Origin of the sequence: Thioalkalivibrio sp. ALE31 (assembly GCF_000377405.1) — a bacterium.
In the GTDB taxonomy this organism is placed as follows: domain Bacteria; phylum Pseudomonadota; class Gammaproteobacteria; order Ectothiorhodospirales; family Ectothiorhodospiraceae; genus Thioalkalivibrio.
The window spans coordinates 57,672-251,792 of sequence record NZ_KB905024.1 but is presented as its reverse complement, the minus strand read 5'-3'; the positions used below and the strand labels follow the sequence as shown (position 1 = coordinate 251,792).

188 protein-coding genes, 3 tRNA genes, 4 pseudogenes and 1 riboswitch (1 of these 196 cut by a window edge) are annotated in these 194,121 nt (G+C 67.1%); of the genes and pseudogenes, 117 read left to right on the top strand and 78 right to left on the bottom strand.

The window, feature by feature from the left end; translation table 11 throughout:
* From D103_RS13515 to D103_RS0110765, 3 genes are all read left to right on the top strand, one after another.
* Window positions 1-324: IS256 family transposase (locus D103_RS13515; RefSeq protein WP_018876809.1), on the top strand; the 324-nt coding region annotated here is incomplete at its 5' end.
* A 163-nt stretch (window positions 325-487) separates the two neighbouring features.
* Window positions 488-1,324, top strand: a complete 837-nt coding sequence (locus tag D103_RS0110770) for a PP2C family serine/threonine-protein phosphatase (RefSeq protein ID WP_026280349.1) — start codon at window positions 488-490, stop codon at window positions 1,322-1,324.
* Between the two features lie 52 nt (window positions 1,325-1,376).
* Window positions 1,377-2,414 (top strand): LysM peptidoglycan-binding domain-containing protein, encoded by a 1,038-nt coding sequence (locus D103_RS0110765; protein WP_018876808.1) that lies wholly within the window; start codon window positions 1,377-1,379, stop codon window positions 2,412-2,414.
* 295 nt (window positions 2,415-2,709) lie between these two features.
* Here D103_RS0110765 and D103_RS0110760 read toward each other — a convergent pair whose 3' ends face one another.
* On the bottom strand, window positions 2,710-4,410 hold the full coding sequence (locus D103_RS0110760) for a serine/threonine-protein kinase (protein WP_018867584.1): 1,701 nt from the start codon (window positions 4,408-4,410) through the stop codon (window positions 2,710-2,712).
* Between the two features lie 20 nt (window positions 4,411-4,430).
* Complete coding sequence (locus D103_RS0110755; RefSeq protein WP_018867585.1) at window positions 4,431-4,913, bottom strand: FHA domain-containing protein; 483 nt, start codon at window positions 4,911-4,913, stop codon at window positions 4,431-4,433.
* Between the two features lie 226 nt (window positions 4,914-5,139).
* On the opposite strand from D103_RS0110755, the gene D103_RS0110750 reads away from it, so the two are divergent.
* Both D103_RS0110750 and D103_RS0110745 read left to right on the top strand, forming a co-directional pair.
* Complete coding sequence (locus tag D103_RS0110750) at window positions 5,140-5,517, top strand: DUF5362 family protein (RefSeq protein WP_018876807.1); 378 nt, start codon at window positions 5,140-5,142, stop codon at window positions 5,515-5,517.
* 41 nt (window positions 5,518-5,558) lie between these two features.
* A complete protein-coding gene (locus D103_RS0110745; RefSeq protein WP_018876806.1) occupies window positions 5,559-6,656 on the top strand; it encodes a diguanylate cyclase in 1,098 nt (365 codons plus the stop codon).
* 30 nt (window positions 6,657-6,686) lie between these two features.
* Here the strand turns inward: D103_RS0110745 and thiC are convergent, their stop codons facing one another.
* A complete protein-coding gene (gene thiC / locus D103_RS0110740; protein WP_018876805.1) occupies window positions 6,687-8,576 on the bottom strand; it encodes a phosphomethylpyrimidine synthase ThiC in 1,890 nt (629 codons plus the stop codon).
* 77 nt (window positions 8,577-8,653) lie between these two features.
* A riboswitch (TPP riboswitch) is annotated at window positions 8,654-8,751 on the bottom strand.
* 100 nt (window positions 8,752-8,851) lie between these two features.
* Here thiC and D103_RS0110735 point away from each other — a divergent pair.
* Window positions 8,852-9,532 (top strand): TIGR00153 family protein, encoded by a 681-nt coding sequence (locus D103_RS0110735; RefSeq protein WP_018867589.1) that lies wholly within the window; start codon window positions 8,852-8,854, stop codon window positions 9,530-9,532.
* Window positions 9,533-9,564: 32 nt separating this feature from the next.
* Window positions 9,565-10,824 carry an inorganic phosphate transporter gene (locus D103_RS0110730; protein ID WP_018867590.1) on the top strand — a complete coding sequence of 420 codons (1,260 nt, stop codon included), beginning with the start codon at window positions 9,565-9,567 and terminating at the stop codon, window positions 10,822-10,824.
* A gap of 42 nt (window positions 10,825-10,866) precedes the next feature.
* Here D103_RS0110730 and D103_RS0110725 read toward each other — a convergent pair whose 3' ends face one another.
* Window positions 10,867-12,375 carry a YdiU family protein gene (locus tag D103_RS0110725; RefSeq protein ID WP_018876804.1) on the bottom strand — a complete coding sequence of 503 codons (1,509 nt, stop codon included), beginning with the start codon at window positions 12,373-12,375 and terminating at the stop codon, window positions 10,867-10,869.
* A gap of 145 nt (window positions 12,376-12,520) precedes the next feature.
* Between D103_RS0110725 and D103_RS0110720 the strand changes: the two genes are divergently transcribed.
* Window positions 12,521-13,024, top strand: a complete 504-nt coding sequence (locus D103_RS0110720; RefSeq protein ID WP_018867592.1) for a hypothetical protein — start codon at window positions 12,521-12,523, stop codon at window positions 13,022-13,024.
* A 57-nt stretch (window positions 13,025-13,081) separates the two neighbouring features.
* On the opposite strand, the gene argH is transcribed toward D103_RS0110720, so the two are convergent.
* Complete coding sequence (gene argH / locus D103_RS0110715) at window positions 13,082-14,530, bottom strand: argininosuccinate lyase (RefSeq protein WP_018876803.1); 1,449 nt, start codon at window positions 14,528-14,530, stop codon at window positions 13,082-13,084.
* Window positions 14,531-14,645: 115 nt separating this feature from the next.
* Between argH and D103_RS0110710 the strand changes: the two genes are divergently transcribed.
* The 4 genes from D103_RS0110710 to D103_RS0110695 all read left to right on the top strand — a co-directional run bounded on the left by D103_RS0110710 (window position 14,646) and on the right by D103_RS0110695 (window position 18,311).
* Window positions 14,646-15,677 carry a sensor histidine kinase gene (locus D103_RS0110710; RefSeq protein WP_018867594.1) on the top strand — a complete coding sequence of 344 codons (1,032 nt, stop codon included), beginning with the start codon at window positions 14,646-14,648 and terminating at the stop codon, window positions 15,675-15,677.
* Window positions 15,674-16,396, top strand: coding sequence for a LytTR family DNA-binding domain-containing protein (locus D103_RS0110705; RefSeq protein ID WP_018876802.1), 723 nt, complete (start codon window positions 15,674-15,676; stop codon window positions 16,394-16,396). The genes D103_RS0110710 and D103_RS0110705 overlap by 4 nt, the downstream gene beginning before the upstream one ends.
* A 135-nt stretch (window positions 16,397-16,531) precedes the next feature.
* Window positions 16,532-17,476, top strand: coding sequence for a hydroxymethylbilane synthase (hemC, locus tag D103_RS0110700; RefSeq protein ID WP_081618404.1), 945 nt, complete (start codon window positions 16,532-16,534; stop codon window positions 17,474-17,476).
* 4 nt (window positions 17,477-17,480) lie between these two features.
* Window positions 17,481-18,311, top strand: coding sequence for a uroporphyrinogen-III synthase (locus D103_RS0110695; RefSeq protein ID WP_018867597.1), 831 nt, complete (start codon window positions 17,481-17,483; stop codon window positions 18,309-18,311).
* Between the two features lie 225 nt (window positions 18,312-18,536).
* Here the strand turns inward: D103_RS0110695 and D103_RS0110690 are convergent, their stop codons facing one another.
* A complete protein-coding gene (locus D103_RS0110690) occupies window positions 18,537-19,565 on the bottom strand; it encodes a CDP-6-deoxy-delta-3,4-glucoseen reductase (RefSeq protein ID WP_018876801.1) in 1,029 nt (342 codons plus the stop codon).
* A 178-nt stretch (window positions 19,566-19,743) separates the two neighbouring features.
* On the opposite strand from D103_RS0110690, the gene D103_RS0110685 reads away from it, so the two are divergent.
* The gene (locus D103_RS0110685) at window positions 19,744-20,331 is read left to right on the top strand and encodes a hypothetical protein (RefSeq protein ID WP_018876800.1); all 588 of its coding nucleotides are present in this window, start codon (window positions 19,744-19,746) and stop codon (window positions 20,329-20,331) included.
* On the opposite strand, the gene D103_RS0110680 is transcribed toward D103_RS0110685, so the two are convergent.
* The 9 genes from D103_RS0110680 to dnaA all read right to left on the bottom strand — a co-directional run bounded on the left by D103_RS0110680 (window position 20,328) and on the right by dnaA (window position 32,992).
* Window positions 20,328-21,308 carry an alpha/beta fold hydrolase gene (locus D103_RS0110680; RefSeq protein ID WP_018876799.1) on the bottom strand — a complete coding sequence of 327 codons (981 nt, stop codon included), beginning with the start codon at window positions 21,306-21,308 and terminating at the stop codon, window positions 20,328-20,330. The genes D103_RS0110685 and D103_RS0110680 overlap by 4 nt on opposite strands.
* Window positions 21,309-21,311: 3 nt before the next feature.
* Complete coding sequence (ubiD, locus tag D103_RS0110675) at window positions 21,312-22,775, bottom strand: 4-hydroxy-3-polyprenylbenzoate decarboxylase (RefSeq protein ID WP_018876798.1); 1,464 nt, start codon at window positions 22,773-22,775, stop codon at window positions 21,312-21,314.
* 42 nt (window positions 22,776-22,817) lie between these two features.
* On the bottom strand, window positions 22,818-23,585 hold the full coding sequence (xth, locus tag D103_RS0110670) for an exodeoxyribonuclease III (protein WP_018876797.1): 768 nt from the start codon (window positions 23,583-23,585) through the stop codon (window positions 22,818-22,820).
* Window positions 23,582-25,630: a M3 family metallopeptidase gene (locus D103_RS0110665; protein WP_018876796.1), complete on the bottom strand. Its 2,049-nt coding sequence runs from the start codon at window positions 25,628-25,630 to the stop codon at window positions 23,582-23,584. The genes xth and D103_RS0110665 overlap by 4 nt, the downstream gene beginning before the upstream one ends.
* A 129-nt stretch (window positions 25,631-25,759) precedes the next feature.
* Window positions 25,760-26,275 (bottom strand): hypothetical protein, encoded by a 516-nt coding sequence (locus D103_RS0110660; RefSeq protein WP_018876795.1) that lies wholly within the window; start codon window positions 26,273-26,275, stop codon window positions 25,760-25,762.
* Window positions 26,276-26,310: 35 nt separating this feature from the next.
* Window positions 26,311-28,740, bottom strand: a complete 2,430-nt coding sequence (gene gyrB, locus D103_RS0110655; RefSeq protein ID WP_018876794.1) for a DNA topoisomerase (ATP-hydrolyzing) subunit B — start codon at window positions 28,738-28,740, stop codon at window positions 26,311-26,313.
* Window positions 28,741-28,864: 124 nt separating this feature from the next.
* Window positions 28,865-29,947 (bottom strand): DNA replication/repair protein RecF, encoded by a 1,083-nt coding sequence (locus D103_RS0110650; protein ID WP_018876793.1) that lies wholly within the window; start codon window positions 29,945-29,947, stop codon window positions 28,865-28,867.
* A 324-nt stretch (window positions 29,948-30,271) separates the two neighbouring features.
* Entirely contained in the window at window positions 30,272-31,375 is a 1,104-nt protein-coding gene (gene dnaN / locus D103_RS0110645; RefSeq protein ID WP_018876792.1) for a DNA polymerase III subunit beta, read from the bottom strand.
* 246 nt (window positions 31,376-31,621) lie between these two features.
* Window positions 31,622-32,992 carry a chromosomal replication initiator protein DnaA gene (gene dnaA, locus D103_RS0110640; protein ID WP_018876791.1) on the bottom strand — a complete coding sequence of 457 codons (1,371 nt, stop codon included), beginning with the start codon at window positions 32,990-32,992 and terminating at the stop codon, window positions 31,622-31,624.
* A gap of 153 nt (window positions 32,993-33,145) precedes the next feature.
* On the opposite strand from dnaA, the gene rpmH reads away from it, so the two are divergent.
* The 21 genes from rpmH to D103_RS0110535 all read left to right on the top strand — a co-directional run bounded on the left by rpmH (window position 33,146) and on the right by D103_RS0110535 (window position 52,281).
* Window positions 33,146-33,280 carry a 50S ribosomal protein L34 gene (gene rpmH, locus D103_RS0110635; RefSeq protein ID WP_018141118.1) on the top strand — a complete coding sequence of 45 codons (135 nt, stop codon included), beginning with the start codon at window positions 33,146-33,148 and terminating at the stop codon, window positions 33,278-33,280.
* A gap of 22 nt (window positions 33,281-33,302) precedes the next feature.
* On the top strand, window positions 33,303-33,656 hold the full coding sequence (gene rnpA / locus D103_RS0110630) for a ribonuclease P protein component (RefSeq protein ID WP_018867609.1): 354 nt from the start codon (window positions 33,303-33,305) through the stop codon (window positions 33,654-33,656).
* Complete coding sequence (yidD, locus tag D103_RS0110625) at window positions 33,653-33,910, top strand: membrane protein insertion efficiency factor YidD (RefSeq protein WP_017943060.1); 258 nt, start codon at window positions 33,653-33,655, stop codon at window positions 33,908-33,910. The genes rnpA and yidD overlap by 4 nt, the downstream gene beginning before the upstream one ends.
* Before the next feature lie 8 nt (window positions 33,911-33,918).
* Window positions 33,919-35,619: a membrane protein insertase YidC gene (gene yidC / locus D103_RS0110620; protein WP_018876790.1), complete on the top strand. Its 1,701-nt coding sequence runs from the start codon at window positions 33,919-33,921 to the stop codon at window positions 35,617-35,619.
* Window positions 35,620-35,626: 7 nt separating this feature from the next.
* Complete coding sequence (gene mnmE / locus D103_RS0110615; protein ID WP_026280348.1) at window positions 35,627-36,943, top strand: tRNA uridine-5-carboxymethylaminomethyl(34) synthesis GTPase MnmE; 1,317 nt, start codon at window positions 35,627-35,629, stop codon at window positions 36,941-36,943.
* A 111-nt stretch (window positions 36,944-37,054) separates the two neighbouring features.
* Entirely contained in the window at window positions 37,055-38,917 is a 1,863-nt protein-coding gene (gene mnmG, locus D103_RS0110610) for a tRNA uridine-5-carboxymethylaminomethyl(34) synthesis enzyme MnmG (protein ID WP_018876788.1), read from the top strand.
* Window positions 38,918-39,203: 286 nt separating this feature from the next.
* Window positions 39,204-39,827 carry a 16S rRNA (guanine(527)-N(7))-methyltransferase RsmG gene (gene rsmG / locus D103_RS0110605; protein ID WP_018867613.1) on the top strand — a complete coding sequence of 208 codons (624 nt, stop codon included), beginning with the start codon at window positions 39,204-39,206 and terminating at the stop codon, window positions 39,825-39,827.
* A 3-nt stretch (window positions 39,828-39,830) separates the two neighbouring features.
* Entirely contained in the window at window positions 39,831-40,586 is a 756-nt protein-coding gene (locus D103_RS0110600) for a ParA family protein (RefSeq protein WP_018867614.1), read from the top strand.
* A 43-nt stretch (window positions 40,587-40,629) separates the two neighbouring features.
* Window positions 40,630-41,472: a ParB/RepB/Spo0J family partition protein gene (locus tag D103_RS0110595; RefSeq protein ID WP_018867615.1), complete on the top strand. Its 843-nt coding sequence runs from the start codon at window positions 40,630-40,632 to the stop codon at window positions 41,470-41,472.
* A 167-nt stretch (window positions 41,473-41,639) separates the two neighbouring features.
* Window positions 41,640-42,026 carry an ATP synthase subunit I gene (locus tag D103_RS0110590; protein WP_018867616.1) on the top strand — a complete coding sequence of 129 codons (387 nt, stop codon included), beginning with the start codon at window positions 41,640-41,642 and terminating at the stop codon, window positions 42,024-42,026.
* 31 nt (window positions 42,027-42,057) lie between these two features.
* On the top strand, window positions 42,058-42,900 hold the full coding sequence (atpB, locus tag D103_RS0110585; RefSeq protein WP_018867617.1) for a F0F1 ATP synthase subunit A: 843 nt from the start codon (window positions 42,058-42,060) through the stop codon (window positions 42,898-42,900).
* 53 nt (window positions 42,901-42,953) lie between these two features.
* Complete coding sequence (atpE, locus tag D103_RS0110580) at window positions 42,954-43,190, top strand: F0F1 ATP synthase subunit C (protein WP_012983953.1); 237 nt, start codon at window positions 42,954-42,956, stop codon at window positions 43,188-43,190.
* Window positions 43,191-43,243: 53 nt separating this feature from the next.
* Entirely contained in the window at window positions 43,244-43,714 is a 471-nt protein-coding gene (locus tag D103_RS0110575) for a F0F1 ATP synthase subunit B (RefSeq protein ID WP_018867618.1), read from the top strand.
* A gap of 9 nt (window positions 43,715-43,723) precedes the next feature.
* Window positions 43,724-44,260, top strand: coding sequence for a F0F1 ATP synthase subunit delta (locus D103_RS0110570; RefSeq protein WP_018876787.1), 537 nt, complete (start codon window positions 43,724-43,726; stop codon window positions 44,258-44,260).
* Window positions 44,261-44,273: 13 nt separating this feature from the next.
* Window positions 44,274-45,815: a F0F1 ATP synthase subunit alpha gene (gene atpA / locus D103_RS0110565; protein WP_018867620.1), complete on the top strand. Its 1,542-nt coding sequence runs from the start codon at window positions 44,274-44,276 to the stop codon at window positions 45,813-45,815.
* Between the two features lie 12 nt (window positions 45,816-45,827).
* Window positions 45,828-46,688, top strand: coding sequence for a F0F1 ATP synthase subunit gamma (atpG, locus tag D103_RS0110560; RefSeq protein ID WP_018867621.1), 861 nt, complete (start codon window positions 45,828-45,830; stop codon window positions 46,686-46,688).
* Window positions 46,689-46,746: 58 nt separating this feature from the next.
* Entirely contained in the window at window positions 46,747-48,123 is a 1,377-nt protein-coding gene (gene atpD / locus D103_RS0110555; protein WP_018867622.1) for a F0F1 ATP synthase subunit beta, read from the top strand.
* Between the two features lie 13 nt (window positions 48,124-48,136).
* Window positions 48,137-48,556 carry a F0F1 ATP synthase subunit epsilon gene (locus D103_RS0110550; RefSeq protein ID WP_018867623.1) on the top strand — a complete coding sequence of 140 codons (420 nt, stop codon included), beginning with the start codon at window positions 48,137-48,139 and terminating at the stop codon, window positions 48,554-48,556.
* Between the two features lie 79 nt (window positions 48,557-48,635).
* Window positions 48,636-50,018: a bifunctional UDP-N-acetylglucosamine diphosphorylase/glucosamine-1-phosphate N-acetyltransferase GlmU gene (gene glmU, locus D103_RS0110545; protein ID WP_018876786.1), complete on the top strand. Its 1,383-nt coding sequence runs from the start codon at window positions 48,636-48,638 to the stop codon at window positions 50,016-50,018.
* A 3-nt stretch (window positions 50,019-50,021) separates the two neighbouring features.
* Complete coding sequence (gene glmS / locus D103_RS0110540) at window positions 50,022-51,872, top strand: glutamine--fructose-6-phosphate transaminase (isomerizing) (protein ID WP_018876785.1); 1,851 nt, start codon at window positions 50,022-50,024, stop codon at window positions 51,870-51,872.
* A gap of 112 nt (window positions 51,873-51,984) precedes the next feature.
* On the top strand, window positions 51,985-52,281 hold the full coding sequence (locus D103_RS0110535; protein WP_017943077.1) for a hypothetical protein: 297 nt from the start codon (window positions 51,985-51,987) through the stop codon (window positions 52,279-52,281).
* Between the two features lie 310 nt (window positions 52,282-52,591).
* On the opposite strand, the gene dtd is transcribed toward D103_RS0110535, so the two are convergent.
* Genes dtd through D103_RS0110520 form a run of 3 tightly spaced genes read right to left on the bottom strand, consistent with a single transcriptional unit; the run spans window position 52,592 to window position 54,391 of the window.
* The gene (dtd, locus tag D103_RS0110530) at window positions 52,592-53,038 is read right to left on the bottom strand and encodes a D-aminoacyl-tRNA deacylase (RefSeq protein ID WP_018876784.1); all 447 of its coding nucleotides are present in this window, start codon (window positions 53,036-53,038) and stop codon (window positions 52,592-52,594) included.
* Window positions 53,035-54,021, bottom strand: a complete 987-nt coding sequence (pip, locus tag D103_RS0110525; RefSeq protein ID WP_018876783.1) for a prolyl aminopeptidase — start codon at window positions 54,019-54,021, stop codon at window positions 53,035-53,037. Before pip ends, dtd begins: the two co-directional genes overlap by 4 nt.
* A gap of 55 nt (window positions 54,022-54,076) precedes the next feature.
* Complete coding sequence (locus D103_RS0110520) at window positions 54,077-54,391, bottom strand: hypothetical protein (RefSeq protein ID WP_018867628.1); 315 nt, start codon at window positions 54,389-54,391, stop codon at window positions 54,077-54,079.
* Between the two features lie 261 nt (window positions 54,392-54,652).
* Between D103_RS0110520 and D103_RS0110515 the strand changes: the two genes are divergently transcribed.
* Both D103_RS0110515 and D103_RS0110510 read left to right on the top strand, forming a co-directional pair.
* The gene (locus D103_RS0110515) at window positions 54,653-55,459 is read left to right on the top strand and encodes a tRNA 2-thiocytidine(32) synthetase TtcA (RefSeq protein ID WP_018876782.1); all 807 of its coding nucleotides are present in this window, start codon (window positions 54,653-54,655) and stop codon (window positions 55,457-55,459) included.
* On the top strand, window positions 55,434-56,345 hold the full coding sequence (locus tag D103_RS0110510) for a lysophospholipid acyltransferase family protein (RefSeq protein ID WP_018876781.1): 912 nt from the start codon (window positions 55,434-55,436) through the stop codon (window positions 56,343-56,345). The genes D103_RS0110515 and D103_RS0110510 overlap by 26 nt, the downstream gene beginning before the upstream one ends.
* A gap of 46 nt (window positions 56,346-56,391) precedes the next feature.
* On the opposite strand, the gene hslU is transcribed toward D103_RS0110510, so the two are convergent.
* The 8 genes from hslU to D103_RS14085 form a co-directional block, all read right to left on the bottom strand.
* Window positions 56,392-57,726 carry an ATP-dependent protease ATPase subunit HslU gene (gene hslU, locus D103_RS0110505; protein WP_018876780.1) on the bottom strand — a complete coding sequence of 445 codons (1,335 nt, stop codon included), beginning with the start codon at window positions 57,724-57,726 and terminating at the stop codon, window positions 56,392-56,394.
* A 46-nt stretch (window positions 57,727-57,772) separates the two neighbouring features.
* Window positions 57,773-58,315, bottom strand: a complete 543-nt coding sequence (gene hslV / locus D103_RS0110500) for an ATP-dependent protease subunit HslV (protein WP_018141092.1) — start codon at window positions 58,313-58,315, stop codon at window positions 57,773-57,775.
* Window positions 58,316-58,406: 91 nt separating this feature from the next.
* Window positions 58,407-59,345 (bottom strand): tyrosine recombinase XerC, encoded by a 939-nt coding sequence (locus D103_RS0110495; RefSeq protein ID WP_018876779.1) that lies wholly within the window; start codon window positions 59,343-59,345, stop codon window positions 58,407-58,409.
* The gene (locus D103_RS0110490) at window positions 59,317-60,054 is read right to left on the bottom strand and encodes a DUF484 family protein (RefSeq protein ID WP_018876778.1); all 738 of its coding nucleotides are present in this window, start codon (window positions 60,052-60,054) and stop codon (window positions 59,317-59,319) included. Before D103_RS0110490 ends, D103_RS0110495 begins: the two co-directional genes overlap by 29 nt.
* A complete protein-coding gene (gene dapF / locus D103_RS0110485) occupies window positions 60,051-60,887 on the bottom strand; it encodes a diaminopimelate epimerase (RefSeq protein ID WP_018867634.1) in 837 nt (278 codons plus the stop codon). Before dapF ends, D103_RS0110490 begins: the two co-directional genes overlap by 4 nt.
* Window positions 60,887-61,561, bottom strand: coding sequence for a trans-aconitate 2-methyltransferase (locus tag D103_RS0110480; RefSeq protein ID WP_018876777.1), 675 nt, complete (start codon window positions 61,559-61,561; stop codon window positions 60,887-60,889). Before D103_RS0110480 ends, dapF begins: the two co-directional genes overlap by 1 nt.
* Window positions 61,558-62,862 (bottom strand): diaminopimelate decarboxylase, encoded by a 1,305-nt coding sequence (gene lysA, locus D103_RS0110475; RefSeq protein ID WP_018867636.1) that lies wholly within the window; start codon window positions 62,860-62,862, stop codon window positions 61,558-61,560. The genes D103_RS0110480 and lysA overlap by 4 nt, the downstream gene beginning before the upstream one ends.
* A 20-nt stretch (window positions 62,863-62,882) precedes the next feature.
* Window positions 62,883-63,023, bottom strand: coding sequence for a lipoprotein (locus D103_RS14085; protein WP_018867637.1), 141 nt, complete (start codon window positions 63,021-63,023; stop codon window positions 62,883-62,885).
* A 339-nt stretch (window positions 63,024-63,362) separates the two neighbouring features.
* On the opposite strand from D103_RS14085, the gene soxY reads away from it, so the two are divergent.
* The 13 genes from soxY to D103_RS0110405 all read left to right on the top strand — a co-directional run bounded on the left by soxY (window position 63,363) and on the right by D103_RS0110405 (window position 72,358).
* Window positions 63,363-63,833 carry a thiosulfate oxidation carrier protein SoxY gene (gene soxY, locus D103_RS0110465; RefSeq protein WP_018867638.1) on the top strand — a complete coding sequence of 157 codons (471 nt, stop codon included), beginning with the start codon at window positions 63,363-63,365 and terminating at the stop codon, window positions 63,831-63,833.
* Window positions 63,834-63,879: 46 nt separating this feature from the next.
* The gene (gene soxZ, locus D103_RS13510) at window positions 63,880-64,164 is read left to right on the top strand and encodes a thiosulfate oxidation carrier complex protein SoxZ (protein WP_038028736.1); all 285 of its coding nucleotides are present in this window, start codon (window positions 63,880-63,882) and stop codon (window positions 64,162-64,164) included.
* A gap of 128 nt (window positions 64,165-64,292) precedes the next feature.
* Entirely contained in the window at window positions 64,293-64,673 is a 381-nt protein-coding gene (locus D103_RS0110455; protein WP_018867640.1) for a hypothetical protein, read from the top strand.
* A gap of 68 nt (window positions 64,674-64,741) precedes the next feature.
* Window positions 64,742-65,335, top strand: coding sequence for an imidazoleglycerol-phosphate dehydratase HisB (gene hisB / locus D103_RS0110450; protein WP_018876775.1), 594 nt, complete (start codon window positions 64,742-64,744; stop codon window positions 65,333-65,335).
* Between the two features lie 23 nt (window positions 65,336-65,358).
* Window positions 65,359-66,015, top strand: a complete 657-nt coding sequence (hisH, locus tag D103_RS0110445; RefSeq protein ID WP_018876774.1) for an imidazole glycerol phosphate synthase subunit HisH — start codon at window positions 65,359-65,361, stop codon at window positions 66,013-66,015.
* Window positions 66,016-66,025: 10 nt separating this feature from the next.
* Complete coding sequence (gene hisA / locus D103_RS0110440) at window positions 66,026-66,754, top strand: 1-(5-phosphoribosyl)-5-[(5-phosphoribosylamino)methylideneamino]imidazole-4-carboxamide isomerase (protein ID WP_018867643.1); 729 nt, start codon at window positions 66,026-66,028, stop codon at window positions 66,752-66,754.
* 1 nt (window position 66,755) lies between these two features.
* A complete protein-coding gene (hisF, locus tag D103_RS0110435) occupies window positions 66,756-67,550 on the top strand; it encodes an imidazole glycerol phosphate synthase subunit HisF (protein WP_018876773.1) in 795 nt (264 codons plus the stop codon).
* On the top strand, window positions 67,547-67,915 hold the full coding sequence (locus D103_RS0110430) for a phosphoribosyl-ATP diphosphatase (RefSeq protein ID WP_018876772.1): 369 nt from the start codon (window positions 67,547-67,549) through the stop codon (window positions 67,913-67,915). Before hisF ends, D103_RS0110430 begins: the two co-directional genes overlap by 4 nt.
* A 198-nt stretch (window positions 67,916-68,113) precedes the next feature.
* Entirely contained in the window at window positions 68,114-68,404 is a 291-nt protein-coding gene (tatA, locus tag D103_RS0110425; protein WP_018867646.1) for a twin-arginine translocase TatA/TatE family subunit, read from the top strand.
* Between the two features lie 44 nt (window positions 68,405-68,448).
* A complete protein-coding gene (gene tatB / locus D103_RS0110420) occupies window positions 68,449-69,156 on the top strand; it encodes a Sec-independent protein translocase protein TatB (protein WP_018876771.1) in 708 nt (235 codons plus the stop codon).
* A complete protein-coding gene (tatC, locus tag D103_RS0110415; protein ID WP_018876770.1) occupies window positions 69,153-70,340 on the top strand; it encodes a twin-arginine translocase subunit TatC in 1,188 nt (395 codons plus the stop codon). Before tatB ends, tatC begins: the two co-directional genes overlap by 4 nt.
* 102 nt (window positions 70,341-70,442) lie before the next feature.
* Window positions 70,443-71,993, top strand: coding sequence for a 2,3-bisphosphoglycerate-independent phosphoglycerate mutase (gene gpmI / locus D103_RS0110410; RefSeq protein WP_018876769.1), 1,551 nt, complete (start codon window positions 70,443-70,445; stop codon window positions 71,991-71,993).
* 8 nt (window positions 71,994-72,001) lie between these two features.
* Window positions 72,002-72,358: a cupin domain-containing protein gene (locus tag D103_RS0110405; protein WP_026280347.1), complete on the top strand. Its 357-nt coding sequence runs from the start codon at window positions 72,002-72,004 to the stop codon at window positions 72,356-72,358.
* Between the two features lie 225 nt (window positions 72,359-72,583).
* On the opposite strand, the gene pyrE is transcribed toward D103_RS0110405, so the two are convergent.
* On the bottom strand, window positions 72,584-73,219 hold the full coding sequence (gene pyrE, locus D103_RS0110400; RefSeq protein WP_018876767.1) for an orotate phosphoribosyltransferase: 636 nt from the start codon (window positions 73,217-73,219) through the stop codon (window positions 72,584-72,586).
* A gap of 102 nt (window positions 73,220-73,321) precedes the next feature.
* Between pyrE and D103_RS0110395 the strand changes: the two genes are divergently transcribed.
* Together D103_RS0110395 and D103_RS0110390 are read left to right on the top strand one after the other, a co-directional pair.
* Window positions 73,322-74,095, top strand: a complete 774-nt coding sequence (locus tag D103_RS0110395) for an exodeoxyribonuclease III (protein WP_255349388.1) — start codon at window positions 73,322-73,324, stop codon at window positions 74,093-74,095.
* Between the two features lie 18 nt (window positions 74,096-74,113).
* Window positions 74,114-75,523 carry an AmpG family muropeptide MFS transporter gene (locus D103_RS0110390; RefSeq protein ID WP_038028762.1) on the top strand — a complete coding sequence of 470 codons (1,410 nt, stop codon included), beginning with the start codon at window positions 74,114-74,116 and terminating at the stop codon, window positions 75,521-75,523.
* A 102-nt stretch (window positions 75,524-75,625) separates the two neighbouring features.
* On the opposite strand, the gene D103_RS0110385 is transcribed toward D103_RS0110390, so the two are convergent.
* The gene (locus D103_RS0110385) at window positions 75,626-76,816 is read right to left on the bottom strand and encodes a hypothetical protein (RefSeq protein ID WP_018876764.1); all 1,191 of its coding nucleotides are present in this window, start codon (window positions 76,814-76,816) and stop codon (window positions 75,626-75,628) included.
* Window positions 76,817-77,189: 373 nt separating this feature from the next.
* On the opposite strand from D103_RS0110385, the gene D103_RS0110380 reads away from it, so the two are divergent.
* The 8 genes from D103_RS0110380 (at window position 77,190) to asnB (ending at window position 85,007) form a co-directional block, all read left to right on the top strand.
* On the top strand, window positions 77,190-77,726 hold the full coding sequence (locus D103_RS0110380; RefSeq protein WP_018876763.1) for a MarR family winged helix-turn-helix transcriptional regulator: 537 nt from the start codon (window positions 77,190-77,192) through the stop codon (window positions 77,724-77,726).
* A gap of 24 nt (window positions 77,727-77,750) precedes the next feature.
* Window positions 77,751-78,152 (top strand): hypothetical protein, encoded by a 402-nt coding sequence (locus tag D103_RS0110375; protein WP_018876762.1) that lies wholly within the window; start codon window positions 77,751-77,753, stop codon window positions 78,150-78,152.
* 78 nt (window positions 78,153-78,230) lie between these two features.
* Window positions 78,231-79,472: a Zn-dependent hydrolase gene (locus D103_RS0110370; RefSeq protein ID WP_018867657.1), complete on the top strand. Its 1,242-nt coding sequence runs from the start codon at window positions 78,231-78,233 to the stop codon at window positions 79,470-79,472.
* Between the two features lie 25 nt (window positions 79,473-79,497).
* The gene (locus D103_RS0110365) at window positions 79,498-80,241 is read left to right on the top strand and encodes a cysteine hydrolase family protein (protein WP_018867658.1); all 744 of its coding nucleotides are present in this window, start codon (window positions 79,498-79,500) and stop codon (window positions 80,239-80,241) included.
* Window positions 80,238-81,704: a sodium:solute symporter family protein gene (locus D103_RS0110360; protein WP_018876761.1), complete on the top strand. Its 1,467-nt coding sequence runs from the start codon at window positions 80,238-80,240 to the stop codon at window positions 81,702-81,704. The genes D103_RS0110365 and D103_RS0110360 overlap by 4 nt, the downstream gene beginning before the upstream one ends.
* Entirely contained in the window at window positions 81,701-81,823 is a 123-nt protein-coding gene (locus D103_RS14325; protein WP_018876760.1) for a hypothetical protein, read from the top strand. The genes D103_RS0110360 and D103_RS14325 overlap by 4 nt, the downstream gene beginning before the upstream one ends.
* Complete coding sequence (locus D103_RS0110350) at window positions 81,820-82,893, top strand: aspartate carbamoyltransferase (protein WP_018876759.1); 1,074 nt, start codon at window positions 81,820-81,822, stop codon at window positions 82,891-82,893. The genes D103_RS14325 and D103_RS0110350 overlap by 4 nt, the downstream gene beginning before the upstream one ends.
* A gap of 95 nt (window positions 82,894-82,988) precedes the next feature.
* A complete protein-coding gene (gene asnB / locus D103_RS0110345) occupies window positions 82,989-85,007 on the top strand; it encodes an asparagine synthase (glutamine-hydrolyzing) (RefSeq protein WP_018876758.1) in 2,019 nt (672 codons plus the stop codon).
* A gap of 250 nt (window positions 85,008-85,257) precedes the next feature.
* On the opposite strand, the gene glnA is transcribed toward asnB, so the two are convergent.
* Complete coding sequence (gene glnA / locus D103_RS0110340) at window positions 85,258-86,667, bottom strand: glutamate--ammonia ligase (protein WP_018867663.1); 1,410 nt, start codon at window positions 86,665-86,667, stop codon at window positions 85,258-85,260.
* Window positions 86,668-86,885: 218 nt separating this feature from the next.
* Window positions 86,886-88,109, bottom strand: a complete 1,224-nt coding sequence (locus D103_RS0110335) for a cation diffusion facilitator family transporter (RefSeq protein ID WP_018876757.1) — start codon at window positions 88,107-88,109, stop codon at window positions 86,886-86,888.
* 162 nt (window positions 88,110-88,271) lie between these two features.
* On the opposite strand from D103_RS0110335, the gene glyQ reads away from it, so the two are divergent.
* The 4 genes from glyQ (at window position 88,272) to D103_RS0110315 (ending at window position 92,756) form a co-directional block, all read left to right on the top strand.
* Window positions 88,272-89,216 (top strand): glycine--tRNA ligase subunit alpha, encoded by a 945-nt coding sequence (gene glyQ, locus D103_RS0110330; RefSeq protein ID WP_018867665.1) that lies wholly within the window; start codon window positions 88,272-88,274, stop codon window positions 89,214-89,216.
* A 62-nt stretch (window positions 89,217-89,278) separates the two neighbouring features.
* A complete protein-coding gene (glyS, locus tag D103_RS0110325; RefSeq protein WP_018876756.1) occupies window positions 89,279-91,360 on the top strand; it encodes a glycine--tRNA ligase subunit beta in 2,082 nt (693 codons plus the stop codon).
* A 9-nt stretch (window positions 91,361-91,369) separates the two neighbouring features.
* Window positions 91,370-92,125 carry a 1-acyl-sn-glycerol-3-phosphate acyltransferase gene (locus tag D103_RS0110320; RefSeq protein WP_018876755.1) on the top strand — a complete coding sequence of 252 codons (756 nt, stop codon included), beginning with the start codon at window positions 91,370-91,372 and terminating at the stop codon, window positions 92,123-92,125.
* Complete coding sequence (locus D103_RS0110315; protein WP_018876754.1) at window positions 92,115-92,756, top strand: hypothetical protein; 642 nt, start codon at window positions 92,115-92,117, stop codon at window positions 92,754-92,756. Before D103_RS0110320 ends, D103_RS0110315 begins: the two co-directional genes overlap by 11 nt.
* Before the next feature lie 155 nt (window positions 92,757-92,911).
* Here D103_RS0110315 and D103_RS0110310 read toward each other — a convergent pair whose 3' ends face one another.
* From D103_RS0110310 to D103_RS0110280, 7 genes are all read right to left on the bottom strand, one after another.
* Window positions 92,912-93,652, bottom strand: a complete 741-nt coding sequence (locus tag D103_RS0110310) for a ThiF family adenylyltransferase (RefSeq protein WP_018876753.1) — start codon at window positions 93,650-93,652, stop codon at window positions 92,912-92,914.
* Entirely contained in the window at window positions 93,649-94,431 is a 783-nt protein-coding gene (locus D103_RS0110305) for a TatD family hydrolase (protein ID WP_018876752.1), read from the bottom strand. Before D103_RS0110305 ends, D103_RS0110310 begins: the two co-directional genes overlap by 4 nt.
* Before the next feature lie 10 nt (window positions 94,432-94,441).
* Window positions 94,442-95,476, bottom strand: a complete 1,035-nt coding sequence (locus tag D103_RS0110300; RefSeq protein ID WP_018867671.1) for an NADP(H)-dependent aldo-keto reductase — start codon at window positions 95,474-95,476, stop codon at window positions 94,442-94,444.
* 17 nt (window positions 95,477-95,493) lie between these two features.
* A complete protein-coding gene (locus tag D103_RS0110295; protein ID WP_018876751.1) occupies window positions 95,494-96,624 on the bottom strand; it encodes an FIST C-terminal domain-containing protein in 1,131 nt (376 codons plus the stop codon).
* Window positions 96,621-97,079 carry a hypothetical protein gene (locus D103_RS0110290; RefSeq protein WP_018867673.1) on the bottom strand — a complete coding sequence of 153 codons (459 nt, stop codon included), beginning with the start codon at window positions 97,077-97,079 and terminating at the stop codon, window positions 96,621-96,623. The genes D103_RS0110295 and D103_RS0110290 overlap by 4 nt, the downstream gene beginning before the upstream one ends.
* A 134-nt stretch (window positions 97,080-97,213) precedes the next feature.
* A complete protein-coding gene (locus D103_RS0110285) occupies window positions 97,214-98,104 on the bottom strand; it encodes a phosphoribulokinase (RefSeq protein WP_018876750.1) in 891 nt (296 codons plus the stop codon).
* 48 nt (window positions 98,105-98,152) lie between these two features.
* Window positions 98,153-99,991, bottom strand: coding sequence for an SLC13 family permease (locus tag D103_RS0110280; RefSeq protein ID WP_018876749.1), 1,839 nt, complete (start codon window positions 99,989-99,991; stop codon window positions 98,153-98,155).
* Between the two features lie 254 nt (window positions 99,992-100,245).
* Here D103_RS0110280 and D103_RS0110275 point away from each other — a divergent pair, with 254 nt between their 5' ends.
* Complete coding sequence (locus tag D103_RS0110275; protein WP_018867676.1) at window positions 100,246-101,106, top strand: universal stress protein; 861 nt, start codon at window positions 100,246-100,248, stop codon at window positions 101,104-101,106.
* Between the two features lie 21 nt (window positions 101,107-101,127).
* On the opposite strand, the gene trmB is transcribed toward D103_RS0110275, so the two are convergent.
* The 3 genes from trmB to thiS are packed head-to-tail and all read right to left on the bottom strand — an operon-like array spanning window position 101,128 to window position 102,915.
* The gene (trmB, locus tag D103_RS0110270; protein ID WP_018876748.1) at window positions 101,128-101,856 is read right to left on the bottom strand and encodes a tRNA (guanosine(46)-N7)-methyltransferase TrmB; all 729 of its coding nucleotides are present in this window, start codon (window positions 101,854-101,856) and stop codon (window positions 101,128-101,130) included.
* Between the two features lie 2 nt (window positions 101,857-101,858).
* A complete protein-coding gene (locus D103_RS0110265) occupies window positions 101,859-102,665 on the bottom strand; it encodes a thiazole synthase (RefSeq protein ID WP_018867678.1) in 807 nt (268 codons plus the stop codon).
* A 43-nt stretch (window positions 102,666-102,708) separates the two neighbouring features.
* Window positions 102,709-102,915: a sulfur carrier protein ThiS gene (gene thiS, locus D103_RS0110260; protein ID WP_018867679.1), complete on the bottom strand. Its 207-nt coding sequence runs from the start codon at window positions 102,913-102,915 to the stop codon at window positions 102,709-102,711.
* A gap of 66 nt (window positions 102,916-102,981) precedes the next feature.
* Between thiS and D103_RS0110255 the strand changes: the two genes are divergently transcribed.
* The 3 genes from D103_RS0110255 to D103_RS0110245 all read left to right on the top strand — a co-directional run bounded on the left by D103_RS0110255 (window position 102,982) and on the right by D103_RS0110245 (window position 103,735).
* Window positions 102,982-103,055, top strand: a tRNA-Gly gene (locus D103_RS0110255).
* 103 nt (window positions 103,056-103,158) lie between these two features.
* Complete coding sequence (locus D103_RS0110250; RefSeq protein WP_018876747.1) at window positions 103,159-103,596, top strand: Fur family transcriptional regulator; 438 nt, start codon at window positions 103,159-103,161, stop codon at window positions 103,594-103,596.
* Window positions 103,597-103,659: 63 nt separating this feature from the next.
* A tRNA-Thr gene (locus tag D103_RS0110245) sits at window positions 103,660-103,735 on the top strand.
* Window positions 103,736-103,767: 32 nt separating this feature from the next.
* Here D103_RS0110245 and D103_RS0110240 read toward each other — a convergent pair.
* Entirely contained in the window at window positions 103,768-105,054 is a 1,287-nt protein-coding gene (locus D103_RS0110240) for a DEAD/DEAH box helicase (protein WP_018876746.1), read from the bottom strand.
* Between the two features lie 115 nt (window positions 105,055-105,169).
* On the opposite strand from D103_RS0110240, the gene trxA reads away from it, so the two are divergent.
* Together trxA and rho are read left to right on the top strand one after the other, a co-directional pair.
* Window positions 105,170-105,496, top strand: coding sequence for a thioredoxin TrxA (trxA, locus tag D103_RS0110235; protein WP_017941468.1), 327 nt, complete (start codon window positions 105,170-105,172; stop codon window positions 105,494-105,496).
* Window positions 105,497-105,685: 189 nt separating this feature from the next.
* Window positions 105,686-106,945, top strand: coding sequence for a transcription termination factor Rho (gene rho / locus D103_RS0110230; protein ID WP_018867683.1), 1,260 nt, complete (start codon window positions 105,686-105,688; stop codon window positions 106,943-106,945).
* Between the two features lie 493 nt (window positions 106,946-107,438).
* Here the strand turns inward: rho and D103_RS0110225 are convergent, their stop codons facing one another.
* From D103_RS0110225 to rph, 5 genes are all read right to left on the bottom strand, one after another.
* The gene (locus D103_RS0110225; RefSeq protein WP_018867684.1) at window positions 107,439-107,687 is read right to left on the bottom strand and encodes a transcriptional antiterminator, Rof; all 249 of its coding nucleotides are present in this window, start codon (window positions 107,685-107,687) and stop codon (window positions 107,439-107,441) included.
* Complete coding sequence (locus D103_RS0110220; protein WP_026279307.1) at window positions 107,684-107,878, bottom strand: CPXCG motif-containing cysteine-rich protein; 195 nt, start codon at window positions 107,876-107,878, stop codon at window positions 107,684-107,686. The genes D103_RS0110225 and D103_RS0110220 overlap by 4 nt, the downstream gene beginning before the upstream one ends.
* Window positions 107,878-109,146 carry a radical SAM family heme chaperone HemW gene (gene hemW / locus D103_RS0110215; protein ID WP_018876745.1) on the bottom strand — a complete coding sequence of 423 codons (1,269 nt, stop codon included), beginning with the start codon at window positions 109,144-109,146 and terminating at the stop codon, window positions 107,878-107,880. Before hemW ends, D103_RS0110220 begins: the two co-directional genes overlap by 1 nt.
* 276 nt (window positions 109,147-109,422) lie before the next feature.
* Window positions 109,423-110,043: an RdgB/HAM1 family non-canonical purine NTP pyrophosphatase gene (gene rdgB, locus D103_RS0110210; RefSeq protein ID WP_018876744.1), complete on the bottom strand. Its 621-nt coding sequence runs from the start codon at window positions 110,041-110,043 to the stop codon at window positions 109,423-109,425.
* A gap of 2 nt (window positions 110,044-110,045) precedes the next feature.
* Window positions 110,046-110,765, bottom strand: a complete 720-nt coding sequence (rph, locus tag D103_RS0110205; RefSeq protein WP_026280346.1) for a ribonuclease PH — start codon at window positions 110,763-110,765, stop codon at window positions 110,046-110,048.
* Between the two features lie 84 nt (window positions 110,766-110,849).
* Between rph and D103_RS0110200 the strand changes: the two genes are divergently transcribed.
* The 5 genes from D103_RS0110200 to D103_RS0110180 all read left to right on the top strand — a co-directional run bounded on the left by D103_RS0110200 (window position 110,850) and on the right by D103_RS0110180 (window position 114,968).
* Window positions 110,850-111,713, top strand: coding sequence for a YicC/YloC family endoribonuclease (locus D103_RS0110200; protein WP_026280345.1), 864 nt, complete (start codon window positions 110,850-110,852; stop codon window positions 111,711-111,713).
* A gap of 3 nt (window positions 111,714-111,716) precedes the next feature.
* Window positions 111,717-111,938: a DUF2835 family protein gene (locus D103_RS0110195; protein ID WP_018867690.1), complete on the top strand. Its 222-nt coding sequence runs from the start codon at window positions 111,717-111,719 to the stop codon at window positions 111,936-111,938.
* Between the two features lie 88 nt (window positions 111,939-112,026).
* Window positions 112,027-112,458: an Hsp20/alpha crystallin family protein gene (locus D103_RS0110190; protein ID WP_018867691.1), complete on the top strand. Its 432-nt coding sequence runs from the start codon at window positions 112,027-112,029 to the stop codon at window positions 112,456-112,458.
* 211 nt (window positions 112,459-112,669) lie between these two features.
* On the top strand, window positions 112,670-113,590 hold the full coding sequence (locus D103_RS0110185) for a DnaJ C-terminal domain-containing protein (protein ID WP_018876741.1): 921 nt from the start codon (window positions 112,670-112,672) through the stop codon (window positions 113,588-113,590).
* A 28-nt stretch (window positions 113,591-113,618) separates the two neighbouring features.
* Entirely contained in the window at window positions 113,619-114,968 is a 1,350-nt protein-coding gene (locus D103_RS0110180) for a DegQ family serine endoprotease (protein ID WP_018876740.1), read from the top strand.
* Between the two features lie 317 nt (window positions 114,969-115,285).
* Here D103_RS0110180 and D103_RS0110175 read toward each other — a convergent pair whose 3' ends face one another.
* Together D103_RS0110175 and moaD are read right to left on the bottom strand one after the other, a co-directional pair.
* Window positions 115,286-115,723, bottom strand: a complete 438-nt coding sequence (locus D103_RS0110175) for a molybdenum cofactor biosynthesis protein MoaE (protein WP_018866571.1) — start codon at window positions 115,721-115,723, stop codon at window positions 115,286-115,288.
* Window position 115,724: 1 nt separating this feature from the next.
* A complete protein-coding gene (gene moaD, locus D103_RS0110170; protein WP_018876739.1) occupies window positions 115,725-115,958 on the bottom strand; it encodes a molybdopterin converting factor subunit 1 in 234 nt (77 codons plus the stop codon).
* Between the two features lie 45 nt (window positions 115,959-116,003).
* Between moaD and moaC the strand changes: the two genes are divergently transcribed.
* The 5 genes from moaC to D103_RS0110145 all read left to right on the top strand — a co-directional run bounded on the left by moaC (window position 116,004) and on the right by D103_RS0110145 (window position 120,215).
* On the top strand, window positions 116,004-116,492 hold the full coding sequence (moaC, locus tag D103_RS0110165; RefSeq protein ID WP_018876738.1) for a cyclic pyranopterin monophosphate synthase MoaC: 489 nt from the start codon (window positions 116,004-116,006) through the stop codon (window positions 116,490-116,492).
* A complete protein-coding gene (locus D103_RS0110160) occupies window positions 116,489-118,669 on the top strand; it encodes an AsmA family protein (RefSeq protein ID WP_018876737.1) in 2,181 nt (726 codons plus the stop codon). Before moaC ends, D103_RS0110160 begins: the two co-directional genes overlap by 4 nt.
* Window positions 118,670-118,720: 51 nt before the next feature.
* Window positions 118,721-119,779 (top strand): A/G-specific adenine glycosylase, encoded by a 1,059-nt coding sequence (mutY, locus tag D103_RS0110155; protein ID WP_018876736.1) that lies wholly within the window; start codon window positions 118,721-118,723, stop codon window positions 119,777-119,779.
* Entirely contained in the window at window positions 119,763-120,038 is a 276-nt protein-coding gene (locus tag D103_RS0110150) for an oxidative damage protection protein (protein ID WP_018866575.1), read from the top strand. The genes mutY and D103_RS0110150 overlap by 17 nt, the downstream gene beginning before the upstream one ends.
* Before the next feature lie 101 nt (window positions 120,039-120,139).
* Window positions 120,140-120,215: transfer RNA gene (locus D103_RS0110145), tRNA-Phe, on the top strand.
* 112 nt (window positions 120,216-120,327) lie between these two features.
* On the opposite strand, the gene D103_RS0110140 is transcribed toward D103_RS0110145, so the two are convergent.
* The 10 genes from D103_RS0110140 to D103_RS0110090 form a co-directional block, all read right to left on the bottom strand.
* Complete coding sequence (locus D103_RS0110140) at window positions 120,328-120,660, bottom strand: hypothetical protein (RefSeq protein WP_018876735.1); 333 nt, start codon at window positions 120,658-120,660, stop codon at window positions 120,328-120,330.
* Between the two features lie 11 nt (window positions 120,661-120,671).
* Window positions 120,672-120,878 (bottom strand): hypothetical protein, encoded by a 207-nt coding sequence (locus D103_RS0110135; RefSeq protein WP_018876734.1) that lies wholly within the window; start codon window positions 120,876-120,878, stop codon window positions 120,672-120,674.
* Window positions 120,879-120,986: 108 nt separating this feature from the next.
* Window positions 120,987-121,436 carry a hypothetical protein gene (locus D103_RS0110130; RefSeq protein WP_018876733.1) on the bottom strand — a complete coding sequence of 150 codons (450 nt, stop codon included), beginning with the start codon at window positions 121,434-121,436 and terminating at the stop codon, window positions 120,987-120,989.
* Between the two features lie 2 nt (window positions 121,437-121,438).
* Complete coding sequence (locus D103_RS0110125) at window positions 121,439-121,741, bottom strand: hypothetical protein (RefSeq protein WP_231366605.1); 303 nt, start codon at window positions 121,739-121,741, stop codon at window positions 121,439-121,441.
* A gap of 269 nt (window positions 121,742-122,010) precedes the next feature.
* Entirely contained in the window at window positions 122,011-124,254 is a 2,244-nt protein-coding gene (locus D103_RS0110120; RefSeq protein WP_018876732.1) for an AAA family ATPase, read from the bottom strand.
* Window positions 124,254-124,496 carry a hypothetical protein gene (locus D103_RS0110115; RefSeq protein WP_018876731.1) on the bottom strand — a complete coding sequence of 81 codons (243 nt, stop codon included), beginning with the start codon at window positions 124,494-124,496 and terminating at the stop codon, window positions 124,254-124,256. Before D103_RS0110115 ends, D103_RS0110120 begins: the two co-directional genes overlap by 1 nt.
* Before the next feature lie 103 nt (window positions 124,497-124,599).
* Window positions 124,600-125,277, bottom strand: a complete 678-nt coding sequence (locus D103_RS0110110; RefSeq protein ID WP_018876730.1) for a hypothetical protein — start codon at window positions 125,275-125,277, stop codon at window positions 124,600-124,602.
* Complete coding sequence (locus D103_RS0110105) at window positions 125,274-126,587, bottom strand: integrase family protein (RefSeq protein ID WP_018876729.1); 1,314 nt, start codon at window positions 126,585-126,587, stop codon at window positions 125,274-125,276. The genes D103_RS0110110 and D103_RS0110105 overlap by 4 nt, the downstream gene beginning before the upstream one ends.
* Before the next feature lie 513 nt (window positions 126,588-127,100).
* Window positions 127,101-127,361 (bottom strand): helix-turn-helix domain-containing protein, encoded by a 261-nt coding sequence (locus tag D103_RS0110095; RefSeq protein ID WP_018863440.1) that lies wholly within the window; start codon window positions 127,359-127,361, stop codon window positions 127,101-127,103.
* A gap of 1 nt (window position 127,362) precedes the next feature.
* Window positions 127,363-127,644 (bottom strand): type II toxin-antitoxin system mRNA interferase toxin, RelE/StbE family, encoded by a 282-nt coding sequence (locus D103_RS0110090; RefSeq protein ID WP_026280343.1) that lies wholly within the window; start codon window positions 127,642-127,644, stop codon window positions 127,363-127,365.
* A gap of 365 nt (window positions 127,645-128,009) precedes the next feature.
* Here D103_RS0110090 and D103_RS0110085 point away from each other — a divergent pair, with 365 nt between their 5' ends.
* The 3 genes from D103_RS0110085 (at window position 128,010) to def (ending at window position 130,403) form a co-directional block, all read left to right on the top strand.
* A complete protein-coding gene (locus D103_RS0110085; protein WP_018876727.1) occupies window positions 128,010-128,609 on the top strand; it encodes a type IV toxin-antitoxin system AbiEi family antitoxin domain-containing protein in 600 nt (199 codons plus the stop codon).
* Window positions 128,610-128,889: 280 nt separating this feature from the next.
* A complete protein-coding gene (locus tag D103_RS0110080) occupies window positions 128,890-129,786 on the top strand; it encodes a nucleotidyl transferase AbiEii/AbiGii toxin family protein (protein WP_196800209.1) in 897 nt (298 codons plus the stop codon).
* Window positions 129,787-129,851: 65 nt separating this feature from the next.
* Entirely contained in the window at window positions 129,852-130,403 is a 552-nt protein-coding gene (gene def, locus D103_RS0110075) for a peptide deformylase (RefSeq protein WP_026280342.1), read from the top strand.
* Between the two features lie 101 nt (window positions 130,404-130,504).
* On the opposite strand, the gene D103_RS0110070 is transcribed toward def, so the two are convergent.
* Window positions 130,505-130,768, bottom strand: a complete 264-nt coding sequence (locus D103_RS0110070) for a Txe/YoeB family addiction module toxin (protein WP_018876724.1) — start codon at window positions 130,766-130,768, stop codon at window positions 130,505-130,507.
* The gene (locus tag D103_RS0110065) at window positions 130,761-131,021 is read right to left on the bottom strand and encodes a type II toxin-antitoxin system Phd/YefM family antitoxin (protein WP_018866580.1); all 261 of its coding nucleotides are present in this window, start codon (window positions 131,019-131,021) and stop codon (window positions 130,761-130,763) included. The genes D103_RS0110070 and D103_RS0110065 overlap by 8 nt, the downstream gene beginning before the upstream one ends.
* Window positions 131,022-131,197: 176 nt before the next feature.
* Between D103_RS0110065 and D103_RS14070 the strand changes: the two are divergent.
* Window positions 131,198-131,290: pseudogene (locus D103_RS14070) on the top strand (peptide deformylase); the annotation flags it as partial.
* A gap of 3 nt (window positions 131,291-131,293) precedes the next feature.
* Here the strand turns inward: D103_RS14070 and D103_RS0110055 are convergent.
* The 4 genes and pseudogenes from D103_RS0110055 to D103_RS0110040 form a co-directional block, all read right to left on the bottom strand.
* A complete protein-coding gene (locus D103_RS0110055) occupies window positions 131,294-131,713 on the bottom strand; it encodes an SRPBCC family protein (RefSeq protein WP_018876723.1) in 420 nt (139 codons plus the stop codon).
* A gap of 417 nt (window positions 131,714-132,130) precedes the next feature.
* Window positions 132,131-132,361, bottom strand: a pseudogene (locus D103_RS0110050) (hypothetical protein); the annotation flags it as partial.
* 216 nt (window positions 132,362-132,577) lie between these two features.
* Window positions 132,578-132,709, bottom strand: a pseudogene (locus D103_RS13505) (transposase); the annotation flags it as partial.
* Window positions 132,710-132,793: 84 nt separating this feature from the next.
* On the bottom strand, window positions 132,794-133,024 hold the full coding sequence (locus D103_RS0110040; RefSeq protein ID WP_018876720.1) for a hypothetical protein: 231 nt from the start codon (window positions 133,022-133,024) through the stop codon (window positions 132,794-132,796).
* Between the two features lie 603 nt (window positions 133,025-133,627).
* Here D103_RS0110040 and D103_RS13500 point away from each other — a divergent pair.
* The 3 genes and pseudogenes from D103_RS13500 to D103_RS13490 form a co-directional block, all read left to right on the top strand.
* Entirely contained in the window at window positions 133,628-135,328 is a 1,701-nt protein-coding gene (locus D103_RS13500) for a ThiF family adenylyltransferase (RefSeq protein ID WP_018876719.1), read from the top strand.
* Entirely contained in the window at window positions 135,321-135,815 is a 495-nt protein-coding gene (locus D103_RS13565) for a Mov34/MPN/PAD-1 family protein (RefSeq protein WP_081618401.1), read from the top strand. Before D103_RS13500 ends, D103_RS13565 begins: the two co-directional genes overlap by 8 nt.
* A 315-nt stretch (window positions 135,816-136,130) precedes the next feature.
* Window positions 136,131-137,834: pseudogene (locus D103_RS13490) on the top strand (DUF3427 domain-containing protein); the annotation flags it as partial.
* 20 nt (window positions 137,835-137,854) lie between these two features.
* Here the strand turns inward: D103_RS13490 and galE are convergent.
* Window positions 137,855-138,835: a UDP-glucose 4-epimerase GalE gene (gene galE / locus D103_RS0110025; protein WP_018876716.1), complete on the bottom strand. Its 981-nt coding sequence runs from the start codon at window positions 138,833-138,835 to the stop codon at window positions 137,855-137,857.
* Window positions 138,836-138,877: 42 nt separating this feature from the next.
* Entirely contained in the window at window positions 138,878-139,654 is a 777-nt protein-coding gene (locus D103_RS0110020; RefSeq protein ID WP_018876715.1) for a YdcF family protein, read from the bottom strand.
* Between the two features lie 252 nt (window positions 139,655-139,906).
* Between D103_RS0110020 and D103_RS0110015 the strand changes: the two genes are divergently transcribed.
* The 5 genes from D103_RS0110015 to prsT all read left to right on the top strand — a co-directional run bounded on the left by D103_RS0110015 (window position 139,907) and on the right by prsT (window position 148,408).
* Window positions 139,907-140,542: an XrtA/PEP-CTERM system exopolysaccharide export protein gene (locus tag D103_RS0110015; RefSeq protein ID WP_018866590.1), complete on the top strand. Its 636-nt coding sequence runs from the start codon at window positions 139,907-139,909 to the stop codon at window positions 140,540-140,542.
* Window positions 140,543-140,700: 158 nt separating this feature from the next.
* Window positions 140,701-142,095 carry a TIGR03013 family XrtA/PEP-CTERM system glycosyltransferase gene (locus D103_RS0110010; RefSeq protein ID WP_018876714.1) on the top strand — a complete coding sequence of 465 codons (1,395 nt, stop codon included), beginning with the start codon at window positions 140,701-140,703 and terminating at the stop codon, window positions 142,093-142,095.
* Window positions 142,096-142,102: 7 nt separating this feature from the next.
* Window positions 142,103-144,154 carry an XrtA/PEP-CTERM system histidine kinase PrsK gene (prsK, locus tag D103_RS0110005; RefSeq protein ID WP_018876713.1) on the top strand — a complete coding sequence of 684 codons (2,052 nt, stop codon included), beginning with the start codon at window positions 142,103-142,105 and terminating at the stop codon, window positions 144,152-144,154.
* A gap of 61 nt (window positions 144,155-144,215) precedes the next feature.
* Window positions 144,216-145,553 carry a PEP-CTERM-box response regulator transcription factor gene (gene prsR / locus D103_RS0110000; protein ID WP_018876712.1) on the top strand — a complete coding sequence of 446 codons (1,338 nt, stop codon included), beginning with the start codon at window positions 144,216-144,218 and terminating at the stop codon, window positions 145,551-145,553.
* Between the two features lie 8 nt (window positions 145,554-145,561).
* Entirely contained in the window at window positions 145,562-148,408 is a 2,847-nt protein-coding gene (gene prsT / locus D103_RS0109995; RefSeq protein WP_018876711.1) for an XrtA/PEP-CTERM system TPR-repeat protein PrsT, read from the top strand.
* A gap of 899 nt (window positions 148,409-149,307) precedes the next feature.
* Here prsT and D103_RS0109990 read toward each other — a convergent pair.
* From D103_RS0109990 to D103_RS0109955, 8 genes are all read right to left on the bottom strand, one after another.
* Window positions 149,308-150,276: a PEP-CTERM sorting domain-containing protein gene (locus tag D103_RS0109990; RefSeq protein ID WP_018876710.1), complete on the bottom strand. Its 969-nt coding sequence runs from the start codon at window positions 150,274-150,276 to the stop codon at window positions 149,308-149,310.
* A 380-nt stretch (window positions 150,277-150,656) separates the two neighbouring features.
* Window positions 150,657-152,915, bottom strand: coding sequence for an RND family transporter (locus D103_RS0109985; RefSeq protein ID WP_018876709.1), 2,259 nt, complete (start codon window positions 152,913-152,915; stop codon window positions 150,657-150,659).
* Complete coding sequence (locus D103_RS0109980; RefSeq protein WP_018866597.1) at window positions 152,915-154,804, bottom strand: LysM peptidoglycan-binding domain-containing protein; 1,890 nt, start codon at window positions 154,802-154,804, stop codon at window positions 152,915-152,917. The genes D103_RS0109985 and D103_RS0109980 overlap by 1 nt, the downstream gene beginning before the upstream one ends.
* A 37-nt stretch (window positions 154,805-154,841) precedes the next feature.
* Entirely contained in the window at window positions 154,842-155,657 is an 816-nt protein-coding gene (locus tag D103_RS0109975; RefSeq protein ID WP_018876708.1) for an outer membrane lipoprotein-sorting protein, read from the bottom strand.
* A 4-nt stretch (window positions 155,658-155,661) separates the two neighbouring features.
* Window positions 155,662-156,564 carry a ThiF family adenylyltransferase gene (locus tag D103_RS0109970; RefSeq protein WP_018876707.1) on the bottom strand — a complete coding sequence of 301 codons (903 nt, stop codon included), beginning with the start codon at window positions 156,562-156,564 and terminating at the stop codon, window positions 155,662-155,664.
* The gene (locus tag D103_RS0109965; protein WP_018876706.1) at window positions 156,561-157,436 is read right to left on the bottom strand and encodes a PEP-CTERM/exosortase system-associated acyltransferase; all 876 of its coding nucleotides are present in this window, start codon (window positions 157,434-157,436) and stop codon (window positions 156,561-156,563) included. The genes D103_RS0109970 and D103_RS0109965 overlap by 4 nt, the downstream gene beginning before the upstream one ends.
* A 2-nt stretch (window positions 157,437-157,438) precedes the next feature.
* Entirely contained in the window at window positions 157,439-158,155 is a 717-nt protein-coding gene (locus D103_RS0109960) for an acyl-homoserine-lactone synthase (RefSeq protein ID WP_018866601.1), read from the bottom strand.
* A 133-nt stretch (window positions 158,156-158,288) separates the two neighbouring features.
* A complete protein-coding gene (locus D103_RS0109955) occupies window positions 158,289-158,861 on the bottom strand; it encodes a PilZ domain-containing protein (protein WP_018866602.1) in 573 nt (190 codons plus the stop codon).
* 363 nt (window positions 158,862-159,224) lie between these two features.
* On the opposite strand from D103_RS0109955, the gene D103_RS0109950 reads away from it, so the two are divergent.
* From D103_RS0109950 to D103_RS0109885, 14 genes are all read left to right on the top strand, one after another.
* Window positions 159,225-160,769 carry an XrtA system polysaccharide chain length determinant gene (locus D103_RS0109950; protein WP_018866603.1) on the top strand — a complete coding sequence of 515 codons (1,545 nt, stop codon included), beginning with the start codon at window positions 159,225-159,227 and terminating at the stop codon, window positions 160,767-160,769.
* A gap of 115 nt (window positions 160,770-160,884) precedes the next feature.
* Window positions 160,885-161,781, top strand: coding sequence for an XrtA-associated tyrosine autokinase (locus D103_RS0109945; protein WP_018876705.1), 897 nt, complete (start codon window positions 160,885-160,887; stop codon window positions 161,779-161,781).
* A gap of 16 nt (window positions 161,782-161,797) precedes the next feature.
* Window positions 161,798-163,270: a TIGR03016 family PEP-CTERM system-associated outer membrane protein gene (locus tag D103_RS0109940; RefSeq protein ID WP_018876704.1), complete on the top strand. Its 1,473-nt coding sequence runs from the start codon at window positions 161,798-161,800 to the stop codon at window positions 163,268-163,270.
* 3 nt (window positions 163,271-163,273) lie between these two features.
* Window positions 163,274-164,380 (top strand): XrtA/PEP-CTERM system-associated ATPase, encoded by a 1,107-nt coding sequence (locus D103_RS0109935; RefSeq protein ID WP_018876703.1) that lies wholly within the window; start codon window positions 163,274-163,276, stop codon window positions 164,378-164,380.
* A 15-nt stretch (window positions 164,381-164,395) separates the two neighbouring features.
* Window positions 164,396-165,301: an XrtA system polysaccharide deacetylase gene (locus tag D103_RS0109930; protein ID WP_018866607.1), complete on the top strand. Its 906-nt coding sequence runs from the start codon at window positions 164,396-164,398 to the stop codon at window positions 165,299-165,301.
* Window positions 165,302-165,332: 31 nt separating this feature from the next.
* Window positions 165,333-166,358, top strand: a complete 1,026-nt coding sequence (locus D103_RS0109925; RefSeq protein WP_018876702.1) for a FemAB family XrtA/PEP-CTERM system-associated protein — start codon at window positions 165,333-165,335, stop codon at window positions 166,356-166,358.
* Window positions 166,359-166,697: 339 nt separating this feature from the next.
* On the top strand, window positions 166,698-167,069 hold the full coding sequence (locus D103_RS0109920) for a GxxExxY protein (RefSeq protein WP_018876701.1): 372 nt from the start codon (window positions 166,698-166,700) through the stop codon (window positions 167,067-167,069).
* 50 nt (window positions 167,070-167,119) lie between these two features.
* Window positions 167,120-168,370, top strand: coding sequence for a TIGR03087 family PEP-CTERM/XrtA system glycosyltransferase (locus D103_RS0109915; protein WP_018876700.1), 1,251 nt, complete (start codon window positions 167,120-167,122; stop codon window positions 168,368-168,370).
* A complete protein-coding gene (xrtA, locus tag D103_RS0109910; protein ID WP_018876699.1) occupies window positions 168,360-169,919 on the top strand; it encodes an exosortase A in 1,560 nt (519 codons plus the stop codon). The genes D103_RS0109915 and xrtA overlap by 11 nt, the downstream gene beginning before the upstream one ends.
* A 47-nt stretch (window positions 169,920-169,966) precedes the next feature.
* Window positions 169,967-171,091: a TIGR03088 family PEP-CTERM/XrtA system glycosyltransferase gene (locus tag D103_RS0109905; protein ID WP_018876698.1), complete on the top strand. Its 1,125-nt coding sequence runs from the start codon at window positions 169,967-169,969 to the stop codon at window positions 171,089-171,091.
* Between the two features lie 202 nt (window positions 171,092-171,293).
* Window positions 171,294-173,189, top strand: a complete 1,896-nt coding sequence (locus D103_RS0109900; protein ID WP_018876697.1) for an XrtA/PEP-CTERM system amidotransferase — start codon at window positions 171,294-171,296, stop codon at window positions 173,187-173,189.
* Window positions 173,190-173,202: 13 nt separating this feature from the next.
* Window positions 173,203-174,420 (top strand): TIGR04063 family PEP-CTERM/XrtA system glycosyltransferase, encoded by a 1,218-nt coding sequence (locus D103_RS0109895; RefSeq protein ID WP_026280340.1) that lies wholly within the window; start codon window positions 173,203-173,205, stop codon window positions 174,418-174,420.
* On the top strand, window positions 174,410-175,672 hold the full coding sequence (locus tag D103_RS0109890) for a glycosyltransferase (protein WP_018876695.1): 1,263 nt from the start codon (window positions 174,410-174,412) through the stop codon (window positions 175,670-175,672). Before D103_RS0109895 ends, D103_RS0109890 begins: the two co-directional genes overlap by 11 nt.
* Window positions 175,673-175,674: 2 nt before the next feature.
* Entirely contained in the window at window positions 175,675-177,039 is a 1,365-nt protein-coding gene (locus tag D103_RS0109885; protein WP_018876694.1) for a phenylacetate--CoA ligase family protein, read from the top strand.
* Window positions 177,040-177,549: 510 nt separating this feature from the next.
* On the opposite strand, the gene D103_RS0109875 is transcribed toward D103_RS0109885, so the two are convergent.
* A complete protein-coding gene (locus tag D103_RS0109875) occupies window positions 177,550-177,867 on the bottom strand; it encodes a HigA family addiction module antitoxin (protein WP_018876692.1) in 318 nt (105 codons plus the stop codon).
* A 590-nt stretch (window positions 177,868-178,457) separates the two neighbouring features.
* Between D103_RS0109875 and D103_RS0109865 the strand changes: the two genes are divergently transcribed.
* Together D103_RS0109865 and D103_RS0109860 are read left to right on the top strand one after the other, a co-directional pair.
* A complete protein-coding gene (locus D103_RS0109865) occupies window positions 178,458-178,703 on the top strand; it encodes a DUF6290 family protein (RefSeq protein WP_018876690.1) in 246 nt (81 codons plus the stop codon).
* Window positions 178,687-178,953, top strand: coding sequence for a type II toxin-antitoxin system RelE/ParE family toxin (locus D103_RS0109860; protein ID WP_018876689.1), 267 nt, complete (start codon window positions 178,687-178,689; stop codon window positions 178,951-178,953). Before D103_RS0109865 ends, D103_RS0109860 begins: the two co-directional genes overlap by 17 nt.
* 353 nt (window positions 178,954-179,306) lie before the next feature.
* Here the strand turns inward: D103_RS0109860 and D103_RS0109855 are convergent, their stop codons facing one another.
* Entirely contained in the window at window positions 179,307-181,130 is a 1,824-nt protein-coding gene (locus tag D103_RS0109855; RefSeq protein ID WP_026280339.1) for an asparagine synthetase B, read from the bottom strand.
* A 268-nt stretch (window positions 181,131-181,398) separates the two neighbouring features.
* Here D103_RS0109855 and D103_RS0109850 point away from each other — a divergent pair, with 268 nt between their 5' ends.
* The 5 genes from D103_RS0109850 to D103_RS0109830 all read left to right on the top strand — a co-directional run bounded on the left by D103_RS0109850 (window position 181,399) and on the right by D103_RS0109830 (window position 185,232).
* The gene (locus tag D103_RS0109850; RefSeq protein ID WP_017941958.1) at window positions 181,399-181,647 is read left to right on the top strand and encodes a phosphopantetheine-binding protein; all 249 of its coding nucleotides are present in this window, start codon (window positions 181,399-181,401) and stop codon (window positions 181,645-181,647) included.
* Between the two features lie 7 nt (window positions 181,648-181,654).
* Window positions 181,655-182,458, top strand: a complete 804-nt coding sequence (locus D103_RS0109845; protein WP_018876687.1) for a hydrolase 2, exosortase A system-associated — start codon at window positions 181,655-181,657, stop codon at window positions 182,456-182,458.
* Window positions 182,455-183,336: a hydrolase 1, exosortase A system-associated gene (locus D103_RS0109840; RefSeq protein WP_018876686.1), complete on the top strand. Its 882-nt coding sequence runs from the start codon at window positions 182,455-182,457 to the stop codon at window positions 183,334-183,336. The genes D103_RS0109845 and D103_RS0109840 overlap by 4 nt, the downstream gene beginning before the upstream one ends.
* Window positions 183,333-184,301 carry a glycosyltransferase gene (locus D103_RS0109835; protein WP_018876685.1) on the top strand — a complete coding sequence of 323 codons (969 nt, stop codon included), beginning with the start codon at window positions 183,333-183,335 and terminating at the stop codon, window positions 184,299-184,301. Before D103_RS0109840 ends, D103_RS0109835 begins: the two co-directional genes overlap by 4 nt.
* A 106-nt stretch (window positions 184,302-184,407) precedes the next feature.
* Window positions 184,408-185,232 carry a GNAT family N-acetyltransferase gene (locus tag D103_RS0109830; protein WP_018876684.1) on the top strand — a complete coding sequence of 275 codons (825 nt, stop codon included), beginning with the start codon at window positions 184,408-184,410 and terminating at the stop codon, window positions 185,230-185,232.
* A 34-nt stretch (window positions 185,233-185,266) separates the two neighbouring features.
* Here the strand turns inward: D103_RS0109830 and D103_RS0109825 are convergent, their stop codons facing one another.
* Window positions 185,267-186,880 carry an amino acid adenylation domain-containing protein gene (locus tag D103_RS0109825; RefSeq protein ID WP_081618399.1) on the bottom strand — a complete coding sequence of 538 codons (1,614 nt, stop codon included), beginning with the start codon at window positions 186,878-186,880 and terminating at the stop codon, window positions 185,267-185,269.
* 257 nt (window positions 186,881-187,137) lie between these two features.
* On the opposite strand from D103_RS0109825, the gene D103_RS0109820 reads away from it, so the two are divergent.
* From D103_RS0109820 to D103_RS13475, 4 genes are all read left to right on the top strand, one after another.
* The gene (locus D103_RS0109820; protein WP_018876682.1) at window positions 187,138-188,940 is read left to right on the top strand and encodes an ABC transporter ATP-binding protein; all 1,803 of its coding nucleotides are present in this window, start codon (window positions 187,138-187,140) and stop codon (window positions 188,938-188,940) included.
* 90 nt (window positions 188,941-189,030) lie between these two features.
* Window positions 189,031-189,954 (top strand): hypothetical protein, encoded by a 924-nt coding sequence (locus D103_RS13480; RefSeq protein ID WP_026280338.1) that lies wholly within the window; start codon window positions 189,031-189,033, stop codon window positions 189,952-189,954.
* 102 nt (window positions 189,955-190,056) lie between these two features.
* Window positions 190,057-191,052, top strand: a complete 996-nt coding sequence (locus D103_RS14060; protein ID WP_081618398.1) for a hypothetical protein — start codon at window positions 190,057-190,059, stop codon at window positions 191,050-191,052.
* Between the two features lie 154 nt (window positions 191,053-191,206).
* Window positions 191,207-192,619 carry an asparagine synthase-related protein gene (locus D103_RS13475; RefSeq protein ID WP_231366604.1) on the top strand — a complete coding sequence of 471 codons (1,413 nt, stop codon included), beginning with the start codon at window positions 191,207-191,209 and terminating at the stop codon, window positions 192,617-192,619.
* Between the two features lie 55 nt (window positions 192,620-192,674).
* Here the strand turns inward: D103_RS13475 and D103_RS0109800 are convergent, their stop codons facing one another.
* The gene (locus D103_RS0109800) at window positions 192,675-193,643 is read right to left on the bottom strand and encodes a polysaccharide pyruvyl transferase family protein (RefSeq protein ID WP_369772235.1); all 969 of its coding nucleotides are present in this window, start codon (window positions 193,641-193,643) and stop codon (window positions 192,675-192,677) included.
* On the opposite strand from D103_RS0109800, the gene D103_RS0109795 reads away from it, so the two are divergent.
* On the top strand, window positions 193,616-194,121 hold the 5' portion of the coding sequence (locus tag D103_RS0109795; RefSeq protein WP_026280337.1) for a glycosyltransferase family 2 protein. The gene runs 514 nt beyond the window's last position; the window shows 506 of its 1,020 coding nt (coding positions 1-506); the start codon lies at window positions 193,616-193,618; its stop codon lies beyond the right edge, outside the window. The two genes, D103_RS0109800 and D103_RS0109795, sit on opposite strands and share 28 nt — an antisense overlap.

Genomic DNA, 194,121 nt, shown 5'->3' with positions numbered 1-194,121 from the left:
TGGCTGGAGCGCTGGCAGGCGAAGTATCCCCGCCTGTGCGACTGGGTGGAGGAGAACATCCAGGAGACGTTGACGTTCTACCGCCTGCCGCGGGCCCATCACAAGCACATGAAGAGCACCAACATGCTCGAGCGGCTGAACGAGGAGATCCGGCGCCGGACCCGGGTGGTCCGGATCTTCCCCAACACCCACAGCTGTCTACGTCTGGTGCGGGCCCTGGCCGTCGAAATCCACGAAGGCTGGCTGGAGGACAACCGCTACCTGAACATGGATCTGCTCAAAGAACACAAGAAGATCTTGCTCCGGCAGGCCGAGGCCGCCTGAGCCATACCGACCAACCGAACATGGCCCACTCACTTCTGCACAACTTGACGCACACAACCGGTCTCGGGACTACCACCGCAAGAGCGACTAGCCACCAGCTAAAGGGTCTGGCAGGCAAATGCCGACTGCGCGATCATGGCGGGACTGCCAACCAGGAATGGCCATGGAAACCGGATACGCCAGGGAGACAGGTGGCCGCGCCGACCAGCAGGATGCGGTGACCGTGCTGCACGGACCCGACGGGCAAACTGCGTTGCTGCTGGTGGCCGACGGCATGGGCGGCCACGAGGGCGGGGCGCAAGCGTCGCAGACGGCCGTGGCGACGGCCGAACGCCTGTGGAATCGCTGCGCGGGGCGGACCGCGGATGGCCCTGCCCTGCTGGAGAGCCTGTTCCTCGAGACCCATGCGGCCCTGCTGGAACAAGGCGGCGCCGATCCGGCCCAGCGCCCCGGAACCACGCTGGTGGCCCTGTACGTTACGCCGGACTCGGCCTGCTGGGCCCATTGCGGCGACAGCCGCCTGTATCACATCGACGGCGACCGCCTGCAGGGCCGCACGCGCGACCACACACGGGTGCAGCAGCTGGTCGACCAGGGGGTGATCCGCGAGGCGGAGATGGCCACGCACCCGGAGCAGAATCGCTTGCTGCAGGGTCTGGGCGTGGTCGATCCCATACAGGTCGACCATGACGCGGCGCCCGTGACCGCCCAGACCCGCTTCCTGCTGTGTTCCGACGGCTTCTGGGAACAGTTCGCGCCGGACGCGATCGTTGAACTGCTGGACCATCCCGATCTGGGCACCGCGACCACCGAGGCGGCCCGCGAGGCGGCGCGGCGCGCCGGGCCCGGCGGCGACAACGTGGCGCTCGCCACCTGGCGGGCGGCGCGACCCCGTGGCCGATTCTGGCGCCGGCACCTCAAGGCCCGTATCCAGCCGACGCTGGCGCTGTTGCTGCTGCTCGCCGCGGCGCTGGCGATCCTGCTGTGGCCGCTGGACTGATGCCGATCGTATACTCCGGGCGCCGCACCGCGCCCGAACCGAAGATCTTGCCATGACGCAGTTCCGCACCCTGCCTTTACGCCTCGTTCTGCTCGCCGCACTGGCCGGGCTGCTGCCCGGTTGCGCGCAGTTGCAGGGGGTATTCAACCCGGATGCGGAGGCCGAGGAAGAAACGGCGTTTGCGGAACCCCCCGCGCCCGAACCGGCAGCGGAAGAGCCGGAGATCGAACGTCTCGAGATCGCCGAGATCGTGCAGCTCCTGCAGCGCGGCGAGATGGACCGGGCACAGGTCGCGCTCGACCGGATCCTCGCGGACGAGCCGCGGAACCACGCCGCCCGTCATCTGCGCGAGCAGCTTTCCGGGGATCCGCGGGCCATGCTCGGCGAGGCGCATTTCCAGCACACGGTGGAACCCGGTGAGACCCTGGCCCGACTGGCCCGCGAACACCTGGGGGATGCCAACCGCTTCGTGATCCTCGCGCGGTACAACGACCTCGAGCGCCCGGACCGATTGCTGGTCGGGCAGCGGCTGCGCATCCCCCGAGACGCATCGGATCTGCCACGCGGCACCAGCGACCTGGACGATCAGCTGACCGCGCTGGATCCGGATGCCGCCCCCGGGGTGGGCGAGGACGGCCTGCGCCGGGCCCTTGAGGCCGATCTGGCTGCGGAGCGTTACGGCGCGGCCCTGGAGGTCGTGGAGCGGGCCCGGCAGCGCCCCGAGGCGGAGACGCAGTGGGCCGACTGGCTGGAGCCCCTGGCGCGCGAGGCCAAAACGGGCTACTGGTACCAGCGCGGTCTGGAGGCCCGGTCAGCCGGGGACACCGCGGAGGCGCTCGAGGCCTTCGGCGAGGTGCTCGCGCGGAACCCGCAGCATTCCGGCGCACGCCAGCACCACGCCGAACTGGAGCAACAGCGCAAGGAGGCCCTCCATGCAGAGGCCATCGTGCGCTACCGCAACCAGGACCTGGATACCGCGATCGCGCTGTGGGACGAGGCGCTGGCCATCGACCCCGAGTTCGAGGCGGCCCGCGGGTACCGGCTGCGCGCGCTGGAACTGCAGCGCCGGCTGGACGCCCTCGACGGTTAAGGAAACACTGATCCCTGTACACGCTCGCGCTCGAGTCGCTTTTGCGTGCGTTTAATGCGCGGTGACCGCCATGCAGTCATTCTGCACAAGGGAACCGCAACTCCGTTCGCGACCCGTTTTTGATAGCAACGGGGGGCCGAGCCCCTTCGGGGTTGGTACCCCAGGTTTTCCGATTCTGCGTTGCGCCCCAAATCCATCCAAAACGGGCCGGTAGAACCACTAGCCACTGCGCGACGCGCCTGGTCTCGGAAAACCTGGGGTGCCAACGCGAGCGCGTACAGGGATCAGTGTTTCCTTAGTCGGTTCCGGTCCGTCTCGGGGCCGCCTCGGACGGCAGATCCTCGGGGGCCAGTTCCTGGGTCCGGTCCCCGGCAGATGCTGCGTGGCCGGTGCCGGGTTCGCTCACCCCGTCCGTGCGCCGCTTCATGCGCGCCTCCAGCGAATCCGCCATCGCGTTGTAGGCACTGAAGACACGTTCGAAGTCATCCCGACGCCGGGCCCGGATGCGCGTGTCCAGCCGTCCCTGACCGATCTGGTCCAGGGCCCCGCGCAGGCGGTCCAGGGGTTCCTGCAGGCGCCGGGCCAGGACGTAGGCCCCCAGCAGCACCGCGAGCAACGTGACCAGGGTGAGCATCAGCAGGGCCATGAACGTGGCCTCGTTGGCCGCACGCAGCGACCCGGTGGACAACCCGACCTGGAGCTGGCCGATGTGGTGATCCTGGTAGCGCACCGGGGCCTCGAACAGGAACAGCTCCCCGCCATCCGGCCCGGCCACGGACCACACGGCCTGGCCGTCGCGGCGCTGGAGGAGATGCTCCTCGGGCGGCGGCTGATACGGCTGGCCCATGGCCTCGGGATCGCTGCTGGCCACCACCCGTCCGCGATGGTCCGCCACGCTCAGCAGGGCGATCTCGCGGTTGGCCTGCATGTCGCGCAGGCGGCCCTGGACCGCGATGGTGTCCTCCAGCAGCAGGTCCTCGGCGCTCTCCACCGAGATGATCTGGGCGAGCGTGGAGCCATAGTCGAAGGCCAGGTCGGTCATCACCGCATTCTGCTTCTGGTGGACCAGGGCCCCGCCGACGACCAGCGTGACCGCGACCAGGACCCCCATCACCGCCGCCCAGCGCAGCCGCAACGGGACGATGCGGCGGCCCGCCCCGGCCCGCTCACGTTCGCTGCGTTGCTCTTCGATGCGTTCGAGGTCCACCAGCAGTTCGCCCGCCGACTGATAGCGCTGGTCCGGGTCTTTCGCCAGCAGGCGCACTACCAGCTCGACCAGTTCCTGCGGGCAGTCGCGCACGATGACTCGGGGTGACGGTACGGGGTCCCGGACCACCCGGGTCAGCAGCGTCTCGACATCGTGGCCACGAAACGGCGTGGCGCCGGTCAGGAGTTCGTACAGCACCACGCCGACCGAATACAGGTCGGCCCGCGCATCCGTGGGCTGGCCGCGCACCTGCTCCGGGGCCATGTAGTGTGGGGAACCGGCGACATAGCCATCATCGTCGGCCCGCCAGTCGGGGTCGCTGAGGGTGCGGGCGATGCCGAAGTCCATCACCTTGATATTGGCCGTGGCGCTGGTGACGATGATGTTTTCCGGCTTGATATCCCGGTGCACCACACCATGCCGGTGCGCGTAATCGAGCGCTTCCACCAGCTGGATGGCGATCTTCAGGACATTGCGCAACAGCAACGGACGGAACTGGTCGGCGAATTCCGCGAGCGTGATTCCGTCCAGCAGCTCCATCGCGATGAACGGCTGGTGATCCGACTCGCCGACATCGAAGATGGTGACGATGCCGGGATGAGTCAGCGTGCCGGCCGCGCGGGCCTCGGCCAGGAAGCGCCGGCGATACTCGGGGCGGCAGGCGTAGTCGGGCTGCAGGGATTTGATGGCCAGCGGCCGGCGGATGTCCGGGTCGTAACCACGATGGATCACGGCCATCGCACCGCGACCGATCTCCTCGCCGACCCCGTAGCGCCCGATCCGCTGCATGGGGGAGCCGGGCCCGGCCCTCAGGCTGTCTCGAGCAGGATGCGCGCGATCACCGCCAGCACCAGGACCACGACCGCGATACCGAGCCAGCGCCAGCGCGACCGGCGGCCACCACCGGGTCGGGCATCGGAGCCGTCATCGCGGCGGCGGAAGACGAACTCGGCACGCCCGAAACGGACATGGTCGCCGTCCTTCAGCACGGCCTCGTGCACCTTCTCGTCGTTCACCCAGGTCCCGTTGGTGGAGAGCAGGTTGACCACCCGGCACTCGCCCCCGTCGTTGACCAGCCAGGCATGCTGCGAGGACACGCTGCCCTCCTGCAGGACGATGTCGTTGTCCGCCTGGCGACCGACCGAGCGCTTGCCCGGCTTGAGCGTCAGGCGCTGCTGGCCGAAGGGCTCGGAGAGCCCCACCAGCACCGGATGGCCACCGGGCGGGGTCTCCTCGCCGGCGGGATCGGCTACCGCCTCCGGCTCGGGCACGGCCTGCCCCTGAAACAGCATCGTGCCCTGCGGCCCGCTGCGGCCGGCATCCCTGCGTCGTCCCTGATCGCTCATACATCCCCCTGCTTCTCGAGCCGTGACCCGGCCCTGCTCTTCGGGCTTGCACCCGGTCGAGTATGCACGGGCTGCACGCGCCAAAACAACGAATGCGTCACAGCATGAGGCGGCCTGCTATGCTCCGGAGACCCACCCGTCACGACCAGCCAACACGACAAGGAGTCTGAACATGGAACAGGACGCAACCAGCACGGCCGACCTTCGCGCACTGATCGAACCACTCGTTCGCGGGAAGTTCTGGATGCAGCTGATCGGCATCATGCTGATCATCTCCGGCGTACTCACCGCGCTGTCGATCATCGGCATCATCATCGCGTGGATCCCGATCTGGGCCGGCGTGGTTCTGATGCAGGCCGCCGGTGCCTCCCAGCGCGCCTACGAAAGCGGCGACCCCGAGGCGATCAAGTACGCGCTCGGGCGCCTGCGGATCTACTTCACGATCTTCGGTGTGCTGCTGCTGATCTACCTGATCCTGATGGTGCTGGGCATGATCTTCGGGATCGGCGCCGGACTGATGGGTATGGGGGGCATGAGCGGCGCCATGTAGGTACCCTCGCCCGGGGCTCGGGCCAGAAAAGGAGTCAAGGCTTGGATAACACCAGGCGCCCACGGGCCCTCTGGGACCCGCTGCACCGGGAAGACACCGCGGTTCAACAGGCGTTCGACGCCTGGCATCGCCAGGCGCGTATCCCGCAGGTCCGCTATGTCGCGCTGCTGACGGCCCTGATGTACCTCCTGTTCAGCGCCGTCGAACAGTCTGTGGCGGCGGACCTGCACAGCGAACGGCTGGTCGCGCATGCGATGCTGGTGCCCGGCCTGCTGCTGGCGGTGGCCGCGATGAGCCTGCGGGCCCCCCTGCAACGGCCGATGTGGGCCCTGCTGATGGTAGCGCCGGTGATCGCGAATGGCGCCAATCTCTATCTGAACACCGGGTCGCCGCAGTTCCTGGTGTTCGCCCCCGAGATCTACCTCAGCATCATGTGGACCTTCGCGATATCGGGCCTGCCGCTGCGCCCGGCCACGATGGCCGCCACCGCCATCGTGGCCCTGGTGATTGTCGCCGCCTTCCGCGATCCCATGCAGGGCGAGCTGATCCAGCTGCATCTCCTGTGGGTGCTGGCCGCCTTCAGCTTCGGCGCGCTGAGTGCCTTCATGCTGGAGCATGCGCGCAAGCACAGCTTCCTGCAGCAACGCCAGCTGGAACGCTCGGCGCAGGTCGACGAGCTGACCTCGCTATGGAACCGCGCCCATATCGAGCGCCTGTTCGAGGCGGAGCGGGCCCGCACCGAGCGCTACGGCGAACCGTTCTCGGTGATCCTGATGGACATCGACCACTTCAAGGCGGTGAACGATACCTGGGGGCACAGTGCCGGTGACCGCGTGCTGCGACAGTTCGCGGACCTGCTGCGCCAGAATCTGCGCGAGGTGGATGCGATCGGCCGGATCGGGGGCGAGGAGTTCTTCGTGCTGCTACCGCAGACGTCCGTCGCGCAGGCACAGGGGGTCGCCTATGACCTGCAGGCCCGTATCAATGCCTTCGACTTCGAGACGGTCGGGCGGCGCACCGCGAGCTTCGGCGTGACCGAATACCGGCCGGGTGAAAGCCGGGTCGACACCTTTGATCGTGCCGACCAGGCCCTGTATGCGGCGAAAAAGAACGGCCGTGACCGCATCGAGGTGCGGTAGGGCGTCCTGACCCGGGCCAGCCCCGCTGGCCTACACCTCGCGGTAGATCTTGGCGCCCTTCTCGACGAACTCGACCGCCTTTTCCTGCAGGCCCTTCTTCAGGGCCTCGTCCTCCGAGATGCCCTGCGCCGCGGCGTAGTCGCGCACGTCCTGGGTGATCTTCATCGAGCAGAAGTTCGGCCCGCACATGGAGCAGAAGTGGGCGACCTTGTGCGCCTCCTTGGGCAGGGTCTCGTCGTGGAATTCGCGCGCGCGCTCCGGGTCCAGTGCCAGGTTGAACTGGTCCTCCCAGCGGAACTCGAAGCGTGCCTTGCTGAGTGCGTTGTCCTGCAGCTGCGCGCCGGGGAAGCCCTTGGCCAGGTCGGCGGCGTGAGCGGCGATCTTGTAGGTGATGATGCCGTCGCGTACGTCCTGCTTGTTGGGCAGGCCCAGATGTTCCTTCGGTGTCACGTAGCAGAGCATCGCGGTGCCGTACCAGCCGATGTTGGCCGCGCCGATGCCGGAGGTGATGTGGTCGTAGGCCGGGGCGATGTCGGTCACCAGCGGGCCGAGGGTGTAGAACGGCGCTTCGAAGCAGTCCTCCAGCTCCTTGTCGACGTTTTCCTTCACCTTCTGCAGCGGGACGTGGCCGGGGCCCTCGATCATCACCTGCACGTCGTGTTCCCAGGCCTTCTGCGTCAGCTCGCCCAGGGTCTCCAGCTCGCCGAACTGCGCGGCATCGTTGGCATCGGCCAGGCAGCCGGGGCGCAGGCCGTCACCCAGCGAGAACGAGACGTCGAACGCCTTCATGATCTCGCAGATCTCGTCGAAGTGGGTGTAGAGGAAGTTCTCCTGGTGATGCGCCAGGCACCACTTGGCCATGATCGAGCCGCCGCGTGAGACGATACCGGTCACGCGGTCGGCGGTCAGCGGTACGTACTGCAGGCGCACGCCGGCATGGATGGTGAAGTAATCCACGCCCTGTTCGGCCTGTTCGATCAGGGTGTCGCGGAAAAGCTCCCAGGTCAGATCCTCGGGCTTGCCGTCGACCTTCTCCAGCGCCTGGTAGATCGGCACGGTGCCGATCGGCACCGGCGAGTTGCGCAGGATCCACTCGCGGGTCTCGTGGATGTTCTTGCCGGTGGACAGGTCCATCAGGGTGTCGCCGCCCCAGCGCGCGGACCAGACGAGCTTCTCCACCTCCTCCTCGATCGAGGAGGTGACCGCGGAGTTGCCGATGTTGGTGTTCACCTTCACCCGGAAGTTGCGGCCGATGATCATCGGCTCGAGTTCCGGGTGGTTGATGTTGGCGGGGATAATCGCGCGGCCGCGGGCGATCTCCTCGCGCACGAACTCGGGGGTAATCTCCTCGGGGATGGAGGCCCCGAAGGACTCCCCGGCGTGCTGCCGCAGCAACTTCTGGTAGCGCGGGTCGGCGCGCAGCGCCTCGAGGCGGTTGTTCTCGCGGATCGCGACGAACTCCATTTCCGGGGTGATGATGCCCTTCCGGGCGTAGTGCATCTGCGAGACGTTCGCGCCGGCCTTCGCGCGGCGCGGCGGGCGGATGTGCTCGAAGCGCAGGCGGGCCAGCTCCGGGTCGGCGGCGCGGGCGCGGCCGTACTCCGAACTCGGGCCGTCCAGCCACTCGGTGTCCGCGCGTTCGTCGATCCACGGGCCGCGCAGGTCCGCCAGGCCCCGGTGCAGGTCGATGCTCGCCTCGGGGTCGGTGTAGGGGCCGGAGGTGTCGTACACCGGGATCGGCGGGTTCTCCTCGGGCGTGCCGGAGGTCATCGTCGGCGTCTGCGCGACCTCGCGATACGGCACGCGGATGTCCGCGCGCGACCCCTCGACGTAGCGCTTCTCGGAGTTCGGGAACGGGCGGGTGACCTCCGCGGAGACCTCGGCGGTCTTGCGGGCAAACGACTCGGGGATGGCGCTCATGATCGGACCTCTGCTGTCGCGTGAGGCGAAGGGAGCGCGGGCAGGGCGATCGCGGGGGCAGGGACCCCGGGTACAGCAGACCGTTGACCGAGCTTCCCTCCGCCGGTGTTAACCGGTTCAGGTTCAAGGGGACTCTCTCAGCCCGCATCCACGGCGGGCACCCCCAGCTCTGATCCAAGAGTCTAGCGCAGAACGGCGGCCTCGACACGAACAAGTCCGCGCGGGCCACGGTGTTTTGCGTTAGATTATGGCTTTGTGACAACCTTCGCGCCGCCATGTCCCCCAAGAACTTCGTCTTCGAGCTGTTTGGCCGTTCCCCGGTGCGCCCGCTGCAGGCGCACATGGAGAAGATCCGCGCCTGCATCGCCGAGCTCCCCCCGTTCATGGAGGCCATGGCGCGCGATGACTGGGAGACCGCGCGCGAGCAGCAGCGCAAGATCGCGAAGCTGGAGCGCGAGGCCGACCGCCTGAAGAAGGACCTGCGGCTGCACCTGCCCAAGGGCATGATGCTGGCGATGTCGCGCCGCGACGTGCTGGATACCCTGCTGATCCAGGATCGCATCGCCAACATGGCGAAGGACATCGCCGGGCTGATGCTGGGCCGCCAGATGCAGTTCCCCGACAACATGCGGGAACCGATCAAGCGTTTCCTCGACCGCAGCGTGGATGCGGTCGATCAGGCCGGTCGGGCGATCAACGAACTGGACGAACTGGTGGAGGCGGGTTTCCGCGGACACGAGGTCGAGGTCGTCAACGGCATCCTTACCGAGCTGGACCAGATCGAGCACGAATCCGACGAGGCCCAGCGCGAGGTGCGCGAGATCCTGTTCGCCCAGGAGGCGGAGCTGCCCCCGGTTAACGTGATCTTCATGTACCGCGTGATCGACTCGATCGGCGAGCTGGCCGACCTGGCCCAGCGTGTAGGCAGCCGCCTGCAACTGATGCTGGCGAAGTAACAGGCCATACCAAGTAAGGAACCGAGGACCGCATGGAATACAGCACCCTGTTGCTCGGCCTTGCAGTGATCTTCGGCCTGTTCATGGCCTGGGGCATCGGCGCCAATGACGTCGCCAATGCGATGGGTACCTCGGTCGGCTCGCGCGCGCTGACCATCCGCCAGGCGGTCTTTGTCGCCGCGATCTTCGTATTCTCCGGGGCCTGGCTCGCCGGCGGCGAGGTCACCCAGACCATCCGCAGCGGGATGGTCGACTCCAGCCTGATGGCGGACAACCCCGAACTGCTCGTGTACGGGATGCTGGCGGCCCTGGCGGCCGCCGGGAGCTGGCTCCTGGCCGCGTCCTATTTCGGCTGGCCAGTCTCCACGACCCACTCGATCATCGGGGCCATCATCGGTTTTGCCGTGGTCGGGCTGGGCTTCGAGGTCGTGCGCTGGGAGCGCGTCGGGACCATCGCGATGTCCTGGGTGGTGTCGCCCATGGTCGGCGGCATGATTGCGTTTGCCCTGTTCCGCAGTGTGCAGATCCTGATCCTGGACACCGTCGATCCGCTGAAGAACGCCAAGCGCTGGGCCCCGCTGTACATCTTCCTGACGGCCTTCGTCACCGCCCTGGTCACGATGTTCAAGGGACTGACCCATGTCGGGCTGGACCTGACGACGCTGCAGGCCTATGGCTTCGCCACCCTGGTAAGCGCGGTGGTGGTCGTGCTCGGGATGATGGCGATCCGCCGCCTGCGCTTCGACGACCCCACGGGCGTGGGCGAAGAGGGCTCCCATTTTGCCAATGTCGAGAAGGTGTTCGGCGTCCAGATGGTGGTGACCGGCTGCGCGATGGCCTTCGCCCTGGGCTCCAACGACGTCGCCAATGCGGTGGGGCCGCTAGCCGCGGTCGTGGACGTGATCCAGACCGGCGATGTGAGCACCGAGACGGTCGTGCCGATGTGGGTGCTGCTGCTGGGCGGGTTCGGGATCGTCTTCGGCCTGTTCACCTACGGCCACAAGGTCATCGCGACCGTCGGCACCGGCATCACCCAGCTCACGCCCAGTCGTGGCTATGCGGCCACGGCCGCGGCGGCGGCGACCGTGGTGCTGGCCTCGGGCACCGGCTTGCCGATCTCCACCACGCACACCCTGGTCGGCGCGATCCTCGGGGTGGGCCTGGCGCGCGGGATCGCCGCGATCAACCTGGGGCTGGTGCGGATGATCTTCCTGTCCTGGATCGTGACCCTGCCGGCCGGGGCCATCCTCGCGGTGGTCTACTTCTACATCCTGCGCGGCATCCTCGGGTAAGCTCGGGGCATTCATTCCACACCCCGCACGCATTCCGTCCGGTCAGGACGAACAACTCAGCTGGATGCCGCTGGCCCACGCCGGGGGCAGATCGGCATAGGCCTCGAACTCGGGCTGCTCGTCGAACGGCCGGGCGAGAATCCGCTGCAGGCGCTGCACCTCGGAGGGATCACCGGCCTCGGCCCGCTCGATCGCGGCCTGCGCCAGGTGGTTGCGCAGGATGTACTTCGGGTTGACCGCGTTCATCGCCGCCCGGCGCGCATCCGCCGCCCGGGCTTCCTGCGCCAGGCGTGCCTGGTAGCGCGACCACCATGCCTGCCAGGCGGCCCGATCCTCCAGTTCCGATTCCAGCTGCGCGCGCGTCTCCGCCTGCTCCAGATCCGGCAACTGGCGGAAAAATCGGGTGTAGTCCACGCCCTCGGCCGCCATGCGGGCCAGCAGGTCCTGGATCAGGGCCTCGTCGCCTTCCTGCGCCGCCTGCAGGCCGAGTTTCGCCCGCATGCGCGCGAGCCAGGCACGGCGGTACTGCGGCTGGAAATCCTCCAGCAAGGCCTTGGCGCGCTCGATCGCCGCCTCCCGGGTAGGGTCGGCGAAGTAAATCACCAGGGTCTCGGCCAGGCGGACCAGGTTCCACTGCGCGATCTGCGGCTGCTGATCGAAGGCGTAGCGCCCGCCCTGGTCGGTGTGGTTGCAGATGTAGCCGGGGTCGAAGGCATCCATGAAGGCGAACGGACCATAGTCGATGGTCAGCCCGGCCAGACTCATGTTGTCGGTGTTCATCACCCCGTGACAAAACCCGATGGCCTGCCAGTCCGCGATCATCTCCGCGGTGCGTCCAATCACCGCCTCCAGCATCGCAGCCACCGGATCTTCGGCATCCACCAGCTCCGGATAGTCGTGCGCCAGGGCATAGTCGATCAGCTCCTGCAGGCGCGCGCTGTAGCCGTTGTAGTGGAAGTACTCGAAATGGCCGAAGCGGAGGAAGGACGGCGCCGCCCGCAGCACGATGGCCCCCGGTTCGATGCGCTCGCGATAGACCCGCAGACTGGAACCAAACAGCGCCACGGCCCGCGTGGTAGGCACACCCAGCGCCGCCATCGCCTCGGAGACCAGGTACTCGCGCACCGAGGACCTGACAACCGCACGACCGTCCGCCCCTCGCGAGTACCGGGTTGGCCCAGCCCCCTTGACCTGCAGTTCCCAGGTCTCGCCCCGGGCGGTTCGGACCTCGCCGAGCAGCTTGGCGCGACCATCCCCCAACTGTGGCACGAATACTCCGAACTGATGACCGGCATACACCGATGCCAGGGGTTCGGCGCCCGGCAGCTCGCTCCCCCGGGTACAGACCCCCAACCACGGATCGCGCTCCAACGCGGCCGGGTCCAGGTCCAGGCGATCGCACATGTCGGGGCTTGCGGCCAGGCAGTTGGCGCCGGGAAACGGGGCCGGGGCGGGCCGGTCATAAAAGGCCTCCGGCAACCGGGCGAAGCGGTTGATCCACTCCAGTTCCGTTTCGGGGAGGTCAGATTGTGCAGGGTCGTGGACCGACATGGGGCAGCTCGGCAGGTTGCGGTGTCAGGGGTTATCATGCGCGTCGCAACGACCCCGGTTCAGGAACCCACGGCGGTCGCACGTTCATTCCCCGGCCGGGGCCCGTGGCCACCGGCCGTCCGCATGCATCCCGGAGGCAAGCCCCGTGTCCGAACAAGACAACCCCAAGCCGCAGAACCTGAAGACCAGCGAACGCCTGGTGTGGCTCGGCTTCATGCTGTTCTTCGTGGTCGTGCTGGCGATCTACATCGCCCGCGGCAACGGTCTGGAACAGGATCTGTCGGAGGCCAACCGCGACCTGCTGCAGGCGCAGATGCAACTGCAGCAGTACACCCGCCACGAAGTGCCGCGCCCGGTGGAACTGGGTCTGACCAACGCCCACATCCAGGACCTGCAACGCCGCGGCATGGTGCGCCCGAATGAGCGCCTGGCCGACGACCTGATGCCGCAGACCGACCTGATCCCTCACGAGGCCCCGGCGGGCGAGGAATACGCCTTCCGCCGCGACGGCATCCACGTACTCAACCACCAATGGGTGCTGGCGAACTTCGAGGGTGACTCCGCGCATGGCCAGTTGCTGCTGGCCTACGAGGTCGTCCACGGCAACGTGCACTGGGAAGTGCTGGAGTCCACGCTGGATCGCAGGTAAGGCTCGCGGCGAACGGGGTCGCGCTCTCCCCGTGTCCGTCCGGCAAGGCCCTCTGCGTCAGGTATCCGCGCGGGCCAGCGCGGCCAGGTGTTCGCGCGCCGCTGCGGCCTGGCGGCGGACCTGGTCCGGGGCGGTCCCCCCGGTGAGGTTGCGCGCCGCCGCCGAGCCCTCCGGCGTCAGCACCGCGAAGACATCCTCGCCCACCGCCGGGCTGATCGCCTGCAGCTCTGCCAGCGGCAGCTCCGCCAGATCCACCCCGCGTTCCTGGGCGATGCGCACCGCCCGGCCGACCACCTCGTGGGCGTCGCGGAAGGCCACGCCCCGTCCGACCAGGTAGTCCGCCAGGTCGGTCGCGGTGGCAAAGCCCTTGCGGGTCGCGGCCAGGGTATTCTCCCGCCGCACCTCGAGGTTCGGCACCATGTCGCCGAAGGCGCGCAGCGACCCGAGCAGGGTATCGACGGTGTCGAACAAAGGCTCCTTGTCCTCCTGGTTGTCCTTGTTGTAGGCCAGCGGCTGGCTCTTCATCAGGGTCAGCAGGGACATCAGGTGGCCATAGACGCGGCCGGTCTTTCCGCGCACCAGCTCGGGCACGTCCGGGTTCTTCTTCTGCGGCATGATCGAGGAACCGGTGCAGTAGCGGTCCGGTAGCTCGATGAAGGCGAACTGGGCGCTGGTCCACAGCACCAGCTCCTCGGCCTGGCGCGACAGGTGCATCATCAGGGTCGCCGCGGCCGCGGTGAATTCGATGGCGAAATCACGATCGGAGACGGCGTCCAGGGAGTTGCGGGTCACGCCATCAAAGCCCAGCAAGTCGGCCGTGTATTCGCGATCCAGCGGATACGGCGTACCGGCCAGCGCGGCCGCGCCCAGCGGCAGGATGTTCACCCGACGACGCGCGTCACGCAGGCGCTCGGCATCGCGCTCCAGCATCTCGTACCAGGCCAGCATGTGGTGGCCGAAGGTGACCGGCTGCGCGGTCTGCAGGTGGGTGAAGCCCGGCATCACCGTCTCCGCCTCGCGTTCGGCCAGGGCGACCAGACCGTCCTGGTAGCCGCGGATCAGGCGCAGGATGTCGTCGATGCTCGCACGCAGCCACAGCCGGATGTCGGTGGCGATCTGGTCATTGCGCGAGCGCCCGGTGTGCAGCTTCTTGCCGACGTCACCGATGCGCTCGATCAGCCGTGCCTCGATGTTCATGTGCACGTCCTCGCGCCCGACCTGCCAGTCGAACGCACCGGCGGCGATCTCGTCGCGGATCGCGTCCAGCCCCTCGAGGATCTGCGCGGCCTCGTCGTCGGTCAGCACCCCGACCTTCGCCAGCATGCGTGCATGAGCCTGGGAGCCCTGGATGTCCTCGCGATACAGACGGCGGTCGAACGCCACCGAGGCGGTGAAGCGCTCGACGAAGGCATCGGTCGGCTCGGAGAAGCGTCCGCCCCACAGCTTGGCCTCGCCGGAGGCGGCGGGTGTGGCGGCTGGCTTGTCGTGCGGGGAATCCTGCGTCATGGTGCTTCCTGAAGGGACTTGGAAAGACACGGAAGTATACGGGCACAAAGGGGGGGTGAACATGGCACGACCACGTCCCCGGAACGAGGCCCGGTACCAGGGGAGCAACTGACGCATGGCCCAGGGGGACTCCGCCAGGCAGACCAACGGGGAGCTGTCGCCGCTGCCGGACTTCTGCAGCGCGGAGACCCTGCTGCGGGTGCTGATGGTCGCCGTGCTGCTGGCGCTGGCGATCGCCCTGCTGCGCGGTGGCGGCCAGGACTGGCTGTCGGCCCTGGCGCTGCACGCCCTGTTCATCTTCTGGGTGGCGCTGACCAGCCTTCTGATCCTGTGCGCCCTGAAGCGCCCGCTGCACCGGCTCCCCCTGATCGCCCAGATCGTGCTGCCGCCGCTGGTGCCCATCGCCAACACGGCCATTGTCTATCGTCTGGCGGAGGAGCTGGTGCTGGCCGACCCGGCCCTGCGCTGGCCGGTAATCGGTGTGGCGACCATCCTCAGCCTGGTGGCGATGCACTACCTCTACCTGCAGGCGGCCTGGCAGCGCGAGACCCGGGCCGTAGCCGCGGCCCGCGAACAGGCGATGCGCGCCCGCCTGCGCCCGCACTTTCTCTACAACAGCATGAACACCATCGCCGGCCTGTGCCGCAGTGACCCGGAACGGGCGGAGCAGATCACCCTGGATCTGGCGGACCTGTTCCGCGCCACCTTCGCCACCGGGGACCGCCACTCGCTGCGCGAGGAGCTGGAGCTGGTCCGCGCCTTCCTCGGGATCGAGCAGACCCGCTTCGGCGAGCGCCTGGAACTGGACTGGGACTGTCCCGACCATGCCGGGCTGGACGTGCCGGTGCCCACGCTGTTCCTGCAGCCGCTCGCGGAGAACGCCATCCAGCACGGGATCGCCCCGGCGCGCGGCGCGGGCCGCATCTGGGTACGCTGCCGCATGGACTCGGGCCGGGTGACGCTGATCCTCGGCAACAGCGTGGACGCGCAGGCCCGCGGCGAGGGTACCGGGACCGGCACCGAGGCCGTGCGGCTGCGACTGCAGCATGCCTTCGGTGAACGGGTACACTTCGAAACCGACGGGGGCGACGGGGCGTTCGAGGTCCGCATCCGGCTGCCCCTCGCGACCCGGGAGGGAACCCCATGAACGACCGCCCACTGGACTTGCTGGTCGCCGACGATGAACCCATCGCCCGCCAGCGCCTGAGCGCCCTGGCCCGGGAGCTGGGGCATCGGGTGGTGGCAGAGGCCGCGCACGCCGGTGAGGTCGAGACGCGCCTGCGAGAGCACATGCCGGATGCCCTGCTGCTCGATATCGATATGCCCGGCGAAACCGGGCTGGAGCTCGCGCGGCGCCTGCATGCCGCCGACCCGGGGCTGACCGTGATCCTGGTCACCGCCCATGATCGCTTCCCGCTGGAGGCCTTCGAGGCGGGGGTGCGCGACTATGTGCTGAAGCCGGTACGCCGCGAACGGCTGGAACAGGCGCTGCAGCGCGCGGTGCAACAGAAGCAGGGGCGGGTCGAAACCTTTCCCAACGAGGTGCATATCACGGTGGGTCGGCGCGAGGAGCGCGTCCCGCTGGAGCGGGTCGATATCTTCATCGCCGAGGGCGGCTACGTGATGGCGCGTTCCGCGCGCCTGGCGGGTTTTGTGGATGGCCGCCTGCGGGATCTGGAGAGTCTCTACGGCCCGGCGCTGTTGCGGGTGCACCGCGGCTGCCTGGCGGTGAAGGCGTCGATCAAGGGGATCGAAACCCTCGGACCTACCGACAACCGCCTGTTGTTCCACGACGACCTGGACCCGATGCCGATCAGCCGCCGCCAGCTCCCGCGGGTGCGCGAGTACCTGCGCAACGGCACCTGACTACCTGGCCCGCCCCGGACATCCGGCGGATCAAGGCCGGGGAAACGCGCGGGATTCGGGGCCGACCGCCATGATCGTTATACTAGTGCGTTTTGAACGCCCGGCCGCCCGCGCCGTGGCTCGCCCGGACAACCCATGAAGCCTGTACGCATCGCCACCCGAAAGAGCCCGCTTGCCATGTGGCAGGCGGAACATGTCGCCGCCCGCCTGCGCGCCCGCGAACCCGAGCGCCCGGTCGAACTGGTCGGCATGACCACCCAGGGCGACCGCGTGCTGGACTCGCCGTTGGCCCGGATCGGCGGCAAGGGGCTGTTCGTGAAGGAGCTGGAGATCGCGCTGCTGGAGGACCGCGCCGACATCGCGGTGCACTCGGTGAAGGACGTACCGATGGAGCTCCCGGAGCAGCTGGAACTCCCCGTGATCCTGGACCGCGAAGACCCGCATGATGCGTTCGTGTCCAACCGCTACGCCCATGTCGACGAGCTGCCGCAGGGCGCGCGGGTGGGCTCCTCCAGCCTGCGCCGCCAGTGCCAGCTGCGGGCCCGGCGGCCGGACCTGGAGGTGCGCGACCTGCGCGGCAACGTGAACACGCGCCTGGGCAAGCTGGATGCCGGCGAGTACGACGCGATCCTGCTGGCCGCGGCCGGGCTCAAGCGCCTCGGGTTCGACGAACGCATCCGCTCCTGCCTGGAGCCGGACGTCAGCCTCCCGGCGGTCGGCCAGGGGGCCATCGCCATCGAATGCCGCGCGGGCGACCGCGCGATCGGCGACCTGATTGCGCCGCTCAACGACCCCGACACCGCCGACCGCGTGCGTGCCGAACGCGCCTTCAACCGCCGTCTGGAGGGCGGCTGCCAGGTGCCGCTGGCGGCCCATGCCACGCTGGACGGTGACCAGCTGCACCTGGACGGACTGGTGGGCGCGGTGGATGGCAGCCGCCTGCTGCGCCGCCAAGTGGACGGGCCGCGCGGCGAGGCCGAGGCCCTGGGGATTCGCCTCGCGGACATGCTGCTGGAACTGGGGGCGGGTGAACTGCTCGCGGCCGCCCACCGCGAACACGGCCAGGACACGAAGGGGTAGACGCATGACCGCATCCGCAGACGAGAACGCCGTGGCCACCGAGGGTCAGGGTCCGCTGGCCGGCCTCGGCATCCTGGTGACCCGCCCGGCCGCCCAGGCCGAGCCCTTTTGCGAGGCGCTGGCGGCGGAGGCCGCAACGGTGATCCGTTTCCCCGTGCTGGAGATCCTGGCCCCCAGCGACCCCACCAACCTGCGCGAGATCCTGGAGCGGCTGGACCGCTTCGACATCGCGGTGTTTATCAGCCCGAACGCGGTGCAGCGCGTACTCAACCTGGCACTGGCGGAACGCGACTGGCCCGCGACCACGCAGATCGCCGCCATCGGCAACCGCACCGCGCAGGAGCTGAAGGGCTTCGGTCGCCCGGCGGATATCCTGCCCCCGCGGCGTTTCGACAGCGAGGCGCTGTTGGCGCAGGAGGCCATGCAGGACGTGGCCGGCAAGCGCGTGGTGATCTTCCGCGGGGACGGCGGGCGCGAGCTGCTGGGCGACACGCTGAAGGAACGCGGCGCCGAGGTGACCTTTGCCGAGGCCTACCGCCGCGGACGTCCCGAGGGCGATACCGGCGAACTGATGTATTCCTTCTCGCGCGGGCAGATCGACATCATCACCATCACCAGTGGCGAGGGCCTGCGCAACCTCTACGAGATGGTCGGCAAGCTGGGCCGCATGTGGCTGCGCAAGACCCCGCTGGTGGTCGGCAGCGAGCGCATCGCCGAGATCGCGCGGGAACTCGGCTTCAAGGCCGCGGTGGAAACCGCCGAGGACCCCACCGACACCGCCATGCTGGCCGCCGTCCACCGCCTGGCAGACCAACTACGCACGGACCGCACCTGATCATCCACCACGACAAGAGCCTTTCACAGGAAGACTGGAAGATCGGAAGGTTCTACAGCTTGGGCGTTGACCAAACGATCAACGCCTTGCAAGCGTCAGGGAACTCTCTGATGCCCCCAAGAAATCTTCCTGTCTTCGCGTCTTCCTGTTCAGGCTTTTCGCCCTTGAATTTCTTCGTGCCTTCGTGCGCTTCGTGGTGAACAAGCCCTGCGAACGCCGGCGAATTTACTCGGCCGGGGTGGCGGGCTCGAAGCTGTCGTAGTAGAGCTGCTCCTGCGGCAGGCCGGCGGCGCGGAAGGCCTCGCGGGCGGCGTGGATCATGGCCGGAGGCCCGGCCATGTAGACGTCGAAGCCGGACAGGTCCGGATATTCAGCGAGCACCGCGTCGTGCGGCCAGCCGCTGACCGCGGCAAAACCGGCGGCCGTCTCGGCCGGGGTATCGGACAGGACCGGCGTGAAGCGGAAATACTCGGCGTGCTCGTCCGTCATTCGGGTGAGCCAGTCCGGGGCATAGATGCCTTCCGCCGCGCGCGCGCCCCAGAACAGGTGGTGCGGCCGATCCAGCCCCTCCGCGGCCAGGTGATCCAACATACCCTTCAGCGGTCCGAAACCGGTGCCGCCGCCGACGAACAGGCGCGGCCGCGGCGATTCCTCGTCGACGAAGAAACTGCCGAGCGGGCCCTCGATGCGCAGCAGGGCCTTGGGCTTGAGCTCCTCGAACACCATGGTGGAGAAACGCCCGCCCGGCATCTGCCGCACGTGTAGAACCAGCTGGGCATCGTCATGCGGGGCGTTGGCGAGCGAGTAGCTGCGGCGGTCGCCGCCCTTCAGCAGCACGTCCAGATACTGCCCGGCCAGGAACTGCAGGCGTTCGGTGGCCGGTAGCTGCAGGCGCAGCTCCATCACATCGTCCGCGAGGCGGTTCAGCTCCGCCACACGGCACGGCAGGGTCTTGACGACGATATCCCGGGCGGCGCCGATCTCGCGCACCTCGATCTCCAGATCGTCCACCGGGACGGCCTGGCAGAACAGGGCCATGCCGTCGGCCAGTTCGGCGTCGGTGATGCCCTGCGGCCGGGTCGGTCCGTGATCGACTTCGCCCTGCAGGACCCGCCCCTTGCAGGAGCCGCAGGCGCCATTGCGGCAGCCGTAGGGAAACGCATAGCCCTGGCGCAGGGCGGCCTCGAGGACGGTCTCGTCGTCCTCGACCTCGAACACGTGGCCACTGGGCTGAATGGTGACATCGAACGCCATGGAAACCCCCGGTCGCGGAAAGCCGATCATTCTCGCCAGTAGCAAACGGAACGCAAGCAACCGCAATCCCGCCGGGTGGCCCGGATGGAGATCTCGCGGGAACCAGCCCTGGGGGTTTCGCCCCGCGAGCGGGTTGGGCAGAATCAGGTGCGTTCCACAAAAACGACAAGGGAATGCCATGCGTCATTTGCTGATTGCGGCCGGGGCCGGCCTGCTGCTCGCGACAGGCTGTGCCTCCAACGAGACCCGTTCCACCGATTCCAGCGACCGCGCGGCGGAGGCCGAGGCCGACGCCCCGGCCGCGACCGCGGATGTCCCGGCGGACGCACCGGTGATCCGGGTTGCCCATTCGGTGCCCTACAGTGCCGATGCCACCATCGCCAGCAATATCCGTCAGGAGTGCAACCTGGAGGAACAGTTCTCCGAGTTCATCGCCCACTATGGCGCCGACCAGGGCCTGCGCTTCGAACGCGAGGCGAGCGTCGACCCCTCCGCCGGGGGTCAGGTACTGGTGGTGGAACTGACCGACGCGGTCAGTGGCGGCAATGCCTGGATCGGCCATCGCAAGGTCACCGAGGCCGCCGGCACGCTCTACAGCGATGGTGAGGAAGAGGCCAGCTTTACCTCGCGGCGCTTCTCCGGTGGCGGTGCGTTTGGAGGCTTCAAGGGGTCGTGCTCGGTGCTCGGCCGCACGGTACAGGCGATGGGCCGCGATATCGCGACCTGGTCGGCGGCGCCGGAGGATGGCGCCCACCTGGGCGACTAGTCGCAGGCGGCGGGAGCCCGCGCAACCCGCGGGCCCGGTGCGTCGTCCGTCACCCGCTGCATCCAGTCGACCAGACGGGTGGCGGTGGTCGGCCAGTCCGGGGCGTGCAGGAGCAGGTGCGGCCAGTGCGGTTCGGTCCAGACCTCCGCCCGATGCCCGGGGTGCGCGCGGGCGGCGGCGCATACCGAGGGTTTCAGGATTGTCCCGTCCTGCTCGCCCCACAAATAGACCACCGGGACCGTCACGTGGTGGATGTAATCGGTGGCGTACTGCGCGAGCCAGACCACGCCGGCATAGGTATCCAACCGCACTCGGCGGATGACCTGCGGGTCGTTGGCGAATCGCTCCACCGCGGCGGGGTCCAGGCTGTCGGCGTAGTCGGGGTCGATGGTGAGCGTCAGGCCCCCGGCCAGGGTCTCGCCGGTGCGCACCGCGGCGTCCCAGAACCCGCGCGCGGGTATGCCGCCACGCAGGCCCGGGGCCACCGCGATCACGCCGGCGACATCGAGTTCCGGATACGTCGCGAGGCTCGCCAGTGCGGCCGAGCCCCCCATGCTCTCCCCCATCAGGAAGACGGGCCGGTCCGGATCCTCCGCGCGGGCGGCATGGACCATCGCAACCACATCCTCGATCACGGGCTGCATCCCGGGCCAGCGCCCATGCGGCTCGCTGGCGCCATGCCCGCGCTGATCCAGGGCGTGAACGCTGTACCCGCGTTCGGCCAGCCACGGACCGAGGGAGGCATACGCCCCGGCATGGTCGCGGAAGCTGTGCAGGGCGATCACGACCGCGGCCGGGGCATCGGCCGGCCAGTGGCGGATGCGGTCGGGCGCAATCGCGGTCGCGGTGGGGGTTTGCTCTGCAGGGGTTGAGTCCGCCCGCATCGAGTCACGCTCCGGGACGGCGGCACAGCCGGCCAGAGCCAGCAGCACGCCCGGCAGCAGCCAGCCACCGGCCCGGACAGCGCGGCGGCTCACGCGTCATAACCCCAGGTCATCCCAGATCTCGTCAACCCGGCGTTTCACCGCCTCGTCCATGGCGATTGGCCGCCCCCATTCGCGATCCGTCTCGCCCGGCCACTTGGAGGTGGCGTCCATGCCCATCTTCGATCCGAGCCCGGACACCGGGGAGGCGAAGTCCAGGTAGTCGATCGGGGTGTTTTCGACCAGCGTGGTATCCCGCGCCGGGTCCATGCGCGTGGTGATGGCCCAGATCACGTCATTCCATTCGCGGGTGTTCACATCGTCATCGACCACGATCACGAATTTGGTGTACATGAACTGACGCAGGAACGACCACACGCCCATCATCACGCGCTTGGCATGGCCCGGGTACTGCTTGCGCATGGAGACTACGGCAAGGCGGTAGGAGCAACCCTCGGGGGGCAGGTAGAAGTCCACGATCTCCGGGAACTGCTTCTGCAGGATCGGGATAAAGACCTCGTTCAGGGCCACGCCGAGGACGGCGGGTTCATCTGGGGGGCGGCCGGTGTAGGTGGAGTGATAGATCGGGTCGTCGCGGTGGGTAATCCGGTCAATGGTGAACACCGGGAACTCGTCGACCTCGTTGTAGTAGCCGGTATGGTCGCCGAACGGGCCTTCGGGCGCGGTGTCGCCCGGGTGGATATGGCCCTCCAGCACGAACTCGGCCGACGCCGGCACCTCGAGGTCCGAACCCATGCAACGGGTAACCTCCGTACGGCTGCCACGCAGCAGGCCGGCAAAGGCATATTCCGACAGGGTGTCGGGCACCGGGGTCACGGCGCCGAGGATGGTAGCGGGGTCGGCGCCCAGGGCTACGGCAATCGGAAACGGTTCTCCGGGATGGGCGCGGGTCCACTCCTGGAAATCCAGCGCGCCGCCACGATGCGACAACCAGCGCATGATCAACCGGTTGCGACCGATCACCTGCTGGCGATAGATGCCCAGGTTCTGGCGTGACTTCTCGGGGCCGCGCGTGACCACCAGGCCCCAGGTGATCAGTGGCCCGGCGTCCCCGGGCCAGCAGGTCTGCACCGGGAGGGTCGACAGGTCGACCGCGTCGCCTTCGATCACATGGCGCTGGCAGGCGGCCCCGCGGGTCTTCTTCGGGGCCATGTCCAGGACCTTGCGGAAGACCGGCAACTGCTCCCAGGCGGCCTTTAATCCCTTGGGCGGATCCGGCTGTTTGAGGAAGGCGAGCAGACGTCCCACCTCACGCAGGGCCTCGACCGAGTCCTCGCCCATACCCATGGCTACCCGCTCGGGAGTACCGAAGAGATTGGCCAGAACCGGGATGTCGGATCCGGTGGGGTTCTCGAACAACAGGGCCGGGCCGCCAGCGCGCAAGACGCGGTCGGCGATCTCGGTCATCTCGAGGTTCGGGTCCACCTCGCGGGTGATGCGACGCAGCTCGCCGCGCTGTTCGAGGCCGTCGATGAAATCACGCAGATCCTTGTACTTCACGGGTCGCTCCCAGTGGTCAGGCGGGCCGGTGAGGGGTCTCGGCTAGTCGGAGAATTCCGCCCAGACCGGGGCATGGTCGGAAGGACGCTCCCAGGAGCGCGGTTCGCGATCGATGCCGGCGGCCTGCAGGCGCGCCTGCAGTGGCGCGCTGGCCAGGACCAGGTCGATCCGCAGACCGCGGTTGCGGCGGAACGACGCGGCGCGATAGTCGAACCAGGAGAACTCCGCCTCCGGCTGGTCGAAGGCGCGGAAGGTATCGACCAGGCCCAGACCGGTGAGGGCTGCCAGGGCCTCACGTTCGGGCGTGGAGCAGAGGATGCGTTCGTGCCAGGCCTCGGGGTCGTGGACATCACGATCGTCGGGGGCAATGTTGAAGTCGCCCAGAACCACCAGATTCGGATGCCGGGCGATCTCGTCGGCCAGCCAGTCGCGCATGCGTGCCAGCCAGTCGAGCTTGTAGGCGTATTTCTCGGTGCCCACGTTCTCGCCATTGACCACGTACAGGTTGACCACGCGGATGTCGCCGATGGTGGCGGCCAGGATACGGCGCTGGGCATCCTCGAGCCCGGGCGGATCGGTGACGACCTCGGTCGCCTCGGTGCGCGACAGGATCGCCACGCCGTTGTAGGTCTTCTGGCCCGAGTACACCACCTGGTAGCCGGCATCCTGAATGGCGGCCACGGGGAAGTTCTCATCGGTCAGCTTGGTTTCCTGCAGCGCCAGGATGTCGGTGCGCGAGCTCGAGAGCCACTCGAGCACCTGCGGCAGGCGCACCTTCAGCGAATTGACGTTCCAGCTGGCGATCTTCACGCGGCGTCCTCCAGGCCGCTGTGGCGCAACAGGGCATCGATCTCGGGATCACGACCCCGGAACGCCCGGAAGGAATCAGCGGCGGGCCGTGAGGCTCCCGCCTCGAGGATCTCGTGCAGGTAGGCGGCGCCGACTTCCGGGGAGAACAGGCCCTCTTCCTCGAAGCGGCCAAAGGCGTCCGCGGACAGGACCTCGGCCCACTTGTAGCTGTAATAGCCAGCGGCATAGCCGCCGGCGAAGATGTGGCCAAAGCCGTGGGCGAAGCGGTTGAATTCCGGCGGATGCACCACCGCGATCTCTTCCCGAACCGCCTCCAGCAGGTGCTGGATGGCGGCCGCGTCGCCCGGGGGCGGACCGGCGTGCAGGCGCATATCGAACAGGGAAAACTCGACCTGGCGCAGCAGCTGCAGGGCGGCATGGAAGTGACGCGTGCCCAGAAGACGCTGGTAGAGGTCCTCGGGCATCGCCTCCCCGGTCTCGTGGTGACGGGCAAACAGGTCCAGGGCCTCGCGCTCCCAGCACCAGTTCTCCATGAACTGGCTGGGGAGTTCCACCGCATCCCACTCGACCCCGTTGATGCCGGCGATGTCCGGTTCGTCGACGCGGGTCAGCATGTGGTGGAGTCCATGCCCGAATTCGTGGAACAGGGTGATCACCTCGTCATGGGTGAACAGGGCGGCCTTGCCGTCCACCGGAGGGGTGGAGTTGCAGGTCATGTACGCGACCGGCAGTTGGGCGCGATCACCCGAGACAAAGCGGTTGCGGCAGACATCCATCCAGGCGCCGCCGCGCTTGTTCTTGCGTGCGTATAGATCGAAGTAGAAGCCGGCGCGTTCCGCGCCCTTCGCGTCAAAAATACGGTAAAAGCGGACATCGTCATGCCAGGTCTCGACGCTGTCGTCGGGCTCGAAGCGGACCTGGAACAGGCGCTGGACCAGGCCGAACAGGCCGTTCACGGCCTGGTCGGCGGGGAAATAGGGCTTCAGCATCTCCTGGCTCAGGCCCAGGCGCCGTTCGCGCATCTTCTCCGCGGCGAAGGCCATGTCCCAGGCCTCCAGGGTCTCCAGATCGAGCTCGTCCCGCGCAAAGCTCTGCAATTCCTCGAGGTCGCGTTCCGCCCGGGGGCGTGCGCGGTGGGCAAGATCCAGCAGGAACCCTTCGACCTGTTCGGCGCTGGTGGCCATCTTGGTCGCCAGCGAACGCTCGGCATAGTGGGCGAAGCCCGTCAGGGCTGCCTTTTCCGCGCGCAGCTGCAGGATCTCGACCATGATCTCGGAGTTGTCATGGTTGCCGGCCCCCGGCCCGCGATCGGAGGCTCGCGTGGTGAAGGCCTCATAAACCCGGTAACGCAGCCCGCGATCCTCGGCATGGGTCATCACCGCGAGATAACTCGGGATGTCGAGGGTGACGACGAAGCCCGACTGATCATGGTCACGGGCGTTCTGGGCCAGCATGGCGCGATCCGACTCGGGGATGCCCGCCAGGGCCGCGGGATCATCGGTCTGCCAGGCCCATGCCTGGGTGGCATCGAGCACATTCTCCTCGAAACGAGCAGTGAGCTCGGACAACCGGGCGTTGATCGCGCGCAGCCGGTCGCGCTGGGGCTCGGGAAGGTCCACGCCGCTGAGATGAAAATCGCGCAGCATGTCGTCCAGGACCTTGCGCCGGGGGGCCGGGAGATCTCCATATTCTTCGCTGTCGGCCAGGGTACGGACGGCGCGGTACAGTCCCTGATGCTGCGAAACCCAGCTGCCATAGTCGGAAAGCAGGGGCAGGCTGGCGTTGTAGGCCTCGCGGATCGCGGGGCCGTTCATCACGGCGTTCAGGTGGCCGACCGGGGACCAGACGGCATCCAGACGGGCATCCAGTTCCTGCAGTGGTCGGATCAGCGAATCCCAGCTCGGCTGGTCTCCGGCCGCTTCCACGAGACGGTCGATCTCGGTTCGATTCTCGACCAGCACGGTTTCCACCGCCGGCAGCACGTGTTCGGGTTCAATGGAGCGGAAGGCGGGCAGCCGGTCGGTCTGCAGCAGGGGATTGGACACGGTCTCTCCAGGGGTCGGGTGAGCCAGGGTCGCGCGAACCGGTCAGAACATACGGGCGCGACTGCCTGCGGATTATGCCATTCGGACCGCATCCCCGGGAGGGTGTTCCCCCTGGGGATGCAAGCCGGTTCAGGCCGAGGTGTCCGGTGGGGGTCCGATGGGATCGAAGGTTTGATAGCCCGCGAGACGCGCCAGGGGACCCAGGGCCCAGTGCCTGCGCAGGGCGGAAAAGTCGGCTACAGCGGCGTTGTATCGCGCGAGTGCGTCGGTAATGGCCTGATCCAGGGCTGCGACCCGTTCCGGGGTACGCCCGGAAAAGACCGGTGCAGATTCTTTTTCTTCCGATAATTCATACAGATAGGTGTCCCACGTGGCTCGAATGCTGCGCTCGGTTCGGGCCAGCGCGGGGAGATCGCCGCGGCGTCGGGCAGCCTCCTGCGCACGCAGGGCGGTCTGGACGTCGACGAGCGGATCGGGGTCGGCCAATCCCATCATGTGCAGGAGGCCGTTGCGTTGCGTAAGCAGTGTGTCCAGGCGATTCCAGGCGGAGACGACCCGGCGTTCGTGGATTGCCAGGTGGGTGTGCAGCCGGAAGCCGACGAGGCTCAGGACCACCAGCGTGAGGATGACAGCCAGGACCTCCATGCGCAGGGGCTACATTCGGGGCGAGGCGGGGCCCGTCAGATATCGACGTTCTCCGCGCTCAGCGCCCGTGTCTCGATGAAGTCGCGTCGGGGTTCGACCTGGTCCCCCATCAGGGTGGTGAAGATCTCGTCGGCCCGGATCGCGTCCTCGACACGCACCTGCAAGAGGCGGCGGGATTCGGGATTCATGGTGGTTTCCCAAAGCTGGTCCGGGTTCATTTCGCCCAGACCCTTGTAACGCTGGGTGGCCAGGCCGCGGCGGCCTTCGTGCAGGAGCCATTCCATCGCTTCCGAGAATCCCTCGATCAGGTGGACCCGCTCGCCGCGCTTCATGTAGGCGCCTTCGTCCAGCAACGCATTGAGTCGGGCGGAAAGGTCCAGCACAGCCTGGAAATCACGCGAGGCCAGCGTATCGTCGTTGATGTACTGGGACAGGGCCGCGCCGTGCTCGATCCGGTCCAGGCTCAGCTGGGCGTGGCCGTCGCGGTCGGTCACCGCCCCCAGGCTGTAGCGCGTCGCGCCGGCCTTGTCGCTGGAGAGCCCCTCGAGGATGCGGCCGAACCAGGCCTGCACCTCCGGATTGGTGACGCTGCGCGGCTCCGGGATGGCGTCGGCCTCGAGCATCGCCCAGAGGATGCGCGGGTCGTACATGCGGCCCAGGCGCTCGACCGCGCGGGCGGCCTTCTGGTAGCCCTTCACCAGGTCTTCGAAGGCCTCGCCGGTGATGGGCGGGGCGTCCGGGCTGGGATAGAGCGCGGCACCATCCAGGGCCAGCGAGATCACGATCTCGCCCATCTCCGCCTCGTCGCGCACGTATTGTTCGCGCTTGCCCCGCTTGATCTTGTACAGCGGCGGCTGGGCGATATAGACATGGCCACGTTCGATCAGCTCCGGCATCTGGCGGAAGAAGAACGTGAGCAGAAGGGTGCGGATATGGGAGCCGTCCACGTCGGCATCCGTCATGATGATGATGCGGTGGTAGCGCAGCTTGTCCGGGTCGTACTCTTCCTTGCCGATGCCGCAGCCCAGGGCGGTAATCAGGGTCCCGACCTCGGCCGAGCCGAGCATGCGGTCAAAGCGCGCCCGTTCGACATTCAGGATCTTGCCCTTCAGCGGCAGAATGGCCTGGAAATGACGGTCCCGCCCCTGCTTGGCCGATCCGCCCGCGGAGTCGCCCTCCACCAGGTAGAGCTCGGACTGGGCCGGATCCTTCTCCTGGCAGTCGGCCAGCTTGCCGGGGAGCCCGGCGATATCCAGGGCCCCCTTGCGGCGGGTCACCTCGCGGGCCTTGCGGGCGGCCTCGCGAGCACGCGCAGCGTCCAGGACCTTTTCGGTAATCGCCTTGGCCTCCTGCGGATTCTCCAGCAGGAAATTGTTGAGGGCGTCCGACAGCACACTCTCCACAATCGGCTTGACCTCCGAGGAGACCAGCTTGTCCTTGGTCTGGGAGGAGAACTTCGGATCGGGCACCTTCACCGACAGCACGGCCGTCAGGCCCTCGCGCATGTCGTCTCCCGCCGTGGCCACCTTGGCCTTCTTGATGAGGCCTTCATTCTCCAGGTACTGGTTGATGGTGCGCGTCAGCGCCGCGCGGAAGCCCGCCATGTGGGAGCCACCATCGCGCTGCGGGATGTTGTTGGTGTAGCAGAAGATATTCTCCTGGTAGGAGTCATTCCACTGCAGCGCCACCTCGACCGCATAGTCATCCCGCATCTGGTCGGCATAGACCACGGTGGGATGCAACGCGGTCTTCTTCTGGTTGAGATGCTCGACGAAGGCCCGAATCCCGCCCTCGAAGACGAACGTCTCCTCGCGGTTGTCGCGATGATCGCGCAAGGTGATGCGGACCCCCGAGTTCAGGAACGACAGTTCGCGCAGACGCTTGGCCAGCACCTCGTAGTGAAAGTTGATGTCGGTAAAGATCTCGGGGCTGGGCCGGAACCATACGCGGGTGCCGTGGCGGTCGGTCGTGCCGGCCTCGGCCAGCGGCGCCGCGGGGACCCCGAGGTGGTAGGTCTGTTCGTGGCGCTTGCCGTCGCGATGGATCTCGAGGCGCAGCTCTTCCGAAAGGGCGTTCACGACCGAGACACCCACACCGTGAAGCCCGCCGGAGACCTTGTACGAGTTGTTGTCGAACTTCCCGCCGGCGTGCAGGACAGTGAGGATAACCTCGGCCGCCGACTTGCCTTCTTCTTCGTGGATATCCACCGGGATACCGCGACCGTTGTCGCTGACGGAGACCGCGTTGTCCTCGTGGATCGTGACCTCGATGCTGTCGCAGTAACCGGCCAGGGCCTCGTCGATGGAGTTATCGACGACCTCGAAGACCATGTGGTGCAGGCCCGTCCCGTCATCGGTATCGCCGATGTACATCCCGGGTCGCTTGCGCACGGCGTCGAGACCCTTGAGGACACGGATCTGGGAAGAATCGTAGGCGGCGGGATCTTGGGATTCGATATCGGACATGCAGGTGGTCATCCGGCGAGTTGCAGACACGCCAGTATAGCGCAAAGACGGGGGCGACCGGTGGGCGGGCTTCGAGAGGCTACAGGAGCCTCGGGGCAGGCGGGATTCGGGAAAGAAAGAGCGATCAGGCGGGGTTGGCCGGTGTGACGCGGCCATGTTTCACGTGGAACAATTCGCCCGCGTCCGCTCCGACCAGCCCCGGCACCGCATCCTCCACGGCCGTCACCAGGATCTGCCAACCGGACTGCCTCAGTCCGGCCATCAGCCCCTCCACCGCCTCCCGGTCCAGTTCCGAGACGACATCGTCCAGCAGCACCACGGGTGCCCGACCGCACTCGCGTTCCAGCATTCGGGCCTGCCCCCCAACCAGCGCTGTCACGACCCGCTTTTGCTCCCCCCTGGAGGCCTCGGCTGCCGCCCGCCCCGCCAACCGGAGGTCGATATCCGCCCGTTGTGGCCCGACCTGCGCGAACCCGCGCTCCTCGTCGCTGCGCCGGCTACGCTCCAGGGCCTCCCCAAGACTGCGGTCCCGATCCCACCCCATGCGAACCCGCAAGCCCAGGTCGCCCAGCCGGTCGCCAAACCCGAATCGTTCCGCTGCCTCTGCGGTGCCCCCTTCCCAAGCCTCGACGTATCGCGCCCGCGCCTCGCTGATGGCCACCCCGAATTCCACCCACGGGCGTTCAAACTCCCGGGCGGCGGCCCGGTCACCGGTGCGCAGGGCCGCATTGCGCTGATCGTGGGCGCGTTTCCAGCGTTGCCAGTTCTCACGGTATCCCGGGATTGAATGAAAACAGCCCCAGTCCAGCAGACGACGCCGCTCCTCCGGACCCCCGGTCAGCAATTCGAACGAACCGGCATGCAGGGTGCGCACCGGCAGCCATTCGGCCACCGTCGCATGGCCCTCCATCCAGCGACCATCCAGGCGGGATCGCCGCGCCCCATCCCAGACGACGCCCAGGCGGTGCGCCCCGCCACGCCCGTCGCGGACCTCTCCGCCAACCCAAAGCGACTCGCCGCCCGTACGCAATACCCGCCGTAATTGCTGCGTCCGGAACGAACGCCCCGCCGCGAGGATGTGGACGGCCTCAAGCACCGAAGTCTTTCCCGCGCCATTCGGGCCAATCAGGCGATTGATCCCCGGCCCCAGTGCCAGCGTCTGCTCCTCGAGATTCCGCACCCCCTGCCACCAGAGCGACTCCAGCACACAACCTCCAGCCTACGGAAACACGAATTCATCGACACGCTCGCGCTCGAGTCGCTTTTGCGTGCGTTTAATGCGCTGCGACGGCCGTGCAGTCATTCTGCTACAGGTGAGCCGCAACGCCGTGCGCGCGCCCGTTGTCATTAAAAACGAGCGGCCGAGCCCCTTCGTTGATTCGGTTGCGAGGTTGGCGCCCCCTGTTCCCCGATCCTGCGTTGCGCCCCGAATCCATCAGAAACGGGCGGGTAGAACTAGCCGATGCACGACGCGTCCGGTCTCGGAAAACCCGGGATACCAACGCGAGCGTATACATGGATCGGTGTTTCCCTAGAGCCGCATCGGCATGACGACGTAGCGTGCCCCGCCCGGCGGTTCCGCCTGGATCAGGATGGACGAGTTGCCGTCGCGCAGCCCGATCCGCACCTGGTCGGTCTCCAGCACATTCAGCACATCCGCGAGGTAGCCCAGGTTGAACCCGATCTCCATCGGGCCCCCGTCGTATTCCGCCTCCACCGACTCCTGGGCCTCTTCACGATCGGCGTTATGGGTCATGACCTGACACCCGCTCTCGCCCAGCACCATCCGCACGCCCCGATACTTGTCGCTTGCCACAATCGCGACGCGCCCAAGTGCCTGCTTCAGGATCTCGCGGTCCACCCGCAGGGTCGCCGGCAGATCCGCCGGGATCACCCGTTCGTAGTCCGGGAACCGTCCTTCGATCACCTTGCTGCGCAACACCGCGCTGCCGAGTTCGAACACCACCTGGTCTTCCCCGAAGCCGATGCGCACCGACGTGTCGTCATCGGCCAGGTTGCGCCGCAGCTCGGCGACGGCCTTGCGCGGCACGATACGTTCGATTCGCTCCTCCACCGGCTGCTCCAGCTCCACCTCGGCCAGCGCCAGCCGATGGCCATCCGTGGCTACCGCACGCAGGCTGTTGCCACTGGCCACCAGCAGGAGCCCTTGCAGGTAGTAGCGCACGTCCTGCTGAGCCATGGAGAACATCGTGGCCTCGAGCAATCGGCGTAGCCGATTCTGCGGCACATCCAGCACGGCCTCGGACCCACGCGCCTCCCAGTCGGGAAAATCTGCCCCCGGGAGCGTGGCCAGACTGAAGCGCGAGCCTCCGAAACCGACCGTCATGCGTTCGCCCTCGACCTTCGCGCGAATCTCGCTGTCGGCCGGTGCGGCCTTGACCACGTCGAGCAGCTTGCGAACCGAGACCGTGACATCGCACTCCCCGGGAATTGCGCCCTCGGCGCCGGCCTGCCAAGCGAGTTCGAGATCGGTGGTGTCCATCCGGATCGCGCCATGGTCATCCGGGCGCAGGCGCACGTTCCCGAGAATGGGCATCGTCAATCGTTTCTCGGCCGCGCCCACAATCCGTTGCAGCGCTTCGGTCATCGTCTCGCGATTGAAAGACAGTTCCATGGCGATGTCCTGTATCTAGTCTGTTTAGATATTCATCTAGTGATAATAAGAGGCCGACTTCCCTGTGAAGAAAACCCTATACATTCTTTTTAATCAGCAACTTGATAAGATTCCAGGGGCTGCCGATACCTCTGTGAAGCCTGTTGCCAACCTGTGGACAGTTTGGCCGTCGAATTTTTCCACGAATCCATACCGGCGTTGCACCCAGGTTATCCACAGGTTTCGGCCGACCGGAATGGACCGCGTTCAACTGCTCAGTGTCCGCAACAGATTGGAGTAGTCCTCGTCCAGGCTTGCATCTGCCTCGCGCAACTCGACCACCTTCCGGCAGGCATGGATGACGGTGGTGTGGTCGCGCCCGCCGAAGGCCTGGCCGATCTCCGGGAGGCTGTGCTGGGTCAGTTCCTTGGCCAGTGCCATCGCGATCTGACGCGGCCGGGCGATGGAACGGCTGCGCCGGGTGGAGAGCAGATCCGCGACCTTCACGCGATAGTAATCCGCCACGGTCTTCTGGATATTCTCCAGCGTAATCAGCTTGTTCTGAACGGCAAGCAGGTCCCGCAGCGCATCCTTCGCGAAGTCGAGCGTGATCGGCTTGCCGGTAAAGTGGGCATTGGCGATCACCCGACGCAACGAGCCTTCCAGTTCGCGGATGTTGGACCGGATGCGCTTGCCCATGAAGAAGGCGACCTCGGTGGGAAGCTCGATCCCGGCTTGCTCGGCCTTGCGCTGGAGGATCGCGACCCGCGTCTCCAGTTCGGGCGGCTCGATCGCAATCGTCAGGCCCCAGCCAAAGCGCGACTTCAGTCGCTCCTCGAGGCCCTCGACCTCCTTCGGATAGCGATCCGAAGTGAGGATGATCTGCTGCTGGCCTTCCAGGAGGGCGTTGAAGGTGTGGAAGAACTCTTCCTGCGAACGCTCCTTGCCGGCGAAGAACTGGATGTCGTCGATCAGCAGCGCGTCCGCGGAGCGGTAGTGCTGCTTGAACTCGTCGATCGCGTTGTGCTGCAGCGCCTTGATCATGTCGGCCACGAAACGCTCGGAGTGCAGGTAGATGATCCGCCCCTCCGGATGCCGCGCCAGGATGCTGTGCCCGATCGCATGCATCAGATGGGTCTTGCCCAGACCCACCCCGCCGTAGATGAACAGCGGGTTGTAGGCGACCCCGGGATTCTCCGCGACCTGCAGACTCGCCGCCCGCGCAAGCTGGTTGGATTTCCCCTCGACAAAGGTGTCGAAGGTAAACGCGGGGTTCAGGTTGCTGACCGGACCCTGGGGCCGCGGCGCCGGGCTTGCCTTTTCCGCTGCGGCCCGCTCGCGCTGGGACTCGTGGGGATCGGGGGCCGGAGCCGCCGGCAGCTCCGCACCGCCGATGCCAAGGCGCACGCGCCGACCGCCCGGATCGTTGGCAGGCTGCAGCTCGCCGACCGTTTCCTCGATCGAGGCCAGCAGATGGTCGCGCACATGCTCGAACACAAACTGATTCGGCGCCAGCAGGCGCAGCGTGCCCCCCGACTCCTCGGCATGCAGCGGCCGCAGCCAGGTGTTGAGTTGCTGCTCGCTGACCTTCCCCTGCAGGCGGTCCAGACAGGCTGTCCACAGGGCATTGGCTGACACGCGTTTGTCTCCGGGGCGGCGGGGAATGGAAGTCCCCGAGTCTACGCCGATGGGCCCCTGCGGTGCCAGCGGCTTGCCGACCCCGAGATTGACTTTGTCCCCGGATGGCGATAGTTTTCACCGCCCTTTAACCAAGCGTCACCGGGAACCGACATGAAGCGCACTTTCCAACCCAGCCGGCTCGTCCGCGCCCGCACGCACGGCTTCCGGGCCCGTATGGCCACCCGTGGTGGCCGCAAGGTCCTGAACGCCCGTCGCGCCAAGGGCCGCAAGCGCCTCTGCCCGTAAACCGGGCGGCGCGCCGGCTCCCGTGACCGCGGCGCCAGCCATCCAGACCTTTCCGCGCCGCGTCCGTTTGCTGACGGGCGCGGATTACCAGCGTGTATTCGAGGATGCCCGGCGTCAGCGCGGTCGCGACCTGACCTTGCTCTATCGGCGTTCGGAGACCGGCGAGGCGCGTCTGGGCCTGGCTATCGGCAAGCGGCATGTGCGCCATGCCACGGACCGCAACCGGATCAAGCGCATCGTGCGCGAGGCGTTCCGCGTGCGCCGCGCCCAGCTGCCGCCGCTCGACATGATCGTGCTGGCGCGGGGTGGCGCGGCGAGCGCCGAGCGACGCGCATTGCGCGCCGAAATCGACAGCCTGCTGGAACGTCTGCAATGAGCCTGCCCCGCAAGATTGCCCTGCTGCCCGTGCGGGCCTACCAGTACGGGATCTCGCCGTTCATGGCCCCGCATTGCCGTCACTATCCGACCTGCTCGGCGTATACCGTCGAGGCGGTCGAGACCCACGGGGTCCTGCGGGGCTTCTGGCTGGGTCTGCGGCGCATCCTGCGCTGCCACCCCTGGTCCCCGGGCGGTTATGATCCGGTTCCGGCACCGCGTTCCGATTCTCCTAGCACCCGACCCTCAAAGTAGTCGCGCTCATGGATAACCTTCGTCCCCTCCTGTGGCTAACCCTGGCCTTTGTCCTGTTCCTGATGTGGCAGGCCTGGAATCAGGATTACGGCACTCCCTCCCAGCCGGATCGTACCGCCGAGCAGGCCGAGGAGGATCCGGACGCGCGGCCGGAGGATGTGCCGGATGCGCCGCAGTTCGAGTCGGAGGACCAGCCGCGCGCGGACGATGCGCCACAGGTCAGTACGCTGCAGGAGCCGGACCGCCGCCAGATCACGGTGCGCACCGACACCCACGAGATCCTGATCGATACCCGTGGCGGTACGCTCCTGCGGGCGGACCTGCTGCAGTACCCGCGGGACCTGCAGGACGATCCGCTGGTCCCTGTGCGCCTGTTCGACCATCGGGTCCGGGGCTATGTTGCCCAGAGCGGCCTGACCCATGATCGGGTCAACGACCGTTCCATGGAGGGTCGCGCCCCGTCGCATCACGCCAATTTCCAGGTCGACCAGGACCGCTTCGAACTGGCCGAGGGCCAGGACACCCTCGAGGTCCCGCTGCGCTGGATTTCCGAGGATGGTGAGATCGAGGTCATCAAGACCTATACCTTCACCCGCGGCTCGCATCTGATCGAGGTGGACTACGAGGTCCACAACCGCTCGGATTCCACCTGGAGCGGTCGCCAGTACCGTCAGCTGCGTCACGGCCCCACGCCCGACCGCGAGTCCTGGTGGCTTTACACCTTCACCGGTGCCGCCTATTTCGATGGGAGCTACGAGCGCGAACGCTTCGAGTCGCTGCGCGACGACCCCATCCAGGCGCGCATCCAGGGTGGCTGGGTCGCGATGATCCAGCACTACTTTGTGTCCGCCTGGGTCCCGGGCGAGGACGAGGTCAATGCGCTCTATGCCCGCGCGGTGCCGGGCGAGGTGGGTGACGAGTACCTGATCGGCCTCCACTCCGAATCGATCCAGATCCCGGCCGGCTCCAGCGGCGCATTTTCCACGCGCCTGTGGGTGGGCCCGAAGCTGCAGGACGAGCTTTCCCAGATCGCACAGGGTCTGGAGCTGACCGTCGACTACGGCATCTTCACCTTCCTGTCCAAGCCCCTTTTCTGGCTGCTGGACAAGATCCATGCGGTGGTCGGCAACTGGGGCTGGGCGATCGTCATCCTGACGATCCTGATCAAGCTGGCGTTCTTCAAGCTGTCCGCGACCAGCTACCGCTCGATGGCGCGCATGCGCAAGGTCGCGCCCAAGCTGCAGGCCCTGAAGGAGCGCTACAAGGACGACAAGCAGCGCATGAACCAGGCGCTGATGGACCTGTACAAAAAGGAGAAGATCAACCCGCTGGGTGGCTGTCTCCCGATCCTGGTGCAGATCCCGGTATTCATCGCCCTGTACTGGGTGCTGCTGGAGAGTGTGGAACTGCGTCAGGCCCCGTGGTGGCTGTGGATCCAGGATCTGTCCTCACGCGATCCGTACTTCATCCTGCCGATCCTGATGGGCGTGTCCATGTTCGTGCAGTACAAGCTGAACCCGCCGCCGATGGATCCGGTGCAGCAGAAGATCTTCATGGCGCTGCCGTTCGTGTTCACCGTGTTCTTCGCCTTCTTCCCGGCAGGTCTGGTCCTGTACTGGTTCACCAACAACCTGTTCTCCATCGCCCAGCAGTGGTACATCACGCGCAAGATCGAGGCTGGACAGGACCCGGAAAAGAAGAAGGAGTAGGCGCCGCGTGACCGTGACGGACACTATCGTCGCGGTCGCCACCCCGCCGGGGGTCGGCGGAATAGGCGTTGTGCGCCTGTCGGGCGCCGAGGCGCTGGAGATCGCACGGCGCCTGACCGGGCGCGACAGCCTGCGACCGCGCCATGCCCACTACGGCCGCCTCATCAATCCGGCCAGTGGCGAGGCCATCGACGATGGCCTGATCCTCTATTTCCCCGCCCCCCATTCCTTCACCGGCGAGGACGTGGTCGAGCTGCAGGGGCACGGCAGCCCGGTGCTGCTGGAGGCGCTGGTCGCGGCGTCGGTCGATCTCGGGGCCCGCCGCGCGCGGCCGGGCGAATTCACCGAACAGGCCTTTCTGAACGGCCGCCTCGACCTCGCGCAGGCGGAGGCCGTCGCCGACCTGATTCATGCCCAGACGGCCGAGGCCGCGCGCCTGGCCCGCTCCAGCCTCGATGGTGCGCTGGCCGCGGAGCTGGAGCCGGTCTCCCGCGCGATCCGCGACATGCGCGTGGTCATCGAGGCCGAGATCGACTTCGGCGAGACCGACCTGGAATCCGAGGCCGCCCCGGACATCGCCCGGCGGGCCGAGGACCTGCACACCACCATCCTCGCCCTTCTGGAGCGTCTGCGTCCGGCCCGCTACTTCGCCCAGGGTCTGCGCCTGGCCCTGGTCGGAGCCCCGAATGTCGGCAAGTCCAGCCTGATGAACCGCCTGGCAGAAAGCGAGGTCGCAATCGTCACCGATCGCCCCGGGACCACCCGCGACGTGCTGCGCTCGCCCATCGCGATCCACGGCATCCCGGTCGAGCTGATCGACACCGCCGGACTGCATGCCAGCGACGACCCGGTGGAGCGGATCGGCATGGAGCGCGCCCGCGAGGCCGCGACCGGGGCCGATCTGATCGTGGAGCTGCGGGACCTGACCCGGCCGGAGGCCGTCCCCGATCTGGAGGCCGCGCCCGAGATCCCGCGTCTTACGGTCTGGAACAAGCAGGACTGCGTTGCAAAGGATTCCCTTCCAGGCGAGGGGATCGCTATCTCCGCGCGCACGGGTGCGGGCATCGAGGCACTGAAGCAGGCGATCGTCGAGCGCCTGGGTGCCGGCGAGGGCGGTCAGCAGCGATTCAGCGTGCGGGCGCGCCACCTCGATGGTCTGCGTTCGGCCGACCACCACCTGGCCGCGATCGACGCGCAGGCCCCGCCGGATGTGATTGCCGAAGAGCTGCGCCTGGCCGAGGCCGCGCTGGATGCCCTGCTGGGTCGCCAGGACCACGAGGCCCTGCTCGGCGAGATCTTCGCCGGGTTCTGCATCGGCAAGTGATGGCGCAGGGAAACATGGATCCCCATGCGGCCGCTTCGACGCCGCCGCCAGTCCTGCTAAACTGCTGATTTTACGTTTTCGGGCCGACCACCGGCCGGGTTTCAAGAGGTCATGGCAGAAACATTCGATGTCATCGTGATTGGCGGCGGGCACGCCGGCACCGAGGCCGCACTGGCCGCGGCGCGCGCGGGTGCGCGCACGCTGCTGTTGACCCACAACATCGAGACCATCGGTCAGATGAGCTGCAATCCGGCGATCGGCGGCATCGGCAAGGGCCACCTGGTCAAGGAGATCGATGCCCTGGGGGGCGTGATGGCGCGTGCGGCGGATGCCGCCGGCATCCATTTCCGCATCCTCAATCGGCGCAAGGGCCCGGCGGTGCGCGCGACCCGCGCCCAGTCCGACCGGCAGCTCTACCGCCAGGCCATTCGCCAGTTCGTGGAGGCCGAGCCGAATCTGGAGATCTTCCAGCAGCCGGTGGCCGACATCACCATGGAGGGCGATCGTGCGACCGGCGTGGTCACCGAGGCGGGGACTGCGTTCCAGGCCCGTGCCGTCGTGCTGACGGTGGGGACCTTCCTCAACGGCCAGATGCACACCGGGCTGACCCGGCAGCCGGGCGGTCGCGCGGGCGATCCGCCGAGCGTGCGCCTGGCCGCGCGCCTGCGCGAGATGGCCTTTGCGGTCGGGCGCCTGAAGACCGGCACCCCGCCGCGCATCGACGGGCGCAGCGTCGACTTCGCGCGCCTCGAGGTGCAGCCGGGCGATGACCCGCGCCCGGTGTTCTCGTTCACCGGCTCGGCCGACGACCACCCGGCCCAGCGCCCCTGTCATATCGCGCGCACCAGCGAGAAGACCCACGACCTGATCCGCGCCAACCTCGATCAGGCCCCGATGTATTCCGGCCAGATCGACAGCACCGGACCGCGCTACTGCCCCTCGATCGAGGACAAGGTGGTGCGCTTTGCCGACAAGACCAGCCACCAGGTCTTCGTCGAGCCGGAAGGGCTGACCACGCACGAGCTCTACCCGAACGGGATCTCCACCTCCCTGCCGTATGCGATCCAGGTGCCGCTGGTGCAGAGCATCGAGGGATTCGAGCACGCGCGCATTACTCGTCCGGGCTACGCGATCGAGTACGACTACTTCGACCCGCGCGGCCTGCGCCCGTCGCTGGCCACGCGCGAGGTAGCCAATCTGTTCTTCGCCGGGCAGATCAACGGCACCACCGGATACGAAGAGGCCGCCGCCCAGGGCCTGGTCGCCGGGCTCAATGCCGCCCGCCTGACCCGGGACGCCGAACCCTGGATCCCGCAGCGTTCCGAGGCCTATATCGGCGTGCTGATCGACGACCTGGTCACCCGCGGCACGCAGGAGCCCTATCGGATGTTCACCTCGCGCGCCGAATACCGGCTGCTGCTGCGCGAGGACAATGCGGATCTGCGTCTGACCCCGGTCGGCCGTGAATACGGCCTGGTCGACGATGCCCGCTGGGCCCGGTTCGAGCGCCGCGCCGCCGCGATCGAGTCGGAGATGAGCCGGTTGGCACAGACGCGACCGGACCGCGATCAGCGCAGCCGCCCGGCCCTGGTCGAGCTCCTCGGCAAGGCCCCGGACCCGGATGCCACGCTGCTCGACCTGCTGCGCCGGCCGGAGGCCGACTATGACGCCCTGATGCAGGCCCTCCCGGAACTGGATGCGGGCTGCGCACCGGACGTGCGCGAACAGGCCGAGATCCAGGCCAAATACGCCGGGTACATCGAGCGCCAGCAGGCCGAGATCGATCGCCAGGCCAGGGCGGAACAGACCGCGCTGCCGGACGGACTCGACTACGACCGGGTCCATGGTCTGTCCAACGAGATCCGCCAGAAGCTGGCCGAATTCCGTCCGCATACCCTGGCCCAGGCCCAGCGCATTCCCGGCGTGACCCCGGCCGCACTGTCGGCCCTGGCCGTACACCTAAGGACACACTGATCCATGTACACCCTCGCGTTCGTACCCCAGGTTTTCCGAGACCAGGCGCGGCGCGCAGCGGGTAGTGGTTCTACCCGCAAGCGGTGCAACGCAGGATCGGGGAACCTGGGGTGCCAACCCCGAAGGGGCTCGGCCGCCCGTTGGTATCAGAAACGGGCGCGCGCACGGCGTTGCGGCTCCCTTGTGCAGAATGACTGCACGGCGGTCACCGCACCTTGTTGGCACGCAAAAGCGACTCGAGCGCGAGGGTGTACATGGATCAGTGTGTCCTTGGAGCAGCGCGCCAGTGGCGAGTGAGGACTGGGGGGCGCGGCTCGCGTCCTGTGCCGATGCCTGGGACCTGGATGCCCGCGCCCGCGAGGTGCTGGCGACCTACCTCGCCGAGCTCCAGCGCTGGAACCGGGTGCACAACCTCACCGCGGTGCGCGATCCCGCCTTGCTGATTCCACGTCACGTACTCGACAGCCTGACCCTGCGCCCGTATCTTCAGGGCGAGCGCGTACTCGACGTGGGCACCGGGGCCGGGCTCCCGGGGTTTATCCTGGCCGCGACCGAACGTGAGCGCGACTTCTGTCTGCTGGACAGCGCGGCCAAACGCATCCGCTTCCTGCGTAACGTGATCGGCCTGACCGGTCTGGCGAACGCCGAGGCGATCCACGCGCGCATCGAGGACTTCCACCCCGAGGCGCCGTATACCACCGTGCTGTCGCGGGCGTTCAAGGCCCCGGCCGAGATGCTCGCGCGGGTCGCACACACCGTGGCGCCCGGGGGCCGGGTGCTGGCCATGCTCGGACAGCGGCGGGTGGTCGATGACCCCCTGCCGGCGCCCTGGGCGTACCGCCGGGTGGATCCGGTTACCATTCCCGGCGAGGTGGCCGAGCGCCACGTTGCCATTATCGAGAGAGCCTGAGCCGTGACCGATACACTGGCGATCACCAATCAGAAGGGCGGGGTCGGCAAGACCACCACCTGCGTTAACCTGGCCGCATCGCTGGCGCGCCTGGGCAAGCGCGTACTCGTGGTGGACATGGATCCCCAGGGCAATGCCACCACCGGCTCCGGCGTGGACAAGCATGCCGACGACCCCACCTCCTGCGAGGTGCTGCTGGGCCAGGCCACGGTCGCCGAGGCTGCCCACCGGGTCGAGGCCGGCTACGACCTGGTCCCGTCGAACGGCGACCTGACCGTGGCCGAGGTCCGGCTGATGGAGGCCGATCGCCGCGAATACCGCCTGCAGGATGCGCTGGGCGCGGCCGCCGCGAACTACGATCACATCCTGGTCGACTGCCCGCCGTCGCTGAACCTGCTTACCGTCAATGGCCTGGTCGCCGCCGACGGCGTCGTGATCCCGATGCAGTGCGAGTATTACGCCCTCGAGGGCCTGACCGCCCTGATGCGCACCATCGAGAGCATCCAGCGCGGGCCCAACCCGAAGCTGCGCATCTCCGGGCTGCTGCGTACCATGTTCGACCCGCGAAACCGTCTGTCCGGGGACGTCTCCGAACAGCTGACCGGCCATTTCGGCGACCGCGTGTTCCGCACCGTGATCCCGCGCAACATCCGCCTGGCCGAGGCCCCCAGTTTTGGCCAGCCGGCCTTGTTGTATGATGCCTCCTCGCGTGGCGCGGTGGCCTACCTGGCCCTGGCCGGCGAGATGTTGCGGCGCTGACGCCGCCCGTCCCCCAACCGACTGTCTGCAGGAACGATCGACCATGGCGAAACGTGGACTGGGCCGCGGCCTCGATGCCCTCCTTTCCGGCGCCCAGGCCGGCGGCGACGAAGCCGACAGCCTGGATCAACTCCCGATCGAGCAGATCCGGCGTGGCAAATACCAGCCGCGCGTGCATATGGCCGAGGCCGCCCTGGCGGAACTCGCGGACTCCATTCGTGCCCAGGGGATCGTGCAGCCAGTCGTCGTCCGGCGGCTGGAGGATGGCTACGAACTGATCGCCGGCGAACGCCGCTGGCGCGCGGCCCAGATCGCGGGGCTGGAGACCGTGCCGGCGGTGGTGCGCGACATCCCCGACCAGGCCGCCGCCGCGATGGCCCTGATCGAGAACATCCAGCGCGAGGACCTGAACCCGCTGGAGGAGGCCCAGGCGATCCGGCGCCTGATCGGGGAGTTCGAGATGACCCACCAGGCCGCGGCCGATGCCGTGGGCCGTTCGCGCACCTCGGTGACCAACCTGCTGCGCCTGCTGGAACTCCACGACAGCGTGAAGGAACACGTCAACGAGGGCCGCCTGGAAATGGGCCATGCGCGCTGCCTGCTCGCTGTTCCCCTCGACGATCAGCCGGGGGTTGCCGCCACCGTCGTCAAGCGCGGGCTCTCCGTGCGCGCAACCGAACAACTGGTGAAGAAGGTCCTGGCCGCCACCCCGGAGCCGAAGAAGGACACCGGACCCTCGCCCGAAGTCCGGCAACTGGAAAGCCGCCTGTCCGACCAGCTCGGCGCCCCGGTGCAGGTGCGCTACAACCGCCAGGGCAAGGGTCGCCTGGTCATCGAGTACAACAGCCTCGACGAGCTCGACGGGATCCTCGAACACATCCAGTAGAGGCCGCGGACTCCCCGCGCCAATCCTCCCGGCAACGCCGTCCGCGCGCCCCGCCCGCACCGGGCCCAAACCCCTGCTTACAGCCCCATAACGGTTTGACCTAATAGAAGGGCGCTCTTATACTACGCGCACTTTTTGGGAGAGGGGTGGGTGTGCCCATCCGCTGAATGACACCGCGACGCTTCAGACACGCCTTACAATCGCTGGGTCTGCAGCTCGCCTTAACGCTGATTCTGTCGGGCCTGCTTCTGGCCCTGTTCCCCCCGATCGTGGCGATCTCGGCCGCGGTGGGCGGCATGACCGCGACCCTCGGCAACGCCGTGGCCGCGGTCGTCGTGTTTCGGCCCTATCGAGCCGATCAGGTGGGCTCGCTGACCGCCCGCATGATGGGCGCACAGCTGGGACGACTGGCAATCATCGCGGTGGCATTCGGGGTGGCGTTCGCTTACCTGGACGAGCCGGACCTACCGGCCCTGTTCGGCATCTTCCTCCTGGTGCACCTGGCCCCCCTGTGGTGGCTGCACCGGGTTTCTGATCAAGCAATGACGAGATAACTGCATGGCTTCAGAAAGCGAACTGCCCACGATGGAAGAGCACATTGCTCACCATCTCACGAACCTCACCTTCGGGCTCCACCCCGAGAACGGACTGAGCTTCGCCTCGACCAGCACCGAAGCCGCCGAGATGGGCTTCTGGGCGATCCATGTCGACTCCATGCTCTGGTCGATCGGTCTGGGTCTGCTGTTTATCCTGACGTTCCGCGCCGCGGCCAAGAAGGTCACCGCCGGCGTCCCGGGCGGCTGGCAGAACTTCGTCGAAATGACCATGGACTTCGTCAACGACAACGTCCGTGGTTCCTTCAAGCACAAGAACGACATGGTCGCGCCGCTCGCGCTGACCATCTTTGTCTGGATCTTCCTGCTCAACCTGATGGACCTGGTGCCGGTGGATCTGCTGCCGCACATCGCCTATCTACTGGGCATCCCGTACTTCAAGATCGTGCCCACCACGGATATCAACGTGACCGCCGGCCTCGCGCTGGGCGTGTTTATCCTGATCATCTACTACTCGCTGAAGATCAAGGGCCCGGTCGGCTTCATCAAGGAACTCACGGGTATCCCGTTCCAGACCAACATCGTGTTCCTGAAGCCGATCTTCTGGACGATCAACTTCGTCCTGGAGTTCATCAACCTGCTGGCCAAGCCGGCCTCGCTCGCCCTGCGACTGTTCGGCAACCTGTACGCCGCGGAGATGATCTTCATCCTGATCGGCGTGATGTACTCCGCGGGCCTGATCCTGGGTCTGGCCGGCGGCGTGCTGCATGTCGGCTGGGCGATCTTCCACATCCTCGTGGTGCCGCTGCAGGCCTTCATCTTCATGGTGCTGACCGTCGTCTATCTGGACATGGCGTACAGCGAAGACCACTGATTCCGATCTTCCTACTCAACTGACTGTTTCAACACTCGACTGGAGATACAAAAATGGAAATGGCAAACGCTCTGATCGTTCTGGCTGGCTCTCTGCTCCTGGGTCTGGCCGCTGTCGGCGCCGCGATCGGCGTGGGCACCCTGGGTGGTCGCTTCCTGGAAGGCGCCGCGCGTCAGCCGGAACTGATCCCGATGCTGCGTACCCAGTTCTTCATCGTCATGGGTCTGACCGACGCCGTGCCGATGATCGGTGTGGGTATCGGCCTGTACGTTCTGTTCGCCCTGGGCTAAGAGGCTGACCGAGTCCCGAGGATCCCTCACACTCGTCAACCCGAGGTAGCAGGATGAATATCAATCTGACCATCATCGGCCAGCTGCTCGCGTTCAGCGTCTTCGTGTGGTTCACGATGCGCTACGTCTGGCCGCCCATGTCCAACGCCCTGGAAGAGCGTCGCAAGAAGATTGCCGACGGTCTCGCCGCAGCGGAGCGCGGCGAGAAAGAGCAGGAGCTCGCCCAGGAGCGTGCGACCGAGGTGATCAAGGAAGCCAAACAGCAGGCCAACGAGATCGTCGCCTCCGCCCAGAAGCGTGCCAACGATCTGGTCGAGGAGAGCAAGACCACGGCCCGCGAGGAAGGCGACCGCATCAAGGAAGCGGCGCAATCCGAAATCGAGCAGGAGCTCAACCGCGCGAAGGAAGAGCTGCGCAAGCAGGTCTCCGAACTGGCGGTTGCCGGCGCCGAGCAGATCCTGGCCAAGGAGATTGACGCCAAGGCCCACGGCGATCTGCTCAAGAAGCTCGCGGCCAAGCTCTAAGGAGACGTTATGTCAGACCTGATTTCGGTCGCCCGACCCTACGCCCGCGCGGCATTCGAGCGGGCCCGCGAGGCCAGTGATCTCGCCGGCTGGGCCGAGCAGCTCGAGTTGCTGGCGGCGATCGCCAGCGACTCGCAGATGCACAGTCTCCTCTCCAACCCGCGGCTCCCGCGTGCCGATCGCGCCCAGCTGGTGCTGGACGTGGCCGGTGACAAGGTCGGTGCCGAGGCCGGCAATCTGGTGCGCCTGCTGGCGGAGAACGGCCGCCTGCCGGCCCTGCCCGCCGTCCGCGACGCCTTCGAGGAACTCAAGGCCGCCGCAGAACAGCGTGTGCATGCCGATGTCACCGCCTTCCGCAAGCTCACGCAGGCGCAGGAGAAAGAGATCCACGACGCCCTGGTCAAGGGCCTGGGCTGCGAAGTCGATCTCGAATGCTCAGTCGACAGCTCCCTGCTGGGGGGCGCCATCATCCGCGCCGGCGACCTGGTAATCGACGGCTCCGTGCGAGGCCAGCTGAACCGCCTGGCTGCCAATTTGAGTCGCTAAGAGGATATTTAACATGCAACTGAATCCCTCCGAGATCAGTGATCTGATCAAACAGCGCATCGAGAAATTCGATGCCTCCTCCGAGGCCTCCAACGAGGGCACCGTCGTCAGCCTGACCGACGGTATCGCGCGTGTGCACGGCCTGGGTGACGTCATGCAGGGCGAGATGCTCGAGTTCCCCGAGGACACCTTCGGCATGGCGCTCAACCTCGAGCGCGACTCCGTCGGCGTCGTGATCCTGGGTGACTACAAGCACATCAAGGAAGGCGACACGGTCAAGTGCACCGGTCGCATCCTCGAGGTCCCGGTGGGCGAGGCCCTGCTCGGTCGCGTGGTCGACTCCCTGGGTCGCCCGATCGACGGCAAGGGCCCGGTGAACACCGACGTGACCAGCCCGATCGAAAAGATCGCCCCGGGCGTTATCGAACGCCAGTCCGTCGACCAGCCGCTGCAGTCCGGCATCAAGGCGATCGACGCCATGGTTCCGGTCGGCCGCGGCCAGCGCGAGCTGATCATCGGCGACCGTCAGACCGGCAAGACCGCCGTGGCGATCGACGCGATCATCAACCAGAAGGACTCCGGCGTTAAGTGCATCTACGTCGCCGTGGGCCAGAAGGCCTCGTCGGTTGCGTCCGTGGTGGCCAAGCTGGAAGAGGCCGGCGCGATGGAGAACACCATCATCGTCGCCGCCAACGCCTCCGAGTCGGCCGCGATGCAGTTCATCGCCCCGTATGCCGGCTGCGCGATGGGCGAGTACTTCCGCGACCGTGGCGAAGACGCCCTGATCGTCTACGACGACCTGACCAAGCAGGCCTGGGCCTACCGTCAGGTCTCCCTGCTGCTGCGCCGCCCGCCGGGCCGCGAAGCCTATCCGGGCGACGTCTTCTACCTGCATTCGCGTCTGCTGGAGCGGGCCTCCCGCGTGAACGCCGAGTACGTGGAAGAAAAGACCAACGGCGAGGTGAAGGGCCAGACCGGTTCGCTGACCGCGCTGCCGATCATCGAGACCCAGGCCGGCGACGTGTCCGCGTTCGTGCCGACCAACGTGATCTCGATCACCGACGGCCAGATCTTCCTCGAGACCGACCTGTTCAACTCGGGTATCCGTCCGGCGATCAACGCCGGTCTGTCGGTCTCCCGCGTGGGTGGTTCGGCGCAGACCAAGATCATCAAGAAGCTCGGTGGTGGCGTGCGTCTGGCGCTGGCCCAGTATCGCGAGCTGGCGGCATTCTCGCAGTTTGCCTCCGATCTGGACGAACTGACCCGCAAGCAGCTGGATCGCGGCAAGCGCGTGACCGAGCTGATGAAGCAGGGTCAGTACCAGCCGATGTCCATTGGCGAGATGGCCTTCTCCCTGTATGCCGCGAACGAGGGCTACCTCGACGACGTCGAGGCGGAAAAGGTCGTGAGCTTCGAAAAGGAACTGATCGCCTATGCGCGTTCCTCGCAGAAGGAGCTCCTGGACGAAATCAACAGCACTGGCGACTACAACGACTCCATCCAGGAAAAGCTGAAGAAGGCCCTGGAAGAGTTCAAGGCCAAGCACAGCTGGTAACGGGAGCACGCAATGGCGGGCACTAAGGAGATTCGGACGCAGATCAAGAGTATCCAGAATACTCAGAAGATCACCAAGGCGATGGAGATGGTCGCCGCGTCCAAGATGCGCAAGGCCCAGGACCGTATGGAAGAGTCCCGGCCCTACGCGCAGAAGATCCACGACGTGATCGGTCACGTCGCCATGGCGAATGCCGAGTACAAGCATCCGTTCATGGTGGAGCGCGAAGTGAAGCGCGTGGCGCTGATCATCGTGTCGACCGATCGCGGCCTCTGCGGCGGGTTGAATACCAACCTGTTCAAGAAGGCTGTCGGCGAGATGCGCCGGTACCGCGACGAGGGTGTCGAGGTCGATCTCTGCGTGGTGGGCAACAAGGCGCTGCAGTTCTTCAAGCGCCTTGGCGGCAACATCGTGGCCGAAGCCAAAGATCTCGGTGACCGTCCGCACATCAACGACCTGATCGGGTCGATCAAGGTGGTGCTGGACAACTTCCGCGACGGCAAGGTGGACCGCGTCGTGCTGCTGGAGAACAAGTTCGTCAACACGATGACGCAGCAGCCCGAGGTGACCCAGCTGCTGCCGACGGCGCCGAGCCGGGACGAATCGCTCAAGCACCACTGGGATTACATCTACGAGCCCGACACGCATCCGGTGATGGATACGCTGCTCGAGCGCTATGTCGAGTCCCTGATCTACCAGGCGGTGGTCGAGAACGTGGCCTGCGAAATGGCCGCGCGCATGGTGGCGATGAAGTCCGCCTCCGACAACGCCGGCACGATGATCAAGGACCTGCAGCTCGTCTACAACAAGGCGCGCCAGGCCGCGATCACCCAGGAGATCTCCGAGATCGTCAGCGGCGCGGCCGCGGTCTAGCGCCCGCCGTCACGTATCGGTCGACTCGGCACGAATTACGACTTACGAGGATGAACAAATGAGTTCTGGAAAGATTGTCGAAATCATCGGCGCCGTCGTGGATGTGGAGTTCCCCCACGGCGAAGTGCCCAAGGTCTACGACGCCCTGACCCTGGAAAACGGCCTGACCCTGGAAGTCCAGCAGCAGCTGGGTGACGGTGTCGTGCGCACGATCGCCATGGGGACCACCGAGGGTGTGAAGCGTCAGACCCCGGTCACCGCGACCGGCAAGCCGATCTCCGTGCCGGTCGGCAAGGGGACCCTGGGCCGCGTGATGGACGTCCTCGGTCGTCCGGTGGACAACGCCGGCGACGTGGAGGCCCAGGAGACCTGGTCGATCCACCGCGCCGCCCCGACCTTCGACGAGCAGGCGGGCTCCACCGAGCTGCTGGAAACCGGCATCAAGGTCATCGATCTGCTGTGCCCCTTCGCGAAGGGCGGTAAGGTCGGCCTGTTCGGCGGCGCCGGCGTGGGCAAGACCGTCAACATGATGGAGCTGATCCGCAACATCGCGATCGAGCACTCCGGTTATTCCGTGTTTGCCGGCGTGGGCGAGCGTACTCGTGAAGGGAACGACTTCTATCACGAGATGAAGGACTCCAACGTCCTCGACAAGGTGGCCCTGGTCTACGGCCAGATGAACGAGCCGCCGGGCAACCGTCTGCGCGTCGCGCTGACCGGTCTGACCATGGCCGAGTTCTTCCGTGACGAAGGCCGCGACGTGCTGATGTTCATCGACAACATCTACCGCTACACCCTGGCCGGGACCGAGGTCTCCGCGCTGCTGGGTCGTATGCCGTCCGCGGTGGGTTACCAGCCGACCCTGGCGGAAGAGATGGGTGTGCTGCAGGAGCGCATCACCTCGACCAAGAAGGGTTCGATCACTTCCATCCAGGCCGTCTACGTGCCGGCGGATGACTTGACCGACCCGTCCCCGGCCACGACCTTTGCGCACCTGGATGCGACCGTCGTGCTGTCGCGCCAGATCGCCGAGCTGGGGATCTACCCGGCGGTGGATCCGCTGGATTCCACCTCGCGCCAGCTGGACCCGCAGATCATTGGCCAGGAGCACTACGACACCGCCCGCGCGGTGCAGGGTACCCTGCAGCGCTACAAGGAGCTGAAGGACATCATCGCGATCCTGGGGATGGACGAGCTGTCGGAAGACGACAAGCTGGTCGTGGCCCGCGCGCGCAAGATCCAGCGCTACCTGTCGCAGCCGTTCTTCGTGGCCGAGGTCTTCACCGGGGCGCCCGGCAAGTACGTGTCCCTGAAGGACACCATCCGTGCGTTCAAGGCGATCGTCGACGGTGAATACGACCACCTGCCGGAGCAGGCCTTCTACATGGTCGGCACCATCGAGGAAGCCGTCGAGAAGGCCGAGAAGCTCGGCTAAGGAGCAAGGCGTTATGCCCATGAATATGCATGTGGATGTGGTCAGTGCGGAGGAGTCCATCTACTCCGGTACGGCCCTGATGATCGCCGCGCCCGCCGAAGGTGGCGAGGTCGGCGTATATGCCGGGCATACCCAGATGCTCGCCCGGCTCAACCCGGGCGAACTGCGCATCCAGGAAAAGGAAGGCGCCGAGCCGCAGCCGGTGTTCGTATCCGGCGGCATCCTCGAGGTCCAGCCCTACCACGTAACCGTCCTCGCGGACACCGCAGTGCGGGCCAAGGACCTCGACGAGGCCGAGGCGCTGGAGGCCAAGAAGCGCGCGGAGGAGGCCCTGGAGAACTCCAAGGCCGACTTCGACTACGCCAAGGCCCAGGCGGAGTTGGTCGAGGCGGCCGCCCGCCTGCAGATGATCCAGAAGCTGCGCCGGAAATAATCCGGCGAATTGCGACGGATGACCTACCCCAAGGGCCAACCATCTCGGTTGGCCCTTTATCATTGCAGCCATGCCTGAAATGACACCCCTCCATCTCGTGGTACTGGCCGCCGGCAAGGGCACGCGCATGCGTTCGCGCAAGCCGAAGGTCCTGCAGCCCCTCGCCGGCCGGCCCCTCCTTGCCCATGTACTCGACCGCGCGGCCGCGCTGGACGCCGCCGCCTGCCACCTCGTGGTGAGCCACCAGCAGGAACGCGTGCGCGCCGCGTTCGCGGAATCGACGCTGCCCCTCGACTGGATCGATCAGGGTGAGCCCCGCGGCACGGGACACGCGGTGTTTCGCGCGCTGGAACATGTCCCCGAGGAAGCGCGCGTGCTGGTGACCTACGGCGATGTGCCGCGGATCCCGGTCGCCGACCTCGAGGCCTGCGCGGCGGGCGATGGGGTGACCGTGCTCGCCGCGCGTGTTGCCGATCCCGGGGGCTACGGGCGCCTGATCCTGGCCCCGGACGGCGCCCTCGAGCGAATCGTCGAGGACAAGGAGGCGTCGATCGACGAACGGGCCGTGGATCTGATCAATACCGGGGTCCTGGCCGCGCCGGCGGGCGATCTGCGCCGTTGGCTGGCTGCCTGCGAGCCGGCACCGGGTGGCGCGCGCGAGTGGTACCTGACCGACGTGGTCGCCGCGGCCCGCGCCGACGGATCCGCGGTCACGGTTGCCGAGAGTCGGGATCCGGCCGCGGTGCTCGGCGTGAACGATCGCGCCCAGCTGGCCGTCCAGGAACGGCTCTACCAGAAGGCGCAGGCCGCCGACATGATGCGCGACGGCCTGGCACTGGCCGATCCCGACCGTGTCGATGTCCGAGGCGTTCTCACCTTCGGGCAGGACTGCACCCTGGACGTGAACGTCGTGATCGAGGGCACGGTCACGCTGGCGGATGATGTCTACATTGGCCCCGGCTGCGTGCTGCGCGACTGCCAGATCGGGTCGGGCACGCAGATCGCGGCGCACAGCATCCTCGAGGGGGTGCGGGTGGACGCGGATGCCCGGATCGGGCCGTTTGCGCGCATCCGGCCGGGCACGGTTCTCGGCACGGGCGCGCGGGTCGGCAACTTTGTGGAGATGAAGAACGCCACCCTCGGTCCGGGAGCGAAGGCGAATCACCTGACGTATGTCGGTGATGCCCGGGTGGGCGCGGGCGCGAACCTGGGCGCCGGCACCATCACGTGCAATTATGACGGGGCCAACAAGCACCACACCGAGATCGGCGAACGGGCCTTTATCGGCTCGAACACCGCGCTCGTGGCGCCCATCCGCATCGGCGATGATGCCACTGTGGGTGCCGGGTCCACCCTGTCCGACGACGTCGAGCCGGGTGCCCTGGCGCTCACGCGCGCCCGGCCCCGCACCATCCGCGACTGGCCGCGTCCGAAGAAGACCAGCAAGAACAAGGAGAGCTAACCCATGTGCGGTCTGGTGGCAGGCATCGGCGAGCGCAACCTGGTCCCCGTCCTGGTGGAAGGGCTTCACCGCCTGGAGTACCGGGGCTACGACTCCGCCGGCGTAGCGGTGGTGAACGACGGGGCGGTTGCGGACATCCGCGCCATCGGCAAGGTGGCGGCGCTGGAGCAGCGCATCGACGCCGCCGGCCTGCAGGGGCGCGTGGGCATCGCCCACACCCGCTGGGCCACACACGGTGCCCCGAGCGAGGAGAATGCCCACCCCCATCGCTCGCGGGATGGCCGCGTGGCGATCGTGCACAACGGCATCATCGAGAACCATGCGGACCTGCGCTCGCGACTGGACGCAGCGGGCTGGCCCTGCGTGTCGGCGACCGACAGCGAGGTCATCGCCCACCGGCTGGAACAGGCGCTGGAGGCCGGTGCCACCCCGCGAGAGGCGATGCGCAGCACCTGCGCCGAGCTCCAGGGGGCCTACGCCATCGCCGCGGTGTTCGCGGACTTCCCCGACGAGCTGATCGTCGCCCGCTCCGGGAGCCCGGTGCTGCTCGGCCTGGGGATTGGCGAGACCTTTGCCGCCTCCGACGTGCAGGCCCTGCTCCCGGTGACCCAGCGCTTTGTCGACCTGGAGGACGGCGACATCGCCCGTCTGACCCGCGCCGGCGTCGAGGTCGAGGATGCGCGCGGGGCCCCGGTCGAGCGCGGCATCCGCGAGAGTCGTTGCCAGGTGAACGTCGCGGATCGTGGCGAATACCGGCATTTCATGCTCAAGGAGATCTACGAGCAGCCCCACGCCCTCGAGGAGACGTTGTCCGGTCGCCTCGGCGAAGCGGCCATCCTCGAAAACATCCTCGGCCCGGGCAGTGACGAACGGCTCGCCGACGTCGCCGCCGTCCAGATCGTGGCCTGCGGCACCAGCTATCACGCCGGCATGGTCGCGGCCCACTGGATCGAGGAGCACCTGGGCCTGCCGGCGCGGGTGGAGGTCGCCAGCGAGTACCGCTACCGCCACCATGTCCTCGCTCCCGGCACGCTGCTTGTGGTGATCTCCCAGTCCGGTGAGACGGCCGACACCCTCGCGGTGCTGCGCCAGTCCCAGGAGGAGCCGTTCCTCGCCCGCCTGGCCATCTGCAATGTCCCCGAGAGCACCATGGCGCGCGCGGCCGACCTGATCCTGATGACGCACGCCGGCCCGGAGATCGGTGTCGCCTCCACCAAGGCCTTCACCACCCAGCTCGCCGCCCTGGGGATCCTGGTCCTGCTGCTGGGTCAGGTCGCGAAGGCCGCCCGGATGCCGGCCAGCGACCGTGCCGCCGCTGTCGCGGCCCTGCGGGGCCTGCCGGATCAGGTTGCGCGGATCCTCGCCCTGGACACCCCCATCGCGCGGATTGCCGAGGACCTGCTGGAACGCCAGCACGCCCTGTTCCTGGGCCGTGGCGCGTATTTCCCGATCGCCCTGGAGGGTGCCCTCAAGCTGAAGGAGATCTCCTACATCCACGCCGAGGCCTATCCCTCGGGCGAGCTGAAACACGGCCCGCTGGCCCTGGTCGATACGGAGATGCCGGTGATCGCGGTCGCCCCGGACGACGCCCAGCTGGAAAAGCTCTCCAGCAACCTGCAGGAGGTTCGGGCGCGGGGCGGGCAGCTGATCGTGATCGGCGAATCCAGCGCCGCACGGGCGCTGGCCCCGGAAGACACCTGGATCGGCCTCCCGCAGAACGAGGCCCTCAGCCCCTGGCTGGCGCCGGTCCTGTTCACCATCCCGCTGCAGTTGCTCGCCTATCACACGGCCGTGCTGAAGGGCACCGACGTGGACCAGCCGCGCAACCTCGCCAAGTCGGTCACGGTCGAATAGCGCGCCTCTCCGAAGTCTTGGGGAAACACTGATCCATCAGGAAACGCTTGTATTCGCGCCCCGGGTCGGCTAGATTCGGGCGCGCTTGAACAATCTGTCACAGGAGTCCCTCATGGATCAGCAAGAGCTCAACAACCGCTGCGTCACCCTGTTCCAGTCCCCGCGCATCCAGACCAAGCTCTGGAACCCGCGCATGTTCTGGGAAGTGGGCCGCAAGCTGAACACCACCCCGGACGAACTGACCCAGCCGAAGGTCGACCTGTGCGAGCTGGAAGTGATGCTCTCCGCTGCCGCCTACGAGCCGTCGCAGTGCGCCGACAACCTGAACCAGCGCGAGGCCGGCCGTGCCGACTTCATCCGCCGCGCGGTCCAGTCCGGCCAGCGTCCGTTCCTGCGCCGCGCGGCCTGAGCCGCGCCCGCAGCGAACCCTGCGCTGTCCCTGGAGACCCGGCCCTGTGCCGGGTCTCTTCGTTTCCGGCCCCGCAAACCATTTTGGTCACCACAGAGCACACACAGGACACGGAGAAAGTACGGAGGGGCTTGGAGCGAATCTCTTCGTCGGGCCGCCGGCGCGGCCACGGCATCCGCAGCACGCGAGCCGGGACCTTCTCTGTGTCCTCTGGGCCCTCTGTGGTGCTATCGCCCTTCTTCGTGCCTTCGTGCACTTCGTGGTGCAACCCGCCCTTGCCCTCTGGTTCCGTCGCCCGTCGCGTCGCGGCTTACTGGCCACGGGCCTCCAGCCAGAAGGTGACCGGCCCGTCGTTGGTCAGGCTCACCTGCATGTCCGCGCCGAAGCGACCACTGGCGACCGGCGCGTGGCGTTCCCCGGCCCGCCGCACCAGATAGTCGAACAGTGCCGCCCCGTGTTCCGGGGTGGCGGATCCCGAGAAGCTCGGGCGCATCCCCTTGCGGGTGTCGGCCGCGAGGGTGAACTGCGGCACCAGCAGCAGCCCGCCCCCGGTCTCGGTCAGGCTCCGGTTCATCCGCCCCTCGGCGTCGGCGAAGACCCGGTAGCCCAGCAACCGGTCCAGCATGCGATCCGCGCCCGCCTCGGTGTCGTTCGGCTCCACCGCGACCAGCGCGAGCAACCCCGGCCCGATAGTCCCGACCGCCTCCCCGTCGATCGCGACCCGGCCCTCGGTGACGCGCTGGATCACCGCGATCACGCGCGCGCTCCCCCGGTCCCGGGCTCCACCTGCCCCGCCAGGTCGGCGGCCAGCCGGTCGGTCGCGGCCACCAGGCGGCGCAGGATCCCGGGCTCGGCGGCCGAATGGCCCGCATCCGGCACGATCTCCAGCTGCGCCTGTGGCCAGGCCCGGTGCAGCGCCACTGCCTGGTTGACCGGACAGACCACGTCATAGCGCCCGTGCACCAGCGTCCCGGGGATCCCCGTCAACCGCCCGGCGTCGCGCAGCAGCTGGTCCGGCTCGAGGAAGGTGTCGTGCATGAAATAGTGGCACTCCAGCCGCGCGAGGCTGACCGCGACGTCCGGGTCCTCGAAGTGGGCGATGACATCGGGGTTCGGCACCAGACAGGATGTACGCCCCTCCCAGCCCGACCAGGCCCGGGCCGCGGCCTCGCGCACCGGGCGTTCCGGGGAGGTAAGCCGCCGGTAGTAGGCGCCCACCATGTCGTCGCGCTCGGTCTCGGGGATCTGCGCCTCGTACTCGGCCCAGGCCTCGGGGAACAGACGGTCGGCCCCGGACTGGTAGAACCACTGGATATCCTGCGGCCGGCACAGGAAGATCCCGCGCAGCACCAGGCCCAGCACCCGCTCCGGATGCGTCTCGGCGTAGGCCAGGCCGAGGGTGGAGCCCCAGGACCCCCCGAATACCACCCAGCGCTGGATCCCCAGGTGCTCGCGCAGGCGCTCGATGTCCGCGACCACGTGCCAGGTGGTGTTCGCCTCCAGACCGGCATGCGGGGTCGAGCGCCCGCAGCCCCGCTGGTCGAACAGCACGATCCGGTAGCGTTCCGGGTCGTAGAAGCGCCGGTGCCAGCTCTCGCAGCCCGAGCCCGGTCCGCCATGCAGGAATACCACCGGGATCCCGTCGGGATTGCCGCACTCCTCGAAGTAGAGTTCGTGGCCGTCGCCGACCGCCAGGCGGCCCATCCCGTGGGGTTCGATCTCGGGGTACAGTGCGTCCATCAGGGGTCTCCGGCCAAAACCCCGAGTGTCGCCAAAAAGTCCCGCGGGCGAAAGACTACTCCGGGTCGTCGATCACCCGCCCGCGGTAGACCCGGCGTTTGTGGGTGGGCCGGCCCCCTGCGGATGGCGCCGCGTCGGTCCCGGCGGGCGGCTCACGCCGCGGCGCGTGCAGATACCCCGACCCTTCGAGCTGGCTGCGCAGGGTCAGCGCCGCGGCCTGCACCAGGCTCGACTGCGAGCGCGCCGCATAATCCAGAATGGTCTCCATGAAGTCCGGGTCACTGACCGACAGCCGGGCCACTGCAGGGAATTCGGCCCGCATGTTCCGCCGCAGTTCGGCGGCCAGGCTGAGGCTCTTGCGGTCGTGCATGGGGGTCCCCGGTGGACATGGGTGTTCCCGAGCTCATGCAAACCCAATGCCACGGCGGGACCCGCCCCGCAGGCCCAACGTGCGCCCCGGTCGCCGCGATCCCGCACCGCGGTCGCCGCGATCCCGCACCCTGGCGACGCAACGCTTGCCCGGCCACGGTGCAAGCGCGGCCCGCCGCGCCCCAAAGCCTGGCATGCCCTCTCCCCGGATTGGCATGCCGGTGCTTGCGTGCCGGGCGGCGGCGGCCTATGTTGCGGCCCCATGGAGACACCCGCCGTTCCCGCCTCGATTCGCCGCCTCGCCGGCCGCGCCATCGCCGACTTCGACATGGTGCGCGAGGGCGATCGCATCCTCGTCGGCCTGTCCGGCGGCAAGGATTCCCTGACCCTGCTGTGGCTGCTGCACAACCTCGCACGCCGGGCCCCGGTGCACTTCGAGGTCGGCGCGGTCACCATCAATCCGGAGATCGAGGGCTTCGAGCCGCAGCGCCTGATGGACTATCTCGCCGCCTACGGCATTCCCTATCACTTCGTTTCCGAGCCGATCGCCGAGCTGGCGGACGCGCACATGGACAACGACTCGTTCTGTTCCTTCTGCTCGCGCATGAAGCGTGGCCTGATGTATCGCACCGCGCGCGAACACGGCTACAACGTGCTGGCCCTGGGCCAGCACCTGGACGATCTCGCCGAGAGCTTCATGATGAGCGCCTTCCATGGCGGCCAGCTGCGCACCATGAAGGCCCACTACGCGATCGACGCCGGCGACCTGCGGGTGATCCGCCCGCTGGTCTACGTGCGCGAGCGCCAGACCCGTGACTTCGCCGACGCGGCAGGGCTCCCGGTCATCCTCGACAACTGCCCGGCCTGCTTCGCCATGCCTACCCAGCGCGAGCACATGAAACAGCTGCTGGCGCAGGAAGAGGCGCAGCACCCCCGGCTGTTCCGCAACCTGCGCACCACCCTCAAACCCCTGATGACCGAGGGCGGCATTCCTCCGCGCGAGCCGCCGCCGGACAGGACCGCCGAACCCGAAGCGTCCGAGCATGGCCCGACGTCGGCATCTGCGTGACCGCCTGATCGGGGGCAGCCTGCGCCTGCTCGCGCGGCTCCCGCTGCGGGTAAACCACGCCCTGGGCGGCGGGGTGGGCGCGCTTGCCTGGTATCTCCCCACGCGCGCGGCCCGTATCACCCGCATCAACCTGGCGCTGTGCTTCCCGGAAAAGGATCCGGCCTGGCGGCGGCGGGTCGGACGACGCTCGCTGATGGCCATGGGCCAGGCCCTGACCGAGTCGCCCTGGCTGTGGCAGTCGCCCCCGGAAAGCCTGGAGACGCTGGCCGTCCAGCCGCCGCACTACGCGCGGCTGCGCGAGCGCCCCGCGAGCCGGGCGCTGTTCCTGTGCGCCCCGCATCTGGGTTCCTGGGAGTTCGCCGGCCTGCATGCCGCCCGCCACGGCCCGATGGCTACGCTGTACAGCCCGTTCAAGACCCCGGAGATTGATCGCTGGGTGCGCGAGGCCCGGGCCTCGACCGGGGCCGAGCTGGCGCCGGCCGATCGCAGCGGCCTGCGCATCCTGCAGCAGGCACGCGACCGCGGCGAGATCATCGGCATCCTGCCGGACCAGAGCCCCAAGGGCGCCTCGGGCCAGCACGCTTCGTTCTTCGGGCGCCCGGCCCTGACCATGACCCTGCTCCCCCGCCTGCTGCGCGGGCGCGAGGATCACGTGGTGTTCCTGTTTGCCGAGCGCCTGCCCGGGGGCCGGGGCTTTCGCTATCACGAGGTCGAGGCCGGGCCGGAGGTGGCCGACCGCGATTTCGCCCGCGCGGCCGCGGCGATCAACGCCCATGTGGAGACCCTGGTGCGGCGCTGCCCCGAGCAATACAACTGGGCCTACAAGCGCTTCTACCCGCCGCCCGAGGGCTGGCCCGACCCCTATCGCCAGGGGGCCCCCGAGTAGCGCCCCCTGGCGCAGATCACGGGGCGTCGTCCCCGGCGGGGCTGCGTCAGAGGATGTAGCGGGACAGGTCCTCGTCCTCGACCAGGTCGCCCAGGCGTTCGTCGACAAAGGCACGGTCCACGATCACGGCACCATCGACGTCCGGGGCGCGGTAGGCCACATCCTGCAGCAGGCGCTCCAGCACGGTGTGCAGGCGGCGGGCCCCGATGTTCTCGGTCCGGGCGTTCACGTCAAAGGCGATCTCCGCCAGGCGGCGTACGCCGTCTTCCTCGAAACGCAGCTCGACCGCCTCGGTCTTCATCAGTTCGGTGTACTGCTCGGTCAGCGAGGCCGTGGGCTCGGTCAGGATGCGCACGAAGGCGTCCACCGACAGGGAGTCCAGCTCGACGCGGATCGGCAGCCGGCCCTGCAGCTCCGGGACCAGGTCGGACGGCTTGGACAGATGGAACGCGCCGGAGGCGATGAACAGGATGTGATCGGTGCGCACCATGCCCAGCTTGGTGGACACGGTCGTGCCCTCGATCAAGGGCAGCAGGTCGCGCTGCACGCCCTCGCGGGAGACCTCGCCGCCACTGGTCTTGTCGCTGCCCTTGGCGACCTTGTCGATCTCGTCGAGGAACACGATGCCGCTTTGCTCCACCCGCTCGATGGCGCGCTCCTTCAGGTCTTCCTCGTTGATCAGGCGCGCGGCCTCCTCCTCGATGAGCAGCTTGCGGGCCTCGGCGATCTTGAGCCGCCGCGAGCGGGTCTTCTGACCGCCGAGGTTCTGGAACATCGACTGCAGCTGACTGGCCATCTCCTCCATGCCCGGCGGTGTCATGATCTCCACACCCTGCGGGTTCTGCGAGACCTCGATGTCGATCTCGCGCTCGTCCATGTCGCCTTCGCGCAGGCGCTTGCGCAGCTTCTGCCGGGTCTCGCTGCCGGCGTCCTCCGGCTCGGACTCGGTGAAGCCGGCATTGCGCGGGCGCGGCAGCAGGGCGTCGAGGATGCGTTCCTCGGCGGCGTCCTCGGCCTTGACGCGGTTTTCCTTGATGGCCTCGTCGCGCAGCTGCTTGACCGCGGCCTCGGCCAGGTCGCGGATGATCGATTCGACATCGCGGCCGACATAGCCGACCTCGGTGAACTTGGTCGCCTCGATCTTGATGAACGGCGCGCGGGCCAGCTTGGCCAGGCGCCGGGCGATCTCGGTCTTGCCGACACCGGTCGGGCCGATCATCAGGATGTTCTTCGGTGTGACCTCGGGCTGGAGCTCCGGCGGCAGCTGGCGCCGGCGCCAGCGGTTGCGCAGGGCGATGGCGACGGAGCGCTTGGCCTCGTCCTGGCCGATGATGTAGCGGTCCAGTTCCTGGACGATCTCGCGGGGGGTCATGTCGGTCATGGCAAAAGGGGCCTTGGTCGGATCGGGTCGTCCGGGGCCGGGCGCGTTACTCCGCGTCCAGGCTCTCCAGGGTGATGTTGTGATTGGTATACACGCAGATGTCGGCGGCGATGTTCAGGGACTTCTCCACGATCTCGCGCGCCGAAAGGTCGGTGTTCTGCAGCAGGGCCTGGGCGGAGGCCTGGGCGTAGGGCCCGCCGGAGCCGATCGCGATCAGTGCGTTCTCCGGCTCGATCACGTCGCCGTTCCCCGAGATCACGAACGAGTTCTCGCGGTCGGACACGGCCAGCAGGGCCTCCAGCTTGCGCAGGGCGCGGTCAGTGCGCCAGTCCTTGGCCAGCTCCACCGCAGCCCGGGTGATATTGCCGGAGTGCTTCTCCAGCATGCCCTCGAAGCGCTCGAACAGGGTGAAGGCATCGGCGGTGCCGCCGGCAAAGCCGGCCAGGATGCGGTCGTGATAGACCCGGCGCACCTTGCGCGCGTTGCCCTTCATCACGGTGTTGCCAAGGGATACCTGGCCGTCGCCCCCGAGGGTGACGGCGCCGTCCTTGCGGACGCAAACGATGGTGGTGCCGCGAAACTGTTCCACGGGGTTCTCCTGTCCGGCTGTGTATCGGGGGCACGGTGTTGGGTCGCGGCGACCCGGGATCGTTCACCCGGCGGGTGCGATCGCGGCCGGATCAATCTCTCCGGCGGGCCCGCGGATGGGCGGCATCATACACCTGTGCCAGATGCTGATAGTCGAGATGGGTATAGATCTGGGTGGTTTCAAGGTTGGCGTGGCCCAGAAGTTCCTGGATGGCCCGCAGGTCGCCGCTGGATTCCAGCAGATGGCTGGCAAACGCATGGCGCAGCCGGTGCGGGTGCAGGCGCACGTCCAGCCCGGCGCGGCGTCCCGCCTCGGCGACGCGGCGCTGCACCGCGCGGTTGCCGATGCGCGGGCCGCGACGGCTGACGAAGACCGCCCGCTCGTCCGGCGCTGCCCAGTCCCCCCGGTGCCGCAACCAGGTGCGCAGGGCCTCGCGCGCCTTGCGCCCCACCGGCACGCTGCGCTCGCGCCGGCCCTTGCCGAGCATCCGCACCAGTCCCGCGTCCAGGTCGAGATCGGTCAGATCCAGCCCGGTCAGCTCCGACAGGCGCAGCCCGGAGGAATACAGCAGCTCCAGCATCGCCTGGTCGCGGGCGGCCAGCGTCGGGTCCGGGCCCTCGGCCGGAGCCAGGGCCTGCTGTGTCTGGTCGACATCGAGATCGCGCGGCAGGGCGCGCCCGGCCCGGGGGCCGCGCATGCCGGACGCCGGGTTGGCGGGCATGCGCCGCTGTTCCACCTGGTAGGCAAAGAAGCCGCGTGCAGCGGACAGGAAGCGCTGAATGGAGCGCGGGTGATGGCCCTGGCGCGCCAGTTGCCCGGCGATGCGGCGCATGTCGGCCGGCCTGAGCGCCTCCCAGGGGCCGTGATGCAGGCTGCGCAGGCGCGTCAGGTCGCGTCGATAGGCCTTGACGGTATGCGGCGAATGGCCGCGAACGTCGCTCAGGTGGCCCAGAAACGCCGTGATATCCGCATCCTGCGCGGGCGCGTCCCCGGTCGCCGGGTCAGGCCGCGGCGTGGGTCCGCTCGACATGGCAGCGGATCGACTCGGCCAGCAGGTCGCCGATGTGGGTCACGAAATAGGTGCCCATGTCGGGCTGGAAGCGGTTCGCGGATTCGCTCGCCAGGCCGAGCACGCCGATCCGGTCGGCATCATCGCCCAGGGGCATCAGGATCGCGGATCCGATCTCCTCGGCATCGTCGAACAGTACATCCAGCATCTCGGCGGGGACCCGGCCACACTGGGCCTTGCCGCGGCTGAACAGCGGGTCGAAGGTGCCCAGCTCACCCTTGTCCAGCGCATGCAGGTCGTCGACCTTGCGATGCGCCAGGCGGATGCTGACGCGCTCCGCGCCCAGCTCGTTGCGCAGGGCGTCCTGGGTCAGGGCCAGCACGGCGTCCAGGTTTTCGGCGCGCATCAGGGTCTTGGCCAGTTCGTGCAGGTGCTGGCCCATGCGTTCGTTGTCGCGGGCGCGCTCGACCAGCTCGCCCATGTGCTGCTCCATCGCGCGGTGCTTCTCGCGCAGCAGCGCGACCTGGCGCTCCAGCAGCGAGACGGCCCCGCCGGATGGATGGGGGATGCGCAGGATGTCCAGCAGCGGCAGGTGGTCCTGGAAGAAATCCGGGTGCTCGCGCAGGTAGGCCTCGACGTCGGCGGCGCCGATCGGGGCTTGCGGGTTCTTTTTCGGCGAGCGGGTCTTCGCGGTCTCTGCAGCAGAGGCGTTGGAGGATTGCCCAGTCATAGATCGATCCAGCCGTTGAATACCGTGGTGGCCGGCCCGGTCAGCCAAACCGGTGCCTCGGCCTGTCCGTCCCAGCTTAGCACAAGGGTCCCGCCCGGCAGGGCCACCTCGACGTCATCGTCGACCAGTCCGCGGCGGCGCAGCACGGCCATCGCGGCGGCCGCGCCACTGCCACAGGCCAGCGTCTCGCCGACCCCGCGCTCGAATACCCGCAGGTCGACATGGCCGCGGTCGCGCAGCGCGGCGAAGCCGACGTTCACGCGCCGCGGGAAGCTCTCGTGGCGTTCGATGATCGGGCCGATCTCGGCCACCGGGGCGCGCGCGACGTCGTCGACCAGGATCACCGCATGGGGGTTGCCCATGGACACCGCGCCGAGGGTGATCGAGTGGCCCTGTACGTCCAGGGTGTAGGCGTCGGCCTCGGCCTCGGCGACCAGCGGGATGCGCGCCGGCGCGAACTCGGGTCGGCCCATGTCCACGCGCACCCGCTCGTCGTCCTCGACATGCAGCACGATGCGCCCGCCCAGGGTCTCGACCGGGATCTCGCGGGCCTCGGTCAGGCCCTGCTCGCGCACGAAGCGGGCGAAGCAGCGCGCCCCGTTGCCGCACTGCTCCACCTCGGAGCCGTCGGCATTGAAGATGCGGTAGCGGAACAGTGCCTGCGCCGGATCGCTCGGCGCCTCCACCAGCAGCACCTGGTCGCAGCCGATGCCGAAGTGGCGATCCGCGAGATGGCGCAGCGTCGATGCGTCCAGCCGGACCGACTGGCGGATGCCATCGATCACCACGAAATCGTTGCCCAGCCCGTGCATCTTGGTGAATTCGAGACGCATCAGCGGTGCCCCGGCAGGTGACCGAAAATGATCATGTGGCGGTCCGACGTGACGTGGACGGTAAAACCGTCGAGGCCGGCGGCGGCCAGCTGCGCGCGCACCTCCTCGGGCGTGAAGGCGGCGTGCAGGGAGTGCTCGAAGTCGCGCCGCAGGACGTCCGGGTCATCGGCTGCGTACTGCGCGACCAGGGCCTGGACGGACTCGGTCGAGTCCGGGCGGCGCAGGTCCATCACGAATACCGCTGCCCCCGGTGCCCCGTCGCGGCGGATCGCCTGCCACAGCACCGCGGGGTCGTGCAGGTGATGCAGCAGGGAGTTGCTGATGATCGTGGCATACGGGGCGCGCGGGCCGCGGGCCTCGGGCAGGCAGCCCTCGGCCAGATGAACCCGCCGCGCGGCCGGGTGACCGGCCATCAGGGCGTCGCCGGCGGCCAGCATCGCGGGCGCGCCGTCGAGGCCGTCCACCTCGCAGTCGGGGTAGCGCGCGGCGAAGCGCAGCGAGACGTCACCCGGGCCACAGCCGAGATCCAGCACCGGCCCGGTCACCGGGCCCGGGAAGACCTCGGCGAAGGCATCCACGAAGCCCTCGTGCGGGGCGGCGAAGTCGGCCTCGGCGTAGGCGCGTGCCTGCGCAGGCTCCAGCATCAGCTCCGGTTCGGGCTGGCGCGGGATCACGGGGCCACGCTCCCGGGCGGGTCCGTGTCATCCGGGTCCACGTCTTCAGAATCCTGGGGCAGCATGCTCTCGCGCATCATCAGGTGATCCACCTGCTCGCGGCGGTTGATGATCTGGAAGTGGTCGCCGTCGACCATCACCTCCGGCGGGCGCGGCCGCGAGTTGTAATTGCCGGCCATCACATAGCCGTAGGCCCCGGCAGAGCGCACCGCGAGCAGGTCACCGGCGGCCAGCGCCAGTTCGCGCTCGCGGCCGAGGAAGTCGCCGGTCTCGCAGACCGGGCCGACGATGTCGTAGGTCCGCGTCGCCGTGTCGTCGCGCTGTACCACCGGCACGATCTCCTGCCAGGCGCCGTACAGCGCCGGGCGCAGCAGGTCGTTCATCGCGCCGTCGACGATCGCGAAGTCATGCGCCTCGGTGTGCTTCAGGTATTCCACCCGGGTCAGGAACACGCCGGCGTTCGCCGCGATGGCGCGGCCCGGCTCCAGCAGCACCTTCAGGCTTCGTTCGCCCAGCACCTCGCGCAGGGCGCTGGCCCAGACATCGGGCTCCGGCGGCGTCTCGTCGCGGTAGCGCACGCCCAGGCCACCGCCGACATCGATGTGTTCGAGTGTGATGCCGTCCTCGGCCAGCTGATCCACCAGCGCCAGCACACGCTTGAGGGCATCGGTGAACGGATCAATGCGGGTCAGCTGCGAGCCGATGTGGAAGTCGACGCCGGTGGCCGCCAGGTGCTGGCTGTCACGCACCCGGGCATACAGCGCCGGCGCCTCCTCGATCGCCACACCGAACTTGTTCTCGCGCAGCCCGGTGGCGATGTAGGGGTGGGTCTCGGCATCGACGTCCGGGTTCACCCGGATCGACACCGGGGCCTGAATGCCGAGCTCTGCCGCGACCGTCTCCAGCCGCTCCAGCTCCGGCGCGGACTCGACGTTGAAACAGTGGATGCCGACCTCCAGCGCGCGGCGCATCTCGGCGGCGGTCTTGCCGACGCCGGAGAACACGATCTTCGCCGGGTCGCCGCCGGCGCGCAGCACGCGTTCCAGTTCGCCGCCGGAGACGATGTCGAAGCCGGCGCCCAGGCGCGCGAGCACGTTCAGCACCCCCAGCGCGGAGTTCGCCTTCACCGCGAAGCAGACCTGGTGCGGGGTCCCGATCAGCGCCTCGCTGAACGCGCGATAGTGGCGCTCCAGCGTGGCACGGGAATACACGTAGGCCGGGGTGCCGACCAGTTCGGCCAGGCCGTCCAGGGCCACACCCTCACAGAACAGCGTGTCGCCGTGGTAGTCGAAATAGTCCATCTAGTGGTCCTTCAGCGGGATCATTGCGGGTTGTGCTCCTCGGCTTCCTCGTCATCGGGCAGGTAGAGATCGCCCTTCTGGCCGCAGGAGGCGAGCATCTGCATCGTGCCGAGTACGACGATCACGGCGATCAACAGCCATTGGGCCTTGCAGGAAAACATGGTCGGGTCCGGGGTCTACGTTGCATGGAAAGGCGATAGTGTGCCATTGATACGCCGCTGGCTTCAGGTGCCAGGGCCCCTGACAGGCCGTTGCATCCCGATGAAATTCACCCGATTTCGAATCGCGATGATTCGTTCATCAATGATTCAGCGAGGTTTGGGACGATGCATCTGCGAGACCAGCAAAAAGACCACTGAAGCTGGTCAGGGGGCGGATTCCGGTCCGCAGGGAATAGACCCCTGCAGGTCGCCGTCCAAAGCAACAGGCGTCACAGCGGTTCACCGCGAAGACGTCCCGGATTATCCGGAACTGACCCACAAGATGAGAGGAGATCATCCATGATTAGCACCAAGCGCCGTGTCTTCCTGAAAGGCACTCTCGCCGCCGGTACTGTCGGTGTCGCCGTCGGGGCCGGTCTGCTCGCCCCGAGCAAGCTGCTTGCCGCCTGGCCGTCCGAGGCCTTTGCCGCCGAAGGTCTGGAAGCCGCCTTTGAAGCGGTGACCGGTTCCAGCGACATCGCTGACGGTGACGTCACCCTGAGCGCCCCGGAAATCGCCGAGAACGGCGCCGTGGTCCCGGTGTCCATCGAGTCCAGCCTGGACAACGTGACCGAAATGGCCGTGTTCGTCGAGCTGAACAACCAGCCGCTGACCGCCCACTACGTCCTGGGTGATGGCGCGCATGCGAACGTCTCCGGCCGTATCCGCATGGGCGAGTCCTCCAACGTGGTCGCCGCCGTGAAGTCCGGCGACACCTGGTACAAGACGGTTCAAGAAGTGAAGGTCACGGTTGGTGGCTGCGGCGGCTAACGCCGACCCCGAACCGCTGATCCGAACACTACTGGAGGTTTAAGATATGTCTATTCGAGTTCGCGCCCAGGAAAGCAACGGCGTTATCAATATCCGTGCGCTGATGAGCCACGACATGCTGGTCCCCGACGACGACGGTGGCCCGCACTTCATCGAGACTGTGGAAATTGCGCGTAACGGCACCACCGCCATCACCGCCAACTGGAACTACACCGTTTCCCGCAACCCGTTCCTGCAGGTTGAGCTGGACGGTTCTTCCGGTGACACCGTGTCCATCTCCTGGACGGACAACAAGGGTGAATCCGACTCGACCGAGGTCGAAGTGCGGTAATCAGGAGCATTCATGCTCTTGAATCAAAGCCGGGGCTTGCCCCGGCTTTTTTTGTGACCGGGTTGGGCCCGTCGCACCCTGGCCTTTCTGGCCTACACTCCAGACAGGCCCATGCCGAGCGACGAGCCATGCCACCCCATTCCCCGCCGCGAAACCCGGATGCTGAACCCGCGCTGCGCCCGGCCCTGCTCCTCGAACCCCACCAGCCCCTGTGGCAGCGCCTGCCGCGGCGCGACGCCGAAGGCCGTCGGCTGGCGGACTTCATGATGCTGATCCCCGGTCTGCGCCAGCGCCCGCGCGCCGAGATCCACGCCCGGGCGCTGGCCATCGAGCGGGTCCTCCATGGCTACGGGGCCGATATCGCGTTCGTCGAGCTGAACCTGAAGCTGAACACGCTGTGGGTCTCGCTGAGCGCGCGGCCGGGGATCTGCAGCGAACTGCCCTGCGCCATCCAGGAGGCTGTTCCCGAGGCCTTGCTGGTCGGCCCGAAGCTGGGGTCGCGCGGATAAGTCCCGCAGTCATACCGGGCGCGGGCCAGCCTTGCTACACTGGCGTTTTATCGTGCCTGAACCGGAACATGACTGAACGCACCGCATCCGTCCGCCGCGACACCCTGGAGACCCGCATCGCCATCGAGCTCAACCTCGACGGCACCGGGCAGAGCCACCTCGAGACAGGCATCCCGTTCCTCGATCACATGCTGGATCAGGTTGCCCGCCACGGCCTGGTCGATCTCGACGTGCGCGCCGAGGGCGATCTGCATATCGATGCCCACCACACGGTGGAGGACATCGGCATCACCCTGGGGCAGGCGCTGGCAAAGGCGCTGGGCGACAAGAAGGGCATCCGCCGCTACGGCCATGCCTACGTCCCGCTGGACGAGGCCCTGTCGCGCGTGGTGATCGACTTCTCCGGGCGCCCGGGGCTGGAGATGCACGCCGATTTCCGTCGTTCGCACATCGGCGAGTTCGACGTCGACCTGTTCCACGAATTCTTCCAGGGCCTGGTCAACCACGGCTGGATGACCCTGCATATCGACTGCCTGCGCGGCGACAATGCCCACCATGTCGCCGAGACCATCTTCAAGGCCTTCGGACGTGCCCTGCGCGTGGCGGCGGAAATGGATCCGCGCTCGGCGGGCATGATGCCGTCCACCAAGGGAACCCTGTAACGGACAAGGGACGAGACCCGGCCATGGAAACTGTTGCCGTCATCGATTACGGCATGGGCAATCTGCACTCGGTCGTACGTGCGCTGGAGCACGAGGCCGCGGCCGACCAGCGCGTGCTGCTCACGGACGACCCCGAGACCCTGCGCGAGGCGGACCGCCTGGTGTTCCCTGGCCAGGGTGCGGCGGGGGATGCCATGCAGGCGCTGGCCCGGCGCGGGCTCGACCGGCTGCTGCCCGAGCTGGCGGCGGACCGGCCCTTCCTCGGACTGTGCCTGGGCCAGCAGATCCTGATGGACGCCAGCGAGGAGAGCGGCGGCGTCGACCTGCTCGGTATCCTGCCGGGCCGGGTGGCGCGCTTCCCTGCGATGGAGGGTGCGGATGGCCGCCGCTTGAAGATCCCCCACATGGGGTGGAACCGCGTGCTGCCGGCGCGCGAGCACCCCCTGTGGCACGGTCTGCCCGAGACCCCCTGGTTCTACTTTGTCCACAGCTACCGGGTGCAGCCCGAGCGCGAGGCGGATGTGGCCGGGCGCACCGATTATGGCGAGACCTTTGCCTCGGCACTGGCACGGGGCTCGTTGTTCACCATGCAGTGCCATCCGGAGAAGAGCGCCGCCTGCGGGCTGCGCCTGCTGCACAACTTTCTGCGCTGGGACGGAGACGGTCCCAGGGCGTCGTGAGGAGTCGAAGATGCTGGTCATCCCCGCAATCGATCTGAAGGAAGGCAAGTGCGTTCGCCTGCGCCAGGGGAACATGGACGATTCCACCGTGTTCGGCGAGGACCCGGTGGAGATGGCGAAGCGCTGGGTGGACGCCGGGGCCGAACGCCTGCACATCGTGGACCTGGACGGCGCCTTCGCCGGCCAGCCGCGCAATGCCCAGGCGGTGCACGCCATCGCGAAGGCCTTCCCCGACCTGCCGATCCAGATCGGCGGCGGGGTGCGCGACGAGGACACGGTACAGGCCTACCTCGATGCCGGGGTCGAGTTCGTGATCATCGGCACCCGCGCGGTCAGCGCCCCGCACTTCGTGAACGACCTGTGCCTGGAGTTTCCCGGCCGCATCATCGTCGGGCTGGACGCCAAGGACGGCAAGCTCGCGGTGGATGGCTGGTCCAAGCTCTCGCACCACGACGTGATCGACCTGGCCCAGCACTTCGAGGCCGACGGCGTGGTGGCCTTCGTCTACACCGACATCGCCCGCGACGGGATGATGAAGGGCCCCAACGTGGAGGCCACCGCACGCCTGGCGAGCAACGTGCGCGTGCCGGTGATCGCCTCCGGCGGTATCAGTTCACTGGACGACATCCGCAATCTGGCGGCGCGCGAGGAAGACGGCATCACCGGCGCGATCGTCGGCCGGGCCCTGTACGAGGGCGCCTTCACCCTGGAGGAGGCCCGCGCGGCCGCCGGGAGCTGAGATGCTCGCCAAGCGCATCATCCCCTGCCTGGATGTCGACGCCGGCCGCGTGGTCAAGGGCGTCAACTTCGTCGGCATCCGCGATGCCGGGGACCCGGTGGAGATTGCCCGGCGTTACAACGCGCAGGGCGCGGACGAGATCACCTTCCTCGACATCACCGCCTCCAGCGACGACCGCGAGACCATCCTGCACGTGGTCGAGGCGGTCGCGCGCGAGGTCTTCATCCCGCTGACGGTCGGGGGCGGCGTGCGCGCGGTCGAGGACATCCGCCGCCTGCTGAACGCCGGGGCCGACAAGGTCTCCATCAATACCGCCGCGGTGCACCGCCCGGAGCTGGTGCGCGAGGCCGCCGACTGGGTCGGCAGCCAGTGCATCGTGGTCGCGATCGACGCCAAGCAGGTCAGCACGGGGAATGAACCACCGCGCTGGGAGGTCTTTACCCACGGAGGGCGCCGCGAGACCGGGCTGGACGTAGTCGAATGGGCGCAGCGCATGGAGGCCCTGGGGGCCGGCGAGATCCTGCTGACCAGCATGGACCGCGACGGTACCCGCATCGGCTTCGATCTGGCCCTGACCCGCGCGGTCAGCGACGCGGTGGGTATCCCGGTCATCGCCTCCGGCGGCGTCGGTGAGCTCCAGCACCTGGTGGAGGGCGTGACCGAGGGCCATGCCGACGCGGTGCTGGCGGCCAGTATCTTTCATTTCGGCCAGCACACCGTGGGCGAGGCCAAGGACGCGATGGCGGCGGCCGGTGTGCCGGTGCGACCGAACGATGCCGAGGTGGCCACGCAATGACCGAGTCCGCGCCCAACCATCCCGCCGGCGCCGAGGTGCTCGCCGCACTGGCCGAGGTCATCGAGCAGCGCCGTCAGGCCGATCCGGAGCAGTCCTATGTGGCCAAGCTCCACGCGCGCGGCCTGGACGAGATGCTGAAGAAACTGGGCGAGGAATCGGCGGAGACCCTGATCGCCGCGAAGAACAACGATACCGACGCCCTGGTGTCGGAAATGGCCGACCTGTGGTTTCATGCCCTGGTGGTGCTCGCGGCGCGCGGCCGGCACCCGGACGATGTCCTCGACGAACTGGCGCGACGTTTCGGCCTGTCGGGTGTCGCGGAGAAGGCCGCGCGCGAAACGAGTGGACGTCGCTCCGATCACTGATGATCTCCCGGCGGCCTTTGACTGGCTCCGGTAAAGCGTTCGTTCATGTTGCTCGGCTACACTGCGGTCATCGTGTCGGGTCCACGCGCCAGAGCAATCCGGGCGCGAGCATGTACATGACCCGGCGTGCCGCACAGTTGATTATGGGCCTGGCGCCGTTCAGGCTACCCAAAAGTTGTTTTACCGGAGACAGAATCCATGGGTATCGGTGGTATCAGTATTTGGCAGCTCCTCATTATCCTGCTCATCGTCGTGCTGCTGTTCGGCACCAAGAAGCTGCGCAACATGGGGGGGGATATCGGTTCGGCGATGAAGAACTTCCGCCAGGCGGTCAAGGACCCCGACGCCGAAGAGAAGAAGGAAGGCGAAGACGGCGAGACGCGCGAGGTCGAGGACCAGACCGACGACAAGGGTCGCGTGGTCGACGCCGAGGTCAAAAAGAGCAGCGAAAAGGATTCCGACGCCTCGCAATCGGACAAGAAGTCCTGAGCCTCGCGCCCGGCGCGGTGGCCCGGCTCGAACGGCGGTAGTCCATGTTCGATATCGGCTTCTGGGAAATCATCATCATCGTGCTGGTGGCGCTGCTGGTCGTCGGGCCGGAGCGGCTGCCCGGGCTTGCGCGCGAGATCGGGCGCTGGGTGGGCAAGACCCGGCGTTTCGTCCACAGCGTGCGTTCGGATTTCGAGCAGGAGCTGCAGACCGACGAGCTGCGCAAAATGCTGAAGAGCCAGGATCGCGAGATCCGCCAGCTCAAGAACATGATGGACGAGACCGAGACCAGCCTGCGCGAGGAGTTCGAGGATACCGAGCGCGGTCTGCGGGAGGACATCGAGGGTCAGCCGAAGACCGGCAAGCACCTCTCGGACTCCGAGCAGAAGGCGCTGGCCGAGAAGAAGCCGGCCAAGCCGGCGGTGCGCGACAAGCCCTCGATGCGCAGCCCCGACGCGGCGGTGCGCGGTGGCGACGCTGAAACGCCGGATACCGACGCCGAAGCCGACGAACCGACCGAGGTGCGCCGTGTGCCCACACAGGGCGATCTGGACGGCAACCTGATGACCGACGACCCGGCGCTGGCCGCCGAGCAGAAGGCACGGGCGGCCGACGGGCCGCGTCCGGAGCGCAAGAAGCCGGCGGTGCGCGAACGCCGGACCCCGGATCCCGCGGATGAGGGCTCGCGCCCTGCGCGGGACTCGACGACCGACACCACTCACGACGACCAGACCCCTGACAAGCACTCATGAGCAAGACCAAACCGGGGGTCGAGCCGAGTCCGGAAGCCACCGAGACCCTGCTCACGCATCTGATCGAGCTGCGGGACCGCATTCTCAGGATGTTCATCGCCATCCTGGTGGTGTTCCTGATCCTGTTCCCGTTCGCCAACCCGATCTACACCTGGCTGGCCGACCCGCTGATGCAGCACCTGCCGGAAGGCACCAGCATGATCGCGATCGACGTGGCCGCGCCGTTCCTGATCCCGTTCAAGCTGACCCTGCTGCTGGCCGTGGTCCTCAGCATCCCGTACCTGCTGTACCAGGTCTGGTCCTTCGTGGCCCCGGGCCTGTACGCCCACGAAAAGAGCATGGCGCTGCCGCTGGTGGCCTCGTCCACCATGCTGTTCTACCTCGGGATGGCATTCGCCTATTTCGTGGTGTTCCCGCTGATCTTCGCGTTCTTCACCGCCACCGCGCCCGAGGGCGTGTCGGTGATGACCGACATCTCGCGCTACCTGTCGTTCGTCATCATGCTGTTCATCGCCTTCGGCATTGCCTTCGAGGTGCCGGTGGCGACCATCCTGCTCGTCTCCATGGGGGCGACCACCCCGGCCAAGCTGGCGCAGAAGCGCCCCTACGTAATCGTCGGGGTGTTCCTGGTGGGGATGGTGCTCACCCCGCCGGATATCATCTCGCAGACCCTGCTGGCGCTGCCGATGTGGCTGCTGTTCGAGATCGGCCTGATCCTGTCGCGGATCATGGAGCGCAAGAAGGCCGAACGGCGCGCTGGCGCGGGCGGTGACGCGGACACGGGCGACGACGACGGCCCGGATGATGACGGCCCGGGCGGTGGCAAGCCGCGGGGTGGCGGCAGCGGCGGCGGATCGCGCAAGACGGCCGCGGCGAGTTCGGCGGCGATGGCATCCGGGACGACCGGGACCGCCGCCGGGGCGGGCGAAAGTGCCACGGCGGCCGCGCGCACCGGGTACACCCCGCTGACCGATGACGAAATGGATGCCGAGCTGGACCGCATCGAGGAAGAGCAGGCTGAACTACGCCGCCAGCGGGCCGCCCGCGATTCCGGGGGCACGCCCGCCGGCTCTGGAGAGCAACCGGCGGTGTCCGGCACGGCGGGCGACGACACCCTGCCCGGCGCCGATTCGGACCCCGGGGACGCCTCAACCGAGGCGGATGACACGCAGCGCGATCGCTGAACCGGCCGGGGCGCCCGCGATTTGTGCGGCCCGGCGCCCCGCCAAGCATCGGAAGTTGCTAAAATACCCGGGTAACCCATTGACCCAGGTAATGATCCCGCGATGGCCGATCCGCGTTCCACCCCCCGCCGCCCCGTCCTGCTGATCGTCATGGACGGAGTCGGCGTGAACCCCTCCAAGCTGAACAATGCCTACGCCGAGGCCGACACCCCGCGTCTCGACGAGTATCTCTCGACCCATACGCACACCACGCTGGATGCCTGTGGCCGCGCGGTCGGGCTGCCGGATGGGCAGATGGGCAACTCCGAGGTGGGGCACCTGACGCTGGGCGCGGGGACCGTGATCAACCAGGACCTGGTGCGCATCGACGACTCCATCGCCGACGGCAGCTTCTACGAGAACGACGCCCTGGTCAGCGCCGCCCGGGCGGCCGCCAACAACAACCTGCCCCTGCACCTGATCGGCCTGGTCTCCGATGGAGGCGTGCACTCGCACATCCGCCATCTGCGCGCCCTGGTCGAGATCTGCCAGCGCGAGGGCGCGCGGCCGATGGTGCACATGATCACCGACGGCCGCGACACCGCCCCGCGCTCGGCGCTGAACTACCTCGACCCGCTGGAGGAAGAACTGGCCAACGCCGGCGGCGCCATCGCCACGGTTTGCGGGCGCTATTACGCAATGGACCGTGACAAGCGCTGGAAGCGCACCGAGAAGGCCTTCCGTGCCATCGCCTATGCCGAGGGCGAGCCCGCCGGTTCCGCCCGCGAGGCCATCGAGGCCGCCTACGCGGCCGGCGAGGACGACGAATTCATCAATCCGCGCATCATCAACGGCGGCGCCCCGCTGGGCGAGGACGCGGTCTGCGTGCTGTTCAACTTCCGCAACGACCGCCCGCGTCAGCTCACCGCCGCCCTGGGCATGGACGACTTCGACGGCTTCGACCGCGGCGACTTCCACCCCGTGGCGGAAACCTGCCTGACCGAGTACGACCCGCGCTTCCTGTCACCGATTGCCTTCCCCCCGGAGCGCCCGTCGACCACCCTGGGCAGTACCATCGCCTCCGCCGGTATCCCTCAGTTCCATTGCGCCGAGACCGAGAAGTACGCCCACGTGACCTTCTTCTTCAACGGCGGCAAGGAAGAGCCCTACGCCGGCGAGCAGCGGGTGATGGTCCCCTCGCCGTCCGTGGATACCTACGACGAGCAGCCGGAGATGAGCGCCAAGGAGGTGGCCGACGAGACCATCCAGGCGATGCAGAGCGGGCGCTACGGGTTCATTCTGGTCAACTTCGCCAACGGCGACATGGTCGGACACACCGCCAAGCGCGAGGCGCTGATCCAGGCGGTCCAGACCCTGGACCAGGAGGTCGGTCGGGTCCTGGACGCCGCGCGGGAGCTGGAATACTCCGCGATCGTGACCGCCGACCACGGCAACTGCGACGAATACGTCGACCCGGTGACCGGCGCCCCGCATACCCAGCACACCATCTACCCGGTGATGTGCATGATCACCGACTCCCAGCGCTGGCGCCTGCGCACCGGCGGCGGCCTGGCCGATGTCGCCCCGACCGTGCTGGAACTGATGGGGGTGCCCAAGCCCGCCGCGATGGGTGGCCAGAGCCTGCTGCTCGAGGAAGTGCCGGAGTCCGCGTGAGCCCGATGATGCATACGCGCTACGCCGACATCCCGGCCTATGACACCAAGGACGGCTCCGAGATCCGCGAGCTGATGCACCCCGATGTGCACGGCAACGCCGCCCAGAGCCTGGCCGAGGCCGTGGTCGAGCCCGGTGCGATCACGCGCCTGCATCGCCACGCGCGCACCGAGGAGCTCTATCACGTCACCCGTGGCCAGGGCGAGATGCGCCTGGATGAGGCGACCTTCCCGGTGACGGTGGGTGACACGGTCTGCATCGCGCCCGGCACGCCGCATAACATCCGCAACACCGGCGCCGAGCCCCTGCATATCCTGTGCAGCTGCTCGCCGGCGTACTCGCACGACGACACCGAGCTCCTGTAGCCCGTTCTGCGCGCTCATCCGCACCCGTCCTTGCGAGGACCGCCGCCGTCGAAGCGGAAAGGCTGCGTTGAACGGCCGCGGGGCGAACGAAGCAAGTAACCGCCGGCCGGAGCCACCGACGGGTGGGGCGGCCCGGCGGCTTTCTACCGCGCTGGGAGATTGCTTCGTCGGCTGCACCTCCTCGCAATGACGGAGGTGGACGCTGAAGCGGTGGTCCGCGTCTCCCTAAACGCCGTACTCGGCGCGGTAGGCGCGCAGGGCCTCCAGGTGTTCCGGCGCGCGGCCGGTCTCCTCGAGCATGCGGACCAGGTCGCCCAGCCGGGCGACGCGCACCACCTGCAGGCCCAGATCGGCCTCGACCTCCTGGATCGCGGAGCGCTCGCCGCGGCCGCGCTCCTCGCGGTCCAGCGCGATCGCCACGCCGACCGGGGTGGCCCCGGCCGCCCGGATCAGGTCCACCGATTCCCGGATCGCGGTGCCGGCGGTAATCACGTCGTCCACGATCAGCACCCGACCCTCCAGCGGGGCGCCGACGATGTTGCCGCCCTCGCCGTGATCCTTGGCCTCCTTGCGGTTGAAGGCCCAGGGGCGGTCCATGCCGTGGTCGCGATAAAGCGCCTCGGTGACCGCCGCGGCCAGCGGAATGCCCTTGTAGGCCGGACCGAACACCAGGTCGAACTGGATACCGGAATCCCTGATCGCCTGCGCGTAGAACTCGCCCAGCCGCGCCAGGTCCGAGCCGCGATTGAACAGGCCCGCGTTGAAGAAGTACGGGCTCAGCCGTCCGGACTTCAGTGTGAACTCGCCAAAGCGCAGGACGTCGCGTTGCAGGGCATATTCGAGGAAGGCGTGGGCGGTCATCGGGTGGCTCCGGTCTCAAACGTCGTATTTTGACACAGACCTGTGCCAGTGCCGCAGTCCGGGGCTTTTCCACGCGCGCGGGCGCGGGTATCGTTCGTCGCCATGCGCATACTCTCGATGAACGCCAATGGCATCCGTGCCGCAGCCCGCAAGGGCTTCTTCGACTGGCTCCCGTCCACCGAGGCCGACGTGGTCTGTATCCAGGAGACCAAGGCCCAGATCCACCAGATCCAGGGCGAGCCCTTCCATCCACCCGGCTACCACAGCGTCTATGTCGATGCCGTGAAGCCCGGCTACAGCGGCGTGGCGCTGTACAGCCGCCGCCAGCCGGACGAAGTCGTGACCCGCATCGGCTTCGAGGAGGCCGACAATGAGGGCCGCTATGCCGAGATGCGGTTCGGCAACCTGTCGGTGGTCTCGCTCTACCTGCCCTCGGGGTCTTCGGGCGATCATCGCCAGGACTCCAAGTGGCGCTTCCTCGAGTTCTTCCGCCCCTGGCTGGCGGAACGCATGCAGGACGGGCGTGAATGGGTCATCTGCGGCGACTGGAACATCGCCCACAAGGAGATCGACCTCACCAACTATAAGTCCAACCGCAAGAACTCCGGCTTCTTGCCGGAGGAGCGGGCCTGGCTGGACCACCTGTTCGACGAGATCGGCATGGTCGACGTGTTCCGCCGGCTGGACGGGCGCCCCGAGCAGTACACCTGGTGGTCCAACCGCGGCCAGGCCTGGGCCAAGAACGTGGGCTGGCGGATCGACTACCAGATCGCCACCCCGGGCATTGCCGCCACCGCGCGCGATCCGTACATCCACACCGACGACCGCTTCTCCGACCACGCGCCGTTCTGGATCGACTATGACTACCAGCCCTGACCGGGGCCTGTGCCGCGCATGACCGACGCCGCCGAAGCGCAACGGCCCCCGCGCCGCGACTGGCGCGCGGCCCTGGCGGTCTACCGCCATCCGCGGGTCATCGGCATGCTGTTCCTCGGCTTTGCCGCGGGCTTGCCGCTGCTGCTGACCGGCGGCACCTTCACCGCCTGGCTGCGCGACCTTGGCGTGGAGCTGGCCTCCATCGGCTTCCTCTCCTGGGTCGGCATGGCCTACAGCATCAAGGTGTTCTGGGCCCCGGTGGTCGACCGCCTCGCCCTGCCGGTCCTGACCCGAGTGTTCGGACGTCGTCGTGCCTGGATGCTGTTCGCCCAGGCCGTGATCATCCTGGGCCTGGCCGGGATCGCCCTGACCGACCCGACGGAGCAGCTCTGGCTGGTGGCCGTCTGGGCCGTACTCACGGCCTTCGGCGCCGCGACCCAGGACATCGCCATCGATGCCTACCGCATCGAGGCCGTCAGCCAGGAGCGCCAGGGCGCGATGGCCGCCGCCTACGTGTTCGGCTATCGCGTGGCCCTACTGACCGCTGGAGCCGGGGCGCTGCATATCGCCGCGATCGGCAGCTGGAGCCTCTCCTATGGCGCGATGGCCGCCCTGATGCTGGTGGGCGTCGTCTGCACGCTGATCGTCCGTGAGCCCGAGGTGGCCCGGCGCGACTCCGCCACGGCCCGACTCGAGGACCGCGTGGTCCACTACCTCAACAACACCTCCGATACGGGCTGGTGGCGCGGCCTGAAGGCCTGGTTCATCGGCGCGGTGATCTGCCCGTTCGTCGAGTTCTGGCAGCGCTTCGGGAAGATCGCCCTGGTGGTGATCGCCTTCATCGCCGTGTTCCGCATCAGCGATATCTTCATGGGCGTGATGGCCAATCCGTTCTATCTGGACATCGGCTTCACCAAGGACGAGATCGCCAACATCGCCGCCGCCTTCGGCCTGGCCATGACCCTGACCGGCGCGGCCCTCGGCGGCCTGCTGGTGGTGCGCTTCGGCATCATGCGCATGCTGATCGCGACCGCGATCCTGGCCCCGCTGACCAACCTGACCTTCTCCTGGCTGGCGACCCTGGGGCCGGAGACCTATGGCCTGGTGTTCGCGATCATGGCCGACAATCTCTCCGGTGGCATGGCGATCTCGGTGTTCATCGCCTATCTCTCAAGCCTGACCAACAGCGCCTACACCGCCACCCAGTACGCCCTGTTCAGCTCCATCATGACCCTGCCCGGCCAGTTCCTCGCCGGCTTCACGGGCGTACTCGCCGAGCACATCGGCTGGGTCTGGTTCTTCGCCAGCTCCGCCCTGATCGGCATCCCCACCATCCTGCTCGCCTTCGCCCTGATGCGCTGGGCCAATCCCGACCGCATGCCCCAGCCCGGACGTCCGGACCTCGCCGAGGCCCCCGCCCGCGACTAGCCGGCCGAAGGCCTCGCGGCCGGACAGCAAAAAGCCCGCATCCGTGGATGCGGGCTCGAGTGACGCCAGCGGGCCGCCGGGTGGCGGCCGCGTACTCTCGTCCTAGAAGTAGTACCCGAAGTTGATATTGACCCGGGCCTCCCAGTTGTTGTCCTCGTTGGCGCCCAGGCGATCCCCGAACGGGTTGTCGCCGCGGCGGTTCCCGCCGACGAATTCGTTGCCGTTGGAGTAGGCCAGGTCCGTGTAGATGTACCAGTTACCCCGGGCCCAGGCGGCGCCCAGCACCAGCATGTCGCTGTTGTTGAAGTCGCTCTCGCTCTTCACGATTGAGGACACCTCGGCGTACGGGATTACGTAGTCCAGCCACGGGATGTTGCTGGTTTCCTGGTAGTAACTGAGCGACACGGCCGGGATCCAGCCCTCGGCGGCCACGGTGTTCGGGAAGTCGTAGGCGCCCATCTGGACCAGCTTGTCGGTTCCCAGCGGCTGGTTCGCGTCCACGTCGAACTTGTAATAGGTCAGCTGGCTGGCCAGGGTCCAGTTGCCCCAGTTGTTGACCATGTGGCCGGAGACCGCGTAATGGTCGCCATCACTCTGCGGACCCTTGCTCTTCAACTCGCCGTATTGCGCGGAAAAACCGACGTCGGTATTCGCGTTCGGGATGCTGTAGATTCCGCGCACGTTGAACTGGTTGCGTTCCTCATAGCCGTCGCCCGATTCGTTGACGACGTCATAGGAGTACCGCGCACTGTCCCGGGTGTCGCCCGAGTAGTGGCCTTCATCTCGCGCGTAATAGCCGAAGTCCCAGGTCCAGTCGCCCATCGGCATGGTGTACTTCACGCCGAGGTCCATGTCGTCGGACAGACCCACGTAGTAATGCTGGTCAAAGAACCAGCTCTGGGACACACCGTAGGGGCCCGGGCCAAAGGGTACGCGGTTGACGCCCACCTGCAGCTGGCTCTCGTTCTCGAAGTTATAGCCGACCCAGCCGGTGTGCAGCATGTTGTAGCCGTCATACCAGCGGTACTCCAGCTTGCCGAGCCAGGGACCGTTCTCGTAGTCGAGGTTGATACGGGCGGTGTCGAGCAGAAAATTGCCGCCCTTGTCCCATGAGCGTCGATCGGAGTCGGGATAGTCGCCAATGACATAATTGGCGCGCAGTGCGCCGCCGATCGACAGGTTGCCGACCTGGATGCTGTCGTATTCGGCGGCGGCGACATTCGGGCCCAGGAACAGGGCCAGGGCAACGGCACCGGACAGGGGTGCCAGGGTCCAGCTCATCGTCTTCTTCATTGTGATTCCTCTTCTGGTCAGGCGGTTCGGGTGTCGCCAGTGGCCTTACCGGGCGGACACGAAGTGCACGGTGCGTCCCGGGCTGCAACCGGTGGTCTGCGGACCACGCGGGCAAATGCGTTGTAAACACGATACGCAGCCCCGGCGCACTGTGGTGTGACCACGACACCCGCCCCGTGTTCCTTTTCTTGGGCGGGAGGCCCTCCAGCTGACCGATGCCCGGCGTACCGGGTCGGTCCTCTGAGCGGGGCAGGTTCCCCAATCCACCTGTTTAGAGCCCATGGCCGGATTTCGCCAGCCGGTGCGTAAGTTGCAATGGAACTATTTTTGTACAAAAATAACTAAACGAGTGATTCAATTGCGGGAAGTTTCGATGACATCCACCCAGGCCGTGCCCCAGGCACACGACAACGAATCCGGTGCCGTCGCCGGCACGAGTGGCGAGCCGGATCTGGCGCGTTCGGTGATCCGCCAGTTGCGGGTGATCATCCGCGCGCTGCAGGGGCACTCGCGCACGGTCGAGCGGGCCTGTGGGATCAGCGCCTCGCAGCTGTGGGCCCTGTGGGAACTGCAGCGCACGCCGGGGCTTAACGTCAGCGACCTGTCGCGTCGGCTCTCGGTGCATGCCTCCACGACCTCCAACCTGCTGGACAAGCTGGAGCACCGCGGGCTGATCGAGCGCCGCCGTCCGGAAAAGGACCAGCGCATCGTGCGGCTCTATGTCACCGATGCCGGCCTCGAACTGCTGGACCAGGCCCCGGCCGCGCCGCAAGGCGAACTGAACCGGGCCCTGCAGTCGCTGCCGAAGGGGTGTCTGGAGGAACTCGACCAGAACCTCGACCTGCTGGTCGAGGCGATGAACACCACCGAGCCTCGGGCCGGGCTGCAACCGTTCGACGGCAAGGCCTGAGCCCGGGCCCGTCCGGAGGCTCCGATGCGCATCCTTCGCCCCCTCCTGCCCGCGCTGCTCTTCCTGCCGCTTGCGGTGGGCGCCCAGCCGGCCTTCGACGCCCCGCCGGAGCGCTCCACCGATGGCGGGTTCACCCTCGCCTGGGAGGCGGATGCGGCGGTGGTTCTGGAGCAGGCCTCGGGGCCGGATCACGCGGATGCCCGCGTGATCTACCAGGGCGGTGATACCAGCACCGTCATCAGCGGACTGCCCGATGGCGAGTACCGGTTCCGCCTGCGCGCCGCGGATGCGGATGACTGGGCCGACCAAACCACCGTCACGGTGGAGCATCACAGCCTGACCCGCGCCTTCGGCTTCTTCGCGGTGGGCGCGATCGTCTTCCTGGTCCTGATCGGGGCCATCCTGCGCGGGCGTCCGCGCGACTGATTCACCCGGTCCGTCCTGCCGATACGCTCGAGGCCCCGCCCTCGCGTAGCAGCGACGGACCCGTTTCCGGAGGGTTCCATGACGGATCTCAAGATCAACATGCAGCGCCTGCAACAGGACATCAACGACCTGGGCCAGATCGGCCGCGATGCCGACCGCGGCCTGCATCGCCGCGCCTTCAGCGAGGGCGACCGCGCCGGGCGCGAGTGGTTTCGCGGTCGCCTGGAGGCCGCCGGCCTGGACGTCTGGCAGGACGGTGCCGCCAACCTGCATGGTCGGCTGGACTATGACGGCAAGCGCCCGGTGGTCGCCATGGGTTCGCACCTAGACACGGTGCCCGGGGGCGGCCCGCTGGACGGGGCGCTGGGCGTGCTGATCGGGCTGGAGGTGCTGCGCACGGCCAAGGAGAACGCGGTCGATCTGCAGTACCCGCTGGAGGTGATCGACTTCACCGACGAAGAGGGTCGTTTCGGTGGCATGTTCGGCTCCCAGGCGATGGCCGGCAAGCTGACCCCCGAGAGTATCAGCCATGCGCGGGATCTCGAGGGCGTGACCCTGGTCGAGGCCATGGCCAACTGGGGCCTGAATGCCGACGACGCCCTGAGCGCGCGGCGCGACCCGCACACCCTGCATGCCTTCATCGAGACGCATATCGAGCAGGGGCCGGTACTCGACCGGCGCGGCCTGAGCGTGGGCGTGGTCGAGGCGATTACCGGGTTGTTCAAGTGGGAGGTGCGCCTGAAGGGGCAGCCGAACCATGCCGGTACCACGCCGATGGACATGCGCATTGATGCCTTCCAGGGCCTGGCCGAGTTCGGCGGCGAGATCGATCGCCTGCTGGAGGAGCACGGCAGCCCGAATTCGCGTGCCACCATCGGGCGCGTGGAGCTCTCGCCCGGGGCGCCGAACACGGTGCCCGGGGTGGCGACCTTCTCCTTCGAGGTGCGCGATACCGACGAAAAGGTGCTGACCGCGCTGGCGCATGCGGCCCGTCGCACCCTGTCGAGCCTGGCCCGTCGGCGTGATTTGATGTTCGAATTCGACGTGCTCTCCGAGATCGACCCGGTGCGCTGCGATCCCGGCATTGTGCAGACCATCGAGGCGCAGGCCGAGCGCATGGGTCTGGAGTACATCACTATGCCCAGTGGCGCGGCCCACGACACCCAGAGCATGAGCCGGATCACCCGTACCGGCATGATCTTCGTGCCGAGCCTCCAGGGGCGTAGCCATTCCGCCGCGGAATGGACAAACTGGGAGGACATCGAGATCGGCGCCAACGTGGCCCTGCAAAGTGCCCTGGCGCTGGCGGCCCGGCAATAAACCCCGACGAAAGGAAACGCCCGGAATGGCCGACAACAACAACGTCTCCCGCCTGACCGACTACGACTCCCTGGACCCGCTGCGCGAGCAGTACCAGGAGAGCCTGATCACCACGCCGGTCCTGCGTCAGGAGCTGCGGGAGCACCACGTCGCGCTGCTGTGCATCGACCTGCAGTACCTGGATGCCGCGCGGGGCCACGGCGTGTTCGCGGATTCCGCCGAATCCGGTGTGCCGCTGGAGGCGCAGGAGTACTACTTCAACCGCCTCGAGCAGACCGTGCTGCCCAATGTGCGCCGCCTGCAGGACGCCTTCCGCGAAGAGGGGCTGGAGGTGATCCACACCCGCATCCGCTCGCTGACCCGCGACGGCCGCGACCGCAGCCCGGGCCACAAGCGCCTGAACCTGCACGCGGCTCCCGGCTCCAAGGACGCCGAGTTCGTCGAGCAGGTGGCTCCGGTGGGGGACGAGATCGTGCTGGACAAGACCGCCAGCGGGGTCTTCAACTCCACCAACCTGCACTACATCCTGCGCAACCTGAACATCTCCGCCTTGTTCATCGTGGGCGTGTACTCCAACGAGTGCGTCTCCACGGCCGTGCGGGATGCCTGTGACCTGGGCTTTTATGTCACCCTGATGGACGACGCCACGGCCACGGTGACGCCGGAGATGCAGAAGGCCACGATCACCACCATCAAGGACCGCTACGCCCGGGTGATGACCACGGACGAGGCGATCCGCGAGATCAAGAAGGTGCAGGAGGCCTCGTGACCGGTCTCGACGACCCCATCCTCCCGACCTCCATTGCCTGGGGGCTGCTGGCGGCGTTCAGCGTCCTCTGGGTGGTGCTGGGCTGGTGGCTGGGTCGTCGCAACAAGACCGCCGAGGACCACATGCTGGCGGGCCGCAATGTCGGCCTGGCGCTCGCCACCGCCACGGCGATGGCCACCTGGGTCACCGCCAATACCACGATGACCGCCCCGCAGCTGGCGCTGCAGCTTGGTGTCTGGGGCATGCTCGGGTATTCGCTGGGTGCGCTGGGCCTGATCCTGTTCGCGCCGCTGGCGCGGCGCATCCGCGAGCTGATGCCCCGGGGCTTCACCTCCGGGGACTTCATCCGCCTGCGCTTCGGTACCTTCACCTGGCGCGTGTTCCTGGTGGTCTCGCTGATCTACGCCTTTGGCTGGCTGGTCTCGATGGCAATGGCAGGCGGGGTGCTGATCAATGCCCTGGCCGGGATCGACTATCGCGTGGGCATGACCGTGATCCTGACCGTCTGCGTGATCTACACCCTCCTGGGTGGGCTGCGCGCGGTCATCGGCACCGACTTCATCCAGACCATCATCATTATCGCCGGCGCGGCGTTCATCGCCTGGCTGACCATCGACAAGGTCGGCTTCGAGGCGATCCACTTCAACCTGATGGAAGAGCGCCCGGAACTGCTGAGCCTGCTGTTCCCGGCCGCGATCATGTTCCTGTTCAACAACCTGCTGTTTGGCGTGGGCGAGATCTTCCACTCCAACGTCTGGTGGTCGCGCGCCTTCGCCTTCGGGCGCAACGTGGGCTTTCGCGCCTACCTGTTCGGCGGGTTGCTGTGGCTGTCGATCCCGATTGTCGCCGGCTTCATCGCGCTGGCCACGCCGGCGCTGGGGATCAACGTCCCCGCGGCGGACATGGTCGGGCCGCTGGTGGCCGCCGAGGTGCTGGGTCTCACCGGGGCGATCGTGGTGTTCATCGTGGTCTTCGCCGCGCTGGCCTCCAGCCTCGATTCGCTGCTGGCGGCCACGTCCGACCTGGTGACCCGCGACATCTATCGCGGCCACATCCGTCCGCGAGCCAGCGAGCAGCACCAGTTCCGCGCGACCAAGGTAATCGTGGTGCTGCTGGGTCTGCTGACCTGGCTGGCGGCCAGCTATCGCGGCGAGATCCCGATCGTCGGCTCCCTGGCGGAGCTGCTGTACTTCACCGGGGCCTTCGTGGCCTCCGCGATCTGGCCGATCGTCGCCGGCCTGTACTGGAAGCAGGCGAACCCGCAGGGCGCCGCCTGGTCGATGATACTGGGGTCCGGTATCGGACTGGCCAGCTATTTCCTGATCGGGTTCTACGTCGCGGCCCTGGTAGGCGCGGCGGTCTCCCTGGCGGTGATGGTGCTGGCCACCTGGTTGGCCCCGCGCCCGTTCGACTGGGACCGCCTGGCCCGTGAAGACACTCATGCGATGGGGAGTCCCGCATGACGATCTCGACCACCGCCCTCTCCATCATCGTCGTGATCGCCACGCTGGTGGCGACCCTGACCCCGATCCTGTTGATCGCCCTGTTTATCCGCGACTGGAAAAAAGGACGCCTCTGGTGAACTACACCGAAGATCCCCTGCACGTGCTCCACCCGAAAGACGGCGCCGCCGGTACCGACCGGCCGCGGGCGTTGCTGGATGCGGTGGAGGAAGACCCGGATCCGCTACTGAAGCTGGCCGCCGCACACGTGGTCTCCAGCCAGCAGTTCAACCGCGAGGAACTGCTGCAGCTGTTTCGGTTGGCCGCGCAGTACGAGACGACGCCCGCCCTGATGCACTTGCCACTGGCGGGCAAGATCCTGATCAGCGCGTTCTACGAGCCGTCCACCCGCACGCGGCTGTCGTTCGAGAGCGCCTGGCACCGGCTTGGCGGGGCGGTGATGTCGATCACCGACCCCAAGAGCACCGGCATTGCCAAGGGCGAATCGCTGGCGGACATCGCCGAGATGTTCAACAACTACGGCGATGTGCTGGTGCTGCGCTCCTCCGATGGCGAGGCCGCGCACAACATGCTGGAGAACCTGCGCATCCCGCTGGTCAACGCCGGCAACGGCATCGACGAGCACCCGACCCAGGCGCTGGCGGACGTCTACACCCTGGCCAAGTGGCGCCCGGAGCTGTTCACCGGCCCGGTCGCCCCGGAGGACCGCATCAAGGTCGGCATCATCGGGGTGCCCTCGCGCATGCGCACGGTGCGCTCGCTGCTGCGCCTGCTGAGCCTGTTCCCCGACGCGATCGAAGAGGTCGTGATCATCTCGCGCGAGGACGAGAACTTCGATCCCGGCCAGCGCGAGGAACTGGCGGAGGCCGGCCTGAACCTGCGCGTGGTGCACGAGCTGGACCCGGTGCTGCCGGAGCTGGACGTGGTGTACATCAACGCCATCGCCTGGGTGGGTGATACCTTCGAGTCCATGGGTGAGGGCCTGAAGCTGGATCGCAACTCCCCGCTGAAGAAGGGCGCGATCATCATGCACCCGCTGGCGCGCGGTGCGGAGCTGTCGACGGACCTCGATGACACCCCGCACAACTGGTATTTCGCCCAGGCGCGCGGGGCGGTGTTCGTGCGCATGGCGCTGCTGACCAGCGTGGTCCGCCGTATCAGCGCGGTCATGGACACCCCGGAAGACTGAACCTCGCCCTGAACTGAACCGCGAGTGGCGTGGCGCGCCGGAACGGACCGGGCCGCGCCCCGCTCGCACCGAACGGATAACCAAGGAGACATGCCATGTGTGGCATCGCCGGAATCTTTCACGCCGACCCGGACCGCAAGGTCGACCCGCAGACCCTGGTCAACATGGCCGCGATCCAGTTTCACCGCGGTCCTGACGGCTTTGGCTACAAGACGCAGGACGACCGTGGTGTGGGATTCTCCCACGCGCGGTTGTCGATCATCGACCTCGACGAGAACCGCGGGCGCCAGCCGTTCTGCATGACCAACGGCGAGATCATGACTGCGGTCAACGGCGAGCTGTACGACTACAAGCGCATCCGCACCGATCTCACCTCGCGCGGGGTGAAGTTCCGCACCAAGAGCGATTCCGAGATGGTGATGCACCTGTACCAGCGCGAGGGGCTGGAGGACGCGGTGAAGCACTTTCGCGGCGAGTTCGCGATCTCGCTGTATGACCGCAAGCACGACCGGCTGATCCTGATCCGCGACCGCTTCGGCATCAAGCCGCTGTATTTCACCGAGGCCAACGGCAGTTTCGTGTTCGGCTCCGAACTGAAGGTACTGTTCGCGAACCCCGATGTGCCGCGCCAGTTCTCCGATGATGGCCTGTACCACCAGCTGATGCAGACCATGGTGCCCGGCACCACCGCCTTCGAGGGCATCCAGCAGGTGAAGCCGGGCCACATGGTCATCGTCGAGCGCGCCCACGGCAAGCTGAAGATCCGCCAGGAGAAGTACTGGGACATGGACTTCCCGCTGGCCTCCGAGCGCCCGCCCGAGAGCGAGACCGACGAGAACTACTGGATCGAGGGCGTGCGCGAGAAGCTGATGGAGGCCGTCCAGCTGCGCCTGGAGGCCGACGTGCCGGTGGCCTGCTACCTCTCCGGCGGGATCGACTCCTGCATCACCCTGGGGCTGGCCTCGGCCAGCCAGCAGTCGCCGGTCAAGGCCTTCACCATCGGCTTCGACAACGACGACTACGACGAGACCGCGATCGCCCGCGAGATGGCCGAGAGCGTCGGTGCCGACCAGGACATCATGACCCTGAACGCCGACCACCTCTACGACAATTTCGAAGAGGCGCTGTGGCACGCCGAGCGCACCATCTACAACACCCTCGGCGTGGCCAAGCTCCTGATGAGCCGCCACGTGAACAAGGCCGGCTACAAGGTGGTCGTGACCGGCGAGGGCTCGGACGAGCTGTTCGGCGGCTACCCGGCGTTCCGCCGCGACATGTTCCTGCACGGGCTGGATACCCTGCCGGAGGCCGACCGTCAGGCCTGGCAGCAGATGCTGAACGAGTCCAACGAACTGGTCTCCGGCGCGATGCTGGCCGAAGACGAGGTGGATGACCCCGAGTTCACCCGAATGATGGGCTTCACCCCGTCCTGCCTGCAGCCGTGGCTGGCCGCGTCCGATCACGTGCCGGGCCTGCTGCATCCGAAGCGCCGCGAGCGCATGCAGGGCTACCAGCCGGGCAAGGCGATCGCCGATGCCCTGGACAACGACATGCTGGAAGGCCGGCACCCGCTGGACAAGGCCCAGTACGTCTGGATCAAGACCATGCTGGAGGGCCAGATCCTGACCTGGGGCGGCGACCGCATGGACATGGCCAACTCGATGGAGGCGCGCCCGCCGTTCCTCGATCACCACCTGGCCGAGTTCGCCGCCCACCTGCCGCCGACCATGCGCATCAAGGGCCCCACCGAGAAGTACGTGCTGCGCGAATCGATGAAGGGCCTGCTGCCGAAGGTGCTCTACGAGCGCGAGAAGTTCGCGTTCATGGCCCCGCCGGCGCATACCGATCCGGTCAAGTGGGCGGCGATGAAGGCCCTGGCCGATCGCTACCTCGCGCCGGAGAAGGTCGAGGAGGCCGGTCTGCTGGATCCGGAGGGCGTGCGCCAAGTGTTCGAGCTGCACGAGTCCGAGGACACCCCGGCCGCGACCCAGGTCCAGCTGGACGCGGTGATCAACCACATGATCGGGGTGCAGGTGCTGTACGAGAAGTTCGTGGCCACCGACATCCCGGCGCTGGCACAGCAGAAGGCCGAGGAGTTCGGCTGGCACGCCTGATTGCCGATGAACGGTCAGAGGCCCGGGAGAGTCCTTCCGGTGCCACACGAGAAGGCCCCGCGGATCGACCATCCGCGGGGCCTTTCATTTGTGCTGCCCGAAATGCCCGATCCGGCATCGCCGGCGGTGATGACGAACGGGGCTTGGCCCGCCGGTCCCCGTGGAACCCCCCAGACACAAAAAAGCCGCCGGCCCCGGAGGGCGCGGCGGCGGATGGCCTCGCGGCCCCGAGGGGCCGGAAGCGGACGCCTTACAGGCTGTAGTACATGTCGAACTCGATCGGATGGGTGGTCATGCGCATCTGCGTGACGTCTTCCATCTTCAGGTCGATGTAGGCATCGATCATGTCGTCGGTGAACACGCCACCCTGGGTCAGGAACTCGCGGTCCTGGTTCAGGGCTTCCAGCGCCTGGTCCAGCGAATGGCAGACCTGCGGGATGCCCTTTTCCTCTTCCGGCGGCAGGTCGTAGAGGTTCTTGTCCATCGCGTCGCCGGGGTGGATCTTGTTCTGGATGCCGTCCAGGCCGGCCATCAGCATCGCGGCGAAGGCCAGGTAGGGGTTGGCGGTGGAGTCCGGGAAGCGCAGCTCGATCCGGCGCGCCTTCGGGTTCATCACGAACGGGATGCGCAGCGAGGCCGAGCGGTTACGGGCGGAGTAGGCCAGCATGACCGGCGCCTCGAAGCCCGGCACCAGACGCTTGTAGCTGTTGGTGGACGGGTTGGTGAAGGCATTCAGCGCGCGGGCGTGCTTGATGATGCCGCCGATGTAGTACAGCGCGGTCTCGGACAGGCCGCCGTAGAGGTCACCGGAGAACAGGTTCTTGCCGTCCTTGGACAGCGACTGGTGCACGTGCATGCCGGAGCCGTTGTCGCCGACGATCGGCTTGGGCATGAAGGTCGCGGTCTTGCCGTGGATGTGGGCCACGTTCTGCACCACGTACTTCAGGATCTGCACCTCGTCGGCCTTCTGCGTCAGGGTCGCCGGGCCCACGCCGATCTCGCACTGGCCGGCGGTGGCCACCTCGTGGTGGTGCACCTCGGTCTCCAGACCCATCTCGGTCATCACTTCACACATGGTGGAGCGGATGTCGTGCAGGCTGTCGACCGGCGGGACCGGGAAGTAGCCGCCCTTCACGCCCGGGCGGTGCCCGATGTTGCCGTCCTCGTAGACGCGCTCGGAGTTCCAGGACGCCTCCTGGGAGTCCACGCGGCAGTAGGAACCGGACAGGCTGGTACCCCACTTCACGTCGTCAAAGATGAAGAACTCGTTCTCCGGACCGAACAGCGCGGTGTCGGCGATGCCGGTGCTCTGCAGGTAGGCCTCGGCGCGGCGCGCCAGGGAGCGCGGGCAGCGGTCGTAGCCCTGCATGGTGGCCGGCTCGACCACGTCGCAGCGGATGTTCATGGTCATGTCTTCGAAGAACGGGTCGATCACGGCCGACTCGGCGTCCGGCATCAGGATCATGTCGGACTCGTTGATCCCCTTCCAACCGGAGATCGAGGAGCCGTCGAACATCTTGCCTTCCTCGAAGGTCTCTTCGTCGATGTCGTGGGCCGGCATGGTCACATGCTGTTCCTTGCCCTTGGAGTCGGTAAAGCGGAAGTCGACAAAGCGCACTTCCTTTTCCTTGATCTGGTTCAGCACGTCGGCTGCGGACATGGGGGTCTCCTTGGTCTTCACTTGAGTCTTCGATTTTGGCCGGCCGGCCTTTTGGCCCCTGCACGGCTTCGTGGGTCATTATGCAGGCATCATGCCATCCGGCCCGATTCGGCCCGGGCGCGCGAAAAACGGGCACCCCGGGTGCCGCGCCGCCTCCGTTTTGCACCATCATGGTGCCGTATATGCACCACGATGGTGCTTGCTGGGGTGTGCCGCACCTAATGAGTGCACGGACGATAGAGTAGCGTGACCTCGCCCAGCATGTCGCCCACCTGCGGGTGGCCGTGCAGCCGGTCGGCCAGGGCCCGGGCCCGCGCCTCCAGGTCCGGGGCCGCGGTTGCCCCGTCAAGGCGCAGGGTCAGCGTCATGTGCACCCGGCCGCCCAGGTAGTGCAGGGACAGGTGCTCCACCGCGTCCAGCTCCGGGGTGTCGGCCCAGGCCTCGCGCAGGGCCTCTACCAGTACCGGCCGTAACGGCAGCGTCGAGCTGCGCGCCTGCTCCGCGTCATTCTCCGGGTCCACGTGCACCGTGATGTCGTTGACCCGCTCATGCTCGTCGGTCACCGAATGGAACACCGCATCGGCGATCCGATGCCCCTCGGAGACCGAGATCATCGGCGCGACCTGGATGTGCACATCGGCCACCACGTCGCTGCCGTGGCGGCGGGTGCGCAGCATGTGCGCATCCTTCACCCCGGGCACGTCCAGGATGGTGCGGTGAATGCGATCCACCTTCTCCGGCTCCAGCGCGGTGTCGATCAGCTCCGCCGCGGCGCGCACGATCAGGCGCCCGGCGATATGCAGGATGAACAGGGCGACGATCAGCGCCGCCAGGGCGTCCGCCCACGGGAAGCCCGCCACCGCCGCACCCACGCCGACCAGTACGAACAGCGACGAGATTGCATCCGTACGGTGGTGCCAGGCATTGGCATCGAGCATCCGCGAGCGCAGGCGCTTCGCCACTCGGTGGGTGTACTGGTACAGGCCCTCCTTCGCGACCAGGGTCAGCGCGGCAAAGAAGATGGCCATATTGGCGGGACCGGTCATGGCCTCGGGGTCGACCAGCCGGCTGCCGGCTGCCCAGGCGATCCCCAGCCCCGCGGCTGCCAGAAAGACCCCGACGATCACCGTTGCGAGGGTCTCGATGCGGGCATGGCCGTACGGGTGGTCCTGGTCGGGGGACGCCGCAGCCTTGCGCGCGGCGAACAGCACGACACCGTCGGTGATCAGGTCCGACAGCGTATGCACGCCGTCCGCGACCAGCGCCTGCGAGTTCAGAAGCCAGCCGCTGAGCAGCTGCGCGACGGCGAGAAAGCTGTTCACGGTCGCGCCCACCAGTGTCACTCGGCGGGTGTCGCGGTAGCGCTGACCGTTCTCCGCGGTCACCGTCGGCTCCGAATTGGCGTGGGGCTCGCTCAGGGCGGTTCTCCCGAACCGGATCAAGCCTCCAGTATGGGCGCCTTCCCGGCTGGCGCAAAACCGTCTGCCGCCACAGGGAAGTGCCGACTCGCGCGGGCGTCTCCGCGTTTCGCGCTGACGCTGACGGTGGCCGAGGCTGGAGCCCGGCCGATATACTGTCCGCTTTGCCCTGACCCGGGATCCCGCATGGCGCACGAACGCACCCCGTCCAGCAGCAGCCCCACCTTCCAGGACCTGATCCGTCGCTTGCAGGACTACTGGAACGACCACGGCTGCGTGGTCCTGCAGCCCTACGACATGGAGATGGGGGCCGGCACCTTCCATCCGGCGACCTTCCTGCGCTCCATCGGGCCGGAGCCGTGGCGCGCGGCCTACGTGCAGCCCAGCCGCCGTCCTACCGACGGTCGCTATGGCGACAACCCCAACCGCCTGCAGCACTACTACCAGTTCCAAGTGCTGCTGAAGCCGTCGCCGCCGGACATCCAGGACCTCTACCTCGGCTCCCTGGAGGCGCTGGGCTTCGACACCCTCACCCACGACGTGCGCTTCGTCGAGGACAACTGGGAGTCGCCGACCCTTGGCGCCTGGGGCCTGGGCTGGGAGGTCTGGCTGAACGGCATGGAGGTCACCCAGTTCACCTACTTCCAGCAGGTCGGCGGGCTGGACTGCCATCCGGTCTCCGGCGAGATCACCTACGGCCTGGAGCGCCTGGCGATGTACCTGCAGGGGGTGGAGAGCGTATTCGACCTGGTCTGGACCGTCGGCCCGGACGGCCGCCCGGTGACCTACGGTGACGTCTACCACCAGAACGAGGTGGAGCAGTCCACCTACAACTTCGAGCATGCCGACCGCGACGCCCTGTTCGCCGCCTTCGATCAGCATGCGAACGAGAGCGACCGCATGATCGAGCTGGGCCTGCCGCTGCCGGCCTACGAGCAGATGCTGCGCGCCTCGCACAGCTTCAACCTGCTGGATGCCCGCGGTGCGATCTCGGTCACCGAGCGCCAGCGCTACATCCTGCGCGTGCGCGAGCTGTCGCGAAACGTCGCGCAGAAGTATTACGAGTCGCGCGAGGCCCTGGGCTTCCCGTTGTGCGCCGATGACGACACCAACAAGCCCGACGCCGCCTGAACCCTATTTCCCGGATCGCGCGCCCTTGCGCGCGGTCGTGATGGACCCGACACGGACCCGACATGGCTGAAGCCCGCGAACTCCTGATCGAACTGGGCACCGAAGAGTTGCCCCCCGCCGCCCTGCCGCGCCTGCGTGACGCCCTGGCCGATGGCCTGGCCAACCGGCTGAGCGAGGCCGGGCTGGAGCCGGGCGTGCCAGAGACCTTCGCCACCCCGCGCCGGCTGGCGGTGCTGTTCCCGGACGTCCCGGGGCAGCAGCCGGACCAGTTGCAGGAGCGTCGCGGCCCGGCTGTGGCCGCCGCCTTCGATGACGCCGGCGAGCCGACCAAGGCGGTGTTGGGCTTTGCCCGCTCCTGCGGCGTGGAGGTCGAGCGCCTGGAGCGCGAGACCACCGACAAGGGCGAATACCTGGTCTTTCGCCAGATGCAGCCGGGCCGCGCCCTCGGCGAGCTGCTGCCGGAGATGCTGGAGGCCGCGCTCGAAGCCCTGCCCACGCCCAAGCGCATGCGCTGGGGCAGCAGCCGCACCGAGTTCGTGCGCCCCGCGCACTGGCTGGTGGTCCTGCACGGGACCGAGGTGCTGGAGATGACGGTTCTGGAGCAGACCGCCGGGCGGGCCACGCATGGTCACCGCTTCCACCAGCCCGGCGCGCTGGAGCTGAAGCGCGGCAACGACTACGCCGAGCGGCTGCGCAGCCCCGGCTTTGTCGAGCCGTCGTTCGAGGCGCGGCGCGAAAACATCCTGGCCCAGGTGCACGAACAGGCCAAGGCCCTGGGCGGGCGTGCACTGGTGGATGCCGACCTGCTGGACGAGGTGACCGCACTGGTGGAGTGGCCGGTGGCCCTGACCGGCGGCTTCGACCCGCGTTTCCTGGATGTCCCGCAGGAGGCGTTGATCTCCACCATGCAGGACAACCAGAAATACTTCCCGGTGGTCGACGAGGCCGGGCGCATGCAGCCGCACTTCATCGTGATCAGCAATATCGAGTCGCGCGACCCGCATGCGGTGCGCGACGGTAACGAGCGCGTGCTGCGCCCGCGATTCGCCGATGCCGAGTTCTTCTGGCAGCAGGACCGCAAGAAGCGTCTGGAGGAACGGCTGGATGCGCTGGACTCCGTGGTGTTCGAGAAGCGCCTGGGCACGCTGCGCGACAAGTCCGTGCGGCTGGAGGCCCTGATGCAGCGCCTGGCCGGCCTGATGGGGCTGGATGCCGGGCTGGCCGCGCGCGCCGCGCGCCTGGCCAAGTGCGATCTGGTGACCCAGATGGTCTTCGAGTTCACCGAACTGCAGGGCACGATGGGCCGCTACTACGCCCTGCACGACCGCGAGGATGAGTCTGTCGCGGCTGCAATCGAACAGCACTACTGGCCGCGCCAGTCCGGTTCGGAACTGCCGGATGTCCCGCTGGCCCAGGCCCTGGCGCTGGCGGACCGGCTGGATACGCTGGTCGGGATCTTCGCGATCGGCAAGCAGCCCACCGGCACCAAGGACCCGTTCGCCCTGCGCCGCGCCGCGCTGGGGCTGGTGCGCATCCTGGTCGAGCGCGAACTGCCGCTGGCCCTGACCCCGCTGCTGCAGGCCGCGGCCGAGCCGATCCGCGAACGGGTGCCGGAGGCCGACCAGGCGGTGGAGCCGGTCCGCGAGTACATCCTGGAGCGCCTGCGCGGCTACCTGCTGGAGCAGGGCCAGGCGCACGAGACCATCGAGGCGGTGGCCGCGGTCGCGCCCGACACGCCGCTGGACTTCGTCCGCCGTGTACGCGCGGTCAGCCTGTTCCGCGAGCGCCCGGAGGCCGAGGCCCTGGCTGCGGCGAACAAGCGCATCCACAACCTGTTGCGCAAGGCCGGCGAGGAGGCCGAGGCCGACCTCGACCCGGAGGCCCTGGCGCTGGACGAGGAGCGTCAGCTTTACCAGGGCCTGCAGGCGGTGCGTCCCGGCGTCGAGCAGGCGGTGGCCGATGGTGACTACCTGCACGCCCTGGGCGAGCTGGCGGGCCTGCGCGATCGCGTCGATACCTTTTTCGACCAGGTGATGGTGATGGCCGAAGATGCCGCCGAGCGGCGCAACCGTCTGGCCCTGCTGCGTGAACTGCGCCGCGCGTTCGAGACCGTGGCCGACATCGGCCGCCTGGCCACGGGATAGCGCCGCCGCATGCTGCCCCTGATCCGCGGTCTGCTGTTCCAGCTCGGGTTCATCGGCTCGATGCTGGTCTTCGGCGTGCTGGTGCCACCGCTGATCTGGCCGTTCTCGCGCCGCATCCGCTACCGGGTGCTGACGCAGTGGGGGCGCTTCAATGTCTGGTGGCTGCGGGTGACCTGTGGCGTGGACTACCGGGTGCGCGGCGCCGAACACATCGATGCGTCGCGCCCGCATGTGGTGCTGTCCAAGCATCAGTCGGCCTGGGAGACCGTCGCCTTCGTCGCGATCTTCCCGATGCAGACCTGGGTGCTCAAGCGCGAGCTGATGCGTATCCCGGTCTTTGGCTGGACGCTGGCGATGATCGATCCGGTGCCAATCGACCGCGAAGGCGGGCGCCAGGCGCTGGAGAATCTGGTCACCGAGGGCCGGCAGCGCCTCGACGCGGGCCGCTGGGTGATCGTGTTCCCCGAGGGCACGCGCGTGGCCCCGGGCGAACACGGGCGCTACCGCCAGGGCGGCGCGATGCTGGCCGCGCGCACCGGTTACCCGGTGCTGCCGGTGGCGCTCAACAGTGGCAGCTTCTGGCCGAAAAAAGGCATCCGGCGCTATCCCGGCACCATCGAGGTGGTGATCGGCCCGCCGATCGAGACCGCCGGGCGCAAGCCGGTGGAGGTGCTGGCCGAGGCCGAAGAATGGATCGAGACCACCATGGCCGGAATCGAGCCGCGTCCCGCCCGTCCGTCATCGGAGCCCGCACATGGCGAATGAACCCGTGATCAGCGCGCCGCTGGTCGAACTGCGTGACCGGACCATTTACCGCATCGGGGATGGTTCGCCGGCGGTCTGGCTGATCGACGACCTCGAACTGGGCGGGATCCTGGTCAACGCGCCGGCGTATTCGGAACCCCTGCTGGCGGCGATCCGGGCCATCACCAGGCCCGCCTACCTGTTCCTGCCCAGCCGCCATGGGGCACAGGACCTGGAGGCCTGGCGGGCGGCTGGCCTCGAGACCCTGGCGTTCGAGGCGGAGGCCCCGGCGATCCGCGCGGCCGGCGGCGAGGTCGACATCGCCTTCACCCGCAAGCAGCGCCTTTCGCGCACCATCGATTTCCTGCCGATGGCCGGGGTGACCGAGGGCACCTGTGCCCTGCGCCTGAAGAACCTGCCGGGTGTCGTGTTCTTCGGCCCGGCGCTGGCCCCGGGGGCGGATGGCTGGCCCACGCTGACCCAGAATCCGGAGGACCATTCCTTCGAGGCGCGCCTGTTCGGCGCCCTGGGCGTGAAGGACCTGAAGTTTGCCTACGCCTTCTGTGATCGCTTCGACCCGGCGAGCACGCAGTATGGCCCGGACGCCGACCAGCACATCCAGGCCCGCATCGAGGCGGTATTCGACGAATAGCATCTTCGTAGGGGGCGGGGTAGTCCTGGCCTGTAGGAGGCCAGCCCTCTGGCCGATGAGGTCGGGCCGCGCCGTCTCGCTCAGGGGCCGGGCTCCCACCGGGCAGGACGGTACTTGGGGATACAGGGCCTGACGGAGCGAGCCGTGTATGGCGGTCAGGCGCGGGCGATCAGGCTCTGGATTACGTGGCCGGCGGCGGTCAGGCCGAAGATCGCGGGCAGGTAGGAGATCGTGCCGTTGACCGAACGCGGCCGGCCGCCGTCCCCCACCGGGCGGTGTTCGGTGCCCTTGCGCGGCTGTTCGATGGAGAACACCACGGGGTAGTCGAGATGCGCGCCCAGGCGCCGCAGGCGCTTGCGCATCTGGCGCGCGAGCGGGCACACGCGCGTCCCCGCCAGCGGCCCCACGCGCACGGCGGTGGGGTCGATGCGCCCGCCGGCCCCCATGCTCGAGATCACGCCCTGCCCGCGCGCCTGGGCCGTCGCGACCAGCGCGGCCTTGCAGACGATGGAGTCGATCGCGTCGAGCACGAAGTCGGCATCCTCCGGGACCAGGTCGCCGACGGTATCGGGCTGGAGGAAGTCGTGGCGGATCGTGAGCTCGATGTCGGGATCGATGTCGTGGATGCGGTTCGCCATGATCTCGGTCTTGGGTCGGTCCACGGTGGAGCGCAGCGCGACTAGCTGGCGATTCAGGTTGGAGGCGCCCACCACGTCGTGATCCGCCAGGGTCATGCGCCCGACGCCGGCGCGGGCGATGGCCTCGGCGGCGTAGCTGCCGACCCCGCCGAGACCGGCGATGAACACATGCCGGTCCCGCAGGCCGGCCGCAACCTCGTGCCCCAGCAGCAGGTCGGTCCGTTCGGTGTAGGGATTGTGGGGGGCGGCGGAACTCATGCGTCGGGACCGGTCGGAAGCCGGAGGACCCGGCGTGCGTTTTGTGACGTGATTATAGCCATCTCTTCGGGATCCATGTCCCGCAGGGCCGCGAGCCGGCGATTGACCTCGGCCGTCATCGCCGGTTCGTTGCGCTCACCCTGATGTCCGGCCAGGGGCTGATCGGGTGCATCGGTCTCCACCACCAGGGTCTCCAGCGCCGCGTCGCGCACCACGCGGTGCAGCTTCTTCGCCCGCTCGAAGGTCACCGGGCCGCCGATGCCCAGGCAGAAGCCCAGGTCGGCCGCCTGGCGGGCCTGCTGCGGGCTTCCGATGAACGCATGCAGGATGCCGGTCAGGCCTGGTTGCTGGCGCAGGCCCTTCAGCACCGCGTCCAGCGCGCGCCGGCTGTGGATAATCACCGGCAGGTCGCGTTCGCGCGCGATGGCCAGCTGCCGCGTGTAGAACCGCCACTGGCGGTCCCAGTCGAGACCCTCCTGATAGCCGTCCAGCCCGATCTCGCCGACCGCAATGGTCTCGGGGTGCGTGTCCAGCCAGGCCTCCAGCGCGTCGAGGTCCGCGTCCGCATGGTCCTGCAGGAAGATCGGGTGCAGGCCGTAGGCGACATGCAGGCCCGCGTGCTGGCGGTACAGGGCCTCCAGGTCCGGCCAGCGTGCCCGCGTAACGCCGGGCAGGACCAGCTCCTGAACCCCGGCGGCGCGGGCGCGGTCCAGCACGGCCGGGCGATCCGGATCGAACGCGTCCAGGTCCAGGTGGACATGCGTATCGATCAGGTTCATGGGGGCTGGCCTACGGACAGGGGTAGGTATAGCGGTCGTGGATGGCCTCGATGGCCTCCAGCACGGCGTCGGACAGGGTGATGTCCACGGTCGCGATGTTCTCGCGCAGCTGCTCCATGGTGGTCGCCCCGATCAGGTTGCTGGTCACGAAGGGCTGCTGGTTGACGAAGGCCAGCGCCAGCTGGGACGGGGTCAGGCCATGTTCGTGCGCCAGACGTGCGTACTCCGCGGTGGCGGCCAGGCCGGATTCGTTGCTGTAGCGCTGGAAGCGCTCGAACAGCGTCAGGCGTGCCCCCGCAGGCTTTGCCCCGTCCAGGTACTTGCCGGAGAGCATGCCGAAGGCCAGCGGCGAGTAGGCCAGCAGGCCGGCATCCTCGCGGATGGCCATCTCGGCCAGCCCGGCCTCGAAGCTGCGGTTGAGGAGGTTGTAGGGGTTCTGGATGGAGACGATGCGCTCGGACAGGCCACGGTCATGGGCGCGGATCCACTCCATGAAGCCCCACGGGGTCTCATTCGAGATGCCGATGGTGCGCACGCGGCCGCTCTCGACCACCGCCTTCAGTGCCGCCGCGGTCTCCTCGATCGGGGTCGCGGCATCATCCGGCTTGTGGGCGTAGCCGAGCTGGCCGAAGAAGTTGGTGGCGCGCGCCGGCCAGTGGACCTGGTACAGATCCAGGTAGTCGGTCTGCAGGCGCCGGAGGCTGTCGTTCAGGGCCTGCTCGATGTGTTCGCGATTCAGCTGCGGACCGCCGCGCAGGTAGTCGATCATGCCGGGGCCGGCGACCTTGCTGGCCAGCACCACCTGATCGCGGTTGCCGCGCTTGGCCAGCCAGTTGCCGATGTAGCTCTCGGTCAGGCCCTGAGTCTCCGCGCGCGGCGGGACCGGGTACATCTCGGCGGCATCGATCAGGTTTACGCCCTGGTCGAGGGCGTAGTCCAGCTGCTCGTGGGCCTCGGCCTCGGTGTTCTGCTCGCCCCAGGTCATGGTGCCCAGGCCAATCAGGCTGACCTCGATCTCGGTGCGTCCCAGTTTGCGGTATTGCATGCGGTCCCCTTGGCGGTTCAGGTGAACAGGGTCAGGACCCCGGTATAGCCGTACAGGCGGTTGGCGAAGATCTCGCCGTTGGCGAAGAAGCCGACCAGGGGCACGTCGCCCAGGTGTTTCTGCACGATGCCCAGTTCCGTGCCTTCCTGGGCGAATTGGTGGCGCCCGCGCCCCACGCAGGAGACATAGATCGCGCCGCGAATCCCGTTGGGCGCCTGGGCGCGGATCTGCTCCAGCATGCGCTCGAGGTCCTCGATGGCCGCCTGGCCGTCGCGGCGCACGAACAGGATCTGCGAGCCCGGCTCGAGCATCTCGCCGACGGCCAGCACCTGCTGGTCCAGGTCGATCCCGATGATGTTGCGCACGCGGTAGTCGCCGGTGTCCGACCCCGGGATCGGGAAGCCCACCAGGATGTAGCCCAGTGCCCGCTCCAGGTCGCGCGACAGCACATCGCCGATGATGCCCTTGAACGCCGGCAGGGCCTGCTGGCCGTCCAGGCGCACGATGATATTGCGCCAGGTCTCGGTCAGCTCGTGCTGGCCCGGGAGAGGCGTGCAGCCCTGGCTGTGGCGCGCGGCGATCGGGACATCGTCGCGCAGCGCCAGCCCGGTGATGCCGGAGGCGGCGACGCCGTCGGCGATCTGCACCACGCCGTCGTCCCCGGAGTTGACGCCGCCGGTCGCGAACCAGGCGGTGCGCTCGCCGATCTCGGTCAGGATGCCCTCCAGCCCTTCCATGCGCGGGTCGGCGTTGAGGATCAGCCGGCCCGGGGTCTGCGGGTCGAGGAACCCGTCGAGTTCCTTCACGAGCTCGTCGAAGCCGCGCACCGGGTGATAGATCACGCGGACGCTGGCGGCCGGAAACTCGCCGATCATCAGGGTCGCGCCGGTCTGTTCGTAGAGCTCGTCGTGCGGGCCGATCACGGCCATGGCCATGCCGCCGACGAAGTGATCCACCCCCAGCCCCTCGCGCAGGTGTTTCAGCAGGGTGCGGGCGTGGCGGCTGAGCGCATCGGAGAGGTAGATGAAACCGACCCGCACCTGATCCCCGGCGCGCGGCGGCTGTTCGCCCAGCTCGGCGATCAGGGCGTCGGCCAGGGCCCGGGGTTCATCGCCGCGGGCGGTGGCACTGCGAAAGGCATTGGTCATAAACCGAGTTGCTCCAGCATGCTCAGGGCCTCGTTGTCGTCGACCGGCAGGCCGGGGTGCGCGTTCAGGCCGCCGTCTTCGGTGAAGACCAGGCGGGCGTGGTGGCGGGTGTCCAGTTCTTCCAGGAACCAGGCGATTTCCGAGGGATGCACCGCGTGGTCGCCGCGCATCAGGTGACGGACCAGGATGGCGTCCTCGCGCACGTCGAGAAACAGGGGCTGCGGCAGCTCCAGTGGCAGGATATGGGTCTGCACCAGCCACTCCACGGGGCTCGGCCGCCGTCGTGGCAGCGGGCGGCTGTCGATGCGGAAGTGCCCGCCGCCGCCCGGCTGCTTCAGGAGCTCCTCCAGCCAGTCGCCGGTGAAGCCCTGGTGAACGATCAGCGAGCGACCGGTGTAGCGGCCGCGAAAGCGCTCCATCTGCTGGGCCGGCCGCGGCCCGAAGAGTCCGAACACGCCTACTCCGTCCTGTCCGTTAAAGCCTGAATCCTAGCGGAATGGCGGGCCCGAAACGAAAAAAGCCCCGCCGGAGCGGGGCTGGGGAACTTCCCGGGAGCCGGGGAGACGCCGGGCGGGCGCCTCCCGGCAAATCAGCCGCGACGCGACAGCATGTCGTGGATGATCGGGCCGAGGATGACCTCCATCGCGAAGCTCATCTTGCCGCCCGGGACCACCAGGGTCTTGGGGTTGGACATGAAGGAGTCCGGGATCATGTTCAGCAGGTAGGGGAAGTCGATGCCGAACTTCGTCGGGTCCTTGAAGCTGATCACCACCATGGACTCGTCCGGGGTCGGGACCGCACGGGCGATGAACGGGTTGGAGGTGTCCACGGTCGGCACGCGCTGGAAGTTGATGTCGGTGTAGCCGAACTGCGGGGTAATGTAGTTCACGTAGTCCGGCATGCGGCGCAGGATCGTGTCCACGATTGCCTCGGCGGAATAGCCGCGCTCGGCGTTGTCGCGGAAGATCTTCTGGATCCACTCGAGGTTCACGATCGGCACCACGCCGATGCCCAGGTCCACATGCTGCGCGGCGTTCACGTTACCGTCCACGACCAGGCCGTGCAGGCCCTCGTAGAACATCAGGTCGGTGCCCGGCTGGATCTCTTCCCAGGGGGTGAACTCGCCCGGGCCCAGATTGGTGCCGAGGCGCTGGTTGTGCTGCGCGGCTTCCTCGTCGGAATGCAGGTAGTAGCGCTTCTCGCCCTGGCCGGTCTCGCCGTAGGTCTTGAACAGGCCCTCGATGCGATCGAACAGGTTGGCCTCCGGGCCGAAGTGCGAGAAGTGGTGATTGCCCTCGTCCGCGGCCTTCTGCATGGCTTCCTTCATCGCCTTGCGGTCATAGCGATGGAAGCTGTCGCCCTCGATCACGACCGGGTTGATCTGCTCGCGACGGAAGATCGACTCGAAGGAGCGCTTTACGGTGGAGGTGCCGGCACCCGAGGAACCGGTCACCGCAATCACGGGATGCTTCTGGGACATGGGATTTCTCCTTGCAAACGGGTTGCACAAAGGTCGTTGAAAGAAAGCCTAGAAAATCAGATTGAGCATGAACATGGCGACCACGGCGAACAGGATGGTCATGATGCCGCCGGCCTTCATATAGTCCTTCACCCGGTAGCCGCCGGGGCCCATGATCAGGGCGTTCACCTGGTGGGTCGGGATCAGGAAGGAATTCGAGGTCGCGATCGCGACGGTCAGCGCGAACACGCGCGGGTCGGCGTCCATGCCCGCGGCCTGCGCGGCGATCGCGAAGTTGATCGCCAGCGGCACCAGCAGCACGGTCGCGCCGACGTTGGACATGACCAGAGTGAAGAACGTGGCCAGCGCGAAGATCGTCGCCTGCAGCACCCAGGGCGGCACGGTCCCCAGCATGTCGAGCGTGTTCTGCGCGATCCATGCCGCGGTACCGGTGTTCTCCACCGCCATCCCCAGCGGGATCAGCGAGGCGAGCAGGAACACCGTCTTCCAGCTTACCGCGCGATAGGCACTGTCGAGGCTGATCACGCCGGTCAGGATCATGCCCAGCGCGCCGGTCAGCAGGGCCACCGACAGCATCAGGTCGGTGAACACGATCAGGCCCACGGTCAACGCCAGGAAGAACAGGGCATGCGGCACCTTGGAGGGGCGCAGTTCCTCGTGCGGGTAGTCCGAGGTGATCACCACGAAGTCGCGATCCTGTTCCAGGCGCGCCAGGGATTCCCAGGTGCAGTGCACCACCAGGATGTCGCCCGGTTCCAGCGGGATGTCGCGCAGGCCCTCGCCATAGGTCTCGTTGCCGCGCTGGATGCGCATCACCGACAGCCCGTAGGTCTGGCGCATGGCCAGCTCGGTCACGGTCTTGCCCGCCAGGTTCGAGCCCGGCGCGATCGCCACCTCGGCGACCCCGGAACGGCCGCTGTCCAGGGCGTTGGCGAACACGTCCAGATTCGTCGAGGGGCGCTTGCGCGTGCCCTCGCACAGCTTTTCCATCCGCGCGGGGCTGGCCAGCACCGCCAGATGCGAGTTGGCCTGGATCTCGTAGCCGGTCCACGGCGCCATGCGCAGCTCGTCGCGGACGTAGGTCCCGACGATCGCGATGCCGGTCTCGCGTTCGATCTCGGCCACCGTGCGCCCGACCATCGGGTCGTTCTCCGGGACGAACAGCTCGTGGATCTCGTAGGACAGGCCGTACACGCGCTGGAAGTAGTCCTGCGCGTTCTCGCGCTGCGCCGACTTGGTCTTGACCGAGGGCAGGACGAAACGCCCCAGCAGCACGAAATAGATGATCGCCGTGGCCAGCAGGGCCAGGCCGATCGGGGTCACGTCGAACAGCTGGAACGGTTCCATGTCGGAGGGCAGCAGGTCGTTCAGCAGGATCAGCGGGCTGGAGCCGACCAGGGTGATGGTGCCGCCCACGATCGCCGCGAAGCCCATCGGCATCAGGAGGCGCGACAGCGGGATGTTCAGGCGGTTGGAGATGCGGCTCATCACCGGCATGAACAGCGCGGCGGCGCCGATGTTCTGCATGAAGCTGGAGATCACGCCGACCGTGCCGGAGACCGTCGGGATGATGCTCTTCTCCGTGGTGCCGCCCACCCGCATGATGAACGCCGCGACCTTGTGCATGACGCCGGTCTTGTCCAGGCCGGCGCCGATGATCATCACCGCGATGATCGAGATCACCGCGTTGGAGGCAAAGCCGCTGAACAGTTCCTCCTGGCCGACCAGCATCCCGAGGCCCGGCACCAGCGTCAGCAGGCCCAGCAGCACCATCACCGAAATGGCCGCGAGGTCCACCCGGATGATTTCGGATACAAACAGGAAGATCGTGAACGCGAGCAGCGCGAGCACCACGATCATCTCGGTGGTCAGCGTAAGGTTTTCCATGTTCCAGTCGTGTCCTGAAGACCCGCGCCGGACGGCGCGTGGCCGGAAGCCGAAGGGGACGCGCGCCGGGCGCGGGCGCCGAGGCGGGTCGGAGGAAACGGGTTCCGCCTTTCCCTTGAAAGCGCGGGATTATTTCATCCCGCGGGCACGGACGCAAAAAACGCGCCGTGGATGGCTGCGCCATGGCACTCGCCGTGCTGGCGTTTGCCGGCATGTCGGTTATGCTGAGCAAAAAGTCCAGGTGGAGACCCCGTATGTCCGAATCCGATGCCCCGCTGTGCCGTTTCGAGACCATTGTCCTGGCGACGGATGGTTCCGAATTCAGCGTAGCCGCCGAGAATGTGGCGCTGGACCTGGCGCAGCGCTGCGGCGCGCGCCTGGTGGTCGCCCGCATCATTCCAACGGACACCCAGCACGACGCCCTGTCGCCGCCGCGCAGCCACGAGGCGAGCGTGGCCGGCCAGGCCGATCTGGATGCGCTGGAGAAGCGCGCCCGCGAGGCGGGCATCGACGCCTCGATGATCCTGCGCCACGGGGTCGACCGGCATCAGGAGATCGTCGCCATTGCCGAGGAGTACAAGGCCGGCCTGATCGTGATCGGCCGGCGTGACCGGGGCGATCTGTCACGCCTGATGGTGGGCGACGCCACGCGCAAGGTAATCGGTCTGGCGCCCTGCAACGTGATGGTCGTCCCGCGCGGTGCCGAGGCCCCGCACCGCGGGCTGCTGGTCGGGACCGACGGCTCCGACCTGGGCGACCAGGCGGTACGGGCCGCGATCGAGCTGGCGGGTTACTGCGACCTGCCCCTGACGATCGCCACGGTGGCGGTACCGGGCCAGAGCGACGAGCGCCGCCAGGAGGGCGTGGAGGCGGTTCAGCGCCTGCAGGGCGAGGCGCGCGAGCAGGGCCGGAAGGCGGATGCCACCACCGAGGAAGGCCGGCCGGAGCTCGCGCTGGTGGAGATCGCCCGGCGCGACCAGCGCGACCTGATCGTGCTCGGCAGCCATGGCCGCACCGGCCTCAAGCGCCTGCTGATGGGCAGCGTCTCCGAGCGCGTGATCGGCGGGGCCGAGTGCCCGGTGCTGGTGGTCAAGAACGCCTCAGGGAAACCCTGAAATCAGTGTTTCCCTGAGGCCTCAGGCGGGTTCGTTCGTCCGCCGGTAGAGCAGATCGGCGACCTGATGGCCGCGGCCGACCCCGCGGCGCTCGAACTTCGTCACCGGGCGTTCCGGTGGCCGACCCGGGGCCGGAACCGGGCCGTCTGGCGCGAACCACGGCGCGCATTCCTGCATCACCGCGATCATGTGCTCGGCGTACTCGGCCCAGTCGGTGGCCAGGTGCAGCCGCCCGCCCGGCCGGATACGCGTCGCCAGATGGCGCACGAAGGCCGGCTGGATCAGGCGCCGCTTGTGGTGGCGCTTCTTGTGCCAGGGGTCGGGGAAGAACACCTGTACGCAGTCCAGGCTGCCCGGCGCCAGATAGTGCTCCAGCAGTTCCACCGCATCGGCGTCGCTGACGCGCACATTGGTCAGCCCGCGCTGTTCCACCTCGCGCAGCAGATGCCCGACCCCGGGCCGGTGCACCTCGGTGCCGATGAAGTCACGTTCCGGCTGCTGGTCCGCCTGCTCGGCCAGGCTCTCGCCGTCGCCGAAGCCGATCTCCAGCGTGACCGGTGCCGTGCGCCCGAACACCTCTGCCAGATCCAGCGGCGCGGCAGGCTCCGGGAGCTGCAGGCCGAAGCGCGGCAGCAGTTCGTCCAGCGCGCGCTGCTGGCCCGGCGTCAGCCGGCCCTCGCGGCGCACGAAACTGCGTATGCGCCGGTAGACCGGTCTGCCGTCGGAAGCGGAATCGATCGTTTCGTCCATGTTCAGCTGAAGAACAGGCCGGTCTGCGGCGAGGAGGCCGAGGCGTAGCGGCGTGGCGCCATGCGCCCGGCAAGGAAGGCCTGGCGCCCGCCGATGATCGCGTGGCGCATGGCCGAGGCCATCATCACCGGGTTGTCGGCGGCGGCGATGGCGGTGTTCATCAGGACGCCGTCACAGCCCAGCTCCATCGCGATGGCGGCATCCGATGCGGTACCGACGCCGGCATCCACCAGCACGGGGACCGTGGCGTTTTCGACGATCTCGCGGATGTTGTAGCGGTTCTGGATGCCCAGTCCGGAGCCGATCGGCGCGGCCAGCGGCATGATCGCCAGGCAGCCGATCTCTTCCAGGCGCTTCGCCAGCAGCGGGTCGTCGGTGGTGTAGACCATTACGTCGAAGCCCTCGGCGACCAGGGTCTCGGCGGCCTTTACGGTCTCGAAGACGTCCGGGTACAGGGTCTTCTCGTCGCCCAGCACCTCCAGTTTCACCAGGTTGTGCCCGTCCAGCAGCTCGCGTGCCAGGCGGCAGGTGCGGACCGCGTCCTCGGCGGTAAAGCAGCCGGCCGTGTTCGGCAGCAGCGTGTAGCGCTCCGGCGAGATCACGTCCAGCAGGTTGGGTTCGTCCGGATTCTGGCCGATGTTGGTGCGGCGGATGGCGACGGTCACGATCTCCGCGCCGCTGGCCTCGATGGCATCGCGGGTCTGGTCCAGGTCGCGATACTTGCCGGTGCCCACCAGCAGGCGGGAGGTGAACTCGCGCGAGCCCACGCGGAAGAGATCGTCGGCAGACGCGGCGGCCGGTTCGGTCATGGTAATTCCTTCGTTGAAAGTAGTTACGGACGGGGGCTCGGACTCATCCGCCCCCAATCGCCTGCACGATCTCCACGCGATCGCCGGGATACAGCGGGTGCGCGGCGTGTTCGCTGCGCGGCACCAGCTCCTCGTTGACCTCCACTGCCAGGCGCCGGCCACCGAGGCCGCGTGCCTCGATCAGCGTGGCCAGCGTGGCCTCGCGATCGTCGGGGAGCTCGAAGGGTTCGCCGTTCAGCTGGATCTGCATGGTTCTTCGTCCGGCGTTCAGGGCCGTTGAGCCGGAGGCCGACAAGGCCTACAATCGCCGGCTCAAGCGGGTGTAGTTCAATGGTAGAACGGGAGCTTCCCAAGCTCTTAATGTGGGTTCGATTCCCATCACCCGCTCCATCTTTTCGTATTCTATCAGGCTTCCCGGCCGTATCGATCGCCTTGACCTGTCTCAGGGGCGGGATATGGACTTGCTCCAGAGCCCTGTTATATCTTCGGAATCATGAACATCGACTCCCACAATCCGGATCTGCTGTCGGTCGAAGCGGCGCGCGAGCTCTTGCGCGAACATGCGATTTCCCCGACCGAGCAGCGCGTCGAGATTGCCCGCGTGATGTTCGCCCGCCATCAGCACCTCAGCGCCGAGCAGATCCTCGCGCAGTTGGTGCGGCATTCCTCGCGGGTCTCCAAGGCCACGGTCTACAACACCCTGAACCTGTTCGCCGAGAAGGGCCTGGTACGCGAGGTCCTGATCGACCCCGCGAAGCTGTTCTACGACTCCAACCTGAATCCGCACCACCACCTGTTCCATACCGATACCGGGGAACTGGAAGACGTGGACCCGGCGCGGATCGACATCTCCGACCTGCCCCCGCTGCCGGAAGGCAAGGAACTGCAGGGTGTGGATGTCGTCATTCGTGTGGGCAGCCGGCGCTCCTGAATCCGGTCGTCCGGCCCCGCCGGATTGTGGTCGATCCCGGCCCCCGCTATCATGTCGCGCTTCGCCGGTGTAGCTCAGTTGGTAGAGCAATCGATTCGTAATCGATAGGTCGGAGGTTCGACTCCTCTCGCCGGCACCATTTTCCCCTGCGCCCGGTGCGGCGCGTCTGCGTCAGTTTCGGCCGCCGCGCTGCGGGCGCCCGCCGCCGGAGCGCGGGCCACCCCGGCCACCTCCGCGCCGATCGTCGCGCGGCTTGCGCGGACGCGGCTTCGGTTTCACGGCATCCTGGAACAGCCGCTCGGGGTCGACGCTCGCGGTGGGGATGCGCTCGCCCAGATAGCTCTCGATGTCCGGCAGGTAGAAGGCCGAGTCCTCGCAGCCGAAGCTGATCGCGTCGCCCTCGGCGCCGGCGCGGGCCGTGCGCCCGATGCGGTGCACGTAATCCTCGCCGGACTGCGGCAGGTCAAAGTTGAAGACGTGACTGACCGCGGGGATGTGCAGCCCGCGCGCGGCGACATCGGTCGCCACCAGAAAGCGGTACTCCCCGGAGGCGAACTGTTCCAGCAGGGTCTGGCGCTTGCGCTGTGGCACGTCCCCCGACAGCAGGGCGGCCTTCTGCTCGTTCGCGTTCAGCCAGTCGCAGACCTTCTCGGCGCCATGCTTGGTGTTCACGAACACGATCGCGCGCTCGGGCTCCAGGTCACGCGCGAGCCCCAGCAGCAGCGGGATCTTCTCGTCGTTGGCCGGGTAGTAGATCACCTGGCGCACGCGGTCCGCGGTCAGGGTCTCGGCCTCGACCTGGACCTTCTCCGGGTTGTTCATGTGCTCGAAGGCCAGCTCCATCACGCGGTAGGACAGCGTGGCCGAGAACAGCATGGACAGGCGCTCGCCGGGGGGTGCGCAGCGGCGCATCAGGAAGCGCACATCCTTGATAAAGCCGAGATCGAACATGCGGTCGGCCTCGTCCAGCACCACCACTTCGGTGTATTTGAGGCCGAAGACCTTCTGTTTGAAGTAGTCGATGATGCGCCCCGGTGTCCCGATCAGGATGTCCGCCCCGGCCTCGAGCTGCTCGCGCTGCGTGTCGTAGCCGGTGCCGCCGTAGGCCAGGGCCAGCTTCAGCCCCGTCTCCGCGCCCAGCGACTCGGCATCCTTGTGGATCTGGATCGCCAGTTCGCGGGTCGGGGCCAGGATCAGGGCGCGCACGTCCGTGGGCCGCCGGTTCGGCGAGGGTTGCTGGCGCAGCAGCCGGTTGAAGGTCGCGATGAGGAAGGCCGCGGTCTTGCCGGTCCCGGTCTGCGCCTGGCCGGCGACGTCGCGCCCGGCCAGGGCGATCGGCAGGGTCTGCGCCTGAATCGGGGTGCAGGTTTCGAAGCCGGTCGCGCGGATGCCCGCCTGGACGGGTTCGGGCAGATCGAGCTGATCGAAGCGGGTCGTGTCCTGCGCGGTCTCGGTCATGGGGTTCCTCGGGTCCTGCGTGTTACTTGAACTGTCCGGCGCTGATCGTCGATAGTAAGGGCCGTGCAGCCGGCGGTGCGGGCTGCTCCCCCAACCCAAGTCATGAGGGCTCGGAGTGAGCGACAAAATTGTGTACACATCGGACGCCGGTTTCGACGAGGACGTCCTGAAGGCCGATCAGCCCGTCCTGGTGGACTACTGGGCCGAATGGTGCGGCCCCTGCAAGATGATCGCGCCCATTCTGGACGAAATCGCCGAAGAATACGCCGGCAAGGTGAAGGTCGCCAAGCTGAACATCGACGAGAACCCGTCCACGCCGCCGAAGTACGGCATCCGCGGGATCCCGACGCTCATGCTGTTCAAGGGCGGCGATGTCGAGGCCACCAAGGTCGGTGCCCTGTCCAAGTCGCAGCTGACGGCGTTCCTGGACCAGCACCTGTAACACCCGGGTCTGGCGGGCGACCGCCAGGCCCCGCAGGCGCGTGGCTTCTCCGGGCTTGCCCCGGGCCGCCGCCTCGCTTACCATCGAACGAGTTCGAGTGGCCGCCAGGCCATTCCCTGCCTCCTTCCAGTCAATCCGTGCGGCCACCCCCGGTCGCCGATCATCCACGTTGAATACAGCACCCCACGCATGAATCTGACCGAATTGAAGCGGATGTCCGCTGCCGATCTCGTGGCCTTCGCCGAAGAAAAGGGCATCGAGAACATGTCCCGCGCGCGCAAGCAGGAGATCATCTTTGCCCTGCTCAAGGCCCACGCCAAGAGCGGCGAGGCCATCTACGGCGACGGCGTCCTCGAGATCCTCTCGGACGGCTTCGGCTTTCTGCGCAGCGCCGACAGCTCCTACCAGGCCGGCCCGGACGACGTCTACGTCTCGCCCAGCCAGATCCGCCGCTTCGGCCTGCGCACCGGGGACACCATCTCCGGCAAGATCCGCCCGCCCAAGGACAACGAACGCTACTTCGCACTGCTGAAGGTCTCGGAGATCAACTTCGAGCCGCCGGAGAACGCCAAGCACAAGGTGCTGTTCGAGAACCTGACCCCTCTGCATGCCAACGAGCGCATGCGCATGGAGCGCGGCAACGGTTCCACCGAGGACATCACCGCCCGCGTGATCGACATCGTCGCGCCGTTCGGCAAGGGCCAGCGCGGCCTAATCGTCTCCCCGCCCAAGGCGGGCAAGACGCTGATGCTGCAGAACATCGCGCAGAGCATCGCCGCGAACTACCCCGAGTGCTACCTGATCGTACTGCTGATCGACGAGCGCCCGGAGGAGGTCACCGAGATGGACCGCATGGTCCAGGGCGAGGTCGTCTCCTCCACCTTCGACGAGCCGGCCCAGCGCCATGTGCAGGTCGCCGAGATGGTGATCGAGAAGGCCAAGCGCCTGGTCGAGCACAAGCGCGACGTGGTCATCCTGCTGGACTCCATCACCCGCCTGGCACGTGCCTACAACACCGTGGCGCCGAGCTCCGGCAAGGTGCTGACCGGCGGTGTCGACGCCAACGCCCTGCATCGCCCGAAGCGCTTCTTCGGCGCCGCGCGCAACGTGGAAGAGGGCGGCAGCCTGACCATCCTCGCCACCGCGCTGGTGGATACCGGCTCCAAGATGGACGAGGTGATCTACGAGGAGTTCAAGGGCACCGGCAACATGGAGGTGCACCTGGAGCGCCGCATCGCCGAGAAGCGCATCTACCCGGCGATCAACGTGAACCGCTCCGGCACCCGCCGCGAGGAACTGCTGACCGCCCCGGACGAGCTGCAAAAGCTCTGGATCCTGCGCAAGTTCCTGCACGGCATGGACGACATCGAGGCCATGGAATTCCTGCTCGGCCGCATGCAGTCGTCCAAGACCAATTCCGAATTCTTCGACCAGATGAAGCGCAGCTAGGGAAACACTGATTAATGTGCCCGCTCGCGCTCGAGTCGCTTGTGCGTGCGAACAAGGCGCGGTGACTGCCGTGCAGTCATTCTGCACAAGGGAGCCGCAACGCCGTGCGCGCGCCCGTTTCTGATAACAACGGGCGGCCGAGCCCCTGCTTTCAATGATTTGTGGGGTTGGCACCCCAGGTTCCCCGATCCTGCGTTGCGGCCCTTGCCGGTAGAACCACTACCGGCTACGCACCGCGCCTTGTCTCGGAAAACCTGGGGTGCCAACGCGAGCGGGCACATTAATCAGTGTTTCCCACGCTGCGACCCGCCATGGCCGCCTCTGCCTCGAAAGGCAAGGGCGGTTTACAGGAAGGTTCGAAGAACAGAAGGTTTCAGGGGTATCCGGGCAGGGCCGAGGCCTCATGGGTCGGTCCATCGTCGGAGGCTGTTACAGGCCCATTTTGATCCGTTCTTCCCGTCTTTATGCCTTCCTGTAGGTTGCCTTTTGGTGTTCAGCCCGAGACGGGTTCGAAGCTGATCAGGCGGTCCAGGCGCCACCACTGCCGGCGGCCCGCGGTGTCGCGCAGGATCAGGTATTCGGCACCGCGCCGGGTGCGCAGGTCCAGCGGGCGCACGATCGCGATCCGGTCCATCTCGCCGCGCCGCCAGTGCGTGCGCAGAAACTGCCCGCGCACGATCGCCAGCTCCAGCTCGGAGTAGCGCTCGCAGGCAATCGGGGTATAGGGCGGCGCTTCGCTCACTCGCCCTCCCGTCGGGCCTCGATGCGCGGGATCTCCTCGTCGCCGGCATCCTCGCGGCGGAACACGATCGGGGCACAGCACACCGCGCAGTCCTCGATCCACTCGCGGTCGTTGCTGACCATGTCCACCGTGGTCTCGCCGGGCTCGCCGCACCAGGGGCAGGCAAAACCGACAAACTCGACGGGACGCATCATCGACCCTCCTCCCGGCCTGCGGGCCAGGCGATCGGCGTGGCAACCGAGTCCTGCGGTGTCCCTTCCGGAAGAAAACGTTCCAGCACGTTGTTGAGAAACGCCAGGCCCCGTTCCGTGGCCTGCAGCCGTTCCGGATCCGCGACCAGCAGCCCGTCCGCGCGCAGTTCCGAAAGTGCGGGTTCCAGCATCGCCAGTGGCAGGCCGCAGCGCGCCTCGAAGCTCGCGGCCGGCACGCCCTCCACCAGCCGCAGCGCGTTCAGCAGGAACTCGAAAGGCCGCTCCGCCGTGTCTACGGCCTGATCCTTGTGCGTCTGCGGCGCGGCCAGCCAGGCCTCGGGCTGGCGCGGCTTCATGCGGCGCAGGATCGCGCCCTGATGGACCTGCGTCAGCTTGCCGTGGGCCCCGGCCCCGATGCCGAGGTAATCGCCGAAGGTCCAGTAGTTGCGGTTGTGCCGACATTCCTGCCCCGGACGTGCATAGGCGGATACCTCGTATCGAGTATAGCCAGCCGCCGCCAGATGGGACTGGCCGCGGGCAAACAATTCCTCGATCGTCGCATCCTCCGGCAGCTCGGGCGGGCGCGCCGCGAACAGGGTGTTCGGTTCCAGGGTCAGCTGATACCAGGAGATATGTCCCGGGTCCTGCTCGATCGCCGCCTGCAGATCCGCGATCCCGGCCGCGACCGACTGCCCCGGCAGACCGAACATCAGGTCCAGGTTGATCGCCTCGAAGCCGGCGGCACGGGCATGCTCCACCGCGCTCAGGGCCTCTGCCGCACCGTGAATGCGCCCCAGGCGCGCGAGCATCGCGTCGTCGAAGCTCTGGATGCCCAGCGACAGCCGGTTGACCCCCGCCTTGCGGTAGCCGCGGAAGTAGGCGCGGTCGGCGGTCCCGGGGTTGGCCTCCAGCGTCACCTCGCAGTCCGGTCGCAGCGGCAGCCGGGCGCGCAGGCCGGAAAGCAGAGCATCCAGCGCCTCCGGCGGGAACAGGCTGGGGGTGCCGCCGCCAATGAAGACGCTCTCCAGCCGCCGGCCCCAGATATCCGGTAGCTGGCCTTCCAGGTCGCGCAGCAGCGCGCCCACGTAGTCATCGAAGGGCGGCTCGCCGCGCGGCTCGTGCGAGTTGAAGTCGCAGTACGGGCACTTGCGCACGCACCAGGGCAGGTGCACGTACAGCGCCAGGGGCGGCGGATGGTTCAACGCGGCAGTCATGTGCGAAGCATAGGCGAGGGGGCGGGTGGCGTCGAAAGGGCCCAGTCCCGCCATTGCGGCCTTGCGCGCCGGTGGTCCCCTGCCGACCGCCACAGCGCTGCGCGCCTCGCGATGACGGGGACAGGAAGCACAGTCATCGCGAGCGCCGCAGGCGCGTGGCGATCTCCCCGGCCTGGCCCCGACGCGGGTCCGAACATGCGCCGGGGTGTCGTCGGGAGGTTGCCACGGCCCCTGTGGAGCCTCGCAACGACGGGAAGTCCCCGTCATCACGAGGCGCGCAGCGCCGTGGCGATCTCTCCGGGTGGCCCCGGTGCCGGACGGCGTGGGTTGTCAGGCCGGCGGATTGCCCATGCGCTCGCGCAGGGCGCCCCCGAGTTCTTGCAGGGCCTGACCGCGATGGCTCAGGCGGTTCTTGGTCTCCGGGGGCAGCTCGGCCGAGGTGCAGCCCTCCTGGGGCACGAAGAACAGGGGGTCGTAGCCAAAGCCCTCGGCGCCGCTGGCCTGTTCCGCGATGCGCCCGGGCCACACCCCCTGGGCGATGATCGGCGCCGGATCCTCGGCATGCTCCAGGTACACCACGACCGCGCGGAACCGTGCGCCGCGCTGTTCCGGCGGGACGCCGGCCAGTGCCTCCAGCAGCTTGGCGTTATTGGCCGCGTCGTCGCCATCGGGGCCGGCATAGCGCGCGGAGTAGATCCCCGGCTGGCCGTGCAGGGCATCGACCTCCAGCCCGGAGTCGTCGGCGATCGCCGGCAGTCCGGTGTGGCGGGCGGCGTTGCGCGCCTTGAGGATCGCGTTCTCCACGAACGTCAGGCCGGTCTCGTCGGCCTCGGGCACGGCGTGTTCGGACTGTGCCTCGACCGCCAGCCCCAGCGGTTCCAGCAGGGCGCGGATCTCGCGCAGCTTGCCGGGGTTGCCGGTGGCCAGGACGACGCGGCGCGGATCGCCCATGATCAGCCCTCGGCCAGCACGGCGCGCTGGGCCTCGCAGATCTCCTGGATGCCCTTCTCGCCCAGGTCCAGCATCTGGTCCAGCTCGTCGCGGCGGAAGGCGTGGCCCTCGGCTGTGCCCTGGATCTCGATCACGCCCCCGGCCTCGTTCATCACCAGGTTCAGGTCGGTCTCGGCCTGCGAGTCCTCATCGTAGTCGAGGTCGAGTACCGGTTCACCGCCGCAGATGCCCACCGAGATCGCGGCGACCTGGCCGTGCAGCGGATCCTTGCGGATCAGCCCCTGTTCACGCGCCTTGCGGATGGCGTCGTACAGGGCGACGTAGGCCCCGCTGATGGAGGCGGTGCGGGTACCACCATCGGCCTGGATCACGTCGCAGTCGACGATGATCTGGCGCTCGCCCATGGCCTCTAGGTCCACCACCGCGCGCAGCGAGCGGCCGATCAGGCGCTGGATCTCCATGGTGCGGCCACCCAGCTTGCCGCGCGCGGCCTCGCGCACCATGCGGTCATGGGTGGAGCGTGGCAGCATGCTGTATTCGGCGGTGACCCAGCCGCGGCCCTTGTTCTTCAGCCACGGCGGCACGCGCGACTCCACCGTGGCGTTGCACAGCACCCGGGTGTCCCCGAACTCCACCAGTACGGAACCCTCCGCGTGGCGGGTGAAATGGCGGGTAAAACGCACGGGGCGCATTGCGTCGGCTGTTCGGCCACTGGGTCGCATGCTGTGATCCTTGCTAGATTTGAGTGGGGCGCAGTATACGGGCCGCCACCGCCACACGCAGCAGGGATCACCATGGAGGGACGCATGATCACTAGTATGACCGGATTTTCCCGGCACGCGATGAGCCTGGACGCGGGCGTGTTCGACTGGGAGCTGAAGAGCGTCAACCACCGCTATCTCGAGCTGCGTATCCATCTTCCCGATCACCTGCGTTCGCTGGAGGCCGAGGTGCGCAGCCGCCTGAAGGCCCGCCTGGCGCGCGGCAAGGTGGATGCGGTCCTGCGCGACCGAGGCCAGGCCGACAACGCCCCGGAGGCCTTCGATCACGAGCGCGTCCGGGCGCTGATCGGGGCCTGCGCCTCCATCGAGCGCATGATGCCGAACCCGGCGCCGGTCTCGCCGCTGGACGTCCTGCGCTGGCCGGGTGTGCTCCAGGGCAACGCCGATGTCGGCGAGAGCCTCGCGCAGCCCCTGCTGGCGGGCTTCGACGACGCGCTGGAGGCCCTGGTCACGATGCGCACGACCGAGGGCGCGGCCCTGGCCGACGGCATGCGCTCGCGCCTGGACGCACTCGCCGAGCACGCCCGGGCGATTCGCGCGCGGCGCCAGCCGATGCTGGACGAGCAACGCGGCCGCATCCTCGCCCGGATTCACGAGCTGGACCTGAATCTGGATCCGAAGCGTCTGGAGCAGGAAGTCGCCCTGCTGGCCCAGCGCATGGACATTGCCGAGGAGCTGGACCGCATCGACGGCCATGTGGCGGCCGTGCACGAGGTCCTGGATCAGGGCGGCCCCAGCGGGCGGCGGCTCGACTTCCTGATGCAGGAGTTCAACCGCGAGGCCAACACCATCTCGTCGAAGTCGCATGACCTGGAGATCACCCGCGCCACCGTGGAGATGAAGGTCCTGATCGAGCAGCTGCGCGAGCAGGTGCAGAACCTGGAATAGCCCATGCGCCGGTTTCGCCTGCGTCTGGCCATCTCGCGCCAGGAAATGGAGGACTACTACACGGGTCGCGCCGCAGTGGTCTTCGCCCAGGCCGACAGCGGCGAGAGCGTGCAATTCCCCGCCCGGCTGCTGCGCAGCCACCTGGATCAGCGCGGGGTACACGGCGTGTTCGAGCTGGTCACCGACGACGATTACAAGCTGCGCGAGTTTCGCCGTCTCGCGTAACGGGTTTGCCCCCAGGCCCTTGAAAACGCGGGATGTGTCCCTACGTCTATGGGTGAGTCAGATGACACCCGCACAAGGAGGGAACGCCATGACCATGACCCGTTACGAACCGTTCAGCCTGCTCGGCCAACTGTCGCGCGAACTCGGTCGCATGCCGGACATGCCCGGCACCGAGGACTCCGCCGCGACCTCCGACTGGGCCCCCGCGGTGGATATCCGCGAAGAGACCGATGCCTACGTGCTGCATGCCGATATCCCCGGGGTGGACCCGAAGGATATCGAGCTGCACATGGAGAACGGCGTGCTGACCCTGCGCGGCGAACGCAAGCACGACAGCGAAGAGGAGAAGAACGGCTACAAGCGCATCGAACGCGTGCGTGGCACCTTCTTCCGCCGCTTCTCGCTGCCGGATACAGCCGACGCCGAGAACATCTCCGCGCGCAGCGAGAACGGCGTGCTGGAGGTGCGCATTCCGAAGCAGGCCCGCGTGCAGCCGCGCCGGATCCAGATCGAGAGCTGATCCGGCCCCACCGGCCCGGCAGGATATCCCTGACCGGGCGCAACATGGGCGCTGCCCCGGGGGTTCCCGTGGTGGCGCCCGGTTTTTTAGGCCCCGAGGAGGCGCGGTTTAGTGTCTCCCTGGGTGGCAGCCGCATCCCGGCTATCATGATCGCCATGACCGCAGGCGGGATCCGGGTGTCACCCGAGGACGCAATCGTTCGAGGAACGCAATGGAATACAAGGACTACTACAAGATCCTCGGTGTGAGCCGCGACGCCAGCCAGGACGAGATCAAGAAGGCCTACCGCAAGCTGGCGCGCAAGTACCATCCGGATGTCAGCAAGGACCCGGACGCCGAGACCCGCATCAAGGAGGTCAACGAGGCGTACGAGGCCCTGGGCGATCCGGAAAAGCGCAAGGCCTACGACCAGCTCGGTTCCAACTGGCGCCAGGGTCAGGACTTCCGCCCGCCGCCCGGCTGGGACGGCTGGACCCAGCACGGCGGGGCCCGCGGGGGCGCCGGAGCCGGGGCCGACTTCGGCGGCTTCTCGGACTTCTTCGACTCCATCTTTGGTGGCGGCGGCATGGGCGGTGGTCGCCGCCGTGCGGGCGGGGCCGGCTTCAACATGCGCGGGGCCGACCGCGAGGGCCGGGTGGAGATCACTCTGGACCAGGCGCTCAAGGGCACCGAGGTGTCGGTCAACGATGCCGAGGGCCGGGTACAGCGTGTACGCATCCCCGCCGGGGCCCGGGACGGCTCGCGCCTGCGCGTGCGCGGCCAGGGCGACCCGGGGGTCGGCAGTGGCGGCGCCGGCGACCTGCTGCTGGAGATCCGGGTCAAGCCGGACAGCCGCTACACCCTGGACGGCCGCAACCTCTACCGCGAGATCCCGATCACGCCCTGGGAGGCCGCGCTGGGCGCGACCATCGAGGTCCCCACGCCGCATGGCTGGGTCAATCTGAAGGTTCCGGCCGGCTCGCAGTCGGGCAAGCAGATGCGCCTGAAGGGCAAGGGCCTGCCGGGCAAGCCGCCGGGGGATCTCTACCTGAAGCTGATGGTGCAGGTGCCGCCGGAGGAAGAGGCCGGCGACTGGTACCGCAAGATGGCCGAGAAGTCGTCCTTCGCCCCGCGCGCCAACCTGGCGCCCTGATAACCGGAACCCCGTTCGAGGAGCGCCCATGCGTCGGCTTGTTCCCCTCCTGATCCTGGCCCTGACCCTGTTCGGGGCCGCACCGGCCACCGCCCAGCTACCGGCCGCGGTGGACGGCCAGCCGCTGCCATCGCTGGCACCGATGCTCGAGCGGACCATCCCCGGCGTGGTCAATATCGCCACCCGCGCCCGCGTGGTGGAGTCGGTCAGCCCGCTGTTCGACGATCCTTTCTTCCGCCGTTTCTTCGATGTCCCCGAGCGTTCGCGTGAACGCGAGCGCCAGGGCCTGGGCTCCGGGGTCATCGTGGATGCCGGGGCCGGCACCATCCTGACCAACAGCCACGTGATCGCCCGCGCCGACACCATCCTGGTCACGCTCTTTGATGGCCGCCAGTACGAGGCCGAGGTGGTAGGCACCGACCCGGCCACCGATGTCGCCGTGATCCGCATCGACGCGGAGGACCTGCAGGCGATCCCGCTGGCCGACTCCGACGCCCTGCGCGTGGGCGACTTCGTGGTCGCCATCGGCAACCCCTTCGGCCTCGGTCAGACCGTAACCAGCGGCATCGTCAGCGCCCTGGGCCGCAGCGGCCTGGGTGGCGCCGGCTTCGAGGACTTCATCCAGACCGATGCCTCAATCAACCCGGGCAACTCCGGCGGGGCGCTGGTCAACCTGCGCGGCGAACTGGTCGGCATCAACACCGCCATCCTCGCGCGGGGCGGCGGCAACATCGGCATCGGCTTCGCGATCCCCGCCAACATGGCCAGCCAGATCCAGGAGCACCTGCTGGCCGAAGGTCGGGTCGAGCGCGGCGCGCTGGGCGTGGAGATGCAGGACCTCACCCCGGCGCTGGCCCAGGCCTTCGGTCTGGACCTCTCGCAGGGCGCCGTGATCACCCGCGTGGTGCGCGGCTCGGCCGCCGAGCGCGCCGGCCTGGCCCACGGCGACATCGTCCTGCGGGTGGACGGCCAGACGGTGCGCAGCGCGAGCGACCTGCGCAACCGCCTGGGCCTGCTGCGCGCCGGGTCCGAGGTGGATCTGGACATCCTGCGCGACGGGACGGAACAGCAGATCGTCGCGCGACTGGATCGCCCGGAAGAGCGGCGCATCGAGGGGGCGGCCATCCACCCGCGGCTCGACGGCGTACGCCTGTCCGAGACCACAGGAAACGACGGCCGCAGCCGCGTGGCGGTCATCGCGGTGGAGCCCGGCACCGCCGGGGCGCGGGCCGGGCTGCGCCCCGGCGACGTGCTGCTGGCGATCAACCGCCAGCGCATCGAGCGCCTGGCCGACCTGCCGCAGCAACTGGCCGCCCACCAGACCCTGGAACTGCAGCTGCGCCGCGGCAACCAGACCCTCTACCTCACCCTGAGGTAGGTGAGATCACTACCGGCGACGGCTTTTGTGGGAGCGGGCTTGCCCGCGAATGCTCCTGCCAAAGCCGGACGCGGGCGGGGGCTTCGCGGGCAAGCCCGCTCCCACAAGAATGCTTCCATCGCGCAACCCCCATGTCTCGTCACCCCGGTTCTCCGCTTCGCCGCGGCCGGGTTGACGAGGGTGTAGGGACGTATGCGGGCGGGAATCCCGAGGCCCTGGCCCGTCCCCTGTAGGGGCCTGCTTGCAGGCGAATGCTCCTGCCCGTGTCCGGCTTTGGCAGGGGCTTCGCCTGCAGGCAGGCTCCTACAGGAGGGCGTTCAGAAGCCCGGGGTGTTTTTCTCCACCCAGCGCTGGGTGCCGTCGGTGAGGGTCTCGCGCTTCCAGAACGGGGCCTCGTGCTTCAGGCGTTCCAGAATGTCGCTGCAGGCGTCGCGGGCGGCCACGCGGTGGGCCGACCAGGTCGCCACCAGCACCAGGGCGTCGCCGGGGCGCACGTCGCCCACGCGGTGGGCCACATGGCAGCCCAGCAGCGGCCAGCGCGCCTCGGCTTCGGCGACGATGCGTTCCAGCTCGCGCTCGGTCATCCCCGGGTAGTGCTCCAGGAACAGCCCGGTCACGTCCTCGTCTTCGTTGAAATCGCGCATGCGGCCGACGAACACGCTGGCGGCGCCACGCGCGTTCGCGGGGATGGCCGTCTCGGCCTGCCGGACGATCTCCCAGGGGTCGAAGTCGTCGGTGTGGATCTCGACCGCCACCCTAGCCCCCGGTTACCGGCGGAAAATAGGCGACCTCGTCCCCGTCGCGCACCGGCGTCTCCAGGCTGGCCTGTTCCTGATTGACCGCGGCCATCAGGCGTTCCGGCGGGGCCTCCTGATGGAGGTGCTGCCACAGCCCGCCAACGGTCGTTTCGCCGGCGGGTAGTTCCGCCTCTTCGTTCGGGCGGCCCAGTTCCTCGCGCAGACGCGCGAAATAGTGAACGTGTACGGTCATTCCGGCCCCTGTAAACATGGCTGCGAGTCAAGCATTATAGCCATCATGAACGAATTCACTCACTTCGATGCCGAAGGCCATGCGCACATGGTCGATGTTGGCGAAAAGTCCGTCACCCACCGCGTGGCGGTCGCCGAGGGGCGCATCCATATGCAGCCGGATACCCTGCAGCGCATCCGCGAAGGCCGCCATGCGAAAGGGGACGTCCTCGGCATTGCCCGGGTGGCTGGCATCATGGGGGCCAAGAAGACCGGCGACCTGATCCCGCTGTGCCACCCGATCGGCCTGACCCGGGTGGCCCTGGAGCTGGAGACGGAAGATACCGCCGTGCGCGTACAGGCCACCTGCGAGGTGCACGCGCAGACCGGCGTGGAGATGGAGGCGCTGACCGCCGTGTCCACCGCGCTGCTGACGGTCTATGACATGTGCAAGGCCGTGGATCGCGGCATGCAAATTGATGGTGTTCGCCTGCTGGAGAAACGCGGGGGCCGCAGTGGCACCTGGCGGGCCGAACCGAAAGGAGATTCCGAATGAAATGGATCAAGCGCCTGCTGGGCCTGATTGCCGTCCTGATCCTGCTGGCCATCATCGTGGCCGCGTACCTGCTGGTCACCTTCGATGCCAATGACTACAAGGAGCGCATCGAGGCCGAGGTGCAGGAGGCCACCGGCCGTGAACTGACCCTGTCCGGGCCGATCGGTCTGACCCTGTTCCCCAGCCTCGGGCTGCGCCTGGAAGAGGTGCGCTTCGGCAACGCCGAGGGCTTCGGCGACGAGCCGTTCGCCGAGGTCGATGTGGTGGATGTCGCGGTCGCGGTAATGCCGCTGCTGCGCCGCGAGCTGGAGGTCCAGCGCGTGGAGGCCGACGGTGTGCGCCTGAACCTGGCGCGCGACGAACAGGGCCGCAACAACTGGGACGACCTGCTGGATCACGCCGGCGCCGCCCGCGACGAGGCCGTGGGCGCGGATGACGACGAGCGCACCGAGACCGAGACCCGTCTGGCCCTGCAGCGCATCGACGTGGCCGGGATCTCCCTGACCAACGCCCGAGTGCACTGGGATGACCGCGAGTCCGGCATGCAGGCGACCCTGGAGCCGTTCGAGCTGCAGGTCGGTCGCTTCCGCCCGGGTATCGAGACGCGTCTCGACCTGGAGGCGGTCGTGCGTGCCGAGGGCGGCGACCTGGCCGAGCCGGTGGAGCTGGCCCTGGATCTGGGCGGCCTGCTCAATGTCGACCTGCTCAACGAGCGCTATTCCGTCCGCCGCCTGAACGCGACCCTGGGTCTGGATGGCGGCGGCCTGCCGCGCGCCGTCGGCATGACGCTGGAGAGCGACGTGGGGCTGGAGATGGCCGACGCGATGACCCTGCGCTTCGAGCGCCTGACGCTGGGTGTCTCCGATCTGCGTCTGACCGGGTTCGCCGAGCTGTCCGACCTGGATGGCGAAGTGCCGCAGGTGCGCACCGAGATGCGTACCAACACCGTCAACCTGAAGGACGTGCTGACCGATCTGGGTCTGGAGGCGCCGCAGACCAACGACCCCGACGCCCTCGCGCGCGTCGCGTTCGATTTCTCGGCCAGCGGCAGCTTCCAGGCCCTGGAGATGTCCCCGTTCCTGGTGACCGTGGACGACACCATGCTGAGCGGATCCGCCGGCTGGGATGGCCGCGGTGAGCGCCCGAAGATCACCTTCGATGTCTCCGGCGAACGCCTGAACCTCGACCGCTACCTGCCGCCGGAGGTGGAAGAGGCGCGTACCGACAACGGCAACGGCGAACGCGATGCCGACGAGGACCTCGCCATCGAGCTGCCGCTGGAGGCGCTGCGCAGCGTCGACGTGGACGGCCGCGCTGCGTTGGACCGCCTGGACGTGATGGGCATGGTCCTGCGCAACATCGAGCTGCAGATCCGGGGCGAGGCCGGCGACTGGAACATCGAGCCGCTGAACGCCGCCGCCTATGACGGCGAGCTGACCAGCCGCCTGCGCCTGGACGCCCGCCACGATGCCCCGCGCTACGAACTGGCCGCCGACCTGCAGGGCCTGGATATTGGCGCCCTGCTGGAGGACTTCCAGGGCGACGACGCGCGGTTGATGGGTACCGGCAACCTGGAGCTGGACATCAGCACCCGCGGCGAGCTCCTGAGCGAGCTGAAAGGGGCCCTGAACGGCTCCGGCAACATGCGCTTCGAGGACGGCGCGGTGCGCGGTATCAACGTGGCCCAGATCATCCGCCGCGCCGAGGCGCGCCTGCGCGGTGAACAGCTGGAAGAGGACGAGCCCAACCAGACCGATTTCAGCGAACTCGCCGGCAGCTTCACCATTCGCGACGGCGTAGTCCGCAACGACGACCTCGCCGCCAGCTCGCCCCTGCTGCGGGTGCGCGGCGAAGGCCAGGCCGACCTTAACGACGACAGCCTCGACTACCGCGTGAACACGACAGTGGTAGGCACGCTGGAAGGCCAGGGCGGCCGTGAACTGGACGACCTGCGCGGCGTGACGCTGCCCATCCGCATCAGCGGGACCTTCACCGACCCGAGCTTCCGTCTCGACCTGGAGGACGCCCTGCGCGGTCGCTACGAGGACGAGGCCCGCGAACGGGTGCGCGAGGAAGAGGAACGCGTCCGCGAACGCCTGGACGAGGAAGAAGAGCGCGCCCGCGAGCGCATCGAGCAGGAGTCCGACCGGCTCCTGGACCGCTTCCGCAGCCGCTGATCACCGCCGGTGCCCGCCTCCCGGGCGGGCGCCGCCAGGCCCGGTCCGTCCATGAACGCCTTCGCCGAGCGGCTGCTGGCCTGGTTCGACCGCCACGGCCGCCAGGATCTGCCGTGGCAGCACCCGCGCACCCCGTACCGGGTGTGGGTCTCCGAGATCATGCTGCAGCAGACCCGGGTGGAGACCGTCGTCCCCTACTTCCTCCGCTTCATGGAGCGCTTCCCCGACGTGCAGAGCCTCGCGGCGGCGCCGCAGGATGCCGTGCTGCACCAGTGGTCGGGTCTTGGCTACTACGCCCGCGCGCGCAACCTGCACCGGGCCGCGCAGGTGGTGGTCGAGGAGCACGGGGGTGTCTTCCCCGCCCGACGCGAGGGCCTGGAGGCGTTGCCCGGGATCGGCCGCTCGACCGCCGCTGCGATCATCGCCCAGGCGCATGATGCGCCCGAGGCCATCCTGGATGGCAATGCCAAGCGCGTGCTCGCGCGCCACGCGGCGATCCACGGCTGGCCCGGCAGCCCGGCCGTCCAGCGCGAGCTGTGGGCCGAGGCCGAGGCGCGCACCCCAACCACGCGCTGCGCCGACTACACCCAGGCCATCATGGACCTGGGCGCCCTGCTCTGTACCCGCAGCCGGCCCGACTGCGGCGCCTGCCCCGTCCATCAGGACTGTGGCGCTGCGCAGCAGGGCCTGACCGCTACGCTGCCCTCGCCCCGACCACGCCGCGACCTCCCCACCCGCACCCGCTGGGCCGCGTGCCTGCGCGCGCCCGAGGGCATCGCCCTGGTCCGGCGCGGGCAGGACGGCATCTGGGGCGGGCTCTACAGCCTGCCCGAGGCCGAAACCCCCGAAGCCCTGGAGGACTGGGTGCTGGCCCAGTGGCCCGGCGCCGCGCCGGCCGCCACCGATCACGGTCTGCAGCACAGCTTCAGCCACTACCGCCTGGATCTGCGCATCCGCCCCTTCGACCTCCCGGCTGGCGCGTGTGGGATCATGGAAGGCGACAGGGTGATTTGGTATAAACCCGGCACATCACGGGCGGTCGGCATCCCGGCCCCCATCCAGCGTTATCTGCACGACGACAAGGATCCCGGCAATGGCACGAACCGTTAACTGCGTAAAACTCGGGCAAGAGGCCGAAGGCCTGGACTTCCCGCCCTATCCCGGCGAGATGGGCAAGAAGATCTACCTGAACGTGTCCAAGGAAGCCTGGCAGGCCTGGCTGAGCCACCAGACCATGCTGATCAACGAATACCGCCTGACCCCGGTCGATCCCAAGGCGCGCAAGTTCCTGGAAGAGGAAATGGAAAAGTTCCTGTTCGGCGAAGGCTCCGAGAAGCCGGAAGGCTTCGTCGACCCGAACGCCTCCTGATCCGGGCTTTTCAGCGGCGACCGGCCCGGCATGCTTGACGTGGCGGCGCCGGGCCGCTTTAATACCGCCCTTCGTCCGCAGGACGAATCCCCCCGCAGTATGGCCGGGTAGCTCAGTTGGTAGAGCAGGGGATTGAAAATCCCCGTGTCGGCGGTTCGATTCCGTCCCCGGCCACCATTAGTTTTCAAAGGCTTACGCGGGATCCGCCGCGCCCCTGCTTCCAAGCCTTCGCTTCCGTGTAAGCACTATGTAAGCAACGCCGCCTCATCGGCACCGGTGTTCGCTGGGCTTATCGCCGCACCATCCCGTTCACCAGCACCGCCACCGCGAACACCGCCAGCCCCACCATCACGGACATGGGCAGATTGATCGCCCACTCCAGCAGTCGAGAAAGACCGGCCCAACCCTCGATCTCCACAGGGGCCGGTACGTTCAGGCCAATGAATTCGAGCGCCAACCGGAACGGGAGCGGCAACCACTCCCCTTCCTGAAGCCAGTGCCAAAGCTGATACCCCAGCACTCCCGCCAGCCATAGCCAGCCGAAGACGAAGGCGACGGAGACCAGCAAAGCTGCCGCTTTGTCCGCGAAGTCTTCGACTGGTGGCCGCTGGTCGTGGCTCATTCCGCTCCCGTCTAGGGCTGGATCTCCGGCGCGGCCTCCTCCAGCACCCCCGCCAGTCGGTCGGCGCTATGCGCCACCATCTTCAGCAGTGCGGCGGTGTCGGGGTCGGTATGGCTGGCAATCGCCTTGCACCCGGCTCGGATCTCAAGCGCCAGGTCTCGCGCCTCCCCCAGGTCGAGAAGGTGCGCGGCGGGGGTGATAGCATCGGTGCTGCTCATGGCGTCTACTCCTGTGCAGTGACGTTGTGGGAAGCGCCCGGGGTAGCTGCAACTGCCTCGGGTGCGTTTTCAACGTAGCACCGGGGGCGCGCCGGTGTCACTGCGCCCCTAATCCTCCCGTCCCCCCTCGGGTTCCGGTTTCACGTCGATCACGGGCCGCTGGTGGCGCAGGGCGTCCAGGTGAAGCTGCCCGATGTTCACCTGTACACCGGGGCCGGAGTCGCCCCACTGCTGCGGTGACAACCGGCCCGCCAGCCATTTACGCAGGTCAGCCTGCTGCTTCACCTTCTGGAGCGCAGTCGCGTCCTCCTCGGCGTTGTCGGTGATCGCCAGGGCCTCATCCATCAAAGCACCGGCGGCCTCCTGTCTCGCACGGGTGAGCGCGTCCCTGCGCTGCGGGCGGTTGCACCAGGTGCTGAGGATCTGGCGGGAGATCCCCAGATCCTCAGCAATCGCCTTCAGCGTCCGGCCCTCGGCCACCTGCCCGAACACATAGGCTTCCCCTCCGGCCTTCCGGATGGTCGCGTGCGCGGCTCGGGTTATGGGTTTCGCTGCCATCTTCAGACCCTCCAGGCTTCGTCTACGCGTTTCCGCTTCCCGTGGGCGTCGATTGTGTAAAAGCCCGAATCCTCGAAACGGGCAATGGCGGCCATCACGTAGAAGTCCTGCTCGGGGTACAGCATCTTCAGCCGCATCGCTTCCTGATAGGCTTCCTGCGCATCCCCGTAATTCGAGACGGGCGCCCAGGTCTCGGGACACCAGACCATGAAGAACATGCCTCGAGCGCGGCGGTGGTCTCGGACCTCCGGCGGCTCGTGTACTCGGCGGTTCTGGGGACGGATAGGTGGGTACTCGTGGTTCATGGCGTTTTCCTCTTTTGGTTTGATTGCACCGGGGTTCCGGTGTCTGGGTTCACGGGCCAAACCCCAGCCGGGGGCGGCGCCCGAAATCGGGATACAACACCGGGGGGCATCGGCTTTGAACCGTCTGCGCCGGTTTGCGCCAGTTCTGCGCCAGTTCGGAACCGGCGCAAATTGGAGCAGGGGCGGCGCCCCTGCGCCGCTCCAGTTCCCAGGGGGTGTGGGGGAAAGGCGCGCGCAGAACTGGCGCAGAGACTGGCGCCCCCCGGTGTTCATTCGCTTGCCTCCCCGGAACCGGCGCGCTCCGAACCGGCGCAGATCGCGTATCGCTCTTTCGGCTTGCGCTGCGGACTGCGGTACTCCTCCCGGCGGATCTTTCCGGCGCGCTCCAGTCGGGCCAGGGCTTCCCAGAAGCGCCGCTTCCCTCCGCCCCCGCGCAAGTGCTCCGGCAGGTCGGGGTATCGGGTCAGCACGTGGTGGGTGGTGCCGGGGCCGGCGCGCCCGGTGGGAATGTCCTCCCCGGAGTCCATCGCGGCGCGGATGGCGTTCAGCACGTCCTCTTCATCCTGCTGGCGGTTCAGGTCGGCCTCCTCCGCCACCCACTCGGAATCCGAGCGGGGGACCAGCAGGCCGCCTTCCCACACGAGATCGAGCGGGGCCGCCTTCGTCGCCAGGTTGGCCTTCTGGTGCTCCAGGGTGAGGCCGTCACCGCTGGCGGTCAGGAACAGGCGGGAGCGGGCGCTGTTGTGCCAGGCGGTGGAACCGCTGTAGCCCTCCGGGCTGCCTTGGCGGCTGCCGCTGGCCTTGGCGGTGCTCTTGTCCACGTGCGCCAGCAGCAGCACCGCGCCATCGGTGCGCCGGGCCATCCCCGCCAGTGCCCGCATGTAAGCCCGCACCCGGGCGCGCTCCACTTCGTTGGCGTCGAAGGTATCGGACGCATTGTCGATGATGACCAACCCCGCGCGGTGCTCCACCGCTTCCCGGTCCAGGGTCTTGAAGGCGGGTGTCGTGGCGCCTCTGCGCGCCCCGTCCTCGAACACCTCCCGGAATAGCACCGGGTCCCCCTCGGTGGCGTCCAGAACTTTCAGATGCTCCGCCAACTCCGCCGGGTCTACCCCCATCGCTCGCGTGATCTGCTGGAGTCGCCAGCGAACCACGTCCGCGCCGTCCTCGGCGCTGAAAAACAGCACCGGGCGCCTCTCCACGGGGAAGCCCAGGAAAGGCCGTCCCAAGGCCACACAGACCGCCAGGTGAAGCGCGAGCGTCGATTTGCCCGCCCCACCATGCGCCCCGAGCAGCGTGACGGTCCCTGCGGGGATATACGGCGACAGGATATGCCTCGGCGCGGGTGCCTCGGCGCTTTCCAGATCGTCCAGGCGCACCACGCGGAACGTGGGCCGGTTGTCCGGTCGCTCCTCCCGCTCCACGGCATCCAGGTCAGAAAAGTCCTCGCCCACCGCCACGGCACCGGGGTTACGGGCCGCCGCTTTCCGGATGCCGTCCCACAGGTATTGCACCGCTTTGGCCTCGTTTTGTCCCCGGTGATCCAGCGCCACCCGGAAAGCGTCCGAGTGCTTCAGCACCCCCAGCACCTCGGCGGGCTCCAGATCCTTTGCCAGCAGGGCGGTGGTGAGGCTCTGGAGCGCACGGGAACGGTCGCCCTCGAAATGCTCCGGCGGTTGGTCGCAGTCCTCCAGGAAGCGCAGCCATCCATCCGCCAGATCCAGCGCCGTGCGCTCGGGCACGTCCCCGGGGATCTGCGGTGGGGCCTTGGGCAGGCCGGAGTCCTCCCCGGTCCCCGCCTCGGGTCTTTCAGCGGGGCGGTACGTCGCCAGCAGTTCGGCCAGGTTGTGCACGGGCCGGGGCTCGAGGGGGAAGCCTTCGACGTGCGCCCCGGTGCCGGTCACGAAACGGGCCGCACCGCCCGCCGGGTATACCTCCACACCTCCGTGATTGAAAGCGCCGCCAACGCCCCCGTAGCAGAACACGCGGAAGCCTTCGCCGGACGGACTGACCTCGGTGTAGCTGCCGACCGCCTTGATGGTCTCCCATTCGGCCAGTTTGTCCGGGGCGATCTCCCCCGTGTGCGGGTCGCGCAGGCCGTCAAAGTCCAGCGCCACCAGGTCGGGGGCGTCCAGCCAGGCGTGCGTCAGCACCAGCCCAAGTCCATCGGTCTGCGGGCATTGGCGCAGGGCTTCCCGGGCCTCCTCGAAGCTGCCGCAATGATCCGGATTGGCAGTGCTGGCAGGCGCGAAGGGGTGGCGCGGCTGTAGTGGGACCTTGTCCTGCTTCGGTTGGCCGAAGGGCGTGACCTTGCCGCCCTTCTCACGGCGCCGGTACGGCACCCAGTGCGGCAGTGCCTTCAACGCCTCGGGGATGTTGTCCGGGTCCGGCTTGGCGGCCTTCACTACCACCGGGGCGGCAGTGGTATCCTCGAAGTTCAGCGCACCCCCTGTGCTGGCTTCGACTCCATTCCCGGCCCCCACCGGGGTGGAGTCACTCTTTTCCTCCAGCATCACTCACCCCCTGCGGCCTTGCGGCTCGGTACGGGGCGCGGCGGCATGGCCTCGGCTTTCGCCTTCAGCCGCTCCAGGGAGTCGGCAGGCCAGAGCAGCCGACCATTCGGAAGGCGGTCTGGCACCAGGCCGAAGTAGCTGCCACGGCGGCAGAGGTGAACGCGGATCGAGTCAGGGGCAAGCCCGATGCTTCGGGCCAGTTCGGTGGTGGAAAGACCAAGGGGGTGGGTGTGCGTGTCCATCAATGCGCCTCCGTTTGTTCGGGTGACGCATTCAGAATCCATACCGGTGCTTGGCGAGGCTTTCGGAACGTTTCGAGAAAATGCCGAAAAGGCCGGGTGGGTGTCAGTCGTCCGGCTTGGGGGTGCTGTGCGGTTCTGGCGCGCGGTTGTCCCTGACCCACGTTGCGGAGACGTGTAGCGGCTTCAGTCCGCCAACGCTGGCACCTTCAGGGGTCGGAGCAAAAAGGGCCGCCATCTCCGGGTCCGGCGCAGGATTGTCTTTGTCCGCGAGCATTTCGGGGTCCGCCAGTTCGGCGGCGATCTGCTCGTAAACCGTCCGCCATGGCCCCGCGTTCAACCCAGTCTTCAGACCAGCCTTCGTGAGCGCCTCGAAGCGCCGTTGGATCAGGGGCATGTAACCCAGTTGACGGTTCTTGGTTTGATTCCAGCCCTTTGGCCGCTCCACTCCAAAGGATTCCCCAAGGGTTCGTGCCTCTGCCTCGGTGTAACGCCCCCATGCCTGCTTGAAGCCACCGGCAATCCACTCGGGTAGCGGAACCCGCACACTCGCCGCCGTCTCGATGGCTTCGAGCAGTGCCGCACTTTCCCCGCCCTCAAAGCGTTGGCGCATCTCCTCGAACCCGCGAAGCACGTCCGGCCAATACTTGCGATAGAACTCCGCAGCATCCGCCTTGTTCTCTGGGAGCAAACCGCGCAGCCAGCACAGCGCCTCCAGGTCATCACCCACCACTTCGAGAAGCTCAGCCGGTGTGACGTACTCGGGGAGATTGCGCTCGTTCATTTCGCCACCCGTAGCCGTTCCCCGGTGCCGTACTCGGGCTGCCCCATTCCGGCCTGCTCCAGCATCCAGCCCTCAATGCGCACATGCCACTGCCGCAGCAGGTCCAGGGGGCGGCGGCGGTAATACTTCTCCGCGATGGCGCTCGGCTTGTGCCCCTGAATCTGCGCCACGATCCCCACCGGGCACTCCACCCACTCGGACAGGGTGCCGAAGCTGCGGCGTAGCCCGTGCAGTGTCACCGGGGGCAGTCCGGCGGCCTCTACGGCGCGGGTGTGCACTCGCGTCTGCGCTCCGATGCGCCCCGACTCACTTTGTGGACTGGAGAACACCCAGCCATTGCGCCGGGGCAGCCCCGCCAGCAGGGCCGCCACGTAGGGGGTGAGGGGGATGGTGCGCTCCCCCTCGGCCTTGTCGCGGATGGTGAGGGCGCGCCATTGGAAATCCACGTCATCCCACCGCAAGGTGGCCAGTTCCCCCGACCGTGCCCCGGTGAGCAGTAGCGTTTGCAGGTAGGCGGATGCCACCGGGTTGGTGATCCGTCGCACCGCCTCGAACCAGGGGGCCAACTGCTCGCGCTGGAGCACGTCATCCCTCGGCTTCTGCCTTGGCACCTTGCGCCGCACCGCACCGGTCAGCAGCGCGCTAGTGTCCGCCAGCCCTCGATAGTCGGGATGCTCGGCGGCCCAGTTCAGGAACGTGCGCAGCAGCCGGAAGGCACGGGCCGCCACGGCGGGGCGCTTCGCGCTCTCGGTTTCCATCCACCGGGCCAGCCTCTCGGCGGTGAGATCCCGCAGCCGCTCCCCTCGCAGGCTGTACAACGCACCCGCGGTGGTGGGCTGGCGGCTCCGGCGGCGGGGTAGCCCCGGTGCCGTCATGGCGCGGTCATGGTCGTGCCGGTGCGCCTCGCTCCACTCCCCCGACCGTTCGGCCACGTAGTCCGTCCAGGCATCTCCCAGTGTCACCGTGGCCCGGGTGCGTTCCGCCCTTGCGGCCTCCGCCTCGGCGGCCTTGGCCTTCGCGTCATCCTCGGGGTGCACCCCCTGCCGCACCAGCTCCGCCAGCCGCCGGGCCTCGGTTCGGGCATCTTCAACGGTCTCGAAGTGCCCCACCGGGCCGATGGTGACGCGCAGGGAGCGCCCGTGTAGGCGGGATTGGAAAATGTACGCCTTCGCACCGGCTTTGGTGACGCGCAGCCCCAGGCCGGGCGCCTCCGAGTCCCACAAGAAGGCTTGGCGGCGTTCAGGGGGGCAGGTGAACGCCTTCAGCCGTTCACGGGTAAGCCGGACGCGAGTAGCATTGCTGGTAGCCATTGGAACCTCCGCACAGGTTCGGTGGTGAGCAGCCCCGCCGGTGTTGGCGCACCGGTGGGGCTTTTTCGTTTTGCCCCCCTGCCCGATTTTCACGGGAAATTTTCGGGAAGGGGTCTGCTGGAGCGAGGGGGTGGGTGTGGGCTTGCTCCGTGAGCCCGCCCCCCGCCAGGGCCGCCCCCGGGGGGTCATGTAAGCGCCGTGTAAGCACTGTGTAAGCAGATTCGGGCAATTCGGGTTGATTATCCCGCGTTAGCTTTGCGGTTGCAACGCAGGTAAAACACTGAAATATAGCGTTTTGACTAATTCCGGTTAACGCAGGAAACGGTATCAGCGAGGGATTGAAAATCCCCGTGTCGGCGGTTCGATTCCGTCCCCGGCCACCATTATCTTTCCCGTAGCACCATCCTCCCCATCAATAAGCGTTGGCCGTGTCTGCGTATGGGCCGCCCGAGCTGCGTCGCGTCTGCGACCTGGTGCCCTGCTGACTTTGCGTGTTCCCGAATGGCTTGATGGCTATGCGGCCGATTCATGCTCGACATCCCAGCCCGGGAATACGAGTACGGCGGGGTGGCAGCGCAATGCCCTTGCCAGGACCTTGGCACGATCAACACCGAGACGTACACGGTCATTCTCGATGGCCGAAATGGTCGACTGGGGGATCCCGGAGGCATTCGCCAGATCGTTCTGGCTCATTTCCTGAAGCTCACGCAGGATCCGGACCGATTCGCCAACCGAAACCTCAACCCTCTTCTTAGCCTTGCGATAATCACTCATGTCACGCCCTCCCGTAATCGTGGGGAGTTACCTTCTCGACTTCAACGAGCACCTTGTCTTTCTCCACCCGGTAAATGACGCGGTACTGGATATTCAGTCGAGACGATCGGAAGCCTTTCCACTTGCCGGACAAGGCTTCGTCGTTGAAGCCCCGAATATGCCGCAACCCCTGCGGACCGGAGATGGTGACGATGTCCTTCCACTTCTCGTACCGCTTCTGAACTTCTGGAGGGGCGGCCGCCAGGCTCTTTTCTACCCTCTTGTGTTCAAAGATCTCCCACATACCAAATAGAGTATGCATACTGAATATGGTATATCAAGGTCGGGCTCCTGACGCGGGCGCCGAGTACGGCTAGGCGGCAGCCAGAAAGATGGGTGTCTTCCTCATCGCACAGCCGATAACCCCATCTGGGCAACGTCCTGTTTCAGCGTTCCTCTCCGGCAGGTATCCCCGTACCAACGTCAGCCTCGGCTTCGTGGCACCATCCTTCCCATGAGCGTCCGCCGTATCCTGCCCGTGGATACCGTGATCTGCGTCGTATCTGCGACGCCGCACCGTATCCGTCGCTCGCGGTCGTGGACAATCAGGGTGTTTCTTTTTGTCGGTAGTGATTGACTTCTACCGGCATAACGGAACAGCATGCCGGCATGGGCAATAGCGCAGAAGCCATCCTCGATCTCGCGCGCAAACGCGGACTGATCCGGTCGCGCGACCTGGAACCACTGGGCCTGCCAAGAGTTGCGCTGACGCGTCTCGTCCGTCAGGGCATGCTCGCGCGGGTTGCGCGCGGCCTCTATGCGCTGCCGGACCGTCCTGTCTCGGAACACACCGCGCTGGCCGAGACCGCGCGCAAGCATCCGCGAGCGGTGGTGTGCCTGCTCTCGGCATTGCGTTTCCATAATCTCACCACCCAGTCGCCATTCGAGGTCTGGCTTGCCATCCCCAACAAGGCCCGCGCTCCCCGGATCGACTACCCGGCCCTGCGTATTGTCCGCTTTTCCGATCCTCTTCTTGCCGAAGGCGTCGAGGAATACTTGATCGAAGGGGTTCCGGTGCGCGTCACCGGTATTGCCAGGACGGTCGCGGACTGTTTCAAGTACCGCAACAAGATTGGCCTGGATGTCGCTCTGGAGGCCCTGCGCGAGGCCTGGAGTGAGAAGCGGGTGCGCATGGACGAACTCTGGCAGTTTGCCAGGCTGTGCCGGGTCGGCAATGTCATGCGCCCTTATCTGGAGAGCCTGACGTGAGTCCCAAAAACCCCGCTGCCTCGGTGCGTGCCCGACTGCTCGAAAACGCCCGAAACCACAAGCAGGACTACAACCTCGTACCAGGGAAACCCTGGTCCATGTACACGCTCGCGCTCGAGTCGCTTTTGCGTGCGAACAAGGCGCGGCGACTGCCGTGCAGTCATTCTGCACAAGGGAGCCGCAACGCCGTTCCCGCGCAAAAGCGGCCGAGCCCCTCGGGGTTGGCACCCCAGGTTCCCCGATCCTGCATTACGCCGCTTGCGGGTAGAGCCACTACCGGCTGCGCACCGCGCCTTGTCTCGGAAAACCTGGGACACCAACGCGAGCGTGTACATGGATCAGGGTTTCCCTAACCCGCTATGCCCTTGAACGGTTCCTTTATCGCCTGAGCACCTCCTCCCATGCAGACCAGTTCCTTCTCAAGGGCGCCTTGCTGTTCGATCTGTGGTTCGACATCCCGCACCGACCGACGCGTGATGCCGACCTCCTGGGCCTTGGGTCAGCCGAGCTGCCACATCTTGAGGCTGTGTTTCGGGATGTCTGTTCGGTGGAGCAGGACGATGGAATCCGTTTTCAGGCCGACTCGGTACGCGCGGAGGCGATTCGCAAGGAGGCCAGCTACTCCGGTGTGCGGATCACGTTGATAGGGCTGTTGGACGGTGCGCGCTGTCACACGCAGATCGACGTGGGTTTTGGCGATGCCGTGACACCAGGCCCCGACGCCATCGAGTTCCCGGTGATCTTGCCCGACATGCCTGCCCCCAGGCTTCGCGCCTATCCCCGCTCGACCGTTGTCGCCGAAAAGCTGGAGGCCCTGGTGTCGCTTGGCATCGCCAACAGTCGTATGAAGGATTACTTCGATCTCTGGGTCTTGTCGCGTTATGCCGATTTCGAAGGCGAAATTCTGTACCAGGCCATTCACGCGACATTCGAACGCCGCATGACACCGCTGCCGGAAGGTACCCCGTTCGGCCTGAGCGACGACTTCGCACAGGACCGATCGAAGCAGATCCAGTGGCAGGCATTCCTGAAGAAAAACACCCTGGCACACCTCCCGCTTTCCGATGTAGTAACGGATCTGCGAGCGTTCCTGTCGCGTCCGCTGCGCGCGATCAAACAACGTGCGGTGTTTCGGGAAACCTGGCATGCCGGGCATGGCTGGACGCCTTCCAGCTAACACGCGATTCCATCGCGCATCTCCCGCAGCAGCGGAAGATGCGGCGCCGTGGCACCATCGTTTCCATGAGCATTCGCCGTATTCTGCGCATGGGGCACCCCGATCTGCGTCGCGTCTGCGACCCGGTACCCGACTCGGACTTTGACAGCCCTGGGCTGCACGCCCTGGTGGACGACCTCGTCGATACCATGCACGCCAGCGAAGGCCTCGGCCTGGCTGCTGCCCAGATCGGCGTTCCGCTACGCGTAGCCGTGATCGAGATCCAGCCGGGCAATACCCGTTACCCCGGAGCCGTGCCGACCGGCCGCTTGGTCCTCGTCAACCCGACCGTGACCGTGCTGGACCCAACCCCGCAACGCTACTGGGAAGGCTGCCTGTCCGTACCCGGGCTGCGCGGGGAGGTTGCCCGGCCGCGCCACATCGCCGTGGACTACTACGAGCCCGACGGCACGCCCCGCCACCTGGAACCCGAAGGGTTCCTCGCCACCGTCTTCCAGCACGAGATCGACCACCTCGATGGCACCCTGTTCATCGACCGCGTCACCGACACCACCCGCCTCGCCTTCCTCGACGAATACCGCGAGTTCCACGCGGCACCCTCGTCAAAGCCCACGTAAGCCCGCCCCTGCTGGCCATCCGAATGGGCCCGACTTCCTCCGGCTACTAGGACGGTACCGTCGATCGCCGATACAGGATGCGTCGGTAGTCGCCCTCGCACTTAATAGTGATATCGGCAGGAGATGATCGTGATAGACGAATCCTCCACCGCATACACAAGTCGATTGGTGTCATCAATCCGACGCGACCAGAAACCCGCCAGGTTCACCTTGAGGGCTTCCGGCTTGCCAATGCCTTCAAATGGAGACCGCCTCACGTCTTCTATCAACTTGTTGATCCGCTTCAGGGTCTTCTTGTCCTGACGTTGCCAGTAGAGGTAGTCAGTCCATGCTTCGTCGGTCCAGCAAAGCAACCGACTACTCATCCCCACCTACCAACGCACGCTCGGTCGCCTTTCCTGCCTTGTATTGCGTAATGGACCTGTTGAGGTGCTCTGCATTGGCAGGGGAACGCAAAAGATGCACCGTTTCCATCAGGCTGTTGTAGTGATCAAGTGACATGACCACTGCATCCTCCGAATCACGGCGCGTAATCACCGTGGTGTCGGCATCGTTGACCACCCCATCCAGTACGGCCTTGAGACCGTTGCGAGCCTCGGTGAATGAAACAATCTTCATGGCGCCTCCTGTACCTTGACTTGTACAAGTATAGGCCGGCCGGCCCACATGTACAACCAACTGTGCAGGTTGTGCTATCGCGTCGCCGAGTGAAATACCGGTTACCTGACAGCCACTCGCCTGACGCTGGTGGACCCCGTGTTCACCGCGCGGGGCGCGAGCCTGCTGCCTCGGGCCACCTCGACGGTACCCTGTTCATCGATCGCGTCACCGAAACTACCCGCCTCGCCTTCCTCGATGAATACCGCGAGTTCCACGCGCAGGCGTAGGGATCACGCCCCGTGGAGGCGCGGCCATGCGTTGCGCACCACCTCCGCCCCCAGCGCATCCAGCAGCGGGTGGGCCGCCAGGCCGAGCAGGCCATCGGTCAGGGGATTCTCGTCGCCGCAGCGCACGGCCAGTTCCAGATGCGTACCGCGCGCGCTCGGCGTCAGCCGGTAACAGCCCTCGCAGGACAACCCGGCCAGCGCGCGCCAGCCGAGCAGGCGCGGCGGGACCGCGACCAGCACCTCCACGTCGAACGTCAGCGGCACCCCGGCCACCCGCACTCGCCAGCGGTAGCGCTCGGGCCCGACGCAGGTGATGGACTCGATGGCCTCGCTGTAGGCGGCGAACGCCTCCACCCGGGCCATCAACTCGAACACCGCCTCCGGAGCAGCGTCGATTTCCATCTCGTGGTGGATCACCGACATCGCCCGCCGCTCGAGGTTGCAGGGTCGCCGCCGGCAGGCCCGGAGGCCCAGGCCCGATCAGTCGTGCACGATGATGCGGGAGCCCGAGGCGTCGATATCCACGCGCGAGCTGGAGTAGGCACAGGCCTTCGCGATGTCCTAAAGGGAAACACTGACCCATGTACACGCTCGCGCTCGAGTCGCTTTTGCGTGCGAACAAGGCGCGGTGACTGCCGTGCAGTCATTCTGCACAAGGGAGCCGCAACGCCGTGCGCACACAAAAGCGGCCGAGCCCCTTCGGGGTTGGCACCCCAGGTTCCCCGATCCTGCGTTGCACCGCTTGCGGGTAGAACCACTACCCGCTGCACGCCGCGCCTTGCCTCGGAAAACCTGGGGTACCAACGCGAGTGTGTACATGGGTCAGTGTTTCCCTGGTCCGGGCATGTCATTAAGCTCCGCCAGACGATGCAGCAGGCTGTCGCCTTCGCAGTCGTGCGGCACGCCGTTCTCGTCCAGCGTGCAGCCGAACTCGCCCTCGTTCACCGACCAGTCCATGTCGGCCGGCATCTTCAGCACCACCGGCTCCTCGTGCATCACCTGGAACTTCGCCCGCATGGCGTTCTTGCCATCCTGCCAGTCGAGCACCGGCATGTTGTCTACGCTGCGCATGGTGTGCCTCCTTCGCGATTCCGCGAGGTTGCAACGGATTCCGCCGGGCCGTTCCCTGCCCCTTACCCTGGACGCTAGACCCCGTCCTTGCAGCGGTCAAAGGTTACCCCGGTGGCGTTGGGGAAGGGGCTGTGCGGCCGCTCATCAACGGCATGCTGGAATACTTCAGGCACGCCTATCGCGGGGCAAAAGGCAAGGTCTGACCCCGGTGGCTCGCCGCGGGCAGCGGAAGCCGTCCGGCCATCGGGCCCGCTCCAGCGCCGCCTCGCACTGGGCCTCGGTGCCGTACTGGGCGATGAATGCCGGCAACGACATCCCCGGCTGAAACTGAATCCGATTCTGCGCCATAAGGCCACTCTCCGCTCACTGTGTAGCCTCAACGTACGCCCGGGGGTGGCTCACCCAGTGAGCCTGGCTGACTCTCGTCGCTAATCAGGTGTCATTAAGCTCCGCAAGACGATGCAGCAGGCTGCTGCCTTCGCAGTCACGCGGCATGCCGCTGTCGTCCAGCGTGCAGCCGAACTCCCCCTCGTTCACCGACCAGTCCATGCCCGCCGGCATCTTCAGGACCACCGGCTCCTCGTGCATCACCTGGAACTTCGCCCGCATGGCGTTCTTGCCGTCCTGCCAGTCGAGCACCGGCATGTTTTCTACGCTGCGCATGGTATGCCTCCTTCGCGATTCCGCGGGGTTGCGACGGATTTCGCCGGACCGTTTTCGGCCCCTGTCCTTTGACGCTAGACCCCGTTCCCGAGGCGGTCAAAGGTGACCCCGGAAGCGATGGGGAAGGGGTCGTGTCGCCCATCACCGATCGCATGGTGGAATGCTTCAGCAGGTGGGACACCGCAGTGCACAAGGCAGGGTGTTTGCCCCGAACCTCCCAATCATTTCGAGGCCTCAAATGCCCCCTTTAAGGACTTGAATCGGTCCCGAAACTGGGTAAAGCCGTTTCAAATCCGTTCGTTATCGTGGTCCGGCCCCGTGATCTTCATCGGCAACTCCCGAGACCCCTCTTGAAAACCCCATATATATGCCGCTAACCGATCCCGCTGCACTATATGTAGTTATCCCACACTTGTTGCTAGGCTATTTGCGCGGTATGCTGGCCATGGTCGAGCGAAAATGGAAAAGGAGCAGCACCATGTCCAAACCCGACGACAAACCCGAGAAGCCCGAGCGCCCGGACGTTCCGCCGGGCCCTCCCGAAAAGACGCCGGGAGAACCGTCCGAGCCGCCGCGCCCACCGAAGCATCGCCCCGTGGGCTAATGACCGCGTGGTTCCAGGAGTTCCCGGAGCGGTACGAAAAAGAGCTTCGTCTGCTCCGCGAGGCAGGCTTTGAGTTCGAGGTTGACCAACCCGAACTCGAAGCCGGATCCCTCATACTGTATGTGCAGTATCCAGACGGTGAGCGATCCCACCTGCTCACCGTCACGTTCCCCGCGGAGTACCCCTACTTCCCGTTCGGAATCACCGCGCCGACTTTTCCCTCTGGGCGCCATCTTCACCCGTACGGGAACGATCTGTGCCTATTGGCCGACCTGCAAAATGCGTGGATCAGTTCGGAGGATACGCTCGCTGGATTCCTCCAAGAGAAGGTACCCGCGATCCTCGAAACGCATTTAGACGATGAGCGCGGACCCGAACTCGAAGGGCATGAGGCTCTTCGCTCTTCTTGGTATCTCGATTATCCGTCGGGCACCAAAGTCCTGGTCGGCGCCTGGGAGATCCCCCCCGATATTGACCGAGGCACCCTTACGATAGCCCTCGATCCGGGCTTTGATCCGAACGGCCGCTTACGCGGGGCCGTGACGGAGGTTTTCGACAGCAACGGCGCCCGGATCGCGGAGCTGGACGCCGGAAACTGGAGCGAGCTCTACTCGAGACCGTCGACGAAAAAGCTTCGAGCTCGGTGGGTGCGCCTCCCCACTCCGCCAAAAAAAGTGGGCACGGCCATTCTGGACGAGGCTAAGGCCATTTGGCCTAGCTTGGCGACACCGAAATACAAAGGCGGCCCAGATGTTGTCGGCCTGCTGTTTCCCGAGGAGCGTGATTATCGGGGCGACTGGATGGATACATGGGCCTTTGCTGTGCGCAAGAAGGTCGCCCATCAAGGCCGCGCGGGCATCAGCCACTCCCCCGCATGGGCGGAAGTCCTCTCTCGGGACGCCCTTCAAGCCCGGGTCCCTCGGGTTTCGCCGCTTGCCGGCAAGCGCGTCCTAGTCGCTGGGCTAGGCGCCCTTGGCGCCCCGCTGGCACTACAACTTGGGCGGGCAGGGCTCGGACAACTGGTCTGTGTCGACCGAGACTTTGTTCAAGTTGGCAACTTGGTACGCTGGATTGGTGGTATCGAATTAGTAGGACTCCCCAAATCCGAGGCGGTTGCACGACTTCTTCGGGCGCAGTTCCCCTACCTTGGTGTCCGTGTAGGGCACTTTTCGATTGGTGCGATCGGCATCAACTCGAAACAGCTTCTGGAGCAATTGCTCGAAGACGTCGACCTCATCGTTGATACAACGGCGGAGTGGGCCGTAAACCACTACCTCTCGGATGTCGCTCGCTCGCGCGGGCTCCCGTACGTATGGGCCACCGCCACACCGGGCGGCTGGGGCGGCACGGTGGGCCGCGTCGCTCCGGGGCACACCCCGGGGTGCTGGAACTGTTTTCAGCGCCACATGTACGATGACCGCATCAAACGCCCGCCCCAAGAAAAAGGCGCCGATGTCCAGCCTCCTGGTTGCTTCCACCCCACCTTCACCGGCACGGGTTTCGATATGGATCACGTATCGCTGATGGCTACCCGCCTGGTGGCTTCCACACTATGTGCCGATGCCGCCGGGGGCTACCCGGATTTCGACTGGAATGCCGCCGTACTTTCCCTGTGGGACGAACTGAGCGGGGCTCCTATTGCGCCCACATGGAAGACGATCCGCCTTGAGCGGCACCCCGATTGCCCCCACCATGAGTGAACCACCAACAGTTTGGATCGCGGAGCCCGCGTCGCGGTTGCTCCACGAAGTGGCCGAGGCACAGTACCCTTTAGAGACAGGCGGTTCGCTCTTGGGCTATGCCGTTGGCGATGACTTCGTCGTTATGGACATCGTTGGCCCCGGCCCGGGGGCCACGCATCAACGCTACCGCTTTTCCCCGGATGCCGACTTCCAGCAGGAAGCCATCAACGTACGGTTTTTCGCCACACAGGGGCGCGAAACCTACTTGGGCGATTGGCACACTCACCCCGACGGTCAGGCGCAGATGAGCTGGCTGGACCGCAGGACACTGTCCCGGATCGCCCGGAAAACCCCGGATATGCGCTGGGAGCCACTGATGCTACTTCTCGCCGGCCGTCCTTACGGGTGGAGCCCAGCGGCTTTCCTCCATGCGAAAAGCGGCTGGCCATTCGGATTGCACTCGGCGCAGCGCGACATGACAATCAGGTATTTCACGCCACACTGAGAGCGGTGTGAGGTCCCCCTTCAGGGGGGGCGTCCTCACTACCCCGGAGCACCCGACCCAGGCAGGATGGGGAGGCACTGTCGAATCGGTAGACAACGCAGCCGAGCGTTGCGTGTTCGGCACTCTCGTCGAGGATCACCGGACCATGCCCGGCCCTTCCCCTTTGACGCTAGACGCCGCCCCTGCAGCGGTCAAAGGTGACCCCGGTGGTGACAGGGAAGGATTCGTGCGGTCTATCACCGCTCGCATGGTGATAATGCTTCACACGGTGGGACACCGCAGGGCAAAAGGCAAGGTTTGACCCCGGGGTTGCGCTTCGGCCAACGTTACACCCATGAGATCCGCCTGCCGGATGCGATCGAGCGTCGCCTGTTGGTGCCGTTCCATTACTTTGGCGTGGCCGACCATGAGTCCGTGGATCTGAGCCGGGTGAGTTGGCAGCGCGGGCGCTATGACGCCGAAGAACTGGAAGGGGTGTTCACTGGCAACCGGGCGCGCGCCGATTGGGTCCTGCAGCAGGCCCATGAACACGCCACGGATCTAGGCTCGGTCAGGGGCTTGGGTTTCTGCATCAGCTGCGACCATGCCCGATTCATGGCCGAGCATTTCTCGGCCAAGCAGGTGCCCAGCGCGGTGCTGACTGGCGAAAGCCCGGATCACGAGCGGCTTTCGGTACAGCGCGACCTGCGCGAGGGGCGCATCCGCTTCATCTTTACAGTGGACCTCTACAACGAAGGCGTGGACCTGCCGGAGGTGGACACCGTCTTGCTGCTGCGCCCGACCGAGAGCCTGACGGTCTACCTACAGCAGATGGGCCGCGGCCTGCGCTTGCACGAGGGCAAGCCGCACCTGACCGTGCTGGATTTCGTCGCGCCACAGGATCGGCGTTTTCGTTATGCCGCTCGGTTCCGGGCCCTGAGCGCGCGGCCGGAGAAGCGGGTGGATCACCAGATCCAGGAAGGCTTCCCCTGGTTACCCAGCGGCTGCCTGATCCACCTCGACCGCTTGGCCACCCAGCACGTGCTCGACAACATCCGTTCGCAGATCAACCGCCAGCGACCGCAGATCGTGCGCGAGCTGAAGGACTGTTTCCGGGAGGACATCGACTCCGCCAGCCTGTCCAAGATGCTCGACTGCCTGCATATGGATGATGCGGAAGACCTGCTGCGCAAGGACCTGCCCTCCCGGCTGCGCGCGGACTGCGGAGGCGAGTCGACCGAAGCGCTGGGACCCTATGTCAGCAGCCTCAAACGTGGGCTGCAGCGCTTAGCGCGGTGTGACGATCACCAGTTGCTGGAAACCCTGCAGACCCATCTGGCGCAGCCGGCCGCGAACGTGGAGCAGCTTGCCGAAGAAGATCGGCTCCGGCTGGCACTCGTCCACAGCACCCTATGGGGCAAGACGCGGCCGGGGGACGGGGACCTATCCGCCGTGGATGCCTTCGTCCGCGAACAGCGCCCCCTGTACCGGGACATCCAGGAAGTCGCCGCCTGGCGACACGAGTGTATCGTCCCCGCCAGCGGCATCACCTTCCCAGAGCAGACGGGGCCGCTGGAACTGCACGCGTCCTACACCCGCGAGCAGATCCTTCTGGCGCTGGGACTTGGCAGCCTGGAGAAGCCGATCACCCAGCAGGAGGGTGTGCGGCACGTACCGGAGCGGCGGGTCGATGCGTTGTTCGTCACCCTGGAGAAATCCGAGCAGGAGTTCTCCCCCACCACCATGTACGAGGACTACGCCCTCAACGAGCGTCGGTTCCACTGGCAGTCACAGTCCGGCACCTCCCCCACCTCGGAAACCGGGCAGCGCTACATCCACCACGAGGCACGTGGCTACACCCCCATGCTGTTCATTCGGCGGGCTAAGCGTGATGCGACGGGCCTCAGCGAGCCATTCACCTTCTGCGGCCCGGTGCGTTACCAGCACCACGAGGGCAGCAAGCCGATGAGCATCATCTGGGAGCTGGAGTACGAACTGCCCGCCCGGCTCCTGCACCTCGCCCGCCGCACGGTCCTGTAACGCGGCTGGGGAAACGCGGATCAGGCGGTCTGTAGCGCGGTCTTCTGTTCCCAGGCGAGGGCGTGGCGGACGATCTGGTCGAGGTCGGCGTATTGCGGTTCCCAGGCGAGGGTCTTGCGGATGCGGCGGGCGTCGGCCATCAGGGCGGGCGGGTCGCCTTCGCGGCGCGGGCCGAGGGTGACGGGGAAATCCACACCGCTGGCGCGTTTCACGGCGTCGATCACCTCGAGCACGCTGTAGGCGTGACCGTAGCCGCAGTTGAGCACCTGAGAGTCGCCGCCGCCGTCGAGGTGTTCCAGGGCGCGGACGTGGGCGGCGGCCAGGTCTTCCACGTGGATGTAGTCGCGTTCGCAGGTGCCGTCGCGGGTGTCGTAGTCGGTGCCGAATACGGTGATGCCGTCGCGCTGGCCGGTCGCGGCCTGGCAGGCGACCTTGATCAGGTGGGTGGCGTCGGGCGTGGCCTGCCCCAGGTGGCCGTCGGGAGCGGCGCCGGCCACGTTGAAGTAGCGCAGGCTGACGTAGCGCAGGTCCGAGGCGGCGCCCAGGTCCATCAGCATGCGCTCGGACATCATCTTGGAGGCGCCGTAGGGGTTGATCGGCTGCAGCGGTGCGTCTTCCGCAACCGAGACGGTGTCGGGGATGCCGTAGACCGCGGCGGTGGAGGAAAACACGAAATGGCGCACGCCGGTGTCGGCACAGGCCTGTAGCAGGTTGAGGGTGTTGCGGGTGTTGTTGCCGTAATACTTGAGCGGGTCGGCAACCGACTCGGGCACGACGATATGCGCGGCGAAGTGGAGCACGCCGTCGAAGCCGCGTTCGAGGGTGTCGCGCAGACCTTCGGTATCGGCCAGGTCGCCGACGACCAGCTCGGCATCCCCCACAGCCCAGGCGTGGCCGGTGCTGAGGTTGTCGTACACGGTGACCTTGTGCCCCGCCCTGCGCAGGTGCTGCAGGACATGGCTGCCGATATAGCCGGCCCCGCCCGTTACCAGCAGTTTCATCCATTGCCCCCGGTCGCTGTGGGTTGGGGCTGGCGGGGCGCGTCAGGGGCCGGATGGTGCCGGGTGACGGCCGTATTGCCAGCGATACCACAGAATACCGAGGTACTCGTGCATGGCGAGCCAGCTCGTGCGCATGGCGTTAGCCTGGGGTTTGAAGGCGCCTAACGACAGCCGCGTGTCATGCGCGACGAACGCCCCGGTTGGCGCCGGGATGGGCTCCAGCCCGGCGCGTTCGAACGCGGCCGTGGCGCGCGGCAGGTGGTGGGCATGGGTGACCAGCAGCACGCGTTGCAGGCCGTGTTCCTGCAGCAGCGCGGCCGAGTGGCGGGCATTGCCTTGCGTGTCGCGCGCCTGAGGTTCCTGCCACACCGGCGATACCCCGAACTCCTCCAGCACCTCGGCCATCCAGCGGGCCTCCGGTTCCCGATCGTCCGGGCCGCCGCCGGTGGCGACCACCGGCAGGCCGGTGCGCCGGTGCAGGGCCGCGGCATAGCGCAGGCGCACCAGGGCCAGGTCGTTCACCGTCTCGCCGGAGAACTCGACGGCACCGCTGCGGTAGCCGGCGCCCAGCACGACGATCGCCTCGGCGCGTTCCAGCGCCGCCGCGTCGGGGGGTGACCACGGCGCCTGCAACGGGGCCATCAGGGCGTGGCTGACGGGCGGGAGGCTGAAGGCGTAGGTCAGCAGGAGCCCGGTGATCAGCAGCGCCTTGCCCGCGAGGGTGCGCATCAGCAGCAGGCCCGCCAGGGCCAGCAGCAGCGGCCCGCTGGGCGGGAGCAGCAGCCAGTCGGCCAGAAAACGCAGCGACAGAAAATCCACGGGGCATCCTTGTTGGCGGTAGCAGGACGGCCCGGCGGCGCCGTAACACGAACGTTAGTCAGGAGCCGCCGGGAATGAAGGCCTTACGTGGACTCTGTTCACAACCGGGGCCTAACATCAAGTTGCTTGTGGAATCCGGTATTCCCGGTAAGCGTAGCCAGGTATCGCGGCCTTCGGGGTGCGGTGCGGGCCCGGTTCCCGGTCGGGTGAAGCCTCCAAACAACCGCCAGAAATGTCCAAGGGGGAGTCGCGATGTCCCTGATCCATGCTTCAAAGGTCGGGCCGAAGTTCGGGTTCGCCTTCCTGCTGCCGGCCCTGATCCTGGGTGGCTGCGCCACGACCGATTTTCCGGATGCCCCGACCTCCATCGAGCGCACGGTGATCGAGCAGTACATCATCGGTCCCGGGGACTCCCTGCAGGTGTCTGTGCGTGGCAATCCGGATCTCTCCACCGGCGTATCCGTACGCCCGGACGGGCAGATCACCACCCCGCTGGTCGAGGATGTCCAGGCCAGCGGCCAGACGCCCACCGAACTGGCGCGGGCGATGGAGGAGGAGCTCTCCCGGTTCCTGCGCGATCCGATCGTCACGGTGATGGTGACCGGCTTCGCCGGGCCCTACAGCCGCCAGATCCGGGTGATCGGGCAGGCTGCGGAGCCGCAGGCGCTGCAGTACCGCGAGGAGATGAGCGTGATGGACGTGATGATCGCGGTGGGCGGTATCACCGACTTCGCGGCCGGCAATCGCGCGGTGATCGTGCGCAACGAGGACGGCGAGCGCAAGCAGTACCGGGTGCGCCTGGACGACCTGGTGAACGGCGGCGACATCTCGGCCAACGTGGACATGCTGCCCGGCGACACGCTGATCATTCCGGAACGACGCTTCTGACGAGCCCGGGGCGCGACGGGCGGGTTCCGGGCGCGCGGCGCTGAGGCGCCGCCGGGGAGCCGTCGCCGCCACGCTGCGGGATCGGGGACGGTAGACATGGACCCCCTGACAAGGACGCACAACCCCGCTGCGCAAGCGCCTCGGCGAGAGGGCTAGTTGTGCGCATCTTCGGTCACTACATACGCCGCCGCGTGCTGATGCTCGCGGCCGCCGAACTGCTGGTGGCGTATCTGTGCCTGTACCTGGTGCTGACCTTGCCACCCTTTCAGCCGGAGGCCCTCAGCCTGCTGGACCCGGAGCTGGTGGCGGCGACGCTGGTCGTCCTGCTGGTGCTCACCCTGGCGGGCCTGTACGAGTCGGACTATCTGGCCACCCGCAGCACGCTGCGCTCCCTGTTGCGCCTGGTGCCGGCGCTGCTGTTCGTGGGCGGGCTGCTGCTCCTGTATGGGGCCCTGGTGCCGGCGGCGCTCTTTTCGCCAACGGCGGTCGGCGGCGGCGTGCTGCTGTTGCTGACCGGGCTGGTTGCCGAGCGCACCCTCTGGTGCAATTTCTCCGACGCCGACGCCTTCAAGCGCCGCATCCTGGTGCTGGGTACCGGCAGCCGGGCCCGCGCGATCGAGACGGTCCACGCGGACAAGGCCCCGGACGACCTGCCGTTCCGGGTGCTGGGCTACATCGCCACCGAGGGCGAGAAGGACTGCGCGCAGGATCCGGCGCGCCAGTTACAGCTGGGCTGCGATGCGAGTCTGCTGGAGATGGCGCGCGAGTTTCGGGCCCACGAGATCGTGGTCGCCATCCGCGACCGACGGGGCAACCTGCCCGTCCGGCAGCTGCTCGAGTGCAAGCTGAACGGGGTGGCTGTCACCGATGTGTCCAGTTTCTTCGAGCGTGAACAGCAGCGGGTGCAACTGGACTCGCTGAACGCCAGCTGGCTGATCTTCGGCGAGGGGTTCCGCCAGCACTGGTCCCGCAACGCCATCAAGCGGACCTTCGACGTGCTGGCCAGTTCGACGCTGCTGCTGGCCACCCTGCCGGTGATGCTGGTCACCGCCCTGGCCATCAAGCTGGAAAGCCGCGGCCCGGTGTTCTACTGGCAGACGCGCGTGGGGCTGGGGAATGTGCCATTCGAGGTCTGCAAGTTCCGCAGCATGCGCGAAGACGCCGAAGTCGATGGCGTGGCGCGCTGGGCGGTGCGCGACGACGACCGCGTGACCCGCGTGGGGCGCATTATCCGCAAGCTGCGTATCGACGAGCTGCCGCAGGTGATCAACGTGTTCCAGGGCAGCATGTCGTTCGTCGGGCCGCGCCCGGAGCGGCCCGTGTTCGTCGAGCAACTGACCGAGCAGATTCCCTATTTCCCGGCGCGCCACTCGATCCGCCCCGGCATTACCGGCTGGGCGCAGGTGCGCTACCCCTACGGGGCCTCGGTCGAGGACGCGCGGCAGAAGCTGCAGTACGACCTTTACTACGTGAAGAATCACACCCTGTTCCTGGATGTCCTGATCCTGATCGAGACGGTCAAGGTCGTCCTGTTCGGCCGCGGCGCGCGCTGATCCCGTAATGACCAGTGTTCCCCTGGCCGCGATCGGCTACCTGACAGCGGCACTGGCGTTCCTGGTGCTGGCGGTGGTGACGCTGGTGCGCTGGCGCAACCGGCCCTCGGGCCTGTGGGTGGTCCTGGCCGCGTTGCTGTCGGTGGGCTGGGCGGGCTACCTCGGTTTTCTCGCCTGGCAGTACGGGACCAGCGCGGCGATCTCCGGCGGCGTGATGGAGGTGGCGCGCAATGCCGGCTGGTTCGCACTCCTGCTGGCGTTGCTCGCGGGCAGTGGAAGCCGCCCGGGGGTCGATCCGCGCGCCCTGCGCTGGTGGGCCAGTGGTGTTGCGGCCTTTCTGCTGTTCATCCTGGTGCCGATGCTGTGGCCGCAGTTGCTGGGCGCGATCTGGCCGGGGCTGGCCACATTGCTGATGGCGATCGCCGGGCTGGTGCTGGTGGAGCAGGTTTACCGCAACACGCCGCCGCAGAATCGCTGGGAGATCAAGTTCCTGTGCCTGGGCCTGGGCGGCCTGTTCGCCTTCGACCTGTTCCTGTTCGCGGACCTGGTGCTGTTCCAGACCATCGACAGCCCGTCCTGGCAGGCCCGCGGGTTCGTGAATGCGCTGGTGGTCCCGCTACTGGCAATTTCGGTGAGCCGGCGCCTGCCGCAGCGCGAGGGGCCCACGGTTTCGCGCCACCTGCTGTTTCACACCGCGTCGCTGATCGGGGCCGGGCTGTACCTGCTGGCGGTCGGCGGCGCGGGCTACTACCTGCGCCACCACGGGGGCGACCTGGGTGCCCTGCTGCAGGTGACCCTCCTGTTCGGGGCGGTGCTGCTGCTGGCGGTGGTGCTCTTCTCCGGCAGCGTCCGCGCCCAGCTGCGGGTATGGCTGGCCAAGCACTTCTTCAACTACCGCTACGACTACCGCCAGGAATGGCTGCGCTTTACCGGAACCCTCGCGCAGACCGATGACGAGACCCCGTTCCGGCAGCGGGCGATCCAGGCCATCGGCGAGCTGGTCGAGAGCCCCGGTGGCCTGCTCTGGGTCCATCGCGACGACGGCCGCTTTGCCCTCGACGGCGTGCTGAACCTGGGCGAGCCGGAGTACCCGGCGCTGGAACCGGACGATCCCCTGGTGGCATTCCTGATGCGCTCCGGCTGGGTGATCGACATCGACGAGTTTCGCCGCGATCCGGCGTTCTATCACGGGCTGGAGCTGCCGGCCTGGCTGGTGGACAACCCGCGCCACTGGGCCGTGGTGCCGCTGCTGAAAAGCGATGGCCTGGAGGGGTTTGTCGTGCTGGCCCAGCCGCGGGCGCGGCATCGCATCGACTGGGAGGAGCGCGATCTGCTGAAGACCGCGGGTCGCCAGCTCGCGGTGTACGTGGCGCTGGTCCAGACCGACGAGGCCCTGCTGGAGGCACGCCAGTTCGAGACCTTCCATCGACTGGCGGCGTTCCTGGTCCACGACCTCAAGAACGTCTCCGCCCAGTTGTCCCTGATCAGCGCCAACGCCGAGCGCCACCGCGACAATCCCGAGTTCGTGGCGGATGCCTTCCGCACCGTGGGCCATGCCCGCGAGCGCCTGGAGCGCACCCTGGCCCAGCTGCGCAAGGCCCAGCCGGGGGCCGACAGCCCGCGTCAGGCGATCGAGGTGGACGCCCTGCTGGAGGAGGTCGCGCACGACAGCCGCGAGGTTCGGCCGGTGCCCCGGGTCACGGTCGAGGCCAGCGCCGGAGTCCTCGGAAACCGCGACGCACTGCGGAATGTGCTGCTGCACCTGGTGCGGAATGCACAGGAGGCCACGCCGGATAACGGCGATATAACCATGACCCTGAAAACCCGGGATCAATGGGCCATCATCGAAATCGAGGACAACGGGGCGGGCATGGACGAGGACTTCGTCCGGCGGCGGCTCTTCCGCCCCTTCCAGACCACCAAGGGAAACGCCGGCATGGGCATTGGCCTGTACGAGGCCCGGGACCTGGTGGTCCGGATGGGTGGGCGGATCGATGTATCCAGCCGCGTTGGCGAGGGGACCGCCTTCACGCTGCGTCTGCCACGGTACGGCACATGAGGCGTCTTCGTGCCGTTCACCATCACGTCCTCGCGGGGCCGGGTGCAAAGTAATGGAGTCGATGCTCAAGCTGCTGATTGTCGAGGATGACGCCGGCCTGCAAAGCCAGTTGCGCTGGTGCCTGGACGGCTACGAGATCCTGCAGGCCCAGGATCGCGCGAGCGCGATGGCGCATATGCGCCGGCACGAGCCCGAGCTGGTCACCCTGGACCTCGGCCTGCCCCCCGACCCGGCCAACGCCACCGAGGGCCTCGCGCTGCTGGAGGAGATCCTGGCGTTCAACCCCGGGGTCAAGGTGATCGTGGTCACCGGCAATGACGATCGCGAGAACGCGCTGAAGGCCGTCGCCCTGGGGGCCTACGATTTCTACATCAAGCCCGTGGATGCCGAGCTCCTGCGCCTGATCGTGGACCGCGCCGCTCGCTTGTACGAACTCGAGGAGGAGAACCGCCGGCTGGCCCGTGGCAGCACCTCTTCGCTGTCCGGAATCATCACCTCGGATCCGCAAATGCTGCAGGTCTGCCGCATGGTGGAGCGCGTGGCGCCCTCCGACGCGACCGTCCTGCTGCTGGGCGACAGCGGGACCGGCAAAGAGGTCCTGGCGCGCGCCGTCCACGACCTCAGCAACCGCGCGAAGGAGCGCTTCGTCGCGATCAACTGCGCCGCGATCCCGGAGAACCTCCTGGAGAGCGAGCTGTTCGGCTACGAGAAGGGCGCCTTCACCGGCGCGACGCGCCAGACCATTGGCAAGATCGAGCATGCCGACAAGGGCACGCTGTTCCTGGACGAGATCGGCGACCTGCCGCAGAGCCTGCAGGCCAAGCTGCTGCGCTTCCTGCAGGAGCGCACGGTCGAGCGCCTCGGCGGGCGCAACGAGATCCCGGTGGATGTCCGCATCATCGGCGCCACCAACCAGGACCTCCAGGCCCTGATCCGGGCGGGCGACTTCCGCGAAGACCTGTTCTATCGCATCAGCGAGATCAGTATCGACATCCCGCCGGTGCGCGAACGCCAGGGGGATGCGACCCTGCTGGCCCACGCCCTGCTGGAGCGCTTCGCGCGCGAGCAGGGCAAGCCGCGCCGCGGTTTTACCGCCGACGCGCTGCGCGCGATCGAGGGCCACCCTTGGCCCGGCAATGTGCGCGAGATGGAAAACCTGATCCGGCGCGCCGTGATCATGGCCGACGGCAACCTGGTGACCGCGGAGGACCTCGGGCTCGAGGACCACGACCAGGAAGCGCCGCCGGAGCGTCTGCGCGAGGCCCGTGACCGGGCCGAATACCAGTCCGTGATCAAGGCGATGGGCCGCTGCAACGGCAACATCGCCCAGGCGGCCGATACCCTCGGCATTACCCGTCCAACGCTCTACGGCCTGCTCGACAAGTACGGGCTCAGATGAGGCACACCATGGTGACTACCCGATACACGAAACAAGCATCCGGCCCGGCCCGGTCCCGTCACAATGGGATACTGCCGGGACGCCTGAAGCCGCTGGCGCTGGCGGTGGTCCTGGCCACCGGCGTGGGCCTGGCGGGCTGTGACCAGATCGGGACGGCCAGCGAACAGGACTACCTCGACCGTGCCCAGGCCCTGCAGGAGCAGGGGGACTACCGGGGCGCCCGCATCGAGTATCGCAACGCCCTGCAACTGAACACCGATGCCCCGGCCACGCGCCGCAGCCTTGGCGTGGTGTATCTGCAGCTGGACAACCCCGAGGAGGCCCGCCGCCAGCTGGAACGGGCGCAGTCGCTCGGTATCCCGGAGGCGCAGGTGGCGCTGCCGCTGGCCGAGGCGTGGTTCGCGACCGACCGCTTCGCGCGGATCCGGGCGCAGTCGGTGCCGGAGGATCTCGCCGCCGAGGAGCGGCCACGGCTGCACGCGCTGCGGGCGGTCGCCTTTGCCGCCGTGGGCGAGCGCGACGCCGCGGAGGCCGAGCTGGCACAGGTCGATGCGGCCGAACAGGCGCCGCTGCAGGCCCTGGCGCATGCTCATCTGGCGATGGCCGAGGGTGATGCCGATCGGGCGATGGCGTCGCTCGAACAGGCGCTCGATCAGGACCCCGAGCTGGCGCATGCCTGGAGCCTGCTGGGTGAATACCGCCGTATTACCGGCGACCCCGAGGGCGCGGAAGAGGCCTTCACCCGGGCCATCGAGGTGCGCCCGGCTTCCGGACGTGACTACATGGCGCGCGCGATGGTGCGCCTGAATGCCGGCGATTATGAAGGGGCGCGGGCGGACGTCGACGGCCTGATGCAGGGTGGCTCGTCGCATCCCGGCGTGCATTACCTGGACGGGATGCTCCTGATGCAGGAGGAACGCTACAGCGACGCGCGCGCGAGTTTCGAACGGGCCGTGGCCGGCAATCGCACCTACAGCCCCGCATTGCTGGGGCTTGGCCTGGCGCATCGCAGCCTGGGCAATCTGGAGCAGGCCGAGCACAACCTGAACCGCCATGTGCAGGAGAGCCCGGGATCGCTGCAGGGCATCCGTACCCTGACCGCGATCTATCTGGAACAGGATCGGGTGGAGGATGCGCTGCGGTTCGTGGACCGGGTCAGCCGCGACTACACCGGCGATTCCGCCGACATGGCGGAGCTGCGCGGGCGCCTGCTGCTGGTGGCCGGTGACTCCGATGCCGGGATCGAGGCCTTGCGCGATGCCGTGGCCGCGAGCCCCGGCTCTCAGGGCCTGCAGGAACTCCTGGCGGTGGCGCTGCTCCGGGGTGGCGAGACCGAGGAAGGCCTGGACGTGATGCGTGCCGCCGGTGGCGGGGAGGTTACGGCGCAACAGGTCGATACCACCATGGTGCTCTACCTGCTGCAGGCGGGTCGCTATGACGAGGCGCTGGAACGCGCCCAGCGCCTGCAGGAGCTGCAGCCGGAGGCCGCCGGCCCGCTGAGTCTCCAGGGCGCCGCCCTGATGGGACTGGGCCGGACCGACGAGGCGCGCGCCGCGTTCCGCGAAGGGGTCGAACGTGACCCGGACGATATCTCCGTGGCGATGAACCTTGCCAGCCTGGAATTGCAGGCCGGCAACCGTGGCGCGGCACGGGAGGTCCTGGAAGCGATTCAGGATCGCCACCCCGGGCATGCCCGCTCCGCGCAGCGCCTGGCCAATCTGAGTCTCCAGGACGGGGACCAGCAGGGCGCCGCCCGCTGGTTTCGGGTGGCGATCGAGTCACAGCCCGAGATGCTGCCACCGCATCTCGCGCTGGCCCAGATCCAGCTCCAGGGCGGCCGCCCCGAGCAGGCACTGGAGACGCTCGAGGCCGCGAGTGAACATCATCCGGACAATCCCGACCTGCTGTATGCGCTGGCCGATGTCCAGCAGACGCTCAATCGGCCCGATGCCGCGGTCGCCAGTCTCGAGGCGGCCGTCGGGCAGGCGCCGGACAATGTGAACCTTCGGCTTGCCCTGGCCCGCGCGCATGCGCAGGCCGGTGACGAGGCCGCCACCGAGGCCACGCTGCGCGAGCTGCTGGAACGCCAACCGGAACATTACCGGGCCCGCGTGCTGCTGGCTCGAGGGCTGGTCAACCAGGAGCGCACGGAGGACGCCCGGCCGCATCTGCAGCGGCTGGAAGAACGCTTCGAGGATCGTAGCGAGGTCCAGGCCCTGCTGGGACGTGCGGCCCTGCAGCGGGATGATCCCGCGGCCGCCGTGCGGCATTACCGGGCCGCGCTGGCGGACCCGGGTGGCCAGCGCCGGGACTGGGTCCATGAACTGGCCCGAGCGCAACGGGAATCCGGCGAGTTCGAGGCCGGCCAGGCCACGCTGGAAGACTGGCTCGACGAGCACCCGCAGGATCTGGCCACCCGGCACATCTATGCGGCGCAGCAAATGGCAACGGGCGACGAGTCGGGCGCCGTGGCCTCGTACCGCCGCATCGTCGAGCAGGATGCGGACGACGTGATTGCCCTCAACAACCTGGCCTGGACCTTGCGTGAACGCGAGACCGAAGAGGCGCTCGGGCACGCGCGCCGGGCCGCCGAACTGGCCCCGGAGGCGCCCCCGGTGCTGGATACGCTGGCCGTGGTGCTGATCCACGCAGGCGAGCCGGCCGAGGCCGCGGATATCCTGGGTCGCGCGCACGAACTGGCTCCGGAGGATCCGGGCATCCAGTACCACCTGGCCTGGGCGGAAAGCGAACAGGGCGAGTCCGCAGCTGCCGCGGAGCGTCTGCAGCAACTGCTGGAGGCGCACGAGGCATTCCCGCAGCGGGCGGACGCCGAGGCCTTGCTCGAGCGCCTGTAAGCCCGAAGACGTCCGACGTTCGAAGGGGCTGCCACAGGCAGCCCCTTTTTTCATGCCTGCCCGCACGCCTGCACGGCGGGGATGACGGTGTGTGGGGGTATGAGGCCGGGAATCTGGATGCCCTGTTCCGCCCCCTGTAGGAGCCTGCTCGCAGGCGAATGCCCCTGCCCGCGTCCGGCTCTGGCAGGAGCTTCGCCTGCAAGCAGGCTCCCACAAGGATGTTTCCACCGCGCACCCCTCTGTCGTCATCCTGGAGACCGCGCAGCGGTTATCCGGGATCTGCCGGGATCTGCCGGGGGCTGGCGCGGCGTCGGTGGCGGGGGTGGGAGATCCCGGCTCTTCGCTTCGCTACGGCCGGGATGGCGGAGTGTGGGGGAGTGCAGCGGTGGGGAATCCGGATGTCCTGATGTGACCCCTTGACCCCTGTGGGAGCCTGCTTGCAGGCGAATGCTCCTGCCCGTGCCCGACTCTGGCAGGGGCTTCGCCTGCAAGCAGGTTCCTACAAGGATGTTTCCACCGCGCACCTCCCTGTTCGTCATCCCGGAAACCGCGTAGCGGGTATCCGGGATCTTCAGGGCTGGCGTGGCGTTGGTGGCAGCGTCGGGAGATCCCGGCTCTTCGCTTTGCTGCGGCTGGGATGACGAGGTGTGGGGGAGCGCTGGACCTGGGGTGACGCGGGTGTGTGGGGGCGTGGTGTCCGGGGCGGATTGACGGGCGTGGGGGAAGGCTCTGACTGGGGTGTAGATGATGGTGGTGCGTGATGGTTGGTATGCCCAGGGCTGGGCGTGGGGTTGCCGTATGGGCCGGGGCCGGGCAGAAAAAAGGGCTCCGCGGAGGGAGCCCTTAACTCGGTGACCCCACAGGGGGGAGTGGGTCACCAAGGCTGTTGGTGGTGCGTGTTATGCGGCCTGGCGGTGGGTGCTGTTGGAGCGGCGGCGCATGCCACCGACCCCGATGAAGCCCGCCAGGATCAGCAGGGACAGGCCCATCAGCGCCAGGGTGCCCGGCTCCGGCACCGCGAAGCGCAGGCTGCCGTCGTGGGTGGACTGGGTCTCGCTGAAGAGGGTCTGCCCTTCGCGCTCGTCGCCGTAGACGTTGTTGGCGTCTTCGCCGAAGAAGGTCACGGGACCCGGTTCCTGGATGGTGCCGGCGCTGGCGAAGGCCGAGACGATGAACGTCGGGGCGCCTTCCTCGTCCTCCAGCAGATCGGCGAAGTCGATGCCGTCGGCGGTGAACCAGAAGCCCGGCAGTACGTTCACGACCTGGAATTCGAAGGTGAAGGTCCCTTCGATGAAAGCGCCGCCCGCGCTGTCGAACTCCAGGATGCTGTTGCCGGACACCAGTGCCAGCTCCATCACCTGTTCGCCAGCGCTGAAGTGGGCCGCCGCGGCTTCATAGTCCTGACCGAATCCGGGGTTCAGGTCGGAGACGAAGAGCTGGAAGTTGTCGGTGCCTACCGAGGTGTAGTTGGCGTTGACCGCGTAGTTGCCGCCGACGGTATCGGTCCCGGTGACCACCCCGCGCAGTTCATCCCAGAGGAGCCCCATGGAGTAGTCCTCACCCAATCGGTCCCCGGTCCGAGGCGCAGCGGTATTGAGCGAGGTGCGGAACCCCGATGCATCGCCGTAGCCGCGGTCATAGAAGACATCGCCGACCTGAACCGGGCTGTCCGGGTCCTGAACGTACTGGAAGGTCTGGGTGTTCAGGTCGAACTGGATGCGGCGAATGTTCTCGACCGAACCGCTGTAGTCCGCGGTGGCGTCGAGGTTGATGTCGAAGTCGATGATCTCTGCCGCTGTCGCCGTGCTCGCGCCGGCGGCGAACATGCCGACAAAGAGCGAAGCGAGAAGTACTTTTTTCGCGTTCATGGGGCTCTCCTGATGCTCAATTTACAGCGATTCAACCATCGCCGGGGTCTGGCCTGGTGGCCGTGTCTGTTGCTTTCGGTTGAATACAAAGCAGGCTCCGTGCCAATTTCCAGGCTCAGGGCGGATGGGTCGCAAGGCATTGAAAAGAAGGGAGAAAATTGGGGGTCAGCTGCTGGGCCATGGACCGCGTGATCGCAGGAGGGTCTTGTGGCCGGGGAACTGTAAAGGGTGTCGACGAGCGGGCCGGCTGGATGAGGCCGTCAGGACGCCCGAAACCGGAGAAACCGGTAAAGAATGTGCAAAAACATAGGGTTGTGCGGATTACTTGGCTTGTAAAGCATCTCGACAGGCCGGTCGCCAGAGGCGCGGCCGGGGCTCGGTCAGGCCGTGCGGGCCCGCGCGAGCCGGTGCCCGACGACCAGCAGGGCCGGTAGTACCAGCAGGTCGAACAGTAGCGCCGCGATCAGCCCGAAGGCGGTCAACCAGCCAAAGGCGGCCGTGGGCTGGAAGTCGGACAGGGCTAGCAGCAGGAACTGGCCCACCAGCACGATGGTGGTGGCGGTGATCGCGCGCCCGCTTCGGCGGAAGCTGCGGGCGAGCGCCCAGGCGACCGGACTGCCCCGCCCGCGGCGCTGGCGATAGTTGTGCAGGATGTGGATGGTGTCGTCCACGGCGATGCCGATGGCGACACTGGCAATCATGGCCGTGGCCATGTCCAGCCAGATGCCGAGCAGGCCCATCAGGGCGAAGATCATCGCCACCGGTGCCAGGTTGGGGATCATGCTGAGCAGCGTCAGCGGGATCGAGCGCCACATCAGCAGCATCAGCAGCGTGATCATCGCGGCCACGGCATACAGGCTGTGCAGCTGCCCCTCGATCAGCAGGCGTTCCTGATCCGCAAAAAGTCGGGCCATCCCGGCCATGTCCCATTCCAGGTCGGCCGGCGGGTTGGCTTCCAGGTGGCCGCGCAGGTCGTCCATCAGTGCGTTGATGGCCCGCGCCCCGAGGGCGTTCAGGTTGAGCAGGATGCGGCTGCGTTCGAAGTCGCGGTCGACGGCATCGAACAGGTCGCGGCCGTCGTAGATGAACAGGTACTGGGCGACCAGGTTGGGGTCGTCCGGGATGTGCCGGAAGGTCGGGTCTTCCTCGTTGAAGGCCCAGTGCATCTCGGCGACGAGATCCGGCAGGGACAGGCTATAGTCCACCTCGGGGCGCTGGTCCAGCCAGTTCTGCACCCGCTGGATGGCCTGCATGCGCTCCGGGTCCTGCAGGCTGTCCCAGTCCGGCCCGTCGAACACCACCTCCAGCGCCATCACCCCGGAGAGTTCGCGCTCCACTGCGCGGGTCGCCTGGGTGATCGAGTGGTCGTCGTCGAAGAAGGCGTAGAGGTCGGTTTCGACCTCGACCTGCCGGATCTGCGGGATCGCCAGGGCCACCAGGATGGCGGTGGCCAGCAGGACCCAGCCGGCGCGGCGGATCGCCAGGTGTGCCGCCCGCGCGGTGAAGCGGTCGAGCAGGCGCAGGCCGCGCTGCGGCGCGAGCCAGTCGCCGCGATCCCAGCGCACCATGATCGCCGGCAGGAGCAGCAGTACGACCGCCGCGGCGAGGAGCACGCCGAAGGCCCCGATCAGACCGAAGGTCTCGATCGGCCGGATGCTGCTGACCTGCAGCGACGCCAGCCCCGCCGCGGTGGTCAGCGCCATGAACGCGGTGGGACGGGCCACGGCGGCCAGCGCCGCCTCCACGCGCGCGCGCCCCCGGTGGCCGCGCTGCGCGGCATGCAGCAGGGCGTTGAAGAAGTGCATCAGCATCGCCACCGTCAATGCGGTCAGCAGGGGCGGCAGGATGGCGGAGATCAGTGTGAACGGCCGGTCGAGCAGGATCAGCAGGGCGATCGCGGGCCCGGTGACCGCGCTGATCGTGGCAGCGGACAGCACGACCACCAGCGGGCGCCGGAACAGCCACCACAGCAGCAGGAGGCTGATGGTCATGGTGCCCGGAACCAGGAAGGCGAGGTCCTTGACCATCGCCCGGAGCTGCGCGACATCCAGGGCGATATGGCCGGCGATGGCGGTCAGATCGCCTTCCAGGTCGTGCTCGGCGATCCGGTCGCGGAGCAGGCGTTCCAGCTGCAGGCGCTGCAGGCTGTTTTCCAGCGCGTGCGGGCGCACGACCACCGCCAGCGCCTCGCCGCCGGGGCCGGCTACCAGGCCGGGGGCGAAGCGGTCACGCAAGACCCGCTCGCGCCATTCATCGGCCGTGCGTTCGTCCAGCGCGCGGCCGTCCACCAGGCGGTCCACGGTGAAGCCGTCGGTCGTGGCCCGAATGTGGTCCAGGGTGGTGACCGACAGGACCCGTTCGACGCTCGGGTCGGCCTCCATGTCGCGCACCAGCGCGTCGATGCGTTGCAGGAAATCGGCCTCGAACAGCTCGCTGCCGGTAAACAGGCCGACCAGTACCTGATCTTGAGGGAAGCGTTCGCGCAGTTCGCGATCGAAGGTGACGGCGGCGGCGTCCTCGGGGAAATAGGACTCGGGGGCGTTATCCAGGTTGACCTGCAGGAGAACCGGGCCGGGCAGGAAGAGCAGCAGGGCCAGGATGCCCAGTGCCAGTCGCGGGCGCCCCAGCAGCCAGCGCATCAGAACTGCCCCCGCCAGCCGGTGACGAGCATGCGGTTATCGCGGTAGAAGCCCCCGGCCGTGCCCTCGGCCCCGTCCAGCCAGTGCAGGCCGATATAGAATTCCATGGGTTCGCGGGCGATCCATGCCAGTTCCGGGTTCAGATAGACGTCGCGCCGGTTGAGCCCGATCGAATAGCGCAGGCGGGCGCGCCAGTTGTAGTCGGCAAACGGGCTCTCCAGTTCTCCGGTCAGGAAGTAGCTTTCGCGCGCATCCAGCATGTCGCCGGCGTTCAGCAGGTGCTGGCCCGCCAACTGGGTGGTCATGCGGAAGTCCCCGTCTCCGGGGAAGCCCTCGGCGCCGACCACCCAGTCGACCCCCTCCACCGTGGTCTGGCGCAGGTCATCCGCGCGGGTCACCGGCACGTCGCTCAGCCAGGCGGCCTCGGCGCGCCAGGTCCAGGCGCCGGTGGCAAAGGCGGTGTCGCCGCCCACCACCCAGGTGCGCGGGTGGACGGCCTCCAGCGTCGGGTCCCCGGGTGGCTGGCCGGCCAGGATGGCCTGGCGGGTGTCGGTATCGAAGCGGTAGTAGGGCTGCGAATGCCGGGCCCGCTGGACGGTGACGGCGAAATCGGCGCCGCGGCCGGAGCGCCCCAGGCGCACGCCGGCGCCGCCGTTGCCGGAGACATCGTCGTCCAGCGCGGCCTGCTGGATCACCGGCGCCAGCGCCGGGTCCTGTGGAAGCCCCAGCAGGCGTCCGCGGTTGCGGTCCACCGGGTGCCAGAGGCTGTCACGGTCAGGCAGCTCCGCCGGCCGGAACAGGGGCAGGAAGACCAGGTCGGCATGCCACGGCCCCTGGAAGAATTCCGCGCGGATCGCCGGGTTCGCGCGGCGCCGTTCGCCGTACGGGTCCAGGCCGAAGCGGGTCAGGTCCTTGGTGCTGAGCCGGTCGGTGGGCGGGATCTCGTCCACCCGTCCCCACAGGATGCGCTGGGTGCCCACGGTGACGCGCGTACGATCGCCCCGGTAGCGCAGGAAATTTTCGTCATAGTCGGCGCGTGCGCGGGTGGTGCTCGGGTAGTCGCCGCCCTGCTGGGCCTGGATGTCCGCGCGCGCGCCCAGGCGCAGCTCCCAGGCCTCGTTCAGGTCGCGGCGGGCACTGACCACGCCGCGACCGTGCTGCACATGGTCCACGGGGCGCCCGGATGTGCCCAGCACGCCCAGTTCGATGCGGGCGTCCTCTACCCGCAGGTCCCAGGCGGCGGCGCCGGTCTGGGTGTCCGCGTCCGCATCCTCGGCCGACTCCTCGCCGAATACGAACGCGCGCTGTGCTTCGTCTTCGGCATCACCGTTTGGGGTGTCGCGCGACGGTGCCGGAGTGTCAGGCGCGGCGTCGCTCGCGGGAGCGGAGGATGCGTCGGCGACGGCGACGGGCGCAGCGGCGGACCCAGCCGTGGGCATGTCCGGGACCTGCAGCACCGCGCCGGCGCGCAGGGTATGCACGTCGCCGTCGAAGGCGTGCGGATTGTGTTCGAACAGGCGCTGGACCATCTCCCGAGTGGGGATGCGCGGGTCCGGGCGCAGGCGCTCGGCCACGCTCCACAGGGTGTCGCTGGCGCGCACGGTGTAGTAGTTGCCGGCGCCCGGGATGGGCGCGGGTTCGGTGCGCGCAAGCTCGTCCGGCGCGGGCGGCTGGAGCGTCGCCCCGGCCTTCAGGCCCTCGGGTCCGCCGTCAAAGGCATCCGGGTTGCGGGCATACAGCGCCTGCGCCATGGCCTGGATGCGGACGGACGGATCGGGGCGCAGATCGCGGGCGATGCTCCAGAGGGTGTCGCCCGGCTGCACGGTATAGGGGGCCGGCGCCGCGGCGGCCAGCGGCATTGGCCCCAGCACCAGCAGCCCGGCGAGCACCGTGGCGCGCCATCCCCCGGGCCGGGGCGTGGGCGCTTCATGGGCGATAGGGGCGCGCAAGGCTCGGGTCCGACAGGCCGCGGAGGGTGAATAGCTCGTCCGGGAGACCGCTGTTGTAGGTCACGTCCTCGACCTCGAGGATGGTGGTGCGGCCGCTGGCAAGATCGGTCATGGAGCTGCGGGTTACCGTCCAGTAGCCCTGGATCTCCTCGATCCGCTGTACCTCCAGGCGCTTCGCGGGCTCTTCGCCCCCTTCGTACAGGTCGATACGCAGCGGCAGGAGGGTCTCCTCGTGGATCCAGCTGACCCGCTTGCTGTAGACGGAGTTGCCGCTGTCCACGGGCACGCTCTCGAGCACGGTGACCGGGGTGCCCTCGTAGGCGTCCTCGCCCAGGATGCGATGGTGGTCCTTGTGCGGTTCGCGGTCTTCCAGGTCCTCGAAGTAGAGCTCGGACTGCACGAAGCTGCCGCCCCGGTTCTCGCTGCTGATGCGGCGCTCGCGCTGGATCGCGGGCAGGTAGAGCCACTGGTCGACATCGCCGCCCGGGTGGTTGTGGACCAGTATGGCCGTGTCGGCAATGTTGCGCGGCGACGTAAAGCGAATGAGGTTGCGGCTGGCACCGGGCTCCTCGCCATCCAGCCGATATTCGTAGCTTTCGCGCACACGCTCGCGGCGGCCGCCCCCGGTGAGTGTCATGATCCCCCGGGTGACGGCATCGTCCCCGTCCGGGCGCTCGTGGACGGCGCGTGCCAGCTCGCGCGCCGCGGATTCCTCCGCCAGCGCCGCGGCGGGCAGGGTGGCGACCGCGAGCAGGAGGCCCGCGCCGAGGAACATGGCGGTGCGGTTCATCATGGCGTCATTGTACCTCCGGGTTCGCGGCCCGCTGGTGCGCGCGCTGGGCGCGCAGTCGCCGGCGGGCGATCCGGATCAGCAGGCGGTGGAGCGGGTTGCGATTGCCCCCGGGGCGCCAGGTGCGGGCGAGGCGCTGGCGGTAGGCGTCGAAGTGCACGCCCCGCGGGGCCCAGGTTTGCGCGCCGCGCCCCAGCAGCAGCTTGAGCACCTCGGTGCCCATGACCCCGGCGCACAGGTCGCAGGCCATCGGCGTGGAGGGGCCGCGGCGTGCCGCCAGGTCGACGGCTGTCGGGTCGGCCAGGTAGCCCATCTGCAGCATCGCGGGCGCCAGGCCGATCATGAAGCGCAGGGCCAGTTCCTCGTCGTCCAGGTCGTCGTGCAGGTCGAAGTAGGCGTCGAAGCTCATCCCGTCGGGGCGGAAGTTCAGCAGGGCGGCCCCCATGCCGAGCGGGGCCACCGTGACGGCGGGGATGCCGCGCTCGGCACAGGCCCGGAAGACCTGGCGCCGGATGTCGAAGGCGAAGAAGTCGAGGCCGTCCACGTAGACATCCACGCCGTCGAGGAAGGCCTCCAGGTTGTCGGCGTGGACGCCCTGCGCAAAGGCGTCGATCTCGAGTTCCGGGTTGATGTCCCGGGCCATCTCCTCCAGCACCTCGACCTTGGGGCGGTCCAGCCGCGACAGGGCCGCGCCGACCTGGCGGTTCATGTTGTGCAGCTCGAAGATGTCGGGGTCGGCGATGCGGAAATGGCCGATACCGAGGCGCACCAGGGTCAGCAGGTGGGCGCCGCCGACCCCGCCAAGACCGGCGATCGCGATGCGGGCGCCGCGCAGCCGCTGCAGTTCGGCCGGCGTCACCCAGCCAACCGTTCGGGCGAAGGCCGTCTGGTAGTCGAACCCGGAACTCAATGCGCCAACCCGTTGAGTCCCGGTTGCGAGCGTGCCGGTAGCGGCAGGCGTGTCCGGCCGGTCGGGCGGACGACAGGGCACCCGGCAGCGCCCGGGAAGCGGAGCATCTGCGCGGATGTCACCGCCGGGGGAACACGCGGGGCGCGCAGCAAGGTCGACTCCACGTGCCGGCACAGCTCGCTCAGGGCACTCGATCGCTGGATGCTTTCGTGTGCCTCGCCGGAGTCGATGTAGAACGCCGCGCGCTTGCCATGATAGTGCACGACCTCGCCGATCTGGGTGAACTCCAGCCCGGTATGCCGCAGGATGCGGGCGAGGGCCGGCTCCATCATCGCGAAGGCATGCTGCTTGCGGTAGTGCACGCAGAGCAGGGTTGCGGCCACGAACAGGCTGACCGCGAGGATCGGGAACACGCGGATCTGGTCGGGCGAGAGTTTCAGGGCCTCGATGTCCCCGATCGGGGTGGCGGCCTCGCCGTTGCGGCGGCGGAACATGCTGTGCACGGCGAGCCGGGACACCTCGCAGACGTTGTCGCGCTCCAGCCGGTCCGGGCGCCAGGGGGTGTCGAAAAAGCTGTCGTGGCAATGGCGCTCCATGGGCAGCTGTCCGATCGGGTCCCGGGTGTCGACATGCACTACGCGCACACAGCCGGCGGCCATCCCGCTGGGCTTGTGCTCCAGCAGGCAGTGCCAGGCCTGGGCGTCGTACGCGTCGACCTCCTTGTGGCCCGGGCAATCCTCCTCCCGCTCGAAGCCGAACTCCTTGCAGTACACCTGGTAGCGAAGATGCTGGATGTCCTCCAGGTGTTCCCCGGTGCGCTGGGAGAGGTCGAAGTACCGCTTGAACCCGCTGACGATCGAGTCGCTTTCCACGACTAGTTTCCTCCTGCTGCAAGCCCCGCCACGTCCGGTGGCGGCCCCCACGCGGCGGGCACCTCCGTCGGATGCGGCGCCCCGCCCGTGGCGGGTTCTTCCCACGCAGTGTAGTGGGGAATCTCCGCCGCTGCCGGGAGTTGCAGGCGCGCTCGCCAGGCGCGCAGGGCCTTGCCCGCGGCCTCCGTGTGCGCGAGGCACGGGATGCGGGTACCACGATGACGGTGGGGGGCGCCGCACACCTCGATGGGCAGGCCGTGGCGTCGCAGCAGTCGCACGAGCGCCGGGCGCACCAGGAAGAACATCCGGCGGTAGCCGTGGCGCCGCGCGTACTCCTGGGAGGCCTGGCACAGGTGATAGAGCACCTCGGGCGAAGCCCCGCGCACGATCAGGCGCGACACCTCCAGCGCGGGTTCCCAGGACTGGGCTGCCACCTCGGGAAACAGCCGGCAGTTCGCCGTGGTCGGCAGGGGTTGGTTCCCCGGCAGGATCAGGCGCATGGCGCCCACCCAGCGAGCGTCCGGCGGGCGGCCTTCGTGGCTGATCAGGAAATGCTCGGCATGCTCGTCGTAGGCATCGCGCTCGATGCCTTCCGGGTGCTGTTCGGCGGGTTCGAAACCGGTTTCGCGGCAGTACACCTCGTAGCGCAGGCGGAAATGGATCCGTCGGGCGGCCTCCGAGCGTGCGAGATAGGCGCGGAACCGTCCGGCCCTATTCACGCGCAGAGCCGCATCCGGAACCGGATGCGGCGGGCGGTCGAGGGGGTGTGTCTGTACTTCGGTTGGGTGTCGAGTCCGTATTCGGATAATGCATGTTTCTGCTCCCATGGTCCGAGATTGAATGCCGCACCGTTCAGTGCGCGGCATTCGCGAACTGCAGACCGACCCCGCGCGGACTGGAAAACACCACCACGCCGTCGCGCACGCTGCCCTCCGCCACCATGACCCGGATGGGCGTTCCCGGGGGCAGTCGCGGCTGGTAGCGCAGCGGCATGACGCGTGCGCCGTAGCGCGAGATGTCCACCAGCCGGCAGCGCGCCGGTCGTCCCTGCACCCACATCTCGGTGAGTCGGTTGACGATCTCGCGCGGCCAGCGCCGCCGTTCCTCAGGCATCGGGGTGGTTGCCCCGGCGTCCTGTCCCTCGCCGAACTGCCATGCCATGGCCGCGCCCCAGTGCCGTTCCTCCGACGAGCTGGCGTAGATCTGTGCCTGCGCCGGATGCGTGATCGGGGGTGACCCCAGTCGGTCGATCAAGGCCGCCACGAAGCTGGCGGAGACCTGTTCATACTCGCCGACGGTCTCCAGATCCTGGTACAGCTGGCCGTGGACCTCGTCCAGGATGCGCAGGCGTTCCTCCCAGGGTTGATCCGCGATCGCCGGGAACCAGAAGTCCGCGAGCTCCAGTGCCAACTTTTCGTGACTCATCAGCGATCCTTGAGGGTCGGTGCAGGGGCCGCTGCAGGCTTACGACTCTACCCAGTGACCCGGTAGCAAACCCTGTACCAGTTCACAGAACCGCCCGGGATTCATCCGCCTCCGTGCGATCGCCCGCGCCGTGATCTGCGCGTCAGTTCGCCGTATGTAAACAATCCCGACATCTGTGGACAGGTGTGCGCAAACCCACTTGAATGAACCTGGGATTTCCCCAAACCCGGCGGGACCGGCACGACGGTGCCAGAGCCGGGTGGTCCCGGCGCAACGCAGGCGCGTCCGGGGGACAGGTATTCGCTGCAGATCGGCCCGCGGGCGCTCCCATGCGCCAGTGCGGTCGGCGGGAAGCTGGGCCGTATGGAAAAGATCGTTCAAGAGCTCTGGCAGCATGTGCGGGGCACCTGGCGCAAGCGCTGGTGGATCCTGCCAATTGCCTGGCTGGTCTGTATCGGTGGCTGGGCCTACGCCCACAACCTGCCGGATACCTACCAGGCGGATGCCCGGATCTACGTGAACACCCAGTCGGTGCTGGACCCGCTGCTGCGCGGGATGACGGTACGCCCGAACACCGAGCAGCGCCTGCGCATGATCACGCGCACCCTGCTCAGCCGCGACAACCTCGAGGAGATCGCCCGCGAGAGCGATCTCGATGTGCTGACCGGAAACGCCAGCCTGGATGCCCAGGTGGCATTGCTGCGATCGCGGCTGACCCTGGAGGGGGGCGAGCGCGACAACATCTACAGCGTCCGCTTCCGCCACAGCAACCCCGAGGTCGCCTACCGCGTGGTCCGCGAGACAGTCGACCTGTTCATGGCCCGCGGCATGGGCGACTCGCGCCTCGACCTCACCACTTCGCAGCAGTTCATCGAGCGTCAGCTGGAGAACTACGAACAGCAGCTGCAGGAGAAGGAGGCCGAGATCGAGCAGTTCAAGCGCGACAACGCGCGCTTCCTCAGTGGCGATGGCAACTTCTACTCGCGGCTCGAGCGCACCCGTGACCAGCTGCAGCAGGCCCGGCTGCAGCGCCGCGAGGCCGAGAGCCGGTTGCAGACACTGGAGCGGCGGGCCCGTGAAGGCCGGGCCAGTGGCCTGGGGGGCTACGAGAACTCGGAACTGGACCGGCGCATCAGCGAATTGCAGGAGAACATCGACGCGATGCGGCTGCGCTACACCGATGAACACCCGGACGTGGTGTCGTCGCGCCGCATCCTCGTCGAGCTGGAGGAGCGCCGGGAACGGGAGGCGCAGGAGTTCGCGCGCAACCCGCAGGCCATCCAGCGCCCGGGCAGCAGCAACGAGGCGCTGCAGAACGCGATCTCCGAAACCGAAAGCGAGATCGCCTCGCTGACCACCCGCATTGCCGAGTTCGAGGAGCGGGTGGCGCGGCTGGAGGGCGATGTGGACCGCGCGCCGGCGGTGGAGTCCGAGCTGACTTCCCTGACCCGCAACTACGACGTGCTGCGCAATTCCTACCGCCAGCTGCAGGACCGTCGCGAGCAGGCGGTGATGTCCGAGGCCGTGGAGAGCCAGACCGACGCGGTCGATTTCCGGGTGCTGGAGCCACCGCGCCAGCCCACGGCGCCGGCCTCGCCGGATCGGCCCATGCTGGCCACCGCCGTCCTGCTGGTCGGCCTGGGGGCGGGCACCGGATTTGCCTTCCTGCTGTCGCAGCTGCGGCGAACCATCAGCAGCAGCCAGCAGCTGGCGGCGGTGACCGGCCGGCCGGTCCTCGGCAGTGTCTCGCGCGTGCGCACCCCGATGACCCGGCACCGGCGGTTGTCCGAGCTGGCCGTGTTTGCGGCGGCGCTGGGGACCCTGGTGCTGGTCTATGCCGTGGTCATGGGGCTCTACGCGACGGGGTCCGAGTTCCTTCTGGACGAGCTCATGGGATGGCTGCGATGAGGGTGCCGGGCGGGTTCGCCGGGCACGTTTCCGGTCATCGCCGGGCGCACCGACTATCTTTCAGGGAACGGGCCGATTCGACGCAATCGGTTGCCAGCAGGGGGCAGACAGCGCGATGAGCATTATCGAGAAGGCACTGGACAAGAACCGGGCGCGACAGCCGGTCCCCGAAGCCAGGGCGGAACAGGCGCCGGCCCCCGAAACCGCGACGCCCGAGCCCGAACCTCAACGGGCACCGGTATCACAGGAAGTCAGCATCGATTTTGCCTGGCTGCGCAAGCAGGGGCTCATCGTGCCCGGGGATCAACGCTCCAGCGTGGCGGAAGAGTTCCGCATGATGAAGCGCCCGTTGCTGAACAACGCCTTCGGGCGCCACGCGGCAATGCGCGTGCCCCGTGGTCGGCTGATCATGATCACCAGCGCCCTGCCAGGGGAAGGCAAGACCTTCACCAGTGTGAACCTGGCCCTGAGCATGGCGATGGAGCTGGAACGCACGGTGCTGCTGGTGGATGCCGACGTGGCGCGACCGGCGATCCCCCGCACGCTGGGTTTCAAGGCCGACCTTGGACTTATGGATGTCCTCAGCGAGCCGGATATCCAGATCCCCGATGTGCTGCTGCGCACCAACGTGGAGAACCTGACCGTTCTGCCCGCGGGCCGTCCGCACGGGCGTTCGACCGAGATCCTGGCGAGCGACGTGATGCGGGATCTGGTCGATGACCTGCACGATCGCTACGAGGACCGGATCATCCTGTTCGACTCCCCGCCCCTGCTGGCGACCAGCGAGCCGGGCGTGCTGGCGACTCACATGGGACAGGTGGTGATGGTGGTCGAGGCCGATCGCACGCCGGCCACCACGGTGGAGCGGGCCATGCATCAACTGGATTCCTGCGGGGTCGTACTCACCTCTCTCAACCGCGCGACGCCCGGTATTGGCATGGGGGGGCAGTACTACGGGGGCAGCTACTATGGCAGCGAGCGTGATCATGTCGCCGGCGCCCCGTCCCGCTAGGCCCCGGGGCCCGGCGGTGGCCCGTCGGTGGTGGATCGGCGCGGCCGCGGTCGTGCTGGCGGTGCCCGGTAGTGCGAAGGCCGTCGACTGGACGTTCACCCCCCGGGTCACGGTATCCGCGGAGGTGACTGACAACGCCCGCCTGGCCCCGCGGGGGCAGGAGGAGGCCGACCTGATCGGCACGGTCGCGCCCGGGTTCACGCTGCGCGGCGAAGGCGCGCGCAGCGACACCCGCATCGACTACCGCATGAACTCGCGCTTCTATGCCGACGATACACGCCAGGACCGCACGACCCACACCCTGCGCGGCCGCACGAACTGGGAGCTGGTGGACGATACCTTTTTCGTCGACGCCGGGGCCTCGCGTACCGAGCAGGCGGCCTCGATCCTCGGGCCGGTCGGCATCGGGGGCAGCACCCCGCGCGAGAACCTGCAGGAGACCACCACCTACAGCGTCTCGCCGATGCTGCGCACCCGCTACGGCAGTTTCGCCACTCAGGAGATCCGCTACACCTACGGCGAGAATCTCTACCACCGCAGCAACCGCCAGGACAGCGACTTCCACCGGGGTGAATACGTCCTCGACAGCGGGGCCGCCTTCAACCGTCCCTTCTGGCAGCTCGCCGGGTTCTACGAGAAAGAGCGCTTCGAGGATGGCCTGGAGGGCGAGTTCGGACAGGTCAGCGGGACCCTGGGCTACCGGTTCGGGCGGTCCCTGCGCCTGTTCGGCGTGGTTGGCGAAGAGTTCAACGACTATGCGACCACCCGCGAGGACGATGACGGCGGCTTCTGGCAGGTGGGGGCGGGCTGGGCCCCGACGAGGGTCACCAACATCGAGGCCCGCTACGGCGAACGCTACTTCGGCAAGAACCGGTCGTTGGCGGTCGACCACCGCAGCCGCCGCGCCACCTACCGCCTCAGCTACAACGAGGGCGTGAGTTCGACCCGGCAGCGGCGCGACGGGCCCTTTGCCCAGCTCGCGGAGGACATCCAGTTCATGTCCGTCGACGAACTTCTGGACAACTACTCCCCGGAAGAGATCTTCCTGTTTCTGCTGAACCCGGAGCTGGGCGACGAGGCATTCGTGGAAGGCTTCTACCTGACCCGAACCTGGCGCGCCGGCTGGAGTTACGACACCGGTCGCAGTGTGTTCGGCGTCAACCTGATCCAGACCGAGCGCGAATCCGAGACTCAGACCAACGTCGGCCTGTTCGAGGACAACCGCACCCAGCGCGGGGCCAGCGCGTTCTGGCAATGGCGCTACGGTCCGCGCACGACGACCCTGCTGACCACCGGCATCAGCCGGACCGACTTCACCGACAGCGATCGCGAGGATGACCTCTGGTTCCTGCGCGCCAGCGTCAGTCGTCAGCTGACGCCGGATACCAGCGCCAGCCTGGCCTACCGGCACCAGCGCCGGGATTCGAACGCCGCGGCCAACGAGTACCGCGAGAACGCGATCATCGGCACGCTGACACGGGAGTTCTGAGGCATGTACGAGGAATTCTATGGTTTCACCGGCCGGCCCTTCGCGCTGAGCCCCGATCCGCGGTTCTTCTACGCGAGCAAGGGCCACAGCCGGGCGATGGCCTATCTGGAATACGGCGTGCAGCTGGAGGAAGGCTTCATCGTCATCACCGGCGAGGTCGGGGCCGGCAAGACCACCCTGGTGCGCAGCCTGTTCGAGACCCTGAGCGACAAGCCCCTGGTGGCGGCCCAGCTGGTGAGTACACAGCTGGATGCCGAAGACCTGCTGCGCTCGGTCTGTCTCGCCTTTGGGCTGGAGGATGCCCCGAATCACAAGGCCGGTCAGTTGCGCCGCCTGGAGTCCTTCCTGCACGACACGCGGGCCCGGGGCCAGCGCGCGCTGCTGGTGGTCGACGAGGCACAGAACCTGGGCCCTGACGCCGTGGAAGAACTGCGCATGCTGTCCAACTTCCAGGGCGAGGACGGCCCCCTGCTGCAGAGCTTTCTGCTCGGTCAGCCGGAGTTCCGGCGCCTGCTGCGCAGCGAGAACATGCAGCAGCTGCGCCAGCGGGTGATCGCGACCTACCACCTCGGCCCGATGGACGAGGACGATACGCGCGCCTACATCGAGCACCGTCTGGCACGCGTGGGCTGGAATGGCCGGCCGCATTTCGACGCTGACATCTGGCCGCGCATCCACGACTACACCGGCGGCATCCCGCGCAAGGTGAACACCTTCTGCGACCGCCTGCTGCTGATGGGGTATCTGGAGGAATGTGCCGATCTGGATGCGGCGCGGGCGCAGCAGGTGATCGACGAGATCGAGGAGGATCTGGAGGGCGTGCTGCTGGACGAGACGCCCCCCGCCGCCGGTTCATCGGGGCCGCGCCGGGAGGCGCACGCGGGCACGGACGACCAGGGCGACCAGGGCGACCCGGATCAGGCCGTCGCCAGCCAGGTCTCCATGCTGCGCATCGAACAGGATCTCGAGGCGCTGGAAGAACGCCTGCACCGGATCGAGCGCAACCTCCTGGTCAACTTCCGCGTGACCCAGGAGGTGCTCAAAATCGTGCGCGACGAGGGCTACGAGCCGGAGTCCTTGTCCCCGGTTCCCAGCGCCGTACGGTCGTAGGGGCGGAGCCTCGTCATGCAGCCGAAAAACGCCCATCGGCCCAATGCTCTGACCGTCGATGTCGAAGACTACTTCCAGGTCTCCGCGCTGGCGCCGCAGATCCCGCGCGACTCCTGGGATTGTCGTGAGTGCCGTATTGAGCGGAACCTCGATCGCATCCTCGACCTGTTCGAGCGCCGTGGGGCGCACGCCACCTTCTTTACCCTGGGCTGGATTGCCGAACGTTACCCTCAGGCCATCCGGCGTATCGTCGAGGCCGGGCACGAACTCGCCAGCCATGGCTATGGCCACCAGCGGGTAACCGACCTCAGTCCCGAAGCCTTCCGCGCTGACGTTACCCGCGCGCGCGGGATACTGGAGGATCTTTCCGGTTCCCCCATCCGGGGCTATCGCGCGCCGAGCTTTTCCATTGGGGAGGGCAACCTGTGGGCGCTCAGAATTCTGGACGAGACAGGGCATGACTACAGCTCGAGCATTTATCCGGTTCGCCACGACCACTACGGCATGCCGGACGCCCCGCGCGAGCCCCATCGCCCGTTGGAAGGCGGTATCCTGGAACTGCCGCCCGCCACCCTGCGCATGGGCGGCCGAAATCTGCCGGCGGCCGGCGGCGGTTACTTTCGTCTCCTGCCCTACGCCATCTCGCGGCGCGCCCTGCGTCGGATCGAGCAGGTGGATGCGATGCCCGCGGTGTTCTATTTCCACCCCTGGGAGATCGACCCCGGCCAGCCGCGTATTCCCGGCATTACCGCCAAGACGCGTTTCCGGCACTACGTGAATCTGCACCGTATGGAGGCGCGTCTGGATCGCCTGCTGCAGGACTTCACCTGGGATCGAATGGATCGCGTATTCGCTGTCCCCCTCGATTTGCAGGCCCCCGCCCTGACGTCCTCGGAGGGCGCCCGTGTATCAGTCGCCTGAAGACCAGGAACGGATGGCGGCTACGCTGCCCATGCAAGTGTGCACACTCGACGCGACCGGGCATGGGCGCTGGGATGCCTTCGTCGATGGCTGCCCGCAGGCCACGTTCTTCCACCGCGCCGGCTGGGCAACGGTCATGCAGCGCGCCTTCGGGCATCCCGTCTGGTTTTTCTACGCGGAACAGAACGGGGTTATCCAGGGCGTGCTGCCGCTGGTGCGGGTGCGCTCGCGCCTGTTTGGCGATGCCCTGGCCTCGATCCCGTTCGGCGTTTACGGCGGCATTGCCGCGCAGACGCCCACGGCCTTCGAGGCCCTGGATCGGCGTGCCCGGGCGCTTGCCGAAGAGCTAGGGGTGGATTATCTCGAATACCGTCACCTGGAACCGCAGCACCCGGACTGGCCAACCAAGGACGATCTCTATTTCACCTTCCGCAAGGTCATGGAGCCGGAGGTCGAGGCCAACATGAATGCGATCCCCCGCAAGCAGCGCCGCATGGTGCGCAAGGGGATCAAGGCCGGGCTGACCAGTGAATTCGAGTCCGATATCGAGCGCTTCTACCCGATTTTCGCGGCCAATGTGCGCCGCATGGGGACGCCGGTCTTCAGTCGTCGCTACTTCGAGACTCTGCTCGACGTGTTCGGCGACGAATGCCGGGTGCTCACGGCGCTGCACGACGGTGATCCGGTCGCCAGCGTCGTGACCTTTTTCTTCCGCGAAGAGGTGCTGCCGTACTACGGCGCAGGTACGCCCGAGGCGCGCCAGGTCGCGGGCTATGACTTTCTCTACTGGGAGCTGATGCGCCACGCCTGCGAGGACGGTTACCGCATCTACGACTTCGGTCGCAGCAAGCGCGATACCGGCTCGTTCAGTTTCAAGAAGAACTGGGGCTTCGAGCCGCAGCCGCTGTACTACGAGTATCACCTGGTGCGAGCGCGCGAGATGCCCGACGTAAACCCGCTCAACCCCAAGTACCGCTATTTCATCAAGGCCTGGCAGCGCCTGCCCCTGCCCGTCGCCAACTGGCTCGGCCCCAAACTCTCCCGCTCCCTCGGTTGAAGGGCCTTCCCGCCACCGAGGCCACAGCCAACACCGAGCAGGTCAAGGTCAAGGGCGGATTCACCACGAAGAACACGAAGACACGAAGGCATGCCAGGGCAAGTTCAAATGCAGAGCAGGCCTTGCCACGGGGTACACGGAGAGGGGGGTGATTGCAAGAGCGGGGTCAAGGGCGGATTTACCACGAAGAACACGAAGACACGAAGGAATGCCAAGGCAAGTTCAAATGCAGAGCAGGGCTTGCCACCGGGGCCATGGGGCACACGGAGAGCGGCGACTGCAAGAGCGGGTTGACCGCGAAGGCACGAAGGGGAACCAGAAAGTGATTATGGGGGAGAAATGGAATTCGACCCGCTATCGAAGAAGGCCATTGGATTGGCGATCGAGGTACATCGCGAGCTTGGGCCGGGGCTCTTGGAGTCGGTTTACGAGAAATGCCTGGTGCACGAAATGCTGGAATCCGGCCTGTACTGCGTGTCCCAGGTTCCGATCCCGGTCACGTACAAAGGGCGGGAGCTGGATTGTGGCTACCGTATCGACATCCTGGTCGAGGACAGACTGATGCTGGAGCTGAAAAGTGTGGACGCCCTGCAAAGGATTCACGAGGCCCAAACCCTCACATACATGAAGCTCGCGAATGTTCCGCAAGCGCTGTTGATCAACTTCAACAATGTGCGCCTGAAAGACGGTCTCAAACGACTAGTCCTTTGAAGTGAAGGCCCTTCTTCGTGCCTTCGTGACCTTCGTGGTGAATACGCCCTATGGATGATCTTCTTTATCTGGTGCATCGGATTCCGTGGCCGCCGAACAAGGGCGACAAGATTCGTTCGCACCACATCCTGCGCTATCTGGCGCAGCACTATCGTGTGCACCTGGGTACGTTCATCGATGACCCGGCGGATGCGGCGTATCTGCCCGAGCTCAAGCGCATTTGCACGACGGTCTGTGCGCGTCCGCTGCCGCGCCGGCGGGCCCAGTTGCGCGCGCTGACCGGCTTCCTGAGCGGCGAGCCGCTGACGGTGCCGTGGTATCGCGACCGCGAACTGGCACGTTGGGTTAGGACCACGCTGATCCGCCAGCCGGTCGCCTGTGCCGTGGCCTTTTCCTCGGCGATGGCCCAGTACCTGCCGGAAGGGGGCGGGCGAACCCGGGTGGTCGACTTCGTGGACGTCGATTCCGACAAGTGGACGCAGTACGCCCCGACGCGGCGCTGGCCCATGAGCGCGGTGTATCGGCGCGAGGGCCGCCGGCTGCTGGACTACGAGCGCCAGGTCGCGCAGGCCAGCGATGCCAGTCTGTTCGTGTCGCCGGCCGAAGCAGACAGCTTCCGCCAGCGCGCCCCGGAGGCGGCGGACCGGGTGCATGCGCTGAACAATGGCGTCGATGCCGCCTTCTTCGCACCCGAGGCGGTGGCGGGTTCCAACCCCTATGCCGCCGGCGTCCGCACCATCGTGTTTTCGGGCGCGATGGATTACTGGCCCAACGTCGATGCGGTGGTGTGGTTCGCCGATCACGTCCTGCCCGGCTTGCGCGCGGAACACCCGGGTGTGGAGTTCTGCATCGTCGGCAGCCGGCCGGCGCCCGAGGTGGCGGCCCTGGCGGGCCGGCCCGGCGTGACGGTCACCGGATTCGTGGACGATGTGCGTCCCTGGATCGCGCACGCCACGCTCGCGGTCGCGCCGCTGCGCATCGCCCGTGGCGTGCAGAACAAGGTCCTGGAGGCGATGGCGCTGGGGCGTCCGGTCGTGGCCAGCCCGCAGGCCCTGGAGGGGCTGACCGCGACCCCCGGGCACGAGGTCGTCGCGGCGGACGCCGAGCCGCGCGCGTTCCTGGAGGCGGTCTCCGGGTACCTGCGCGCCCCGGACCCGGCGCTGGGGCAGGCGGCCCGCGCCCGCGTACTGGCGGACTACGACTGGGCGCGCAATCTCGCGCACCTGGGCGAGATCCTGCGGCGTCGCCCGGGCCGTGTGCCCGGTACGGTGTCGATCGAGGAGGCCGCACATGGTCGCTGACGCGCTGAATGCCCGAACACGCGCCCGCGGTTCCTCCTGGTGGTTTGCCGCGCCGGTCCTGGTGCTGGGCCTGGTCGTGCTGGGGTGGATGTTCTACCCGACATTCGCCTCCATCGTTGCGATCTGGAACCGCTCGGACACCTTTGCGCACGGCTTCCTGATCGTCCCCATCGTCCTGTTCCTGCTGTTTCTCAAGCGTCAGGAGGTGCTTGCGCTGGAGCCGCGGCCATCCTGGTGGGCGCTGTTGCCCCTGGTGGGGCTGTCCCTCGTCTGGGTGGCGGGGGAGTTGGTGGATGTGGTGTCGGTGCGCCAGTTCGCGGCCGTGCTGATGATCCCCGCGCTGTTCTGGCTGGTGCTGGGCAACGCGATCACCTGGCGCCTGCAGTTCCCCCTGGCGTATCTGCTGTTCGCGGTCCCGTTCGGCGAGTTCCTGGTGCCGCCGATGATGGATCTGACCGCGGATTTCACGGTGACCGCCGTGCAGCTGACCGGGATCCCGGTCTATCGCGACGGGCTGTATTTCGATCTGCCCACCGGCCGCTGGTCGGTGATCGAGGCCTGCAGTGGCGTGCGCTACCTGATCGCGTCGGTCGCGCTGGGCACGCTGTATGCCTATCTCATGTACCGCAGTCCCTGGCGGCGGATCGTGTTTGTCGGCGTGTCGATCGTGGTCCCGATCGTTGCCAACGGCCTGCGCGCCTACATGATCGTGATGATCGGCCACCTGAGCGACATGGAGCATGCGGCCGGGGTGGATCACCTGATCTATGGCTGGATCTTCTTCGGCGTGGTCATCGCGCTGATGTTCGCGATCGGTGCGTTGTGGCGCGAGGACATGGAGCCGTTGCCGACCCCGACGGTGCCTCCCGCGCAACCCGGGCGCTCCGCGCAGGCGGGTTCGTTCGTTGCCGCCGCGGTGCTGACGGTCGTCCTGGCCAGTGCGGCGCCGCTGTATGCCGAGTGGATGAACCAGCGTGATCTCGGCCCCGTGGCGGGCCTGGGTACGGGCCCGCTGGCACCAGCAGGCTGGCAGGTCCTGGAGGAACAGGATGCCGCCTGGGAGCCGGGGTATCGTGGCGCCCGCGACGGTCGCGGCGGCCTGGTGACGGCCGCCGACGGCGGCGAGCCGGTGGGTATGCATGTGCTGTTCTACCGCGAGCAGTACCGGCACGGGAACATGGTGGGCTGGAGCAATACCCTGGCCGGGCGCGATCGGGCGCTGGAATGGTCGCAGTCGCGTCGCGGCCGGGCCACGCTGGAGGGATACCCCAACCCGGAACGCTTCCTGCTGAACGGCCCCGGGCAGCGGTTCCTGGTGTGGCGCTGGTACTGGGTGGATGGCCGCCTGACTACCCGGCCGCATGAGGTCAAGGCGCGGGAGGCGCTGAACCGGTTATTCGGTGGTCGGGACGATGCCGCGCTGGTGGTGCTGTATGCGCCGCTCGAGTTCGACAACGGCACCGATGCGGCGGAGGCGGCATTGCGGACCTACGCCGCGGATGCCCTGCCCGAGCTGCTCGAACAGCTCGACCACGTCGCGCGGCAGTGACGGGCGCCTCCGTACCCGTGGCCCGGGAGGGTGATCAGCGCCCCTGTGTGGCGCACATCATCCATCGCCTGGATATCGGCGGGATGGAGAACGGGCTGGTCAACCTGATCAATCACATGCCGGCCGATCGCTTCCGCCACGCGATCATCTGCATGACGGACTACACCGACTTTCGCCGACGCCTCCAGCGGGATGATGTCAGCCTGCACGCCCTGCACAAGCGCGAAGGCAAGGATCCGCGGGTGCACCTCCGCCTGTGGCGGCTGCTGCGCCGCCTGCAACCGGACATCGTGCATACCCGCAACTTCGGCACGCTGGAGGCGCAGGTGACCGCCGCGCTCGCCGGGGTGCGGGCGCGGGTGCACGGCGAGCACGGCTGGGATGTCGGGGACCTCGACGGCACACGTGACCGCAACCGCCGCCTGCGCCGCCTGGTGCGGCCACTGGTGGGGCATTACATCGCCCTGTCGCAGCACCAGAAGGGCTATCTGCGGGAGGCCATCGCGGTGCCGGCGGCACGCCTGTCGCACATCTTCAATGGTGTGGATACCGGCCGCTTCGCGCCGCCGCGCGAGGGCTTTGTGTCCCCGTTGCCGCAGGCATTTCGGGACCCCGGCACGTTCGTGATCGGTTCGGTTATGCGGATGCAGGCGGTCAAGGCGCCGCAGGATCTGGCGCGGGCCTTTGTCGCGCTGCGCGAGCTCCTGCCGGAGGCCTTTCCGCGCCTGCGCCTGGTGATGATCGGGGATGGGCCTTTGCGTGCCGAGGTCGTTCAGTTCCTGGAGCAGGCCGGGGTCGCGGACCAGGCCTGGCTCCCCGGCGCCCGGGAAGACGTCGCCGACTGCCTGCGGGCGCTGGACCTGTTCGTGTTGCCGTCGCTGGCCGAGGGCATCTGCAACACCATCCTCGAGGCGATGGCGACCGGCCTGCCGGTGGTCGCGACGGATGTCGGGGGCAACCCCGATCTGGTACAGCCCGGGGTGACCGGGGCACTGGTGCCGGCGGGGGATCCCGACGCGATGGCCCGCGCGCTGATGGCCTATCCCGCCGATCCCGCGCGGACCGCACGCGAGGGACAGGCCGCCCGCGCCCGGGCCGAGGCGGCGTTCAGCATGGAGGCGATGGTCACGGGCTACATGGCGGTCTACGACCGGGTGCTGGCCCGGCGTTAGTTGTGGCGCTAACGCCAGCCGCCCCACGGCGCGAATCGCGGGCGCTCGGTGGCGGGGTTGTCGTTTATTCTGGATTTTCCGTGATGGTGCGAGGGCCCGGCCCGAACCGGTGTCCGCCCGGCGGCACCGCCCAGTGTCGACCTGGCCGTGGATCGCCCGAATGCGACCGACGCCCAGGCAAGGAAGCAATCAGGATCCCTACATGTGCGGCATTACCGGCATCTTCGATCTGCGCGACCGGCGGCCGGTCAATCGGTCCCTGCTGGAGGCGATGAACGAGACCCAGTTTCACCGGGGTCCGGACGAGGGGGGTGTGCATCTGGAGCCGGGTGTGGGGCTGGCGCATCGGCGCCTGTCGATCATCGATCTTGCGAGCGGGCAGCAGCCACTGTTCAACGAGGACGAGACCGTCGTCGTGACCTACAACGGCGAGATCTACAACTTCCCCGAGTTGACCGCCGAGCTGCAGCAGGCGGGCCATCGCTTCCGCTCGCACTGCGATACCGAGGTGATCGTGCATGCCTGGGAGGAGTGGGGCGAGTCCTGTGTGCAGCGCTTTCGCGGCATGTTTGCCTTCGCCGTCTGGGACCGCAACCGGGATACCCTGTTCCTGGCCCGCGATCGTCTCGGGATCAAGCCGCTGTATTACAGCGCGCTGGCCGACGGGCAGCTAATCTTCGGTTCGGAGCTCAAGGCGCTGATGGCGCATCCGGGGCTGCCCCGGCGCATGGACCCGCACGCGGTGGAGGACTACTTCGCCTTCGGTTACGTGCCGGAGCCGCGCAGCATCTTCCGCGGCGTGCACAAGCTGCCGCCCGGCCACACGCTGACCGTGCATCGCGGGCAGGGCAACCTGAACGAACCGCGCGAATACTGGGACGTGCCGTTCGCGGATAACGGCGTCACGCACCTGGATACGGCCGCCGAGGAACTCACCGCCCGCCTGCGCGAGGCGGTGGACATCCGCATGGTGGCGGACGTCCCGCTGGGTGCGTTTCTCTCCGGCGGGGTCGACTCCAGTGCGGTGGTCGCGATGATGGCGGGGCTGTCCGACGACCCGGTGCGCACCAGTTCCATCGGCTTTGCCGATCCGGCCTACGACGAGTCCCGCTACGCCCAGATGGTGGCCGAGCGCTACCACACCGATCACCACACGCAGGAGGTCGATCCCGATGACTTCGCGCTGCTGGACCGGCTGAGCGGGCTGTACGACGAACCGTTTGCCGACAGCTCCGCGCTGCCGACCTACCGCGTCTGCGAGCAGGCGCGCCGGCAGGTGGTGGTGGCCCTGTCGGGGGATGGCGGCGACGAGAACCTGGCGGGCTACCGCCGCTATCGCCACCATCTCGCCGAGGAGCGTCTGCGCGCACCGTTGCCGCTGGGGCTGCGGCGCCCGCTGTTCGGCACGCTCGCGCACCTCTATCCCAAGGCGGACTGGGCGCCGCGCCCGCTGCGCGCGAAGGCGACCTTTCAGGCGCTGGCCAGGGATTCGGTCGAAGGCTATTTCCAGGGTGTCTCCATCCTGCGCGACGACCTGCGCGCGCACCTGTTTTCCCCGGCATTCCGGCGCTCGCTGCAGGGCTACGGCGCAGTGGAGGTCCTGCGCCGGCACGCGGAACGCGCGCCCACGGAGCACCCCCTGTCCCTGGTGCAGTACCTGGACATGAAGACGTACCTGCCGGGGGATATCCTGACCAAGGTCGACCGTGCCAGCATGGCGCATGCACTGGAGGTGCGGGTCCCCATTCTCGACCACCAGCTGGTCGAGTGGATCTCGGGGCTGCCGCCGGAACTCAAGCTGCGCGGCCCCGAGGGCAAGTTCGTGTTCAAGAAGGCCATGGAGCCCTACCTGCCGGAGGAGATCCTGTATCGCCGCAAGAAGGGGTTCTCCGTCCCGGTGGCGGAATGGTTCCGCGGCCCGTTGCGCGAACGCATGCAGGCCCAGGTCCTCGGCCCGCGCATCGCCGACTCCGGCATCTTCGACATGGATTTCCTCAAGACCCTCGTGAACCAGCACGTCAGCGGCGCCCGCGACCACAGCCCGGCACTGTGGTCGCTGCTGATGTTCGAGGGCTTTCTGGCGCGCTCGGCGGCCTGATGCGGGGGTGATGATGAAAATCCTGCACGTCCTTGATCACTCTATCCCGCTGCACAGCGGGTATACCTTCCGCACCGCCGCCATCCTGCGCGAGCAGCACCGGCTGGGCTGGGAGACGTTTCATCTGACCAGCCCCAAGCAGGGGGCGGTGGATGCGGACGAGGAGGATGTCGACGGCCTGCACTTCTACCGCACGCGCTACCGCCCCGGAAAGCTCCCCGGGCTTGGCGAGTGGGGCTTGATGCGCGCCCTGACCCGGCGCCTTGAGGCCGTGGCGCGACAGGTGCAGCCGGATGTGCTGCATGCCCATTCCCCGGTCCTCAACGCGCTGCCGGCGCTGCGGGTTGGCCGACGTCTCGGCATCCCGGTGGTCTACGAAGTCCGGGCCTTCTGGGAGGACGCCGCGGTGGATCACGGGACCAGCCGCGAACACGGGCTGCGTTACCGCCTGACGCGCGGCTTCGAGACACACGTGTTTCGCCGGGTGGACCATGTGACCACCATCTGCGAAGGCCTGCGCCAGGACATCGTCGCCCGGGGCATCCCTCCGGACCGGGTCACCGTGATCCCCAATGCCGTGGATGCCGAGGCCTTCCGCCTGGGCGGGGCGCCGGATGCCGAGCTGAAGGCGCAACTGGGGCTGGGAGACGCCCGCGTGCTCGGTTTTATCGGCTCGTTCTATGCCTACGAGGGGCTGGACCTGCTGCTGGAGGCGTATCCGCGCATCCGCGAGCAGGCGCCCGATGTGCGTATCCTGCTGGTGGGTGGTGGCCCGCAGGCGGAACGCCTGCAGGAGCAGGCCCGGCGCCTGGGGATCGCCGATCAGGTCGTCTTTGCCGGTCGGGTGCCGCATGACCAGGTGCAGCGCTACTACGATCTCGTCGATCTCCTCGTGTACCCACGCCACTCGATGCGACTGACCGAACTGGTCACCCCGCTCAAGCCGCTGGAGGCGATGGCCCAGGGGCGACTGCTGGTGGCCTCGGACGTGGGCGGCCACCAGGAACTGATCCGGCACGGCGAGACCGGCTGGCTGTTCCCGGCCGACGACCCGGAAGCGCTGGCAAACACGGTGCTGGACACCCTGGCCCGCGAGCCCGAGTGGGATGCGGTGCGTGCCGCGGGGCGCCGCTTTGTGGAGCAGGAGCGGACCTGGGCGAGGAGCGTGGCCCGTTACCAGGCGATTTACGAACGTCTGCGGGGTGTTGTGGAGCCCGCCCATGCCCGGTGATCCGCATCGCTCCGATCGACGCCCGCGCCTGGTGGTGTTCACGCGTGTCTACCCGAACGCGGTACAGCCCAACCTCGGCCTGTTTGTGCGCGAGCGCATGCGGCGGGTGGCCGGGCACCTGGACCTGGTCGTGGTGGCGCCGGCCCCGTGGTTCCCGTTCCAGGGCCTGCTGGGGCGGCTGAGCCCCCACTCGCGTCCGCCGTTGCCGCCCCGGTCCGAGCAGCAGGACGGAATCACGGTCTACCATCCGCGATTTTTCTGTGTTCCCGGCGTACTCAAATGGACCGATGGGTTCTTCCTGGCGCTGGGCAGTCTGCGGCTGCTGCGCCGGTTGCGGCGCGAATTCCGCTTTGATCTTATCGACGCCCACTTCGTCTACCCCGACGGCGTGGCGGCGCGCTGGCTGGCGCGCTGGCTGCGCCGGCCCTACACCATCACCCTGCGTGGGAGCCTGACGCGCTTTGCGGGTAGCGCCCTGCATCGGCGCCAGATCAACCGGGCGCTGAGCGCGGCCGCCCGCGTGTTCTCGGTGGCGGACTCGCTACGCCAGGATGCGATTGCCTGGGGGCAGGCGCCCGGACATGTCCAGGTGGTCGGCAACGGCGCGGACCTGGCGCGTTTCCGCCCCGAGGACCGGGCCGCGGCCCGGCAGCGTCTGGGTCTGCCGCAGGAAGGCCGTTTCCTGGTGTCGGTGGGCGGGCTGACCGAGCGCAAGGGTTTTCACCGGGTGATCGCGACGCTGCCCGAATTGCTGCACACGCAGCCCGACCTGCATCTGGTGATTGCGGGCGGGGCGACGCCCGAGGGCAACAACGAGGCGGAGTTGCGTGAGCAGGTGCGGACGCTGGGTCTGGAGGCGCGGGTGTGGTTCCTGGGGCAGGTGGCGCCCGACGATCTGCGCTTCGTCTATTCGGCGGGCGATGTGTTTGTCCTGGCCACCCGGTTCGAGGGCTGGGCCAACGTCTTCCTGGAGGCCTCCGCCTGTGGCCTGCCGATCGTGACCACTCGTGTCGGTGGCAACGCCGAGGTGGTGAATTCCGATCAGGTCGGCATCGTGGTCCCGTACGGTGACCATGACGCGCTGCGTGGCGCTCTCAAGGAGGCCCTTGAACGCGACTGGGATCGCAAGGCCATCCTGGCGCATGCGCGGGAGAACGCCTGGGAGACGCGCATCCCGCAACTGGTCGCAGCCTTCGAGCAGATCGTGGCCCCAGATCGTGCTGCGGCCCCCGGGGCCGCGCGCTCCGGCTGAACATGGGGCTCTACACGCAATGCGTCGCGCGGGGGCTGTTCCCGCTGCAGGAACGGCTCAAGGGCCACCCAACCGTGCGCCACCTGCGGGCCCTGGAGGCAAGCCAGTGGTGGACAGCTGAGGGCCTGCGGCACCTGCAGGACCAGCGGCTGCGGCACCTCGTGGAGCAGGTTGCACGGCAGGTGCCATTCTATCGGGAGTGGTGGGCGCAGCAGGGAGGGGCGCCAGCCGATTTCTCTGGCATCGATGATCTCCAGCGCCTCCCGGTCGTCGACAAGGTGCTGATCCGCGAACAGGGGGAGGCCTGGCGCGCGGAAGGCGCGGGGAACCTGGAAGCGCAGCGCACCAGCGGATCATCCGGTGAGCCACTGAGCTTCTGGCTGGGCGCCGATCGTATCGGGATGGACATTGCCGCTCGCTGGCGGGCGACGCGCTGGTGGGGCGTGGATGTGGGTGATCGCGAACTCGTGCTGTGGGGTTCCGCCGTCGAGAACGAGGCCCAGAATCGCGTACGTGCCTGGCGCGATCGCCTGTTCCGTTCGCATCTGGTGCCAGCCCGTGACCTGAATCCGGATCGGCTCGACCGGATCATCGAGCAGATCCGCCAGCGGCGCCCTCGCATGCTGTTCGGCTATCCGTCGGTGCTGTCCCGCGTCGTCTGGCGCGCGCGCGAGCGCGGGCAGCGGCTGGACGACCTCGGGATCCGCGTCGCCTTCACCACCTCGGAGGTCCTGCGGCCGGAGTGGCGCGAGGTGATCGGCGATGTGCTGGGCTGCGGGGTGGCCAACGAATACGGTGCGCGCGACGCGGGGTTCATCGCCCGTGAGTGTCCGGCGGGTGGGATGCACATCACGGCCGAGGCCCTGATTGTCGAGATCCTCGACGACGAGGGCCGGCCGGTGCCCCCGGGGGAGTCCGGCAACATCGTCGTCACCAACCTGACCGGGCCGGAGTTTCCGTTCATCCGCTACCGCACCGGAGATCGGGGCACCCTGGACCCGCGACTCTGCCCCTGCGGACGCGGCCTGCCGCTGCTGCGCGACGTCGAAGGTCGCGCCAACGATGGCCTGATCGCGGCGGACGGTGCCTGGGTGCACGGCAGCCGCTTCAACTACCTGATGCGCGAGTTGCCGGGCCTGCGCGCTTACAAGGTCATCCAGCACGACCGGAATCGCGTCGAGGTTCTGCTGAACCTGGCCGCTCCATTGCCGACCGAGGTGGAGGAGCGACTGCGCCACGCGATTGTCGACGCACTGGGCCAGGCGATCCATGTGGAGGTCCACGTCGTGGATGTCATCCCCCCGGAGCCCAACGGCAAGCACCGCCACGTCGTCTGCCGCGTTCCCGCCCCCGATCGATCCGGGTGATGTCGTTCCCCGTGCCGACGTGGATTTTTTGCACCACAGAGGGCATGGAGCACACGGAGGGGAAAGATTGGGTTCACCACGAAGCGCACGAAGGCACGAAGAAGGGCTCGTTCACAGGAAGCGAGGGAAGAAGGGAAGATTTGTGAGAGTGGTACCGGGGTATGCCGGGTGAGCGGGGTAACCACCCGCGCGACGTATGCAGGTGAGCTGCGAAGCCGGTGTCTTGTGCGTGGACGTGGTCGAGGCCGCGATGCGTTTTGTTGCGCTAAAGGCATCCTGCCCGCTACTGCGTACCCGGTGCCGTCATCCCGGAAACCGCGCAGCGGTTATCCGGGATCTCGTTGGGGGTTGCGCAGCGTGGGTGCCAGGGCCTGGAGGTCCCGGCTCTCCGCTGCGCTGCGGCCGGGATGACGATGGTGGTGCGCTGCGGCAAGCATGACAGCTTCTTTCCGTCCAAAGCCTTCCCGCTCTTCCCGTCTTCCTGTTACCCGTCCTTGCGGCGAACCCGGCTCAGGCAGTCTGTTTCCATGAGCTGAATTCGCGGATTTGTTCCAGTTCCGTCTGTTCCGATTGCTGGGCCTTGAATAAATCCCACCGCACCTGAAGATTCAGCCAGAAATCGGGCGACATGCCGAAAAAGCGTGCCAGACGCAGCGCCGTGCTTGGGGTAATGCCGCGCTTCTGGTTCACCAGCTCGTTGATGCGCTGATACGGAACATGGAGCGCATCCGCCAGTTGGCGCTGGGAGATCTGCATCGGCTCCAGGAACTCTTTCGCCAGCATCTCACCGGGGTGAGTCGGCTGCCGGTAGGTAGGGATGCGGACCATGATTCTGCCTCAGTGGTAATCCGTGATTTCGACCTGGTCGGGCCCGGCGTCTGTCCAGGCAAAGCAGACCCGATACTGCTCGTTTTTCATGCTATGCCAAAACCGGAAGAGGGCGTAGCGTGGGTGCCATGGTCCGGAGATCCCGGCTCTCCGCTGCGCTGCGGCCGGGATGACGATGGTGGTGCGCTGCGGCAAGCATGAAAGTTTTTTGCCGTCCAAAGCCTTCCCGCACTTCCCGTCTTCCTGCGACCCGACCTTGGCCTGCAGGGATTGAATTCACCACGAAGCGCACGAAGGCACGAAGAAATTCTTGTGATGACCTTACAGCACGCTGCGACACCCCGGTGCCGGACAGTGCCATACAGGACGCGATCACCAGACCTACCCACCTTAATCCAGCCCTTCTCCGTGCCCTCTGTGTCCTCCGTGGTGTAACCGCCCTTGACCTTGCCCTTCTTCGTGCCTTCGTGCGCTTCGTGGTGAACACATCCAGGCAGACGCTGATTTAATCGCACGTCCGCGCGCCCGTTTTTGATAAAAACGGGCTGTGATGTACTATGGTATGCGCGCATACCACTGGATATTCCATTATGACCATACGTACAGGAGATACCCGTCAAACGGCTGTCCGGCTCCCGAAAGAGACGTATGGGCGCCTGAAAGCTCTGGCCGAAAAGACGGGCCGCACGACCACATACTACATTCGAGAAGCCATCGAGGAGCACCTGGAAGACCTGGAGGACATCTACCTGGCCGAGCAAACGCTGGAACGTATCCGGAGCGGCGAGGAAGACGTAATCAGTTCCCAGGAGTTCTGGCGTGACCTGGAGGATTGAGTACGCTCATTCGACCCGGAAGTCGGTGCAGAAACTCGACCGGAAGGCCCGCCAGCGTATACGCCACTATCTGGAGGAGCGTGTAGCTCAACTGGACGATCCGCGAGAGCTCGGGAAACCGCTCAAGGGGCGGTTCACCCAGTTATGGCGTTATCGGGTTGGGGACTACCGTGTGATCTGCGAGCTGCGTGACGAGTCATTGGTGGTACTGGTTGTGCGGATTGGACACCAGAAAGAGGTTTACGATTAATGGCAGACAGCCCGTCTGGTTCCTGCGACTGGCTGGCTCTCGTTGCTAATCAGGTGCCCTGAAGAGGTTGTTTCACCACAGAGTGCACGGAGTGCGCAGAGGGAAAAGACCGGGTTCACCACGAAGCGCACGAAGGCACGAAGAAATTCTTGTGCTGTCTTTACAGCATGCCTGCGACACCCCGGTGCCGGACAGTGTCAGACAGGACGCGATCACCAGACCTACCAACCCTAATCCAGCCCTTCTCCGTGCCCTCTGTGTCCTCCGTGTCCTCCGTGGTGTAACCGTCCTTGACCTTGCCCTTCTTCGTGCCTTCGTGCGCTTCGTGGTGAACAAATAGCGAGCGCAGGCGGCTAGCGGGCGGCGGGGTGCGACTCCAGCCAGAGGTCCAGCATCATCAGGATCCAGACGAAGTCGCCGTAATAGGCCGCGTGGCCTTCGCGGTGCAGACGGATCAGTTCGTCGATGAAGTCGTCGCGCAGGAAATCGCGGCCTTTCAGGCGTAACAGGCTGTCGTAGGCCAGTTCCTGTAATGGGGCGTGCTCCTGCATCCAGACGCCGAACGGCAGGCCGAAGCCGTGCTTCTTCTTGTCGATGATGGCGTCGGGCAGAAAGCCGGTGAACGCCTCCTTGTAAAAGTGGCGCAGGCGACCGTTCTTCAGCTTGAGGTCCGACGGCACGCGACAGGAGAACTCCACCAGGTCGTCGTCCAGCATCGGGAAGGCGACGTCTACCCCGGCCAGCTGGCACATCTCCGCGACCTTGCGCAGGTCGTTGTCGGCCAGGGTCTGCTGCCAGTCCAGGTACATCATGCGGTTGAGGGATGACGCCGATTCCGGCTCCGAGTAGATCCGCCGCATCAGCTCCCAGGGGGCTTCGGTGTCCACCGCCGCCAGGAACTCCGGTTGGAACATCGCCTCCGGCGCCAGGCGGTGCAGGTAGTTGTAGGTCTGCAGGCGGTCCGGCAGCGGGATGCGGGCCTGTTCCACATAGCTGCGGGCCTTGCCGAGCACAGGGACCGAGCGCGGAAGGCGGGTAAACAGCGGGTCCAGCAGGTTTCGCCGCAAAGGCGCGGGGATGCGCCCCCAGTGTTCGAACACACCCTGCTTGGCGTACCGCGCATTCCCGGCGAACAGTTCGTCACCACCGTCGCCGGCGAGCAACCGGGTGACGCCGGCGTCCTTTGCCATGCGGGCGCAGAAGTAGGCCGGCAGCGCGGAGGAGTTGCCGAAGGGCTCGTCGTAGCTGGCGGCGATCCGGGGCACGGCCTCGACGACGTCTTCCGGCGTCACGTAGTACTCGTGTGCCTGGGTGCCGAAGTGCTGCGCGGCGATGCGCGCATACTCCATCTCGTCGTAGCCGGGCGCGTTGAAGCCGATGCTGAAGCTGTCCGCCCCGGGCTGGATGCCGGCGAGCATGCCGGTGACCGTGGAGCTGTCCAGGCCGCCGCTCAGGAAGGCGCCGGTTCGCGGCGAGTCCGCGCGCCGGTCCACCGCGATTTGTACCCGTTCGCGAAGCTCCTGTTCCAGCGCTGCCGGCGCGGCGCTGCCGTCCTCCGCGAAGACGGGGCGCCAGTAGGCGTTCACTTCGGCCCGGTCGCCGTTGTGGATCAGGCAGTGCGCCGCGGGCAGCTTTTCCAGTCCGGCAAACAGACTGACCGGGGCTGGCAGCATGTGGAAGAAGCAGTAGTGGTAGAGCCCCTCGCGCGTCACCTCGGTGGCGACCGCTGGATGGGCAATCACGCTCCCCGCGCTGGTGCCGAAGGCTATGCCGCCATTCAGCCGTGCAAAGTGCAAAGGCGTCTGGCCCAGACGATCGGTGCCGGCTACCAGGTGCCCCTGGCCTGCATCCACGATGACCAGCGCGAAGTCGCCGGTTATCTGTTCGAACAGGCCGCTGCCCTGTTGCCGCCAGGCCTCCAGCAGAGCCTGCGCGGGGTCGCGTTCGCGCGCACACTCCGCCAGCGCGGGTTTGCGCCATTGCGGGTGGCCGGTGATCGCGGCGATGACGTCCCCTTCCTGCGCGGTCCAGCCGCCCCGTACAAGGCAACCACCCAGGCGGTTCGTGCACCGGGATTCACGTGCCCCGGGGAGCCCCGTGAGGGCCGCTCCCTGGGCCTCGAGGGCGTCGCCCGGGGATGCGGCATTCACCGCGAACCATCCACAAAGTCCCGCCATCCGTCCGCCTGCTGCCTGGTCGGTCCAGGGAAACGCTGGTTGATGTACGCACCCGGGCGTGGGCCCGGCGATCCGTGCCGTATGGGTCCCCATTCTACGTCCGGGGTCGGGCGTTCGAAGGCGGGCCGGGTGCAGGAGGTTAACGAGCCGATCACGCGGGGCCCGCGGCCTGTCGGGGACGATCTGGACAGCCTGTGCAGATACGGTAACCTGCCGGGTAACCCGCATCTCCGGTCGGGCACGGATACCCGCCTTCAGGAACCTTCATATGTCGACCCTCGATCACACCCGCAATCTGCTGGACAGCGCCCTCAGCCTGAACGGACGCGCTCAGCAGTTCGACCGCAACACCACGCTGCTGGGCGGCGTCCCCGAACTGGACTCCATGGCAGTCGTCTCGCTGATCACCGCGATCGAGAGCCACTTCGACATTGTGATCGATGACGACGACGTCAGCGCCGAGACCTTCGAGACGGTTGGCACCCTCGCTGATTTCATCGACGCCAAACTCGACTAGCTCGGTCATGGAAGCCGGGTTCCTGGAGGGCAAGGCCGGACCGGTGTTCCATGTGCTGCATCGACCGGAAGGCCCTTCCGTCCGTGGCCGTGTGCTGTTTTTCCCGCCGTTCGCCGAAGAGCTCAACAAGTCCCGCCGCATGGTGAACCTGCAGGCTCGCCGCATGGCGCAGGCCGGGTATGCGGTGCTGATCCCGGATCTCTACGGATGCGGCGACAGTGGCGGCGACTTCGGCGATGCCGACTGGGACCTCTGGCTGGATGACCTCGCCCGCTGTAATGACCACCTCGAGGCCTGCTGCCCGGCCCCCCTTCTGGTCTGGGGCTTGCGCGCCGGCTGTCTGCTGGCGGGCGATTTCCTGGCCGCGCGTGCCGAACAGGCCGCCGCCGCGATCTACTGGGCGCCCGTCACCAATGGCGAACAACACCTGACCCAGTTCCTGCGCCTGCGCATGGCCGCCGGCATGATGGGCGGGCAGAAGGAATCCACCGGTGATCTGCGTTCGCGGCTGCGGGATGGCGAAGCGCTGGAGGTGGCGGGCTACACCCTGGCGCCTGCCCTGGCCGAGCGCCTTGCCACCGCCCGCCTCGAGCAGCCCCGGGCGGCATCCGTCGCCTGGCTCGACATCGCAGCACAGGACGATGCCCCGCTGCCGCCGGCGGCCGAACGCCTGATCGAGCGCTGGCGCGAAGATGAGGCGGCCGTAACCGCAACGATCGTGGGTGGCGACGCCTTCTGGTCCACCCAGGACATCATCGAGGTGCCGCAATTGCTGGAGGCGACCACGCAGCGCCTGGAGGCCCTGGCATGAGCGAGCGCGCCGTTGTCTTCCGGGTGGGGGAGGAGGAACTGCTGGGTATCCTGCACCCCGGCGCGGAGGGCGCCCGGCGTGGTGTGCTGATTGCCGTGGGCGGGCCGCAGTACCGCGTGGGCAGCCACCGCCAGTTCCTGCTCCTGGCTCGACACCTGGCGGCGCAGGGGATACCCGTGTTCCGCTTCGACTTTCGCGGCATGGGGGACTCTTCCGGTCGTCAGCGGACGTTCAAGGAGGTCCATGACGACATGCGGGCGGCGATGGATACCTTTTCGGCCGAGGCGCCGGAGATGCGCGAGGTCGTGATTTGGGGGCTTTGTGGCGCCGCTTCGGCCGGCCTGTTCTATGCCTGGCGGGATGACCGGGTGGCAGGCCTGGTCCTGGTGAATCCCTGGGTGCGAACCAGTGACGGGCTGGCGCGGGCCTACCTGAAGACTTACTACCTTCAGCGCCTGGCCAGTCGCGACTTCTGGAACGGGGCCCTGCGCGGGCGACTGAACCCGTGGAACTCGGTGAAATCCCTCGCGGGCATGACCAAGGCCGCCCTGCGTCCCCAAGCCCCCAATTCGGGTTCTCAGGGCAGGGGCTCCGATACGGACCATGGCCCCCTTCCGGATCGGATGGCGGCGGGCTGGCAGCGCTTTCAGGGACCGATCCTCGTGATCCTGAGTGGCGACGACCTGACCGCCGCCGAGTTTCGCGATGTGGCGACCAATACACCGGCATGGAGCGGGCTGCTGCAGGAGCCACGGGTGACCCTGCACGAGCTGCCCAGCGCCAACCACACCTTCTCCCGACGCGAGTGGCGCGATCAGGTGGCGAACTGGACCGATGACTGGGTACGCGGCCTTCCGGTGACAGGCACAGAACCATGACAACGCGGGACCTCGAGAAGCCGCTGGTGTCGGTCATCATGCCGGCCTACAACACGGCCGCATACATTGCCGAGTCCGTCGACAGTGTTCTGGACCAGGATTATCCCAGCGTCGAGTTGATCGTGGTGGACGACGGCTCGACCGACGGGACAATCGAGATCCTGCGCGCATATGGCGACCGCCTGACGCTGCTGACCCAGCAGAACCAGGGCGCGGCCGTGGCCCGCAATGCGGGCATCGCCGCCGCCTCCGGCGACTACATCGCGTTCATCGATTCCGACGATGTCTGGTTGCCGGGAAAGCTCGCGGCGCAGGTGGGCTACATGGACCAGCATCCCCAGATCGGGATGACCTTCACGGCCTGGCATAACTGGAAGCCCGATCCATCCGGGACGTTTCTGAAACCCGATTCAGCCGAGGGCGTGCACCCGAAGAACCCCGATGGGAAATCGCTTGTGGAGCGTGGATCCGGCTGGTTGTACAACCGTCTGCTCTTCGGTTCGCTCCCCCATACCATTACGGTGATGATGCGGCGCGATCTGGTCGAACGCGTTGGACAGTTCGACCCCGAACTCAAGAGGGGTCAGGACTACGATTACTGGCTGCGGGCTTCGAGACTGACCGAAATCCACCAGTTGAACCTCGTGACCGCCCTGTACCGCCTGCATGGCGAAGGCTGTATTACCAAGTATCCCGATACGAACTATGAATACGAGGTGGTCAGCAAGGCGCTGCGTCGTTGGGGGCGGCTTGGTCCGCGCGGAGAGAAGACATCGCTCGGTGCAATCCGTCGGCGACTTGCGCAGACATGCTTCAGTTTCGGCTATCACCACTACTGGGAGGGGGACCCGAGACTGGCACTGCGGTCTTTTCGTCAGTCGGCGCTCCGGTATCCCTGGTCCGCTTCTGCCTGGGCGTATCTTGCCCTGAGCGCCTGGAAAAGTGTCGGTCGCAAGGCCCACTGAATGACTGGATGCCTGCGCTCCGAATCGTCCGGGGGCGATTGAGAGATTTCACTCGATCGAAGAACGTTTTCTCCGGCGAACCGTCGCCGATGCAAGGAGGTATCCCATGAATGCGGAACCCACTCCCGAACAGGCCGAGCTGATCGAGGCCGAAGCCTACGAGAGCATGATGAGGGTGGCCGAGACCGCAGGCATTCCGGGGTTTCGGGCCGTTCGTAGTCGCTCGGGCCTCGCGCTCGTTGCGCCGGGGCTGAAGAAGATCCTGGTTTTTAACCGGGTGCTGGCACTGGGTGTCTCGGAGCCGGCAAGCGAAGACTACATTGACGAACTCGCGGCCCTGTACGCGCCGCATGAGCTTCCCTGGGCAGTGGAGCTCAGCCCCCATGCCTGCCCCGAGCCCATCCCCCAATGGTTGCGGGATCGCAGGATTCGCCGTGGTGCGCCTTCGGCGGTTCTAGTCCGCTCCACCCACGATATTCCCGAGGTCACAACCGACCTTGAGATTCGCCCCTGGCAGCCGGAAGACAACGATGCGGCCGCCGCGTTGGCCGCGCAAACCTTCTCCGTTCCAGAGGAGGTAACGGCACTTCTGGCGGCGCTCCCGCATGCTCCGAGATGGCGCCAGTGGCTGGTGCTCGATGCGGGGAAGGTTGTGGCAACCGGGCTGCTTTATCTTGGCGAAGGGCTTGCGTGGACCGGTTGGGCGGCCACTCAGCCGGAATATCGAGGTCGCGGACTCCACGGAGCCATCGTCTCTGCCCGGATCCAGGATGCGGCCCAACACGGATGCAGCTGGGTCGTTTCGGATACGGCGATCGGAACCGAGGCCAAGCCCGATCCCTCTTACCGGAACCACCTACGTAAAGGTTTCCGGGTCGTGCATGAACGGCACAGCTACCTGGCGGTTCCGGGGGTGGTTAAGGCCGCGTAGCTGGAGTCGCTCGCCCTGCGCAATGGAGCGTGCGTTACGCGTCTGCAGACGCAAGGCGCGCGATCAGCGCCTTGCGGTCGACCTTGCCATTCGCATTGAGCGGCAGATTCTCGAGCGAGTGAATGGTTCGCGGGACCATCACGGCGGGCAGGCGCTGGCGGAGCCGGTCGCGCAGGGCTGCCTCGTCGACTCGTTCCGCGACCACGAAGGCCACGATCCCGGAGGCGCCGCTTTCCGTTCGTGGCCATCCAACGGCCACCGCCTGGTCCGTGCCGGCGGCCTCGCGCAGCGCCGCCTCCACCTCGCCGAGCTCGATGCGTACCCCGCCGATCTTGATCTGATGGTCCAGGCGCCCGAGGAAAATGATCGGCTCGCCCGGGCCCGGGCGGCGCACCAGGTCGCCGGTCCGGTAGTGGACGCGACCGTCCTCCAGTTGCACGAAGGCCTGCGCCGTGCGCTCAGGATCCTTCCAGTAGCCAGGGGTCACCTGTGGGCCGCTGATCAGTAATTCGCCCTCGGCCCCGATGGGTACCTCCCGCAGGGCCTCGTCCGCCACCCGCAGCTCCACCTGGTTGCCCGGATAGCCGATCGGGACCATGCCGTGTTCGCATTCCGCCGGTGACTGCGCCGGGTCCCAGCGGTAAAAGCAGGCATCCACCGTGCATTCGGTAGGGCCGTAGGCGTTGTCGATCCAGGCGTTGGGCGCGGCAACGGCCATTGCCTCGGCCAGTTCCGCCGACAGGGCCTCGCCGCCAAAGCGGCACAAGCGCAGGTCCGGAAAACGCCCCGGCGCCCAGCCGTTGCGACGGTTCATCCCGTGCCCGGCCGAGGGGGTGATGTCGATCACCGTAAGCGCCTTGTCCGCGATGTAGCGGTTGGGATTGAACCACTCCTTCGCGGACGGGCAGCACAGGCAGGCGCCAAAGGCCCACGAGACGTACAGATCGAACATCGACGAGTCGAAGGTGATGTCGTAGAACTGCGAGAAGCGGTCGGTCTCGTGGATGCCGAAGTCCCGGTACCGCTCCAGCGACATCTCCACAAACCGCGCCGCATTGCGCTGGAGTACGCCCACGCCCTTGGGTATGCCCGTGCTGCCCGAGGTGAAGAAGAGACAGGCCAGGTCATCGGGTGATACAGCTGACGGTACCCAGTCTGTCGGTAGAGGGGCGCCTCCGGCTACCCGAAAGCCGTGCCCGGGCCAGCCCGCCTGGAGCTCGTCCAGCCGCTCGGCATCGGGCAACAGGATCACGAGCGGGCGGGAGAATGCGCTCAACAGGTCATCGAGCCGCTCCAACCCCTGATCATCCACCAACAGCGCCGACAGATCCGCCTGTTCGGCCATCGCCAGTGTGCGCTCCGTCGGGAAGCCCGGATTCAGCGGCACGAGAGTATGTCCGGCCAGCAGCGTACCCAGAAGCCCCTGGTACATCGCCAGCGAGCGCTGGGCCAGCACGCCGATACGGCAGGGCGTGCCATCGCAATCGACGGACTGCTGCAGCGCGTGGGCGGTTGCGGCAGCAGTCTCGAACAACTCCCCGTAGCTGAGTACCTGACCCTCCACATCCAGGGCCGGGCGCTCCGGGAATTGTTCTACCGAGCGCAGGAAGCCGCTCAGCAATCCGTTCGTTAGCCTGGCGTTTGGCACTGTTGCGGCCCCCGCTTTGCTCGAAAATCCTTTATCCGCGCGGCTTGCCGAGCCTTCCAGCCACTTGTGGCGCGAAGCCCTCGCAGCTTGCCGCGCCCCGGAACGCCCTGAACGCTTCCCGACAAGCTTCCGTGATCGGCGCATCTCGTACAATCGAGTGCATCTACAGGCCGCATGGCCTGGCTAACGGCTGCCTGATGGCGGTTCCCCTTTGGGCCGCCAATGGCCCTCGCATGAAGGATCCGGGTCGGCGCGACATGCTGGAAACCCTGCGCAAGCTGAATGCCCTGCTGGACCCCCGCGACCGCGGGAAGGTCGGACTGTTGGCGATCCTGATGATCGTGACCGCCTTCATGCAGACCGTGGGTATCGCTTCGGTGATGCCCTTCCTCGCCGTGCTATCTGACCCAGCCATGGTCCACGACAACGACATGCTGCGCATCGCGTACGACTGGCTGGGGTTCGAATCCACCAGCAGCTTTCTGTACTTCCTGGGGCTGGCGGCGTTTGTGCTCTTTGTGACCGGAACCGCGCTCCAGGCTCTTAACCAGTGGGCCATCACTCGGTTCACGCACATGCAGCAGTACGAGCTTTCGCGGCGACTGATGGGCGACTATCTAGCACGGCCCTTCACGTTCTTTCTCAACCGCAACTCCGGCGACCTTGCCAAGACCGTTCTGCAGGAGACGACCCAGGCCATCAATGGCGCTTTACTGCCGATGCTGCGATTGGTCAGCCAGGGCTTGCTGGCTCTTTTCATCATCGGCCTGTTGGTCGCGGCGCAACCCTGGCTGGCCAAGATCGTGGCCGTTAGCCTTGGTGGCATCTACGGGGGCATTTACGTTCTGGCGCGCACCTGGCTGAACCGCATCGGTGAGGACCGCGTGGAGGCGAACCGCGAACGCTTTACGGCTGCAGCGGAAGCCTTCGCAGGTGCAAAGGAAATCCGCCTGCTGGGGCGGGAGCGCGACTATCTGGAGCGCTATCGCCACCCATCCAAGCGCTTTGCCAGTCACCAGGCGAACGCAATGCTGCTGCAAAACCTTCCTCAGTATGCGATCGAGGCCATTGCCTTTGGCGGGGTGCTTCTTCTCGTCCTTTTCCTAATGGCAGGTGACGGAGGACTTGCCCAGGCTTTGCCGTTGATCGGCCTCTATGCGCTCGCTGGGCGGCAGCTCATCCCCGCATTCCAGAAAATCTTCCAGCAGATCGCTTCGCTTCGCTTCAATACCGCGGCGGTGGACAACATTCTGAAGGATCTGGGGAGTCGCCCCGACAGCACACCCATGATCGAGCGCCATGACCAGCCGAAGCCCCTCGCACCGTCCATGTCCATCGAGGTGAAGGGCCTTTCCTATCACTACCCAGGTCATGAACAACCGGCCCTCAAGGATGTTTCGCTGGAGATCCCCGCACGAACCACCGTGGGATTTGTGGGTTCCTCCGGGGCGGGTAAGAGCACTCTGGTTGATCTCCTTTTGGGCCTTCTGGAGCCTGACGAAGGACAAATCCTCATCGACGGTGAGCCACTGACACGTAATAACGCTCGCAACTGGCAGGCGGCACTGGGCTATGTACCGCAGCATATTTTTCTGGCGGATCAGAGTGTCGCCGCGAACATCGCCCTGGGAGTACCCGAGGACAGGATCGACCAGGCCGCTGTAGAGAGGGCCGCTCGCCTCGCTAATTTGCACAACTTCGTGACGACTGAACTGCCGCGTGGCTATGCCACCATAATCGGGGAGCGCGGCACCCGTCTCTCTGGCGGCCAGCGCCAGCGAATCGGCATCGCCCGAGCGCTCTATCGCGATCCCGATGTGCTCTTCTTCGACGAAGCCACCAGTGCGCTGGACAACGCCACTGAACGTGCCGTTATGGACGCTCTCCACAACCTGTCCGGCCAAAAGACGGTCGTACTCATCGCGCATCGCCTGAGCACTGTGCGCCCCTGTTCTCGAATTTTCGTCTTCGAGCAAGGACATCTTATGGACGAGGGGGTCTGGGAAGATCTTTCAGGCAGGAGCGCGTCGTTCCAAAGACTGGCTGCCGGTGCCGCCTGAGAAGGACTTTCAGGGCTTTCAGGCGAGCGTTGTGTATCGCTCAGCCGCCGAGAGTCGCCTTGGCTGTACCGTTAAACCATGGATCGTTACATGAATGCAGAACCGGCCACTGGTCTCGCCAAGAGCCTGTTCAAAGACGACACTCAGCGACGTTTGGCTGCAGGAAGAGGCAGCTGGGCGGCTCTTACGAGGGAGGAACTCCACGTTGCCCTGGTCGATGCGGAGGAGCGATGGTCGCCTGCTTTGCGGGGAGTTGAACGGCCGTGGCTGTGTTGGAACGTGGATGCTGACTGGTGTCTTGTTCAACAACGGATGGCCGCGCACCTGGGCTGGACTCCAGTGGTCGGCTTCGACCCCCGGGTCGGGCCCCCACCGGTGATCAAGGGCGGCGTCTTGATTGACTTCAACGAGAAGCTGCAATTGCCCTCGATGTCGATGATGTTCCCGTTGGAGCTGGCATTTCTGTTCGTAGATGATCGCCTCGCTTTCTGGCATTCGGATCTGATTGTCCGAATGCCGTTGCTGACCAAGATGGCAACCCGCTTCGACCAGTTAAAGCCCGGCCAGACTGCGGCTGTGGATCTCAGGACACGATGGTATCGGCGTTGGGCCGGTTTTCGGGGCCGGTATTGGGAGCTCCTCGGGTGTACGACACGCCAGGCCAGTTATGACCAATACCAGAAGGGGTGTGGCTGGTGGCGCCGTCCGGCACATCACCCCAACTGCCCATCGGAGGAAGAACGCGCCGCGCGCGCGCGTTACATGATGGATCACGGTGTGGGTATTCTCATATGGCACGAGCGCCATAGGGGCGATGTGGTGCCGATAAAAGCAAAGCCATTAGATGAGGGGCACTGCACGCGCATTGGAAATCCACGTTATGTGGCGCAGTCACCCAATGATGTTCGACGGGACCTCAGTAAGGATTTGTCCTTCAATTATGACCTGCAGGAGGTATGCAGGGGTCTCGATGTCACAGATTTCCTTAAAGACTTTCGGCAGCCGCGCGCTTAAGGGCGACGTTTATGGCCTTTGGGTCGGCCGGTTCTCTGTAATCTGCGCGTGTTCGCGCAGTCTTGATATCGCCCAAACGAGCCAGACGTCTAGGAACACAAGATGCGCTATCACTTTATAGCCGGAGAGGAGATTTCGGAGTTTTTTTACGCGGCATCTGGCAACGATGCGGGTCGATTGATCGATGCCGAGTATGAGCGCTTCACCAACAGCGGCTGGGCGTGGATTGCACAGACGGCATTGTTGATGCGAGACGCCGGCCTGGAAGTGACCATTGGCGGCACGCTTCGCCCGGATTCGATAAACGTGGGGCTTGCCGCCGATCTCCGCTCATTGCCGCGTTCCGCTGACTGCTTCCGAGTCAGTGTGGATGCGGACCAACTGAGGGCACGCTGGTCCAACCGTTTCGTCGTTCAGAATCAGAGACAGGCGGGAAGGCGGGCGTTTTGGGTGCCGCACTGGCCTCAGCCTGGTTTGCTGAGACGCGACCCGGAACGAAAGCATTTTTCCAACGTCGTGTTTTTTGGATTGGCTCGGAATTTGGAGGGGGACCAGCGGTGGTGGCGGGAAGTCTGTCGCCGGCATGGCATGAAGTTTTCGATTCGCGCCCCATCCGAATGGAACGATTATAGAGATGTAGATGTAGCCGTTGGTATCAGAAGCTTCGGCAACAAGGCCTACGACAACAAACCGCCAACAAAACTCATTAATGCCTGGCTCGCCGGTTGTGTCTTTATTGGCGGTGCGGATTCCGCCTACCAGCAAATAGGTGTGGCCGGACAGGACCACTTCGTTGCCTCGGATGTGGGAGAGTTGGAGAGCCTGCTGGCGGTTCTGTCTCACCAACCAAGGGTAGGAAAGGATGCTATCGCTGAGGGCCGCCGCCGTCTGACCAGGGTCGGTAGCCGAGAGAATACGCGGGATCGGTGGGTAAAGCTTTTATCCGGCGAGATAAGGGAGTCCTTCGAAAGGTGGTCCGCAGGCCCGAAGGTCGCACGGAAGATCCCAGTGGCTGTTGGGACAGCTGTCGATGGGGGCGTCCTGCTGCGCAACCGGTTGTGGCGTTGGTCCAAAGGCCTCAAAAGTAGACTTGTCTAGCAGATAGACTCAGGAGCGCCGGTTGCAATATCTACCTAAAGCACCTAGCCCGTTGCCATTTTTTGCTGCCCGGAGGACGCCTTCGGGCGTTCGCGTCGAGGGGACTGAACGGGTTCGGCTAGGGCATGAAGTCGATCTCGGTCACGGGCGAGAATTGGATGGGATCTTCGGCCGCTGGGAGTGGGACGGAAAAACGTTGGTCGTGGAAAACGATCGGTACGGCATGTACCCGCTGTTCTACAGCATGTGGGGGGGCGAGATACGGATTTCTCCATCAATCCGGCATGTGCTGGATGGCTCCTTCCCGAAGACACTCGATTTCGCGGCATTGGCGGTATTTCAACGGATGGGGATCTTCCTGGGGAACGACACACCCTTCGAACACGTACAAGTGCTGCCCCCGGGCGTTCGGCTTGTCTGGTCGGATGCGAAGAGTTCCTTGGAATCCCGTTGTTTTGGAGCATCCGGCGCCCCTGTGAAAGTGAGAGATTTTGACGAGGCAGTCGACCAATACGCACACCTGTTCGCGCAGGCAATCAGTCGCAGACCCCCCCCAGCTGAAGGGTTTGACCTCGCGCTGAGTGGGGGGCGGGACTCAAGGCATATCTTTCTTGAGCTGCTGGATCAAGGGCGCTCGCCTCGTCGAACTGTCACGGTACAAGGCTATCCTCCGATCGCTGGTGAGGATCGAATGATCGCACGGCAGCTTGCGCAAGCCGCTGGTCAACAGCACGACGAAGTTGAGTATCCGTCGTCCTATTTTGAGGCCACGCTTCAGGATATTGAGCTTACCGAGTTCTGCGCGAGCGGGCACACTTGGTTGAATGCGCTTGCAGGCTACTTTGAGTCTCGCGGAACGCAATGTATATACGACGGAATTGCGGGTGATGTGCTGTCGGCAGCTCATGCGCAGAGTCAAGCGAAACAAGAATTGCTCCTCTCCGGCCAGACGTCCCAACTCGCTAATGAGCTTCTGGGTGAATCGGGTAATGAGGATTTTATTCATGCATGTTTGCCATCCGAGTTCACGAAACGTATTTCCCGATCATTGGCGGTTGATCGGTTAGCAAGAGAATTGGAAAAGCATCGCACCACATCGAACCCGTTTTTATCTTTCGTGTTTTGGAATCGCACCCGGCGCAACATCGGGCTAGTCCCTTTCGGCATCTTGCGTGACGTGGCGACGGTCTTCTGCCCTTATCTCGACCATGATCTGTTCGACTTCCTGATGAGTCTGGAGCCAGCCTACGCTAGCCAAGGCCTGCATGACGAGACGATTCGTCGCAGCTACCCGGACTATGCGGAAGTACCCTATGAAGGTCGAAGCACGACTGCGCCGGGACGGCGCGAGTTGGATCGGTATTACCGCAAGGCGGCACGCGAGACGTTAGTGTATCTGGCTAGGAACCCCGGGTTTATGCGGTCGAGTCTGGTAAGGACAACGCGCTTTTCGGCGTTGTTGGCGCGGTCGGCGGTGGTCAGGCACCCGGGCAAGCTTTGGTATTTACACCCGCTGTTAAGAGGCTTGGTGCTGGAGCAGGCTGTGGGAGAGGTCCAGGGGCTTTGAGGAGAGGTTCGTCACCCCCTGATCGTTTTCCCTTCCGAGTTGTGGTTGGCGCAGTCTAGTCTGAATAGTGTGAGTTGAAAGCTTCAAGTTTTTCTTCGATATGGCGGAGACGCTCCTCAAGAATTGCGTCCGGACCGAGTTGAAAATGAGCGCTTGTTGCCATTCTGGCGAGCATTCGCGAGAAGGCTGACGCCTTGAGTCTTGAAGCTAACCGACCGCGCAGCGAAGGTTGGGTGTGCCCCCAGATCGTCGGTAACTTCCGGAAATGGATGTCAGTTTGCATGCTCATAGCCCAGTCATGCCACTTGTTCTCGAGGATCTCGTGATTTGTGATGACGGGCATCCAGGGCACACGCAGGGCCTCCGCCGTGATGGCGCCATGCATGGCAGAGCAGATCAGTCTGCGCGACCGGCCAATCTGGTCGATAACGGTCTCGCAGGGGGCCTCAGGATCGACGAAATGCACTCCGGCCTTTTCGCATAGCGATGTCATACGGTCGGAGTGCATACTGTGATGCGGCATGAAAGCGCAGTCGATATCTTTCTTGCGGTCGATGTCTTCGGTGCGGTGCAGTAGGATGCCGGGGTCCGATATGGCCAGAGCGGGGTTGATACCCAGCGCTTTGGCGGTCAGCGGACCGCGTACAAAGTGGACCTTTGCGCGGCGCATCGCATCCGGCGTTGGCAAACGGCCATAGCCATAGCCCGTACCAAGGATGTGCAATCTGCCGAGAGCCGGTAGGCGTTCGTTTAGTAGCGTGCCGATCCCGACCAGGACATCGTCGGAACCGGGCTCAATTTCCATTGGTGCCTGGATAAACCGGGGCCAGAGATAGTCATTCAGCTCGTCGCCGAAGTTTGGCCGCTTGCGGTAGCGGTAGAGATACATTGAGCTCTCCAGCAGAATGCTTTTGGACGCCTTGCCATGTTGTCCGCGGGACTGCGCAGCAGGGCCGCCGTCCGGCACATGGGCGCGCCCGCTCCGGGGGATAAAGCGTGTCAGTCCACGAATCAGAAATTGCAATCATTGTACCGTACTTCCAGCGGGAGCCCGGGCTGCTGCGGCAGTGTGTGCAGTCGGTTCTGGATACACGGGGTCGGGTTTCCGTGCGAATCTTGGTGGTGGATGATGGGTCACCGCTTCCTGCAACGGAGGAGATCGGCGATCTGCAGGATGGCTATACGGTCCGCATTATCCCGCAGGAAAATGCCGGGCCCGCTGCAGCGCGCAATACTGGGCTGGACCACGTGGGAGATACGCCCTTTGTGACCTTTCTAGACTCGGATGATCAGTGGACGGGGTCGTTTCTGCAGGATGCGGTCCGCGCACTGGAACAGGGCTACGACCTCTTTATTGGCGATAGTCAGAGGGGAAGGGTTCCGGGTACCCGGTTCCATTGGGGGCGATCGGATGCCGAAAACATACAGCTCGGCCAACACCGACAGATACAGTCGGAATACGATCTCTATGAGTTCGTCGGGGATTTTTTCGATCTTGTGGT

Coding starts and splice junctions, on each gene's coding strand:
- D103_RS0110770 (WP_026280349.1), top strand. CDS start 488: ATGGAAACCGGATACGCCAGGGAGACAGGTGGCCGCGCCGACCAGCAG.
- D103_RS0110765 (WP_018876808.1), top strand. CDS start 1,377: ATGACGCAGTTCCGCACCCTGCCTTTACGCCTCGTTCTGCTCGCCGCA.
- D103_RS0110760 (WP_018867584.1), bottom strand. CDS start 4,410: ATGCAGCGGATCGGGCGCTACGGGGTCGGCGAGGAGATCGGTCGCGGT.
- D103_RS0110755 (WP_018867585.1), bottom strand. CDS start 4,913: ATGCTGTTTCAGGGGCAGGCCGTGCCCGAGCCGGAGGCGGTAGCCGAT.
- D103_RS0110750 (WP_018876807.1), top strand. CDS start 5,140: ATGGAACAGGACGCAACCAGCACGGCCGACCTTCGCGCACTGATCGAA.
- thiC (WP_018876805.1), bottom strand. CDS start 8,576: ATGAGCGCCATCCCCGAGTCGTTTGCCCGCAAGACCGCCGAGGTCTCC.
- D103_RS0110735 (WP_018867589.1), top strand. CDS start 8,852: ATGTCCCCCAAGAACTTCGTCTTCGAGCTGTTTGGCCGTTCCCCGGTG.
- D103_RS0110730 (WP_018867590.1), top strand. CDS start 9,565: ATGGAATACAGCACCCTGTTGCTCGGCCTTGCAGTGATCTTCGGCCTG.
- D103_RS0110725 (WP_018876804.1), bottom strand. CDS start 12,375: ATGTCGGTCCACGACCCTGCACAATCTGACCTCCCCGAAACGGAACTG.
- argH (WP_018876803.1), bottom strand. CDS start 14,530: ATGACGCAGGATTCCCCGCACGACAAGCCAGCCGCCACACCCGCCGCC.
- D103_RS0110710 (WP_018867594.1), top strand. CDS start 14,646: ATGGCCCAGGGGGACTCCGCCAGGCAGACCAACGGGGAGCTGTCGCCG.
- D103_RS0110705 (WP_018876802.1), top strand. CDS start 15,674: ATGAACGACCGCCCACTGGACTTGCTGGTCGCCGACGATGAACCCATC.
- hemC (WP_081618404.1), top strand. CDS start 16,532: ATGAAGCCTGTACGCATCGCCACCCGAAAGAGCCCGCTTGCCATGTGG.
- D103_RS0110695 (WP_018867597.1), top strand. CDS start 17,481: ATGACCGCATCCGCAGACGAGAACGCCGTGGCCACCGAGGGTCAGGGT.
- D103_RS0110690 (WP_018876801.1), bottom strand. CDS start 19,565: ATGGCGTTCGATGTCACCATTCAGCCCAGTGGCCACGTGTTCGAGGTC.
- D103_RS0110685 (WP_018876800.1), top strand. CDS start 19,744: ATGCGTCATTTGCTGATTGCGGCCGGGGCCGGCCTGCTGCTCGCGACA.
- D103_RS0110660 (WP_018876795.1), bottom strand. CDS start 26,275: ATGGAGGTCCTGGCTGTCATCCTCACGCTGGTGGTCCTGAGCCTCGTC.
- gyrB (WP_018876794.1), bottom strand. CDS start 28,740: ATGTCCGATATCGAATCCCAAGATCCCGCCGCCTACGATTCTTCCCAG.
- dnaN (WP_018876792.1), bottom strand. CDS start 31,375: ATGGAACTGTCTTTCAATCGCGAGACGATGACCGAAGCGCTGCAACGG.
- rpmH (WP_018141118.1), top strand. CDS start 33,146: ATGAAGCGCACTTTCCAACCCAGCCGGCTCGTCCGCGCCCGCACGCAC.
- yidD (WP_017943060.1), top strand. CDS start 33,653: ATGAGCCTGCCCCGCAAGATTGCCCTGCTGCCCGTGCGGGCCTACCAG.
- yidC (WP_018876790.1), top strand. CDS start 33,919: ATGGATAACCTTCGTCCCCTCCTGTGGCTAACCCTGGCCTTTGTCCTG.
- mnmG (WP_018876788.1), top strand. CDS start 37,055: ATGGCAGAAACATTCGATGTCATCGTGATTGGCGGCGGGCACGCCGGC.
- D103_RS0110595 (WP_018867615.1), top strand. CDS start 40,630: ATGGCGAAACGTGGACTGGGCCGCGGCCTCGATGCCCTCCTTTCCGGC.
- D103_RS0110590 (WP_018867616.1), top strand. CDS start 41,640: ATGACACCGCGACGCTTCAGACACGCCTTACAATCGCTGGGTCTGCAG.
- atpB (WP_018867617.1), top strand. CDS start 42,058: ATGGAAGAGCACATTGCTCACCATCTCACGAACCTCACCTTCGGGCTC.
- atpE (WP_012983953.1), top strand. CDS start 42,954: ATGGAAATGGCAAACGCTCTGATCGTTCTGGCTGGCTCTCTGCTCCTG.
- D103_RS0110575 (WP_018867618.1), top strand. CDS start 43,244: ATGAATATCAATCTGACCATCATCGGCCAGCTGCTCGCGTTCAGCGTC.
- D103_RS0110570 (WP_018876787.1), top strand. CDS start 43,724: ATGTCAGACCTGATTTCGGTCGCCCGACCCTACGCCCGCGCGGCATTC.
- atpA (WP_018867620.1), top strand. CDS start 44,274: ATGCAACTGAATCCCTCCGAGATCAGTGATCTGATCAAACAGCGCATC.
- atpG (WP_018867621.1), top strand. CDS start 45,828: ATGGCGGGCACTAAGGAGATTCGGACGCAGATCAAGAGTATCCAGAAT.
- atpD (WP_018867622.1), top strand. CDS start 46,747: ATGAGTTCTGGAAAGATTGTCGAAATCATCGGCGCCGTCGTGGATGTG.
- D103_RS0110550 (WP_018867623.1), top strand. CDS start 48,137: ATGCCCATGAATATGCATGTGGATGTGGTCAGTGCGGAGGAGTCCATC.
- glmU (WP_018876786.1), top strand. CDS start 48,636: ATGACACCCCTCCATCTCGTGGTACTGGCCGCCGGCAAGGGCACGCGC.
- glmS (WP_018876785.1), top strand. CDS start 50,022: ATGTGCGGTCTGGTGGCAGGCATCGGCGAGCGCAACCTGGTCCCCGTC.
- D103_RS0110535 (WP_017943077.1), top strand. CDS start 51,985: ATGGATCAGCAAGAGCTCAACAACCGCTGCGTCACCCTGTTCCAGTCC.
- pip (WP_018876783.1), bottom strand. CDS start 54,021: ATGGACGCACTGTACCCCGAGATCGAACCCCACGGGATGGGCCGCCTG.
- D103_RS0110520 (WP_018867628.1), bottom strand. CDS start 54,391: ATGCACGACCGCAAGAGCCTCAGCCTGGCCGCCGAACTGCGGCGGAAC.
- D103_RS0110515 (WP_018876782.1), top strand. CDS start 54,653: ATGGAGACACCCGCCGTTCCCGCCTCGATTCGCCGCCTCGCCGGCCGC.
- D103_RS0110510 (WP_018876781.1), top strand. CDS start 55,434: ATGGCCCGACGTCGGCATCTGCGTGACCGCCTGATCGGGGGCAGCCTG.
- hslU (WP_018876780.1), bottom strand. CDS start 57,726: ATGACCGACATGACCCCCCGCGAGATCGTCCAGGAACTGGACCGCTAC.
- D103_RS0110495 (WP_018876779.1), bottom strand. CDS start 59,345: ATGTCGAGCGGACCCACGCCGCGGCCTGACCCGGCGACCGGGGACGCG.
- D103_RS0110490 (WP_018876778.1), bottom strand. CDS start 60,054: ATGACTGGGCAATCCTCCAACGCCTCTGCTGCAGAGACCGCGAAGACC.
- dapF (WP_018867634.1), bottom strand. CDS start 60,887: ATGCGTCTCGAATTCACCAAGATGCACGGGCTGGGCAACGATTTCGTG.
- lysA (WP_018867636.1), bottom strand. CDS start 62,862: ATGGACTATTTCGACTACCACGGCGACACGCTGTTCTGTGAGGGTGTG.
- D103_RS14085 (WP_018867637.1), bottom strand. CDS start 63,023: ATGTTTTCCTGCAAGGCCCAATGGCTGTTGATCGCCGTGATCGTCGTA.
- soxY (WP_018867638.1), top strand. CDS start 63,363: ATGATTAGCACCAAGCGCCGTGTCTTCCTGAAAGGCACTCTCGCCGCC.
- soxZ (WP_038028736.1), top strand. CDS start 63,880: ATGTCTATTCGAGTTCGCGCCCAGGAAAGCAACGGCGTTATCAATATC.
- D103_RS0110455 (WP_018867640.1), top strand. CDS start 64,293: ATGCCACCCCATTCCCCGCCGCGAAACCCGGATGCTGAACCCGCGCTG.
- hisB (WP_018876775.1), top strand. CDS start 64,742: ATGACTGAACGCACCGCATCCGTCCGCCGCGACACCCTGGAGACCCGC.
- hisH (WP_018876774.1), top strand. CDS start 65,359: ATGGAAACTGTTGCCGTCATCGATTACGGCATGGGCAATCTGCACTCG.
- hisA (WP_018867643.1), top strand. CDS start 66,026: ATGCTGGTCATCCCCGCAATCGATCTGAAGGAAGGCAAGTGCGTTCGC.
- hisF (WP_018876773.1), top strand. CDS start 66,756: ATGCTCGCCAAGCGCATCATCCCCTGCCTGGATGTCGACGCCGGCCGC.
- D103_RS0110430 (WP_018876772.1), top strand. CDS start 67,547: ATGACCGAGTCCGCGCCCAACCATCCCGCCGGCGCCGAGGTGCTCGCC.
- tatA (WP_018867646.1), top strand. CDS start 68,114: ATGGGTATCGGTGGTATCAGTATTTGGCAGCTCCTCATTATCCTGCTC.
- tatB (WP_018876771.1), top strand. CDS start 68,449: ATGTTCGATATCGGCTTCTGGGAAATCATCATCATCGTGCTGGTGGCG.
- tatC (WP_018876770.1), top strand. CDS start 69,153: ATGAGCAAGACCAAACCGGGGGTCGAGCCGAGTCCGGAAGCCACCGAG.
- gpmI (WP_018876769.1), top strand. CDS start 70,443: ATGGCCGATCCGCGTTCCACCCCCCGCCGCCCCGTCCTGCTGATCGTC.
- D103_RS0110405 (WP_026280347.1), top strand. CDS start 72,002: ATGCATACGCGCTACGCCGACATCCCGGCCTATGACACCAAGGACGGC.
- pyrE (WP_018876767.1), bottom strand. CDS start 73,219: ATGACCGCCCACGCCTTCCTCGAATATGCCCTGCAACGCGACGTCCTG.
- D103_RS0110395 (WP_255349388.1), top strand. CDS start 73,322: ATGCGCATACTCTCGATGAACGCCAATGGCATCCGTGCCGCAGCCCGC.
- D103_RS0110390 (WP_038028762.1), top strand. CDS start 74,114: ATGACCGACGCCGCCGAAGCGCAACGGCCCCCGCGCCGCGACTGGCGC.
- D103_RS0110385 (WP_018876764.1), bottom strand. CDS start 76,816: ATGAAGAAGACGATGAGCTGGACCCTGGCACCCCTGTCCGGTGCCGTT.
- D103_RS0110380 (WP_018876763.1), top strand. CDS start 77,190: ATGACATCCACCCAGGCCGTGCCCCAGGCACACGACAACGAATCCGGT.
- D103_RS0110375 (WP_018876762.1), top strand. CDS start 77,751: ATGCGCATCCTTCGCCCCCTCCTGCCCGCGCTGCTCTTCCTGCCGCTT.
- D103_RS0110370 (WP_018867657.1), top strand. CDS start 78,231: ATGACGGATCTCAAGATCAACATGCAGCGCCTGCAACAGGACATCAAC.
- D103_RS0110365 (WP_018867658.1), top strand. CDS start 79,498: ATGGCCGACAACAACAACGTCTCCCGCCTGACCGACTACGACTCCCTG.
- D103_RS14325 (WP_018876760.1), top strand. CDS start 81,701: ATGACGATCTCGACCACCGCCCTCTCCATCATCGTCGTGATCGCCACG.
- asnB (WP_018876758.1), top strand. CDS start 82,989: ATGTGTGGCATCGCCGGAATCTTTCACGCCGACCCGGACCGCAAGGTC.
- glnA (WP_018867663.1), bottom strand. CDS start 86,667: ATGTCCGCAGCCGACGTGCTGAACCAGATCAAGGAAAAGGAAGTGCGC.
- glyQ (WP_018867665.1), top strand. CDS start 88,272: ATGGCGCACGAACGCACCCCGTCCAGCAGCAGCCCCACCTTCCAGGAC.
- glyS (WP_018876756.1), top strand. CDS start 89,279: ATGGCTGAAGCCCGCGAACTCCTGATCGAACTGGGCACCGAAGAGTTG.
- D103_RS0110320 (WP_018876755.1), top strand. CDS start 91,370: ATGCTGCCCCTGATCCGCGGTCTGCTGTTCCAGCTCGGGTTCATCGGC.
- D103_RS0110315 (WP_018876754.1), top strand. CDS start 92,115: ATGGCGAATGAACCCGTGATCAGCGCGCCGCTGGTCGAACTGCGTGAC.
- D103_RS0110310 (WP_018876753.1), bottom strand. CDS start 93,652: ATGAGTTCCGCCGCCCCCCACAATCCCTACACCGAACGGACCGACCTG.
- D103_RS0110305 (WP_018876752.1), bottom strand. CDS start 94,431: ATGAACCTGATCGATACGCATGTCCACCTGGACCTGGACGCGTTCGAT.
- D103_RS0110300 (WP_018867671.1), bottom strand. CDS start 95,476: ATGCAATACCGCAAACTGGGACGCACCGAGATCGAGGTCAGCCTGATT.
- D103_RS0110295 (WP_018876751.1), bottom strand. CDS start 96,624: ATGACCAATGCCTTTCGCAGTGCCACCGCCCGCGGCGATGAACCCCGG.
- D103_RS0110285 (WP_018876750.1), bottom strand. CDS start 98,104: ATGTCCCAGAAGCATCCCGTGATTGCGGTGACCGGTTCCTCGGGTGCC.
- D103_RS0110280 (WP_018876749.1), bottom strand. CDS start 99,991: ATGGAAAACCTTACGCTGACCACCGAGATGATCGTGGTGCTCGCGCTG.
- D103_RS0110275 (WP_018867676.1), top strand. CDS start 100,246: ATGTCCGAATCCGATGCCCCGCTGTGCCGTTTCGAGACCATTGTCCTG.
- trmB (WP_018876748.1), bottom strand. CDS start 101,856: ATGGACGAAACGATCGATTCCGCTTCCGACGGCAGACCGGTCTACCGG.
- D103_RS0110265 (WP_018867678.1), bottom strand. CDS start 102,665: ATGACCGAACCGGCCGCCGCGTCTGCCGACGATCTCTTCCGCGTGGGC.
- thiS (WP_018867679.1), bottom strand. CDS start 102,915: ATGCAGATCCAGCTGAACGGCGAACCCTTCGAGCTCCCCGACGATCGC.
- D103_RS0110250 (WP_018876747.1), top strand. CDS start 103,159: ATGAACATCGACTCCCACAATCCGGATCTGCTGTCGGTCGAAGCGGCG.
- D103_RS0110240 (WP_018876746.1), bottom strand. CDS start 105,054: ATGACCGAGACCGCGCAGGACACGACCCGCTTCGATCAGCTCGATCTG.
- rho (WP_018867683.1), top strand. CDS start 105,686: ATGAATCTGACCGAATTGAAGCGGATGTCCGCTGCCGATCTCGTGGCC.
- D103_RS0110220 (WP_026279307.1), bottom strand. CDS start 107,878: ATGCGTCCCGTCGAGTTTGTCGGTTTTGCCTGCCCCTGGTGCGGCGAG.
- hemW (WP_018876745.1), bottom strand. CDS start 109,146: ATGGCGGGACTGGGCCCTTTCGACGCCACCCGCCCCCTCGCCTATGCT.
- rdgB (WP_018876744.1), bottom strand. CDS start 110,043: ATGGGCGATCCGCGCCGCGTCGTCCTGGCCACCGGCAACCCCGGCAAG.
- rph (WP_026280346.1), bottom strand. CDS start 110,765: ATGCGACCCAGTGGCCGAACAGCCGACGCAATGCGCCCCGTGCGTTTT.
- D103_RS0110200 (WP_026280345.1), top strand. CDS start 110,850: ATGATCACTAGTATGACCGGATTTTCCCGGCACGCGATGAGCCTGGAC.
- D103_RS0110195 (WP_018867690.1), top strand. CDS start 111,717: ATGCGCCGGTTTCGCCTGCGTCTGGCCATCTCGCGCCAGGAAATGGAG.
- D103_RS0110190 (WP_018867691.1), top strand. CDS start 112,027: ATGACCATGACCCGTTACGAACCGTTCAGCCTGCTCGGCCAACTGTCG.
- D103_RS0110185 (WP_018876741.1), top strand. CDS start 112,670: ATGGAATACAAGGACTACTACAAGATCCTCGGTGTGAGCCGCGACGCC.
- D103_RS0110180 (WP_018876740.1), top strand. CDS start 113,619: ATGCGTCGGCTTGTTCCCCTCCTGATCCTGGCCCTGACCCTGTTCGGG.
- moaD (WP_018876739.1), bottom strand. CDS start 115,958: ATGACCGTACACGTTCACTATTTCGCGCGTCTGCGCGAGGAACTGGGC.
- moaC (WP_018876738.1), top strand. CDS start 116,004: ATGAACGAATTCACTCACTTCGATGCCGAAGGCCATGCGCACATGGTC.
- D103_RS0110160 (WP_018876737.1), top strand. CDS start 116,489: ATGAAATGGATCAAGCGCCTGCTGGGCCTGATTGCCGTCCTGATCCTG.
- mutY (WP_018876736.1), top strand. CDS start 118,721: ATGAACGCCTTCGCCGAGCGGCTGCTGGCCTGGTTCGACCGCCACGGC.
- D103_RS0110150 (WP_018866575.1), top strand. CDS start 119,763: ATGGCACGAACCGTTAACTGCGTAAAACTCGGGCAAGAGGCCGAAGGC.
- D103_RS0110140 (WP_018876735.1), bottom strand. CDS start 120,660: ATGAGCCACGACCAGCGGCCACCAGTCGAAGACTTCGCGGACAAAGCG.
- D103_RS0110135 (WP_018876734.1), bottom strand. CDS start 120,878: ATGAGCAGCACCGATGCTATCACCCCCGCCGCGCACCTTCTCGACCTG.
- D103_RS0110130 (WP_018876733.1), bottom strand. CDS start 121,436: ATGGCAGCGAAACCCATAACCCGAGCCGCGCACGCGACCATCCGGAAG.
- D103_RS0110125 (WP_231366605.1), bottom strand. CDS start 121,741: ATGAACCACGAGTACCCACCTATCCGTCCCCAGAACCGCCGAGTACAC.
- D103_RS0110120 (WP_018876732.1), bottom strand. CDS start 124,254: ATGCTGGAGGAAAAGAGTGACTCCACCCCGGTGGGGGCCGGGAATGGA.
- D103_RS0110115 (WP_018876731.1), bottom strand. CDS start 124,496: ATGGACACGCACACCCACCCCCTTGGTCTTTCCACCACCGAACTGGCC.
- D103_RS0110110 (WP_018876730.1), bottom strand. CDS start 125,277: ATGAACGAGCGCAATCTCCCCGAGTACGTCACACCGGCTGAGCTTCTC.
- D103_RS0110105 (WP_018876729.1), bottom strand. CDS start 126,587: ATGGCTACCAGCAATGCTACTCGCGTCCGGCTTACCCGTGAACGGCTG.
- D103_RS0110095 (WP_018863440.1), bottom strand. CDS start 127,361: ATGAGTGATTATCGCAAGGCTAAGAAGAGGGTTGAGGTTTCGGTTGGC.
- D103_RS0110090 (WP_026280343.1), bottom strand. CDS start 127,644: ATGTGGGAGATCTTTGAACACAAGAGGGTAGAAAAGAGCCTGGCGGCC.
- D103_RS0110085 (WP_018876727.1), top strand. CDS start 128,010: ATGGGCAATAGCGCAGAAGCCATCCTCGATCTCGCGCGCAAACGCGGA.
- def (WP_026280342.1), top strand. CDS start 129,852: ATGAGCATTCGCCGTATTCTGCGCATGGGGCACCCCGATCTGCGTCGC.
- D103_RS0110070 (WP_018876724.1), bottom strand. CDS start 130,768: ATGAGTAGTCGGTTGCTTTGCTGGACCGACGAAGCATGGACTGACTAC.
- D103_RS0110065 (WP_018866580.1), bottom strand. CDS start 131,021: ATGAAGATTGTTTCATTCACCGAGGCTCGCAACGGTCTCAAGGCCGTA.
- D103_RS0110055 (WP_018876723.1), bottom strand. CDS start 131,713: ATGTCGGTGATCCACCACGAGATGGAAATCGACGCTGCTCCGGAGGCG.
- D103_RS0110040 (WP_018876720.1), bottom strand. CDS start 133,024: ATGCGCAGCGTAGAAAACATGCCGGTGCTCGACTGGCAGGACGGCAAG.
- D103_RS13500 (WP_018876719.1), top strand. CDS start 133,628: ATGACCGCGTGGTTCCAGGAGTTCCCGGAGCGGTACGAAAAAGAGCTT.
- D103_RS13565 (WP_081618401.1), top strand. CDS start 135,321: ATGAGTGAACCACCAACAGTTTGGATCGCGGAGCCCGCGTCGCGGTTG.
- galE (WP_018876716.1), bottom strand. CDS start 138,835: ATGAAACTGCTGGTAACGGGCGGGGCCGGCTATATCGGCAGCCATGTC.
- D103_RS0110015 (WP_018866590.1), top strand. CDS start 139,907: ATGTCCCTGATCCATGCTTCAAAGGTCGGGCCGAAGTTCGGGTTCGCC.
- prsK (WP_018876713.1), top strand. CDS start 142,103: ATGACCAGTGTTCCCCTGGCCGCGATCGGCTACCTGACAGCGGCACTG.
- prsR (WP_018876712.1), top strand. CDS start 144,216: ATGCTCAAGCTGCTGATTGTCGAGGATGACGCCGGCCTGCAAAGCCAG.
- prsT (WP_018876711.1), top strand. CDS start 145,562: ATGGTGACTACCCGATACACGAAACAAGCATCCGGCCCGGCCCGGTCC.
- D103_RS0109990 (WP_018876710.1), bottom strand. CDS start 150,276: ATGAACGCGAAAAAAGTACTTCTCGCTTCGCTCTTTGTCGGCATGTTC.
- D103_RS0109985 (WP_018876709.1), bottom strand. CDS start 152,915: ATGCGCTGGCTGCTGGGGCGCCCGCGACTGGCACTGGGCATCCTGGCC.
- D103_RS0109975 (WP_018876708.1), bottom strand. CDS start 155,657: ATGATGAACCGCACCGCCATGTTCCTCGGCGCGGGCCTCCTGCTCGCG.
- D103_RS0109955 (WP_018866602.1), bottom strand. CDS start 158,861: ATGAGTCACGAAAAGTTGGCACTGGAGCTCGCGGACTTCTGGTTCCCG.
- D103_RS0109950 (WP_018866603.1), top strand. CDS start 159,225: ATGGAAAAGATCGTTCAAGAGCTCTGGCAGCATGTGCGGGGCACCTGG.
- D103_RS0109945 (WP_018876705.1), top strand. CDS start 160,885: ATGAGCATTATCGAGAAGGCACTGGACAAGAACCGGGCGCGACAGCCG.
- D103_RS0109935 (WP_018876703.1), top strand. CDS start 163,274: ATGTACGAGGAATTCTATGGTTTCACCGGCCGGCCCTTCGCGCTGAGC.
- D103_RS0109930 (WP_018866607.1), top strand. CDS start 164,396: ATGCAGCCGAAAAACGCCCATCGGCCCAATGCTCTGACCGTCGATGTC.
- D103_RS0109925 (WP_018876702.1), top strand. CDS start 165,333: ATGCAAGTGTGCACACTCGACGCGACCGGGCATGGGCGCTGGGATGCC.
- D103_RS0109920 (WP_018876701.1), top strand. CDS start 166,698: ATGGAATTCGACCCGCTATCGAAGAAGGCCATTGGATTGGCGATCGAG.
- D103_RS0109915 (WP_018876700.1), top strand. CDS start 167,120: ATGGATGATCTTCTTTATCTGGTGCATCGGATTCCGTGGCCGCCGAAC.
- xrtA (WP_018876699.1), top strand. CDS start 168,360: ATGGTCGCTGACGCGCTGAATGCCCGAACACGCGCCCGCGGTTCCTCC.
- D103_RS0109900 (WP_018876697.1), top strand. CDS start 171,294: ATGTGCGGCATTACCGGCATCTTCGATCTGCGCGACCGGCGGCCGGTC.
- D103_RS0109895 (WP_026280340.1), top strand. CDS start 173,203: ATGAAAATCCTGCACGTCCTTGATCACTCTATCCCGCTGCACAGCGGG.
- D103_RS0109890 (WP_018876695.1), top strand. CDS start 174,410: ATGCCCGGTGATCCGCATCGCTCCGATCGACGCCCGCGCCTGGTGGTG.
- D103_RS0109885 (WP_018876694.1), top strand. CDS start 175,675: ATGGGGCTCTACACGCAATGCGTCGCGCGGGGGCTGTTCCCGCTGCAG.
- D103_RS0109875 (WP_018876692.1), bottom strand. CDS start 177,867: ATGGTCCGCATCCCTACCTACCGGCAGCCGACTCACCCCGGTGAGATG.
- D103_RS0109865 (WP_018876690.1), top strand. CDS start 178,458: ATGACCATACGTACAGGAGATACCCGTCAAACGGCTGTCCGGCTCCCG.
- D103_RS0109855 (WP_026280339.1), bottom strand. CDS start 181,130: ATGGCGGGACTTTGTGGATGGTTCGCGGTGAATGCCGCATCCCCGGGC.
- D103_RS0109850 (WP_017941958.1), top strand. CDS start 181,399: ATGTCGACCCTCGATCACACCCGCAATCTGCTGGACAGCGCCCTCAGC.
- D103_RS0109845 (WP_018876687.1), top strand. CDS start 181,655: ATGGAAGCCGGGTTCCTGGAGGGCAAGGCCGGACCGGTGTTCCATGTG.
- D103_RS0109840 (WP_018876686.1), top strand. CDS start 182,455: ATGAGCGAGCGCGCCGTTGTCTTCCGGGTGGGGGAGGAGGAACTGCTG.
- D103_RS0109835 (WP_018876685.1), top strand. CDS start 183,333: ATGACAACGCGGGACCTCGAGAAGCCGCTGGTGTCGGTCATCATGCCG.
- D103_RS0109830 (WP_018876684.1), top strand. CDS start 184,408: ATGAATGCGGAACCCACTCCCGAACAGGCCGAGCTGATCGAGGCCGAA.
- D103_RS0109820 (WP_018876682.1), top strand. CDS start 187,138: ATGCTGGAAACCCTGCGCAAGCTGAATGCCCTGCTGGACCCCCGCGAC.
- D103_RS13480 (WP_026280338.1), top strand. CDS start 189,031: ATGAATGCAGAACCGGCCACTGGTCTCGCCAAGAGCCTGTTCAAAGAC.
- D103_RS14060 (WP_081618398.1), top strand. CDS start 190,057: ATGCGCTATCACTTTATAGCCGGAGAGGAGATTTCGGAGTTTTTTTAC.